At 42.1% G+C, this 230,686-nt stretch carries 215 protein-coding genes, 1 tRNA gene, 2 pseudogenes and 1 riboswitch (2 of these 219 only partly in view); of the genes and pseudogenes, 177 read left to right on the top strand and 41 right to left on the bottom strand.

From position 1 onward, the window contains the following. Window positions 1-344, top strand: the 3' portion of a protein-coding gene (locus ACFVS1_RS19945) for a MarR family winged helix-turn-helix transcriptional regulator (protein WP_352924147.1). The gene continues 76 nt to the left of window position 1, outside the view; only the last 344 of its 420 coding nucleotides appear in the window; its start codon lies off the left edge, out of view; its stop codon occupies window positions 342-344. Between the two features lie 18 nt (window positions 345-362). Beyond that, window positions 363-1,568: an MFS transporter gene (locus ACFVS1_RS19940; RefSeq protein WP_387549925.1), complete on the top strand. Its 1,206-nt coding sequence runs from the start codon at window positions 363-365 to the stop codon at window positions 1,566-1,568. Window positions 1,569-1,716: 148 nt separating this feature from the next. Here the strand turns inward: ACFVS1_RS19940 and bshB2 are convergent, their stop codons facing one another. The 3 genes from bshB2 to pdxK all read right to left on the bottom strand — a co-directional run bounded on the left by bshB2 (window position 1,717) and on the right by pdxK (window position 3,779). Next, window positions 1,717-2,382 (bottom strand): bacillithiol biosynthesis deacetylase BshB2, encoded by a 666-nt coding sequence (gene bshB2 / locus ACFVS1_RS19935; protein WP_352924143.1) that lies wholly within the window; start codon window positions 2,380-2,382, stop codon window positions 1,717-1,719. 97 nt (window positions 2,383-2,479) lie between these two features. Beyond that, the gene (locus tag ACFVS1_RS19930; RefSeq protein ID WP_096339115.1) at window positions 2,480-2,827 is read right to left on the bottom strand and encodes a YojF family protein; all 348 of its coding nucleotides are present in this window, start codon (window positions 2,825-2,827) and stop codon (window positions 2,480-2,482) included. 124 nt (window positions 2,828-2,951) lie between these two features. Next, window positions 2,952-3,779, bottom strand: a complete 828-nt coding sequence (pdxK, locus tag ACFVS1_RS19925; protein ID WP_387549922.1) for a pyridoxine/pyridoxal/pyridoxamine kinase — start codon at window positions 3,777-3,779, stop codon at window positions 2,952-2,954. Between the two features lie 367 nt (window positions 3,780-4,146). On the opposite strand from pdxK, the gene mobA reads away from it, so the two are divergent. Genes mobA through ACFVS1_RS19905 form a run of 4 tightly spaced genes read left to right on the top strand, consistent with a single transcriptional unit; the run spans window position 4,147 to window position 6,506 of the window. Continuing rightward, the gene (mobA, locus tag ACFVS1_RS19920) at window positions 4,147-4,782 is read left to right on the top strand and encodes a molybdenum cofactor guanylyltransferase (protein ID WP_352924139.1); all 636 of its coding nucleotides are present in this window, start codon (window positions 4,147-4,149) and stop codon (window positions 4,780-4,782) included. After that, entirely contained in the window at window positions 4,772-5,236 is a 465-nt protein-coding gene (locus ACFVS1_RS19915) for a molybdenum cofactor biosynthesis protein MoaE (protein WP_241589582.1), read from the top strand. The genes mobA and ACFVS1_RS19915 overlap by 11 nt, the downstream gene beginning before the upstream one ends. Continuing rightward, the gene (moaD, locus tag ACFVS1_RS19910) at window positions 5,229-5,462 is read left to right on the top strand and encodes a molybdopterin converting factor subunit 1 (RefSeq protein ID WP_352924135.1); all 234 of its coding nucleotides are present in this window, start codon (window positions 5,229-5,231) and stop codon (window positions 5,460-5,462) included. Before ACFVS1_RS19915 ends, moaD begins: the two co-directional genes overlap by 8 nt. Before the next feature lie 24 nt (window positions 5,463-5,486). Then, complete coding sequence (locus ACFVS1_RS19905) at window positions 5,487-6,506, top strand: MoeB/ThiF family adenylyltransferase (RefSeq protein ID WP_352924134.1); 1,020 nt, start codon at window positions 5,487-5,489, stop codon at window positions 6,504-6,506. Between the two features lie 75 nt (window positions 6,507-6,581). Here the strand turns inward: ACFVS1_RS19905 and ACFVS1_RS19900 are convergent, their stop codons facing one another. Further along, a complete protein-coding gene (locus ACFVS1_RS19900) occupies window positions 6,582-6,929 on the bottom strand; it encodes a YflT domain-containing protein (protein WP_352924132.1) in 348 nt (115 codons plus the stop codon). A 136-nt stretch (window positions 6,930-7,065) separates the two neighbouring features. Beyond that, window positions 7,066-8,499: a phospholipase D family protein gene (locus tag ACFVS1_RS19895; protein ID WP_352924130.1), complete on the bottom strand. Its 1,434-nt coding sequence runs from the start codon at window positions 8,497-8,499 to the stop codon at window positions 7,066-7,068. 151 nt (window positions 8,500-8,650) lie between these two features. Between ACFVS1_RS19895 and ACFVS1_RS19890 the strand changes: the two genes are divergently transcribed. From ACFVS1_RS19890 to ACFVS1_RS19880, 3 genes are all read left to right on the top strand, one after another. Further along, entirely contained in the window at window positions 8,651-9,331 is a 681-nt protein-coding gene (locus tag ACFVS1_RS19890) for a uracil-DNA glycosylase (protein WP_387549918.1), read from the top strand. 270 nt (window positions 9,332-9,601) lie between these two features. Next, window positions 9,602-9,859, top strand: a complete 258-nt coding sequence (locus ACFVS1_RS19885; RefSeq protein ID WP_352924127.1) for a YwdI family protein — start codon at window positions 9,602-9,604, stop codon at window positions 9,857-9,859. A gap of 23 nt (window positions 9,860-9,882) precedes the next feature. Then, window positions 9,883-10,251 (top strand): DUF423 domain-containing protein, encoded by a 369-nt coding sequence (locus ACFVS1_RS19880; protein ID WP_137017372.1) that lies wholly within the window; start codon window positions 9,883-9,885, stop codon window positions 10,249-10,251. Between the two features lie 379 nt (window positions 10,252-10,630). Here the strand turns inward: ACFVS1_RS19880 and gerQ are convergent, their stop codons facing one another. Beyond that, window positions 10,631-11,146: a spore coat protein GerQ gene (gerQ, locus tag ACFVS1_RS19875; protein ID WP_352924125.1), complete on the bottom strand. Its 516-nt coding sequence runs from the start codon at window positions 11,144-11,146 to the stop codon at window positions 10,631-10,633. Window positions 11,147-11,556: 410 nt separating this feature from the next. After that, a complete protein-coding gene (hemQ, locus tag ACFVS1_RS19870) occupies window positions 11,557-12,306 on the bottom strand; it encodes a hydrogen peroxide-dependent heme synthase (protein WP_352924123.1) in 750 nt (249 codons plus the stop codon). A 256-nt stretch (window positions 12,307-12,562) separates the two neighbouring features. Between hemQ and pta the strand changes: the two genes are divergently transcribed. Together pta and lipL are read left to right on the top strand one after the other, a co-directional pair. Then, the gene (gene pta, locus ACFVS1_RS19865; RefSeq protein ID WP_387549914.1) at window positions 12,563-13,549 is read left to right on the top strand and encodes a phosphate acetyltransferase; all 987 of its coding nucleotides are present in this window, start codon (window positions 12,563-12,565) and stop codon (window positions 13,547-13,549) included. Between the two features lie 34 nt (window positions 13,550-13,583). Continuing rightward, entirely contained in the window at window positions 13,584-14,432 is an 849-nt protein-coding gene (gene lipL / locus ACFVS1_RS19860; protein ID WP_352924120.1) for an octanoyl-[GcvH]:protein N-octanoyltransferase, read from the top strand. Window positions 14,433-14,668: 236 nt separating this feature from the next. On the opposite strand, the gene ACFVS1_RS19855 is transcribed toward lipL, so the two are convergent. Beyond that, the gene (locus ACFVS1_RS19855; RefSeq protein ID WP_352924118.1) at window positions 14,669-15,415 is read right to left on the bottom strand and encodes an RsfA family transcriptional regulator; all 747 of its coding nucleotides are present in this window, start codon (window positions 15,413-15,415) and stop codon (window positions 14,669-14,671) included. A 269-nt stretch (window positions 15,416-15,684) separates the two neighbouring features. Between ACFVS1_RS19855 and ACFVS1_RS19850 the strand changes: the two genes are divergently transcribed. The 3 genes from ACFVS1_RS19850 (at window position 15,685) to ACFVS1_RS19840 (ending at window position 17,992) form a co-directional block, all read left to right on the top strand. Beyond that, window positions 15,685-15,906: a YuzB family protein gene (locus ACFVS1_RS19850; protein ID WP_048683566.1), complete on the top strand. Its 222-nt coding sequence runs from the start codon at window positions 15,685-15,687 to the stop codon at window positions 15,904-15,906. A gap of 236 nt (window positions 15,907-16,142) precedes the next feature. Next, complete coding sequence (locus ACFVS1_RS19845; RefSeq protein ID WP_387549911.1) at window positions 16,143-17,450, top strand: HD domain-containing protein; 1,308 nt, start codon at window positions 16,143-16,145, stop codon at window positions 17,448-17,450. A 32-nt stretch (window positions 17,451-17,482) separates the two neighbouring features. Next, complete coding sequence (locus tag ACFVS1_RS19840) at window positions 17,483-17,992, top strand: YwgA family protein (RefSeq protein WP_098185024.1); 510 nt, start codon at window positions 17,483-17,485, stop codon at window positions 17,990-17,992. 29 nt (window positions 17,993-18,021) lie between these two features. On the opposite strand, the gene ACFVS1_RS19835 is transcribed toward ACFVS1_RS19840, so the two are convergent. After that, window positions 18,022-18,207, bottom strand: coding sequence for a 2-hydroxymuconate tautomerase (locus tag ACFVS1_RS19835; protein ID WP_034315897.1), 186 nt, complete (start codon window positions 18,205-18,207; stop codon window positions 18,022-18,024). Between the two features lie 145 nt (window positions 18,208-18,352). Between ACFVS1_RS19835 and ACFVS1_RS19830 the strand changes: the two genes are divergently transcribed. Both ACFVS1_RS19830 and ACFVS1_RS19825 read left to right on the top strand, forming a co-directional pair. Beyond that, window positions 18,353-19,009 (top strand): site-2 protease family protein, encoded by a 657-nt coding sequence (locus ACFVS1_RS19830; RefSeq protein WP_387550136.1) that lies wholly within the window; start codon window positions 18,353-18,355, stop codon window positions 19,007-19,009. Between the two features lie 41 nt (window positions 19,010-19,050). Further along, complete coding sequence (locus ACFVS1_RS19825; RefSeq protein WP_230176101.1) at window positions 19,051-19,560, top strand: YwhD family protein; 510 nt, start codon at window positions 19,051-19,053, stop codon at window positions 19,558-19,560. A 150-nt stretch (window positions 19,561-19,710) separates the two neighbouring features. Here the strand turns inward: ACFVS1_RS19825 and ACFVS1_RS19820 are convergent, their stop codons facing one another. Continuing rightward, window positions 19,711-21,780, bottom strand: coding sequence for a transglycosylase domain-containing protein (locus tag ACFVS1_RS19820; protein WP_387549908.1), 2,070 nt, complete (start codon window positions 21,778-21,780; stop codon window positions 19,711-19,713). A 207-nt stretch (window positions 21,781-21,987) separates the two neighbouring features. Between ACFVS1_RS19820 and speE the strand changes: the two genes are divergently transcribed. From speE to argS, 4 genes are all read left to right on the top strand, one after another. Beyond that, complete coding sequence (gene speE, locus ACFVS1_RS19815) at window positions 21,988-22,815, top strand: spermidine synthase (protein ID WP_101223866.1); 828 nt, start codon at window positions 21,988-21,990, stop codon at window positions 22,813-22,815. A 14-nt stretch (window positions 22,816-22,829) separates the two neighbouring features. Next, window positions 22,830-23,708: an agmatinase gene (gene speB, locus ACFVS1_RS19810; RefSeq protein ID WP_144527427.1), complete on the top strand. Its 879-nt coding sequence runs from the start codon at window positions 22,830-22,832 to the stop codon at window positions 23,706-23,708. A 276-nt stretch (window positions 23,709-23,984) separates the two neighbouring features. Further along, entirely contained in the window at window positions 23,985-24,425 is a 441-nt protein-coding gene (locus ACFVS1_RS19805; protein WP_352924111.1) for a YwiB family protein, read from the top strand. A gap of 3 nt (window positions 24,426-24,428) precedes the next feature. Further along, on the top strand, window positions 24,429-26,099 hold the full coding sequence (argS, locus tag ACFVS1_RS19800) for an arginine--tRNA ligase (RefSeq protein ID WP_352924109.1): 1,671 nt from the start codon (window positions 24,429-24,431) through the stop codon (window positions 26,097-26,099). A gap of 49 nt (window positions 26,100-26,148) precedes the next feature. Here argS and uvsE read toward each other — a convergent pair whose 3' ends face one another. Both uvsE and cls read right to left on the bottom strand, forming a co-directional pair. Continuing rightward, on the bottom strand, window positions 26,149-27,102 hold the full coding sequence (gene uvsE / locus ACFVS1_RS19795) for a UV DNA damage repair endonuclease UvsE (RefSeq protein ID WP_387549904.1): 954 nt from the start codon (window positions 27,100-27,102) through the stop codon (window positions 26,149-26,151). Between the two features lie 28 nt (window positions 27,103-27,130). After that, window positions 27,131-28,333 (bottom strand): cardiolipin synthase, encoded by a 1,203-nt coding sequence (gene cls / locus ACFVS1_RS19790; protein ID WP_387549902.1) that lies wholly within the window; start codon window positions 28,331-28,333, stop codon window positions 27,131-27,133. A gap of 292 nt (window positions 28,334-28,625) precedes the next feature. On the opposite strand from cls, the gene ACFVS1_RS19785 reads away from it, so the two are divergent. The 10 genes from ACFVS1_RS19785 to ACFVS1_RS19740 all read left to right on the top strand — a co-directional run bounded on the left by ACFVS1_RS19785 (window position 28,626) and on the right by ACFVS1_RS19740 (window position 42,530). Then, window positions 28,626-30,755 (top strand): (Fe-S)-binding protein, encoded by a 2,130-nt coding sequence (locus ACFVS1_RS19785; protein WP_352924378.1) that lies wholly within the window; start codon window positions 28,626-28,628, stop codon window positions 30,753-30,755. Between the two features lie 193 nt (window positions 30,756-30,948). Then, on the top strand, window positions 30,949-32,139 hold the full coding sequence (locus tag ACFVS1_RS19780; RefSeq protein WP_387550134.1) for an acetyl-CoA C-acetyltransferase: 1,191 nt from the start codon (window positions 30,949-30,951) through the stop codon (window positions 32,137-32,139). 36 nt (window positions 32,140-32,175) lie between these two features. Further along, the gene (locus tag ACFVS1_RS19775; RefSeq protein ID WP_387549900.1) at window positions 32,176-33,027 is read left to right on the top strand and encodes a 3-hydroxybutyryl-CoA dehydrogenase; all 852 of its coding nucleotides are present in this window, start codon (window positions 32,176-32,178) and stop codon (window positions 33,025-33,027) included. Between the two features lie 35 nt (window positions 33,028-33,062). Continuing rightward, window positions 33,063-34,202: an acyl-CoA dehydrogenase gene (locus tag ACFVS1_RS19770; RefSeq protein ID WP_352924099.1), complete on the top strand. Its 1,140-nt coding sequence runs from the start codon at window positions 33,063-33,065 to the stop codon at window positions 34,200-34,202. A 27-nt stretch (window positions 34,203-34,229) separates the two neighbouring features. Then, window positions 34,230-35,369 carry an acyl-CoA dehydrogenase gene (locus ACFVS1_RS19765; RefSeq protein ID WP_352924097.1) on the top strand — a complete coding sequence of 380 codons (1,140 nt, stop codon included), beginning with the start codon at window positions 34,230-34,232 and terminating at the stop codon, window positions 35,367-35,369. A 112-nt stretch (window positions 35,370-35,481) separates the two neighbouring features. Then, window positions 35,482-36,132, top strand: a complete 651-nt coding sequence (locus tag ACFVS1_RS19760; RefSeq protein WP_387549897.1) for a TetR/AcrR family transcriptional regulator — start codon at window positions 35,482-35,484, stop codon at window positions 36,130-36,132. An 11-nt stretch (window positions 36,133-36,143) separates the two neighbouring features. Then, window positions 36,144-39,410: a fused isobutyryl-CoA mutase/GTPase IcmF gene (gene icmF, locus ACFVS1_RS19755; protein WP_387549895.1), complete on the top strand. Its 3,267-nt coding sequence runs from the start codon at window positions 36,144-36,146 to the stop codon at window positions 39,408-39,410. 138 nt (window positions 39,411-39,548) lie between these two features. Next, window positions 39,549-39,710: a hypothetical protein gene (locus ACFVS1_RS19750; RefSeq protein WP_387549893.1), complete on the top strand. Its 162-nt coding sequence runs from the start codon at window positions 39,549-39,551 to the stop codon at window positions 39,708-39,710. A gap of 210 nt (window positions 39,711-39,920) precedes the next feature. Next, window positions 39,921-40,511: a DNA-directed RNA polymerase subunit delta gene (gene rpoE / locus ACFVS1_RS19745; RefSeq protein WP_241589611.1), complete on the top strand. Its 591-nt coding sequence runs from the start codon at window positions 39,921-39,923 to the stop codon at window positions 40,509-40,511. A gap of 411 nt (window positions 40,512-40,922) precedes the next feature. After that, entirely contained in the window at window positions 40,923-42,530 is a 1,608-nt protein-coding gene (locus ACFVS1_RS19740) for a CTP synthase (protein WP_101223854.1), read from the top strand. A gap of 47 nt (window positions 42,531-42,577) precedes the next feature. On the opposite strand, the gene ACFVS1_RS19735 is transcribed toward ACFVS1_RS19740, so the two are convergent. Next, entirely contained in the window at window positions 42,578-43,105 is a 528-nt protein-coding gene (locus tag ACFVS1_RS19735; RefSeq protein WP_352924091.1) for a DUF2529 domain-containing protein, read from the bottom strand. 300 nt (window positions 43,106-43,405) lie between these two features. On the opposite strand from ACFVS1_RS19735, the gene ACFVS1_RS19730 reads away from it, so the two are divergent. The 45 genes from ACFVS1_RS19730 (at window position 43,406) to spoIID (ending at window position 86,646) form a co-directional block, all read left to right on the top strand. Then, window positions 43,406-43,777: a response regulator gene (locus ACFVS1_RS19730; protein WP_034315860.1), complete on the top strand. Its 372-nt coding sequence runs from the start codon at window positions 43,406-43,408 to the stop codon at window positions 43,775-43,777. A 247-nt stretch (window positions 43,778-44,024) separates the two neighbouring features. After that, window positions 44,025-44,882, top strand: a complete 858-nt coding sequence (locus ACFVS1_RS19725; protein WP_352924089.1) for a class II fructose-bisphosphate aldolase — start codon at window positions 44,025-44,027, stop codon at window positions 44,880-44,882. 187 nt (window positions 44,883-45,069) lie between these two features. Next, on the top strand, window positions 45,070-45,720 hold the full coding sequence (gene fsa / locus ACFVS1_RS19720; RefSeq protein ID WP_098370202.1) for a fructose-6-phosphate aldolase: 651 nt from the start codon (window positions 45,070-45,072) through the stop codon (window positions 45,718-45,720). 208 nt (window positions 45,721-45,928) lie between these two features. Beyond that, the gene (locus tag ACFVS1_RS19715; RefSeq protein ID WP_352924087.1) at window positions 45,929-47,212 is read left to right on the top strand and encodes a UDP-N-acetylglucosamine 1-carboxyvinyltransferase; all 1,284 of its coding nucleotides are present in this window, start codon (window positions 45,929-45,931) and stop codon (window positions 47,210-47,212) included. A 99-nt stretch (window positions 47,213-47,311) separates the two neighbouring features. Next, a complete protein-coding gene (gene glpX / locus ACFVS1_RS19710; protein WP_387549888.1) occupies window positions 47,312-48,274 on the top strand; it encodes a class II fructose-bisphosphatase in 963 nt (320 codons plus the stop codon). Between the two features lie 318 nt (window positions 48,275-48,592). Beyond that, window positions 48,593-49,882: a transcription termination factor Rho gene (rho, locus tag ACFVS1_RS19705; protein WP_387549886.1), complete on the top strand. Its 1,290-nt coding sequence runs from the start codon at window positions 48,593-48,595 to the stop codon at window positions 49,880-49,882. Window positions 49,883-50,031: 149 nt separating this feature from the next. Then, window positions 50,032-50,232 carry a 50S ribosomal protein L31 gene (gene rpmE, locus ACFVS1_RS19700; RefSeq protein WP_034315847.1) on the top strand — a complete coding sequence of 67 codons (201 nt, stop codon included), beginning with the start codon at window positions 50,032-50,034 and terminating at the stop codon, window positions 50,230-50,232. A 138-nt stretch (window positions 50,233-50,370) separates the two neighbouring features. Continuing rightward, window positions 50,371-50,976: a thymidine kinase gene (locus ACFVS1_RS19695; protein ID WP_352924084.1), complete on the top strand. Its 606-nt coding sequence runs from the start codon at window positions 50,371-50,373 to the stop codon at window positions 50,974-50,976. A 188-nt stretch (window positions 50,977-51,164) separates the two neighbouring features. Further along, the gene (locus tag ACFVS1_RS19690) at window positions 51,165-51,620 is read left to right on the top strand and encodes a hypothetical protein (protein ID WP_387549883.1); all 456 of its coding nucleotides are present in this window, start codon (window positions 51,165-51,167) and stop codon (window positions 51,618-51,620) included. Between the two features lie 159 nt (window positions 51,621-51,779). Then, entirely contained in the window at window positions 51,780-52,850 is a 1,071-nt protein-coding gene (prfA, locus tag ACFVS1_RS19685) for a peptide chain release factor 1 (RefSeq protein WP_352924080.1), read from the top strand. Further along, complete coding sequence (gene prmC, locus ACFVS1_RS19680; protein ID WP_387549881.1) at window positions 52,843-53,712, top strand: peptide chain release factor N(5)-glutamine methyltransferase; 870 nt, start codon at window positions 52,843-52,845, stop codon at window positions 53,710-53,712. Before prfA ends, prmC begins: the two co-directional genes overlap by 8 nt. Window positions 53,713-53,863: 151 nt before the next feature. Next, entirely contained in the window at window positions 53,864-54,799 is a 936-nt protein-coding gene (gene spoIIR / locus ACFVS1_RS19675) for a stage II sporulation protein R (protein ID WP_387549879.1), read from the top strand. A 286-nt stretch (window positions 54,800-55,085) separates the two neighbouring features. Next, window positions 55,086-56,138 carry an L-threonylcarbamoyladenylate synthase gene (locus ACFVS1_RS19670; RefSeq protein ID WP_387549877.1) on the top strand — a complete coding sequence of 351 codons (1,053 nt, stop codon included), beginning with the start codon at window positions 55,086-55,088 and terminating at the stop codon, window positions 56,136-56,138. Between the two features lie 72 nt (window positions 56,139-56,210). Continuing rightward, window positions 56,211-56,777 (top strand): manganese efflux pump MntP, encoded by a 567-nt coding sequence (locus tag ACFVS1_RS19665; protein WP_352924072.1) that lies wholly within the window; start codon window positions 56,211-56,213, stop codon window positions 56,775-56,777. Between the two features lie 144 nt (window positions 56,778-56,921). Continuing rightward, complete coding sequence (locus ACFVS1_RS19660; RefSeq protein ID WP_352924070.1) at window positions 56,922-57,365, top strand: low molecular weight protein arginine phosphatase; 444 nt, start codon at window positions 56,922-56,924, stop codon at window positions 57,363-57,365. Between the two features lie 374 nt (window positions 57,366-57,739). Further along, on the top strand, window positions 57,740-58,186 hold the full coding sequence (gene rpiB, locus ACFVS1_RS19655; RefSeq protein WP_352924068.1) for a ribose 5-phosphate isomerase B: 447 nt from the start codon (window positions 57,740-57,742) through the stop codon (window positions 58,184-58,186). A gap of 72 nt (window positions 58,187-58,258) precedes the next feature. Further along, window positions 58,259-58,852 (top strand): TIGR01440 family protein, encoded by a 594-nt coding sequence (locus tag ACFVS1_RS19650; RefSeq protein ID WP_352924066.1) that lies wholly within the window; start codon window positions 58,259-58,261, stop codon window positions 58,850-58,852. A gap of 370 nt (window positions 58,853-59,222) precedes the next feature. Then, the gene (locus tag ACFVS1_RS19645; RefSeq protein ID WP_053536892.1) at window positions 59,223-60,464 is read left to right on the top strand and encodes a serine hydroxymethyltransferase; all 1,242 of its coding nucleotides are present in this window, start codon (window positions 59,223-59,225) and stop codon (window positions 60,462-60,464) included. Window positions 60,465-60,701: 237 nt separating this feature from the next. Then, window positions 60,702-61,331: a uracil phosphoribosyltransferase gene (upp, locus tag ACFVS1_RS19640; RefSeq protein ID WP_101223839.1), complete on the top strand. Its 630-nt coding sequence runs from the start codon at window positions 60,702-60,704 to the stop codon at window positions 61,329-61,331. Between the two features lie 23 nt (window positions 61,332-61,354). Continuing rightward, on the top strand, window positions 61,355-62,497 hold the full coding sequence (gene wecB, locus ACFVS1_RS19635) for a non-hydrolyzing UDP-N-acetylglucosamine 2-epimerase (protein ID WP_387549873.1): 1,143 nt from the start codon (window positions 61,355-61,357) through the stop codon (window positions 62,495-62,497). 82 nt (window positions 62,498-62,579) lie between these two features. Beyond that, complete coding sequence (locus ACFVS1_RS19630) at window positions 62,580-64,808, top strand: S8 family serine peptidase (RefSeq protein ID WP_387549871.1); 2,229 nt, start codon at window positions 62,580-62,582, stop codon at window positions 64,806-64,808. 286 nt (window positions 64,809-65,094) lie between these two features. Then, on the top strand, window positions 65,095-65,463 hold the full coding sequence (locus ACFVS1_RS19625; protein ID WP_387549869.1) for an ATP synthase subunit I: 369 nt from the start codon (window positions 65,095-65,097) through the stop codon (window positions 65,461-65,463). A 22-nt stretch (window positions 65,464-65,485) separates the two neighbouring features. Continuing rightward, window positions 65,486-66,202: a F0F1 ATP synthase subunit A gene (gene atpB, locus ACFVS1_RS19620; protein WP_034315819.1), complete on the top strand. Its 717-nt coding sequence runs from the start codon at window positions 65,486-65,488 to the stop codon at window positions 66,200-66,202. A gap of 73 nt (window positions 66,203-66,275) precedes the next feature. Further along, on the top strand, window positions 66,276-66,500 hold the full coding sequence (atpE, locus tag ACFVS1_RS19615; protein WP_034315818.1) for a F0F1 ATP synthase subunit C: 225 nt from the start codon (window positions 66,276-66,278) through the stop codon (window positions 66,498-66,500). 150 nt (window positions 66,501-66,650) lie between these two features. Further along, window positions 66,651-67,169 (top strand): F0F1 ATP synthase subunit B, encoded by a 519-nt coding sequence (atpF, locus tag ACFVS1_RS19610; protein WP_057278186.1) that lies wholly within the window; start codon window positions 66,651-66,653, stop codon window positions 67,167-67,169. Continuing rightward, complete coding sequence (locus ACFVS1_RS19605; RefSeq protein WP_352924057.1) at window positions 67,166-67,702, top strand: F0F1 ATP synthase subunit delta; 537 nt, start codon at window positions 67,166-67,168, stop codon at window positions 67,700-67,702. The genes atpF and ACFVS1_RS19605 overlap by 4 nt, the downstream gene beginning before the upstream one ends. 24 nt (window positions 67,703-67,726) lie before the next feature. Beyond that, complete coding sequence (gene atpA, locus ACFVS1_RS19600) at window positions 67,727-69,235, top strand: F0F1 ATP synthase subunit alpha (protein WP_352924056.1); 1,509 nt, start codon at window positions 67,727-67,729, stop codon at window positions 69,233-69,235. Between the two features lie 37 nt (window positions 69,236-69,272). Continuing rightward, the gene (locus ACFVS1_RS19595) at window positions 69,273-70,133 is read left to right on the top strand and encodes a F0F1 ATP synthase subunit gamma (protein ID WP_352924054.1); all 861 of its coding nucleotides are present in this window, start codon (window positions 69,273-69,275) and stop codon (window positions 70,131-70,133) included. Window positions 70,134-70,220: 87 nt separating this feature from the next. After that, on the top strand, window positions 70,221-71,618 hold the full coding sequence (gene atpD / locus ACFVS1_RS19590) for a F0F1 ATP synthase subunit beta (RefSeq protein WP_352924052.1): 1,398 nt from the start codon (window positions 70,221-70,223) through the stop codon (window positions 71,616-71,618). A 25-nt stretch (window positions 71,619-71,643) separates the two neighbouring features. After that, window positions 71,644-72,045 (top strand): F0F1 ATP synthase subunit epsilon, encoded by a 402-nt coding sequence (locus ACFVS1_RS19585; protein WP_034315803.1) that lies wholly within the window; start codon window positions 71,644-71,646, stop codon window positions 72,043-72,045. Window positions 72,046-72,404: 359 nt separating this feature from the next. Beyond that, window positions 72,405-72,779 (top strand): NADH-quinone oxidoreductase subunit A, encoded by a 375-nt coding sequence (locus ACFVS1_RS19580; RefSeq protein ID WP_076368347.1) that lies wholly within the window; start codon window positions 72,405-72,407, stop codon window positions 72,777-72,779. Between the two features lie 26 nt (window positions 72,780-72,805). Next, on the top strand, window positions 72,806-73,282 hold the full coding sequence (locus tag ACFVS1_RS19575) for a NuoB/complex I 20 kDa subunit family protein (protein ID WP_170946902.1): 477 nt from the start codon (window positions 72,806-72,808) through the stop codon (window positions 73,280-73,282). Next, entirely contained in the window at window positions 73,283-74,434 is a 1,152-nt protein-coding gene (locus ACFVS1_RS19570) for an NADH-quinone oxidoreductase subunit C (protein ID WP_387549864.1), read from the top strand. It begins immediately after the preceding gene. A 5-nt stretch (window positions 74,435-74,439) separates the two neighbouring features. Beyond that, complete coding sequence (locus tag ACFVS1_RS19565) at window positions 74,440-75,537, top strand: NADH-quinone oxidoreductase subunit D (RefSeq protein WP_387549862.1); 1,098 nt, start codon at window positions 74,440-74,442, stop codon at window positions 75,535-75,537. Continuing rightward, the gene (gene nuoH, locus ACFVS1_RS19560; RefSeq protein ID WP_352924047.1) at window positions 75,538-76,545 is read left to right on the top strand and encodes an NADH-quinone oxidoreductase subunit NuoH; all 1,008 of its coding nucleotides are present in this window, start codon (window positions 75,538-75,540) and stop codon (window positions 76,543-76,545) included. It abuts the gene before it with no gap. A gap of 33 nt (window positions 76,546-76,578) precedes the next feature. Continuing rightward, window positions 76,579-76,998: an NADH-quinone oxidoreductase subunit NuoI gene (gene nuoI / locus ACFVS1_RS19555; protein ID WP_048685828.1), complete on the top strand. Its 420-nt coding sequence runs from the start codon at window positions 76,579-76,581 to the stop codon at window positions 76,996-76,998. After that, the gene (locus tag ACFVS1_RS19550; RefSeq protein WP_241589637.1) at window positions 76,995-77,513 is read left to right on the top strand and encodes an NADH-quinone oxidoreductase subunit J; all 519 of its coding nucleotides are present in this window, start codon (window positions 76,995-76,997) and stop codon (window positions 77,511-77,513) included. Before nuoI ends, ACFVS1_RS19550 begins: the two co-directional genes overlap by 4 nt. Continuing rightward, window positions 77,510-77,824 carry an NADH-quinone oxidoreductase subunit NuoK gene (nuoK, locus tag ACFVS1_RS19545; RefSeq protein WP_063236468.1) on the top strand — a complete coding sequence of 105 codons (315 nt, stop codon included), beginning with the start codon at window positions 77,510-77,512 and terminating at the stop codon, window positions 77,822-77,824. Before ACFVS1_RS19550 ends, nuoK begins: the two co-directional genes overlap by 4 nt. 34 nt (window positions 77,825-77,858) lie before the next feature. Beyond that, window positions 77,859-79,730, top strand: coding sequence for an NADH-quinone oxidoreductase subunit L (gene nuoL / locus ACFVS1_RS19540; RefSeq protein ID WP_387549858.1), 1,872 nt, complete (start codon window positions 77,859-77,861; stop codon window positions 79,728-79,730). Continuing rightward, on the top strand, window positions 79,727-81,250 hold the full coding sequence (locus ACFVS1_RS19535) for a complex I subunit 4 family protein (RefSeq protein ID WP_387549856.1): 1,524 nt from the start codon (window positions 79,727-79,729) through the stop codon (window positions 81,248-81,250). The genes nuoL and ACFVS1_RS19535 overlap by 4 nt, the downstream gene beginning before the upstream one ends. A gap of 3 nt (window positions 81,251-81,253) precedes the next feature. Continuing rightward, the gene (nuoN, locus tag ACFVS1_RS19530) at window positions 81,254-82,780 is read left to right on the top strand and encodes an NADH-quinone oxidoreductase subunit NuoN (RefSeq protein ID WP_387549854.1); all 1,527 of its coding nucleotides are present in this window, start codon (window positions 81,254-81,256) and stop codon (window positions 82,778-82,780) included. 149 nt (window positions 82,781-82,929) lie between these two features. Further along, window positions 82,930-83,172: a DUF1146 family protein gene (locus ACFVS1_RS19525; RefSeq protein ID WP_101223821.1), complete on the top strand. Its 243-nt coding sequence runs from the start codon at window positions 82,930-82,932 to the stop codon at window positions 83,170-83,172. A 158-nt stretch (window positions 83,173-83,330) separates the two neighbouring features. Continuing rightward, window positions 83,331-84,080 carry a YwmB family TATA-box binding protein gene (locus ACFVS1_RS19520; protein WP_352924042.1) on the top strand — a complete coding sequence of 250 codons (750 nt, stop codon included), beginning with the start codon at window positions 83,331-83,333 and terminating at the stop codon, window positions 84,078-84,080. A gap of 32 nt (window positions 84,081-84,112) precedes the next feature. Continuing rightward, a complete protein-coding gene (gene murA / locus ACFVS1_RS19515; RefSeq protein ID WP_098371638.1) occupies window positions 84,113-85,414 on the top strand; it encodes a UDP-N-acetylglucosamine 1-carboxyvinyltransferase in 1,302 nt (433 codons plus the stop codon). Between the two features lie 194 nt (window positions 85,415-85,608). Next, window positions 85,609-86,646 (top strand): stage II sporulation protein D, encoded by a 1,038-nt coding sequence (gene spoIID, locus ACFVS1_RS19510; RefSeq protein ID WP_387549851.1) that lies wholly within the window; start codon window positions 85,609-85,611, stop codon window positions 86,644-86,646. Window positions 86,647-86,665: 19 nt separating this feature from the next. Here spoIID and ACFVS1_RS19505 read toward each other — a convergent pair whose 3' ends face one another. After that, entirely contained in the window at window positions 86,666-87,091 is a 426-nt protein-coding gene (locus ACFVS1_RS19505) for a VanZ family protein (protein WP_352924040.1), read from the bottom strand. Window positions 87,092-87,243: 152 nt separating this feature from the next. Here ACFVS1_RS19505 and spoIIQ point away from each other — a divergent pair, with 152 nt between their 5' ends. From spoIIQ to ACFVS1_RS19465, 8 genes are all read left to right on the top strand, one after another. Next, entirely contained in the window at window positions 87,244-88,182 is a 939-nt protein-coding gene (gene spoIIQ, locus ACFVS1_RS19500; RefSeq protein ID WP_387549849.1) for a stage II sporulation protein SpoIIQ, read from the top strand. Window positions 88,183-88,619: 437 nt separating this feature from the next. After that, window positions 88,620-88,892 carry a sporulation transcriptional regulator SpoIIID gene (gene spoIIID, locus ACFVS1_RS19495; protein WP_034315767.1) on the top strand — a complete coding sequence of 91 codons (273 nt, stop codon included), beginning with the start codon at window positions 88,620-88,622 and terminating at the stop codon, window positions 88,890-88,892. A gap of 308 nt (window positions 88,893-89,200) precedes the next feature. Then, window positions 89,201-90,202, top strand: coding sequence for a rod shape-determining protein (mreB, locus tag ACFVS1_RS19490; RefSeq protein ID WP_352924037.1), 1,002 nt, complete (start codon window positions 89,201-89,203; stop codon window positions 90,200-90,202). A gap of 279 nt (window positions 90,203-90,481) precedes the next feature. Continuing rightward, the gene (locus ACFVS1_RS19485) at window positions 90,482-91,321 is read left to right on the top strand and encodes a flagellar hook-basal body protein (RefSeq protein WP_387549847.1); all 840 of its coding nucleotides are present in this window, start codon (window positions 90,482-90,484) and stop codon (window positions 91,319-91,321) included. A 54-nt stretch (window positions 91,322-91,375) separates the two neighbouring features. Further along, a complete protein-coding gene (locus ACFVS1_RS19480) occupies window positions 91,376-92,218 on the top strand; it encodes a flagellar hook-basal body protein (RefSeq protein ID WP_387549845.1) in 843 nt (280 codons plus the stop codon). Window positions 92,219-92,384: 166 nt separating this feature from the next. Then, window positions 92,385-92,639, top strand: coding sequence for a DNA-directed RNA polymerase subunit beta (locus tag ACFVS1_RS19475; protein ID WP_241589648.1), 255 nt, complete (start codon window positions 92,385-92,387; stop codon window positions 92,637-92,639). A gap of 128 nt (window positions 92,640-92,767) precedes the next feature. Further along, window positions 92,768-93,196: a 3-hydroxyacyl-ACP dehydratase FabZ gene (fabZ, locus tag ACFVS1_RS19470; protein WP_034315755.1), complete on the top strand. Its 429-nt coding sequence runs from the start codon at window positions 92,768-92,770 to the stop codon at window positions 93,194-93,196. A gap of 300 nt (window positions 93,197-93,496) precedes the next feature. Beyond that, window positions 93,497-93,820, top strand: a complete 324-nt coding sequence (locus ACFVS1_RS19465) for a hypothetical protein (protein WP_387549842.1) — start codon at window positions 93,497-93,499, stop codon at window positions 93,818-93,820. Between the two features lie 115 nt (window positions 93,821-93,935). On the opposite strand, the gene ACFVS1_RS19460 is transcribed toward ACFVS1_RS19465, so the two are convergent. Then, entirely contained in the window at window positions 93,936-94,370 is a 435-nt protein-coding gene (locus ACFVS1_RS19460) for a YwpF family protein (protein ID WP_352924031.1), read from the bottom strand. A gap of 355 nt (window positions 94,371-94,725) precedes the next feature. Here ACFVS1_RS19460 and ssb point away from each other — a divergent pair, with 355 nt between their 5' ends. From ssb to ACFVS1_RS19415, 9 genes are all read left to right on the top strand, one after another. Beyond that, window positions 94,726-95,088, top strand: coding sequence for a single-stranded DNA-binding protein (gene ssb, locus ACFVS1_RS19455; protein ID WP_214744175.1), 363 nt, complete (start codon window positions 94,726-94,728; stop codon window positions 95,086-95,088). Window positions 95,089-95,585: 497 nt separating this feature from the next. Further along, window positions 95,586-96,590, top strand: coding sequence for an ABC transporter ATP-binding protein (locus tag ACFVS1_RS19450; protein WP_157831068.1), 1,005 nt, complete (start codon window positions 95,586-95,588; stop codon window positions 96,588-96,590). After that, on the top strand, window positions 96,571-97,539 hold the full coding sequence (locus ACFVS1_RS19445) for an ABC transporter ATP-binding protein (protein ID WP_241589651.1): 969 nt from the start codon (window positions 96,571-96,573) through the stop codon (window positions 97,537-97,539). The genes ACFVS1_RS19450 and ACFVS1_RS19445 overlap by 20 nt, the downstream gene beginning before the upstream one ends. 42 nt (window positions 97,540-97,581) lie before the next feature. After that, a complete protein-coding gene (locus tag ACFVS1_RS19440) occupies window positions 97,582-99,198 on the top strand; it encodes an ABC transporter substrate-binding protein (RefSeq protein WP_387549839.1) in 1,617 nt (538 codons plus the stop codon). 115 nt (window positions 99,199-99,313) lie between these two features. Continuing rightward, on the top strand, window positions 99,314-100,318 hold the full coding sequence (locus ACFVS1_RS19435; protein ID WP_241589653.1) for an ABC transporter permease: 1,005 nt from the start codon (window positions 99,314-99,316) through the stop codon (window positions 100,316-100,318). Window positions 100,319-100,330: 12 nt separating this feature from the next. After that, window positions 100,331-101,233: an ABC transporter permease gene (locus ACFVS1_RS19430; RefSeq protein WP_241589654.1), complete on the top strand. Its 903-nt coding sequence runs from the start codon at window positions 100,331-100,333 to the stop codon at window positions 101,231-101,233. 207 nt (window positions 101,234-101,440) lie between these two features. After that, window positions 101,441-105,178, top strand: coding sequence for a S8 family serine peptidase (locus ACFVS1_RS19425; RefSeq protein WP_387549836.1), 3,738 nt, complete (start codon window positions 101,441-101,443; stop codon window positions 105,176-105,178). A 320-nt stretch (window positions 105,179-105,498) separates the two neighbouring features. Beyond that, the gene (locus tag ACFVS1_RS19420) at window positions 105,499-105,660 is read left to right on the top strand and encodes a hypothetical protein (RefSeq protein WP_283916318.1); all 162 of its coding nucleotides are present in this window, start codon (window positions 105,499-105,501) and stop codon (window positions 105,658-105,660) included. 255 nt (window positions 105,661-105,915) lie between these two features. Beyond that, window positions 105,916-106,332 (top strand): hypothetical protein, encoded by a 417-nt coding sequence (locus ACFVS1_RS19415; protein WP_352924025.1) that lies wholly within the window; start codon window positions 105,916-105,918, stop codon window positions 106,330-106,332. A gap of 133 nt (window positions 106,333-106,465) precedes the next feature. Here the strand turns inward: ACFVS1_RS19415 and ACFVS1_RS19410 are convergent, their stop codons facing one another. Next, on the bottom strand, window positions 106,466-107,911 hold the full coding sequence (locus ACFVS1_RS19410; protein WP_387549833.1) for an aminotransferase-like domain-containing protein: 1,446 nt from the start codon (window positions 107,909-107,911) through the stop codon (window positions 106,466-106,468). Between the two features lie 124 nt (window positions 107,912-108,035). On the opposite strand from ACFVS1_RS19410, the gene ACFVS1_RS19405 reads away from it, so the two are divergent. Continuing rightward, entirely contained in the window at window positions 108,036-108,644 is a 609-nt protein-coding gene (locus ACFVS1_RS19405) for a LysE/ArgO family amino acid transporter (protein WP_241589658.1), read from the top strand. A 158-nt stretch (window positions 108,645-108,802) separates the two neighbouring features. Here the strand turns inward: ACFVS1_RS19405 and ACFVS1_RS19400 are convergent, their stop codons facing one another. From ACFVS1_RS19400 to ACFVS1_RS19390, 3 genes are all read right to left on the bottom strand, one after another. Beyond that, window positions 108,803-111,775 (bottom strand): DEAD/DEAH box helicase, encoded by a 2,973-nt coding sequence (locus ACFVS1_RS19400; protein WP_387549831.1) that lies wholly within the window; start codon window positions 111,773-111,775, stop codon window positions 108,803-108,805. Then, entirely contained in the window at window positions 111,768-113,393 is a 1,626-nt protein-coding gene (locus ACFVS1_RS19395; RefSeq protein WP_387549829.1) for a hypothetical protein, read from the bottom strand. Before ACFVS1_RS19395 ends, ACFVS1_RS19400 begins: the two co-directional genes overlap by 8 nt. Window positions 113,394-114,044: 651 nt before the next feature. Continuing rightward, window positions 114,045-114,938 carry a helix-turn-helix domain-containing protein gene (locus ACFVS1_RS19390; protein ID WP_241589661.1) on the bottom strand — a complete coding sequence of 298 codons (894 nt, stop codon included), beginning with the start codon at window positions 114,936-114,938 and terminating at the stop codon, window positions 114,045-114,047. Between the two features lie 546 nt (window positions 114,939-115,484). Here ACFVS1_RS19390 and ACFVS1_RS19385 point away from each other — a divergent pair. Next, window positions 115,485-115,802: a hypothetical protein gene (locus ACFVS1_RS19385; RefSeq protein WP_101223795.1), complete on the top strand. Its 318-nt coding sequence runs from the start codon at window positions 115,485-115,487 to the stop codon at window positions 115,800-115,802. 28 nt (window positions 115,803-115,830) lie between these two features. Here the strand turns inward: ACFVS1_RS19385 and ACFVS1_RS19380 are convergent, their stop codons facing one another. After that, entirely contained in the window at window positions 115,831-116,385 is a 555-nt protein-coding gene (locus ACFVS1_RS19380) for a hypothetical protein (protein WP_387549826.1), read from the bottom strand. 50 nt (window positions 116,386-116,435) lie between these two features. Here ACFVS1_RS19380 and ACFVS1_RS19375 point away from each other — a divergent pair, with 50 nt between their 5' ends. The 3 genes from ACFVS1_RS19375 (at window position 116,436) to ACFVS1_RS19365 (ending at window position 122,582) form a co-directional block, all read left to right on the top strand. After that, window positions 116,436-117,872: a hypothetical protein gene (locus ACFVS1_RS19375; protein WP_387549824.1), complete on the top strand. Its 1,437-nt coding sequence runs from the start codon at window positions 116,436-116,438 to the stop codon at window positions 117,870-117,872. Window positions 117,873-118,244: 372 nt separating this feature from the next. Further along, entirely contained in the window at window positions 118,245-120,251 is a 2,007-nt protein-coding gene (locus ACFVS1_RS19370; RefSeq protein ID WP_352924013.1) for a penicillin-binding transpeptidase domain-containing protein, read from the top strand. A 261-nt stretch (window positions 120,252-120,512) separates the two neighbouring features. Further along, on the top strand, window positions 120,513-122,582 hold the full coding sequence (locus tag ACFVS1_RS19365) for a SpoIID/LytB domain-containing protein (RefSeq protein WP_387549821.1): 2,070 nt from the start codon (window positions 120,513-120,515) through the stop codon (window positions 122,580-122,582). 121 nt (window positions 122,583-122,703) lie between these two features. On the opposite strand, the gene ACFVS1_RS19360 is transcribed toward ACFVS1_RS19365, so the two are convergent. Together ACFVS1_RS19360 and ACFVS1_RS19355 are read right to left on the bottom strand one after the other, a co-directional pair. After that, entirely contained in the window at window positions 122,704-123,030 is a 327-nt protein-coding gene (locus tag ACFVS1_RS19360) for a hypothetical protein (protein WP_387549819.1), read from the bottom strand. A 128-nt stretch (window positions 123,031-123,158) separates the two neighbouring features. Further along, on the bottom strand, window positions 123,159-124,574 hold the full coding sequence (locus ACFVS1_RS19355; protein WP_387549817.1) for an alkaline phosphatase: 1,416 nt from the start codon (window positions 124,572-124,574) through the stop codon (window positions 123,159-123,161). A gap of 257 nt (window positions 124,575-124,831) precedes the next feature. Here ACFVS1_RS19355 and secA (ACFVS1_RS19350) point away from each other — a divergent pair, with 257 nt between their 5' ends. The 4 genes from secA (ACFVS1_RS19350) to ACFVS1_RS19335 all read left to right on the top strand — a co-directional run bounded on the left by secA (ACFVS1_RS19350) (window position 124,832) and on the right by ACFVS1_RS19335 (window position 129,675). Further along, window positions 124,832-127,210 carry a preprotein translocase subunit SecA gene (gene secA, locus ACFVS1_RS19350; protein WP_387549815.1) on the top strand — a complete coding sequence of 793 codons (2,379 nt, stop codon included), beginning with the start codon at window positions 124,832-124,834 and terminating at the stop codon, window positions 127,208-127,210. Continuing rightward, complete coding sequence (locus ACFVS1_RS19345; RefSeq protein ID WP_387549814.1) at window positions 127,207-127,656, top strand: SLAP domain-containing protein; 450 nt, start codon at window positions 127,207-127,209, stop codon at window positions 127,654-127,656. The genes secA (ACFVS1_RS19350) and ACFVS1_RS19345 overlap by 4 nt, the downstream gene beginning before the upstream one ends. Beyond that, window positions 127,641-127,814, top strand: coding sequence for a hypothetical protein (locus ACFVS1_RS19340; protein ID WP_352924003.1), 174 nt, complete (start codon window positions 127,641-127,643; stop codon window positions 127,812-127,814). The genes ACFVS1_RS19345 and ACFVS1_RS19340 overlap by 16 nt, the downstream gene beginning before the upstream one ends. Before the next feature lie 76 nt (window positions 127,815-127,890). Beyond that, window positions 127,891-129,675: an LTA synthase family protein gene (locus tag ACFVS1_RS19335; RefSeq protein WP_387549812.1), complete on the top strand. Its 1,785-nt coding sequence runs from the start codon at window positions 127,891-127,893 to the stop codon at window positions 129,673-129,675. 21 nt (window positions 129,676-129,696) lie between these two features. Here ACFVS1_RS19335 and ACFVS1_RS19330 read toward each other — a convergent pair whose 3' ends face one another. From ACFVS1_RS19330 to tagD, 4 genes are all read right to left on the bottom strand, one after another. Beyond that, window positions 129,697-130,623, bottom strand: coding sequence for an LCP family glycopolymer transferase (locus tag ACFVS1_RS19330; protein ID WP_387549810.1), 927 nt, complete (start codon window positions 130,621-130,623; stop codon window positions 129,697-129,699). Window positions 130,624-130,910: 287 nt separating this feature from the next. Then, window positions 130,911-131,951: a C40 family peptidase gene (locus ACFVS1_RS19325; RefSeq protein ID WP_352923997.1), complete on the bottom strand. Its 1,041-nt coding sequence runs from the start codon at window positions 131,949-131,951 to the stop codon at window positions 130,911-130,913. A 278-nt stretch (window positions 131,952-132,229) separates the two neighbouring features. Next, complete coding sequence (locus tag ACFVS1_RS19320; RefSeq protein ID WP_387549808.1) at window positions 132,230-133,393, bottom strand: CDP-glycerol glycerophosphotransferase family protein; 1,164 nt, start codon at window positions 133,391-133,393, stop codon at window positions 132,230-132,232. Then, window positions 133,386-133,784: a glycerol-3-phosphate cytidylyltransferase gene (gene tagD, locus ACFVS1_RS19315; protein ID WP_352923994.1), complete on the bottom strand. Its 399-nt coding sequence runs from the start codon at window positions 133,782-133,784 to the stop codon at window positions 133,386-133,388. Before tagD ends, ACFVS1_RS19320 begins: the two co-directional genes overlap by 8 nt. A 904-nt stretch (window positions 133,785-134,688) precedes the next feature. Here tagD and ACFVS1_RS19310 point away from each other — a divergent pair. From ACFVS1_RS19310 to tagH, 5 genes and pseudogenes are all read left to right on the top strand, one after another. Further along, window positions 134,689-138,018 carry a CDP-glycerol glycerophosphotransferase family protein gene (locus tag ACFVS1_RS19310; RefSeq protein ID WP_387549806.1) on the top strand — a complete coding sequence of 1,110 codons (3,330 nt, stop codon included), beginning with the start codon at window positions 134,689-134,691 and terminating at the stop codon, window positions 138,016-138,018. Between the two features lie 102 nt (window positions 138,019-138,120). Further along, complete coding sequence (locus tag ACFVS1_RS19305) at window positions 138,121-139,659, top strand: glycosyltransferase family 2 protein (protein ID WP_352923991.1); 1,539 nt, start codon at window positions 138,121-138,123, stop codon at window positions 139,657-139,659. Between the two features lie 159 nt (window positions 139,660-139,818). Further along, window positions 139,819-141,009, top strand: a pseudogene (locus ACFVS1_RS19300) (CDP-glycerol glycerophosphotransferase family protein); the annotation flags it as partial. Between the two features lie 3 nt (window positions 141,010-141,012). After that, entirely contained in the window at window positions 141,013-141,810 is a 798-nt protein-coding gene (locus ACFVS1_RS19295) for an ABC transporter permease (protein ID WP_352923990.1), read from the top strand. Window positions 141,811-141,827: 17 nt separating this feature from the next. Beyond that, complete coding sequence (gene tagH, locus ACFVS1_RS19290) at window positions 141,828-142,625, top strand: teichoic acids export ABC transporter ATP-binding subunit TagH (RefSeq protein WP_387549804.1); 798 nt, start codon at window positions 141,828-141,830, stop codon at window positions 142,623-142,625. A gap of 37 nt (window positions 142,626-142,662) precedes the next feature. On the opposite strand, the gene ACFVS1_RS19285 is transcribed toward tagH, so the two are convergent. The 3 genes from ACFVS1_RS19285 to ACFVS1_RS19275 are packed head-to-tail and all read right to left on the bottom strand — an operon-like array spanning window position 142,663 to window position 146,809. Then, window positions 142,663-143,829 carry a glycosyltransferase family 4 protein gene (locus tag ACFVS1_RS19285; RefSeq protein ID WP_387549802.1) on the bottom strand — a complete coding sequence of 389 codons (1,167 nt, stop codon included), beginning with the start codon at window positions 143,827-143,829 and terminating at the stop codon, window positions 142,663-142,665. A gap of 21 nt (window positions 143,830-143,850) precedes the next feature. Beyond that, a complete protein-coding gene (murJ, locus tag ACFVS1_RS19280) occupies window positions 143,851-145,377 on the bottom strand; it encodes a murein biosynthesis integral membrane protein MurJ (protein WP_352923985.1) in 1,527 nt (508 codons plus the stop codon). 4 nt (window positions 145,378-145,381) lie between these two features. Beyond that, the gene (locus tag ACFVS1_RS19275; protein WP_387549799.1) at window positions 145,382-146,809 is read right to left on the bottom strand and encodes an O-antigen ligase family protein; all 1,428 of its coding nucleotides are present in this window, start codon (window positions 146,807-146,809) and stop codon (window positions 145,382-145,384) included. A gap of 111 nt (window positions 146,810-146,920) precedes the next feature. On the opposite strand from ACFVS1_RS19275, the gene ACFVS1_RS19270 reads away from it, so the two are divergent. From ACFVS1_RS19270 to ACFVS1_RS19260, 3 genes are all read left to right on the top strand, one after another. Beyond that, on the top strand, window positions 146,921-147,664 hold the full coding sequence (locus ACFVS1_RS19270; RefSeq protein ID WP_352923982.1) for a WecB/TagA/CpsF family glycosyltransferase: 744 nt from the start codon (window positions 146,921-146,923) through the stop codon (window positions 147,662-147,664). A gap of 18 nt (window positions 147,665-147,682) precedes the next feature. After that, the gene (locus tag ACFVS1_RS19265; RefSeq protein ID WP_387549797.1) at window positions 147,683-148,786 is read left to right on the top strand and encodes a glycosyltransferase family 4 protein; all 1,104 of its coding nucleotides are present in this window, start codon (window positions 147,683-147,685) and stop codon (window positions 148,784-148,786) included. Between the two features lie 76 nt (window positions 148,787-148,862). Next, window positions 148,863-149,912 carry a glycosyltransferase family 4 protein gene (locus ACFVS1_RS19260; protein ID WP_352923978.1) on the top strand — a complete coding sequence of 350 codons (1,050 nt, stop codon included), beginning with the start codon at window positions 148,863-148,865 and terminating at the stop codon, window positions 149,910-149,912. Between the two features lie 220 nt (window positions 149,913-150,132). Here the strand turns inward: ACFVS1_RS19260 and ACFVS1_RS19255 are convergent, their stop codons facing one another. Both ACFVS1_RS19255 and ACFVS1_RS19250 read right to left on the bottom strand, forming a co-directional pair. After that, a complete protein-coding gene (locus ACFVS1_RS19255; RefSeq protein ID WP_387549794.1) occupies window positions 150,133-151,152 on the bottom strand; it encodes an LCP family protein in 1,020 nt (339 codons plus the stop codon). Window positions 151,153-151,330: 178 nt separating this feature from the next. Further along, on the bottom strand, window positions 151,331-151,966 hold the full coding sequence (locus ACFVS1_RS19250) for a YigZ family protein (RefSeq protein ID WP_241594678.1): 636 nt from the start codon (window positions 151,964-151,966) through the stop codon (window positions 151,331-151,333). Window positions 151,967-152,583: 617 nt separating this feature from the next. Between ACFVS1_RS19250 and ACFVS1_RS19245 the strand changes: the two genes are divergently transcribed. The 22 genes and pseudogenes from ACFVS1_RS19245 (at window position 152,584) to ACFVS1_RS19140 (ending at window position 169,614) form a co-directional block, all read left to right on the top strand. Further along, window positions 152,584-153,726 carry a sensor histidine kinase gene (locus tag ACFVS1_RS19245; RefSeq protein WP_241615858.1) on the top strand — a complete coding sequence of 381 codons (1,143 nt, stop codon included), beginning with the start codon at window positions 152,584-152,586 and terminating at the stop codon, window positions 153,724-153,726. Between the two features lie 52 nt (window positions 153,727-153,778). After that, window positions 153,779-154,462 carry a response regulator transcription factor gene (locus ACFVS1_RS19240; protein WP_241593035.1) on the top strand — a complete coding sequence of 228 codons (684 nt, stop codon included), beginning with the start codon at window positions 153,779-153,781 and terminating at the stop codon, window positions 154,460-154,462. Window positions 154,463-154,654: 192 nt separating this feature from the next. After that, entirely contained in the window at window positions 154,655-155,497 is an 843-nt protein-coding gene (locus tag ACFVS1_RS19235; protein ID WP_387549791.1) for a DegV family protein, read from the top strand. A 141-nt stretch (window positions 155,498-155,638) separates the two neighbouring features. Next, window positions 155,639-157,027 carry an ATP-dependent helicase ComFA gene (locus tag ACFVS1_RS19230; protein ID WP_387550131.1) on the top strand — a complete coding sequence of 463 codons (1,389 nt, stop codon included), beginning with the start codon at window positions 155,639-155,641 and terminating at the stop codon, window positions 157,025-157,027. Next, window positions 157,024-157,716, top strand: coding sequence for a ComFC family protein (locus ACFVS1_RS19225; protein ID WP_387549789.1), 693 nt, complete (start codon window positions 157,024-157,026; stop codon window positions 157,714-157,716). Before ACFVS1_RS19230 ends, ACFVS1_RS19225 begins: the two co-directional genes overlap by 4 nt. Before the next feature lie 99 nt (window positions 157,717-157,815). Next, the gene (locus ACFVS1_RS19220) at window positions 157,816-158,235 is read left to right on the top strand and encodes a TIGR03826 family flagellar region protein (RefSeq protein ID WP_387549787.1); all 420 of its coding nucleotides are present in this window, start codon (window positions 157,816-157,818) and stop codon (window positions 158,233-158,235) included. Window positions 158,236-158,453: 218 nt separating this feature from the next. After that, window positions 158,454-158,717: a flagellar biosynthesis anti-sigma factor FlgM gene (flgM, locus tag ACFVS1_RS19215; protein WP_241593039.1), complete on the top strand. Its 264-nt coding sequence runs from the start codon at window positions 158,454-158,456 to the stop codon at window positions 158,715-158,717. Between the two features lie 77 nt (window positions 158,718-158,794). After that, a complete protein-coding gene (locus ACFVS1_RS19210) occupies window positions 158,795-159,283 on the top strand; it encodes a flagellar protein FlgN (protein WP_387549784.1) in 489 nt (162 codons plus the stop codon). 30 nt (window positions 159,284-159,313) lie between these two features. Further along, window positions 159,314-160,873, top strand: a complete 1,560-nt coding sequence (gene flgK, locus ACFVS1_RS19205) for a flagellar hook-associated protein FlgK (protein WP_387549782.1) — start codon at window positions 159,314-159,316, stop codon at window positions 160,871-160,873. A gap of 15 nt (window positions 160,874-160,888) precedes the next feature. Further along, entirely contained in the window at window positions 160,889-161,767 is an 879-nt protein-coding gene (flgL, locus tag ACFVS1_RS19200) for a flagellar hook-associated protein FlgL (protein ID WP_387549780.1), read from the top strand. 44 nt (window positions 161,768-161,811) lie between these two features. Then, a complete protein-coding gene (locus tag ACFVS1_RS19195; protein WP_387549778.1) occupies window positions 161,812-162,390 on the top strand; it encodes a DUF6470 family protein in 579 nt (192 codons plus the stop codon). A gap of 8 nt (window positions 162,391-162,398) precedes the next feature. Beyond that, complete coding sequence (gene fliW / locus ACFVS1_RS19190) at window positions 162,399-162,842, top strand: flagellar assembly protein FliW (protein WP_387549776.1); 444 nt, start codon at window positions 162,399-162,401, stop codon at window positions 162,840-162,842. Then, window positions 162,842-163,075: a carbon storage regulator CsrA gene (gene csrA / locus ACFVS1_RS19185; RefSeq protein WP_387550129.1), complete on the top strand. Its 234-nt coding sequence runs from the start codon at window positions 162,842-162,844 to the stop codon at window positions 163,073-163,075. Before fliW ends, csrA begins: the two co-directional genes overlap by 1 nt. 138 nt (window positions 163,076-163,213) lie before the next feature. Further along, window positions 163,214-163,957 carry a flagellin N-terminal helical domain-containing protein gene (locus ACFVS1_RS19180; RefSeq protein ID WP_387549774.1) on the top strand — a complete coding sequence of 248 codons (744 nt, stop codon included), beginning with the start codon at window positions 163,214-163,216 and terminating at the stop codon, window positions 163,955-163,957. A gap of 346 nt (window positions 163,958-164,303) precedes the next feature. After that, window positions 164,304-164,417: pseudogene (locus tag ACFVS1_RS19175) on the top strand (flagellin); the annotation flags it as partial. Window positions 164,418-165,240: 823 nt separating this feature from the next. Then, window positions 165,241-165,603 carry a flagellar protein FlaG gene (gene flaG / locus ACFVS1_RS19170; protein ID WP_387549772.1) on the top strand — a complete coding sequence of 121 codons (363 nt, stop codon included), beginning with the start codon at window positions 165,241-165,243 and terminating at the stop codon, window positions 165,601-165,603. 14 nt (window positions 165,604-165,617) lie between these two features. Next, window positions 165,618-167,129: a flagellar hook-associated protein 2 gene (locus ACFVS1_RS19165; RefSeq protein ID WP_387549770.1), complete on the top strand. Its 1,512-nt coding sequence runs from the start codon at window positions 165,618-165,620 to the stop codon at window positions 167,127-167,129. 23 nt (window positions 167,130-167,152) lie between these two features. Next, entirely contained in the window at window positions 167,153-167,554 is a 402-nt protein-coding gene (gene fliS / locus ACFVS1_RS19160; RefSeq protein WP_352923952.1) for a flagellar export chaperone FliS, read from the top strand. Then, entirely contained in the window at window positions 167,554-167,898 is a 345-nt protein-coding gene (gene fliT / locus ACFVS1_RS19155) for a flagellar protein FliT (RefSeq protein ID WP_387549767.1), read from the top strand. The genes fliS and fliT overlap by 1 nt, the downstream gene beginning before the upstream one ends. Before the next feature lie 252 nt (window positions 167,899-168,150). Then, window positions 168,151-168,708: a ribosome hibernation-promoting factor, HPF/YfiA family gene (hpf, locus tag ACFVS1_RS19150; protein WP_352923949.1), complete on the top strand. Its 558-nt coding sequence runs from the start codon at window positions 168,151-168,153 to the stop codon at window positions 168,706-168,708. Window positions 168,709-169,004: 296 nt separating this feature from the next. Beyond that, entirely contained in the window at window positions 169,005-169,205 is a 201-nt protein-coding gene (locus tag ACFVS1_RS19145; protein ID WP_241593064.1) for a hypothetical protein, read from the top strand. A 151-nt stretch (window positions 169,206-169,356) separates the two neighbouring features. Beyond that, window positions 169,357-169,442, top strand: a riboswitch (cyclic di-GMP riboswitch). Between the two features lie 31 nt (window positions 169,443-169,473). Then, complete coding sequence (locus tag ACFVS1_RS19140; RefSeq protein ID WP_352923947.1) at window positions 169,474-169,614, top strand: anti-repressor SinI family protein; 141 nt, start codon at window positions 169,474-169,476, stop codon at window positions 169,612-169,614. Window positions 169,615-169,763: 149 nt separating this feature from the next. Here ACFVS1_RS19140 and ACFVS1_RS19135 read toward each other — a convergent pair whose 3' ends face one another. Next, window positions 169,764-170,087, bottom strand: coding sequence for a helix-turn-helix domain-containing protein (locus ACFVS1_RS19135; RefSeq protein ID WP_063233922.1), 324 nt, complete (start codon window positions 170,085-170,087; stop codon window positions 169,764-169,766). 421 nt (window positions 170,088-170,508) lie between these two features. Here ACFVS1_RS19135 and secA (ACFVS1_RS19130) point away from each other — a divergent pair, with 421 nt between their 5' ends. The 9 genes from secA (ACFVS1_RS19130) to ACFVS1_RS19090 all read left to right on the top strand — a co-directional run bounded on the left by secA (ACFVS1_RS19130) (window position 170,509) and on the right by ACFVS1_RS19090 (window position 182,014). After that, window positions 170,509-173,022, top strand: coding sequence for a preprotein translocase subunit SecA (gene secA, locus ACFVS1_RS19130; RefSeq protein WP_352923945.1), 2,514 nt, complete (start codon window positions 170,509-170,511; stop codon window positions 173,020-173,022). Window positions 173,023-173,174: 152 nt separating this feature from the next. Continuing rightward, window positions 173,175-174,273 (top strand): peptide chain release factor 2 gene (prfB, locus tag ACFVS1_RS19125; RefSeq protein ID WP_223255851.1). Its coding sequence is split into 2 segments (ribosomal slippage): window positions 173,175-173,237 and window positions 173,239-174,273, totalling 1,098 coding nucleotides; the frame shifts between segments, so codons are not numbered across the junction. 158 nt (window positions 174,274-174,431) lie between these two features. Continuing rightward, the gene (locus ACFVS1_RS19120) at window positions 174,432-175,295 is read left to right on the top strand and encodes a YitT family protein (RefSeq protein ID WP_387549763.1); all 864 of its coding nucleotides are present in this window, start codon (window positions 174,432-174,434) and stop codon (window positions 175,293-175,295) included. 49 nt (window positions 175,296-175,344) lie between these two features. Beyond that, the gene (gene cccB, locus ACFVS1_RS19115) at window positions 175,345-175,686 is read left to right on the top strand and encodes a cytochrome c551 (protein ID WP_387549761.1); all 342 of its coding nucleotides are present in this window, start codon (window positions 175,345-175,347) and stop codon (window positions 175,684-175,686) included. Between the two features lie 291 nt (window positions 175,687-175,977). Continuing rightward, window positions 175,978-176,664 carry a cell division ATP-binding protein FtsE gene (gene ftsE / locus ACFVS1_RS19110; protein ID WP_352923940.1) on the top strand — a complete coding sequence of 229 codons (687 nt, stop codon included), beginning with the start codon at window positions 175,978-175,980 and terminating at the stop codon, window positions 176,662-176,664. Next, on the top strand, window positions 176,654-177,547 hold the full coding sequence (ftsX, locus tag ACFVS1_RS19105; RefSeq protein ID WP_387549758.1) for a permease-like cell division protein FtsX: 894 nt from the start codon (window positions 176,654-176,656) through the stop codon (window positions 177,545-177,547). The genes ftsE and ftsX overlap by 11 nt, the downstream gene beginning before the upstream one ends. A 94-nt stretch (window positions 177,548-177,641) precedes the next feature. Next, the gene (locus tag ACFVS1_RS19100; RefSeq protein ID WP_387549756.1) at window positions 177,642-179,042 is read left to right on the top strand and encodes a murein hydrolase activator EnvC family protein; all 1,401 of its coding nucleotides are present in this window, start codon (window positions 177,642-177,644) and stop codon (window positions 179,040-179,042) included. A 141-nt stretch (window positions 179,043-179,183) separates the two neighbouring features. After that, window positions 179,184-180,608: a S41 family peptidase gene (locus tag ACFVS1_RS19095; protein WP_387549754.1), complete on the top strand. Its 1,425-nt coding sequence runs from the start codon at window positions 179,184-179,186 to the stop codon at window positions 180,606-180,608. 212 nt (window positions 180,609-180,820) lie between these two features. Then, entirely contained in the window at window positions 180,821-182,014 is a 1,194-nt protein-coding gene (locus ACFVS1_RS19090; RefSeq protein WP_387549752.1) for a PDZ domain-containing protein, read from the top strand. A 75-nt stretch (window positions 182,015-182,089) separates the two neighbouring features. Here ACFVS1_RS19090 and ACFVS1_RS19085 read toward each other — a convergent pair whose 3' ends face one another. Further along, window positions 182,090-183,079, bottom strand: a complete 990-nt coding sequence (locus ACFVS1_RS19085; RefSeq protein ID WP_387549750.1) for an ABC transporter substrate-binding protein — start codon at window positions 183,077-183,079, stop codon at window positions 182,090-182,092. A gap of 179 nt (window positions 183,080-183,258) precedes the next feature. Here ACFVS1_RS19085 and ACFVS1_RS19080 point away from each other — a divergent pair, with 179 nt between their 5' ends. Next, window positions 183,259-184,263, top strand: a complete 1,005-nt coding sequence (locus tag ACFVS1_RS19080; RefSeq protein WP_387549748.1) for a FecCD family ABC transporter permease — start codon at window positions 183,259-183,261, stop codon at window positions 184,261-184,263. After that, window positions 184,260-185,315 carry a FecCD family ABC transporter permease gene (locus ACFVS1_RS19075; protein ID WP_387549746.1) on the top strand — a complete coding sequence of 352 codons (1,056 nt, stop codon included), beginning with the start codon at window positions 184,260-184,262 and terminating at the stop codon, window positions 185,313-185,315. Before ACFVS1_RS19080 ends, ACFVS1_RS19075 begins: the two co-directional genes overlap by 4 nt. A 55-nt stretch (window positions 185,316-185,370) precedes the next feature. On the opposite strand, the gene ACFVS1_RS19070 is transcribed toward ACFVS1_RS19075, so the two are convergent. Next, a complete protein-coding gene (locus ACFVS1_RS19070) occupies window positions 185,371-185,904 on the bottom strand; it encodes a YceI family protein (RefSeq protein WP_387549744.1) in 534 nt (177 codons plus the stop codon). A gap of 194 nt (window positions 185,905-186,098) precedes the next feature. Further along, window positions 186,099-188,321 (bottom strand): MMPL family transporter, encoded by a 2,223-nt coding sequence (locus ACFVS1_RS19065; RefSeq protein ID WP_387549742.1) that lies wholly within the window; start codon window positions 188,319-188,321, stop codon window positions 186,099-186,101. 278 nt (window positions 188,322-188,599) lie between these two features. Here ACFVS1_RS19065 and ACFVS1_RS19060 point away from each other — a divergent pair, with 278 nt between their 5' ends. Beyond that, a complete protein-coding gene (locus tag ACFVS1_RS19060) occupies window positions 188,600-190,183 on the top strand; it encodes a catalase (protein ID WP_387550127.1) in 1,584 nt (527 codons plus the stop codon). A gap of 209 nt (window positions 190,184-190,392) precedes the next feature. Further along, window positions 190,393-190,593, top strand: a complete 201-nt coding sequence (locus tag ACFVS1_RS19055) for a hypothetical protein (protein WP_352923925.1) — start codon at window positions 190,393-190,395, stop codon at window positions 190,591-190,593. A 434-nt stretch (window positions 190,594-191,027) separates the two neighbouring features. Here the strand turns inward: ACFVS1_RS19055 and ACFVS1_RS19050 are convergent, their stop codons facing one another. Then, the gene (locus ACFVS1_RS19050; protein ID WP_387549740.1) at window positions 191,028-191,273 is read right to left on the bottom strand and encodes a hypothetical protein; all 246 of its coding nucleotides are present in this window, start codon (window positions 191,271-191,273) and stop codon (window positions 191,028-191,030) included. Between the two features lie 597 nt (window positions 191,274-191,870). Here ACFVS1_RS19050 and ACFVS1_RS19045 point away from each other — a divergent pair. The 9 genes from ACFVS1_RS19045 (at window position 191,871) to ACFVS1_RS19005 (ending at window position 203,323) form a co-directional block, all read left to right on the top strand. Next, complete coding sequence (locus ACFVS1_RS19045; RefSeq protein ID WP_034309928.1) at window positions 191,871-192,101, top strand: CsbA family protein; 231 nt, start codon at window positions 191,871-191,873, stop codon at window positions 192,099-192,101. Between the two features lie 218 nt (window positions 192,102-192,319). After that, the gene (gene uvrB / locus ACFVS1_RS19040) at window positions 192,320-194,305 is read left to right on the top strand and encodes an excinuclease ABC subunit UvrB (protein WP_387549738.1); all 1,986 of its coding nucleotides are present in this window, start codon (window positions 192,320-192,322) and stop codon (window positions 194,303-194,305) included. A gap of 6 nt (window positions 194,306-194,311) precedes the next feature. Next, the gene (gene uvrA, locus ACFVS1_RS19035; RefSeq protein ID WP_352923921.1) at window positions 194,312-197,191 is read left to right on the top strand and encodes an excinuclease ABC subunit UvrA; all 2,880 of its coding nucleotides are present in this window, start codon (window positions 194,312-194,314) and stop codon (window positions 197,189-197,191) included. A 571-nt stretch (window positions 197,192-197,762) separates the two neighbouring features. After that, on the top strand, window positions 197,763-198,863 hold the full coding sequence (locus ACFVS1_RS19030) for a DUF4097 family beta strand repeat-containing protein (protein WP_352923919.1): 1,101 nt from the start codon (window positions 197,763-197,765) through the stop codon (window positions 198,861-198,863). Between the two features lie 540 nt (window positions 198,864-199,403). After that, complete coding sequence (gene hprK, locus ACFVS1_RS19025; protein ID WP_137016681.1) at window positions 199,404-200,339, top strand: HPr(Ser) kinase/phosphatase; 936 nt, start codon at window positions 199,404-199,406, stop codon at window positions 200,337-200,339. A 26-nt stretch (window positions 200,340-200,365) separates the two neighbouring features. Next, window positions 200,366-201,178: a prolipoprotein diacylglyceryl transferase gene (lgt, locus tag ACFVS1_RS19020; protein WP_352923918.1), complete on the top strand. Its 813-nt coding sequence runs from the start codon at window positions 200,366-200,368 to the stop codon at window positions 201,176-201,178. A gap of 27 nt (window positions 201,179-201,205) precedes the next feature. Beyond that, a complete protein-coding gene (locus ACFVS1_RS19015; RefSeq protein WP_352923917.1) occupies window positions 201,206-202,150 on the top strand; it encodes a nucleoside recognition domain-containing protein in 945 nt (314 codons plus the stop codon). Next, window positions 202,140-202,808: a pyrophosphatase PpaX gene (ppaX, locus tag ACFVS1_RS19010; RefSeq protein WP_387549734.1), complete on the top strand. Its 669-nt coding sequence runs from the start codon at window positions 202,140-202,142 to the stop codon at window positions 202,806-202,808. The genes ACFVS1_RS19015 and ppaX overlap by 11 nt, the downstream gene beginning before the upstream one ends. Further along, entirely contained in the window at window positions 202,805-203,323 is a 519-nt protein-coding gene (locus ACFVS1_RS19005) for an acyltransferase (protein ID WP_101223732.1), read from the top strand. Before ppaX ends, ACFVS1_RS19005 begins: the two co-directional genes overlap by 4 nt. A 36-nt stretch (window positions 203,324-203,359) precedes the next feature. On the opposite strand, the gene ACFVS1_RS19000 is transcribed toward ACFVS1_RS19005, so the two are convergent. The 3 genes from ACFVS1_RS19000 to ACFVS1_RS18990 all read right to left on the bottom strand — a co-directional run bounded on the left by ACFVS1_RS19000 (window position 203,360) and on the right by ACFVS1_RS18990 (window position 205,281). Further along, window positions 203,360-203,503 carry a hypothetical protein gene (locus ACFVS1_RS19000; protein ID WP_352923914.1) on the bottom strand — a complete coding sequence of 48 codons (144 nt, stop codon included), beginning with the start codon at window positions 203,501-203,503 and terminating at the stop codon, window positions 203,360-203,362. Between the two features lie 70 nt (window positions 203,504-203,573). Further along, complete coding sequence (locus ACFVS1_RS18995; RefSeq protein ID WP_387549731.1) at window positions 203,574-204,215, bottom strand: class D sortase; 642 nt, start codon at window positions 204,213-204,215, stop codon at window positions 203,574-203,576. 1 nt (window position 204,216) lies between these two features. Then, a complete protein-coding gene (locus ACFVS1_RS18990; RefSeq protein ID WP_387549729.1) occupies window positions 204,217-205,281 on the bottom strand; it encodes a processed acidic surface protein in 1,065 nt (354 codons plus the stop codon). 487 nt (window positions 205,282-205,768) lie between these two features. On the opposite strand from ACFVS1_RS18990, the gene ACFVS1_RS18985 reads away from it, so the two are divergent. The 15 genes from ACFVS1_RS18985 to ACFVS1_RS18915 all read left to right on the top strand — a co-directional run bounded on the left by ACFVS1_RS18985 (window position 205,769) and on the right by ACFVS1_RS18915 (window position 219,504). Beyond that, entirely contained in the window at window positions 205,769-206,953 is a 1,185-nt protein-coding gene (locus ACFVS1_RS18985) for an ATP phosphoribosyltransferase regulatory subunit (protein ID WP_387549727.1), read from the top strand. Continuing rightward, window positions 206,946-207,575, top strand: a complete 630-nt coding sequence (hisG, locus tag ACFVS1_RS18980) for an ATP phosphoribosyltransferase (protein WP_387549725.1) — start codon at window positions 206,946-206,948, stop codon at window positions 207,573-207,575. Before ACFVS1_RS18985 ends, hisG begins: the two co-directional genes overlap by 8 nt. Window positions 207,576-207,601: 26 nt before the next feature. Further along, window positions 207,602-208,882, top strand: coding sequence for a histidinol dehydrogenase (gene hisD / locus ACFVS1_RS18975; protein WP_387549723.1), 1,281 nt, complete (start codon window positions 207,602-207,604; stop codon window positions 208,880-208,882). 100 nt (window positions 208,883-208,982) lie between these two features. Further along, window positions 208,983-209,570, top strand: coding sequence for an imidazoleglycerol-phosphate dehydratase HisB (hisB, locus tag ACFVS1_RS18970; protein ID WP_063233950.1), 588 nt, complete (start codon window positions 208,983-208,985; stop codon window positions 209,568-209,570). Next, window positions 209,567-210,199, top strand: coding sequence for an imidazole glycerol phosphate synthase subunit HisH (hisH, locus tag ACFVS1_RS18965; RefSeq protein ID WP_352924370.1), 633 nt, complete (start codon window positions 209,567-209,569; stop codon window positions 210,197-210,199). The genes hisB and hisH overlap by 4 nt, the downstream gene beginning before the upstream one ends. Before the next feature lie 2 nt (window positions 210,200-210,201). Next, window positions 210,202-210,936, top strand: coding sequence for a 1-(5-phosphoribosyl)-5-[(5-phosphoribosylamino)methylideneamino]imidazole-4-carboxamide isomerase (gene hisA, locus ACFVS1_RS18960; protein WP_352923904.1), 735 nt, complete (start codon window positions 210,202-210,204; stop codon window positions 210,934-210,936). Next, window positions 210,937-211,695, top strand: a complete 759-nt coding sequence (gene hisF / locus ACFVS1_RS18955) for an imidazole glycerol phosphate synthase subunit HisF (RefSeq protein WP_352923903.1) — start codon at window positions 210,937-210,939, stop codon at window positions 211,693-211,695. After that, complete coding sequence (hisIE, locus tag ACFVS1_RS18950; RefSeq protein WP_241593139.1) at window positions 211,692-212,348, top strand: bifunctional phosphoribosyl-AMP cyclohydrolase/phosphoribosyl-ATP diphosphatase HisIE; 657 nt, start codon at window positions 211,692-211,694, stop codon at window positions 212,346-212,348. Before hisF ends, hisIE begins: the two co-directional genes overlap by 4 nt. 367 nt (window positions 212,349-212,715) lie before the next feature. Continuing rightward, complete coding sequence (locus ACFVS1_RS18945) at window positions 212,716-214,218, top strand: tetratricopeptide repeat protein (RefSeq protein WP_387549720.1); 1,503 nt, start codon at window positions 212,716-212,718, stop codon at window positions 214,216-214,218. A gap of 103 nt (window positions 214,219-214,321) precedes the next feature. After that, window positions 214,322-215,269: a thioredoxin-disulfide reductase gene (gene trxB / locus ACFVS1_RS18940; RefSeq protein WP_352923900.1), complete on the top strand. Its 948-nt coding sequence runs from the start codon at window positions 214,322-214,324 to the stop codon at window positions 215,267-215,269. Window positions 215,270-215,825: 556 nt separating this feature from the next. Further along, complete coding sequence (locus ACFVS1_RS18935) at window positions 215,826-216,284, top strand: NUDIX hydrolase (protein WP_063233957.1); 459 nt, start codon at window positions 215,826-215,828, stop codon at window positions 216,282-216,284. Window positions 216,285-216,329: 45 nt separating this feature from the next. After that, window positions 216,330-217,229, top strand: coding sequence for an RNase adapter RapZ (gene rapZ, locus ACFVS1_RS18930; RefSeq protein ID WP_352923898.1), 900 nt, complete (start codon window positions 216,330-216,332; stop codon window positions 217,227-217,229). Then, complete coding sequence (locus ACFVS1_RS18925) at window positions 217,219-218,205, top strand: gluconeogenesis factor YvcK family protein (protein ID WP_241593143.1); 987 nt, start codon at window positions 217,219-217,221, stop codon at window positions 218,203-218,205. Before rapZ ends, ACFVS1_RS18925 begins: the two co-directional genes overlap by 11 nt. A gap of 67 nt (window positions 218,206-218,272) precedes the next feature. After that, window positions 218,273-219,226 (top strand): DNA-binding protein WhiA, encoded by a 954-nt coding sequence (gene whiA / locus ACFVS1_RS18920; RefSeq protein ID WP_101223718.1) that lies wholly within the window; start codon window positions 218,273-218,275, stop codon window positions 219,224-219,226. Window positions 219,227-219,246: 20 nt separating this feature from the next. Beyond that, a complete protein-coding gene (locus ACFVS1_RS18915; protein ID WP_048688029.1) occupies window positions 219,247-219,504 on the top strand; it encodes an HPr family phosphocarrier protein in 258 nt (85 codons plus the stop codon). A 96-nt stretch (window positions 219,505-219,600) separates the two neighbouring features. On the opposite strand, the gene clpP is transcribed toward ACFVS1_RS18915, so the two are convergent. Beyond that, entirely contained in the window at window positions 219,601-220,209 is a 609-nt protein-coding gene (gene clpP, locus ACFVS1_RS18910; RefSeq protein ID WP_063233960.1) for an ATP-dependent Clp endopeptidase proteolytic subunit ClpP, read from the bottom strand. 289 nt (window positions 220,210-220,498) lie between these two features. Here clpP and ACFVS1_RS18905 point away from each other — a divergent pair. From ACFVS1_RS18905 to eno, 9 genes are all read left to right on the top strand, one after another. Beyond that, a tRNA-Arg gene (locus ACFVS1_RS18905) sits at window positions 220,499-220,570 on the top strand. A gap of 316 nt (window positions 220,571-220,886) precedes the next feature. Continuing rightward, complete coding sequence (gene rpoN, locus ACFVS1_RS18900; protein ID WP_387549715.1) at window positions 220,887-222,224, top strand: RNA polymerase factor sigma-54; 1,338 nt, start codon at window positions 220,887-220,889, stop codon at window positions 222,222-222,224. Between the two features lie 5 nt (window positions 222,225-222,229). Beyond that, a complete protein-coding gene (locus tag ACFVS1_RS18895) occupies window positions 222,230-222,481 on the top strand; it encodes a glutaredoxin family protein (RefSeq protein ID WP_137023278.1) in 252 nt (83 codons plus the stop codon). 139 nt (window positions 222,482-222,620) lie between these two features. After that, complete coding sequence (locus ACFVS1_RS18890) at window positions 222,621-223,655, top strand: sugar-binding transcriptional regulator (RefSeq protein ID WP_352923894.1); 1,035 nt, start codon at window positions 222,621-222,623, stop codon at window positions 223,653-223,655. 32 nt (window positions 223,656-223,687) lie between these two features. Next, complete coding sequence (gap, locus tag ACFVS1_RS18885; RefSeq protein ID WP_352923892.1) at window positions 223,688-224,695, top strand: type I glyceraldehyde-3-phosphate dehydrogenase; 1,008 nt, start codon at window positions 223,688-223,690, stop codon at window positions 224,693-224,695. Window positions 224,696-224,942: 247 nt separating this feature from the next. Then, window positions 224,943-226,127, top strand: a complete 1,185-nt coding sequence (locus ACFVS1_RS18880) for a phosphoglycerate kinase (RefSeq protein ID WP_387549712.1) — start codon at window positions 224,943-224,945, stop codon at window positions 226,125-226,127. Between the two features lie 45 nt (window positions 226,128-226,172). Further along, window positions 226,173-226,934 (top strand): triose-phosphate isomerase, encoded by a 762-nt coding sequence (gene tpiA / locus ACFVS1_RS18875; RefSeq protein WP_387549710.1) that lies wholly within the window; start codon window positions 226,173-226,175, stop codon window positions 226,932-226,934. Then, on the top strand, window positions 226,927-228,462 hold the full coding sequence (gene gpmI, locus ACFVS1_RS18870) for a 2,3-bisphosphoglycerate-independent phosphoglycerate mutase (protein WP_352923889.1): 1,536 nt from the start codon (window positions 226,927-226,929) through the stop codon (window positions 228,460-228,462). Before tpiA ends, gpmI begins: the two co-directional genes overlap by 8 nt. Before the next feature lie 30 nt (window positions 228,463-228,492). Next, window positions 228,493-229,788 carry a phosphopyruvate hydratase gene (gene eno / locus ACFVS1_RS18865; RefSeq protein ID WP_352923888.1) on the top strand — a complete coding sequence of 432 codons (1,296 nt, stop codon included), beginning with the start codon at window positions 228,493-228,495 and terminating at the stop codon, window positions 229,786-229,788. Window positions 229,789-230,130: 342 nt separating this feature from the next. Here the strand turns inward: eno and ACFVS1_RS18860 are convergent, their stop codons facing one another. Further along, window positions 230,131-230,686: the 3' portion of a M15 family metallopeptidase gene (locus ACFVS1_RS18860; RefSeq protein WP_352923886.1), read on the bottom strand. It continues 269 nt past the right edge of the window; 556 of the gene's 825 nt are visible here — the last part of the coding sequence; the start codon falls outside the window, past its right edge — the gene reads right to left on this strand; the stop codon is at window positions 230,131-230,133.

Here is a 230,686-nt window from a genome sequence, read left to right as displayed (position 1 = left end):
TGGCCAAGGTTGATCTTTATCATTCCCAATGGTCGATTGTATATTATCTGAGTCAGTTTGGCTGTTCTACGCTTGTTGAAATAAGCACTTATTTAGATGTGGAGAAACCGACGGTAACCAGGACGGTAAACCGCTTGGAAGAACTTGAGTTGATTGAACAAGTCCCAGGAAAAGATAAACGGGAACGGAGAATACAATTAACGGAGTCAGGTTTAAGGACTTATCAAGAGGCCAAAAAGGTAGTTGAAGAATTTGAACTTCAATTAATGAGCGGTTTGGCTGATGAGGATCGGGAGGCAACGTTACGCACGTTGATTTTCCTGAAGGAAAAATTAAAACAATAGTAAGGAAGAAGGATTGAAATGAATCACAAACCGAAATTGTGGACGAAAGACTTTCTGATTGTCTCGTCTGCAAACTTTTTTCTATTTTTAACTTTTTATGTCTTGATGGTGACATTGACCATTTACACGATGGATAATTTTCATGCGTCGCAAGCACAAGCAGGACTTGCTTCGAGTATTTTTGTTTTGGGGGCTGTGCTTGTCAGACCGATTGCAGGGAAAAAAATTGACAAGATCGGCCGCAGAAAGATGTTGCTTGGCTCGTTGGTGCTATTCCTGATTGCATCCATTGGCTATTTCCTGGTGAATGGTTTATCCCTTTTATTGATTGATCGGCTTATTCACGGTTTTGCTTTCGGCCTTGCCACTACGGCAACTGGAACGATTGCTGCAGATATCATTCCGAATGAAAGACGCGGGGAAGGCACAGGTTACTTTGCCATGAGTACAAACTTGGCAATGGCTTTCGGTCCGTTTATTGGATTGCTGATAACACAGCATTTCAGTTATTCCATCATTTTCTATGCAGCCTCCTTATTTGCCGCGTTTTCTTTAGTTGCATCGTTATTCATGAATGTGCCTGAAGGGGAAAAGGTCGGAGCTTCACCACAAAAAGGATTTAAAATCAGTGATTACTTTGAAAAAAGGGCACTGCCCATTTCCATTTTTATCGGATTTGCCGGATTTACCTATTCGAGCATCTTGTCCTATTTAACGTCTTTTGCAAAGGAAATGGATTTAATGGATGCGGCGAGCTTTTTCTTTGTCGTATTTGCTGTATTCCTTTTGGCGTCCCGTCCGTTTACAGGCCGGATGTTTGATGTGAAGGGGGAAAATGCAGTCATTTACCCATCGCTCTTGCTATTTGCTGTCGGTATGGTCATCCTGAGTCAATCCCATCATGGGATCACGCTTCTGATTGCCGGCGCCTTTATCGGAGTGGGGTATGGTACGTTCCAATCAAGCAGTCAAGCGATTTCCATCAAGGAAGCCCCCTCAAATCGGATGGGTTTAGCCACATCCACGTTTTTTACCATGTATGACTTCGGTATTGGTGTGGGCCCATTCCTATTGGGATTCCTTATTCCATATACAGGGTTCAAAGGGTTATTCATTGGAATGTCGATCTTTGCGTTCATACTTATTGGCATTTATTACTTGGCGCATGGAAAAAAAGCCTCGGCAAGAGTGAAAATGCAGCATGAGGAACGCTTGTCTGCCTGATTTTTTGAATATGATTGTATAAAATGAAGAATTTTGGGGATGCTTATATTATGATTGATTTTCCAAAGTATCCCCCTTTTCTCCGCCTGTATCCCACAGGCGTTTTTTTTTATGCCATAAACAAAGAAAACCGCCATATTGGCGGTTTTTAAAATTTATAGGTCCATAATCGTTCTTTGCGAATCCAGTCTAGAAAATCTGCATCCTGATTTTCGAATTTTTCTTTCCAATCGATCACCATTGCCTGAGTTTGCGAGCGGTGGGCAGTGAATGCGGCTACCTTTTTTTCTTCGACGGCAGAGATATCATGGATGATGTCAGGTTGTCCTAATTCGTCAATGCAGTTATTCGAGAAGGCGACACAATGAAGTTTAGGCCTCTCTTTCGCTTCCATTCTTTCAACGGCCCGCACCACAGCCCGTGCTGTCGCTTCATGGTCTGGATGGACACTGTATCCTGGGTAAAACGTAATGATCAATGAAGGATTTAATTCATTGATGGCATCGGTAAATAATGAAGTCAGCTTTTCATCATCTTCAAATTCAATGGTCTTATCACGCAATCCAAGCATGCGTAAATCTTGGATGCCAATCGCATTTGCTGCATCGATTAATTCCTTTTTACGAATTTTAGGGAGCGATTCTCTTGTTGCAAATGGAGGGTTTCCTAAATTACGGCCCATTTCTCCTAATGTTAAGCATAAATAGGTGACAGGAGTGCCCGCTTCTCTATGAAGGGCAAGCGTTCCGGAAACCGAGAAGGCTTCATCATCGGGATGTGGGAATATAACTAATACATGGCGTTCTTTTTCCAAAGTATATTTCTCCTTCCGTTCTACTTACAGTGAGTATGGTTATCGGTAAATGGGAGTTTTCATCGGAATCATATGATATATATCATGCAAGTTGTCATCATTCAAATGGAGTGGGACTGAGCTGCATGGAGACAGCAAGCTTTCCGGAAAAATCAAGGCCTGCCAATAGCAATCTTCCTTGTTCATCCATTTCGAAGTGGTTAACGCCTTCTGCATATACCCAGCCAATATTGAGCTTCAAGCCGATGCGGTAGGGTCCATCCCCAACTATCTTCCCATGTTCATACTGTATAAGAGCATTACGAATATAAGCACCTGCCGAAAAGAAAGCTTCATCTACATGAGTGGCATAGGCACCATTTGTCGTTTCAAGGTGAAGATATACATCTTGTCCTGCGAAAGAATCAATGGCATTTTGCACCTCTGTACGGTCTATAGGTTTCATTCTATAATTTCCTCCTTAACTGGGCGGCTAGATAAGCTTTTCCTTCTTTCTATTTTACTAAATAAAAACAAAAAAAGCGAAAAAGGCCGCTCGATGAATTTGAGCGGCCTTTAAACTTGATGTTTTATTTTTGTGTTTTTTCAGCGATTCCATATTTATGGTATGCACCATGATTGACAGGTCCAACATAGTCATTCATCTTCCAAGAATGGCGAACGGCCTCGGTGATGAAGTCTTTAGCAATGAGAATAGCCTCACGCGGGCTTTTCCCTTCAGCCAATTGAGCCGTAATGGCTGCTGAAGATGAACAGCCGGCACCATGTGTATTGGTCGTTTCGATTTTTTCTGATTCAAGGATTTCAAATTCATTTCCATCATATAAAAGGTCAATGGCTTTATCATGATCCAGCTTATTACCGCCTTTGATCAAGACAAATTTTGCACCAAGTGCATGAATCTTTTTGGCTGCAGCCCTCATATCGTCAATCGTCTTGATAGGCGCAGTGCCCGCTAACTGAGCGGCCTCGAACAGGTTTGGCGTGACTACAGTTGCACGTGGAACAAGCAGTTCGCGCAGAGCTACAGCCGTTTCAGGGTGCAATACTTCATCTTCACCTTTACAAACCATGACTGGATCGATTACGACCTTGTCCAGCTTCAACTCGTCTATTTTACGGGCAACAAGTTCAATGATTTCCACTGATCCAAGCATTCCCGTTTTCATGGCATCAATGCCGATTGATAGAATCGTTTCGATTTGGGCTTCCAAAACCTCGACCGGTGTAGGGAATACATTATGGGACCAGCCATTCTTTGGATCCATCGTCACGATTGTCGTTAATGCGGACATACCGTAAACGCCGAATTCTTGGAATGTCTTTAAATCCGCTTGAAGACCGGCACCGCCGCTCGAATCCGATCCGGCAACTGTCATAGCTCTTTTCATAGTCATTATGTGACCTCCTCAGGAGAATTAGATATCGATATTATCAGCATACCAGTTAATATCCTATTTTTAGAATATACCAAAATTTCTTTTATGTAAAACTTAGTACTCACCTTAATATGAGTACCTTAAGAAAGGTAATGGAATGGCCACGCATGTGTCATTTTTCGGACCTGGAAATAAGAATATACAATGGGTGGGTGGGCTGCTTTTTAGCTTTTGATCCTACTTTCCATTTTTTGATATACAAAGCAAAGTTTGTGAAAGTGTCATTATTTTCAAAGTTGATTTAAAATATTTAAATATAGTGGATACTTAGTATAGCTTTACCGTTCGATGCTGGATTAAACCCAAAAAAGGGAGGGTGATTTCTATGGAATGGACAATGTTGCTTTTAGCTGGAGGGAAATCAAGTCGTATGGGCGTGAATAAGGCCCTGTTGACCATAGGTGGCGATGTGAACATTTCAAGAGTGGCATCCGAATTGAAAAAAGTGTCAGAAAACATTATGGTCATTACGAATACTTTTGAAGAATATCGTTTTCTGCAGCTGCCGCTCATTCCGGATTTACATAAAGATCAAGGACCTCTTGGCGGATTGCATGCAGGGTTGACCTCATCGAAAACGGAGCTTCAGTTCCTGGCCGCCTGTGATATGCCGTTTGTGAATGCTGATGCCATAAAGGATATCATTTCCTATTATGAACCTCAATTCGATGCTGTCATTCCAGAAATAAATGGCAGGCTCCAGCCGCTTTTTGCTGTTTACCATAAAAGGTGTCTTCCTGTACTGACGGACTGTTTATTAAAACATGAATTGAAAATGAGTCTATTTTTGGAAAAGATTTCGGTAAAAATCATGAAAGAAAGCGACTTTACGTTATATCGCGAAAACCCTGAACATTTTCAATACCTTTTTTTCAATATGAATACGATGGAAGATTTTCAAGAGGCAGGTTATATTGATCAAACTGAATTATATATAAAGGATGGTAGACATGAATTATAATATTTCAAAAGAGCCGATTGTCATCCAGGAAGTGATTGATAAAGTAGTCAGTCGAAATGCAGGTGCCGTCACGACCTTTATCGGTACGGTGAGGGAAATGACGAAAGGAAAAAAGACTCTCTTCTTAATATACGAAGCGTATGAACCGATGGCCATCAAGAAATTGGAGCAAATCGGATCTGAGATCAAGGAGCGTTGGCCTGATGCAGAAACGGCGATCACCCATCGTGTAGGTAAACTTGAAATCACGGATATCGCAGTCGTTATTGCCGTTAGTACGCCACACCGAAATGATGCATATGAGGCAAATAGGTATGCGATTGAAAGAATTAAAGAAATCGTCCCGATTTGGAAAAAAGAACACTGGGAAGATGGGGAGACATGGGTAGGAAACCAGTTGGAAACCGTTTCATATCCATCGGGGAAACCGGAAGAGGGGGATATTGATGATTAATGTACTTTTATTTGCCCAATTGAAAGATGAGCTAGGCAAAGAGACTCTTTCTTTAGAAGGAAATGGAATGAGTGTGGCGGAGCTAAAAGGAAAAATGAAGGTGGATTTTCAATTGGAAGGTCTAGAAACCGTGATGACGGCGGTCAATGAAGAATTTGCCGATGATGACACGATTCTATCTGATGGAGATACCGTAGCTTTCATTCCGCCAGTAAGTGGAGGCTAAAGCATTCGGAAGGGAGGGTTCACGGTGAAAGAGCGTTTTTCAAGGCAGACTTTATTCGCCCCCATTGGTGAAGGGGGCCAATTGAAAATTATGAAGAAGCATGTACTGCTTCTTGGTGCAGGGGCTTTGGGATCTGCTAATGCCGAGGCCCTTACTCGGGCAGGAGTAGGGAAGCTTACCATTGTCGACAGGGATTATGTCGAGACAAGTAATTTACAGCGCCAACAATTGTATACGGAACGGGATGTCGAGGAGAAACTGCCAAAAGCAGAAGCGGCAAAGCGTCATTTATTTGATATCAATCATGAAGTTGAAGTGAATGCCATCATCATGGATGCAACTGCCCAGAACCTCGAGCAGCTGCTTGGAGATGTTGATTTGATATTGGATGCAACCGATAATTTTGAGACACGGATGATCATTAATGATTTATCACAAAAGCTTCATATACCGTGGATTTATGGGGCATGTGTAGGAAGTGTGGGCATGACTTTGACAATCATTCCCGGACAGACCCCATGTTTGCACTGTTTGCTTAAAGCGATCCCCATTCAAGGTATGACCTGTGACACAGGAGGAATCATATCACCGGCTGTAACGATGGTAGTGGCCCACCAAACTGCCGAAGCTTTGAAAATCCTTGTTGAAGATTGGGAATCGGTACGGCCTGCACTTGTTTCTTTTGATATGTGGAGAAATCAATACCAAACCGTTAAATTGACAAAAGCGAAAAAGAAAGATTGTCTCTCATGCGGAGAGCAGAGGACATACCCCTTTTTAACAATGGAAAATGCAACGAAAACGGCTGTTCTTTGCGGGAGGGATACTGTACAGGTAAGACCGCCAAAACCTTTGAAACTGCAACTTGAGAAACTAGCCAAGGATCTGGATGGCAGCGGCTATTTGGTGAAATTCAATCCATTTCTTCTCTCTTGTGAAAAAGCTGGGGAGCGTATCGTCATTTTCAAGGATGGACGGGCGTTGATTCACGGTACGAAGGACATGGTCCATGCAAAGGCCACGTACCAAAGAATTTTGGGATAAGATTATAAAAAACGAGGCCACAGGTTAGGGGCCTCGCTTTCTTATGAATCCATATAGGGTAATGGTTAGCGGGTATTAGTGTGTAACCCCGTCTTTATTATCTTGTTTGGAAGCAACGATGACTACCTTTCCTTCATCAAGCACTTCCTCGTAACGTTCTGCCTCCATATCACTAAGGCCAAGGTTGCTCATTCGGTTACGAAGTTCATCTCCGCGTGATTTAAAGAGATTTCCGACGGTATCAAGGAAACCTTGTTCCTTCATGCCTACACCTTCTGTATGGGTATTCTCGGTAAGGTGTTTTGAACGGGTTTTATCATGGGCAAACAAATATACATCATCTTTCGTATAACCTGATGTAACTAATTCATCGATTTTTTCCTTTGCTTGTAAACCGTTTTCTACTACATGTACTTGATACATATAAACTCCTCCTTGAATTTTAGTTAGATTCTCTTGAATATAGGTAAATGGAATCTTGCTTATTACACTTGCTGTTTGGCTATAGTAGTATATAACCTCATATGGGCACTGATAAACATTTATATGGAAGAAAATTTTAGTAAGTGGTGAAGCGGAATACCTTCTGAATGCGGTAGGTCAAGTATTTAAAGACAGGCAGTTTTTTCTGGTATTCACTGTAATCCACCGTGTATGTTCCATTTTGATTTGTCCAGAGTCTTTGAAAATAGCTATCGACGTCCTTGGAAACGTCCGCTTCATTTGGAGCATGGATTTCAACATTCGCTTCAAGATTATAGTCATCTAGATTGCGGGAGGTATAATTAGCCGATCCTCCAAGGATAACCGTTTCATTAGCCTTTTGGATCATCATCAACTTTGTATGGAACTGTTCTTTTTCTGTTTTGTACCAGCGGATCGAGATGTTTTCATCTCCCAGTTTTTCAAATTCGGCGGCAACCGGAAGATTGGGAAGCCCGATTTTCTCACTTCCGAAAGCGTTTTGATTCGGATCCAATATCATCTGAATCTTCACACCCCGTTCAGCTGCATCCGTTAATGCCTCGACAACCTCGCGATCGGCAATGTAGAACATGGCAAGATGTATCTTGTCACCCTTTTTTGCATCCTTAATTGCCTTAAGGACATGTTTATTGATTTTTCCTTCCGTTAGCAGTTGTACCGATATCGGTCCTTTATCTGCCGATGTCCCTTTGAACTCAGGAAATGACTTTGGTCCTCCCGAGAATTTCGAAGCGGCTTCTTCGGCTTTAAGAAAATCGCCGATGATATTCCCATTCATCTGGAAAGCGATATTGGAATGGAATCCACTTGCGTCATGAGGATTGGCAGATGAGATGATGGCCGTTTTTTCAGTAGCGACCACTTTTCTGTGATTGGCTTTTATATTCATCAGTCTAAGATAAGAACGCAAGGTGACCTTTGGCGCGCTTTTGGCCATTGGATTCACAATCCAGCCTTTTCCGCTTTCACCGAACCATTGGAAAAAGGTCCGATACACACCTGAATAGAGAGGATTCGGATCCCGAAGGCGGTCTAAGTTGGTAACAATGACATCAATTCCATTTTTCTTCATCGTTTCCAATGCCTCTAATTGGTAGGCATTATAGGAAGTATTCACTTCATCTGTAATGAATATAACCTGGAGATCAGGTTTCCTTTTCTTCTGTTTCACCAGATTATCCTTCAGGGTCTCGGTTAACTTCGGGAAGTTTATCTTTTCATCATAAAAAGCATTAAACAAAAACATATCGATTACGATATAAGAATCAGCCTCTTCTATCGCTTGATTTATAGTTTGGAAAATTCGCTGCTCATGTTGCGGATTCCCTTGTTCATCGTGGTAGGAGAGGTCATAGATGAAATCGATATCCTCGACATGATGAACTTTTCCTTCATAAGAAATATTATCGGGGAGAGGCTTGTAGCTGTTATAGACGATTACGATTGCAATGACGATCAAAATGCTGACAAGCAGATAAAATCGTTTTCTTTTGTACCATTTTTTCATAGGGACTCCTCCAACATCGTTAAATTGCTTGCTAACTTTCTATTTTCCCACTTTTGGGGTAAATAGAAACATAAATCGTAATCTATGGAAAAGGCAAGGCGATTAAGTTTGATATAATATAGTTTCAAAAAGTGGAAAGGGGCTGTGGCAGATGGAAAAGCAGTTATTGACAAATGATTGGTGGCCTCTATTGAAAGAGGAATTCAAAAAAGAATATTACCAGGGGCTAAGGCGATTTATAAAGCAAGAGTACAGCCAGCAAGTCATTCATCCTGATCAGGACGATATTTTTAATGCGCTTCACTATACTCCTTATGAAGGGGTAAAGGTTGTCATCCTTGGACAGGACCCTTACCATGGACCTGGTCAAGCGCATGGCCTTAGTTTTTCAGTTAAGCCGGAAGTTCGCATCCCACCCTCTTTAAGAAATATTTTTAAAGAGTTACACACCGATTTAGGCTATGAGGTTCCGAATAATGGTTACCTAGTCGAATGGGCAAAACAGGGAGTGCTTCTATTGAATACCGTCATGACTGTTCGTGAGGGAGAGGCCCACTCACACCGCGGAAAAGGATGGGAAATCTTTACGAATCAGGTGATTCGCCTATTGAATGACCGTCCGAAACCGGTTGTATTCATCCTGTGGGGAAAGCCTGCTCAAACCAAAATCCCTTTGATTGATGAAACCCGCCATAAAATCATTAAGTCCGTCCATCCAAGTCCGCTGTCGGCTTCTCGTGGTTTCTTTGGCACCAAACCTTTTTCCAAAACAAATCAATTGCTGATGGAAATGGGGGAATCCCCAATTGATTGGAAAATCTCGAACCGATGAAATGGGCAAGAAAACGAAACGGATGAATTGTATGGCGTGCCGCCATTTCTATATCACTTGGGATCCGAGTTTTCCAAAGGGCTGCCGTGCTTTTCAATTTAAAACATCAAACCAGCCTTCTCTTGATGTCTTTCATTCTTCAGGACAGCCATGCTTGAAATTTCAGGCCAAGCCAATTAAGAGGTAGGAAATATCCAAGGTGTTTTCTTCTCTGATTTTTGCTATGCTAGTTATGATAGTTCTGACCTGTATATAGACGAGGTGGTAAAGTTGGATATTTCATCAAGACAAATGTTGGATAAAATCGAAGAGCTTGTTTTAAAAGCGAAACAAGCAAATTCAGAGGATAAGGTGCAGGGGTATGTAATCGCCATCAAGTCCCTTTGTGAAGTAATGGTGGATGAAAAAACAGCGAACATCAGCATACCGAAGCCAATCACATTGACCCAGCCCGTTATGTCGGCTACACCGAATGTAGAACCGGTTAAAATGGATGAGGCTAATGGGGAGTCCTTGTTCGATTTTTAAATGAGGGAAGGGGAGAGAAATAATTGAAACTGTTCATCATTTTAGGTGCATTGAATGGGTTTATTGCTGTGGCACTAGGTGCATTCGGTGCACACGGACTGGAAGGGAAAATTCCCGATAAATATTTAGAAACCTGGCAAACCGCTGTTCAATATCAAATGTTCCATGCGGTAGGTTTATTGGTACTCGGTTTATTGGCTGGGAAAATTTCAAGTCCGCTGATCAACTGGTCCGGCTGGCTTATGTTAATAGGAATCATCCTGTTTTCCGGAAGTTTATTCGTTCTAAGCGTTACGCAAATCAAAGTCCTTGGGGCCATCACACCGCTTGGCGGAGTTTCCTTCTTGGTTGCTTGGGTCTTAATGATCGTTGCTGCATATAAATACTTGTAATGGAATTAGCTGATTTTCTTAGATTAGCTGAGACTGTTGACAAATTCGAAGTTCGAGTATCGAGTTTGCCTACAGTTTTTTTATGGCTTGTACAATTTGGTCGTTGATTTCCGCTCCAGGCACTCGCTTTCCGCGGGCAGTCATGGAGCCTCCTCGGCTTGCGCCTGTGAGGTATATCCCCTAGACACGCTTTTCTAAGCAGGAGTCTCGACACCCGCTTCAATCAACTTTGTTATAACATCGAGTTGAAGGTGTTGGGTTTGGGAACATCATTTGATGAAAGAAAGTTTTCCGAGCCACTTTTTGGGAAAAAGTCATTCCAATATAAGAAGAGCCTCAGAATCAAATAGATTCTGAGGCTCTTCTATATAGGATTTTTTCACCTTGGCGAATAGCTGGCAAGCCCAGCTCCTCCGTATGGATATTCATATTCGATTTCTTCATCAAACGTTATATAATCTAAGTATACCATCGGGATTAAGTATCGTTTTCCCGTTTGAGGGTCGCTTATGATTAAATGATCGCGTCCTGCAGCCTCAATGATTCCTTTGAAGATCTTGGCATTCCATTCCTTGTTGTTTTCAAACGTTGTATAAACAGTGGCTAGTTTCCCTTTATTCAAACGCAATATGTTCTCGATGTATGATTGTTCGACCGGAAGCATGCCAGGTATCTGTGGTCCGGAAGGGGGTTGACCCATCGTCATCGGCATTTGTTGTGGCGTGCCTGCCATAGTGGGCTGTTGTGGCTGGTATGATGGCTGTTGGTATCCTTGCTGCGGGTAACCTTGTTGCTGGTTAAGATTTTGCTGCCTTAGTTCAGGCTCATTATTCTCATAGGGGTAATAGGGGCTTCCCCCGTACGGGTAGTTACCATAAGGATTATTTTGTGACATTGCATTCCCTCCTAAATTCAAGGTTTAGTTGATGCTGTGGAATTTGGACAATCCGAGAGTGTGGACTGGAAGAAACAGTGCGATTTATAGCGACCGGTAGTATTGTATATGTTTTCTGGACAAACTCCGGGTGGCTTGAAAAACCACAATGAATGTTAAGCGATACATAACGGCTGCCGTTCATGATAAAAGCCATACCCTCTTGTCGGCTAATGAAAAAAGTAACGTTCCTTCACCTCGCTGGAGTCAGGAATTGCCTTGATCAATTTTCCTGAAAGCTGAATGGGACTGTGAAAAATAAATTCATCACTATTGAAAATGTATGGGATGTGGAATGGATTTATTCCACAGGCGGGGAAAATAAAAAGGAGGGTGCAAAAAAAGCTTCCGGAAACCGGAAGCTCATCGTCTTATACGTATAGGAATGAAGGTACGTTTTCTTCCGGCAGGATATTGCCAACGAAGAAAGAACCAAATGCAGCGTAACGTGCACTCACTTCATCAAAACGCATTTCATAGATTAATTTTTTGAATTGAAGGACATCATCTGCGAATAGTGTTACGCCCCATTCATAATCATCAAAACCAACAGAACCTGAAATGATTTGTTTTACTTTACCGGCATAACTGCGGCCAATCAAGCCGTGGGAACGCATTAAGCCTTTGCGCTCTTCCATGGAAAGCATATACCAGTTATCATCGCCATCACGACGCTTGTCCATTGGATAGAAGCATACATGTTTCGCTTTTGGAAGTGTCGGATAAAGTCTGGAACGGACATGAGGGTTCTGGTATGGGTCCTCACCATCTCCACCAGCTAAGTAATTGCTTAATTCCACGACGGAAACGTATGAATAAGCGGGAATTGTATATTCGGCAAGCTTCGTTTTGTTGAATTCGTTTTCAATTGCATTCAATTCTTCCATTGTTGGGCGGGCAAACATAAGCATGAAGTCCGCTTTCTGACCAACGATGGAATAAAGGGCATGGCTGCCTTCATTGTCGCTTTGTGTCATATTCCATTTATCCAGTAAACCTTGGAATTCAGAGATGGCCAATTGGCGTTCGTCACTTGATAACGTTTTCCAAGAAGACCAGTCTATTAGACGGAAATCATGTAAACAATACCAGCCGTCCAGAGTTTGTGCTGCTTCACTCATTACGATCACTCCTAAGTCTTATTATAACTTTAATATAACATAGTTTCAGTATAAGGAAATTTATATCAACCCGCAAACACGATCACTGTTTTTCGGTGTTCAAACAAATTTCAAATTTGCGGATTGGCAGGGGACCAAGTGGGCTGGAATTTACCTGGCTGCTAGAGTATTCTTAAAAGAAGACGGCAATGGATTTTCATCGGATGTTAAATATAGAAAAAATAGGGGAAACGTATCTAAAAAGGAGGAAGAGCCAATGAGTGATTTATTTGAAATATTGGAATCGAAAATTATGGGGCATAATTTAAAGATCGTTTTTCCGGAAAGTTTGGATGAACGGATTTTGGGAGCGGCAGGCAGGCTGGCCAAAGCTAAACTGTTGACACCGGTATTGATCGGGGATATCGGGTCGATTCAAGAGAAGGCAAAGGATTTAAAGATCTCCCTTGATGCAATCGAAATATATGATCCGAAGAATTATATCATGATGGATGAAATGGTTGAAGCGTTCGTGAAGGTCCGTGATGGAAAAGCGACCGACATAGAAGCACGTGAAATCTTAATGGATGAGAACTATTTTGGAACCATGCTCGTCCAGATGAAACTGGCACATGGAATGGTGAGCGGCGCAACTCATTCGACTGCCGATACGGTTCGGCCCGCCCTAAGGGTCATTAAAACAAAGCCAGGCGTCCAAAAAACATCGGGAGTATTCATCATGGTCCGGGATGAAGAAAAATATGTGTTCGCCGATTGTGCGATCAATATAAACCCCAATTCCCAGGACCTCGCTGAAATTGCAATAGAAAGTGCGAAGACTGCACGAATGTTCGATATCGAACCGCGTGTGGCGATGCTGAGCTTTTCGACGAAGGGATCGGCAACATCCCCCGAGACCTTAAAAGTGGCTGATGCTGTCGATTTGGCAAAAGAAATGGACCCTGAAATCATTCTTGATGGGGAATTTCAGTTTGACGCGGCCTTCGTTCCTTCGGTAGCAAGAAAAAAAGCACCGGATTCCCTTATTCAGGGGGATGCGAATGTTTTTATTTTCCCAAGTCTCGAAGCAGGGAACATCAGCTATAAGATGGTACAGCGCTTGGGCGGCTTCGAAGCGGTCGGTCCGATCCTTCAGGGCCTGAATCGTCCGGTGAATGACCTTTCGAGGGGATGCAGTGAAGAGGATGTATATAAACTGGCTGTCATTACAGCGGCACAGGGGTTTGTGGCGCAGTATCAATAGGCAGCTGAAGGATTACATGTAGAGGGAGATTCGTATGGGTGAAACAGATTCATTATTAATGCAGCAAGAGTGGAGGATTATTGATCAATCTTCCGTAGGACCTCAGTTTCCTGCTCTTGAGTCCTTTGCGATGGATGATACATTTTGCGCTTCCGTAGGGTCAGGTAAATCAGCGGCCGTAGCCAGGGCGTGGGTACACCATCGAACCATCGTCATGGGTATACAGGATACGAAGTTGCCTTTTCTTAAAAAGGGTTTGGATCATTTAGAAGAACAAGGCTTTCAGGCCATCGTGAGGAATTCCGGAGGACTGGCAGTCGTGCTGGATGAGGGTGTCCTTAATTTGTCGCTCATTTTTCCTGAAAACGAGCGGAAAATTGAAATCAATCGTGGATATGATGCGATGTGGGAGCTTGTCCAATTGATGTTTTCCGATTTCCCAGTCACGATGGAAGCAAGGGAAATCGTCGGTTCCTATTGTCCTGGAAGTTATGATTTAAGTATAAATGGGCAGAAATTTGCAGGTATTTCCCAGCGCAGGATCCGCAATGGCGTAGCGGTGCAAATCTATTTGTGTGTCAATGGAAGCGGGGCTGAACGTGCCAGTCTCGTGAAGGGTTTTTATGATGCAGCTAAAGGAAATGCAGAAACCAAATTCGTTTATCCTGAAATCGTCCCTTCGGTAATGGCGTCCCTAACTGAATTGTTGGGCGTGCAATTGAGTGTTCAGGACGTGATGCTCAGATTCCTGCATGTATTGAAGGAACATAGCGAAAGGATATTCTCTGACACTCTTTCCGTTCAGGAATGGCCGATGTATGAGGCATACTTGGCAAGAGTGGTGGAACGCAATGATAAAGTATTTGATGCAATAAAGGATTGAAATGAAAGAAGCCGTTCCATTAAGCCAGGAACGGCTTCTTTCAATTAATACGACTTTAGCATTCACTGAAACTGTAAAAGGACTGGATGATAGGCAACGGCGTCCGGGGAGATATTATTCCTTCTTTCTTGAAACAATGAAAAAAAGAGCCTTATTGGCTCCCTTTTTCGGATAAACATGGTGAAACGGCCTTTATCATGTGGTTGACCTATGTAACTTATCCCCACATTATCTTATTACTCGGCCATTTTTTCCAAATTGCCATTCCGGTCCATCTTGAATTTAGTTGCCGGACGTTCCTCTTCCTCTAACAAAACCAGCTTTCTTGCTCGATTCATGATATTCATCAAAGTTTCATAATCTTCCTGCATCAAGCCGCTGTTTTGTTCTAGGTGGCTGATTTTATTCTCCAACTCTTCGTTCCGCTTTTTCAGCCCTTTAATTTCAAGCTGCAATCTTTCATTTTCGGTTTTTAATACTTCGGCTTGAAGCATACGGCCGTTCATAGATTCCAAATAGGCGATGACGGTATCAAGGCTCATGGCCATTTCCAAAGGTACTGGTGTGTGCTGTGTCTTAGGAGCGAGGGCTTCTGCCACAACGAATTCCTCTGCTGCTTCATAATTGGTAGTATCGACTTCGGATTTCAACTCTGGTTCCTCTTCTTGTACATGGGGAACCAATATATCGGAAATCGTTGGGGACGGCGGTGTATAAAGAAGCCGTTTTTTTCCTCCTTGATCTTTTCCGAGGATCCTTTGCCGTTGCTTACGCTGTTTCTTGGCAAGGGAAAGCGCTTTATCATAATTATGGCGGACCACTGCATTCCAGCGGAATCCGCATGCTGCCGAGGTGCGATTCAACTTATCTCCTACCTCTTCAAAAGCATTGAGCTGAGTGCTGCCTTCCCGCACATGGCGCAATACCGTTTCTGCCAAAAGCAAATCATCTTCTTCTGTCCAGGCGTCTTGACGAACCTTCATTTCCACATACTCCCTTTCTGGTAATTTTTAAAATAAATAACTATATAAAATATCGTGTGGCAGTGATTTATGGAGTGTTCTACTAGCATTTTGGACAAAATATGGTTTTTTTATACAAAAAGGTTAAAAGGATACTAGTTTTTTGATTTTTTACATCCTTTTCCTATCATCCAGCCCTCTTGAAATTCATAAGTAGAAACGGTAAAATACCCTTTAGTCGTATAAATGGATGAAAAATAGTTAGTCATGGAAAGGATGGTGACCGGAGGATGTCCAATGAATTCAGAGTGTGCGATGACTGCTTGGCGGTAAACATTAAAACATTGATTCCGCGTCTTGAAAAGCTTGATCCCGACGCGAAAATTGAAGTGGGCTGTCAATCCTATTGCGGTCCTGGCAGAAAGAAGTCTTTTGCCTTTGTCAATAACCGTCCAGTTGCTGCACCGACAGAAGACGAGTTACTAGATAAAATCAATAAAAAACTAAAGTAGGATCCATGATATATAGGTAGAGTGGATTGTTTGCTTATGATAAATGAAACAAGTAATCATCACCCAGATTCGACACACTGCGGTGATTTTTTATTTCTTTATTTTCAAGACAAAATCGGACTGAAACTTCCGTTTTCTTACAAAATGACCCCTCTTACTAGAAAGGTGGAAGTTAGGGTTTTTTGTCAAAACACGCTATAATGAGTGCATCGAGATTACGAAAAAGAGGGTAGTTCATGGAATATTCCGGCGAAAAATTACAAGAAGAAAAAGTATTCAAGGACCCGGTGCACCGATATATACATGTTCGCGACCGGGTTATATGGGATTTAATAGGGACGAAGGAATTTCAGCGTCTTCGAAGGATCAAACAGCTGGGAACGACTTATTTAACCTTTCATGGTGCGGAACATAGTCGGCTTAGCCATTCGCTTGGAGTATACGAGATTGTTCGGAGAATCGTGGATGATGTTTTCGAGGGCAGACCCGAATGGAAACCTGAGGAACGGTTACTATCCTTGTGCGCAGCACTTCTGCATGATTTGGGTCATGGTCCTTTCTCTCATTCTTTTGAAAAAGTGTTTGACCTGGATCATGAGCTATTCACGAGGCAGATAATCCTCGGCGATACGGAAGTGAATAAGATCCTCCTTAAGGTTGGACGTGATTTTCCTAAAAAAGTGGCAGAAGTCATAGCGAAAACCTATAAAGGCAAATTAGTAGTCAGCCTGATTTCGAGTCAGATCGATGCTGATAGAATGGACTATTTACAGCGTGATGCTTACTTCACTGGCGTGAGCTATGGACACTTCGATATGGAAAGGCTTTTGCGTGTAATGAGGCCAAGGGAAGAACACGCCGTCATAAAACAAAGCGGGATGCATGCGGTTGAGGATTATATCATGAGTCGCTACCAAATGTATTGGCAGGTTTATTTCCATCCAGTTACGAGAAGTGCGGAGGTCATACTTACCAAGATTCTACATAGAGCGAAACATTTATATGAATCCGGTTATGAGTTTGCCCAAGAACCACACCATTTTTATTCATTGTTCAGGGGAGAAGTGACTTTAACGGACTACTTGAAAATGGATGAATCGGTGATGCTCTATTATTTCGAAGCATGGGAAGACGAAAACGATGCGATTTTAAAAGATTTATGCATTCGCTTCGTTAACCGTAAACTATTTAAATATGTGGAATTCCATCCATCGAACAGTCAAATGAACAGGTTGATGGAGTTAAGGACGCTATTCAAGAAGGCAGGCATCGATCCGGATTATTATCTTGTCGTCGATTCTTCATCAGATCTGCCGTATGATTTTTACCGGCCAGGTGAGGAAGAGGAGAGGCTGCCGATTCACTTGCTGAAAAATAATGGCGAAATTCGTGAATTATCGCGTGAATCCGAAATTGTCGATGCAATTTCAGGGAAAAGAAGAACGGATCATAAGTTATATTATCCAGCGGATTTATTGCGTGATGAATCTACGAAGAAAAATATAAAAAAACAGATTCGAAAGCTTTTGGAGCTATCGGATTAAAGTGGTACATTTTTGGTGAGGAGTGACGAGCCTTGTTTAAGGATCATGCAAACATTATCAATGCAATTTCTACTGCCGGTGAAATCTCGGGTAGGAAAAAATTACAAAAGATCGTTTATATCGCGAAGAAGCTGTCCTTCCCATTTCATGAAAAGTTTCAGTTTCACTTTTATGGACCGTATTCGGAGGAGCTGACCTTACGTATCGAAGAGCTCTGCGAAATGGGCTACTTGAATGAAGTAAGGGAAAAAAAAGCAGGCTATTATCAATATTGTTATTCGATAACGGATGCAGGCCGGGATTTCCTATCCATACAGGAAGTGGAGATGCCGGCACTTGAGGCATGCTTACAGGATATGAACGAACAGAATGCCAGGTTTTTGGAGCTGGTTTCAACGGTATTATACTTTGACACGCTTGAAAAAGAGGAAGTCACGGAGAAAATTTTTACGCTGAAAAGCAAACAAAAATATACGCTTGAAGAAATTGATGAGGCGTATGAATATATTGAGCAGCTAAAAACAAAAGCTAAGCCGAATTGATGGCTTAGCTTTTCCCCAATATGTAAATCTTATAAATCGCTTTTACGGACACCGGCTACCGCTAAATGATTTTTTGACATTTCTTCAATGAAAATCGTCACGGCTTCAGCTGGTGCTCCAGTTGTTTCCGTTACGGCTGCAGTCACCTTTTCGACTAAAGCCTTTTTTTGTTCGTCTGTACGGCCTTCAAGCATTTTGACTGTTACATATGGCATCTCTTTTCCCCCCTTCCTCTCTTATCTTTTAGTGTTTCACAATGGAAAAAGAAATGCAAGACACGGAAGTCAGAGTTTTTTCACTTCTTGATCTTTTGATGTATACTAACGGTAATATATATTGGGGGAGAAGCTATTGGAGCAAATAGAACGGTTTTTGGCTTATAGATTGGAAGAACTTCCATATGTCATTGTGTCACTGTTGATCGCCTTTACGGTTCATGAATTTTCCCATGCTTATGTGGCCTATAAGTTCGGTGATCCGACAGCAAAGAATGAAGGAAGAGTCACATTGAATCCGATTTCCCATTTGGATCCGATCGGGACGTTGCTGATATTAATAGCAGGATTTGGTTGGGCGAGACCTGTACCGGTTAATCGTTTTCACTTCAAGAATCCAAAATTGGCAGGAGTGCTCGTCTCTTTTGCCGGCCCGTTCAGTAATTTGATTGTTGCAATTTTGGGATATTTAATTTTCTACGGATTGCTTGCCGCAGGCGTTGGGCCTGATTTACCTTTTTTCGTCGAGCCATTCTTAAGTATGCTCATAAATTTAAATGTCCTTTTATTTGTATTTAATCTGATACCGCTGCCGCCGCTCGATGGGTATAGGATCGTACAGGATCTTGTTTCAGCAGACTTGCGGGCAAAAATGACCCAGTATGAACAATACGGCTCCCTTATTTTTTTGATTCTGATCATCACACCTCTGAGTCAATATACAATTAGACCGATTTTGGATACTGGCATTAAATTTGTAGGAGGCACCTTGAATCAATTTATTTCACTTTTGTTTTTTTAACCAATAATAAGGAATGACAAACCATAAAGGGGGATATAAGCATGGATGAACAACCAAAGAAAAAGGTAGGCTTTAATATTATAAAAAACGACCCGACAGAAGGTCATGGCGGATATGGAGCAGGGGTTTTAACGCTCGATAATATTTCCCCGGTCATCATCGATGTGGATGCAGGTGAGGCAGAGGTCGATATCGGCGCGATGCATGCAAGAAGTGCAGTGGAAAAAGGGATCAAGTTTTTAAAGACTAAAGAGGAGGTCCCGAATGCCAAACCTTACTGGCTTGTTTGGGTGACCATTGAAGCCACTCAAAATGGTCCGCACTATGCAGGTGTGACAGCATGTGAAATGATGGTCGACAGGTCAATTAGACGCGGTTACAAATCGCTCCCGGAGCATGTTAACCGGATGGATAAATCGCTAAAACGAAAAATCATCGTCGAGGACATGGACGATAAATCAAAACGTGTGCTGGCAGACTTCCTGAAAAATCATGATGCAGGAATGTGGGAGCGTTCTTCAGATCTGCTGAAGGAGTCACTGACGGTTTGAAACTCGATTAATGGGTGAAATGTTAAGTTTAGTGAAAAATGCACTTGTAGGAAAGCGATAAAATCAGTAAACTTAAAGACAGCAGTTTAGTCACTGTGGAACTAGGACAGAAAAACCCCCGAAGCCGCTGCCGGCTTCGGGGGTTTTTCGTTATCCCCAAGGTTTTAAGACTTTTTTGTACCATGGGGCCTTTTTATGTTCTTCTTCTTTTGGGGCATGTTTCGGACTCTTACCCTTAAAGTGCTCGGCACAGTATTCGACAGGTTCGGTTCCTTTAACATAATAAGTCAATCTTGAGGCAGGACAGTCCTTTGTGGCCAATTTTCCGCTAACGGGGTTCACGTCTACCCCGATTACGTTTTCGGTTTCCTTAAATGATTTTGCCGGTTTCCCTTGCAGGCCCTTTTCCATATAGGAAGCCCAGATTTTCTTTGCATAGCCTTTTTCAGCAGGGATCTCGATCTTTTTGCCTTGATCATATCCAGTCCATACTCCTGCTACAAGCTCCGGTGTGTAACCGATCATCCAGCTATCAGTCGGGGTGGAGCCTGATTTACCCGCATATGGGCGGGACAGCTGGGAACTAATGGTGCTGCCGGTCACTTTCGTATAGCCATTTAAGGTTTCATCGAAAACCCCTGTAAGCATCTGGGTCATGACAAATGCCTTATCCTCATCCAAAATCTGTTCCGGTTTCTCATTTTCATCAAAAATCACTTCACCTTTTTGATTTTCAACCTTTTTGATGAACACGGGTTCAACCTTCTTGCCGCCGTTAGCCAGAATGCTATATGCGTTCACCATTTCAATCGCCCTTACACCTGATGTACCGAGTGCCAGGGAGGGAACCGCATCCATCTTTGCCGTGATGCCGAAACGACGCGCCGTATCGACCAATGTCTGTTCCCCAAGGAACAAGTGCGTTTTTACGGCGAAGATATTATCGGAAAGAGCAATGGCCTGAGCCATCGTGATTTCGCCTTCCGCATATTGATGGTTGTAATTATGCGGTGAGTAAGATGAGTGACCATCATCGAAAGAAAATGTAGTTGTCTCGCTTTTTAAAGTGGTGGACGGTGTGAAACCATTCTCCAATGCTGAATAGTATAGCAAGGGCTTAATGGTTGAACCAGGCTGGCGAACGGCCTGTGTGGCCCGATTGAATGGCGACTCGGAGTAATCTTTCCCTCCGACCAGCGCACGGACCTCCCCGGTATCCGGATCCATTGCCACTATCGAGGCTTGAATGCCTGAAGACTTGGGTATGGTATTGGAAAGAACTTCTTCGGCTGCATCCTGCTGGGTTTCGTCCAGTGTGGTATAGACCTTAAGCCCGCCAAGCTCGATTGTCCGGTCATCTAAATGAAGCTGAGTTTTTAAAGCCTGCTTGACGGCATCTTGGAAATAGGGAGCGGTCTTCTTGGTGACCGTTCCGTGTTCTCCCTTTAATGTAAGGGATGTTCGCAGCGCTTCCGCGATATCCTTTCCTGAAACGTAGTTTTTGCTTTTCATGGCTTGCAGGACGACTTTCTGCCTTGATTTCGCTTTTTCAAAGTTATCCAATGGAGAATAGTTTGACGGCCCTTTTGGTATTCCAGCCAGCATGCTCGCTTCAGGAAGGGTCAAATCCTTGGCATCCTTGCCAAAGTAATATTGACTCGCCGCTTGGGCTCCATAGGCGCCATGGCCATAGTAAATCGTATTTAAATAGCCTTCTAGAATTTCCTTTTTGGAGTAGTTCATTTCTAAACGTATCGTATAAAAGGCCTCATTAAATTTACGTGACCACGTTTTGTCATGCCCAAGAAACAGGTTCCTGGCATACTGCTGGGTAATGGTGCTTGCACCCTGGACTTTGGACATTGCCTTAATATCAGCAAGGATGGCTCCGCCGATCCGCTTTATATCAAATCCATTATGCGTGAAAAATTGACGGTCTTCAACGGCGACAGTCGCTTTGACGAGCTCCGGTGAAATCGACTCCATTTCGGCCCAGTAACGTTTCTGGCCATTATCGGTCTCACCAATCACATTTCCATTATCGCTATAATAGAGAGTGGACTGCGGCACCACCAAAGGAGGCGGACCTAATATTTTTGCATAAATCAGTAAAGAGAGAAGCAATACAAAGAGTATTGTGAGCCCGATTGTAGCAAGGATAATGAAGGCCCGTACATATTTAGTTGTCCTTTTAAATCGTTCGCTTGGAATCAATTCCATTGCTTTCACCTCTCTTATCAGGTAAGAATCTAGTATCTATTACTATTATGGAAAAAAAAGAGAATTTTAAACATAAGAACAGCATTTAAGAAATTTATCTTGCAATTCTGCTAGATTCGTCTATAATTTTTCTAGCTAATGACTATACCGATTTTGGGGAACCTATAAGGTGACTGACAATATGAAATGGAAAAGGAGCGTTAATAAATGAGCATTTGGTTTACTGAAAAACAAACAGAGAATTTTGGTATTACGATGAAAGTGAATCGTACTTTACATACGGAGCAAACTGAGTTTCAAAAGCTGGATATGATTGAAACGGAAGAGTGGGGCAATATGCTGTTGCTTGATGACATGGTAATGACTTCACAGCGTGATGAATTCGTGTACCATGAAATGGTAGCCCATGTTCCTTTATTTACCCATCCTAATCCAGAAAACGTTTTGGTTGTAGGAGGAGGGGACGGAGGAGTTATCCGTGAAATCCTAAAACACCCAAGCGTAAAAAAAGCTACATTGGTGGATATCGATGGGAAAGTTATCGAATACTCAAAGAAATTCCTGCCTGAAATTGCAGGCATGCTTGAAGATCCGCGTGTAGACGTACAAGTTGGGGATGGCTTCATGCACATCGCCAAAAGTGAAAATGAGTATGACGTGATCATGGTTGACTCGACTGAACCAGTCGGACCTGCCGTCAATTTATTCACTAAAGGTTTTTATGCCGGGATTTCCAAGGCTTTGAAAGAAGACGGGATTTTTGTGGCACAATCCGACAATCCTTGGTTTAAAGCGGACTTAATTCGTGATGTACAACGTGATGTAAAAGAAATATTCCCAATCACCAGCTTGTATTTAGCGAATATCCCGACGTACCCAAGCGGCCTTTGGGCGTTCACGATCGGATCGAAAAAATATAATCCATTAGAAGTGACTGAAGATCGTTTCCATGAATTAGAAACGAAATATTATACAAAAGAACTTCATAAAGCAGCTTTCGTTCTGCCTAAATTCGTTCAAGATTTAGTGAAATAAAGGAGGCATGGACCATGAAATTCGATGAAGCCTATTCAGGCAATGTATTCATTAAAAGCCATCCTGTTTTTGAGGAATCGGAAGCTGTGCTATACGGCATGCCAATGGACTGGACGGTAAGCTTCCGTCCGGGTTCCCGCTTCGGCCCTACCCGAATTCGTGAAGTTTCGATTGGTTTGGAAGAGTACAGCCCGTATTTAGATCGGGAATTAGAGGAAGTTAAATTCTTTGATGCCGGGGATATTCCATTACCATTCGGCAATCCGCAGCGCAGTATCGATATGATTGAAAAATATGTCGACAGCTTGTTGGATGCAGGTAAGTTCCCAATGGGTATGGGAGGGGAACATCTTGTAACATGGCCTGTCATCAAAGCCATGTTCAAAAAGTACCCCGATATGGCCATCATCCATATGGATGCCCATACAGATTTACGTGAGGATTATGAAGGAGAGCCGCTTTCCCATGCGTCCATCATCCGTAAATCCGCAGAACTTATCGGCCCGAAAAATGTATACTCTTTCGGCATTCGTTCCGGTTTGAAGGAAGAATTCCAATGGGCAAAAGAAAATGGCATGCACATCTCTAAATTTGAAGTTCTTGAACCTCTGAAAGAAGTACTGCCGCAGTTAGCTGGCCGTCCTGTATATGTGACGATCGACATCGATGTTCTTGATCCTGCGCATGCCCCGGGAACAGGCACTGTAGATTGTGGAGGCATTACCTCCAAAGAGCTTTTAGCTTCGATTCATGAGATAGCACGATCTGAAATTAATGTAGTCGGCTGCGATTTGGTAGAAGTGGCACCGATTTATGATCCATCCGAGCAAACTGCGAACACTGCGAGCAAGCTGATTCGCGAAATGATTTTAGGTTGGGTTCAAAAAGGTTAATGGATGTAAGACTTGACTGTTCCTGTTTTTTAGCGGGAATGGTCTTTTTTTTATCCATTCCGGGAAGGAATTTTACGTCTGATGGACTCTATTTGAATAAATCCGCCTCGATGAGTCATTATTGTGTTAAATTCAAATGAATGGCAACAACTTGAATTCGACAGTTTATCCTCTCTTTTTTTGATTTACACTTTATTTTCCGCTCCAAGTTGAAACTTGCTTGAAGAATATTTATACTTATAAAGTTAAGAACCACATGATGAAGGAAGTGTAGCTTTGACTCTTCATGATATAGATAAGCAAGCGATTAAAGTGACTTTACAGACAAAAATCAAGCACGGTTCAGAAACGGAAACGTATGAGCTGGTCACATTTGGTACAAAAATGTATAAAGGTGCAGATTTATATGTGCAATATAAAGAGGAAAATGAAGCCGGGCAAACACAAACGACCATCAAGCACAAACCGGATGAAACGATCCTGCTTAGAAATGGTGCCATTAAAATGAGGCAGCTTTTCCGCCTGAAGGAAGCGACAAATGGACATTACGAAAGTAAATATGGCAGGTTAGGATTACGGACGACCGCGAAGAAGATACATCATCAATGGGATGAGCAGACCAAACAAGGGAAACTTGTCCTTAAATATACGTTACATATGCAGGGAAGCGAACCCGGTCAATATGAGATGACGATTTCCTACAAGGAGGAAGTATAGCGCATGAATATAGTAAAAGAGGTACAGGAAAAACTGAAAGAAGAGATTAAAGCGGCAGTCATTAAAGCTGGTTTAGCAACGGAAGAGCAGATTCCAAATGTTGTATTGGAGCTGCCAAGAGATAAGACACATGGAGATTATTCCACGAACATGGCCATGCAATTAACGAAGATTGCAAAGAAAGCACCAAAGATGATAGCAGAGGCAATCATCGAAAACTTTGATAACTCAAAAGCATCCATCGAAAAAATCGAAATTGCAGGACCAGGTTTCATCAACTTCTACATGAATAATGCCTATTTGACAGAATTGATTCCTGTCATTTTGAAAGTGGATGAAGCATATGGGGAAAGTGACTTTGGAAAAGGAGAAAAAATCCAAGTGGAGTTCGTTTCCGCGAACCCGACCGGTGATCTCCATCTTGGTCATGCACGTGGTGCAGCAGTAGGTGATACTCTATGTAATATCCTCTCTAAAGCAGGTTACGATGTTTCACGTGAATACTATATCAATGATGCAGGAAACCAAATCAATAATTTGGCCATTTCCATAGAAGCTCGCTATTTCCAGGCACTTGGCCTCGAAAAGGATATGCCGGAGGGCGGTTATCATGGTGAAGATATCATTGGCATCGGTAAGACGCTTGCAAGTGAATATGGGGATAAATATGTAAATGCCGATGAGAAGGAACGTTTCGAATTTTTCCGTGAGTACGGCTTGAAATATGAAATGGAAAAACTGAAAACGGACTTAGGTAACTTCCGTGTCGGATTTGATGTATGGTACTCCGAAACATCCCTCTATCAAAACGGTAAAATTGATGAAGCACTTAAAGTGTTGAGGGAAAGGGGCCATGTTTACGAGGAAGATGGTGCTACATGGTTCCGCTCTACGGAATTAGGCGATGATAAAGACCGAGTGCTTATTAAGCAGGATGGATCTTACACATATCTGACACCGGATATTGCCTATCACCGTAATAAATTGGAACGCGGCTTTCAAACACTGATCAATATCTGGGGTGCAGATCACCACGGCTATATCCCGCGTATGAAAGCGGCGATCGAAGCATTAGGGTACAATCGCGAGCAGCTTGAAGTCGAAATCATACAGCTTGTTCACCTGTACAAGGATGGCGAGAAAATGAAAATGAGCAAGCGTACAGGTAAAGCAGTTACGATGCGTGACCTTATTGATGAAGTAGGTCTGGATGCAACTCGTTATTTCTTTGCGATGAGAAGTGCGGATACTCATATGGACTTCGATTTGGATCTTGCGGTCTCACAATCCAATGAAAACCCGGTTTATTATGCACAGTATGCCCACGCCCGTATTTCCAGCATTTTGCGCCAAGGTGTGGAACAAGGGATCAGCTATGAAGGAGTCACTGATTTCTCTGCCCTATCTACTGAAAAAGAAGTGGAGCTTTTGAAGAAATTAGGGGAATTCCCTCAGGCAATAGCGGAAGCGGCCGAAAAACGGATGCCTCACCGCATGACGAATTATATATATGACCTGGCTTCTACATTCCACAGTTTCTACAATGCAGATAAGGTTCTGGATGTTGAAGAGATGGAAAGAAGTAAGGCGCGTCTAGGACTGGTCAAATCCGTCCAAATTACTTTAAAGAATGCATTAGCCATCATCGGGGTTTCGGCACCGGAAAAAATGTAATGAAAAAAGCGGCTGTTTCTAACGAAACAGCCGCTTTTTTCAGGCTTAATTAACACTCGACGGCACCGCCGCTCACCCTTTTTACACCACGAAGCTTAGCTATATCCTCAATCAGCTGCAACATTGCCCGATCCTTCATCTTGGCCTCGATCATGAAATCCACGTCCTGTCCAAGATCCTTAAGCACTTTAAAAAGGGGCATGATGAACTCCAAATCGATATAATCTGCATGCGAGCGAAATTCACCTGCCGATTTTGGGGATGAAATATGAATCTTGGGTACCACCCCTGCCTGACCCCAAGTGGTGAACACCTCGGTGAGCAGCTCGTTAAGCGGCATATCTGAAAGGTTTGCGAGATGATGATGGTAATCGAATACAAGTGGGATGCATTCCCTCTTACATACGCTCAGGGTTTCAGATGCTGTATAGGTTTTATCATCATTTTCCAAAGTCATTCTTTCCTTGACATGCATAGGCAGCGATTTAAGATTATCATGAACCCTTACAAGGGCGGACTCTTTATCACCATAGGCTCCACCGACATGGATATTGATGAAAGAGGTGTCCGCTATGCCCATTGCATCAAGCATTTTATAATGGAACTCCATATCTTTTACGGCATTTTGTGTAATCTCAGGCTTAGGGCTTGTAAATAGCGTAAACTGATTCGGATGAAAGCTGAGCCTCATTTTGTGTGCGGTGGCCCAGTCGCCAAGCTGTTTCCACTCTCTTTTAAAAGGAGTAACGAAATCCCATTCTATTTCGGGATGTGTGGCTAAAGGTACGATGGAACTGGACATCCGGTATACTTCTATTTGGTGTGCCGTGTTATATTGAAGGACCCTTAAGGTATTTTCAATGTTCTGCCTTGTCACATCCAGGAGTTTTTCCATTCCTTTTTCGGGGCCAAGTGTGCTATATCGCTTGAAAGTAAGTGTCTTGGCCGGAGAAGCTTCCCATAAACAGGTGGCATTGGATACGAATCCAAATCTTATTTTCATTTTATTTTTCTCCTTGAGCAACAGGATATCAAAGAAAAGGAGAAAGGATGGAAGCCAGAGATTCTTTTGCTGAACGGACTACATTCTTGCTGGAAAGCGCGTCCCCGTTTAGCGGCTTGGATTCGGCTAGGTCCACTGCCAATTCCTTTTCTACATCTTCTATAAATGTCCGGTCAAATACGGTGCAGTTCATTTCACTATTTAAAAAACAACTGCGTTTATCAAAATTAGCCGTACCGATATCACACATTATATCATCAATCAGAATCACTTTAGAATGGTAGAACCCCCTTTGAAATTGCATGATTTCAGCCCCTTCTTTTATTAGTACCCGGAAATAGGGAAAAGAAGCTTCCTTGACAAGGGCATGGTCTGAAATTTCAGGCACGATGATCGTAAGGGAAACATTGCGTGCAAGTGCTTCCCTTAATTCTTGAAATAAAGTTTCACTGGGAATGAAATATGGAGTCCCGATAATGATTTTTTTAGTGGCTTGCCGAATTATATGTGTAAGTGACTGTTCAAGATCACTGCCATTCGTGACGACAAACTGATGTGCCTGCTTCCCGGGAGTCAATGTCGGGAAATAGGCTGGCGCTCCTCTGTAATCCTCGTTTGTATCATAGTACCAATCCGAGAGGAAGACTTCCTGAAGGTCCTTTACACCTTCCCCGGTCATTTTTAAATGGTAATCTCTCCACGGGTTCAGCTTCTCCCCTTGGTTTATATACTCCTTACCGATATTAAAGCCGCCAAGATAGCCGATTTTTCCATCTATCACCGTGATCTTACGGTGATTTCTTTTTTGTATGGTATAGAAAAGGAAGGGGAGTTTCGGTTTAAAGCTGAAAGAAAAATGAACGCCGCTTTTAGTTAGCTCCTGAATGATTTGGCGGGACATCTCTTTACTTCCTACCCAATCGGCCAATAGCCGCACTTCCACGCCCTCTTCCGCTTTTGACTGCAGTAACTTCAAAAAGTCCTTGCTGAATTTGTCATTTTTCACAATATAAAAAAGGATATGGATGGAATCCTGAGCTTGCCTTACTTCCTTCATGTAATCATCAAACAGGTTTTTACCTGATGTGAATACAGTCATGTCGCTTTTCCGAGGCGGATATTTTATGTTGGTTGCGTGCTTCAAATAACGCTTATGCCCTACCTTAAGATCAACCCAGCACCAAGAGATGATCAATAAAAATATAGAGGCAATCGTAGTGATTATCTTCAAAAAAATCCCCCCTAAATGATTATATTTAGTTTGGCTCTAATTCCCTGTCAATAACCATTAAAAAGCGGGGAAAGGATCCTCATTTTTTTAGAATAAAGAAGGGTAATAAACAGAATTGCCGAATTATATAATGAAGATGAGAAAAATTATCTAGTTTTTAGAAAGAAAAAAGTTGACTGAATGCTCATTCATTATATAATGGAGTTAATTAAATTTCAGAAAAATGCCAAATTTCCCATAATGATACCTGGCATTTTGCAATTTACTAAAGAGGGGGAAAGACTGCATGGAAATGAATGGCTTACTGTGGATCAACTTAGTTGCATTCCTACTTGTAACCGCTTACGCCGCCGGTTTATTTGTCTATTTGATAAAGACTCGTATAGCTTATATAAAACTTGGCAAAAAAGTGGAATTCGATAACCGTGTGAAAGATCGTCTTGTTAAAATAGGTGTTTATGTATTTGGACAGAAGAAGCTCTTTAAAGATAAAAAGAGCGGGATCATTCATGCCTTGTTATTTTATGGTTTCATCTTAGTGCAATTTGGCGCACTTGACTTTTTCGTTAAAGGCTTAAGGCCGGGGTGGCATTTACCATTTGGCCCTGTTTATCCGGCCTTTACTTTCTTCCAGGAAATTGTGACGCTTACTGTTCTTGTTGCAATCCTATGGGCCGCATACCGTCGTTATGTCGAAAAGCTGGTTCGCTTGAAAAGGGATTTCAAAGCAGGGCTGGTTGTCATCTTCATTACCGGTATCATGATTACCGTATTGATGGGGAATGGAATGGGAATGATCTGGCATGGACACGATGCAACTTGGTCAGAGCCAGTCGCATCAAGCATCGCTTTCCTATTCGGCTGGATGGGGACAACAGCGGCAACCGTCGTTTTTTATGTAGCTTGGTGGCTGCATTTACTGATCATATTATCTTTCCTTGTTTATATCCCGCAATCTAAGCACGCTCACTTGATTGCCGGTCCGATAAATGTATTCCTGAATCGCCTCGACAATCCCGGGAAATTGAAACCGGTAGATTTGGAAGAAGAGATTCTCGACAAAGAAGGAAACCAATATTATGGTGCCAAATATATCGAAGACTTGACGCAATATCAAATGGTGGACCTCTATGCCTGTGTGGAGTGCGGGCGCTGTACGAATATGTGCCCGGCTACTGGCACCGGTAAAATGCTGTCACCGATGGATATCATAATCAAGATGCGTGACCATTTAACAAATACAGGCGCTGCCGTTACAACGAAGCAGCCATGGGTGCCATCTTTTGTTTTTGGGAATACGAAAGGAAATAAAATTGCTTTGGCTGGTGCCACGCAGGGGGCGCACGAATCGGCTGCAGCAACAGAAGCTTACAGTCCGAGCCTGATTGGCGAAGTCATTACGGAAGAAGAACTTTGGGCTTGTACCACATGCCGGAACTGTGAAGATCAATGCCCGGTAATGAATGAACATGTTGACAAAATCATCGATATGCGCCGATATCTAGTGTTGACCGAAGGCAGACTGGATCCTGATGCGCAACGTGCCATGACGAATATTGAACGTCAAGGGAACCCGTGGGGACTGAACCGAAAAGAAAGAGAAGATTGGCGAAGCCTTCGGGAAGATGTCAGCGTCCCAACCGTGAAGGAATTAAAAAAGGCAGACGAAGAATTCGAGTATTTATTTTGGGTGGGTTCAATGGGGTCGTACGATAACCGGAGCCAGAAGATTGCCCTTTCTTTTGCTAAATTATTGAATGAAGCAGGCGTTACATTTGCCATTCTCGGAAATAAGGAGAAAAACTCAGGGGATACTCCGCGTCGATTGGGTAATGAGTTTGTTTTCCAGGAGCTTGCAATGAAAAATATAGAAGAATTCCAGAAGAATGAAATAAAGAAAATCGTTACGATCGATCCGCATGCATACAATATCTTTAAGAATGAGTATCCGGATTTTGGCCTGGAAGCGGAAGTGTATCACCATACAGAATTGTTAGCCAAACTTGTCAGTGAAGGCAGGTTGGTACCTCAGTATCCGGTGAATGAGACGATTACATTCCACGATTCCTGTTACTTGGGAAGGTACAATGAAGTTTACAGCCCGCCGCGTGAAATCTTGCAAGCCATTGCTGGTGTGAAACTTATTGAAATGGAGCGTAACCGTGAAAAGGGTATGTGCTGTGGAGCTGGAGGCGGTTTGATGTGGATGGAAGAGGAAACAGGAAACCGTATTAATGTGGCCCGTACCGAACAAGCTCTGGCCGTCAGTCCAACAGTGATCAGTTCCGGATGCCCTTATTGCCTGACCATGCTATCCGATGGGACGAAAGCAAAAGAAGTTGAGGAAGATGTTAAAACGTATGATGTAGCAGAACTACTAGAAAAAGCGGTCATTGGTGAAAATAAATCGATTGCATCTTAATTTAAATGGAATTGCCTGTTTCTTTTATATCGGATGAAATAAAGGGAGCAGGCAATTTATTCAATATTTACAAACTGAATATTTTCATTTTTGGGAAAAATGTGTAATATAATATTAAGCGCTTACAAAACTATTTTTTTAACTCCAAATTGAGCGAGCGTTCAATCAATGTTACTTATAGGGGGAAATAATGATGGCGAAAACAGTGATTATTAGCGGTGTGAGAACACCTTTTGGTAAATTTGGCGGTGGCCTTAGCAGTTTGACGGCATCACAACTTGGTGGAATAGCAATCAAAGAGGCACTTGTCCGGGCAGGGATTGAAGGAAGCCAAGTAGATGAGGTCATCATGGGGAATGTGCTTCAGGCGGGCCAAGGCCAAATACCTTCCCGCCAGGCAGCCCGTCATGCTGGATTACCATGGGAAGTGAAAACGGAAACCATTAATAAAGTATGTGCATCAGGACTTCGCAGTGTGACATTGGCTGATCAGATCATTCGCTTAGGTGAAGAAGAAATCATTGTTGCCGGCGGGATGGAATCGATGAGCAATGCTCCTTATATCCTTCCGAAAGCAAGGTGGGGCCTAAGGATGGGTGATGGAGAGCTTAAGGATACGATGATTTCGGATGGCCTTAGCTGCAGCTTTACGGGCGTGCATATGGGTACTTACGGAAACAGTACAGCCGAGGATCTTGAAATCACCCGTGAGGAACAAGATGGCTGGGCTTATGAGAGTCATCAAAAAGCGATAAAAGCAATCGATGGCGGTATCCTTGCAGAAGAAATCATTTCCGTACAGGTGCCGGTGCGGAAAGGCGAACCAATTACCGTTGAACATGATGAAGCCCCAAGAAAAGATACATCTGCCGGGAAGTTAGCTAAATTAGGTCCAGCTTTCAATAATGATGGGACCATTACGGCTGGTAATGCACCAGGTGTCAATGATGGGGCAGGTGCACTCGTATTGATGAGTGAGGAACGTGCGGAAAAGGAAGGGAAAACGCCTTTCGCCTATATTTTAGCTCATGCAGAAGTGGCAGTGGAAGCAAAGGACTTCCCTAAAACGCCAGGTTTGGTCATAAATGAACTCCTGAAGAAGACAGGTAAATCGATAGAGGAAATTGATTTGTTTGAAGTGAACGAAGCATTTGCTGCAGTTGCGCTGGCCAGTGGGAAAATTGCCAACATCGAGCCGGGAAAAGTGAATGTAAACGGAGGGGCTGTAGCATTAGGTCACCCGATCGGGGCGAGTGGTGCCCGCATCATCATTACGCTGATGCATGAACTGAAACGCCGCGGAGGGGGATTGGGCATCGCAGCGATCTGCAGTGGCGGCGGTCAGGGAGATGCCATTTTAATTGAAGTGCCTAAGCAAGGATAATAGTTTCGTAGATGGATACATGAGGAGGGATTTTTCATGGGCATTCAAAAAGTGATGGTCATTGGTGCTGGGCAGATGGGTTCTGGCATTGCCCAGGTCTGTGCAATGAGCGGTTATGAAGTTCTTTTACATGATTTAAAAGATGAATATGTAGAAAAGGGGTTAGGGACAATTACCAAGAACCTTTCCCGGCAGGTTGAAAAAGGAAAAATGGAATCCGGGGAGAAGGATATAATCCTTTCCCGGCTGACTTCATCGACGGATTTGAATAATGCGGCTGCGGTAGATTTGGTGATTGAAGCGGCAGTGGAAAATATGGACATAAAAACAAAAATATTCGCCGATTTGGATGAAATCACGCCAAAGCACGTCATTCTTGCATCTAATACTTCTTCGCTTCCGATTACCGAGATAGCAGCTGCCACGAAAAGGCCGGAAAAGGTAATTGGCATGCACTTTATGAACCCCGTTCCAGTCATGAAGCTCGTTGAGATCATTCGCGGACTTGCTACAGCGGATGACGTTTATAAAGAAGTTGAAGAGATGGCTGAATCGTTGAACAAGGTACCGGTGGAAGTCAATGATTTCCCGGGTTTTGTAGCGAATCGGATTTTGATGCCGATGATCAATGAGGCCATTTATACCCTTTATGAGGGCGTCGCCACTAAAGAGGCGATTGACGACGTGATGAAGCTGGGAATGAACCATCCGATGGGCCCGCTTACGCTAGCTGATTTCATTGGACTGGACACATGCCTGTATATAATGGAAACCCTTCACCAAGGGCTCGGGGACGATAAATACCGACCGTGTCCGCTGTTAAGGAAATATGTAAAAGCTGGTTGGTTAGGAAAAAAATCAGGACGGGGCTTTTATGAATATAACTAATCTTAGAAAGATGTGCAGCTAGGGAGGGATGAAGGATGGATTTCAAATTTACAGAAGAACAAGAAATGATGCAGAAAATGGTAAGCGCTTTTGCGGAGAATGAGATTACCCCTCATATCGAAGCAATGGAAACGGGCGTGTTTCCAAAAACGATTCTGCAAAAAATGGGAGAGCTTGGCTTGATGGGAATCCCGATATCAGAAGAATACGGTGGCGCGGGTATGGACTTCATGTCTTATATCATCGCCATCAATGAGATTTCCAAGGTTAGTCCAACTCTCGGTGTTATATTGTCCGTTCATACTTCTGTTGGAACAAATCCAATCGTCTATTTTGGAACGGAAGAGCAGAAGCGAAAGTATGTGCCTAAGTTAGCTGCTGGTAAATATTTAGGCGCCTTTTGCTTGACTGAGCAAAGCTCAGGTTCCGATGCTGCGAGTTTGAAATCGAAGGCAGTGGCAGTAAAGGAAGAAGACGGGAAATATCGAATAAATGGGTCCAAGGTTTTTATCACTAATGGCGGGGAAGCGGATATATTCATTGTTTTTGCTTCAACCGACCCTCAGAAGGGAAGCAAGGGAATCTCTGCTTTTATTGTAGAAAAAGGGACGCCAGGCTTAATCATCGGTAAAGATGAACGGAAAATGGGCCTTCATGGCTCGAGCACCGTACAGGTTACGTTCGAGGATATGAAAGTGCCTGCAGCCAATCTCCTTGGCAATGAAGGGGAAGGATTTAAGATCGCAATGGCGAACTTGGATGCTGGAAGGATAGGCATTGCTGCTCAAGCGCTGGGAATTGCAGAAGGCGCCATGGAACATGCTGTCCAATATGCAAAGGACAGAGTTCAATTCGGCAAACCTATTGCAGCACAGCAGGGGATTGGTTTCAAGCTTGCTGAAATGGCAACGAGTATAGAAGCTTCAAGGTTACTCGTCTATCGCGCGGCGTTTTTACGCTCTCAGGGATTGAAGTGCGGTAAAGAGGCTGCAATGGCTAAGCTATTCGCTTCGAGGACAGCTGTTGATGTGGCGATAGAAGCAGTCCAGGTGTTCGGAGGCTATGGATACACGACGGAGTATCCTGTCGAACGCTATTTCAGGGATGCAAAGGTAACTGAAATTTATGAGGGTACTAGCGAAATACAGAGAATGGTCATCAGTAAGAATCTATAATTTGCAAAATATTTAGGAGGCATAGACATGCAATTTAAGCTAACGGAAGAGCATGAAATGATCAGGAAAATGGTGCGCGATTTTGCTCAGAATGAAGTGGCTCCAACAGCAGCCGAGAGGGATGAAGAAGAACGATTTGACCGTGAAATCTTCGATAAAATGGCCGAACTTGGATTGACTGGGATTCCGTGGCCAGAGGAATACGGCGGAATTGGAAGTGATTATTTAGCGTATTGCATAGCGATTGAGGAACTTTCCCGCGTTTGCGCTTCCACTGGGGTGACTTTATCAGCCCATACTTCCCTTGCAGGATGGCCAATCTATAAATTTGGGTCTGAAGAACAAAAACAAAAATACCTTCGCCCGATGGCACAGGGTGAAAAAATTGGTGCATATGGGCTGACCGAGCCTAGCTCAGGCTCTGACGCAGGCGGTATGAGAACGACTGCAAAGCTTGTAGGTGATGAATATATTATCAACGGTTCAAAAATCTTCATTACGAACGGCGGGATTGCGGATACATATGTCGTCTTTGCATTGACGGATCCAGAATCCAAACAAAAAGGAACGAGTGCTTTTATCGTTGAAAAGGACTTCCCGGGTTTTAGTGTCGGCAAAAAAGAGAAGAAGCTTGGAATCCGTTCATCACCGACCACGGAAATCATTTTTGATGAATGCCGAGTACCAAAAGAAAATCTCCTTGGAAAAGAAGGAGAGGGCTTTAAAATAGCGATGATGACGCTTGATGGCGGCCGTAATGGGATTGCAGCCCAGGCAGTGGGCATAGCCCAAGGGGCATTGGATGCCGCAGTTGATTATGCAAAAGAGCGCGTCCAATTCGGGAAGCCAATTTCTGCACAGCAAGGAATCGGTTTTAAATTGGCGGATATGGCAACGGGTATTGAAGCTTCAAGGCTATTAACCTATCAGGCTGCCTGGTTGGAATCAGCGGGCCTTCCTTATGGAAAAGAGTCGGCCATGTCCAAACTTTTTGCTGGAGATACAGCCATGAAAGTTACGACAGAAGCCGTGCAGGTCTTTGGAGGTTATGGATATACGAAGGACTATCCTGTAGAACGGTATATGCGTGATGCGAAAATCACCCAGATCTATGAAGGTACACAGGAAATTCAAAAGCTGGTCATCTCACGGATGATTACTAAATAGGATTGAAATGGAGGTTTTCCGATGAGGCATTGCCTTTACCGGAATACCCTTTTCAATTTCTTAAGAATGTCTTTGGCAATTAAATGATGGGCTTATTAAAAGGAGTTTGAAAATGGAAAAAAGAGAGGTTCTTGCATCTGTAAAGGATGAACGGCTGGTTGAAAAAAGACGTACACAAATGATTAAAGGAGCGGTGACCCTTTTTAAGGAAAAGGGATTTCATCGTACGACTACCAGGGAAATTGCCAAAGCGGCCGGCTTTAGTATTGGCACATTATACGAGTATATCCGAACAAAGGAAGATATATTATATCTCGTTTGTGACTTTATCTACGATGAAGTCCAGGAAAAGCTTCAGAAAGAAATAGATCAGAGCGATGGGACACTTGAAAGCTTGAAGCTTACGATCGCCTATTTTTATAAAGTGATGGATGATATGCAGGACGAAGTGCTGGTCATGTATCAAGAAGTGAAAGCACTGACGAAAGATGCTTTACCTTATGTATTGAATAAAGAACTTCGGATGGTCGGCATGTTTGAAAAGGTGATCACGAAATGTGTTGAGAATGGGGAGCTATCGTTAACAGCAAAACAAATAAGCCTTGTTTCTCATAATATTTTCGTTCAGGGTCAGATGTGGAGTTTTAGAAGGTGGGCATTGCATAAAGAGTATACGCTTCCAGAATATGTTGAACTGCAGACGCAATTATTGATTCAAAATATAACGCTTCAGAAAAATACTGAGTTAAATTCGTTTCAATAAGGAGGAGCTCAATGGGTACAGTTGAGGTGTATAAAACGAAGAACCATATTAGATTCGTTACTGCTTCGAGTTTATTCGATGGACATGATGCATCCATCAATATTATGAGGAGAATCCTTCAGTCCAGCGGTGCAGAAGTCATTCATCTAGGTCATAATCGTTCGGTGGAAGAGATCGTGAATGCGGCCATCCAGGAAGATGTTCAAGGCATAGCGATGTCATCTTACCAAGGCGGACATGTGGAATATTTTAAATATATGTATGACCTGCTGAAGGAAAAGGGAGCCGGGCACATTCGTATTTTTGCCGGCGGCGGCGGGGTCATCATCCCAAGGGAAATTAAAGAACTCCATGATTATGGGATTGCCCGGATCTTTTCTCCTGATGAAGGGCGGGAATATGGGCTTCAAGGGATGATAAACGTATTGATGGAGGAGTGTGATTTCTCGACAGTCAAACCATCTTTACAGGAACGGTTTGATGAATTGATTAATGGGGGAACAAATGCCATTGCCCAATTCATTACCTTTGCCGAAAACAGACTCGATGCTTCACAGGAGTCAGCGGCAGCGGTGGAGAGTCTGTTTGAGCAGATCAAGACTTCCGAAAAGAAGGTTCCTGTTCTAGGGATTACAGGGACTGGCGGTGCTGGAAAAAGTTCATTGACTGATGAATTGATACGAAGGTTCATTAATGAAATTCCAGACGAGAGAGTCGCCATCCTATCTGTAGACCCGACCAAACAGAAAACGGGCGGTGCCCTGCTTGGTGACAGGATTAGGATGAACTCGATTTTTTCAGAGCGTGTTTATATGCGGAGCCTAGCCACGCGCCATTCAAAAAGTGAGTTGTCTTTGGCGATAAAAGATGCCATTTCAGTCGTGAAGGCCGCAGGCTTCGACTTGATCATCGTTGAAACGAGCGGAATCGGTCAGGGAGATGCAGAAATTGCCGAGATATGCGATGTATCCATGTATATAATGACGAGTGAATTCGGTGCACCTTCACAACTTGAAAAAATCGATATGATTGATTATGCAGACTTGATAGTCATTAACAAATACGAGCGCAAAGGCTCAGAGGATGCTAAAAACCAAGTTCAAAAGCAATATCAAAGAAGCCGGACACTTTTTGATCAAGATCCATCTGAAATGCCCGTATACGGTACCATCGCTTCCCAATTCAATGACCCAGGCACCAATGCATTGTTCGCTGCCCTGATCGAAAAGCTTAATGAAAAATCAGGGACGGGTTGGAGTACCGCCTTTTCGAAAGAAGCGGATGTTTACAAGCAAAATGTCATCATCCCTACTGACCGTCGGTATTATTTACGTGAAATCAGTGATACGGTCAGATCTTATCATAAGCGTGCGGCTGAACAAGTACGCATTGCCCGCAGGCTTTTCCAGCTGGAAGGAGCAATTGATGCAGTTAAGGAAAATGATAACAACGAAGATATGGTGGCTTCTTTAGAAAAAATGAAAAAGGAAACCGCTTCGAATTTATCACCTGAATCTAAAAAAATACTTTCTGGATGGATGGAATTAAAAGAAAAGTATGCAGGAGAGCAGTTTATAACGAAAGTCAGGGATAAAGATATCGTCACAAAGCTGAAAACTAAAAGTTTATCAGGTTTAATGATTCCGAGAGTCTCATTGCCTAAATATGTGGATTATGGAGAGATCTTAGGATGGGTTTTCCGAGAGAACGTTCCGGGCTTCTTTCCTTACACAGCGGGAGTCTTTCCATTCAAGCGTGAAGGAGAGGACCCGAAGCGGCAATTTGCCGGTGAAGGATCACCCGACCGAACCAACAGGCGTTTTCATTATTTGTCAAAGGATGATAATGCTAAACGGCTAAGTACGGCTTTCGATTCGGTAACTTTATATGGAGAGGATCCCGATCACCGTCCTGATATTTATGGAAAGGTAGGGGAAAGCGGAGTCAGCATCTGTACGTTGGATGATATGAAAAAGCTGTATGCAGGCTTTGACCTTTGCCACCCGTCAACCTCTGTATCGATGACCATCAATGGACCGGCACCGATCATTTTGGCCATGTATATGAATACGGCAGTCGATCAGCAGATTCAACGGAAAGAAAAAGAGTTAGGCCGTCCCCTTACGGATGCAGAGGCTCAAGAAGTGCAGGCTTATACCCTTCAAACGGTACGCGGAACTGTTCAAGCGGATATTCTGAAAGAGGATCAAGGTCAGAATACATGCATCTTCTCTACGGAATTTGCTTTAAGGTTAATGGGGGACATTCAAGCATATTTCATCGATCGAAAAGTCAGGAACTACTACTCGGTATCCATTTCCGGCTATCACATTGCAGAAGCGGGCGCCAATCCCATTTCACAACTTGCTTTTACGTTAGCGAATGGCTTTACTTACATCGAATATTATTTAAGTCGCGGAATGAATATTGATGACTTTGCCCCGAATTTGTCGTTCTTCTTCTCAAATGGGCTTGACCCGGAATATACGGTTATCGGGAGGGTGGCAAGAAGGATTTGGGCTACGGTCATGCGGGATAAATATGGTGCGAACGACCGCAGCCAAAAGCTGAAATACCATATACAGACTTCCGGGCGCTCCCTTCATGCGCAAGAAATAGATTTCAATGATATCAGAACGACACTTCAGGCTTTAATGGCACTGCAGGACAACTGTAATTCCCTGCATACTAATGCGTACGATGAAGCCATCACGACGCCTACTGAAGAATCCGTGCGCCGGGCAATGGCCATACAAATGATCATTACAAAGGAGCATGGGCTCTCAAAAAATGAAAACCCGATGCAAGGAGCCTTCATCGTAGAGGAATTGACGGATCTGGTTGAAGAGGCCGTACTGCAAGAGTTCGATCGCATCAATGATCGAGGCGGTGTGCTGGGTGCAATGGAGACGCAGTATCAGCGCGGGAAAATCCAGGATGAATCGATGCATTACGAGATGAAAAAGCATACGGGAGAATTGCCGATCATTGGTGTCAATACGTATTTGAATCCCAACCCTCCTTCCGAAGAAGCGGTGAACAGCATGGAAATTGCCCGTGCAACAAAGGAAGAAAAGGAAGGGCAAATCATAAATCTCCGGGCATTCCAGGAAAGAAATAAGGAGTTCACGGATGAGGCGCTAACTAAACTGAAATTGGCAGCCATGAATGGGGAAAATATCTTTGCTGAACTCATGAACTGCGTCAGAGTGGCCAGTCTTGGTCAGATAACGAGGGCGCTATATGATGTAGGCGGTCAATATCGAAGGAATATGTAGATTTTGAAGGGGGCTCCGAACGTTTAGGGGCCTCTTTTTTAAATAATTCCCCTCTTTTTTAACAAAATGAAGATTTTACCTTATAATTATTGGGAAAAGGGGCAAAAATGAAGAATCAGCCCTATTGGAGTTGAGAAAATGAACCTGAAAATGATTGGATTGATCATAGGGTACATTCTTGCCATCATTATTTTATTTGAGCTGTATGAGCATCAATTGGGTGCCATCTCTTTTTTTATCCTGACTATTGTCTTTTTTACGGCAGCCTATCGACGGAAGTCTAAAAAGGAAAGTGAATGATTTTTAGCTTTTGGTTTCCTGAATGATAGACAATAAGTTAAATCTGTGAAAGTATCAGATAGAACTAGCATAAACCCATTTAGATTGTTTATAATGGAGTATATGTCTAGCAGGAATTGTCGTTATTTTATCGAACTACTGTTTTAGATTATTTTTTTATGTGAAAAAACACGGAATTCAGTGTTTGAATAGAGAAGGGAAGTGCGGAATTTGAGTTTAAAACAATACTCAAAAGAGCAGTTATTGGAAATGTCCTTAATAGAGATGGCATATGATTTGTTAGTGGAAAGAAATGAACCGATTCCATTTAAAGACTTAATAAGTGAATTAGCTTCGCTGCACCATTTATCTAAAGCGGAAGTGGAAAAGAAAATTGCACAATTCTATACGGATTTAAATGTGGATGGCCGCTTCACTTCACTTGGGGACAACCGCTGGGGATTGAAAACATGGTACCCGGTTGACCAAATCGAAGAAGAAGTCGTACATGTTGTAAAACCTAAAAAGAAAAAGAAAGCCAAAAAGGCTGCTGCCGTTATCGACGATTTCGATGAACTTGAAGACGAAGATCTTGATTTTGAAGAAGATATCGATGATCTGGACGAGGATGAAGATGATGACGATGATGATATCCTAGGTTCTCCAGTCATCGACGAAGTGCTTTTGGATGACGACGTGGATGATGACGACGATCTGGAAGAAGAAATAATCGAAGATGATGCATTTGTCCTGGAAGATGATGAGGACGAAGACGAAGATGAAGATGACTTGGAAGACTTGGATGAAGAGGATGAGAAATAAATAATCGCCCTTGACTTTTTGAGGCGAAATTTGTAGAATCATTTTTGGGCTCCTTAAAAAAGGACACAATGATTAAATTATATCGCTCCCTTACTTTTATTGTAAGCGGAGCGTTTTTATTTTTAATGATGGAATGAATAAATGACATCATTTTTTTATTTTTAAAAATGATTTCTCGTAGAATTGTAAAAACTATAGAGAACATAGTTATGTTTACTGTCATTTAAGGAAATTTATTCTTGTTCATGTATCCTGCATGACTCTCACTAAAGACCTTTAAGTGATTAATGGTTTGTACTGGTTTACGGTTTTTAGCTTTTAACCGCTCATGTGGCGGAAGATTTGATTCAGTTCCGATTTAATGATGTGAAGAACAGAATTGGAAGAAAACATTCTATAGGAGGATATAAAATGACAAAATATATTTTTGTGACAGGTGGAGTAGTTTCTTCCTTGGGAAAAGGGATAACGGCCGCTTCTTTAGGTAGATTATTAAAAAATAGGGGTTTGAATGTTACGATCCAGAAGTTTGACCCTTATATCAACTTGGATCCAGGTACGATGAGTCCATACCAACACGGTGAAGTGTTTGTAACGGATGATGGTGCTGAAACGGATTTGGATTTGGGGCACTATGAGCGTTTCATTGATATCAACCTTGGCAAACACAGCAATGTGACTACAGGCAGAATTTATTCAACGGTCCTGAGAAAAGAACGCCGTGGCGATTATCTAGGTGGAACAGTTCAAGTCATTCCGCATATCACGAATGAAATTAAAGAACGGGTTTTCCGTTCAGGCAATGAAACGAATGCCGATATAGTCATCACTGAAATCGGCGGTACTGTAGGGGATATCGAGTCTCTTCCATTCCTTGAGGCGATTCGCCAAATCAAGAGTGATATCGGCATCAATAATGTTATGTATATCCACTGTACACTGGTTCCTTACATCAAAGCTGCTGGTGAAATGAAAACAAAACCGACACAGCATAGTGTAAAAGAATTACGCAGTCTAGGTATTCAGCCGAATATCATCGTTGCACGTACAGAAAGTCCAATTTCACAAGATATGAAGGATAAAATCGCTTTATTCTGCGACATCGATAAAAATTCCGTTATCGAATGTCTTGATGCGGATACTCTTTACTCCATCCCTCTTGCGCTTCAAGCACAAAATATGGACCAAATCGTTTGTGATCACTTGCAATTGGACTGCGGCGAAGCGGATATGGAAGATTGGAAGGAACTAGTCAAAAAGGTTACTTCTTTATCAAAGAAAACAAAAATCGCTTTAGTCGGAAAATATGTAGAATTGCAAGATGCTTATCTATCTGTAGTGGAAGCACTTAAGCATGCAGGATACGCATTTGATGCAGATGTTGAAATCGACTGGGTAAATTCCGAAGACGTAACAAAAGAAAATGTTGCTGAACTTCTGCAAGATGCAGATGGAATACTTGTCCCGGGCGGTTTTGGAGATCGTGGAATCGAAGGGAAAATTGCAGCGACCGAATTTGCCCGCACGACGAAAAAACCATTCTTCGGAATTTGCTTAGGCATGCAGCTGGCGTCCATTGAGTATGCTCGTAACGTCCTGGGATTGCCGGAAGCTCATTCAGCTGAAATTAATGAAGATACTCCAGATCCAATCATCGATCTTCTTCCTGAACAGAAGGATGTAGAAGATTTGGGCGGTACACTGCGTCTTGGTCTGTATCCATGTAAGCTTATCGAAGGAACCAAAGCATATGAAGCCTATAATGACGAGGTTGTTTATGAGCGTCACCGTCACCGTTATGAATTCAATAACCACTACCGTCAGGCAATGGAAGAGGCTGGATTCATATTCTCCGGTACTAGTCCGGATGGCCGTCTAGTTGAAATCGTTGAATTGAAGGATCATCCTTGGTTTGTGGCTTCTCAATTCCATCCCGAATTCACGTCACGTCCTAACCGTCCGCAGCCGCTTTTCCGTGACTTTGTCGGTATGTCTTTAAAGCGCAGCGAAAAACTTTAATAAACAAAAAAAACAGCCCATGTGGCTGTTTTTTTTTAGATGAATAATCATTCTTCTTCATACTCTTTTATGATTTCTTCAAGAGTGAATTTAATCCCATAATAAGCGAAAAGAGCGGCAATGAGAGTAGGATACCCATATCGATTTCCGGTTTCATCAGGAATTAATCCCCGTTGGATACGTAAATCAATATGAACGTCTGCCAACTCCAAAAGAGAATCTTCTTCAGAAGGGACGGATGTAGAAACAGCAACAAATGGGATATCTTTTTCCTTGAGTTGTTTTGCCAGCAACAATGCTTCTATATCATCCGAATGACGGCAGAATATGAGAAATCGATCTTCCCTGGAAATAGTTTCTCCGGATTCATATCTTTTTACCCTCGGAAAGGGTTCTGCCCCATCCAAAGCCTCGGCAGTGACACCCTGCATTTCACCAAAACCGTGAATGTACACAGCACCGTCCCCAACCGCAGCCTGAGCCAGCAAGCGTCCGGCATCCTCCATTTCAAAGGCTTCATTTTCAATCATTTTCTTAAATAAACCGCTTATCTGTGTCGAAAAAATTTTTAACATGGTCAGGGACTCCTTTTAAAAATAATATACCCATTATAAAGGACTTTCCTTTGCAATGACAGGTTTCAGGGATTTTGATCCGGAAGGGCGGAATTTACTAAATCGGTCGAAAAAACAAAAAAATTAAAATTCCTCTTAGCCATACAGCAGGAATTTTGTTACAATTATCGAATATGAACAATAAATGGGTTGGACCTAAAAGTCATATGGCGCAATCTATGTAACTACCCTTTTTCGGGTAATATGGCAGTAAAGGCCAATATATTAAAAGGATGAATCAGGAAGGAGAGTGGTGATAAAATGCCAGGGAAAATATTGATTGTTGATGATCAATTCGGGATACGTATTTTATTGAACGAGGTTTTACATAAAGAAGGGTATGAAACATTTCAAGCCGCTAATGGCATTCAAGCCTTGGAAGTGCTAAACAATCATTCTCCTGATCTTGTATTGCTGGATATGAAGATTCCGGGAATGGATGGCATTGAGATCTTGAAAAGGATGAAAGTCGTCGATCCGGACATCCGGGTAATCATCATGACGGCATATGGTGAACTTGATATGATTCAAGAAGCAAAGGATTTAGGTGCAATGACACACTTTGCAAAGCCGTTTGATATTGATGATATTAGAAAAGCCGTTCGTGAATACTTACCGATTCAATCAAGTTAACGGTCTTGAAAATTTAATATTACTGTTGGAGTCATTGCTGCGGCTGTCTTTTTTTAGATGGGCCGTGTTTTTTTGGAATAAAATTTGCGGCTCGGTATAGTGTATTTGTTGCTGTTTTTTTGATGTATTGATATGCTAAAAGAGGAGAGATATTCTGATTTATAAGCGTATGCTACTTTCGTTTTAGGGAATATCTAGAAAGAATTAACTTTAAAAATCTTAACACCCACTAGTAGGAGGAAATCAAATGCCTTTAGTTTCTATGAAAGATATGCTGAATAAAGCCCTTGATGAAAAATATGCAGTAGGTCAATTCAATATCAACAACCTTGAATGGACTCAAGCTATTCTAGCTGCTGCAGAACAAGAAAAATCTCCAGTCATCCTTGGTGTTTCCGAAGGTGCTGCCCGCCATATGGGTGGTTTTAAAACGACTGTGATGATGGTTCAAGGATTGTTGGAAGACATGAAAATCACTGTTCCTGTGGCCATTCACCTTGACCATGGTTCAAGTTTTGATAAATGTAAGGAAGCGATCGAAGCGGGATTCACTTCAGTAATGATCGATGCTTCACATCATCCAATCGAAGAAAATATCGAAACAACCAAGAAGGTTGTCGAATTCGCTCACGCACGCAATGTTTCCGTTGAAGCGGAAGTGGGCACGGTTGGCGGACAAGAAGATGATGTAATTGCTGATGGAGTCGTATATGCAGACCCTCAAGAATGTGAACAGTTGGTTAAAGAAACAAATGTCGACTGCTTTGCTCCAGCTTTGGGATCCGTTCACGGACCATACAAAGGTGAACCTAACCTTGGGTATAAAGAAATGGAAGAAGTGCGGGATTTAACGAATAAACCTCTTGTTCTTCATGGTGGTACAGGCATCCCTACGAAAGATATCCAAAAAGCGATATCGCTTGGAACATCAAAAATCAATGTGAATACGGAAAATCAAATTGTATTCACAAAAGCGGTTCGTGAAATTCTGAATAACGATTCTGAAGTGTACGATCCTCGTAAATACATCGTTCCTGGCCGTGAAGCGATCAAAGAAACAGTCATCGGCAAAATACGTGAATTCGGTTCAAACGGCAAAGCATAAATTCAAACGTAACATAAGGGTTCCATCCCTTTAAATGTAAGATGATAAAGGCAATATTCCCATTGGGGGGGCTCCCCCCTAATGGTTTCTTTTAGATGCGGGGCTGAATCCGGGCTCTATTTTTCGAACAATTAGAATTCAGGTGCATATAGGGAAATAAAAATCGATTACATACGGAGGATATTTTATGAAATTCTTTATAGATACAGCAAACATGGAAGAAATCAAACAAGCTCATGAACTTGGCGTTTTAGCAGGTGTTACGACTAACCCGTCCCTTGTTGCTAGGGAAAAGGGAGTTTCTTTCCATGACCGGCTAAAAGAAATCACAAGCCTCGTTAAGGAATCCGTTTCTGCTGAAGTCATTGCTCTTGATTTTGAAGGAATGATGGCCGAAGCCAAGGAACTAGTTGCGATTGCACCGAATATCACGATTAAAGTGCCAATGACTCCGGACGGCTTGAAGGCTGTTTCAGCACTTACAAAACAAGGTGTCAAAACAAATGTCACCCTTATTTTCAGTGCAAACCAAGCATTATTGGCAGCTAGGGCAGGAGCAACTTATGTATCGCCATTTTTAGGTCGCTTGGATGACATCGGCCAAAATGGTTTGGATTTAATTTCGGATATTGCTGACATTTTTGCGATTCATGATATCAATGCCGAGATCATTGCAGCTTCCATCCGCCATCCGATGCATATAACTGAAGCGGCTCTTAAAGGGGCACATATTGCAACGATTCCTTATAAAGTTTTACTGCAATTATTCCACCATCCATTAACGGATAAAGGAATTGAAGCCTTTTTGAACGATTGGAATTCACGTACTGAAGCATAATGCCTTGCCGCTAAGTCGCTATAGATTGCACCGTTTAAATAAAATTAACATAAATTAGAAATTTTTCTCTTTTTTTACATGAATTTTTTACTTTTGTGTAAACTAAAGAACTAGATAGTAAATGTTGTCGGATTATGCAATTTTCTTGTGGTAAAATATTACTTTTTGGAAGTAGCTTCTAAGTGCTTAGCGTGGAAGGGAGTTTATTATGGAAAAACTAAAAATTGCCGGTGGTTACCCTTTAAAGGGAAGCATTCGTGTCAGTGGAGCAAAAAATAGTGCAGTTGCCCTTATTCCTGCAACAATTTTAGCGGACTCTCCCGTAACGATTGAAGGCCTGCCTGATATCTCGGATGTACAGATGCTGAAAGCGTTAATGGAGGAGATTGGCGGTGAGGTATCCTTCGATGAAGGAGAAATGACAGTCAACCCCAGCAGGATGATTTCAATGCCCCTTCCCAATGGAAGGGTCAAGAAGTTACGTGCCTCTTATTATTTAATGGGGGCAATGCTTGGTAAATTCAAAAAGGCAGTGATCGGCTTGCCTGGCGGCTGCCATTTAGGACCTCGCCCGATAGATCAGCATATTAAGGGGTTTGAAGCACTGGGCGCACAAGTGACGAATGAACAAGGAGCCATTTACCTTAGGGCGGACGAGCTAAGGGGAGCACGCATATATTTGGATGTCGTTAGTGTAGGGGCGACGATCAATATCATGCTTGCCGCCGTTTTGGCCAAAGGCCGCACTGTGATAGAAAATGCTGCGAAAGAACCTGAAATCATCGATGTTGCCACATTGTTGACCAATATGGGAGCGAAAATAAAGGGTGCAGGAACGGATATCATTCGTATTGATGGTGTGGAAAGTTTGCATGGATGTAAGCATACAATCATACCGGATCGGATTGAAGCCGGCACTTTCATGATTTTAGCGGCTGCTGTCGGGGAAGGAATTCTGATTGATAATGTCATTCCCCAGCATTTGGAGTCATTGACTTCCAAATTAAGGGAAATGGGGATTAATATTGAAGCGGGTGATGACCAAATATTCGTCTCACCGGGAGAACAATATAAATCCGTTGATATCAAGACATTGGTTTACCCTGGATTCCCAACGGATCTTCAGCAACCATTCACTTCCCTCTTAACAAAAGCAACCGGTTCCAGCATGGTCACCGATACGATATATGGGGCACGATTTAAGCATATTGATGAACTGCGACGCATGAATGCGAAGATAAAGGTCGAGGGCAGATCGGGCATCGTCGATGGTCCTGTCCAACTTCATGGGGCAAAAGTGAAGGCAAGCGATTTACGTGCCGGAGCGGCTCTTGTAATTGCCGGTTTAATGGCTGAAGGGATTACAGAAGTGACCGGGCTTGAACATATAGATCGCGGTTATAGCCATCTTGTTGAAAAACTTTCCGGTTTGGGAGCGACGATTTGGCGTGAAGAAATGACGCAAGAAGAAGTGGAGCAGCTTAAAAGCTGATCCCTTTTCTTGTTACCTCATTGTGTTACTATATATGATATAATGTGTTATACTAATATGTAAATAAATCATGCTAGTGTACATGAGGGGGAACCGGAAATGGAAAGAAGTTTATCGATGGAGCTTGTCCGCGTAACAGAGGCGGCGGCCCTAAATTCAGCTCGTTGGATGGGAAGAGGAAAGAAAGACGAAGCAGATGATGCAGCAACAACTGCAATGCGGGATGTTTTCAATACTATTCCCATGCAAGGAACGGTTGTAATCGGTGAAGGGGAAATGGATGAAGCGCCAATGCTTTATATTGGCGAAAAACTTGGTACCGGTCTTGGGCCACTAGTGGATGTTGCGGTTGATCCATTAGAAGGAACGAACATCGTTGCATCAGGCGGCTGGAATGCTTTGGCTGTATTGGCGATAGCTGATAAGGGGAACTTGCTTCATGCCCCGGATATGTATATGGATAAAATAGCTGTCGGACCAGAGGCTGTTGGTCAGATTGATATCAATGCCTCCGTGTTGGACAACCTGAAAGCGGTAGCCAAGGCAAAAAATAAAGATATTCAAGACGTGGTTGCAACAGTATTGAACCGCGATCGTCATTCGAAGATCATTCATGAACTTCGTGAGGCAGGGGCACGTATCAAGTTGATCAACGATGGAGATGTAGCGGGAGCCATAAATACTGCCTTCGATCTTACCGGTGTTGACATCTTATTCGGATCTGGCGGAGCTCCAGAAGGAGTTATTGCAGCCGTTGCCTTGAAATGCCTTGGAGGGGAAATTCAAGGCAAGCTCGTTCCTCAAAGTGATGAAGAAGTGGAACGCTGTGGAAAAATGGGCCTTGATTTAGGAAGAGTCCTCAGAATGGAAGACCTTGTTCGCGGAGATGATGCAATTTTTGCAGCAACAGGTGTGACTGATGGAGAACTTTTACGCGGTGTACAATTTAAAGGGAATTACGGAGAAACACAATCCGTAGTCATGCGTGCTAAATCTGGTACCGTTCGTTTCATTGATGGTCGTCACAGTCTTAAGATTAAACCGAATGGTTTGATTGACTGATAGCGTTTTTTAGAAAAATCACTTTTAAAAAGCGAGCGGTTTCATCGCTCGCTTTCTCTTTTAAAAAATTTAAGTTGAATAATTAAAATAAAAAAAGTAAAATAAAGCTTGGTCTACTATTAATAATTAAAAATCTGCCCTTTCACTCCAAACTTCAAGAAGCCTTCAATTAATTTTCTTCTTTACATGTAAAAATGTATCATCCTTTCTAAGAAAACTCTGGTCGGGTACATGGATTGCGGTTTTTCTTCCATCTAACAAACCATTTCTTTTTCAGTATGGGTGAAAACGTTTAATTAATAAAAGTGTGGTGTCATAATGAATTTAACTATTTCTAATTTAGAAAACATGAAACTAAAGGATCTCTATGAGCACGCGCGTGAATATAAAGTTTCCTATTACAGCAAACTTTCAAAAAAGGAACTTATTTTCGCTATCCTGAAAGCACAAGCTGAGCAGGATGGTCTCCTATTCATGGAGGGCGTTTTAGAAATCATCCCTTCAGAGGGCTTCGGTTTCCTGCGTCCAATTAATTATTCTCCAAGCTCGGAGGATATTTATATTTCTGCTTCACAGATCCGCAGATTCGATTTGCGAAATGGAGATAAAGTGTCCGGTAAGGTAAGGCCTCCAAAAGAAAATGAGCGCTATTATGGATTGCTGCATGTTGAAGCAGTCAATGGTGATAATCCGGAATCTGCAAAAGAGCGTGTCCACTTTCCAGGTTTAACACCGCTGTATCCAAATAGGCAAATTAAACTGGAAACGACACCGAAGAACTTATCAACCAGGATTATGGATGTCCTGGCACCGGTCGGTTTTGGACAGCGTGGGCTGATCGTCGCACCGCCAAAAGCCGGTAAAACGATGCTCATCAAGGAAATTGCCAATGCGATAACCACAAACCATCCTGAATCGGAATTGATTGTGCTGTTGATTGATGAACGTCCGGAAGAAGTGACTGACATTGAACGTTCCGTTGCTGGGGACGTGGTAAGTTCAACGTTCGATGAAGTGCCGGAAAACCATATCAAGGTAGCTGAGCTAGTGTTAGAACGAGCCATGCGCCTTGTGGAGCATAAACGTGATGTAATCATTTTAATGGACAGCATCACTCGACTTGCCCGTGCTTACAACCTTGTCATTCCGCCGAGCGGACGTACATTATCAGGGGGGATTGACCCTGCTGCATTCCACCGTCCAAAACGCTTTTTCGGAGCGGCGAGGAATATCGAGGAAGGCGGCAGCCTGACGATCCTTGCTACAGCATTGGTAGATACGGGTTCAAGAATGGACGATGTCATTTATGAAGAATTTAAAGGTACGGGTAATATGGAGCTGCATTTAGATCGTGCCCTTGCCGAAAGACGCATCTTCCCGGCAATTGATATTCGCCGCTCAGGCACTCGTAAAGAAGAATTGTTAATTCCGAAAGATCGCCTGGATAAACTATGGGCCATCAGGAAAACGATGTCGGATTCGCCTGATTTCTCGGAGAAATTCCTTCGCCGTCTAAAACTGACAAAGGGTAATGAAGAATTTTTCAGTAAGCTGGATGAAGAGATGTCAGAAATGAAAAAGGGGCCGGCGAGCGTAAAACGTTCTTAAGCCCTGTAAGAAACAAACAGTTGCACAACTAGTATTAAGTTGTTATAATGAGTTCATGTGTTTTTACAATAAATGTGAGGGTGTTTTTCCCTCAACTTGAAGTATATAACTCTGTTTCGAATGATTCAGGGCATAAGGAGCTGAAAAGAATGAAAACTGGAATTCATCCAAATTATAAGCTTTCAAAAGTAATTTGCTCTTGCGGAAACACTTTTGAAACTGGTTCAGTTAAAGAAGAGATCAAAGTTGAGACTTGTTCAGAATGCCATCCATTCTACACTGGTCGTCAAAAATTCGCTGAAGCTGGCGGACGTGTTGATCGTTTCAACAAAAAATACGGTATTAAATAAGCCGGACTTTTTAAAAAACAGGCAAGTATTTTTCTTGCCTGTTTTTTCTTTTCCATAAACAAGTAAGAATTTATATAAAGCCGGGTCGACTTCAATTATGGCCAAGGGATCGACAGGTGGAAGGGAGTAGCTGTTTCCATGTATCTAATGAAACAAACAGGCTGGATCGAGCTTATTTGCGGAAGCATGTTTTCGGGTAAATCCGAGGAATTGATTAAACGAGTCAGCCGTGCTCAATTTGCTAAAGAGCAAATAGCTGTATTTAAACCAGCTATTGATAATCGCTATGCGGAAGAGGCTGTCGTATCACACAATGGCTCTTCTGTGATGGCAAAACCGATTGCCCATTCAACGGATATCTTTAAGTATTTGGACAAGCCCCTGGATATCATTGCAATAGATGAAGTGCAATTTTTTGATCATGAAATTATCGGGGTTGCCCAGCATCTTGCGGACAGCGGTTATCGAGTGATTATGGCTGGACTCGATCAAGATTTCCGAGGTGAACCATTCGGTCCTATGCCTGTTCTATTATCGCTGGCAGAATCGGTGACTAAGCTGCAGGCTGTGTGTGAAGTGTGCGGATCACCTGCGAGCAGGACACAGCGCTTGATAGATGGGGAGCCGGCCTCCTATGATGAGCCGATCATCCTTGTGGGTGCATCGGAATCATACGAGCCCCGCTGCCGCCATCATCACGAAGTTCCGGGTAAGCAGCCTGTTGGGATTAAAGAACGTATTTGAATGATGGTGCCCTATGATCCAATGTGGTCGTAGGGTGCTTTTTTTTGTTGGGAATAATAATAAAAGGTGGGCTTATTCAAGTGGTATGACAAATACATGGAAGCGAAATAAAAGATAAATATTGCCCCATTTTGGGTAGGCTAACGAGGAAATGTTCTTCTTAACCAGTCAAAATGGAGGGAAAAAATATGAAATCAAAACTGCTTATCATGACAGCCTTTTTACTTGCTGCACTAACGGCATGCGGTCAAAATGACAATGCGATAAATAATGATTCGGAATATGGGGATCAATCCCGGGATGGCAAGGATTTTGTTGGCAATGGTTTAAAACGTGTATCCAATAATGATTGGGACAATGAAGCGGAACGGCCATCAGATCAAATCCTCAATACACCGCATCATACATCCAATAATTCACCATCCATGGGGCAGCAAATTGATGATATCCGCGGGGCCATTGAATCGGAAACCAATTATGAGGCGGGCTCCGTTTGGTTTAATGGAAATACCATACATGTTACGGTCCATGATAAAGGCAAAATCAAGACGGAAAAAGAGAGACATAAGGAAATGCAGCGAATACAAAGCATTATAAACAGGGCTGTGCCTCAATATAATATAGATGTAAAATTAAAGAAATAACGACATTTTTGAATCTCTTTGACGTTGATTATTCACCTATACTATAATTAACCTAGAAGTGAACTGAGCTGGGGCACTGAGCTACTTATTTATAGTTAGAAAAGATGGATTACTTCCAATTCGTTTCAGATGTTTTGGAAAATTTATGAGGTGAATAATTTGTTTGATCGATTGCAAGCAGTAGAAGATAGATATGAAAGATTGAATGAACTATTAAGTGACCCGGAGATCATTAATGACTCCAAGAAGCTAAGGGAATATTCTAAGGAGCAATCCAGTATACAAGAGACTGCTTCGACTTATAAAGAATATAAGGCGGTTCGTGAGCAACTCCAGGAAGCGAAGGCGATGCTTGAGGAGAAGCTTGATGCGGAAATGCGTGAAATGGTAAAAGAAGAGATCAATGAACTTGATGAGACCATACAAGGCCTTGAGGATAAGCTGAAAATATTGCTTATTCCGAAAGACCCCAACGATGATAAAAACGTAATCATGGAGATCCGCGGAGCGGCTGGCGGAGATGAGGCGGCCTTATTTGCAGGTAGTCTATACCGGATGTATAGCCGTTTTGCCGAGGTGCAGGGCTGGCGGACTGAAGTCATTGAAGCAAATCCTACTGGGCTTGGCGGCTATAAGGAAATCATATTCATGATTAATGGCAATGGAGCTTATTCAAAGTTGAAATTCGAAAATGGAGCACATCGCGTTCAGCGAGTACCTGAAACGGAATCAGGCGGGCGGATTCATACATCCACAGCCACAGTTGCCGTTTTACCTGAAGCTGAGGAAGTGGAAGTTGAAATCCATGATAAGGATATTCGTGTCGATACCTTTGCATCAAGCGGTCCTGGTGGGCAAAGTGTCAATACGACAATGTCAGCGGTGCGCTTGACTCATATTCCGACGAATACGGTTGTATCCTGTCAAGATGAAAAATCACAAATCAAGAACAAAGAAAAAGCAATGAAGGTTTTGCGTGCCAGGGTGTTCGATAAAATCAATCGCGAAATACAGGCGGAATATGATCAAAACAGGAAGCTTGCCGTTGGAACGGGCGATCGATCTGAAAGGATCCGCACTTATAACTTCCCGCAAAACCGTGTTACCGACCACCGCATCGGTTTAACGATTCAAAAACTGGATCAAATCATGGAAGGTAAACTGGATGAAGTGTTTGATGCATTAATCATGGAAGACCAATCTTCAAGGCTGGAAAATGCAGATGAGTAATTCTGCCGTGAAAGTTTTTGAAGCCCTTAAATGGGCTTCTTCTTTTTTAAAGGAAAATGATCGTGATGCCAATGCTGGGGAAATCCTGTTACAGCACTTTTTAAAACAAACTCGCTCCCAAATGCTGGCCAACCTTCATGATGAACTTAGTGAAGCGGATTTTGGGCAATTTAAGGCCGCGATCGAGCTGCATGCTGAGGGAACGCCCATCCAATATATAATCGGCAGTGAAGAATTTTATGGACGGACCTTCTTTGTTAATGAAGAAGTGCTCATACCGAGACCTGAAACAGAAGAATTGATTTATTATACATTACGTAAACTCCCGGCCGTTTTTATGGAGGGGCAGAAGCTTCATTTAGCTGATATTGGGACCGGCAGCGGCGCAATCGCCATAACGATGAAACTTGAAAAATCAAACCTGTTGGTGACGGCAACGGACATAGCGGAACCATCGCTTGAGGTGGCGAGGAAAAATGCGGTATCACTTGGTGCCGAAGTGCAGTTCATGCAAGGTGATTTGCTTTTGCCTTTCATGAACATGAACCAGAAGGTGGACATCCTTTTATCGAATCCGCCATATATACCAGATGATGATCAAAAATCCATGTCAGTAGTCGTCACAGGACATGAACCTCATCGTGCATTATTTGCAGGAATCGATGGGCTGGATTTTTACCGCCGCTTTATGGAGCAGTTACCTTTGATCATGAAGGTGCCTGGGCTGATCGGTTTTGAAGTGGGCACTGGACAGGGTAAGGCGGTTGCTGATTTATTGGCGCGAACCTTTCCTGCCGCAGAAGTATCCATTGTAAATGACATAAATGAAAAAGATCGAATGGTCTTTGCTGCATTAAAGTGATCCGTCTCCCTTTTGTGAGACGGATTTTTTTATGGGCACCATCCTCATTATCCTTTGGAATCTATATTTCCAGCTATCAACTTTTTTTATTTTTACTAGTTTAAGATAGCTGGAAAATGGTGAGACTAATTCATGTGAGGGGGCGAAGGCGATGAAAACAAAACATTTAGCCATTATCTATCTATTAATCTTAACTATTGGAACGATCGTAAGTATATATATGCCTAAAGCGGAGATGGTCGGTGCAGAAGATACGAAGGTGATCCCGGATGAGGCGATCCGTCTGCGGATACTTGCTAATAGTGATGCAGAAAAGGATCAAGCGGTTAAACGGCTTATTAGGGATGAGGTAAATGAAGATATCACAAAGTGGGTCGAGGAGCTTACTTCTTTGGATGAAGCCAGGGATGTGATCACCTCGCATCTGCCGGATATCCAAGCGACGGCTGAGGCAGTTATAAAGGAACAGGGTTTGGAGCAGTCCGTTAAAGTCGATTTTGGACAAGCGGAATTTCCGACAAAACTATACGGGCAGTATTTATATCCGGCAGGGGATTATGAAGCAGTGATTATCACACTTGGTGATGGGGAAGGCGCTAATTGGTGGTGTGTTCTATTTCCGCCATTATGTTTCTTGGATTTTTCAAATGGGACGGCTGTAAGTCAAAGTCCGATTGTCGAGGAAGAGGATGAAGGATCCCTGGCTTCGGATGGGACAGCGTATGCTGCAACGAATGAAGAGGGTGAACCTGTTGCAGAGGGAGAAATTGAAGAAGAAGTGTTGGCTGAAAAGGAAAAAGGGCCCGAGGAAGAAGTTGAAGAAGAGGTAATGGAGGAGAGCGTAAAAGAGGAAGTAACAGAAGAAACGGTAAAAGAAGAGGTTGTAGAGCAAGAGGTAAAAGAAGAAGTGAAAGTAGTAAAAGATAAGGAACAAGTGGCAGAGGAAGTCAGTGATGGGAATGCTGAAGAAAACAAGGAGGAACTTGCGGCATCCAATGAACAAGGTCAACAATTATATGAAGGGGAAAAGGAGCCTGAGGTGGAAGTGAAGTCCTTGTTTGCAGAAATCTTCAATGATCTATTTTAAAAGGGGGCAGTGTCCCTTTTTTACTTTCAGATAATTATAAAAACATATCCACAGGGTTATTAACAAAAAATCAAAAAAATCTGTCATTAATCATTAATATCCACAAACTTATCCACGGATTCGATATGGTTATCCCCAATTTGTGGATAACACTTGAATTATGTGTATACTTCTTTTATACTTTCAAAGTATCTTTTAAGTGAAATTAGTACGTTAAATTGAAAATATCGTTCATATTAAAGCGATTATATAAAATAAGAAATGTTAAAAGGCGATGATGTTCAAGATGAAAACGAAAATTTGGTCAGTGGATAAAAATGTGGATAATTTACAAAGTTATCCCCAGATTACACAATCAGCTGAATTATTAAAGGCTAACCAAGTGGTTGCTTTTCCTACAGAGACGGTTTATGGACTAGGTGCGAATGCCAAAAATGACGAGGCGGTCAAAAAAGTGTTCGAAGCAAAGGGGCGTCCGAGTGATAATCCTTTAATCGTTCATATAGCCTCAGAAGAGCAGTTGTCAGGTATTGTAGAAGAGATTCCGGAACAGGCCCGGAAGCTAATGGCAGAGTTTTGGCCGGGTCCTTTGACTTTGATCATGAAACGAAAACCGGGCCAGTTATCAAATCTTGTGACAGCTGGATTGGACACGGTGGCTGTCAGGATGCCGGATCACCAGGTTGCCCTCGGCCTTATTCGTGCGAGTGATTTGCCCATTGCGGCTCCAAGTGCAAATACTTCCGGGAAACCAAGTCCCACTTCAGCTAAACATGTTGAAGATGACTTGATGGGCCGGATTGCAGGCATAGTCGATGGAGGGACTACGGGTGTCGGCGTAGAATCCACCGTACTTGATTGCACTGTTGAAGTCCCTGTTATATTAAGGCCCGGCGGAGTGACCCTGGAACAGTTGGAAGCTGTAATAGGGGAAGTCCGGCAAGATGTCGCTTTGAAGAATCAGGAAACGGCGCCAAAAGCCCCGGGCATGAAATATACCCACTATGCTCCGAAGGCCCCTCTATATTTAGTCAAGGGTAATCATTCATTCCTTCAGAAGCTTGTGGATGAAAGAAGAAGAGACGGGTTAAAGGTGGGCATCATAACGGCTTATGAGCATCAACAGGATTATAAGGCGGATTATGTGGTTGTCCCAGGTTCATTAGCTGATTTACATACTGTTGCGACAGGCTTATATGATGCTTTAAGACAGTTTGATGAGCTGGAGGTCGATGTCATTTTTAGTGAGATGTTTCCTGACCATGGAATAGGAGCTGCGATCATGAACCGGCTTGAGAAGGCTGCAGGTCATCAAATCATCAAGGAACATGTGCAATAAGGACTGATTTATTCTTCTATTTCTTTTCGGACATGCATAACATGTAGTAGGCACGTCCGAGGGAGGATTGGAATGAATACATTTGCTGGAGAAATCATCACCTTATTGCTAATGGCATTCGCGTTGGGAATGGATGCCTTTTCAGTCGGCCTTGGAATGGGAATGTTTAAGCTAAGGTTGAGGCAAATTCTTTTTATAGGGCTGACAGTTGGCTTTTTTCATATTTGGATGCCCTTGCTTGGAATGGGGGCAGGCCGTTTCATTTCTGAAAAATTCGGGACCTTCGCTACTTACGCCGGCGGTCTATTGTTGATCATTCTTGGTATACAGATGTTTATCCCTGGTAAAAAGGATGGAGCTGGTGTCAGGGAAAATAAGATGCTGGCTCCTGTCGGGAAAGGTCTATTCATTTTTGCCTTAGGGGTAAGCCTGGACAGCTTCTCGGTAGGATTAACCCTGGGGATTTACGGTGCAAAAACGATTTTAACCATACTTTGCTTTGGGTTTGCTGCCACCCTATTAACGTGGGCTGGACTTTTGCTGGGTAGAAAAATGCAGGGTTTGCTTGGCGTGTATAGTGAGATTCTTGGCGGAAGCATCCTATGTGCGTTTGGATTAAAATTATTGTTCTCTTTTTGAGCCGCTTGGCCTCATATCTATCCTTCCTCAACTGTTCCGGTTACCGGGGCGGTTTTATTTTTTCCTAAGACATGATGAGAGTGATTTTTTTGACTATAATAAACGGCCGATAGCTTATAATGAATAAAAAAGGAGGCGTCATACATGATCCGAGTATTATTTGTATGTACAGGCAACACATGCAGAAGCCCGATGGCAGAGGCGATATTGAAAAATAAGAATATTGCGGGCGTTGAAGTGAAGTCCGCTGGCGTGTATGCTTCATCAGGCCAGGATGCTTCGACGCATGCTAAAAATGTATTGATTGAAAATGGCATCGTTCATAATCATCATTCAACGCCTTTATCCGAGAAGGAAATGGAATGGGCGACTCACATTTTCACCATGACGGAAGGACATAAATCGGTCATTACCCGTGCATATCCCCAGATGACCGATAAGACTTTTACTTTAAAAGAATTCATTATTGACGATAAATTTGATAAAGACATAATAGATCCGTTTGGTGGTTCTGAAGGGATTTATCGGGAAACGTTCAGGGAGCTGCAGGAATTAATTGAAGAGTTGGTCTTAAGGTTTAAACAGTAAACAGGGTACATAATGTGGTCTCTGCAGTAAAAGATATTACTAAGCTTGTTGACTGTCAATTGGAAAGTGTATGATCAAGGCAGCATAAGAAGTGGCTGCTATTGCAGAAGAAACATCTGCTGGAGCGGAAGAAGTGACAGCTGACAAGCGAACAAGCCCTAGTCATGGAAAATGTCGGAAAATCGGCAATGGCAGCTAAAGTGCAAGCGAAAAAGTGAAGCAGGACCCTTACCCGCTTCACACTTGACATTTTACAGCAGGAAACCCAAGGCGGTTTCCTGCTTCTTTGAGGGGGATAAAAGATGGACATCCTTTATCTTTTCATAATTTTGTGACACAATAATATCAATAGAAAATGCTAGAGGAGGATTATGATGAAAGTTGCTATTGCTTCGGATCATGGTGGTATACATATCCGTGAAGAAATAAAGAATTTAATGAATGAGTTACAGATTCCATTTGAGGACTTTGGCTGTGAATGCACTACTTCGGTGGATTATCCTGATTATGCCTTGCCGGTTGCTGAAAAAGTGGCACGCGGTGAGTTCGATCGGGGCATTTTAATCTGTGGAACTGGAATCGGAATGAGCATTACTGCTAATAAGGTCAAAGGAATTCGGTGTGCTTTGGTTCATGATGTCTATAGTGCGAAGTTGACCCGCCAGCATAATGATACCAATATGTTAGCGATGGGAGAACGCGTCATTGGCCCGGGTCTGGCCAGGGAAATTGCACAAACATGGCTGACTTCGGAGTTTGAAGGCGGACGTCATCAAAACAGGATCGGTAAGATCACGGAGTATGAAGGTAAACACAGCTAATGCTTATGTTTTTTTTTAGAGAGACCCCTTTTCTTTTGAAAGCAAGTTTTCTTATTGAAAGGATGCGTTTTCATGACAAGTGATGCTACAGTTTCAAATGAGCTTGAGATATGGGAAAACCAGTTTCGGGAGCTTTTACATGAGTTTCAAGAACAGACGGCATTAAAAGAGAAACAGCTGCTGGTAATCGGCTGCAGTACAAGTGAAGTGATCGGGAAAAGAATCGGTACTGAAGGGACGCTCGATGTTGCGGGGATGATTTTTTCCGTAGTGAGGGATTTTCAAGAAAAAACGGGTGTTCAGGTTGCATATCAATGTTGTGAGCATCTAAACAGGGCATTGGTTTTGCAAAGGGAAACCGCGGTTCGACATGATTATGAAGAAGTTTCTGTTGTACCTGTAAGAACAGCTGGGGGATCGATGGCGACGTATGCCTATCAGCAATGGAAAGATGCTGTCGTTGTTGAACATATTAAAGCGGATGCGGGGATAGACATTGGGGACACCTTCATTGGCATGCACCTGAAGCATGTGGCGGTTCCAATTCGCTCTGCCATTAAAGAAATAGGGCATGCTCATGTGACCATGGCAAAAACCCGCCCGAAACTGATTGGCGGGGAACGGGCCGTTTATCAGGACATCTCTGAAAACAAGAGTTGTACTTAAGGTAAGTGAGACAGCATTTCTCGGATGGGGAATGCTGTTTTTTAATAGAATCTGAGCAAAATCGTATAGCTCAAGATAAGGTAAACAAGAAAAATTTTTATTTTGTAGTGCCAATAGAATAGAGATTTCGCTCATTAAATATAGGGTGAAAGGGCTATTCACCATGATTTTTGTGTCAAATACGAACGTTTTTAAATGTAAAAACATTTAATGTTCGATAAAAATAGACTATCACTTCTAAATTAGACATGTTAAAATGGAGTAGAATTTTCTAATAACTATTGGTAAGGCTTTTTCATGCTTTTTTGAAGGCATGTTGCACATAAATACTAAAAAGCGAATCACGCACAATTTGAGGAGGAATTACGGAATGAATCGTTTAGCAAAGCAAGATGAGCAAGTGTTTAACGCAATTCAACTGGAATTAGGGCGTCAAAGAAGTAAAATTGAGCTTATTGCTTCTGAAAACTTCGTGAGTGAAGCTGTCATGGAAGCGCAAGGATCGGTCTTGACTAATAAGTATGCAGAAGGATACCCTGGAAAACGTTACTATGGCGGATGTGAGTATGTAGATATCGTTGAAGATCTAGCACGTGAGCGTGCGAAAGAAATTTTCGGCGGGGAGTATGTGAACGTACAGCCTCACTCTGGAGCTCAAGCCAATATGGCTGTTTACTTTACTGTTCTTCAAACTGGAGACACAGTGCTTGGAATGAACCTTTCGCATGGAGGTCATTTAACTCATGGAAGTCCAGTTAACTTCAGTGGTGTTAACTACAATTTCGTTGAATATGGTGTAGACGAAAAAGATCACCGTATCGATTACAATGATGTATTGGAAAAAGCGCGTCAACACAAACCTAAATTGATCGTAGCGGGTGCAAGTGCATATCCACGGGAAATTGATTTCAAGCGATTCCGTGAAATTGCAGATGAAGTCGGTGCTTATTTAATGGTCGATATGGCGCATATCGCAGGTTTGGTTGCGGCTGGATTACACCAAAGTCCAATACCTTATGCTGACTTTGTAACGACAACTACTCATAAAACACTTCGCGGACCACGCGGCGGAATGATCATCTGTAAAGAAGAATTCGGTAAGAAGATCGATAAATCCATCTTCCCTGGAATTCAAGGCGGTCCATTGATGCATGTAATATCCGCTAAGGCTGTTGCATTCGGAGAAGCGCTTCAAGATGATTTTAAAGTGTATGCACAACAAATCATCGACAATGCTAAACGTTTGGGCGAAGGTTTGAAGAAAGAAGGGTTCACCCTTGTTTCTGATGGAACGGACAATCACTTGATTCTTCTTGATGTGCGCTCTACTGGATTAACGGGAAAAATCGCAGAGCATGTTTTGGATGAAATCGGTATTACCGTTAACAAAAATGCGATTCCTTATGACCCGGAAAAACCATTCGTTACAAGTGGTATTCGTATTGGGACTGCGGCAGTGACATCACGTGGCTTCGGATTGGAAGACATGGATGAAATAGCGGCAATCATCGGACTTGTCCTGAAAAATAATGAGGATGCAGCTAAACTTGAAGAAGCAAAACAGCGTGTTGAATCATTAGCGAATAAATTTGAATTATATCCTTCATTGTAATATTCTTTAGCCGCTCCCTTCTATAGGGAGCGGTTTTTTTGAACCTTATGGAAGTCAGAATGTGAGAAGAATCCGAATTGTGAAAATAGGTCTGACATCTAAACCTTTATTGAAGATTGAAACATTTTTCTGTAAAATAGGTTGAAGTGAATTTAAAAAGACACGAAAATTTTTCTATTCAAATAGGGAAATCATAAAAAAGCGCAAAACTAAGCGATGGAATTGGAGAGATGCTAAATGGGAAAAGTTTATGTTTTCGATCACCCGTTAATTCAACACAAATTAGCCTATATACGTGATATAAATACAGGAACAAAAGAATTCCGTGAACTAGTGGATGAAGTCGCTTCATTGATGGCATTTGAAATTACGAGGGATATGCCGCTGGAAGAGGTGGAAATCCAAACGCCTGTAAGCACGGCGAAAGTGAAAATGCTTTCTGGTAAAAAAGTCGGAATCGTCCCGATTTTACGTGCAGGTATAGGGATGGTGGATGGAATCATTAAGCTGATTCCTGCTGCAAAGGTCGGGCATGTTGGTCTTTACCGTGATCCTGAAACATTGAAACCTGTTGAATATTATGCAAAAATGCCAAGTGATTTGGCTGAAAGGGAATGCATTGTCGTTGACCCGATGTTAGCCACCGGCGGATCAGCCATCGAAGCGATCCATTCCATTAAAAAGCGCGGTGCAGTGAATATTAAATTCATGTGTTTGATTGCAGCTCCAGAGGGTGTGGACGCATTAAAAGAAGCCCATCCTGATGTTGATATTTATATTGCTGGCCTTGACGAAAAACTGAATGAACATGGTTATATCGTTCCAGGTCTTGGAGACGCAGGAGATCGTTTATTCGGCACAAAATAAAGAAAGAAGCTGAGGTGTCACGAATGAACAAACCGATAAAAGTCATGACCATTTTCGGGACGAGACCAGAAGCTGTCAAAATGGCTCCCTTAGTACTCGAATTTCAAAAACACCCAGAACATTTCAAGCCGATCGTTGCTGTTACGGCTCAGCATCGCCAAATGTTAGATCAAGTTCTCGAACTATTTTCCATTCATCCGGATTATGACTTGGACATAATGAAGGAAAGGCAAACGCTTGCTGACATTACAACAAGAGCATTAAATGGTCTTGATTCCGTAATGAAGGAAGCTAAGCCTGATATCGTTCTTGTACATGGAGATACAACCACAACGTTCGTCGCAAGTCTGGCTGCTTTTTATAACCAGATTGTCATTGGGCATGTAGAAGCAGGGCTGCGCACCTGGAATAAGTATTCCCCCTATCCGGAAGAGATGAATCGACAGCTTACCGGTACGATGGCGGATTTGCATTTTGCGCCGACTTCGAAAGCGGAGGAGAATCTGCTTAACGAAAACAAGAAGGATAATATTTTCGTAACGGGAAATACGGCAACCGATGCTTTAAAAACGACTGTAAGGTCCACGTATTCCCATCCGGTTTTAGATGGACTTGGAGAAGACAGGCTCATTTTGCTTACCGCCCATCGCAGGGAGAATCTGGGTGAACCCATGAGAAATATCTTCAGGGCCGTGAAAAGAATCAGTGCTGAGCATGATGATGTTCAAGTGGTATATCCTGTTCATTTAAATCCTCTTGTTCAGGAATTGGCGAATGAAATTCTCGGCGACGATCCCCGGGTTCATTTGATCGAGCCGCTGGATGTTTTGGATTTCCATAACTTCGCTTCAAGGGCCTATCTGATTTTGACTGATTCTGGAGGAATCCAGGAAGAGGCACCGTCACTTGGTGTGCCTGTCCTCGTTTTAAGGGATACGACTGAACGTCCTGAGGGAATAGCGGCTGGAACCTTAAGATTGGCGGGTACTGATGAACAAACCATTTATAATTTGGCGCATGAATTGCTCACGGATCAAGAGGTTCACGAAAAAATGTCCAAAGCTTCAAATCCATATGGGGACGGAAACGCTTCGGTCCGCATAGCAGAAGCCATCCGTTACTATTTTAAGCAAGTAAATATGCCACCAACTAAATTTGACTCATAAAAAAGGAAAAGCCATGCGCTTTTCCTTTTTTATTTGCATACTCCAAGTTTGTTGAGAAAAGATAACTGCTAAGGGGATGATTATGTTGGAAAAGAAAACGTTTCTAGTGTTTGTTTTCCTTTTTGTATTTATTTATCAAAATGAAAAGGGACTGGCATCCGTCAATCTGCCGCCTTTACCAAAACTATCGGAATCTAAGGACGTAACGGTTGTTGTCACGATGGATAAGGCGTTTCAAAGAAAAAAGATCGAAAAACTGCTTGAAAAATATCCATCCCTTCAATTACGGAATGTTTATTCGGTTGCCCTGAATGGATTTTCCCTTCATGGGAAAATGAATGAGATAGAACAACTTAAAAAGGAGGACGAAATTCAGGCTGTAACGGAAGTATCCGTTTATCAAGCTGTGTTGGATGAAAGTGTCCCATACATAGGAGGAGGCAGGGTCAGGGGTTTCTTTGATAAGGAGAATCACCGGATAACCGGGAAAGGGGTAAAAGTAGGAATAATCGATACTGGCATCGATTATACACATCCAGATTTGCAACGGGCTTATAAAGGCGGGAAGGATCTGGTTGATGGTGATGAAGACCCGATGGAAACCAAAAATCAAGGCGAACTGGATACATTACACGGTACTCATGTGGCAGGCATCATTGCAGCCAATGGAAAAATGAAAGGTGTAGCACCAGAGGCGGAGATATTTGCATATCGAGCTTTGGGACCAGGCGGAGCAGGAGATACGGATCAAGTATTGACGGCCATTGAGTCAGCCATGAAGGATAAGGTGGATGTATTGAACCTCTCCCTTGGCAATAACGTCAATGGCCCTGATTTACCTATCTCCCTTGCGTTGAATAAGGCTGTGGAAAGCGGCATCGTTGCCGTGACATCGAATGGGAATTCCGGTCCGGCTGTATGGACCGTCGGTTCACCCGGTACAGCGGAAAAAGCGATTTCCGTTGGGGCTTCGACTCCACCCTTAAGGGTTCCATATATGATTTACGGACTTGGATCAAAAAAGCATCAATCGCATTTAACCTTGTTTCAAGGCTCTAAAAAATGGAACCTGACGTTTTCCGAGGATGTCATATTTGGGGGATTGGGTAATGAAAAAGACCTGAAACATGTTCGGGATAAGATTGTTTTGATGGAACGTGGCACTCTTACCTTCCAGCAGAAAGTATCCAATGCAGAAAAGGCAGGTGCGAAGGGGGTAATTGTTTTTAATAATACGAGCGGGACCTTTACTGGAAGCTTGGAAAAAGGAATGAATATCCCAGCTGCTTCTATTAATAGAAGAGATGGATTGCAGCTTAAGCAAATCATGGAGCAAGGGCAGAGCAAAACCGTTCAATTTGTTTATAAGAACGAGCAGGACAGGCTCGCGGATTTTAGCTCAAGGGGACCGGTAACCGTATCATGGGGAATAAAGCCTGACGTATTGGCACCTGGAGTGGAAATTGAAAGCACCATTCCTAAAGGGTATATGTCCCTGGATGGAACAAGTATGTCCGCGCCGCATGTTGCAGGAGCATGCGCCTTAATCCTGCAAAAACACCCGGAGTGGACTCCTGATCAGGTAAAATCTGCATTGATGAGCACTTCCAAGCCATTGAGGAAAGCGGCAAATCAATTGTATCACACATATGAACAGGGGGCTGGGCGCATCCAGGTCGACGAAGCGTTAAAAGCGGACACGCTCTTGAATCCAAGCTCATTGTCCTTTGGGATGTATACAAAAAAAGAAGGAATTGAAGAGCATCATGAAACCATAGTCATAGAAAATACCGGAATGGAAATGAGGAAGTACTCATTCATGGTCCCATTAAAAGAGACGGGACTCACTTGGGAATTGCCGAAATCCCTTACTTTGAAACCGAAGGAAAAGAAAGAGATTAAAGTGGGGCTTCAGGTCAACCCAGCCGAGCTTAAAAGGGGAGTCTTTGATGGGTACCTCACTATAATGGAAGGAACCAAAAGAATATCACTTCCTTATTTATATGTAAAAGAAGAGCCTGATTATCCAAGGATAATGGGATTTGATTTTGGTCCTGGGGACCAGGAAGGCACATATCGATACGAAATGTATCTTCCGCGTGGGGCTGAAGAATTCGGTATTGCCCTTTATGACGAAGATAGCTTGAAATTCGCTGGATATTTGGATTGGTCGAGATCGGCACCTTCCGGTTTGATCAAAAAAAATGTATTGAAAAAGGACTTGCCGCCTAAAGGAGTATATAAAGCGATAATCTTTGCGAGAAGGGACGGAAGGGAAGATCGGATAGAAAAGACGTTACTTATTGAGTGAACAGAGGACAATAAGTAAAATAAAACGGATGTCAATAGAAGAAAAAAGATAATTTGTGAACAATTCGTTAATAATTACAAACCTGTGACAAATTTCACTAACCACTCATTGACAATGATTCTAGCCTATTGTATGCTAACAAAGGATGTAGAATGAGAGGGGTTTCATACGTTAATAACGTGTCAAATAGAAGTGAGTTTTTGACCTTCTATTTGGACTTGTTACGGGCAAATTCTCCTAAGCTAAACAAGATACTACAATATTTCTAGGGAGATTACATGACAAAATGCTAGAATTGGAAAAAATGTTCAATAGGCAGCTAAAATACATGTTGTATTTAATGGGTATTTATCTACTTGGGGTGGTTTTCACTTCACATGATTCAGTCTTCCAAGGATTATTGCTTGGAACTGCCTTCAGCCTATTTATATTCTGGTCAATGGTCAAAAAGAACAAGAAGTTCGCCCAAGAGGTTGCCGAAGGTAAGAAAACGCGCTCCCTTGGTAGTTTAACTAGAATGTCTGTAGCGGGTTTAGCTGCAATTATTGCATTGAGATATCCTGATGAGTTTCAGGTTGTCTGCGTGGTTGTGGGATTAATGACAGTTTACTTTGTCATTATGATAGATTATTTTATACAAAACATACGTAGGTAGTAAAGAAGAGAGGTGAATACTGTTGAATCATGAAGCTCCTATGTGGGAATTTATGAATACCGGAATACATTTCAACTTGGCTAATGTTCTTATGATGACCATCGCAAGTCTCATCGTCTTCATTATTGCTGTAGCAGCAACTCGAAAACTTGCGATGAAGCCAACAGGTATCCAAAACTTTATCGAATGGGTTATGGATTTTGTGAAAAATATCATCAACAGCAATATGGATTGGCGTACGGGTGGTCAGTTCCTAATGTTGGGAATGACGTTAATATTGTACGTATTTGTTTCAAACATGTTAGGATTGCCGTTCTCGATTGTAATAGGACATGAACTTTGGTGGAAATCACCTACATCTGATCCGGCAATAACTTTAACTTTGGCAGTTATGGTAATGGGTTTAACTCATTATTATGGTATCAAGATGAGAGGCATGAAAAATTATGCCAAAACTTATGTTCAGCCAATGGGTTTCTTGTTTCCGTTAAAGATTATTGAGGAGTTCGCTAATACGTTAACTCTAGGATTGCGGCTTTACGGGAATATTTATGCGGGTGAGTTACTATTAACTTTACTTGCTGGACTAGGAACAAGTGGTGTTGTGGGTGCAGCCACTGCTGCATTACCGATGTTAGCTTGGGAAGGATTTAGTATCTTTGTCGGCTCCATTCAAGCTTTTATCTTTACTATGTTAACGATGGTTTATCTTTCCCATAAAGTAAGTGACGACCATTAATTATAAATATTGTTCATTTAGAACATTATATTGATGAAAAAAATAAAACAACATTTCAAGGAGGAAATTTATCATGACAGGTTCTTTAGGTCTTATAGCTGCTGCTATCGCAGTTGGATTAGGTGCACTAGGTGCGGGTATTGGTAATGGTCTTATCGTTGGGCGTACAATTGAAGGAATGGCTCGTCAGCCAGAAGCTCGTGGTATGCTTCAAACTACAATGTTCGTTGGTATTGCATTAGTTGAGGCACTTCCAATCATCGCTGTAGTTATCGCGTTTATTGTAATGGGTAAATAAGATAACTTGAAAAAGTTCAATAATGGCGAAGATGATCCAAGGAGACCCTTCGCCATTGCTCTGTGTTAAAGTGAACATTTATGGCAGTGATACTGTCAATCGAAAATACAGAACTTCAATAGTGAATCTCATGAAGGGAGTGAACCGAGCGTGTTAACAAGCAATTTTGTTCTTGGTCAAGCAGTCCACTTTAATGGTGGGGATATCATATACCAGCTTGTAATCTTTATTATTTTGTTAGCGTTGCTTAAGAAGTTTGCATGGGGTCCGCTAATGGGCATCATGAAAGAACGTGAAGAGCATGTTGCGAATGAAATTGAAGCAGCTGAAGTTAGCAGAAAAGAAGCACTGAAATATTTAGAAGAACAGCGTGAAATCGTAAAACAATCTCGCACTGAAGCGGGACAACTTATAGAGAATGCTAAGCAACAAGGCGAAGCACAACGCGAAGATATTATTAATCAAGCGCGTGCAGAGGCTGAACGTGTTAAAGAATCAGCAAAACGTGAAATCGTTCAAGAGAGAGAAAAAGCAGTTGCCGCCTTACGCGAGCAAGTAGCTTCATTATCTGTCATGATCGCATCTAAGGTGATTGAGAAAGAACTTTCATCAGCTGATCAAGAAAAACTAATCAATGAATATATTCAAGAGGCAGGAGAAGGTAAATGAGCGATATAACTGTTGCTGGACGTTATGCTGTAGCTCTTTTCCAAATTGCGAAAGAGCAAAATCTCATTAGCCAACTTGAAGAAGAGCTTCGCATAGTGAATGAAGTTTTCACAAATGATAAAGATCTATTAAGCTTCTTGGCTCATCCTAAAATGACTAGAGATGCAAAAAATACGATGCTTGCAAATGCATTTGCAAGTCTTTCGTCTTCCGTTCGAAACACTGTAATGTTAATGGTGGAGCGTCATCGTACAAGTGAAGTGACTGCCATGGCACAAGAGTTCATTGAACTTGCGAATGAAGAAAATTCAGTTGCGGATGCGACTGTTTATACAGTAAATCCATTAACTGAAGCTGAAGCGGAGGCTGTGTCTTCAGCTTTTGCTGCAAAGATCGGCAAACGTAATTTGCGTATCACTAATGTTACGGATAGCAATATTCTTGGCGGTATCAAACTTCAAATCGGTAACCGTATTTATGACGGAACGATACGTGGAAAGCTTGATCGCCTTAGCAAACAACTATTAGGTTAATATTCACAGATAGGGGTGAAATTCATGAGCATCAAAGCTGAAGAAATCAGTGCGCTGATTAAAAAGCAGATTGAAAACTATCAGTCGGAAATTAAAGTAAGCGATGTAGGTACAGTAATCACTGTTGGTGATGGTATCGCTCGCGTTCATGGTTTAGACAATGCAATGGCTGGGGAGCTCTTAGAATTTTCTAATGGTTCAATGGGATTGGCACAAAACCTTGAGCAAAATAACGTAGGTGTTGTTATTCTTGGACCATTCAGAGACATTCAAGAAGGCAGTGAAGTACGCCGTACTGGCCGTATCATGGAAGTACCAGTTGGAGAAGAATTAATCGGACGTGTCGTGAATCCGCTAGGGCAGCCATTAGATGGTCTTGGTCCGATCGCTACAACAAAAACTCGTCCAATCGAAAGTCCTGCTACAGGTGTTATGGACCGTAAATCTGTTCATGAACCATTACAAACAGGAATTAAAGCAATCGATGCATTGGTTCCAATCGGTCGTGGACAACGTGAGTTAATCATCGGTGACCGTCAAACTGGTAAAACATCAGTTGCAATCGATACAATCCTTAACCAAGCTGACCAAGATATGATCTGTATCTATGTCGCTATCGGTCAAAAAGAATCAACGGTTCGTGGAACTGTTGAAACACTACGTAAAAATGGTGCATTGGATTACACAATCGTTGTATCTGCATCAGCTTCTCAACCAGCACCGCTTTTATACCTAGCTCCATATGCTGGTGTGACTATGGGTGAAGAGTTCATGTTCAATGGCAAGCACGTTCTTGTGGTATATGATGATCTTTCTAAACAAGCATCTGCATACCGTGAACTTTCCTTGCTACTTCGCCGTCCTCCAGGTCGTGAAGCATTCCCAGGGGATGTATTCTACTTGCACTCCCGTTTACTTGAGCGTGCAGCTAAATTGAATGACACTTTAGGTGCCGGTTCAATCACTGCGCTTCCATTTGTTGAAACACAAGCAGGCGACATCTCTGCTTACATTCCAACAAACGTTATTTCCATCACTGATGGACAAATCTTCTTGCAATCCGATTTGTTCTTCTCGGGTGTACGTCCTGCGATTAACGCTGGTCTATCCGTATCCCGTGTTGGTGGATCTGCACAAATTAAAGCCATGAAGAAAGTTGCTGGTACTTTACGTCTAGACTTGGCTTCTTATCGTGAATTGGAAGCATTCTCTCAATTCGGTTCTGATCTTGATGCTGCAACTCAAGCAAAACTTAACCGTGGTGCTCGTACAGTTGAGGTTCTAAAACAAGATCTAAACAAACCGATCAAAGTTGAAAAACAAGTCATGATTTTCTATGCATTGACTAAAGGTCATTTAGATGATATTCCAGTATCGGATATCCTTCGTTTTGAAGAAGAATACTATGTGTTCCTAGATCGTTCTCATCCGGAATTATTAGATCACATTCGCACAACGAAAGGTCTTCCCGAAGATGCTGCTATCGTTGCTGCAATTAACGAGTTCAAAAAGAACTTCGTTATTTCTGAATAATAAGGTCTAACTAATTTATAAAGGGTGGTGAGAATGAATGGCCTCTTTACGCGATATTAAGTCTCGGATTACTTCAACGAAAAAGACGAGTCAAATTACAAAAGCGATGCAGATGGTATCTGCTTCTAAAATGAACCGTGCTGAAGCTAATGCTAAAGCATATGTTCCATATATGGATAAAATTCAAGAAGTAGTATCAAGTATTGCGAACGGAAGTACGGGTGCATCTCACCCAATGCTTGTCTCGCGTCCAGTGAAGAAGACCGGTTACCTGGTAATCACATCGGACCGCGGATTGGCAGGAGCATACAATAGTAGTATCCTTCGCCACGTTCATAAAACCATTCTTGAACGCCATAAATCCAATGATGAGTTCGTCATTATCGCAATCGGAAGGGTTGGCCGTGATTTCTTTGTCAGCCGTAACATGCACGTAGAGCTTGAAGTAATTGGGGTTCCTGATCAGCCTTCTTTCGCTGACATTAGCTCCCTTGCTAAATCAACAGTGAATTTGTATCTAAATGAACTGTGTGATGAGCTTTACATGTACTATAACCATTATGTCAGCCCAATCCAGCAGGATGTAACGGAAACGCAAGTCCTTCCGTTAGCTGACTTTAATACTTCCAATGCAGCAATGACTTCTTATGAATTTGAACCGAATGCAGAAGAAATTCTTGAGGTATTACTGCCTCAGTACGCAGAAAGTTTAATTTATGGTGCTTTGTTAGATGGTAAAGCAAGTGAGCACTCTGCACGTATGACTGCAATGAAAAATGCAACCGATAATGCTAAAGAATTGATTGATTCTCTTTCATTGCAATATAACCGTGCACGTCAGGCCGCAATTACTCAAGAAATAACGGAAATTGTCGGCGGTGCAGCAGCTTTAGAATAAAATTATTAAAGGGACGGCCGGACCGGACGATGCTTGGCCGTTCCATAAACTAGATTGTCGTTATAAGCAACGTTAGGAGGGAAAACGATGAATATAGGACGCGTTACTCAAGTTATGGGTCCGGTTGTTGACGTGAAATTCGAAGACGGACAACTTCCTAAGATCTATAACGCGTTAAGAATCGAAAATACAGCGTCTGGTACAGGACTAACTCTTGAAGTAGCCCTTCAACTAGGTGATAATACAGTTCGTACTGTAGCAATGTCTTCCACTGATGGTTTAACCCGTGGTGCAGAGACTGTTGATACAGGAGCTCCAATTTCCGTTCCTGTAGGTGAAGTAACACTAGGCCGCGTTTTCAACGTATTAGGGGAAAACATTGACCTATTTGAACCACTTACAGCAGAGGTGCGCCGTGATCCAATTCACAGACAAGCACCAACTTTTGAGGACTTATCAACAACAGTTGAAATTCTTGAAACTGGTATTAAAGTAGTAGATTTACTTGCTCCTTACATCAAAGGTGGTAAAATCGGTCTCTTCGGTGGAGCCGGTGTTGGTAAAACTGTACTTATCCAAGAACTTATTAATAACATCGCACAAGAGCACGGCGGTATCTCTGTATTCGCTGGTGTAGGTGAGCGTACTCGTGAAGGAAATGACCTTTTCTACGAGATGACTGATTCTGGTGTTATTAAGAAAACAGCGATGGTATTCGGACAAATGAACGAGCCACCAGGTGCACGTATGCGTGTAGCTCTAAGTGGTTTGACAATGGCTGAATATTTCCGTGATGAACAAGGACAAGACGTTCTTTTCTTCATCGATAACATCTTCCGTTTCACACAAGCAGGTTCTGAGGTTTCTGCCCTTCTAGGCCGTATGCCTTCAGCGGTTGGTTACCAACCAACCCTTGCTACAGAAATGGGTCAATTACAAGAACGTATTACATCTACCAATAAAGGTTCTGTTACATCCATTCAAGCGATCTATGTACCTGCCGATGACTATACGGATCCGGCTCCAGCTACAACTTTCGCTCACTTGGATGCAACAACTAACCTTGAGCGTAAACTTTCTGAAATGGGTATTTACCCTGCAGTTGATCCATTGGCTTCTTCTTCTCGTGCACTTAGCCCAGAAGTCGTTGGAGCTGAGCACTATAAAGTGGCTCGTCAAGTTCAATCAACTTTACAGAAATATAAAGAACTTCAAGATATTATTGCGATCTTGGGTATGGACGAACTAAGCGAGGACGAAAAAGTAATCGTTGCCCGAGCTCGTAGAATTCAAAACTTCTTGTCACAAAACTTCCACGTGGCTGAACAATTCACTGGTCAAAAAGGATCTTACGTACCAGTTAAAGAAACAGTCCAAGGATTCAAAGATATCCTAGCTGGAAAATATGACGAACTTCCTGAAGATGCTTTCCGTCTAGTTGGCCGCATCGAAGAAGTTGTTGCTAAAGCAAAAGAAATGGCTTAATTAAAGGGACCTAGGAGGGAATGAAATGAAGACCATTAAAGTCAATGTTGTTACTCCCGATGGCCCAGTATATGATGCAGAAGTTGAAATGGTAAGCACTAAAGCTAAAAGCGGTGAGCTTGGAATTATGGCTGGACACGTTCCAACTGTAGCTCCTCTTACCATCGGTGCTGTCCGTCTTAAAAATGGAAGCAACACAGACTATGTAGCTGTAAATGGAGGCTTCTTGGAAGTTCGCCCTGATGTGGTAACCATTTTAGCTCAATCTGCTGAAAGAGCTGAAACTATCGATCTTGCACGTGCTCAAGCAGCAAAAGCCCGTGCTGAACAAAGATTGCAGAACAATGATGGATCAAATGATGCCAAAAGAGCTGATTTAGCGCTTAAACGTGCCATCAACCGAATCCAAATTGCAGAAATGCGATAACTTTAATTGATGAAAACACCTGATCGAGCCATTCGTGGTAAGATCAGGTGTTTTTTTTATCCAAAATGTTTTTGAGGATAGTAATAGGTAATATCGAAATTTGGAAAAAAGGTTGTAGTATGAAAAAAAAAGTCGAATTATGGATTAAAGTATTTTCCATTTTAATCCTTAACTCGTCGACATGCTTTTATCCTGGTGTTATAATGTATACGCTTACATCTATTGCTTCATAACCCCTCCTTTCACGTTGCTTCTAAAAGAATGTCACCCTGCATAATATTTAAGAGGTATCCAAAAAGAAGACAAGCAAATCTAAATTTCACAAATTTAACATGATTTATCCATAAAGGGAGATGAACATGGGACAGCTGCATATTTACCAAAATAATTATTTAATTGTATTTGTTTTCCTTTGTCTCGGCATTTTATTGCCTGTGATCGCTTTATTTCTTGGTAGACTGCTAAGGCCTTATAAACCGACAGATATGAAATATACGACTTATGAAAGTGGAATCGAGCCTTTTCAGGATTCAAGGGTTCAATTCAATGTCAGGTATTATCTATTTGGATTGATGTTCGTCATATTTGATGTAGAAACGGTTTTTCTTTACCCATGGGCGGTTGCCTATGATGAACTCGGACTGTTTGCATTGATTGAAATGCTGTTTTTTGTCCTGATCCTTATGCTAGGACTAATTTATGCTTGGAAAAAGAAGGTGTTAAAGTGGAATTGAAATTGGATGAACTTACCCCTGCAGAAATGGAAGAAATGCGACACAGTATTTTCTTATCCACACTTGAACAAATAAAAGGCTGGGCTAGAAGTAACTCACTCTGGCCAATGACTTTCGGGTTGGCATGTTGTGCAATTGAAATGATGGGTGTCGGCTCATCACATTATGATTTGGATAGATTTGGTTCGTTTTTTCGGACATCACCCAGACAATCGGATGTCATGATTGTTTCAGGAACGGTAACGAAAAAAATGGCTCCAATAATAAGTAGATTATATGAACAAATGCCAGAACCTAAATGGGTAATTGCAATGGGATCCTGTGCAACTGCTGGCGGTCCTTATGTTCACTCATACTCAGTGGTCAAAGGGGTAGATCAAATTGTACCTGTCGATGTATATATACCGGGTTGTCCCCCAAACCCGGCTGCACTTATATATGGAATCAATAAGTTAAAAGAAAAAATCCGTTACGAGGCGAAAACCGGAAAGCGGGTGATATAAATGAGTGAAAAGGAAGACTTAGCGAAGCAAAAGGCAGCGGCAGCGGCCAAGGCGAAGGCTGTAGCTTTGGCCCGAAAACAGGCGAAAGCTGAAAGTGCGGATACGGAAGATGGAACGGATATAGCGAAGCAAAAGGCGGCGGCAGCGGCCAAGGCAAAGGCAGCGGCATTGGCCCGGAAACAGGCGAAAGCAGAAGCGGCAGAAAAGCCGGAAGGCGAAATCGATGCAGCGAAGCAAAAGGCGGCGGCAGCGGCCAAGGCAAAGGCAGCGGCATTGGCCCGAAAACAGGCGAAAGCAGAAGCGGCAGAAAAGCCGGAAGGCGAAATCGATGCAGCGAAGCAAAAGGCGGCGGCAGCGGCCAAGGCAAAAGCAGCGGCATTGGCCCGAAAACAGGCGAAAGCAGAAGCGGCAGAAAAGCCGGAAGGCGAAATGGATGCAGCGAAGCAAAAGGCGGTTGCAGCGGCCAAGGCGAAGGCAGCAGCATTGGCCCGGAAACAGGAGAAAGCAGAAGCGGCAGAAAATCCGGAAGGCGAAATGGATGCAGCGAAGCAAAAGGCGGCGGCAGCGGCTAAGGCGAAGGCAGCAGCCGCTGCCAAAGCGAAAGCAGCTGCTGCTGCGAAGAACAGGACTGCTGTACAGGAAAGCGAGGAAATTGCCACCCCTAGCGAAATTTCCCCAAATCAGTCGAAACTTGATCAAATTGTTTCTGCTATTGAAAACCATGTTGGACAAGGGGCATTATTAGAGAACTATATTAATAGACTATCAAAAGATGTACCCACTTTAGTGGCCAATCCGGATACATATTTTTCAATAGCCAAATTTCTGCGGTACGATGAACAGCTTGATTTTTCGTATTTATCGGAACTTCATGGTACGGATTTTGAATCCCATATGGAAATCTATGTACATTTACATTCATTCAAAATGAACCAATCAGTTGCCTTGAAGGTGAAGCTTGATAGGGAATCTCCCGTTATTCCATCATTAGTCCCATTATGGTCAGGAGCCAATTGGCCAGAATGTGAGGCGTATGATTTATTAGGTATTAACTTTCATGAACACCCTGATCTAAAACGGATTTTACTGGGTGATGAGTGGAAAGGGTATCCCCTTAGAAAAGATTATGAGCCTTATGATGTGGAGGTGTAAGCCCAATGTTAAGGACGGAAGAAATGCTTCTCAATGTCGGGCCGCAGCATCCGAGTACACATGGTGTTTTTCGGCTTGTCATCAAAATTGACGGTGAAATTATAAAAGAGGCTACACCTGTTATTGGGTATCTGCATCGCGGTACGGAAAAATTAGCGGAAAATCTTCAATATACACAAATAATTCCATATACAGATCGGCTCGATTATCTAGCGGCAATGACAAATAATTATGTGCTTTGCCATGCTGTTGAGACAATGATGGGGGTGGAGATACCCGAGAGGGCAGAATATTTGCGGGTCATCGCAATGGAATTGGGCAGAGTTGCAAGCCACCTCGTCTGGTGGGGTACATACTTGCTGGATATAGGTGCGACCAGTCCTTTCCTTTACGCATTCCGAGAACGTGAAATGATCGTTAATTTATTGACTGAATTGTCAGGGGCACGCCTTACATTCAATTATATGCGTGTCGGAGGTGTGAAATGGGATGCTCCTGAAGACTGGATTGCGAAGGTGACCGAGTTTGTCCCTTATATGAGGGAGCAGCTTGCCGGTTACCATGAGCTTGTGACAGGGAATGAAATCTTTGTTAATCGGGTTAAAGGGGTGGGCATCTATACGAAGGAAGAAGCCTTGCAGTATTCGCTTAGCGGTGCCAACTTAAGGTGTACAGGTGTAAAGTGGGATTTACGGAAAAATGAACCGTATTCCATTTATGACAGGTTCACATTCGATGTTCCTACAAGGGAAGAGGGGGATGCCTTTTCACGCTATCACTGCAGAATGGAAGAAATCGAAGAGTCACTGAAAATCATCGAACAGGCGGTTGAGCAATTTCCAGAAGGGCCAGTCCTTGCTAAAGTTCCTAAAATAATAAAGGTTCCTAAGGGTGAAGCATTTGTCCGAATTGAATCACCAAGAGGGGAAATCGGCTGTTATATCGCGAGTGAAGGGAAAAAGGAGCCATACCGTTTGAAATTTCGCAGACCTTCTTTTTACAATCTGCAAATTCTTCCGAAATTATTGGAAGGGGAAAATATGGCGAATTTGATAACGATATTAGGTGCAATCGATATCGTTTTAGGGGAGGTGGATGGATAAATGATCAAGGATCTTCTCCACTCCGCTCCAAGCCTGCTGAATTTTGGAATTTTTTTTGGTTTGGCAGTCCTGCTTCTGTTCGTCGTATTAGGGTTTGTAACCTATGGTATCCTTTCAGAGCGAAAAATCATGGGATTCATGCAGATGCGTGTCGGTCCAAACCAAATTGGGGGGAAATGGGGTCTCTTGCAGACCGTTGCCGATGTTTTGAAACTTCTGATCAAGGAAGATACGATACCGAAAAAAGCCGATAAGCCGTTATACATTTTAGCTCCGGTGATTGCCTTTGCTCCTGCTTTCATGGTCCTTGCCACCTTGCCGTTCACCGATGCCTTCCAATTCGCTGATATAGGTGTCGGATTGCTTTATTATATAGCGATTTCCGGCATATCGACCATCGGCGTCGTCACAGCGGGTTGGGCATCCAATAATAAATATTCTTTGATTGGCGGAATGAGGGCTGCCGCCCAAATGATATCTTATGAGATCCCTTTGGTGATGTCGCTAGTGGGAATCGTCCTCATAACAGGCAGTTTAAACTTGAATGATATAGTTGCAGCCCAGGAAAAGGTTTGGTTCATTTTTCTACAGCCGATTGCGTTCATCGTGTTTTTTATTGCATCGGTTGCCGAGTTGAACAGGATTCCTTTTGACCTTCCGGAAGCGGAATCCGAACTTGTTGCAGGCTATCATGTTGAATATTCTGGATTTCGCTGGGCCTTCTTCATGTTATCCGAATATGTGTATATGTTTGCAATGGCAACGCTAACCACTGTATTATTTTTAGGAGGATGGAATTCTATTCCGTTTTTGGATTTTATTCCGGCAGCCATCTGGTTCGGGCTGAAGTTCAGTGCCGTATTCTATGTATTGGTCTGGATTCGTGTAACCTTTCCTCGTATAAGGGCCGATCAATTGATGGAATTCGGATGGAAGGTACTGCTTCCGGTTGCATTGGCTAATATATTCTTGACGGCACTTATAAAAGAATTGATTAACCTTTTTTAGAAACTTAAGCTGGTCGGAAAGCGAGGGATTTATATGCTTGGTTTAGCAAAAGGTTTAACCTATACATTAAAGAACTTGACGAGGAAAAAAGTGACCTATGACTACCCGAATGAGCCGCTTCCACTTCCTGACCGATTCCGCGGAATCCAGAAATTCTATCCTGAAAAGTGTATTGTATGCAATCAGTGCGTGACGATTTGCCCAACGGATTGTATTCAATTAACTGGTAAGAAACATCCGGACCCGTCGAAAAAAGGGAAAATCATCGATACGTATGACATCAATTTCGAGATTTGCATTTTATGTGATTTATGTACGGAGGTCTGCCCTACAGAAGCAATCGTGATGACGAATCAATTCGAGCTGGCCGAGTATAGCCGTGATCATCTATTTAAAAATCTGGAGTGGCTGGATGAAAATGATGAAAATATCCGGAAGGTGAATAAAGTATGAGTTTGTCGGGTGAATTAATTGCCTTTATTGGTTTGGCACTCGTCGCGATAGTAGGCGGGGTGCTGCTGATTACCTTAACAAAAGTGGTGCACATGGTCATTGCACTTGTTTTTACTTTCTTGGGCATTGCAGGCATTTATATGTTGCTTTCGGCCGAGTTTGTCGCCATTGTCCAAATCCTTATTTATTCAGGGGCAATTACGATCGTGATGCTATTCGGGATTATGCTGACAAAACACCAAGAAAATGATGCACCCGCTAAAGGGGGGTGGGGGAATTTCTCCTTGCTGGCAGCGATTGCTGGATTTGCCGTGGCGGTTTATCTGGGGATTTATAATCTGGATATACCTGTACAGCCAACGGCATTACATGAGGAAAATACGAAGCAAATAGGAATCGAACTTTTTTCAAAATATGTGATTCCATTTGAAGTAATGTCGGTACTCCTGCTTGTTGCTTTAGTCGGTGCCATCGTATTGGCTAAAAAAGATGATGAGGAGGGAGATCAATCATGACGGGAGTTCCCTTGTCGGCTTACCTTGTATTGGCACTCGTTTTATTTTGTATAGGGCTGTATGGGGCCTTGACGAAAAGAAATGCGGTCATTGTTTTGATTTCAATCGAGCTGATGCTGAACGCTGCGAATATCAATTTAGTTGCCTTCAGTAAATTCGGGGTAACGCCATCCATTACAGGTCAAGTTTTTTCCTTATTCACGATTACGATCGCTGCGGCCGAGGCAGCTGTAGGGCTTGCTATACTAATGTCCCTTTATCGCAATCGGAAGACGGTCAATGTCGATGAAATGGAAATTATGAAGCATTGAAGGCTTATATAAATGAAGAAGGGGATTTGATACGATGATGGAGCACGCATGGCTCATACCGATCTTTCCACTCGTCACGTTTCTGGTTCTGCTTCTATCAGGCGGGCGGTTGCGGGAACGTGGGGCTTTTATAGGAATAATATGTACATTGGCTTCGTTTGTTTTATCGTTACTCGTCCTGATGGAACGATTTAAAGAACCTACTTATAATATATCGATAGATTGGCTTTCATTCGGAGGGACGCAACTTACAGCGGGATTCGAAATCAATCAGCTTAATGCCTTGATGCTTGTGGTCGTTTCCCTTGTCAGTCTGCTTGTCCAGGTATATTCGAAGGGGTATATGAAGGGTGAAGTGCGATTCTCCATTTTTTATGCTTATCTGGGCTTCTTCACCTTTGCCATGCTTGGACTTGTCATGGCACCTAATTTATTACAGCTTTATATCTTCTGGGAATTGGTCGGGGTGGGTTCTTTTCTGCTCATTGGGTTTTACTTTTATAAATTGGAAGCTAAGGCTGCAGCGAAGAAGGCATTCATCATGACCAGGATTGGGGATGTCGGGCTCTTAATCGGCATCATTCTTCTATTCTGGGAAACAGGCAGCTTTGAATATGGAGAGATCTTTCAAGCCGTTCAATCGGGCATGATATCAAGTGAAAAACTGACTTTAATCGCTATTTTGATTTTTATCGGTGCGGTTGGGAAGTCTGGGCAATTTCCGCTTCACACATGGCTTCCGGATGCAATGGAAGGCCCGACTCCGGTTTCCGCATTGATACACGCAGCAACCATGGTTGCTGCAGGGGTTTACCTGGTGGCGGCCATGTTTCCGCTATTCATGGCAAGTTTTGCTGCGATGCAGGTCGTCGCGATAACAGGTGGAATTACAGCCATATTTGCCGCAAGCATTGCCATCGTGCAAAAGGATGTTAAACGTGTCTTGGCCTATTCGACAATCTCTCAGCTTGGTTTTATGATGCTTGCTTTGGGTACTTCGGGGTATGTGGCCGGGGTGTTTCATTTAATGACCCATGCCTTTTTTAAAGCATTGCTGTTTTTGGCAGCAGGCAGTGTTATTCACGCTATACATACACAGGATATGGAAAAGATGGGCGGCCTATGGGGTAAGTTGAATTGGACTGGGCCGCTGTTCTTGACAGGCACTTTGGCGATATCGGGGTTTCCGTTGCTCTCGGGTTTTTTCAGTAAAGATGAAATTCTAATGGCAGCCTGGGAGAATGGTAGTTATATATTGTTTGGTCTAGCGGTTGTTACCTCCTTTTTAACTGCGTTTTATATGTTCAGGCTGTTTTTCATGATCTTTGCAGGCGATTCGCGCAGTCAAGTAAAACAGGTCAAGGAATCACCTTCCATCATGCTAATCCCCATGTTCGCATTGGCTTTGCTTGCTGTAATCGGCGGGTATATCCAAACACCGTGGTTTGGAACTTTCCTCGGGGAGTGGCTTGTGGAGGGAAATGAAGCTGTTCTAGGCGCCAGCCATAGCGAGGGACCTGTTTGGATCATGTTGCTGGCCGTGCTTGTATCGCTGGCCGGGATATACCTTGCTTATATGATATACGCTAAAAAGAAGTTACCTCGGGACTGGCTTGTCAAAGAAAACTCCGAAGTCTATCGGATTTTGGAAAATAAGTATTATATTGATGAGATTTACCATTACACCGCAGGCTATGCAGTCAGAGGCTTTAGTATATTCCTATCTTATATAGAAAGATTCATTGTCGGCGGCCTGGTATCCACTGTAACAAGTTCGATAGAAGGATTGGGGAAAATAGGGTCTAAACTGCAAACAGGACATGTACAGCAATATGGCATGATAGCCTTTTTGGGACTTGCGGTACTGTTGGTGATTTTTGCAGTAACTGGGGGGTATCTAAGATGAATGTCTATTTGCTCTCGCTTTTAGTGTTTTCACCGCTGCTGGGCATAGTGATGGTTGCCCTCATGCCGAAAAAAGAGGAAAGGACGATTAAACAATTTGGCTTTTTCGGAACACTGCCTCCTCTTTTCCTATCATTCTTTCTATGCAGCCAATATTATTCGGGTGTGGCCCTATCCTTATTTGACATTAAGTTGAATTGGATCAGGTTTGGGAATTTGGAGAAGTATGATCCCAAGCTCTTCACGGTTGACTTCGAGTTGGGTCTGGATGGATTGAGCCTCATCTTCATATTACTGACAACAATCATTTCATCACTGGCCGCAATCGCATCCATTTATATAAAAAAGGAATGGAAAGGGTATTATTTGTTATTTTTAATCCTGGAGATTGGGATGCTCGGTGTCTTCACCGCAGAAAATTTGATTCTTTTTTTCATCTTTTTTGAGATGACTTTGATTCCTGCTTTCTTTTTAATTGGCAGATGGGGCTTTCTGGAGAGGGAGAAAGCTTCTTATAGTTTTCTGATTTATAATGGCATTGGTTCGGCTGTTTTATTAGTGGCCATTTTGATTTTGTTTGCCAGGACTGGTACGACCAACATTGCAGCATTGACACAGATGATGACAATGGGCGGTGTTTCACTATTTGCACCAATATCCGGTTCGATGAAATATGGTTTATGCCTCGCCTTTCTCATAGCATTTGCGATAAAACTGCCAGTCTTTCCCTTTCACAGCTGGATGGTGCGGGTCCATGCAGAAGCACCTCCATCCATAGTCATGATACATGCGGGTGTCCTATTGAAAATAGGGGCGTACGGAATCATCCGGTTTGGAATGGGGATATTTCCTGAACAATATAAAAGCTTGGCCTTTACCATTGTCCTATTTGGAGTCCTCAGTTTTTTATATGGTGCATTTCTAGCTTTGGTACAAACGGATTTCAAGCTCGTTTTAGCCTACTCATCGATCTCACATATGGGTATCGTCATGATGGGGCTGGGAGCCTTGAATGAAGCGGGCATTCAGGGAGCCATTTTTCAAGTCATCTCACACGGGCTAATTGCTGCTTTGTTGTTTTTCCTGGTGGGTGTTTTGTATGAGCGGACGGGAACCACCATGCTTCCTAAGCTAGGGGGATTGGCCAAGTCGATGCCAATTTTTTCAGGGTTTATGTTAGCCTGCGGGATGGCTTCACTCGGTTTGCCTGGCATGTCCGGCTTCATCAGTGAATTCATGGTATTTCTTGGCTTATTCAAAAGTCAGCCGTCGCTTGCGGCAATAGGCGTGATCGGGCTTGTATTAACCGCTGTTTATGTACTGAGGGCCGTCATGCTGATGACGTTCGGGAAGAATACTAGCTTGATAGAAAAAGAGAAGCGGGACCTTGGAAGCTGGGAGTTTGTCCCTGCGTTGGTCCTTCTTGGTTTGATCATATCTATTGGGATATACCCAAATTTGTTAGGTGGGCCTCTTCAAGGAACGATTGAAGCCATGATGCTAGCTCTAGGGGGGCGATGAAGGATGGATTGGAACACGATGCTTTCTTATGATTGGGGAGCGATGATGCCGGAATTCATCATCCTTGGAACGACCATGATTCTTTCGATATTGGATTTATTCTGGCCGAAGCACTTTAATCGGAGAAAACTGGCATGGCTCGCGTTAACCGGAATCATTTTGGCATGTTTGTCACTGATTAGCCTGCTATCCTTTGAGACAGTCAGTATCTTATCCGATACGTTTCGTTTGGATTCATTTGCAAAAGCTTTTAAGCTGCTACTGTTATTCGGAGCTGCCCTAATCATCCTTCTGGCTGAAGGATATGAGCCGCAAGAGGGGCTGCGGGAGCACCGGGGGGAATTTTATTATCTGTTCCTGACCGCTTTGCTTGGAGCGATGATCATGTCCTCAAGCGGTGATTTGATCACGCTGTTCGTTGGACTGGAACTTCTTTCACTTTCATCTTATATATTGGTCGGAATACGCAAGCATGATCGGAAGTCCAACGAAGCGTCCATGAAGTATGTGATAAACGGAGGCATTTCCACAGCCATCACTTTATTCGGGATGAGTTATTTATATGGAGTGACCGGTTCTGTCAATCTAGGAGAAATGAGCCGGACGATGGCTGCGATGACGGACGGCCAGCTGCAATACATCATGGGCCTCGCTTTCTTCATGGTGTTTGTCGGTGTAGCCTTCAAGATAGCTGCCGCTCCTTTTCATATGTGGGCGCCGGATGTGTATGAGGGGGCACCGACACCGGTCGCAGCCTTCTTGAGTGTCATTTCAAAAATCGCGGGTTTCGTCATCATCTTGCGTATTTTTCTCTCGTTGTTCCTAACAGCTTCCGGTGATACATTCGGAGCGCTCGACTTTTTGGAAAAAAATAATATCTATATAGCTTCGTTAGCGGGTCTGACGATCATCATTGGAAACGTGGTTGCGTTAAGACAGCAAAATATAAAAAGGTTGTTCGCTTATTCAAGCATCGCCCATGCGGGTTACCTGCTTGTAGCGGTGGCTACATTGGGCGGGGGATATTTTCTCCTGGATACTGTCTGGTTTTACTTAATGGCTTATGTATTAATGAATATCGGTGCATTCGCAGTCATTCAGCTGCTATCCAGCCAAAGTGGGTCAGAAGATATTAGCATTCTTGCAGGACTGGGGAGGAAATCACCTTATCTTGCCATGGCATTCACCGTATTTATCCTGTCGCTTGCTGGAATCCCCGGAACGACAGGTTTCATTGGCAAACTTAATATTTTTCTTGGAACATTCATAACGGAGCCTGGGCATTTTGTCCTTGCAGGAATCATGATTGCAGGTACCATTGTATCCTATGTGTATTATTTCGGATTATTGGTTCAGGTCTTTTTCCGACCCATTCATTCAGAGAAGGTCATAAAAATCCGCCCGGGTCTTTACATTGTGTTGATCATTTGCGTAATCGGCACCATACTTTTCGGGGTGGCGCCAAATATTGCCTTTGATTTTATTCATGATCAATTTGGCGAATTTACAGACTTTATTTCAAGTAAATGATATAATGCCTGTATCAGAGGCTTGTTCCATTGGATCAAGCCTCTATTTACAGTTTTAAAAAGATATTTTGCAATTCTTCCTTTTAAATTCCAAATATGCAGGGGTTTTGTGTTAGAATAGAATTCGGGTGTCTGTTAGGAGGTATGTACATGTTTTCAGCAATGGGACAGCAGGCTTTAACAGGAATAATTGCACACTTGTTTTTCATCGCAGTTACCTGGTGGGCTCTCCAGGCATTACATTTTGATAAAATATTAAGATCCAATTCTGTCATCAAGGCCAGGGTTTTATATATTTTGTTAACGGTTGCCATCGGTTCAGTTGTAAGTAATTTCTTCCTCGACTACCTGGGATTTGCAAATCAACTTCCGTATATGTTTAGTAATGACTGATATGCTGTAAGAATTTTCTTATAGCAAAATATGATTCTACTCTTGTATTCGCTTTTGCTTCCTGCATGTTTAAGGGGAAGTTGTCACCAATTGTCGGAAAACTAGAAGTATGATCTCTCTCCTTGTGGAAAGAATGTGTAAAAGGGGAGGGATTTAACATGTTTAATTTAAACAAAAAAATGTTAATATACATAGTATTTCTTGGTTTGATGGTGATTTTAATTGGGAATAGTACGATTGTGGCAGAAAGTAAACCAGATATAGTAAAATTGGTGGGACTGTTACAAAAAGATAAAGATTTAGACATAGAGGATTGGTCTGTACTCACTAGAGAAATAAATAAAGAGATTACAACTAAACAAGAGTTTGAAAGTGAAGTTACAGCTTTAAAACGAAAATACCCTCAATTTCAATGGCACCGGAAAGATGATGCTTCCGGCTGGAAGGCAGAGGCGTTAACTTACAATGTCGATTCAGGTCTGACCGAGTCTATCAAAATAATGACAACGGAAGAGAAATTTGATAAAGTTACCTATGTTATTTACGAAGTGAAAGGGAAAAAGTGGAAGAAAGCCAATGCGGCATTTTTTACTGCTACGTTCCGAAACAGGGTGAATGACCTATTTATAGGAACTCCTTCAATTTTTTCTTGTATTAAAGGGTCTATCAATGATAATATGGATTCGGTTTTAAACTCTAAAACTGAAGACCTGTTAGATATGTTCCAAGCGAGGGAAATTGAGAGTGTGCATGAAACAAACTTTACATCTATATCTGCACATTCAACATTGTTTAAACAACCTTTGACAAAAGAAAAATTAAATTTGCAGTTTGGGCTACGGACAGAAGGATTGGGTGACCGAACGAACTTTGTAGTTGGCACACCAATCATAACGTTTGAATATTAATATAGAGAAAATGGACGCGGAGGGGAATACTTTTGGAAAAAATCATCGTCCGCGGCGGAAAAAGGCTTAGCGGGACAGTTAAAGTAGAAGGTGCTAAAAACGCCGTTTTGCCAGTTATCGCTGCAACATTATTAGCAAGTGATGGGAAAAGTATCATTAAAGATGTTCCTACGCTCTCCGATGTATATACAATCAATGAAGTATTGCGCAACTTAAATGCAGATGTTGCCTTTCATGACAATCAAGTAACTGTAGATGCATCAAGAGAGTTATTAGAAGAAGCACCATTTGAATATGTACGTAAAATGAGAGCTTCCGTTTTAGTGATGGGCTCATTACTAGCAAGGAATGGCCGGGCCCGAGTTGCTCTTCCTGGTGGCTGTGCCATCGGATCACGTCCTATCGACCAGCATTTAAAGGGCTTTGAAGCGATGGGTGCAAAAGTGAAGGTCGGCAATGGTTTCATTGATGCCGAGGTTGAAGGCAGACTTAAGGGTGCAAGAGTGTACCTTGACTTCCCGAGTGTGGGTGCCACTGAAAACATCATGATGGCAGCAACACTTGCTGAAGGTATAACTATTCTTGAAAATGTGGCCAAAGAGCCTGAAATTGTAGATCTTGCGAATCTCCTTAATAAAATGGGTGCCAAAGTCAGAGGTGCCGGTACTGGTACGATGAGAATCGAAGGTGTCGATAAATTATATGGCACTGAACATACGATTATACCTGACCGTATCGAAGCTGGTACATTCATGACTGCGGCCGCTCTTACTGGCGGCAATGTTCTTGTTCAAGGAGCTGTACCTGAACACCTTACTTCCCTTATTGCCAAAATGGAGGAAATGGGTGTTGAAATTCTTGAAGAAGAAGATGGATTACGCGTTATCGGTCCAAAAACCTTGAAGGCCATTGATATCAAAACAATGCCGCATCCCGGTTTCCCGACTGATATGCAATCGCAAATGATGGCATTACTACTTCGTGCTGAAGGAACAAGCATGATTACGGAGACCGTTTTCGAAAACCGTTTTATGCATGTTGAAGAATTCCGTCGCATGAATGCCAATATTAAAATAGAAGGTCGTTCCGTTATCGTTAATGGACCAACTAACATTCAAGGTGCTGAAGTAGCTGCAACAGATTTACGTGCCGCAGCAGCACTCATCCTGACTGGATTGGTTGCAGATGGCATTACACGCGTTACAGAATTGAAGCATCTTGACAGAGGGTACGTGAATTTCCATGGTAAATTGGCATCTCTAGGTGCTGATGTGGAACGTATTAACGAAGATGTGCCTGCTGAAACAAAAAAAATCGCAGATTTAAACGCATAAGTTTGCTTATAAAACCATTCACGTTCAAGTCATTGAACCGTGAATGGTTTTTTTGTCTTGTTCATCGCCTACAGATAAATAGTTGTCGTTTTTCTATTCATAAAAGCTTGTCCTTCGACATACATTTGTTATGTAAAGAAACCTGCTGAGTGGGATTTATGGCAGAGAAAACAAGTGTAGGGAGGCTCAGGAATTTGAAAGCAATCAAACCGATGATCGTACTATTCATAGCAGTAGCATTCGTAATTATCATGATTCCAGCAGTGCTTGTGCTTCCATTTTCAAATGAAAAGACAAGTGGGCAATTGACCGAACAATTGGAAAAGAAAGCGAAGAATGAGGGTAAAGAGGTAGCTGCTAATGAAATGAGGTCCGTAGAAGTTGCCGTTTACCGCACATCTGCAAAAAAGATTGAAAAACTGCCGATTGAATCGTACTTAACTGGTGTGGTTGCAGCTGAAATGCCAGCAGATTTTGAAGAGGAAGCGCTGAAGGCACAGGCATTGACAGCGAGAACCTACATTGTCAATCAGCTCATAAGCGAAAGTCGGTTAGGCTTGCCTGATGGTGCCGATGTAAGTGATACAGTCATGCACCAAGTTTATAAAAATAATGATGAGCTGAAAAAACAGTGGGGCTCTGATTATAAATCGAAGATGCAAAAAATCAACAAGGCTATAAAGGAAACGGCGGGTCAAATCTTAACCTATGAAGGAAAACCGATTACTGCCACTTTTTTTTCGACCAGCAATGGTTATACGGAGAATTCAGAGGACTATTGGCAAGCTGAATTTCCCTATTTAAAAAGTGTATCCAGTCCGTGGGATAAAGAAGAATCACCAAAATTTTATAATAAAGTAGTAGTCGATACTGCAGATTTTGAAAAAAAACTTGGTGTAAGTCTTTCTTCGGGAACATCAATAGGGACTGTCATTGAAAGAACATCGGGTAATCGTGTAGGTGTAGTGGAAATCGGAGGAAAGAAAATGACAGGAAAACAGATTCGTGAGAAGCTCGGGCTGACATCATCCGATTTTGACTGGGAGCGTCAAGGCAATCAGATTGTCATCACGACAAAAGGATCCGGACACGGAGTCGGAATGAGCCAGTACGGTGCGAATGGCATGGCAAGGGAAGGAAAAACCTATGAAGACATCGTTAAATATTATTATAAAGGCGTCAAAGTTCAGTCTTCAAGTAAGTGGCTGAATACGATGACGGCAAAAAAATGAGAGATGGGGATCCCATCTCTCATTTTTTTTCGTTTAATTTTTCTATAATCGTCAAAAAGCCCCGTTTACGCTTGAAATAATGATATTGGACATGAAAATAGACGGCAGCTACTCCAATGATATCTTTAATGACATCTATTAAGGTAGAGGAGCGGTATGGGACGAAAGATTGGTGGTATTCATCAATAACTCCGTAAAGGCAAGCTACAAGGGCAGCCAACAGGCTTAAACCTGGTTTCATTTTTTGGTTTGCGGCAAGGGCCGAAACGAATAGTATATACAAAAGGGCAAATTCGACCAGATGAAGTGCCTCTTTGATAAATCGGTCAATTGAGGATGATGGAAGATCAAGAATCATATCATCGGGGTTGCTCGACATTATCCAAATGGCAATCATATATAGGAAAGGCAATAACGTTAACACAAATTTAAAAGCTTTTTTCATGATTTAAACATCCTTCAACAGTAAGATATCAAACATTTTACCATTCCGCGAATAAAATCGGTTTCATTTCCGCAAAATAAATCTAAAAAAATTTTTTCCTGAATGTATATAATCTTAGCAAAATGTTCAGAATGATTGCTGAGGTGATTAATATGAGAGAGGAAGAAAAGAAATCAACTTCCACAATCCGACGTATACTAAAGCAACGTTGGGCGTTATCAGCAATCTATATCGCAAGTGCAGCCATAATCTTAGCCGCGGCCTTCTTATTACAAAATAGTTTTAATGATTCAGCTAAAGATGGCAAAGAGGAATCAGCTGAAACAGGAAAAAACTATGGTGAGCCTTCTGTAGAGGTAAATAGTAATCTTGAGACAATCAAGATGCCTGTAGCCAATGCAGACAAATCGGTTATCAAGAAACAGTTTTATGATGTGAATGCGGATGAAAAGGCACAAGAAGAAGCATTGGTTTTCTACAACAATAGATATGAGCAAAATAAAGGGATAGACATTGCAATGGAAGATGGAAAGTCTTTCGATGTAAAAGCTTCCTTAAGTGGAAATGTAACGAAAGTTCAAGACGATGCGTTACTTGGAAATTTAGTTGAAGTTGAGCATGAAGATGGTGTCGTTACTCGTTATCAATCTGTTAAAGACATTAAGGTTGCAGTCGGTGACAAAGTGAAACAAGGACAAGCAATTGCTACAGCTGGAAAAAGCCAAATCAATGAAGAGGCTGGCGTACATGTCCACTTCGAAATCAGAAAAGATAACATTGCGTTAAACCCACTTGATTTTGTTGATAAACAAGCTTCTGCGATCCAATCGGCAACTGAAGCTGAAGGCAGCGAACTTGAAAATTCAGCTGATAAAGAAGAAACACCTGCAGTCGAAGGATCTGAAGCTGATAAGGAAGAAACACCTGCAGTCGAAGAGTCTGAAACTGGCACAGAAGAAGCCCCTGCCGTTGACGAATCTAAAGAGGGCACTGATTTAGAGAATGGCACTGATGAGGAAGGCTCTGCCCCTGGTGAAGGTACAACTGAAGAAAGCGATTCCTTAAAAGATTCGTTAAATCAATCTAATTAAAATTAAGATTTTTAATAAAATCAAAACAAAAACCTAGGGCGTTACGAATGACAACAACTGAAAATTTGGTAAAAGGGAAGCCGTTCACTTTGAACGGCTTCCCTTTTTTTCTTTCGAGGAAATATTGGACAATATGCTGAAACCTTTGGATTTTTGACAAATTTCTCGGGAAATAATTTGCTCTTAAGAAAAAGAAAGAGATGAAAATCAGAAATAAATCCAAACCTCCTGTCCCATTAGGCATATATTCTTAACCAAGCTAATAAGATGTTATAAACCATGCAAAGAGAGTGTTTGAGGTGAGGAATCGTTTATTACAAATTATCTAATAGGTGAATAATTCTATCTTTCATTGTTTATAGGGCAGCGGTATTCGATTCGAAAAATACGAATCTCATTTCACACTTCTCACATCCAATCTGGGGAGGTCGAGTGGTGTGCACGATTACATCAAAGAAAGAACTATCAAGATAGGAAAGTATATCGTGGAAACTAGAAAAACAGTCCGCGTCATTGCAAAAGAGTTCGGGGTCTCTAAAAGCACGGTGCATAAAGACTTAACTGAGAGGCTGCCAGAAATTAATCCTGATTTGGCTAACGAAGTGAAGGATATATTGGATTATCATAAATCCATTCGTCACCTTAGAGGTGGAGAAGCGACAAAATTAAAATATAAACGTTCTGAAAGAGAAGAAGAAATCGTTAAATGATACTTGAATCATTCCGGCAATTGGAAGTGAATCGGGCAATCGGGGAATGAATGAGGGGACATGAAAGTGAGTGTCAGCTCTTATCTCAACCTTGACTGCGGTTCCATGCCGGGGTTTTTTTATGGGGAAATGAGGAAACGTAGTACATAAGGCATCGGTTTTTTTTACATATTGGGAAATTAGGAAATAATAGTCTATATTAGTGTTTATTTATAATTCATACTTACTTGTGTCAATGCAATATGGTAAAATAAACAATTAGGACAGAAGTAGGTTATATGTGAGGATATTCAAGGAGGATTTAAGAAATGTTTGCTAGAGATATTGGGATAGACCTTGGAACAGCCAATGTTCTTATACATGTCAAAGGTAAAGGAATTGTGTTAAATGAGCCTTCGGTAGTTGCGATTGATAAGAATACGAACCGTGTTCTTGCCGTCGGGGAGGAAGCTCGTAAAATGGTAGGCCGTACTCCAGGAAACATCATCGCAATCCGACCTTTAAAAGACGGTGTCATTGCGGATTTTGATGTAACAGAATCGATGCTTAAGCATTTTATCAATACATTGAATGTGAAAGGCTTCCTTTCAAAGCCTAGAATTTTAATCTGCTGCCCGACCAACATAACAAGTGTCGAACAAAAGGCGATTAAAGAAGCTGCCGAAAAGAGCGGCGGAAAGAAAGTTTTCCTTGAGGAAGAACCAAAAGTGGCTGCAATCGGTGCCGGTATGGATATTTTTCAACCAAGCGGCAATATGGTCGTGGACATTGGCGGGGGTACAACGGATATTGCCGTTCTTTCAATGGGGGATATCGTTACATCTTCTTCTATCAAAATGGCCGGTGACAAATTCGATAATGAAATTTTAAATTATATCAAACGGAAGTATAAGCTCCTCATTGGTGAACGGACAGCGGAAAACATTAAAATCCAGGTTGCAACCGTCTTCCCTGGATCTCGTAATGAAGTCATCGATATCCGTGGGCGCGATATGGTATCTGGATTGCCTAGAACCATTTCGGTCAATTCAGAAGAAATTGAGGAGGCTCTCCGCGAGCAGGTTTCCATCATTGTACAAGCTGCAAAGAGCGTACTTGAGCGGACGCCGCCAGAACTTTCTGCTGACATCATCGACCGCGGCGTCATCTTAACAGGCGGTGGAGCATTGCTTCACGGGATTGATTTACTTCTTGCCGAAGAGCTTAAGGTCCCAGTACTCGTTGCCGAGCGGCCAATGGATTGTGTAGCAATCGGAACCGGTATCATGCTTGATAATATGGATAAATTGCCACGGCACAAATTCAACTAAAAAGCGGGTGGAAATCCGCATCATAAGATAGGGGTCTAAGGTTCAGACAAACGTGAGGCATAGTGAAAGTGCGTGCAGTTCTAGTACTGATGAGCAATAGGCCCTCTTCTTTTAGTCGAAAATTTAACACCATTCCTTTAAATCTGACCTAGCCTACGATATAGACAAATTCTTCTGCCTAATGCTTTTCCTTTTCCTTAAGATACTGATGTTCATGTCCGATAAGATAGATATGAGAAATTGAACGGGATAAGTTATGTAGATTGAGGAGTGAAGAAGATGTTAAGAGGTTTTTATACGGCTGCTTCCGGGATGCTTACACAGCAAAGGCGCACAGAATTGCTCACAAACAATATGTCCAATGCGAATACAACAGGGTATAAAGCGGATCAAATGAGCGTAAGGTCTTTTCCGGAAATGCTCTTAAGCAATATAGGTGGTAAAACGGTTCCTACGGAGAACAAATTGAGCATGACTAACTTATCTCAGGTTGGAGGGCTCAGTACGGGTGTTTACGTACAGGAGGCGAATCCTTTATTTACCCAGGGTACATTGGAGGAAACTCAGCTTAATACGGATATTTCCTTAGTTGATGAAAATATGCCGATCAATGAAGAAACGGGTCGGCAAGGATCGGTGTTTTTTACTGTCCAGGATGGTGATGGTGCTATCCGTTATACGCGTAACGGCAGTTTCACCCTGGATGGGCAAGGTTATCTGACCACGCCTTCGGGTCATTATGTATTGAACGAAAATAATGAAAAGATCAAGCTTGATAGCGATCAGTTCACAGTAGCGGAAAACGGTGTTATTTTAGATGGAAATGTTCAAACCGCACTTATGGGCATCGGTTATTCGGATGATCCGTCATTACAGCTCATGAAGGATGGGGAAGGCCTATATAAGGCTGTGAATGATGGGGGTTTACCTAGCGCATATGCGGCTGCGGATGTCGGTTTTTCTACTAAACAAGGCTTTCTTGAAGGCTCCAATGTTGACCAATCGAGAACGATGACAGAAATGATGTCGGCATACCGCTCTTTTGAGACGAATCAGAAGGTTCTTCAAGCCTATGATAAAAGTTTGGATAAAGCAGTCAATGAGGTTGGCAGGCTTTAATTGAATTGTAGGAAAAGATGATTTTGGAAATTTGAACATGTAAGGGGAAAAACCATGAATCGGACGATGATGACGGCGGCGAATACGCTGAACCAACTTCAAAGTAAAATCGATCATATAAGTAATAATATCGCAAATGTGGATACGACTGCCTACAAAAAGTCCCAAACGAGCTTCAATGACTTATTGACGCAGAGTTTCAATAATCAACCGAGTGAGACCAAGGAAAAAGGAAGGTTGACCACACCTGGCATCCGGCAGGGAACAGGTGCCATGATAAGCCAATCTCAATTGGTGCTTTCACAGGGAGCTTTAAAGACGACGGATCGCAACCTTGATGTTGCATTCACCCGGGAGGACCAATTCTTCACCGTAAGCGTTCAGGACGATAATGGGGTCAATACAAGGCTTACAAGGGATGGGGCTTTTTATTTAACGCCTAATGCTAGTGGCCAAATGATGCTTGTTACCTCTGCAGGACATAAAATCCTTGATGAAAATGGTGAACCGATCCTCATTGAGGGAAATATTAAAGACATTAAGATTTCGGAAAATGGCTTTTTGATAGTGGATACGGAAGAATATGGCGAAAAGAGTTTTGGACTCGGGATCGTCTCGGTTAGAAAACCCCAATTTCTTGACCGCTTAGGCGGAAATTTACTTGGCCTGCCCAAAAACTTCAATGTCTTGGGTATTACTGAAGACGATATCATGACCCTACTCACAGGAGATTACCGCAACCAGGCAGCAGTCCAACAAGGCACTCTGGAGTCCTCAAATGTCGATCTTTCCAAAGAAATGACGGATCTAATCAATGTTCAGCGGTCTTACCAATTTCAATCCCGAGCAGTAACGATGGCCGATCAAATGAGCGGATTAGTCAATGGAATTCGTTAAGGAATCTGGTAAAAAATGTCTCCCTGCGGAATTAGAGCAAATCGGTTATAATGAATTCATAACAAAGGGAATCATTCGTGCCGAACATTTTGCATAGCTGCTGAATTTCTGGTTTAAAGGGAAAATCAGTCGGCGAGTTATCTTAAAAGGAGCTTTCACATTCTATATGGAACAAAATCGTGTAATGAGACAACAAATTGAAGAAGAGATAAAGGAAGTTGAGGCGAAACCGAACCGGAGAATCAGGGTCCGTCTTTTACCGATTTGGCTTCGTTTACTCATTGTTATCGGATTGATTTTCATTGCTGTATTATCCGGGGCACTATTAGGATACAGTGTGATTGGTGGGGGACATGCAATGGATGTTTTCCAAAAATCCACATGGACCCATATTATTGATATCGTGAACAAGGGCGCGTAGTTCCATGTTTTTTTGTAGTAGTTGCTGTCGTTAGCGGATTTATATTACATGGCAACTACGCCTCTGTCATCATGACAGGGGCGAGTTTACGTTATGTTTGAAATATTTTAGTCATAGGAGGAACAAGTATGCTTGACATCACACAAATAAAGGAAATTATTCCGCATCGTTACCCATTCTTATTAGTCGACCGGATCATTGAAATAGATGAAGGGAAAAGGGCGGTAGGATTGAAGAATGTCTCAGCAAATGAAGAATTCTTTAATGGCCATTTCCCCGATTATCCAGTTATGCCTGGAGTTTTAATTGTAGAGGCATTAGCGCAAGTTGGCGCTGTAGCCGTTTTGAAACAGGAAGAATACAAAGGACGGCTTGCATTTTTCGCTGGGATTGATAATTGCCGCTTTAAGAAGCAAGTAAAACCTGGTGATCAGCTGCGTCTGGAAGTGGAAATAGTGCGTATGAGAGGGTCAATGGGTAAAGGGAAAGCAGTGGCAACGGTAGATGGAGAAACAGCATGTGAAGCCGATATCATGTTTGCTTTTGGTGACAAATAAGAAATTCATTCATTTTCAGTGAAAAGGAAATAGACTTAAATTAACTATATTATTCAAAAAAATGGTTTAAGGAAACGTGAAGCGGTGTATATAAATAGCACACTGCATGCTTTTTAAAGCAAGCGCGGTTTTAAGAACTATCTATTCTCCCTTTGATTGCCGGACATTTTTATGTCCGGCATTTTTTAATGATTAAATTCAAATTAGAGGATTTTCTTTTTAAATTTAAAATTGGACGCAAGTTATTTTCACATTCGGGCAAAATAGCTAATGATAAAGAAAGAAGGGAGGTTGCCAAAAATGATGAAGAAAATTTTTGCACTAATCGGGGGATCTTTATTATCTATTATGTTCCTTGCTGGATGTGGAACAGATAATGATCACAACAACAATAACAATCCCGCACCAGAAAAAGATAACAACATCATGGAAGATGATAACAATGGTACAGATGATAACAACAACGATAACGATGATGGCGTGCTTGATAACGACAATGATAACGACAATGATAACGATGATGGAGTGCTTGACAACGACAAGAATAATGTCGATGATAACGTCGATAATGATGCGGATGACTTGATTAAAGATGCCGAGAAAAAAGGCGACGACAATAAGTAATTAGCAGAATGACAAAGACTGGCTTAGGTAAGAAGAGGATTTGTATCCTTATTCGTCTAAGTCAGTCTTTTTTATGTGCATTTGATTAGGGATGGGAATTAAGGGAAGGGGTTTTTTATTTATTGGTTGCTAATTTAGGCTTTGAGCGGATTTTTTGCTTGAACTCTTTTATTAATTCCTCGCCGACGAGACCCTTTTGAACCAAATCTTCAAGAAGGAGTTCTGCATATTTGCTCCGTGTTTTTTGAATGTGACCAACGAATAGAAGGCTGTAATGGCTGCCAACTTTTCTTATTGTGCGTAGTACAGTGTGAAACAAAGCCGGTTCATTATCCTTGTTGGTAATGACGGCCTGGATATACACCTCTCCGTTTATATCTGGGAGTGAAGGTTCAAGCTCTTTTAAATGATTTTCTTCTACAAAGGCTTCCAGTAACCATGATCTAGCGTCGTTTTCTTTATTTATAATCAATCCATCTGTTAATGCAATATCAATCAAGTTAAAATTTTCAGTTACAATTTGCAACGAGATCAATTTAAATGATTTCATCTAATTCCTCCGTTTCTTGCAAGAAAGAGCGGTAATTACCTCTCTTAACGTAAATTTTGAAATGGTACTTATCGATTAATCCTTTTAAAGGTAATTATATCATACTAAAAAAAAGTCCCTTAATGAAATAAAAACCCAACATTTGTCTAAATTATGAAGGATAGAATAAAAATTTGCAAAATATTAAATTTTGTTAACTTTTGTTTTTTTACCTGATTTTAATTAATAAAAAATGATTTTGCATCAGTTAAACGGTTTTTTATAAAAAAAAATGGTGTAATAAGACCATTTCCTCCATTTTTTAATAAATGGAAGAAGGAGTATGATTAAAGCATAAAGAGGAAGGAGTGAAAAAATGATTAACCAGGTTACCCTCGTCGGCAGGCTTACGAAGGATCCCGAATTAAGATACACACCCGATGGCAAGGCTGTTTCCAATATCACTTTAGCGGTCAACCGGAACTTTCGTAATACTGTCGGTAACTATGAGGCCGACTTTGTACAGTGTATCATATGGAAAAAGTCTGCTGAAAATACTGCTCAATATTGTAAAAAAGGTGCCATAATCGGCATAACTGGCAGAATACAAACCAGGAGATACGAAAATCAGGAGGGTAAATATGTATATGTAACTGAGGTGGTCGCTGAGAGGGTTCAATTCATTGGGTCTAAACAAAATGATGTTAAGCCCAAGGATTTTGAACATATTGGTTTATAGTTTTTGGCATGGCGGCCCGAATCCGGACAGAAGCAAGATTGTTTTCAATAAAATGAGTAGTGGAAAAACCATTAGTGATTTATTCCGACAATAATAGGATCGATCAATTTTAAGCTTATAACATAGGAAACAAAAAAAGTATTTATATGACCATAATGAAAAATAAATAGGCAGAATTTCAGCACTATTTAGTAAAACTTTACAGTAGTATATAGAATTCATTTTCCTCCATTCGTTCCCCAAAGCTAATATAGCTTCTTCCTCGGCTGGAAACCCCGATTTACCCTCAAAAAATCGATTTATCTGTTTCCCCTCTTGTAATGACTGCAATTTTGCAGTCTTTTTTTTTGTGCCAAAAAGTGGGGAAATAGAAAAAAATAAAATATAATTCTGTTAAATTAGAATTTTTAGAAAATATATTGTAATATCTTAATTTTGATGCAATAATAAACCCAATAATATAATTGGAAAAAAAGTTATATATAGGAAGTGATTTGATGGACGAGCCAATTATTAAGGTGAATGGACTGCAAACCAGTTTTCGTACAGACGATGGGGTGATTCCTGTCGTGAATTCAATCGATTTTCATGTCAATCCTGGTGAGGTTTTAGGGATTGTGGGAGAATCGGGATGCGGAAAAAGCGTAACATCTTTGTCCATCATGGGTCTGGTTTCTTCACCGGCTGGTAAGGTGGAGGGAGAAATCCTTTTCAAAGGGGAGAACATCGCAAATGCCTCGGAAGCGAAAATGAGAAAAATTCGCGGGAATGATATAGCGATGATATTTCAGGAACCGATGACAAGCTTGAATCCCGTGTTCACTATTGGCGAGCAGTTGGTGGAGACGCTTAGGATACATAAAAAATGGAACAAAAAACAGGCCCGCCAAAGAGCGGTGGAAATGTTGAAGCTGGTTGGGCTTGGCCGTGCCGAGGAATTACTCGATGAATATCCGCATCAGCTTTCAGGCGGAATGAGACAAAGGGTCATGATAGCCATGGCCATGATTTGTGAGCCGAAACTCCTTATAGCCGATGAACCTACAACGGCTTTGGATGTGACGATTCAGGCACAAATCCTAGAATTAATGAAGAATTTAAATAAAGAAACAGACACGGCAATCATGATGATTACCCATGATCTTGGTGTAGTTGCGCAAATGTGTGAACGTGTCATTGTCATGTATGCCGGCAAGGTAATAGAGGAAGGAAATGTGCAAACGATTTTCCAAAATCCTAAGCATCCTTATACGGTCGGTTTACTTCAATCGATTCCGGATATGCGAATAAAGAAAGAGCGCCTTTACTCAATACCTGGTAATGTGCCAAAACCTGGGACAAGCAACCTCGGGTGCCAGTTTGCCCCTCGGTGCTCCCATGCCATGGAGCAATGTATAAATGAGACCCCGTCTCTATTGAAATTCGATGAGGGTCAGCATGTACGCTGCTGGCTGTATGAAGATGGGAAAGGAGCTGCCTTGCATGAGTCAAACATTGGTTAAGGTAGAAAACCTAAAGAAGCATTTTCCGATTAAAGGAGGAGTTCTGGGAAAGACCATTGGAGAGGTCAAGGCAGTTGATGGTTTGTCTTTTTCCATTTATAAAGGGGAAACTTTAGGACTTGTCGGTGAAAGCGGTTGCGGAAAGTCGACGACTGGAAGATTATTGCTTCGATTGCTTGAGCCGAGTGAGGGTAATGTTTATTTTGAAGGAAAGGACCTGACGGCTTTATCTGCCGGTGAAATGAGAAAGATGCGCCGTGAAATGCAGATGGTCTTCCAGGACCCATTCGCTTCCCTCAATCCAAGGCATACTATTGAAAAAATATTGGAAGAACCGCTCATCGTTCATGGGGTTAAAGATAAAAAGGCACGAAAAGCCCGTGTACAGGAACTTCTTAAGGTTGTGGGCTTAAGCAGTTACCATGCTAAAAGGTACCCGCATCAATTCAGTGGGGGGCAGCGGCAGCGTATTGGCATCGCGAGGGCACTTGCAGTCAACCCCAAACTGATCATTGCAGATGAGCCGGTTTCTGCACTGGATGTGTCGATTCAAGCCCAGGTCTTGAATCTGTTGCAGGATTTGCAGGAAGATTTTGATTTGACCTACTTGTTCATTGCCCATGATCTTGGGGTGGTAAGACATATCTCCGACCGTGTCGGCGTCATGTACCTGGGACATATAGTTGAATTGACGGAAAGTGAAGGACTTTATGAAGATCCGCTTCACCCATATACGCAGGCTTTATTATCAGCCGTGCCGATCCCGGATGTGGAATACAAGGGGGATAGGGTAATCCTGCAGGGAGATGTTCCAAGCCCATCAAACCCGCCCGGCGGCTGTCCATTCCATACGAGATGTCCGAAGGCGATGGCAGAATGCAAAACGGAAAAGCCAATCCTGAATGAACATAAACCTGGTCACTACGTTGCTTGTCATTTATACAATTGACACGACGTATACATAAATTCGCAAATAATAAGGGGGAAGAATATGAAGAAAACTTTGGCATTATTGCTGACTGGTATCCTGGCTCTTTCGCTAGCGCTTGCGGGATGCTCCTCATCTACATCAAAAGAGAAAGATGATGATAAAGGGGGATCGAGTGAAGCAAAGGGCGGCGTATTGATATACGGTAAAGGGGGAGACGCTGTCGGTCTTGACCCAGCTATCGTAACCGATGGGGAATCATTCATCGTCACTCAACAGATCTTTGAAACGCTTGTGAAATATGGGGAAGATGATACGGAAATCAAACCGGGTCTTGCAGAGACATGGGAAGTGTCCGATGACGCAAAAACATATACATTCAAATTGAAAACCGGAATCAAGTTCCATGATGGTACGGATTTCAATGCAGAGGCGGTCGTAAAAAACTTTCAACGTTGGGCACAAAGTAAGGATGAGGGGAAATTTGCATACTATGCCTCCATGTTCGGAGGATTTGAAGGGGATGAAGGCCATGTTATCAAAGAAGTAAAAGCGATTGATGCCAGCACGGTGGAATTCACTTTGAACCGACCGCAGGCCCCGTTCCTGAAAAATCTTGCCATGCCTACATTTGCAATAGCCAGTCCTGATGGAATTGAAAAAGAGGGTGACGATTTCACTAAAAATCCATCTGGTACAGGTCCTTTCAAATTCAAATCATGGAAACCTGGCGATACGATTGAAGTGGTGAAAAACGATGACTATTGGCAAGATGGATTGCCGAAACTTGATGGAATCACATTTAAGGTCATTAAAGATAACTCTGCGCGTTTAAATGCTGTAATCAAGGGTGAAATCGACCTGATGGACGGGTTGAATCCAAGTGATATCAGTAAGGTTACAGGAGATGAAAACCTGCAAATATTCGAACGTGCATCCATGAACGTCGGGTACTTTGCTTTCAATGTTGAGAAAGCGCCATTCGACAAGAAAGAAGTGCGTCAAGCCATTTCGCATTTGATCAACAAAAAGGAAATCATTGATAATTTTTATGAAGGCACAGCAGAGCCTGCCAAGAACCCTTTGCCTCCATCCGTTTCTGGCTACAATGACAAAGTCGAAGACTATGATTACGATGTAGAAAAAGCGAAAGAGCTGTTGAAAAAAGCTGGACTTGAAGACGGATTTAAGATGGACCTATGGGCAATGCCGGTACCGCGCCCATATATGCCTGATGGTCAAAAAGTGGCTGAAGCCATTCAAGCAAGTCTAAAACAAGTCGGCATCGAAGCGAATATCGTTTCATACGAATGGGCTGCATATTTAGAGAAAGTGCAGGCTGGTGAAGCCCAATCCTTCATGATGGGCTGGACAGGCGATAATGGAGATGCGGATAACTTCCTCTATACATTATTGGATAAAGATAATATCGGCTCCAACAACTATGCCCGATACGCAAACGACGAAGTCCATAAACTGCTGATCGAAGCTCAGTCCACGGCAGATGAAGCCAAACGTAATGAATTGTATGGAAAAGCCCAGGAAATCATCCATGATGAAGCTCCATGGGTTCCGCTTGTACACTCTTTACCGCAGTTAGCCGGATCTAAGACGGTCAAAGGGTTTGTTCCACATCCGACTGGTTCACAATCCCTTGTTAATGTATCTCTAGAAAATTAACCGTACGAACCGGGTAGTATGGAGTCTTGCATGCTTCCCGGTTTTGTTATGGAATGCACTTCAAAATGATCGAGGGCACTTCGAAGGACCCTTATTTAAAAGGCGGGTGATTGTTTTGTTTTCCTATACCGTACGACGTTTAGGATCTCTCATTCCAGTGTTACTAGGAATGGCGTTTATTGTATTCATGATGATTCGGGCGATTCCTGGAAATCCAGCACAGGTGATTTTAGGGCAGCAAGCAACGGAAGAGGCAGTCGCTGCAATGACAAAGGAACTTGGTCTGGATAAACCTTGGTTCATTCAATTTTGGGATTACTTATCGGGCCTGTTAAAGGGTGATCTGGGTGTATCGTTAAAAACGAATAGTCCAGTTTCGGAAGAAATTGGGCCATACTTAATGGCAACAATAGAGCTGGCCTTGATCGCCATGATCATCGCCGTGGTCATAGGTGTGAATGCAGGGATAATATCAGCTTGGTTCCAAAACTCATGGTTTGATTATGTTGCAATGGTGATTGCATTGATTGGTTTGTCCATGCCTATTTTCTGGCTGGGATTAATGGAGCAATACATCATTTCAATTCAATGGGATTTACTTCCGACGACTGGGCGGGACAATATCAGGGATCCCGTTGAGGCCATAACCGGCCTGTATTTGATAGATACACTCATGGCTGGCAGGGTTGATCAGTTTTTCGAGGTGATCAAACATCTTATTTTGCCGGGGATAGCGCTTGCGACGATTCCGATGGCGATTATTGCAAGGATGACACGTTCGTCCATGCTGGAAGTTATGAGATCGGATTTCATTCGTACGGCTCGCGCTAAAGGAATGAAAATGTTTTGGGTTGTTTACAAGCATTCCTTTAAGAATGCCTTGATTCCAGTTGTGACGGTTATCGGTCTGCAGACAGGATTACTTTTAGGCGGCGCCATATTAACGGAAAATATTTTTGGATGGCCAGGTATCGGTACATATATTTATGATGCAATCCTATCTCGGGATTATCCGGTGATACAGTCCGGAATTCTCGTCATCGCCTTTTTGTTTGTCATGATTAATCTAGTTGTGGACTTGTTGTACGCAGCGATTGATCCTAGGATTAAGTATAAATAGGGAGGGAAACTCATGCCTGAAATAGCAACGAATACTTCGCCAATCCTTCCTCCAAAAGAGGCAGAGGAAAAAGTCATCTCTCCCTGGAAGGAAGGCTGGAAAAGCTTTAGGAAAAATAAGGTAGCCATTGTGGGTCTGGGGATTGTTTCATTTTTCATCTTGATCGCCATCTTCGCGCCCCTTATAGCACCTTATTCATTTGAAGGGCAAAAGCTAAGTGATAAACATTTGGCCCCGTCTGCGGAGCATTGGTTCGGAACCGATGAATTTGGCAGGGATATTTTGAGCAGGGTCATTTATGGCTCGCGCATATCAATAGGGGTCGGCTTCTTATCTGTTGCCGGATCTGTCGTGGTTGGGTCTTTTTTGGGGATCATTGCCGGTTATTACGGCAGGTGGATAGATACGATCATATCGAGGATCTTTGACATTATTCTGGCCTTTCCAAGTATCTTGCTTGCCATTGCTGTCGTTGCCGTTTTGGGGCCCTCCCTTCGCAACGCACTTATTGCCATAGCCATCGTCAATGTTCCGATATTCGGACGGCTTTTACGTTCACGGGTCTTAACGGTGAAAGAAGAGGAATATGTAACGGCTGCAAAGGCAATTGGAATGGGGGATGGCCGCATTCTCCTTCACCACGTCCTTCCGAATAGCCTTGCACCGATTATCGTTCAAGGTACCTTGGCGATTGCAACTGCCATCATTGAGTGTGCAGCACTCGGCTTTCTCGGTCTCGGTGCACAGCCGCCAGCACCAGAGTGGGGGAAAATGCTCGCCGATTCCAGGGCGTTCATCATTCAAGCACCATGGACGGTTCTTTTCCCTGGGCTTGCGATCATGCTTACGGTACTCGGCTTTAACCTAATGGGGGATGGGCTGCGCGATGCCTTGGATCCAAGAATGAAAAACTAGAAGTAAAAGGGTGATGTTAGTTTAACATCACCATCTTTTTGTCGTTTATCTTGTAAATCTATAAAAATATGAAAAATAATAAAAAAATCCTAGTTCCAAATAGGAAAATAGTGACTATTACCCCTTAAAATCACCCCAAAAGTTGTGATACTTTTATACTCAGTAAGAATATTCCAAAAATTACTTATTTTAGAGGAGGAAAGTTCATTGATTAAACGCAGCTTGTCCATTCTAGCAATCTTTCTATTAGTATTTACTGCAAGCGTTTCCGCAGCCAAGCTCCCAGATCCCCCGACAGGCTCGGGCGGTGCAGGTAAGAAGAATCAGGAAAGTATTATAAAGCTGAAGAAAAATGATTCGGGGAAGAAATACAAAAGCAATGAGAAGGTCAGGGTCATCGTAGAGATGAAGGATGCCCCGGCAATAGAAACAGCTTCGAAAGAAGGGAAACTTTTTAAACAGTTATCAAAAATTAAGAAACAACAATTAAAATCCGAAAAGCTAGCTAATCAGAAGAAATTGAAAAAAAAGGTAAAAGAGAAAAAAATAGCTTTCAAGGAACTTGAAAGTTTTACGACAGTCGTCAATGGGTTCAGTGGTGAACTTCAGTATGGTGAAATCAAAAAGGTGGAAGCCATGCCTGAAGTTGCTGAAGTACATATTGCGAATGAATATGAACGTCCTGTAGAAAAACCCGAGATGCTTTATAGTAAAGAACTTGTCCAAGCCCAGGAAGCTTGGCGGGAATATGGATATAAAGGGGAAGGGATGGTTGTCGGGATTATCGATACTGGAATCGACCCATCTCATCGTGATATGGTCCTGAATAATGAGAATAAGGCAGAACTGACTGAAAGTGAAATAAGCGGGATGAAGGAATCTAGCCATCTATTAGGCAATTATTATACGGCGAAGGTACCTTATGGATACAATTACATGGATGAAAACGAAGAAATCCTCGACCTTGGTGAAGGGGCTTCCATGCATGGAATGCATGTAGCAGGTACGGCTGGTGCCAATGGAGATGAAGAGAACGGCGGCATTAAAGGGGTTGCTCCTGAAGCCCAGCTGCTTGCTTTAAAGGTCTTCGGGAATGATCCTGACATGCAGTCAACATGGGGCGATATATACATTAAGGCGATTGACGATGCCATCATCCTTGGGGCGGATGTGCTGAATATGAGCCTTGGCTCCACTGCAGGTTTTGTATCGGCAGAAGATCCGGAGCAGCAGGCGGTATCCAGGGCTGTTGATAATGGGATCCTCATGTCGATTTCAGCAGGAAACTCGGCCCACTTTGGAAATGGATTTGCAAACCCATCGGCCTCGAACCCGGATATTGGCGTTTCAGGTTCACCTGGGCTTGCTTATGATTCTGTTCAAGTGGCATCGGTAGAGAATAACTATATGGATTTGGATGCAGCGACGTATGATATAAACGGACAAGCAGGTAAAGCTCCGTTCATGTCGGCTTCAAGCGTACATCCCAATGCTTTGAAGGTTAAAACATATGACTTGGTGGCTGCAGGGCTTGGGAAGCCGGAGGAGCTTTCCAAAGTGGATGTTAAAGGGAAGTTCGCCCTCATCGAGCGCGGTACGCTTTCTTTTATTGAAAAGGCGCAAAATGCCCAGGCAGCAGGAGCGGCAGGAGTCATCATTTACAATAATGCTGACGGATATATTTCCATGGCCACAGATTCAAGCATCACCATTCCTCAGCTTTTCATGTTGAAATCGGATGGTGCAAAGCTGAAAGCAGCCTTAACGGATGGTGAAAAGGTGAAGGTTACCTTTAATGGTGATAAAACAAAAGCTGTAAATCCAGAAGCAGGGAAAATGAGCTCATTCAGTTCATGGGGAGTCGCACCGAACCTGGATTTCAAACCGGAAATCACGGCTCCGGGCGGACAAATTTATTCAACGCTGAACAACGATGAATATGGTATGATGAGCGGAACTTCGATGGCGGCACCACATGTTTCCGGCGGTTCGGCACTGGTTCTTGAACGAGTGGATAAAGAATTTAAATTAAACGGATCTGCCCGGGCTAATTTAGCGAAGAACCTGATGATGAATACCTCAAAACCATTGACGGATCAGGGTGTCGTCAATAAGGCCTTTGACTGGGAAAACCCTTACTCGCCTCGCAGGCAGGGAGGCGGGGTCATGCAGCTGAATTCCGCATTGTCCACACCTGCTGTCGTGACCGAGGCATTCACGAAAGAAGCGAAGGTTGCAATGAAGGAGATCGGCAATAAGTTCTCCTTTACTTTAAAGGTTGAAAACTTCAGCAACAAAGCGGTCAAGTATGATGTAAAAGGAAATATCCAAACAGACTATGCAATCCAGGGACAACTCGGTTATGCCGCTAACGAGCTGGAAGCACAGGAAATTAAGAATGCTTCGATTAAAATCAATAATAAAAGCACAAATAAGATTACCGTTCCTGCAAAAAAATCGGTTACATTGGAAGTGAAAGTTGACATATCCGATGCAAAGGTACTCGGTGATGACCTGCAGACTCTTGTAGACATTGACGAGGTCTTTCCAAACGGATATTTCGTTGAAGGGTTCATTTCGTTGAAGGATCCAGCCGATACGAATCCGGAACTGAATGTACCGTATGTAGGATTTAAAGGGGAGTGGGACAAAGCCCCGATCCTGGATGGAACTAAATATGACAAAGAGTCCTTCTATGGTATGGCAGGAGGAGTTTCTACAGCAGGTGAAGATTTCACTTACCTTGGCTATGACCCTGCGGGGAAAACATTCAATGGCAAAAATATTGCGATTTCCCCAAATGGTGATGGTGCACAGGATGACTTCGTGCCTGTCCTATCATTCTTAAGGAATGCGAAAAAGGTAGAATACAATATATTGAATGGTGAAAACAAATCAATCCGGAAACTTCGCACAGAGAATAATGTACGTAAGGACTATTATGATCGCGGACAAGGGACCGCATACACCCTGGATCCAGCCCGTAAATGGGACGGTAAAATCAATCATGCACTCGCCAAGGATGGGGTCTATTATTTTGAAATCAAAGCGATGATAGATTACGAGGGTGCGAAATGGCAGACGTTTAAAATGCCTATCAAAGTCGATACGGTAAAGCCGACAGTCAAGATTTCGAAAAAAGGCAATGTATTGACCATCCAAGGCAAGGATAATTTGAATGGTTCAGGGCTTGCTTATTACGATGTACAAGTCGATGGAGCATCCATCATGGAAGAACCGCTCCCGGCGAATGCGAAACAATTCACCCTGCCTGATGTAAAAGGGGAAAAGGTTCAGGTTGTGGCTATTGACTATGCAGGTAATGAAAAAACGGCTGAAACCGAATTAGCAAGCGATTCGGCTCCAATCGATAACCATGCACCAGCTGTTAAGATCAAGAGCCCTGAAGCCTTGAGCGTGAACAATAAAACTAAAATTAAAATAACTGGAGAAATTGAAGAAGCGTCGGAAATAACGGAATTTAAAATCGACAATAAAACGGTACCTGTAACGTATAACAAGACGAATAATAAATATCAATTCTCATATGAAAAGAAATTTGCGGATGGTGTCCAAAGCTTCACGGTTAAAGCAACCGATAAATGGGATAACACGGTTTCCTTTAAACGGACGATCATGGTCGATACAACAAAGCCAGGGTTAAAAGTTAAAGGTGTGCCGGAAACTGTGGGAGCCAAAGGAAAGAACCCAAAAGTGGACGTGACGGTAGAGGATAATTTCGATGAAATCCGCCTTTATCTGAACGGAAGCGAAGTATTCTATCATGAATTCAAGGAACCATACAAAATGCGTGCCTACAAGAAGAAGATAGAGGATTTGGAGCTGAAGCTTAAAACAGGCAACAACAAGATTGAATTTAAGGTGACCGATCTTGCAGGAAATGAATCGAAGAAATCCTTTAACATCAATAAAGCTAAAAAATAATGAAAAACAGCCCTCTTATCCAAGAGGGCTGCAGTTTGTACAAATAATTGATTTTACCTACTGTTTTTTTGAGGGTTTGTACAATTCGATCGTTGATTTCCACTCCAGGCACTCGCTTTCCGCGGGCGGCCCGGGAGCCTCCTCCGGCGCTCTTTGCCCCTGCGGGGTCTCCCTTGGACAAGCTTTTCCAGCAGGAGTCTCGTACCTTCCGTTCCAATCGACTGAAGATTATAGGGAAACTCACTTTTCTTCATACAAAATGGAGTTCGGAATGGACGACCCCGAACAATGATAAATAAAAGAAGAATTGGTTATCCTTCATGAATTTATACCTTTTAATATGGAATGAAACCCTCATTAAATTGAAGGAATTTGCGACACTCCTGCCGAATTACTGGCTAGCCGAGACACCACAGGCGCTTGCGCCGAGGAGGCTTGGCAGACAGTCGGCGGAAAGGGAACGGATTTCTGAAATCAACTGAACTTTTTAAATGAAAAATTGCAGGCAAACTCGCTTTCTTCGTATTTGTCTACAGTTTGAGCCCTCTTTTCCAAGAGGGCTGTTTTTGTATAATAAGATCTCCCAAGCATGGATTTGATGCTATGAAGCCGTTTGCTGCGTTTTCACCGTGCAAATATGGAAATCTATTAGTGAGGAAGTTTTTTCATTATTCGGCAGGTATATCGAACAGGATAAAAGAATTAGGTATAAAGAACCTGTAAAAAGGAGGGTATGTATGAATTTTAAGAAGAAATCCAGCAATACAGTAGGTAGTCTTGGAATTACAGTGAAATTCGAAAGGAAAGGAAGCGAAAGGTCATATCTTACAAAACCGAGTTTCTTTGATGCGCTTCAGCACGTCCATTCTCCCTTTGAAAAGGATCCCCGTTCAGATTCACCTTATCAGGATTTTCCTCTATGTCAGGAGGTAACCCTTTCTTTTTTTGAAGAAGGTGCAAAAACATCTATTAATTATGACCCCCACCAAGAAAAAATCATCATTGAGGAAAGTTCAGAGACATATCAGCCGAATAAGGGTGAAGCGCTTACTGCAATCCTCGACCATATCATGATCAATCATGGCTATTACCATTCTTTTTTCATTATCCAGCAAAAAGGGCGGAACGTAAAAGTGAAAGCTGCTACACCATGAAATCCCTAACATTATTCGGCAGGACGTTGTAAGGTATGAGATTTCCGAATAATTCATACGAAAAGTTACTTTACTCAATAAGGATGGAGCTGCCACGGCAGCTCCATTAATGCGTCTCCAATCCTTCAAGGTGTCAAACCAACCGCCGAATGATCTTTGAAAGGGTTTGGATGCCATAAGCTAATTGTTCCTTCGAGGCGTATGAATATGAAAGCCGTATATGTGTATGGTTATTTGGTTCGTATATATATCCCGGATTAAGAAGTATGTTCTCCTTTATCGCTTGCTTGAAAAGGGTTGGATTCACGATGGGTTTACATAAGTTTAACCATATGTAAAATCCGCCTTGAGGTATTTGCCATTCTGCCAGTCCCTTAAAATATTGATTAAGAAGAGTTAATGTAAAATCTCTGCGTCCTATCAACTCATGCCTTAGCCACTCTAAATGCTTTGAATATTGCCCATTTGCTAACCATTCTGCCACAAGGTGCTGGGAAAGTGCACTTGAACCGTAATCCATTTGCATTTTAATGTCCGCTAAACGTTCAATCACAGTTACTGGGCCAGCAATCCATCCGATACGCAATCCAGGGCTTAATGTTTTGGACATGCTGCCAATATGCAATACAAGGCCGTCCTCATCAAGGGATTTTAATGGAGGCGGTGGTTCATTATCAAACCACAAATCACTATATACGTCATCTTCAATAATCGGGATCTGTTCCTTTTTGCATAGTGATAGGAGGTTAAGTCTTTCTTCTTTTGACCATGTAGTATTCGTTGGGTTGTTAAATGTAGGTACAGTATAAAACAGTGACGCTTTCTTCCTTCCGTTGATGTGCTTTATTTGTGTCGGGATACTTTCCCGGCCCTGTATGGTTAAACCTACTAAGTGCATGCCCGCAGATTGAAAAGGGTGAACGGAATTTAAATAGGAAGGGGATTCATGTAAAATCATCGCTCCCTTTTGAAGTAAACCAACTGATATCAACTGGAGTGCCTGAAGCCCGCCAGAAACGACCATGAGGGAGCTGGGACTCGCGTTGATCCCTTTTGTTTCTAAATAAGCACTTATACATTGACGAAGTCTCTTATCACCCTTGGGTTCGGAATAGCCTAAAGAGTGGGCATCAAAAGAAGTGGACCGCAACGTCTTTTCAATTTGTTTTGCAGGCAATAGAGTTGGAGATAGTTCGCCCGTGCCTAATCTGATGATGGCAGTGTCCGTTTCATACTGGTTAATGTCCTGAATCGTTTTTAAATTAGGTTCATGAAGACCATTCCGGACATAGTTTTTCCAGTCGGGCTGTTTGCCGGAGACGAGCACATTCCATGTATTATTGGAAACGAATGTGCCGGACCCAACCTTGGTTTCCAATAATCCGTCTGCAGTCAACTCATCTATGGCTGTGATGATGGTACTTCGGTTTACGCCGAATGAATCGGCCAATGAGCGTTGTGATGGAAGCTTGGTACTAACTGGCCATTCACCTCGTGTAATTTGTTGTTTGATCCAATCTACTATTTGCAGGTGAAGGGATTGGCTGGAAGTCCGGTTTGGTCTCCATTCGATAAACATACGAAAACTACTCCTTTCTTGTTCTATATTCTTTAAAAATTGGTTGGTTTGAATACCAACCAATTGGATGGTCAATTCCTTTGTTTTTTTCATTATACTGAATTTGAAGGAAGGGAGTATTCGTATGGGGCCATTTTTTCATGGATTATTATTGGCATTAGGGTTGATACTTCCGTTGGGAGTGCAAAATGTATTCATTTTTAATCAAGGAGCAATCCAGCCTACAATAAAAAAAGCATTGCCAGCAACGATAACAGCTGCAATTTGTGATACAGTGCTCATTTTGTTAGCTATTTTAGGTGTATCGTTGGTTGTCATGCAATATGATTGGTTGCGCCTTACATTAATCATAATCGGAGTTATATTTTTATTGTATATGGGATTTCAGATTTGGTTTGCCAAATCAAACTCACAGTCAGGTGCCCAATCCATGCAGATGTCGACCAAAAAACAAATTGTATTTGCGCTATCCGTATCATTACTGAATCCGCATGCAATCTTGGATACGATAGGTGTAATCGGTTCGAGCTCACTTGTTTATTCAGGAAAAGATAAAATGATTTTCACCGCAACATGCATCTTTGTGTCATGGTGCTGGTTCCATGGATTATGTCTTGCGGGACGATTGCTGAAAAAGGTTGATACATCCGGGAAATTCCTTAGAATATTAAATAAAATTTCTGCAATCATCATTTGGATCACAGCTCTTTATATGGTTAAATCGATTTTTTGATAAAAGACATGTATTGAACACCTGGCTATACCAGGTGTTCAATACAGTTACAGGACGCTTATGTATAAAAAGGGGAATGCATATCGAATGGCATTCCCCTTTTTTACCTTATAAGTTAACAACCTGCCCTCATTCATCTTCAGATCGTGAGAGTGGGTTTATTGAAGAGCAACCAGGTCCTTGATTTCCTCTGTGGAAAGTTCGGTGATCCAGTTGTCACTGCTGATGATCTCGTCGTTCAGGGCTTGCTTTTTATCAAGCATCTGGTCGATTTTTTCCTCCAGGGTCCCTGTGCAGATTAGTTTATGAACGTGAACGAAACGCTGCTGCCCAATTCGGTAAGCACGGTCGGTGGCTTGATTTTCAACAGCTGGGTTCCACCAGCGGTCATAGTGAATCACGTGGTTGGCTTCTGTAAGATTAAGCCCAGTGCCGCCTGCTTTCAACGAGAGTATGAAAATAGGGAAATCCCCATCTTGGAATCGGGTGATCATTTCATCACGCTGCTTCTTGTTCGCACTCCCATTCAGGAATGGCACTTCAAAGCCATATCGTTTTTCCAGCAACTCTTTAATCATATTGCCCATTCCGATATATTGTGTGAAAATGAGACAGCTTTCATCCTGTTCGCGGACAGCATCGATAAGCTCGGTCAGCTTCTCGAGTTTGCCAGATCGGTTAGGTGCCTTCATGATGTTTTCCTTTTCCATTTCTTTTAAGTAAAGAGCTGGATGATTGCAAAGCTGCTTTAGCTTATTCAGCATCTGGAGGATGATGCCTTTTCTTTCAAAGGCAGATAGTTGTTCGATATCAGTGAATGTATCTTTAATCAGTTGCTCATACAACGATGCTTGCTCGGTGGTAAGCGGTACGAATTCCTTTTGTTCTTGCTTATCCGGAAGATTAAGAGCGACTTCTTTATCACGCTTTGTACGGCGAAGCAAAAATGGCTGTATCAAACGCTGTAATTCCTTGATTTTATCCTTCTGATCATCACGTTCGATGGTCGCTACATATTTTTCCTGAAACTGACCTAGCGTTCCGAGATAACCTTTGTTGATGAAGTCGAAAATCGCCCATAACTCACTTAAACGGTTTTCCATCGGCGTACCCGATAGGGCGATATGATGTCTGCCATTTAGCTTGCGGACCGCTTTGGATTGCTTCGTTTGGGCATTCTTGATGTTTTGTGCCTCATCAAGGATAACACTGCTCCAATGGATGGAGGTCAGTTCATCCATATCTTGGTGGGTCAGTCCATATGATGTTAAGACAATATCATGATCAGCTGCCAGTTTAGTAAATGCCGCACCTTTTGCACGATTCGATCCGTAGTGTAGGTGAACTTTAAGTGATGGAGCGAATTTTTCCAATTCTTTTTGCCAGTTGCCAAGTACCGAGGTCGGGCAGACGATGAGCGCGGATTGTACAGAGACGGATTCGGGGACAGTGGTAATGACCTCACCCTCATCACTGCTCTCTGCGCTGCTATCCTCTTCGACGATGATCGGTTCACTCTTTTGTTCATCCCTAGGGGCTGTGGGCAGCTCTTTACCGGCCCTTTCTTTGCCTTTAACATGAAGGAGGTAGGCAATCATCTGGACGGTTTTACCAAGTCCCATATCGTCGGCTAGACAAGCACCAAAGCCATGCTCCCTTAAAAACAGGAGCCAGCTCATGCCCAGTTTTTGATAGGGGCGTAAATCACCTTGAAGTGCATTAGGGACGGGCAGGATGGATATGTTTTTGGTTTCCCGGAGCCTTCCCACCATTTTACGGAGCTCCTGGTTCAATTCAAATTGAATCCGGAGCATTTCATCGTTTTCAGAGTCGCCATCGCCATCTTCATTTACGCCATTCAACAGTTCCTGCTGCAGCAAGTCAGTCAGTTGGATGCCTTTTTCATTGGCTGTTTCCATCAGCTCCTGAATTTGCTTAATGAAAGCAGGATCAAGCTTGACCCATTGGCCGCGGATGAAGACAAGCCGCCTTTTTTCATTGACGAGCTCCTCGAACTCCGCCTCAGTGAGCTCCTTGCCATTTAATGAGAACCGCCAATCAAAGTCCATTAAAGCTTTTAACCCGACATAAGATGGGCCGCGGTTCGATTGGCTCTTCACTTTCGCCTTGACCTTCAATGAGGACTCCTTCAAGGCAAGCCACCACGATGGAAGGAGAATTTCGACGCCAAGAAACAGGAGCTTTTCGCTTGCATCGGTCAAGAACTCCCATGCATCCGTTTCTGAAATCTCCCTTTTAAGACGGCCATTCTCCCCAAGCCATGGCACGACGAGTTGCCAGCGTTTCGTAGCACGCACCACATCACTTGCATACTTATTCCAGCCGCGCGGCAGTTTTTTTCCTGTATATGTTTCAATGATATTCTCATCCCTTTTAGAACGAAGGGTAACATCGAGTATCCAAGGCCCGTTGCCATCAGGAGGCTCAGTTAAACGGAGACCTATAGTGAATGGTTTGGGGTCGGGCAGGGTGCCAAGCCATTCCTGCCAGCTGTTTTTGTCAAAAAAGGCTTGCAATTCTTCGGGAGAAAGCCGTGTATCCTTTAATGCCCCGACGGCTTCACTCCATTTATGCTGCATGGGTGAATAGTTTTTTAAATACATATTAGCTGCACCGTTATACCATTTTTCGATAAAAGTACGGTTGGTTTCCAGTTCAGGTGAAGGAAGGTCCAAAGATATTTCTTCTTCCCAAAAGGAAGGGACGAATTCCTCTTCCACTTCTTCCGGCAGCTTCCAGCCGATGGAGTCCAATTGAAGATTGGTGAAATCCGGTACGGGGATTCCAGCTTCAATGGATTCATGAAGAACGGGCGCTGCAGACAGGCAAAGGGAGGATATCTCGGACCATTCCCATTCTATGAAGGAGTTGAAGCTTTCCCTCGCAAAAAAATTGAGAAGTCCCCAAGCGTCAAGAATGAATACTTGATTTCCATCCACTATATCCGTAGTCATTTTCGTGCCATAAAAGCTTGCGTCATCCCAATTGAATAACAGCCTGCGTATATAATTCGTAGTGAGGAAGGTATTCTCTTCATTGACGACACCAAGGGCGTAAGTTCCGTTTTCGAGAGCCGCTATTTTGATTTTTAATTTCCCTGGATTAAACATCGATAAGCTTACCCCTTTTTAGTTCTTCTTGGAAAGCGCGAAGCCGTTTAGTCGAATCTGCTACATAAAGTATATAACGTTCGAATACGTCTTCCTTTTTGCTCTTTTTATAGATGGTGCGCATCCTTTTCAAATAACGGACAGCTTGCTTATAAGCGGGCCGATTTTTCAAAGAAACTTTTTCCTGGACCGCATGATAATAAAGGGGCAGGATCAGTTCTGGTTCTTTTGAGACCACTTCTTTGATGGATTCACTGCTGATTAAGTCAATGCTGATTTCAGAGTAAATATGCATCTCCACCCACTTTTTATATTGTCCTTGTTCAAAAAGGAAGTTTGCATAGTTCCAATAGCTGTGCGGAAGGGTGGCCCTGTAAAATTTCTCAAGCAAATCAGTCCGTTTTAATTTATAACAGCAACTGTTAATTAAAGTCGTAAAGGTCCGGACGAAATCCACCCGTTTATAATAATCGGATAAACCGGCAAGGAACTCCTGGACATTATTATTGATGAATTCAATGAAAGGGATAGCCCGTGCCCGGTTGTCGGATTCAGCCAGGAGATTCAGCCAATAAAAAATGTATGGACAGGCTTCTTTCTTCAATTCATGAAGAAGCCCAATCGCTTGTTTATCATGGTTCTCCAAAAGTGATAGGTGAATCGCTGCGAGGGAATAGGACGTCCTCTCTGTGGTGCCCATATACTTCTCGGGAAGTTCTTTATTGATTCGTTCCAGTTCCTCTTTACGCCATGAGGAGTTGGAGAATAAGTAGCTCCATATCTCACGGTAGAGGTCGATCTTTTCGTATTCCAGGCCTTCTCCTCCATCCAGCAGTTTAGCTACATCTTCCTTGATGCTGAAAACGAAGGGATCAAAGGCGAAGGGCCTCGCTTGCCTGCTAAGCGGCTGTACCGTTTCATGAAGCTCCTCTGCAAGGTCGACGGCAAGTGCATAAAAGACCCGGATCGTTTGCGTCTCACTTTTATGCAGCTGAATCATTCTCAGTGTCTGCTGCATTGTGCAAAATTGGGTGACGAAATGATAAAGCAATTTCCATTCCCTTTCCATTGGAGCTTTTGAACTAAGGCGTTTAAAGTAAGTTTGTATGTGATTTTCAATCATATAAGCAGCCTCACCTATATGAGGCTCGACATGTTCAGCAAATGCATCATTCACGAATTGCTTCCATGACGGATAGCTTTTATCTAAGATGATGGATTTCCCTGCCGCCTGTTTAAGTAATTCACTTGCCGGTTTCACTTGCTGCAGTGCTTGGGCCGTTGAGGTGTTTTTTGGTGCTTTCCAATCGCTCAGCCATTCGGAAACACTGGCGTGTTCAGAATATGCAGAAAAGAAAACGGCCATTTGATGCCGGCAAATGAACCTTGAATCACATGTACAGCTTCCATCCTGAGGGAAGAGCAGATTCAGCCTGGCCTTAAAGCGTGTAACATCCTGTACCTCAGCCGCAATCGTATCCGCCGCTTCTTCTTTAATATCAACGAGCCCCTGACGGTATAACTGGAGCCCTTGATTCACCACATCCGAATCTTCTGGATCCCCGGCCACCAAAAATTCCGCCAGCCGCTCCCCCACTAACAACAACTCCCGCTCCATACTCTCCTCCTTCAGGGACAAGCCCTGTATACCAAAATTATATTTTTGTATGATCATGAACCATCAGTTCTTTAACTTATCGTAATCCCGCCTCGGTTTACCGAGGAATTACATTCTTGGGCCATGCAAAGTTCCAACCCGAAATCAAATGCTGGATTATGGCTGTTCTCTTTACTTTCTAATTCATGTAACCGAAAAAAACATCTCTGCTTCTAGCCGTATATTCATAAAAACCTTGTAAAAGTCAATATCGTCAAAAATTCCCTTGAATATAAGCGGTTTGGATATAAACAGGAATAACTGACAATCACTTTAACCTGCCTCAAATCCTTCATCCTCACCGCGCTTCACGATACCAAGTGATGGGGGATGAATCTTTTTTAAAATTACTTTTTTGAAGCATCTCTTTATTATACTTCATTTTGGCTTGGAATTTAAAATGTAGATTAGAGGTTTTGGAAATGATGAGTGTGTGAAATTATAATACTCTTGGTGAATGGCTCTGTTTGTAGACAAAAGGGGTTCTATATATAAATTAATACAAAGTAGATTGGAACCATGTGCGAGAATCCTTCGGGGAAAGCGAGTGTCTGGATCGAGTTTGTCTATAATTTGGAGCCATTCCCGGGGAAATGGCTCCAAATTATAGATTTAGTTTATTTTCATTTCATTCTTCCAACTGTCCAGCTTTTTGTTGATGAATGTAACAAAGGTATGGTTTTTTTGTAATTTGAATAGAAACGCAGATTTTTCCAAGTACTCTTTTGCCTCTTCAAAGTTACCTACGAGTTCAAAATTGTAGCCTAAATGGTAATGTAAATCCGCTAAAGCATATAATTGATCATATTCGAGGCACCACTTTATGGCATCTTGGCAGCAGGCAATGGACTCTTCATATCGGCCAAGACGTGTTAGCACTCTGCCAAAATTATAGGATAGGCGTGTTTTTAGCGTTTTATCCGTCAAGAAGGGCAGGGCTTTCAAGTGATCTAAAGCTTTCCTTAACAAGGCAAATGCATTTTCGTATTGTTCTTCAGCAACATACATTACACCAAGGCTGCTTAAGATTTCAAGCTCCCGTTCCGAATAAATTTTATCGGTCGTATGAGTAATGGAGATGGCCTTATTGATGAATTCTATGGCTTTATCTAAATCTTTATTTTTTTCATATTCGTATATTCCCTTGTGCCAAAGGATCAATTGATGATTCTTTTTATTTTGAAGAAAGAGGGGACTGTTTTCCTCAGCCTTTACAATTTGCTGCATTTCCTCATAATTTCGGGTTCTTCTGGCTATTTTTAATTGATAAATCACTTCTTCCACATAATCCAGCCTAGGGGTCATTCCAATATCAAAAAAATAGTTTACATCAACGCCTAAACGTTGGGAAATTAAGTAGAGAGTGGATGCATATGGATAGACATCGCCCTTTTCAATCTTACTGATCTGTGCTTGTGTACAAATACCGGTTGCCAACTCTTCCTGGGAAAGCCCGATTTGTTTACGTAGCTCTTTGATCTTTTGTCCAACTGCAAAAAAATCCATTTTGATTCTCCTTAAAATATGCCTAGAGTTATATTTTGTTATGAAAAATCGGTGAAAGCGGTATGTACAGGTCCTGAACGGTTTAAATAGATTCTTTAGTCGAAATATATGATTTTAAGAATTGTGGTTAAATATAACTATAGAATTATTTTCTATTTTAACCAATATTTTTTTAAAAGAAAAGGAGGAATGACCTATGAAAAAAAGTACTAAAGCATTAGTCGTATCTTTTCTTATCATCGCTGCTTTTGTTATTGTCCCAAGCGAATTACCAGGCCTTTACGCAGAACTTCCAGGTTTATATAAATAAGTAATTGAAGCTTCCTATCAATCATTCAAGCATCTTCAATTGAAGATGTTTTTTTTATTATTATTAAATGATTATTCTTTTGCGCATATTCCTGTAGTTATAATTATCTATGAATGGGGAGTGTAAGGTCCATTTGGTAGGTGTTGAAGAAGCGTGAGCGTAGTTTGTAACGCCTATTTCGTTTTAATGGTTTTGTTATAGTGTATATAACAAAACGGAGAGAGGTGTAAAGGTTAATGATTGATATTAATATGAAAGTTCAACCCTCTTTTTACGATGATGAATGTGCCATTGTGTTTTCTTTTTATTTTGATAAGGCAACCAGGAAAATTGGTGAAGCTGTGGTGTACACATGCAAAAAATCAGATGATAAAGAATCCAGCCAAGATCATATAGATACAGATGTACAAGAAAAAATTGCTTATCTTAAAGAGTTTTCTATTGTAGATGAATATCAGGCGACCTCGATGAAGAAGATTCAACATTTTTTGAATGTAATCGGTATCAAGAAATGTGTGAAGCACAACCTTCAAGGAAATGAAATCGCATTTTAAATGATAAAAACTCATGACATCCCACATGTCATGAGTTTTTGCCATTTAAAGGACTGTTTTGAGCATCCATTTTCTTTTTGATGAAATCGCTCATTTGTTTCCGCTTACTTGGTTTAGCGTTATTTGTTCTTTCAAAAAATTTAAAGTGTTGTTTATTGATATCAGATTTCATGATGTCTCTCCTTTGCTTTTTTTTATATACCCATTTTTTTCTTAGTTCAAACGTGATTTTAATGATAAAGGGATGAACAAAAGATCTTGCGATTATTCCTGTAGTTATATTTTCTTCTGTGAATCCCTGCATATAAGAATTTATTAGCTGATAATAAGAGGTAAAGCCCAAATATGAAGGAATTTCGTGTTTTATCATACTTAAAATAAATGTTAAAATGGTCCGAATATCGGATTTTTCATTAGAAACATCAGTTTCTAGTACCCTAAAGTGAAGAGGGTTGAAGAACTCTTTTCGATGGCCCCCATGCACATGCTTGGGGGATCTTTTTTTATTTGGATAATTTGTCCACTTTTTTTCTATAATATGTATCGTTTTGTTTGTATATACATGGGTAAATATAAGAAACAAGATGAATTAAACCTGTTTTCATCGTCAGTTTAATCGGAGGAATATATTTGATGGATGTGAAAGTAAAGAATGATCCCACTAAGCGAACTTTCCAGCAGTACATTTTTCCATTTACGCTTGAAGGAAATAAGATTGAAAAGTTTGTGGAAAAGTTATTTGAGGACAATTTCGTATTTTTGAACTTGAAAGATATGGAACAACAAGATCAATTTTACGGTGGCCATAAAGTTTCGCACCGTAAACTGGAAAAGTATTTCATGCCTTACATCGAGCCGATTTTATTTCCGAGTAATGCCAAACAGAAAGAAGGCTTGCGGCGTTTCACGAAAAAACTGGATATTGATTGTACCTTCGAATCACCCTATCTAAATACCCCATTTATTATTAACTCTATCGATATCTTCATATGCCCATTTCATATTGGCATGATGAATCTTCGTGTTACTTTACCTGAAGGGCTTTCACATGATGATGTGCTCTATTTTAGCGATACATTCCGAATTCTTGAACCGATCGCTGATGATGAGGAAAAAACGAAAGTCGGCTGTCGGGAAAATCAGTATGAACAAGTGAAGGATTTCATCTTCAATGAACTATTGCCGCCAATTGAGGAATATATCGATGAAGAACAGGCGGACCCGACCTATTTTGGCAGTTTGCCCTTCTTCATCGATGAAAAAATGTACGTGATCAGTTATACGGCATTCCCGGAGGATCGTGATATATCTAAAAATGACTTATTCCGGATCAGTGAACTGAACGGGTATGACAATGATGGTGAGCCGTATATAGGTGCATTAAATCCTGATTATATAGAAAAGTATTATCAAGATAGAGTATATGACAGGTGGGGAAAGGAAACCTATTATGTAACTAGCATGTATCATTTCGCGTGTGTCACGAAAGCGACAGGTAAACTTGAACGGGAACTGGCTAGTGAAATGTATGGCCAGCATTTTTATACAGTGTTGATTTTCTTCTATTATAAAATCGTACTGCTCAAACTGGCTCATGAACATTCCCGGATAGATGTGGAAAAAGATCAATCGGATACGGAACAGCTGATTTTCATGATCACTGAGTTTTCTGCAAAATACTTATTCACTGAAGTCAATAGTACGGCAATCGGTAAAGAGCTCTTCAAAAAAACGGATGAAACCTTCAGGATTACCCCTCTCTACAAAGAAGTGAAGGAAACACTTTCCTACCTTTATCAAAATCAGGATAAACTGTCTGGGAAAAGCAGTAATTATCTTTTGCAAATACTAACGATTTATACGGTTATTTCCGGGATATTCGGAATGAATTTATATATTGAAGATTGGAAAGGGAAATTACCCTGGAAAGCTTATATGAATTACACCTTATACGAATGGGTAGCTGTCATTGTGACGACAAGCGGCCTTATCATTTCAGGCATTCTGGGCTTTTTCTTCTTGAAAAAATGGCTCCAAGAGAAAAAAAGCCGAAAAAAAAGAATGCTTTAGAATCCTGAACATTATGTACTGGACTTAGACTTTAGGCAAACTCGATGAATATTGGGTTTGCCTGCGTTTTATAAGAGTCTGTACTCCTGGCACTCGCTTTCCGCCTGCGGCTCTCCTTGGATGAAACCCTCTTTAGATTGTTAGCAGACAGTCGGCGGAAAGGAAGCTGATCAACTGGATCCTTTTTGCAAACTTGCCCTTCTTCTAATTTTTCCAAAACAAAAGTCCTGTACACTATGTACAGGACTTTTGTTTTAGAAAAAACATGGTTAATTAGAAAAATGAAGAAATTTGGCATGCAAAATCCCCCATTCCCCTAATATTTTGCTAAACTATAGGTATATCATTCTAACTATTCATTAGGAGGAAATCATGAAGAAACTAGCTTTAGTTTCCAGCTTATTGTTGTTGAGCGTATTGTTTCTGGCCGGATGCTCGGATGAGCCAAGTCCGGAAGATCGCTTTGCGGCATACACGAAGCTTTGGAATAAACAGGATTTTGCGAAAATGTACGAGTATCTGTCGCCTGAGACAAAGAAGAAAATCAGTGCGGATGAATTTGCGAACCGTTATGAAAAAATCTATACGGGCATAGAAGCCGACCAATTAAATGTAGACTATAAACAGCCAAAAGAAGAGAAAGACCATAAAGATGGAGAAAAGGTAAGCCTTTCATATACCGTAGATATGTCCACTATGGCGGGTGCTGTCAGCTCTGATCATAAAGCGACACTTGTCAAGGAAGGGGAAGGCGAGGAAGAAAATTGGTACATCAAGTGGGATGAAAGCTACATTTTCCCTCAATTGAAAGCTGGCGAGAAGGTATCGGTTGAATCGTATCCAGCCATTCGCGGGGAAATTGTCGATCGAAATGAACGCGGCCTTGCCATGAATGGTACGGTTGCAGAAGTGGGAATCGTGCCAGAGAAAATGGCCAACGAAACCGAAACGGTTAAAAAGGTCGCTGGAATCCTCAATATGTCCACCGACGAAGTGAATCAGAAATTAAAACAATCATGGGTAAAGCCAGGCTATTTCGTGCCCATCAAGAAAATGTCAAATGTTAATACTGCAGCCTTGGAAAAGCTATTGAGCATTCCTGGGGTATCTGTCAATAATACGGAAGAGCGCATATATCCATATAAAGAGGCTACTGCCCATCTAATTGGATATGTCGGTGAGGCATCGGCCGAGGATTTGGAGAAATTGAAAGGAAAAGGATATACCGCAAGTGATGTTATTGGCAAGCGCGGTCTTGAGGAAGTGTTGGAAGAGCGACTGAAAGGCAAACCCGGCGGTAAAATCTTTATTAAAACTGAAGATGGCGAAGAAAAAGTGATTGCTGAAAAGCCTGCTGAAGAGGGAGAAACAATTACATTGACCATCGACGCCGAGCTTCAAAAGGATATCTTCAAACAATATAAGAACGAAGCCGGATCGGCATCGGCCATTGATCCGAAGACAGGCGAAACGCTTGCACTTGTTTCAAGTCCGTCATTTGATCCTAATAAATATATTTTCGGAATAACGAAAGCGGAACAAAAAGCGCTTGAAGAAGACCCGAAAAAACCACTTCTGAACCGCTTCAGTTCGACCTTTGCACCTGGTTCGACCATTAAGGCCATCACTGCGGCAATCGCTTTGAAAAATGGTGTGGATCCGAAAGAGTCGATTAATATTCAAGGGAAAACATGGGCCAAGCCGACATGGAAAGATCATTCCATTACAAGGGTTTCGGACCCTGGTGTTCCAATCGATATGGAAAAGGCATTAATTTATTCAGATAATATTTACTTTGCCCAAAAAGCTCTGGGGCTTGGTAAGGAAAAATTTACAAGAGGACTCAAGGCATTCGGATTTGATGAGTCTTTGAATTACGATTATCCGATCAAAGCATCGAGCATCGGTAAGATCGACAGTGAGGGACGTTTGGCGGATGCCGGATATGGTCAAGCGCAGGTTCAAATGAGCACGCTCCATCTCGCCATGACCTATTCAGCCTTCTTGAATGAAGGAAACATCCTGGCACCTTCGTTAATAACAGGAGATAAAATAGAAAAGAAAATATGGAAAGAAAATGCGATATCAGCAGACCAAGCAAATCAGGTCACCAAGATGCTGACACAAGTAGTGGAACATCCTAAGGGAAGCGGACATGGAATAGATGATCTTGGCATCAATATCGCTGCCAAAACGGGAACTGCTGAAATCAAGGCATCCAAAAATGCGGACGGAACAGAAAATGGCTGGTTCGTTGCCATGGACACAGAAGAACCGGAACTTCTCATGGCATGGATGATGGAAGATGTAAAAGGCAGGGGCGGCAGCCATGTCGTTGTCGATCAAATGAAACCAGTGTTGAAGAAGTATTTGAAGTAAAGAAAAAAGTCACCCATCAGCAAGCATTTACCATTGAAAAGCAGGACATGGTTTCTTCCATGTCCTGCTTTTATATTGGGTGTGGATTCCATTCTGTTACGACAATAAAGCTGGATTTGAAGGATAATGAGTCGTACATACAGAATGTAAAAAGAGAGTTCAGTAACCTCATATAAACAGTTTTCTCATGCCAATAGATTGAACAGGATTCATTCAAAAGTCTTTGAAAGATAAATAGAAAAGGAATGAGGATGAAGGGGAATGAGAAGTTTAAAGTATTTGTTTATCGCTTTCTTTATCACTTTTTTTGCATTTCCTTCTCATGAAACAACGGCAGCCGAGGAGAATACAGCGATGGAAGTGAAACTGAAGAATTATTTGGGGAATAGAATCAGTGTCAAAATAACGGCAACCGGGGACTACCGTAATTCAGGGGGAGAGATATTCATCAAGGCTGATGAAAGTCTGACTTTGAAGGCGGAGTCGGCTAAACTTGCCGTTTACAAAGGTTCTAAGAAAACGGGGGCTTATGCTTCCTTTAAGGTAATGCCGGTTAAACCTGATTCTTCATTGTCCATAAACGGCCGTCCGTATCAAGGTTCATTTACATTTACAGTGGAGGACGGTCACATCCGGCCAATCAATACTGTATACATTGAAGATTATCTAAAGGGAGTTGTCCCGTGGGAGATGCCCGCACTATGGCATGCCGAAGCCTTAAAAGCACAGGCGATTGCCGCCCGGACGTATGCACTTCGCCATCAATCGACAATCATTGATGATACGGTTTCTTACCAAGTATATGGCGGGGCTGCCGGTCACCATCGAACGGATTCAGCCATTGAACAGACAAAGGGCATGGTAATCAAACATGATGGCGAAATAATCGAAGCGTTCTTTTCATCAAGCAATGGAGGAATGACCGAATCGAATTCGAATGTATGGTCAAGAGGCAACCCTCTTGCGTATTTAGCTATAAAAAAAGATTTCTATGATTCGAATATCAATTGGGCGATAACGCTGGACAAGCAGCAAATCGACCTGTCAAAAATGGATTTATCTAAACCTGAAGAATGGTGGACAAGTGTAGAGGAAAAAGATAAAACGGTTGTGCCGAAGCTGAAGGCTTGGCTGAAGAATAATGGATATGCGAAGAAAGATATTAAAATAACGGAGATTCCCTTGTTAAATTTTACAGATGAAAAAACGGGAGGCCGTGTTACGAAAGGCTCCATCCAAATGAATTTCTATGTAAGGGATCTTGTTGATGACAGGGGAAAGCTTTTGCAGCAAACGGTTAAGCTTACCAATGTAGCGGCTTCCAAAATCAGGGGCATGGTGGGGCAAGAGGTGATGAAAAGCTATTTGGTTGACCATTCATCTTCCGGTCCCTCCAAAATTGCAATCGAAGGATCAGGATATGGGCATGGGGTCGGACTAAGTCAGTTTGGAGCGAAAAACAGAGCGGAAGCAGGACACTCATATCAAGATATTTTGGGTTTTTATTATCCTGACACAACTATAGAAAAGGAATATGGACCAGGCGCTGGATCTAAAACGGATATTGTTGTAAAGGCGGAACCGAATTCAGTAAACATGAAAGCGAAGACGGATCATTTAAATGATGAGGTTGGAATCACATACTCCCTAAAAGAAGATGCTGTGGTGACTCTCACGATTAATGATAGTAAAGGGAATGCCTTAGCTACCCCAGTCCGTGATCAAACATTGAAAAAGGGTACCCATTCAGCAATCTGGAACACAAAAGCGGTAAGTAACGGGACATATGAAGCAGAATTATCAGCAATTGGCCGAGGCGGGAATGAAGGTTTGGAAACAGTGCCGATAAAAATCAGTAGAGATACATCGGCACCGAAAATCACCGATGTCAACACATCGGGTGATTATAGTACCGAGAAAGCGTACATAACGTACACTATTAATGAAAATGCTGATGTAACAGTGGAAATCAAGAACAGTAAAGGTAAGGTTGTGGGCATCCTTTCTGAAAGGCAGTTCAATAAAGGCAGTCAATCGGCAACCTGGGATTTCAAAAATATGTCCAACGGGATATTTACGGTAAAAATCTCCGCTAAGGATGAGAGTGACAATCGGGAAACCATTTCAACGAAAATCTCGATTAAGAAGACGACGGGAATAGTGACAGTAAACGAATTATCTATTAAAGAAAGCAGAAATGCATCTTCTGAAACGATCGGTAATCTATACAAAGACCAAGCCGTTACGATACTGGCTCAACAAGATGAATGGTATAAAGTGAAAAAGGGAAGCAAATTTGGATATGTATTAAAAAAACACATAAAAAAATGAAGAAGTAGGACGTCACGTATGACGTCTTTTTTTGATCTAATAAAGAGTAAATGCACCACACTTAAAAGAAAACAGCACGAAATAACAAGTAAATCGCAAACTCACGAGTAAAAGCCCTAAATTAACGAGTAAAAGGCGCAAACTCACGAGTAAAGGTCCTAAACTCACGAGTAAAAGCCCTAAACTCACGAGTAAAAGGCGAAAACTCACGAGTAAAGGCCTCAAACTCACGAGTAAAAGCACTAAACTCACGAGTAAAGGCTTCAAATTCACGAGTAAAGTACGAATTCACGAGTAAAAGCCCTAAATTCACGAGTAAAAGGCGCAAACTCACGAGTAAAGGCGCAAACTCACGAGTAAAAGCCAGAAATTCACGAGTAAAAGCGCTAAATTCACGAGTAAAAGTCCCAACCTCACGAGTAAATCGCAAATCAACGCGCAGATGCACCAAACCTCACGAGTAAAGGCTTCAAAACTTCAAAGAAATGCCCCAAAACTTGAGTAAACGTAGCTTAAAAGAAAGGAATACCGAAAAACGGTTAATGAGAAAGAAACGTAAAAGAGGGAGTAATGATTTTATTCCTCTTTTGTTTTATGCTGCCCGGGTGTGAACGGAACACGGGCGGCATTTGTGATGATTTTCGAAATATCCGTATTTTCAATGACTCCATCAAAGGCTTCACTGCCTGGGCCTGAAGCGAAAACGGGAATCATATTGGCAGTGTGCCCTCCTGTGGAACTGGCCGCCCGAATGCTTCGATCAGCTACACCCGCCTTATAATGCTTGGCGATGGTGCTTCCGATTTCCCAATCAATTTGGTGCTGTGGATAGACAAGCGTTTTATTTTTTCTTACGTTATCGATGAATTGAGCGACTTCCTGTTCAGTAAGGGATATATTTGCATAATTCTTGAATGTGGCAACGACACTTTCTGGATCGATTTCATTATTTTTATCGAATGTGAGTTGTTTTGACATATATTCAGATGAAACTCTGATTTTTTTCAAAGCAGGGATATCCATTGTTTCAGAAGCGGAAGTCCCCATTGTTTCGTGGTCTGCAAGGACAATAATCAAGGTATCATTCCGGTTTTTTGCCCAATTGACAACCTCTTTCACGGTTTGGTCAAATTCTATCGTTTCTTTCCATATTCCAGTGATATCGGCTGCATGCTCCATATGGTCAATACGCGCACCTTCGGCCATCAAGAAAAATCCCTTGTCACCCCGTGATAAAATATCCAACGCTTTGGAAGTCATTTCGGGTAGAGATGGCTCTTGGGAATGTAATACTTCTTTATCCAGTTTAAAATTCATATAGGTCGGGTGAAATAATCCTAAAAGTTTTTCCGGTTTATTTATGGAACTAAGTTCTTCTTTAGTCGTCGTAATCCCATAGCCAGCTTGTTTAAACTTACCGATTAAATCCTCGCCATTCTGCTTATCAGCCTCGAAATAGCTGGCACCTCCGCCGAGGATGACGTCGATCCGGTTATCAAAGAGCTGCCTCGCGATATTTGCGCCGCCTGTCCAGCGGTTAGGAACACTTGCACCAAATGCAGCGGGTGTGGCATCGACTACCATATTGGTTGAGATGATCCCTACTTTTTTTCCATTGTTCTGAAAGGCATCCAATACACTATCGACCTCGGAACCAGTGGCGTCGACTCCAATCGATTCATTGTTCGTTTTTATACCAGTGGCAATCGCGGATCCTCCTGCTGCCGAGTCAGTGACGTAATTATTGGCGGAATACGTGCGCATCAGGGCAACATGCTCCAATTTTTCCAAATGCAGTACACCTGTCTTTCCATATTCCAATTGCCGGGCAATTTCTATCGCCCCTAACCCCATGCCGTCGCCAATCAGCAATATGACATTCTTGGGGGTGTTTTTTGTTGCTGCTTGAATAGGGGAGTTCATCCAAATAAAACAAATTATAAGAACGAATAATCCAAAGCGATGCGGTTTATGTCTGGATGTCTTATTCATCTGTAATCCTCCATTGGGTGAAAGTCTTCCTATTATTTGTTTAAATCGATAAAAAAACCCCTCCCTGATATTCAGGGTGGAGCTAATCTTTTTAGCACTGTTAGCGGCACCCAGTCGGGTTTTGCGTGATTTACCTTTCAAAAAAAGAAAGAATTTCTATATAATTACAAATATAAAGGTGATAATTTATAAAAAGTAGATACTTAACTGGTATAATTTCACTAAAGTTCAATTGAAATAATAGGAGAGAAAACCCTATGCTATCCAGTATGAAAAAGTTCTTCAAAGAAGGTTCTAAAGACTTGAAGAGAATTTATAAGTTGGTAGAAGAAGTGAATCGGCTAGAGGGTGAATATGAACGTTATTCAGATTTGGAATTAAGCGGAATGAAGGATAGATTTAAAAGCGTATTGGATGCTGGTGTTAATATATTGGACATACAAGCTGAAGCTTTTGCGGTCGTGAGGGAGGCTTCCAAGCGAGTATTGAATCTTAGGCACCATGATGTTCAGATTGCAGGAGGTTTTGTCCTGAGTGAAGGGGGCATTGCACAAATGAATACGGGCGAGGGGAAGACGCTTGTCTCCACTTTGCCTAGTTATTTACATGCACTGTACGGTAATGGTGTGCATATTATTACAGCTAATGAATATTTGGCCAGACGTGATAAAGAGTTGATGGGACAAATTCTAGAATATCTAGGATTGTCGGTTGGTTTGAACATTTCCCAAATGGGGCCTTCTGCAAAACGTGATGCGTATGCGGCAGATATCACGTATGGGACGGCAACAGAGTTCGGTTTTGATTATTTGCGTGATAATATGGTCTACCGAAGAGAAGACAAGGTTCAAAGAGGACACCGATTTGCCATTGTCGATGAGATTGACAGCATCTTGATTGATGAAGCGAGGACACCATTAATCATTGCGGGAAGGGCAAGCGACGGAACCGAGCTCCACCAGATCACGGCACAAATCATGAAGTCATTTGTAGAAAATGAGGATTACGAGATTTACATCGATTCAAAGTCCGTCTTTTTCACGGATCAGGGCGCTTCCAAGATTGAAGCGGCCTTTGGTATCGACAATCTGTATGGAATGGAGCATCAAGAGCTATTACATAATGTTACACAGGCGCTAAAAGCCCACGCAATCATGAAATTGGATGTCGATTACATTGTCATCGATAGCAAGATTGCAATCATCGATAAATTCACAGGCAGGGTGATGGAGGGGCGAAGTTTCAGTGAGGGGCTACATCAAGCGATTGAGGCAAAAGAGGGCTTGGAGATTTCCGAAGAGAATGAAACACAGGCCATGATTACCGTCCAAAATTATTTTCGGTTATATCATTCAATGTCTGGGATGACAGGCAGTGCCATGCCATCAAAGTCTGAATTCTGGGAAATATATCAGCTCCCCGTCATTGAAATTCCAACGAATGAGCCCATCATTCGGGTTGATGAGGTTGATTTGATTTATAAAGAGGAAACAAGCAAAATCAACAAAATCGTCAAGGATGTAAAACGGATTCATGATGGAGGCAGACCCATATTGATCGGAACGACCTCCATTGAGCAATCTGAAAAAATTTCGGTTCAACTAGAGAAGGGGAAAATTAAACATCAAATCCTAAATGCGAAGACGGAAGAGGATGAAGCGGAAATCATCGCGAATGCCGGGCAAAAAAATCAAGTGATGCTGGCTACGAACATGGCTGGGAGAGGAACGGATATAATACTTGGTGATGATGTCAAGGAATTGGGCGGCCTTCATATTATCGGTACGGAGCTGCACGAGAGCCGTCGGATCGATATGCAGCTAAGAGGACGTTCCGGCCGGCAGGGTGATCCTGGTTCAACACAATTCATCATTTCTTTGGAAGATGATTTGTTTGATTACTATGATGAAGAAGAAATCGGACGTTATATCAAGAAAATCAAAACGGATGAAAATGGATTGGTGCTGAGCCCTGCACCCGATAAATTCGTTAAAATGGTTCAGGAAACGGTAGAGCATATGCATCAATCAAGCCGTTACCATTTATTGAAGTTAGAGCATGCATTAAATGAGCAGCGTAAAATCATCTATGCAATGAGAAATCGGATTCTTGATATGGAGCCTGGACGGATGTCGGCCATTTTACTTGAATATATTGAAAAATACATTACTCGGCTCACAGTGAAATATTCCCCTGAACATATGATGGAACCTAATTCCTCTGCCTTTATTGAAGAGCTTTCCCCTGTTTTCCAGTCGTTGGGCTGGCTGGTAAGTGATTTGCAGGATTTAGAAGGCCAAATCGAAGGAAAAGCGTTGGAAGCTTTAGGTGAATTGAAATCGAGACTGGTGAACTTTCAGAACGATGCAGAATGGGGAAACCAGTTACGCGCTTTCATGCTCCAGCATATCGATACAAATTGGATGAACCACCTGGATCAAATGAACAGTGTGAAGGAAGGCGTTGGTTTAAGCGGATATGGTCAGCAGGACCCATATACGTTGTATGAAAAAGCAGCTCTCAGTCAATTCAACCTTCTATTAAGTAAAATTGAGTCGGAGATAAGCATCGGCTTTATGGAATATATGAAAAGCATTCAGGAAGATGAAGCGGCTTTGGAGGGTGAGGAACGATGAGTTTATTTGAAAAAAGGGATAATACACAAAGGTTATCAGATCAGGATGTCACCGTTCATACTGCCCTGATGTTTCACAAGGGATGGAAAGTTTCCAAGCAAGAGGAATATGTATATAAATTCCGCCATCAAAGGCTTCCTGCATTAAAACCGAACCAAATTTCATTATCCGGCATCAAGCTGACTAGGGTGGAAGATGGTGTAATGATAGAGGCTTTTTTACGAAGTTCAATAGAGAAAGCTGTCAGTTTTAATATCGTGGATTTACTGATAGTTGATGGAAAGGGAAAATTCCTCGCAAAAAAGGCATTCGACCTTTCGGAGCTTGGTGAGCTTCCAGCACTTTCAAGCATGCCATGGCGTTTCTTATTCGAGGAAGGGGATATGTTGGCTGACTCGATTCCTGATGAAGGTTGGAAGATTGCTTTTGAATGGAAGAGAAAGTAGGAAAACACCCTGTGAGTCTAGCTGCAACCGGCAGCTATTTTATAAAGCAAAGCCCTCATCCTTTTAGTGATGAAGGCTTTTTGTTTATAAAGGAAGTCATTAGTGCCAAATATTTATGCCGTTTTCTGTGTGCAATTTCTCATAAATGGCAACGCTAAGTAATATTTATAAGTAATCTTCCGTAATCAGGCTTAACTAAGGCTTGGAAATAATGAAGAGGAAAGTGGCAGGAGCATGGAGAATAACCGTAATCAACGATTGAAGGAGAGGCTATTTGAGTTAGTGTCATTCTCAATCGTGGCCATACTTTTCATTTATACGAATGATAGGATGGGGAACGATCTTTCTATTGGGATCATTACGATAATCATCGGTGTTGCCGGTATTATTGTTTATCTGAAAGAATGGATATCGAATCGAATCGTGAAAGGCATCATTTTTTCAGTTTTCCTTCTTTCGATCATGGTCTTTTTCCTTGGCGACATCTGGTTTTACCGTTATTATTCGACACCTATAACATCCTATATGTGGATGCAAAAAAGCAACCTGAATGGGCTTGGTGAAAGTATATTCAGTATGATGGAAATGATGGATGCAATCTTTCTTCTGGTAGGCATTCCAATTGCTGAGTCATTTGTGAAGAAAAAATACCCCCTCAAGCATATGGCGCTTGTACCGGTCGTAATATTCCTGATGATAGCAGGATTGAAGCCGGTCAAGAACATCTTTATCGACAAAGTGGATATAACCAGGCGTTATGAGGCGAATACCTTCTTGCGAAACTGGGGACCAATCGGTCATCACGCATTGGATACGTATGCCTATTTTACTGACTCAGGAAGGCATGGAATGTCTTTGCAGGAAATGAAGGCCGTTTCTGATTACTTCTATAAAAAGAAAAGAAAGGAAAATGAGCATTCAGGCTCCTTGGAAGGGAAGAATCTCATTATCATCCAAGTGGAATCTTTACAGGCGTTCCCGCTCTTTCAAAGCAGTGCCGGGCAGGAGGTCACTCCATTCATGAATGAACTGGCGAAAGGGGGATTGTACTTCCCCCACGTTTATCCACAGACGGTATTTGGGAATTCATCTGACGGAGAGCTTATCGTGAATACTGGATTATTTCCTTTAAAGCAGGGTGCGACCTTTTTTCGATTCCCATATAATGATTTTCCGGGTCTTGCTAAAGAATTTAAAAAGTCGGGTTATCAAAGTTTTGCTTTCCACGGAGATGAAGAAGACTTTTGGAATAGGCAGCATGCATATCCCTCGCTAGGGTTTGATGACTATCTTTCCATAGAGGATATGTCGCAAGATGAGATGATCTCGATGGGATTGGGAGATCGCAGTTTCTTCAATCAAAGCTATGATTTCTTAAAAGATAAACAAAATCCTTATTACGCTTTTTTCGTTACATTGACCAGCCATGTACCTTTTTCGCTACCAAAGGAACAGATAACATTGATGCCTGAAGTCGGAAAAGAGAACAGTTACCTGACTAAATATTTTGAAGCCATTCATTATACAGATTCAGCCATCAAGGATTTCGTAAAGAGGTTAAAGGATGACGGGAAATTGAAAGACAGCGTGATTGTCATTTACGGAGATCATGATGGGCTATTTTTAAAAGATAAACACGAGGTAGAAGCGTATTACGGTAGTAAAATCAGCAATGAAGAGTGGATTGAAAAATATATGCCCATTCCCGTGATCATTTATCAGGAGGATATGGAGGGGAGAACGATTGATAAGGTAGCGGGCCAAATTGATATTTTACCAACTCTATATGATCTGTTCAATATTAAGAGTTCTTCATACTTTGGAGAGAGCATGCTGAATGGTGAAGATGGTGATGCTTTGATATTAAAAGGGGATTATGGTTCTCAAATGAAAATAAATAGGGAAGGCAAGGTCGAAGAATTTTCACCAGAAGACCAAAAGGAGATTGATCTGAGTGATCAAGTGATACGCTCAGATTATTTTAAACAAATGAAGGAAGAGAAAAAAGAGGATGACTGATAAAAGCCATCCTCTTTTTTCTTATAATCCCAAATGCGTTTTCACACGATTTTGGGCTTCAAGCTTTGTATCTTCCGGAACGATGTTGTACCAAACGCCATCTACCCGTTGATTGTCACCTTCAAGTGTGTATTGTTCAATATTTTTGAGGGATGATTTATAGTTATTTTGGATGCTCAACATTTCATTGAAACTTAAATTGGTTTCCACGTTTTTACCTAGAGCTTCGAATATATCGTCATAATTGGTAAGTGTCGATAGGCTTGACCCTTTTTTCATGACAGCTTGGATAACCTGGCGTTGCCGCATTTGCCGTCCATAATCCCCGCGGGGATCTTCCTTACGGATTCGGGAATAAATCAAGGCCTCTTTACCATTTAAGTCTATTGTGCCTTTATTGAAAGTATAGCCTTTATAGGCAAGGTCCATATCATTATCGACTGTGACGCCACCAACAGCATTCACAATGTCCTGAAAGCCTTCCATATTCATTTTGACGTAATAATCAATCGGAATATCCAAATAGGCTTCTACTGTATTTATCGACATGGAAACTCCGCCATATGCATAGGCATGATTCATTTTATCATTTATCCCTTTACCGATGATCTCTGTACGCGTATCCCTCGGTAAACTCAATAACTCAATCGATTCTTTTTTAGGATTAACCGTCATGACAATCATCGTATCTGATCGGCCTGAGTCATTTTTTCTTTCATCCACACCAAGAATCAGCAATGAAAACGGATCTTTGCTTTTGAACTTGATGTCCTCTACCCGTTTATCCGTTTTATGGGCTGTACCTTGCATAGTGCTAATCGCACCAGCTAATGATTGATAAACTGAAGCGCCGTAAACACCTGCGCCAATGAAAAGGATAAGAAGGGTGAAGCCGATTATTTTAAACGTTTTGCGTTTCTTTTTCTTTTTTTTATGTTCGGATCTCATTTAATATTCCTCCCTTAACCATCCCACAAAATGGAAGGTGTGAAAAAGTACCTAGTCGGTATTTTTAACTATACCTTTTTTTTGTCAAAAATAGAATAGTTTCTTTTTGTACTTAGAGTGCATATTTACCTTTTTTCATCCAAAAAAACGAAGGATTCCAGAAAAACCGAATTCCTTCGTTCGTTCATCATTAGAATATTTCGTTAATAGTATAACATTTGAAGAGAAGCTATGATTCTTTTACATGAAATTGCCAGACTTTTTAGAGAAAGTCTGGCAAGTAAATTTCATAGACTTCTATAACCGATGATTTTACTCTTGAAATAAGAGTTTGAAGTAGTGGTGATTGTTACTCCCTTGCTTGATGAGGCATGAATGAATTCCCCGCCGCCCAGGTAGATTCCCATATGGCTTACAACTGATTTATTGGAACCCGTTGCAAAGAAGATGAGATCGCCGCTTTTCGGTGAAGTAACCCTTTTACCCATATCATAATATGTGGAAGATGAAAGCCTCGGTACGTCATACCCAGCCTTCTTGAATGTATAGTAAATGAATCCACTGCAATCGAAACCTGATGGGGAGGAACCTGCCCACGAATATGGTGTACCAATTAATTTTTTTGCTTCGGAAACGAGCTTGGCCACTTTGTTCCCGGAACTTGGGGTTTCCACTTTTCCTTCATCGTTTTTATCCGCTGGGGCAGTGCTTGCCGATTTACTTAGTTTTAGCTTTTGACCCACTCTGATTAAATCGGACGTTAAAGAGTTGATCGATTTAAGCTGAGCTACAGTCATGTTGGTTTTTCTTGAAATCTTGGAAAGAGTGTCACCTTTTACCACAATGTATGTAGACGAATTGACTGGGGTCTGTGTAACATTGGATGGTTTAGAGCTGCTGGGTAAATCAATGGTAGTGGTAGTGGTTGATTTAGATACGATAAGTTTGTTACCTGCATAAATTCTATCGGATTTTAAGTTATTCAGTTTCATCAATTCAGCAAGTGTAAGGTTATGCTTGTTTGCTATCCTGGTTAGGGTGTCACCTGAAACAATGGTATATGTGGTTTTCTTTGTTTTTTTCACGGAAACTGAAGAAGCATTTGATGTTGTTTTGGAGTCGGGTGTAATTAATTTTTGATTGATTCTCAAAAAGTCTGATTTTAAGTTATTAAGCTGTTTTAAGTCTTTTACAGTCGTATTATGCTTCTGGGCGATTTTACTTAAGTTATCACCGCTTTTGACTGTATATGTACCGGCAAGGGCAGGAGAAGCAAAAGTCGAAGATAAAATGGCTAATGTCGAAAATGCGACAACACTTTTTTTCACAATTTTCCACCTCTAAATATGTCTTTTTCCCTATTCTAACAAAATAATCAGGTTTAAACATATTACATTTTTGTTACAAGGGGAAAATAGTAGTATTTTACTGGTTTATATTGGAGGGATTTGAGTGATGTAATCTACAATATTTTCTATATTGTGAGTCTTTTTTCACATTAAGGAGTATCGCGTTTTATTTGTCATTATTTGCAAAAAACCTTTTTTAGGATGTTCATTACCGTCGGGAAAAACGAACACCCACTTCGTTTTACGAAGTGGGTGTTTTATTTAAAAAGGAAATCGACTAAATTCCTGCTTGAATTTCCTGTGGAGTATTCATTCCATTTTTGATTAAAGGATGCGATCTTCAGTAATGAATGATCGTCGGCATGGATCTCCTTTAAGAGCTCTTCTGTGGTAGATACCACGGGTCCGGGCATGGAAGAGGAGTAATCCTCCCAGAAACCCCGTTCCTGCACATACTTTTCTAAGTCATATGCAAAGAATATCATGGGTCTATCCAAGAAAGAGAATTCAAATGGTATCGATGAGTAATCGGTTATTAAAAGATCCGTACTGATAAGCAGTTGATTAACGTGAAATTCACTATTGACAGGGTAAATGAATCCCGGGAATTTATCTTGTAAATCATGCTTTGGGTTTACTGCTGGATGCAGTTTTAGCAATAACGCATAATTTTCGCCCTGAAGTTCCTTGTAGAGCAATTCCAAATCAAGTGCTATCTCTCCGCCGTTTAAGCCGTCATTACGGAATGTAGGGGCATACAGGATGATTTTCTTATGCTCAAGTTCTGGATACTTGTCCAGCAAAGCATTACGGGCATTTCTTTTTGATTCATCATTGAAAAAGAAGTCGGTCCGAGGTATCCCGGTCCTTAGGATATGGGATGCCGGCAGTTGAAAACTTTCTCGAAAAATCTCGGCCATTCTCTCTGAACCTGCCGTAACATAATCGAATTTGTTATAAACTTCTAAAAATCTTTTCCTTGCACCGGCTGAACGGTTTTGAATGGAAGGGTCTTTTGCCCCGAATTGCTTAACAGCACCGGCTGCATGCCACACTTGGACACATGTCACTTGCTTTTTGAATGCAATGGCTGAAAGAAAGCCAAAATAATTATCGACGATAATCCATTTTGATGTAGCCAGATGATAAACCGATCGGAACATGGCCAAGATATTTTTTGATTCAAACGGAAGGACGATGGTTTCCCCATCGTCCTTAACTTGTATGAAACTGCTCGATTTCATTAAAAATACTTTTTGAACGGATATGTCCTGCTTGTCCATTTCATTTGCGATATATTGGCAATTGTCCCCGAATGATGTGACAAAGGTCGTTTTGTCATATAAAGGGAAAAGTTTAAAGATGGAGAATAAAACTTTGAAACAAAAAAGATAAATCCCTATCGCGAATTCTTTAGCCATTAGTAACTTGTAAAAGGTCATCTTTAATTTGGGAAGTCGAAATGCCGATTGTTCTTGGAAGGTAGACCACTTCACAAACTTCGGATAATTCATCGAATTTGCCTTTCCAGTCATCACCCATTACAAAGATATCTACACCTTCACGAACGATGTCTTCCCTTTTTTGTTCCCAATTGTCTTCCGGTATAACTTCATCCACATAGCGGATTGATTCAAGGATCATTTTTCTGTTTTCAAAGCTATGATAAGCTTTTTTATCTTTTAAAGCATTGAATTCATCCGTGGAAATGGCAACGATCAGATAATCCCCTAAATCTTTAGCGCGTTTTAATAGATTGATATGACCCCAATGAAGCAAATCAAAGGTTCCGTAAGTGATTACTTTCTTCATTTTTATTCCTCCTTTAAAACTCTTAAACAGTTATTTAATTAAATTAATATATATTTGGTCTATTAGAATATGAAGTGGAACAATAAAAAAGGAAACTAGCATTTCAATTCTGCTTGTTGTTTTCCTATATTTTTTAGGCAATGGCATTCTCTAACTAATTATAACTTAATAGCTTTACAAATAAACCACAATTTTTTTACAAATAAACCACAATTTTTACATTGATGATTATTGTAAATATTATTTTTTAAGCTAAAATTAAATGTTGACTAATTTGTAGGGCATAATAAGGTGTCCATATGGATGTTTGGTTTATACTGAATGGTATTTAAAAATAATTTTTTTTACATTACTTGAAGTAAGCTGATGAACGATAGATAAGAAAAATTTCATTATTCTTGCTGCAATCAGAATAAGCCATTCACAATTTTACCACGTTTAGGAGAGAACAACTAGAGGAGCTTCATTTATCCCTGTTTTCTAATAATGAAGGTAAAGCGGCAGAATTGTATGGAAGGACAGATGATGGGCATGAATAGGCCATAAATCTTTCGCCTAACATTTTTTTAAGGATCCAATAATGAAGTGCAAGTATTTTTTTGAAAGCGTTAACTTTGAACTCAAGAAGACTTCTAGGCAATTAAGAGAATTGTTTTTGCTATTCCCTTTCCATTCTGGCAACATGGAAGAACGGCAGGGAATGTTTTTTAGTTTTAGTATGTTCATATTCGACAACGGACTAATCAATATTGTCTTTTTTGTTCATTAGAGGAATTGCAGGGTATATATGGACAGTACACCTGTCTGTTTAATGATATTGAGGAAAAACCCAAAAAAGTTTATGATTTTAAAGTACATTGAATGATTCGTTTCTATTTAAATAATTTGTAATAGGTGGTCTAAAATGATTAAAAAGCTTCTTGGAAAAGGGAAAGCAAAAAAAACTCCTAAAATTAAGCTGAAACAAGTTCTGACCATTGCGCAAGAGAAAGATACACTGTTGATAAAAGGGGAATTTTCAATAGAACATTATTGCGCAAAAGAACTATGGCTATTTTCTAGGGAGTACGAAGATCAAAAAATAAAAATAGCTGAATCGGTGAGTTCATCTAAATTTGAGTTTAAAGTAGATTTGAAAGATTTAATGCGGAAATTAGAAGGTGATGAACCGACTGTTTATGACTGTTATTTAAAGGTTTCCGTTCCAGTTGAAAAGCTGAGCGAAAAAACGATACTTAGTGTCGAGCATAAAGCTGAATATGTAGAAGTGAACGATCGGGTTAATATCGAATATCCAATTCGTCTAGGGCGTTTTCAGGAAACGCACATGAACAATTTGAGTACTTATAACTATGAAGATAAACAAAGTATATTATCTATAACAAATAAAGGGAATTTATCTCTTTACTTCAATAAAACGCCTAAAATTTCGATTAAGTCTCAAATAGAAAAAATCAAAAATAAATCGAATACCATGCAAATTAATGGTCAAATTTTCACCAAGCATTCAAGGATCATACAAGGCGAGGGTCTTGTTAAAGGAAGGCAAAGTGACAAAGAATATCAGGCAAATATCTCTTTTATTCACAATAAGGAAATGAATATCAAGAAATATGGACTGAATCGTTATATATATGATTTGAGGTTGGATTTAGAACAATTAGTCAGTACTGATTTGGAAGATGATGTATATGACATTTACATGAAATTGCATTTGCATGATCAAGAAGAGCCGAAAATGGTTCGCGTCGGAAGACCAACCACCAGAACTAAATTATTTACTAAAGAGACCGATGTCAGCTCGAATAATGGAGTTGCTATCGTCAATCCATACTATACCTTTAAAGCATCCAATTTATCATTGGAAGTGTTTAACTTCTCTACGGAAAGTTATCGATATTTAAAAAGGATGATGGGGTGGAGGCGGTTTTTGGCTTTATTTAAAAAGAAAAAGGATGTCTGGCTAATTGGAGAAAGAACGTATAAAGCCCAGGATACCGGGTATCACTTTTTTAAGTATATGAGGGAAAACCACCCAGAAAAAGAAGTATATTATGTAATTGAAGAAAATTCCGTGGAAGCCAAGAACGTCGAGCCCCTTGGAAATATACTTTATTTCAAGTCAAAGGATCATATTAAAAAGACGATGGAATCGACCCGAATCATTTCATCACATCATCCGGATTATTTATATCCGTTAAGAACATCTGAATTTAAAAATCGTGTTAAGGGAGTTAAGGTATTTCTTCAACATGGTGTTATGGGAACGAAGAATATGGTGGCAAACTACGGGAAAAATGCAGTCTCAGGCTTTAGTACGGATGTTTTTCTAGTAAGTTCAGACTTCGAAAAGGACATGATTGTAACAGATTTTGGATACAACGAAAAAGAAGTATTCACGACGGGACTTTCGAGGTTCGACTCGCTGTTCAAGGATGATGTTTTAACAAAGCGGCAATTATTAATCATTCCAACATGGAGAGATTGGATTACATCCGATGAAATATTTTTGGAAAGCGAGTATTTTGAAAGGTATCAGAAATTGGTGAATCACCCGGTTTTACATGAGTTATCTAAAAACAATGGGTTTGAAATCATTTTTTGCCTTCACCCTAATATGCAGAAATTCACCTCTTATTTTAAAGATGCCCCAGTCAGGGTGATCAGTCAGGGTGAAGTGGATGTCCAAAGATTAATAAAGGAAAGCGCGATTATGATCACGGACTATTCAAGTGTAGCTTTTGATTTTAGTTTTCTGCATAAACCGGTCATTTACTATCAATTTGATAGAGATCGTTTCATAGGGAAAAGACCGTCACATTTGGATTTGGATAATGATCTTCCGGGTGAAATCGTTGATGAATTGGATGAATTGTTAGGTGTATTAGCCGAATATGCCAACACTGATTTTGTCATGAAGAAAAAGTATATGGATAAGGCGAACCGTTTTATTAAATATCGCGATGTCCATTCTAATTCAAGGATATTCGAAGTGATTCAAAATGCAGAAAAGGATCAAAATTCACTAATTAAGTTATATAACCATCCGATAGCGAAACTCATTATGAATCGGTTCAGGAAAAGTGATAAGTATTTCCCTGTCATGAAAGAGGTTTATAAAATCATGTCCAAGGTTATCCCGGTTGACCGGAACCTTATTCTTTTTGAGAGTGGGATAGGAAAGCAATTCGCCGATAGCCCCAAGTATATTTATGAAGAACTCGTCAAAAGGGATAATAAATATAAAAAAGTTTGGGTGTATAATGGTAGTTTACCAATAAAAGGTAAGAATACAAAGCTGGTTAAACGCTTAAGTCCGGAATACTATTATTATTTAGCCAAAGCAGGTTATTGGATAAATAATCAAAACTTCCCTACCTATTTAAGCAAAAGGAAGGAAACGACATATATCCAGACTTGGCATGGTACCCCTTTGAAAAAAATGCTATTTGATATAGATAATATTCAAGGTAGAGACGATGGGTACTTGGATCGAGTGCATGGTGCAACGAGAACATGGGATTATTTAATATCACCAAGTCCATACGCATCCAAGGCCTTCAGAAGCGCTTTTAAGTATGAAGGGGAAATTTTAGAAACGGGATATCCAAGAAATGATTTGTTTTACAAGGAAGATGCTTCACTAATTTCCAAGTCGGTGATGGAAAAACTGAAAATACCTAAAGGGAAAAAAGTCATCTTATATGCTCCCACATTCCGGGATAATCAAACTTCGAAAAACAATAAATTCATTTTCGAACTGAAATTTGATTTGGAAAGAATGAAGAAAGAATTAGGGGATGAATATATCCTGTTGTTAAGGATGCATGTTGTTATAAGCAATAATCTCAGCATCCCGAGTGAATTTGAGGATTTCGTGATAAATGTATCCAATTATTCAGATATTCAAGAACTTTACCTGATTTCTGATATATTGATAACGGATTATTCTTCAGTAATGTTCGATTTTGCTAATACTGCTCGGCCGATTTTGTACTACACTTATGATTTGGAAGATTACCGAGATAACATCCGTGGTTTCTATATGGATTTTGAAAAGGAAGCACCTGGTCCATTTTTAAAAACAACTGAGGAGATTATCGAAACTATTACCAATATCGATAAAATAAACATGCAATATAAAGAAAGATATGGTTTATTTAGAGAGAAGTATTGTGGAATAGAGGATGGTAAAGCTACCCAGAGAATCGTGGATAAATTTTTTAATGATTGATTCCTAAAATAAAGGGTATTGTTGCTTAAGTAACTGGTGAATTTGGCTGCCCAAGTCGAAACGTCTATGTTACCTCTGCACATAAAAGGAGAGAGGAATCGTATGAATTTCTTGGTACGTCAAAAAGCAAGGGAACTTTTAAAAAGCGGTAATATTCAATTTAAAAACAGCCCTGTAAGCTTAAGAAATAAATTTTTAGGAAAAGGAAAAAAAGTCACGGTAGTCACTGCTGCATATAATGCTGAAAAATTCATCAGGAAAACGATTGAATCAGTAATCGATCAAACCATGGGCATAGATCAGATTGAATATATCATCATTGATGATTGTTCGACAGATGGCACAAATAAAATCATTCAAGAGTATACAGCCAAATATAAGAATATCTGTTCAGTTACCTTAAAACAAAATAATGGGTCACCCGGGACTCCGAGAAACATTGGAATAGAATTGGGGACATCCAAATATATAACTTTTTTGGATGCGGATGACTGGCTGGCACAGGATGGACTGGAAAGCCTCTATAACATTCTGGAGGAAACCGGTGATGATTATGTAGTGGGCAAAACGGTAAAAGTCGAATCTGGATCAGAGAGCGTTATCGGTGAGTTTGCTTCCATTAAAGAAAGAAGAAGCATCACGCCAATGGATGTTCCGCACTTTTTTTATCATATGGGTCCAACGGCCAGGATGATGAATCTGTCTATGGTTAAAGAAAATGAAATTGGTTTCCCGAATATGAAATTCGGTGAAGATAAATGGTTTTTTACTGATGTTTTCTTTAAAGTTAGAGCAGTATCAACTACTAAAAAACCTATTTATTATGTCAATAGAACGTCGGAAAACCCCTCTTCTTTAACACGTGTCACGAATGTGTTGGACAAAAGAAAAGCGGATATTGAAATAATAAAGTATATCCAATCCAAGGATATTGCCATTGAATTGAAAAAGGTGGCTCTTAACCGGATTTATGAGTACGATATTGTAAAAACGTTCGACAGTCAAATCTTTGTGAAATCCAAGAATAAAGAGGATTTTATAGAAATATTAAGGGAAGCTGTCGAAACTGCGAAAAACTTGTCATACGACTTCAAGAATGAATTTAAAGTACCTATTTATAAATTGGCACTTGAATTATTCATGGAGGATCGTATTGATGATTTCGTAAAGTTGTTTGAATGGTTAAAGCGAGATTCCAATAAAAAATATTATATAAAAGATGGTTTACCATATTATGAACTTCCATTTCTGAAAGATGAAAATCGCTTTGTCAGGATACCGATGCTTGCCCGTGCACTGGATTCTTATATTTTGGATAATGTCTACCACCAAAGTTTTGAGATTTATGGTGATGATATAAACAACATAGATTCTGTATTGATACGTGATCGAACAAGAATTGACAACGAAATCAATTGCGGGGTTCAAATAGAAGGTAATAGAGGCCATTTCACTGTTTCATTAGACGAAATTGATAAAATGGAAAAGTCCTTATTTACGGTGTTCATTCGCTACAATGATTATCAATTGGTGAATATTAAAAGGATCCTGAAAAATAAGATGACGTATAATAAGAAAAATGTGGAGTTTTATACAACAGTGGCAAATAATTTGGGACTGGCAATTAAGTCTTTGGAGTAGCTGTTAGAAGTACACCAAAAATAAGCTCTCCCTTCTATATGGGCGAGCTTATTTTTAATTTCGATTTTTTAGCAGTGTTCACTTATCATTAATCAATAAAAAGGGAGATCGGATATGTCAAATGAAAAAATACAAACCTCCTCAAAGAGACCTTCCTTTCTATCGCTTGTTAAAAATAAGGGTAAAGCAATTATTTTAAGAGGATATAAAATGGCTTTTGCGTTGGCAGGCATGGTATTGCCGGTAGACCGGAAGCTTGTTATTTTTGAGAGCTTTTTGGGTAAGCAGTATAGCTGCAATCCCCGGGCGATTTATGAATACTTGCAGAGTAACCATCCTGAATATAAAATGTATTGGAGCGTAGATAAAAAGTATACAGCTCATTTCGAAGAGGCGGGCATTCCATATCTCAACCGTTTTTCATTTAGTTGGCTGCTCAAAATGACAAGAGCCCGTTATTGGGTTACGAACAGCAGGCTCCCGCTTTGGATTCCGAAGCCGAAGCATACAGTCTATTTGCAAACATGGCATGGGACTCCATTAAAAAAACTTGCGGCGGATATGAATGAAGTTCATATGCCGGGAACAACGACGGATAAATATAAAGAAAACTTTCATGCCGAATCAAGTAAATGGGATTATTTAATATCACCTAACGCTTATTCAAGTGAAATATTTGCCCGTGCCTTCAATGTCGATACTGCTAAAATTCTGGAAACCGGTTATCCTCGCAATGATATACTTTACAATGGGAATAATCGTGATACAATCGACTCATTGAAACAGAAGTTGGGTATACCAATAGAGAAAAGAATCGTTTTATATGCCCCAACTTGGAGGGACGATGAGTTTTATAGCAAAGGAAAATATAAGTTTGAAATAAAACTCGATCTGAATCGAATGAAACAGGAGTTGGGGGAGGAGTATGTCATTTTGCTCCGTCTTCATTACTTGGTTTCCGAGAACTTGGATTTATCGGCATATCAAGGATTTGCCTATGATTTATCCAGTTACGAAGATATTAGTCATTTGTATCTTATATCGGATTTATTAATAACTGATTATTCCTCCGTATTCTTTGATTACGCAAATTTACAGCGTCCGATGCTTTTCTATGTATATGATATTGAAAATTACAGGGACAAGCTTCGCGGGTTTTACTTTGATTTCGAAAAGAGTGCACCTGGTTTGTTAGTCAAAACATCTGATGCGGTCATTGATAGTATCAAGACGATGAAATACGAAAATACAAATGATATCAATCATTTTCACGCGCGGTTTTGTTCACTCGAAGATGGCCAGGCTTCACGCCGTGTCGTAGAAAAAGTGTTTTTAGGAAGGTCTGTGTAATTTATGAGTTCAGCTTTGACCGTTTTAAAAGAACAAATCAATAGTTTTTATTTGGTAAGGCGTTTATCTGTTTATGAAGTGAAAAGTGCCAACAGCAATAACTACCTGGGAATCTTATGGGAAATTATCAATCCGATGATACAGATTGCAATTTATTGGTTTGTTTTCGGCTTTATAATCTTAAATCGCGGTGAAAATTTCCTTCCGTGGCTAATGGCAGGGATCGTTGTCTGGTTTTTTGTGAACCCTTCAATAACCCAAACGTCCAAATCTGTCTTTTCCCGACTGAATATGGTATCCAAGATGAGCTTTCCGATGAGTGTCATCCCTTCGTATGTCATCTTTGCCAAGTTGTATCAGCATTTAATGCTGCTGGGAGTCATCATCATCCTATTAGGATTTACTGGATACCTTCCAACAGTTTATATCATACAACTGCCGTATTATATTGTTGCGACGGTCTTGCTGTTATTTTCAATTGGGTTAATCACTTCAACATTATCAACCATCATTCGTGACGTTCATAATATTATCGTGTCCTTAATGAAAGTCTTGTTTTATTTAACACCAATCCTTTGGGTATTGGATGCTAAGGAGCACCCTATCATACTAAACTTCATGAAGCTGAATCCACTATATTATATTGTGGAAGGGTATCGGGCTTCATTGTTGGGGGAATCATGGTATCTAATAGCGCATTGGGAATATACGCTTTATTTCTGGGCAGTCGTTATCATCTTGTTTTTGATAGGTTCCTCGCTGCATGTCAGGTTTAGAGATCGCTTTGTTGACTTTAAGTAAACTGGAAGTGAGAAAAGTTGGAAAAATCGGTAATTGTCAAAGATATAACGAAAAAATATAAATTATATAATAAAAACTCGGAAAAATTATTGGATCTCCTTTTGCCCAAAAGCTATGGGGAAGAGTATTTTGCTCTGAGGAATGTAAGTTTTGAAGCAGAAAAGGGCGATGTAATAGGGTTTGTCGGGGTCAACGGGTCAGGGAAATCCACATTGTCCAATATTATTGCAGGCATTATCCCGCCTACGGACGGAAATGTCCAAACTAACGGGAAAACGGCTTTGATTGCCGTTGCTTCGGGTCTGAATAATCAGTTGACGGGCAGAGAAAACATCGAACTGAAAATGCTGATGCTCGGATTCGACAAACATCAGATCAAAGAACTTGAACCTGAGATCATCGAGTTTTCAGAGCTTGGCAAGTTCATTGACCAACAGGTGAAATCCTATTCAAGCGGCATGAAGTCCAGGCTTGGTTTTTCCATTTCCGTGCATATTGATCCAGATATCCTGATTATTGATGAAGCCTTATCAGTCGGGGATAAAAACTTTGCTGAAAAGTGTTTGGAGAAAATGAACGAATTTAAGGAAAAAGGCAAAACGATGTTCTTTGTCAGCCATTCAATCGGTCAGATGAAGAAATTTTGCCAAAAGGCTTTATGGCTTGAATATGGAGAGTTAAAGGCATACGGTGCCATGAACGAAGTAATGCCGCAATATGAAGCATTTTTAAAAGAATATAACGCCATGTCTAAACAAGAACAGAAAAAATACCGTGAAGAACAAATGAAAAGGCGCAGTTCCGCACTGGTATGAAAGTGAAAAGCAGACCCGGGATCCGGGTCTGCTTTTTTTAGTTCAGCACCTCATCATAAGCTTTCTCAAACCGCTCGGCAGCTGAAAGGTGGGAGTATTCGCTTTCCATTTTATATCTTGCTTTCGCAGCTAACTTTGTTGCATAAGCAGTGTCTTTAAGCAGAATGGAGATGGCTTGTGCAAGTGCTTCTTTATTTTTTTCCTCCACTAACAAACCGTCTTCACCATCAATGAGAATCTCCTTTAAACCTCCGATTGCGCTTGCAATGACGGGTGAGCGGCAACTCATCGCTTCTAATGCAGAAATGGAAGTCGCTTCTTCCACCCCGTGGGAATGAACGCTTGGGATGAGTACGATGTCCGATGCTTCATAGAGATTATGCATTTTCTCGAATGGCACTGAACCCAGGAAAAGTACGGAATCAGATAATTTGAGCCTGGCTGCCGTTTCCTCAAGCCGGCTTCGCTGTTCACCCGTACCTGCATAAACCAATACAGTTTCAGGATGGTTTTCCAGCACCTCCGGCAGAGAAAGAAGCGGGTAGATGACACCGTTCTTTTCCGTCATTCTTCTCGGAACGAAAAGCATCTTTTTATGTAGGGGTATTTGAAAGTCCAGGCGAGTTTGCTCCCGCTTTGCTCTTTCCGGTTTGAAAGCAGACACGTCAATGAAGTTCTTGATCGTATCTGCTTCTATATGTGCCAAATGATTGATATAGTCTTTGATCCTTTGATCGACCGTCACCACTTTTGCAGCTGACTGATAAGCTTTTCTTTCCAGCTCCCGAATGATCAAATCTTCTTCACTATCCGGGAGAAGGGCGCCCCTGCTGACTGCCTCGAATGAATAATATCCATGGACGGTTTGCACCGTCGGTATCCCGGATTCGATGGAGGCGAGCGTTGCGAAAATGTCTTGAGCATTTATGACATCATAGTTCTTTTTCAAGGCTTTAATAGATGAAGCCAATAATTTTTGGCGTTGCCGGTCATTGAAAAGCTGGCCGCTCCCCTGTTTCACTTTATTTAATAAAAATCCTGGAGCCTGGGCGAGCATCTTCCTCTTGAAAGGTGGTAATTGAGAGAAAGATAATATGTCCACATTATGGCCCCGCGACATTAAACCCTTTTTTAACGTAGTGATATGGCTCGATAGCCCTCCTTCATGAGGGTAGTTGAAAATCGTCGTGATTAAAATGTTCATAATGGCACTCCTTTTAATGTATTACTTTGATGATCTGATCCTTTTCAGCGCTTGCAGGCTGCTTACTTTAAAAAGAATGGATAATGCGAGATATAATCCGAATACCAGCAGCGAGATGATCACTAATTCCATGATGATGGGCAATTTTAGGGTAAGCGGATGGATCCAGAGAGCGAGTCCGTAAATGATGATTCCGATGATGGCAAGCTTGCTGCTTTCCTGAAAAACATCCCTGAAAGCTGCCTTGTCCGTTCTTTCTGTCTTTAGCCATAGGTAGCCGAAAAGGTAGAGAGATTGCAGGAGCATGGAAATGCCCGATGCTAAAGCGATTCCGCCGACGCCGAGATAACGTGATAGAACCCAGCTGAGCAGGACGTTAAGTAATACGGCGATCAGGCATGAATACATGGCCACTTTTGTTTTCTTCAAGGCGTAGAAGGCATTCATCAAATAATCCCGCAGTGCAAAGAACGGGAGGCAAGCTGAATAAAAGAGGAATGCCCTATAAGTCACCTCGGTCGCTGAAGCATCGAAAGCCCCGCGTTGGAAAGCAAGAGTGATTAAGCTGTTTCCGCTGATTAACATGACGACCATGAACGGAATCGCTAAAAATACCAGCGATTTCAACCCCTTTAAGGTCAAGTTAAGGAAAGATTGATAGCCTATAAGCGCGCGCTCGACGATTGAAGGGTACAATACGGTAATCAGCGGCGTGAGGACAATGCTTAATGGCAGCCACAGCAGGCGATTTGCATAGTTCAGGGCCGATACGCTTCCGGTTTCGAGCGAAGTCGCAATAATCCGATCGACGACACTATTCAACTGGATCGCCAAAGCGGCGATGATGATTGGATAAAAGGTGTACAGTGTTTGTGCGATCTGCCTTTTATGAGGCAGGAAAGCGACGATGGGCCGGATTCCGTATTTCTTCAATGATGGGTATTGAATAAGGAACTGGCTTGCTGCACCGAATACAAACCCCCAAGCCAATCCTTCAATCCCAAAGGGAGCAGCGAACAATACAGTGGCTGCAATGATGACCGTGTTTTGTGCAGTTGAAGTGAGTGCCGGCAGAATAAAACGCTTATTCGCATTAAGGACCCCTGTAGCCATGTATGAAAGCGTGAAAAATAGTAAACTTGGCAGCATGATTCGGGTCAGTGACTCCGTCAGGGCAAGCTCGGAATCAGAGAAACCCGGGGCTGTCAACATGACGAGCGGCTTTATGAAAATCATGCAGGCAATGGTCAGGACTGCGGCTACCAGCATGAAGAAAGAGCCTAAAACGCTGATGAATTCATCAGCTTTCAACGGATTGTCCGCTTTCTTTTCCAAGTAAATAGGAATAACGCCGGCCTGAAGACCGCTGCCGAGAGCCGTAAAAAGAATGGTTGGTATGAGGCTTGCCACGAAAAAAACATCTGCCATGGATGATGCCCCGAAATAGGCGGCTATGATCGATTCCCGCCCGAATCCGAGGACTTTTCCAATGGCTGCAATAATGGTGACGAGCCCGACCGATTTAATGACATTTGAAAGAGTAGGCATATTTTCAATCCTTTAAAATGATGTCCTTCTGTAAACAGAATCCCAAACAACTATAAAATATCAGCGTAAACGTTTTATCTTCGAGAATATTGTAGAATAGTCCTGCTAATAATGCGGCCAACATCAGGCAGATGGTGAACGCCGCTAAAGTGCCTCCCGATTTCAGGATTTTCCGGCAGGTGAAAAAGATGAATGCAAGAACCGCAAGGAAGCCCAGCACACCAGTTTGTACCAGAATCTGGATATATTGATTATCGGTATACATCCTTTCACCAATTTGGTATTCCTGATAAATGGGTGAGGAAAAGGATAATGTGGCAGAATCTCCGAAGGTTGCTAACCCTGTACCGATTATCGGGTGATCTTTGAAAATTTCAATTCCCTTGATCAGGACATATAAACGGCCCCACTCTGTACTCTGGTGCAGAGTCTTGTTAGAAAACATATCTGAAAAACGATTGGAGAGGGCATGTTCTTGTTCAGTAGAGGGAGTGCTGCCAATTATCACATTTTCCATTGGAATCGATGCGGATACCTCCACTTTACTTGATGCAAATAAAACTGGGTAATAAATAAGAAGCAGTCCGAGACAAAATGCTCCTACAGCATATTTGAGAAATGGTTTATTTCTGGTCCATATGATAAAGACAAGCGCCGCGAATCCGAATGCAATCATCGTGCCCCGTGAATAGGTAAGCAGTAATGTTCCGGAAAGCAGGATGGCAGCGAGAAAAACGAGCCATTTATGTTTTTTCAGCGACTGAAATAGAAAGAAACTAAGGAATAACTGGATGCTTAAGAATAAGGCGAATACATTGGGATTGGCAGGCGCTCCATAAATCCTCATCCGGTTTGTTGCAGAAAGATTCCACATTTCCCATGAGTGTGGAAGCAGGAGTGTGCGTAAAAAGATTTTCTCCACTATGCCATGCAGGCAAAGTAACATTGTAAATATTAGGATAACCTTCAAAAAGCGAAAGATATCCTTTCTTTCTAGATTTAATTCACCGATAATGTAAAGAAGCAAGAATGTAATAAGCAGTGCACGAAGTTCGAATAGGATGGGGAGGACTCCCACTCCGGTCATGAGCGCAGCTGCGGCGCCGATTAAACAAAATAACCAAAATGGCGCAGTAAAATGATATTTCGAAAAATGCCATTCGTTCTTTTTGAATCTTTCAATAAGCAAAGAAATGAATAGGGTGAGGATGATCAGGTCACCTGTATAGGTTAAGCCGCTATTCAGTTCCATCAATAAGGGACGGGCAGGGAAATAAATGAATAGAATTAATAACAGGTTTTTTTTATTTATACCGATAAAAGCGAGCATCAACGCCGTTGTCATATAACCGGCGATAGGGTGGGGCACTGCCGATGGGACGAGCAGGCACAGTAATAGAATGGGTAACGATTGTTTTTCTATAAACTTCAATTGATTAACCACCTTTGAATCAAAAATCACGTTCTATGATGTGTATGAAAAAATTTCTTGAATAATACCCCACCCTTTAGATGTATAGTACATATGAAAGGCTGAAGTGAAATGACAGAAAAGTTTGTTGAGATACTATCCATACCATTCATTGATAGCAATATGGAAGAATTCATGAATGGAATGATCTATCCAAGATTGATGAATCAGGAAAAAACGTTTGTCGTTACGGCAAATCCGGAAATAGTTGAGTATGCAAATGAACATCAGGGTTATAAAGACATCATTTTATCGGCTGATTATATCACTCCTGATGGCGTTGGTATTATTATGGCCTCTAAATGGCTAAATCAACCTTTACAAGAGCGGATTACAGGATTCGACTTGATGAATGAATTATTTCGGGTCGCTGATGAAAAAGCGCTGAAGGTATATCTGCTTGGAGCGGAGGAAAGCGTAATTGAAGCTGCTGCCTTGAAAGTAAAGGAATTATACCCGGCTCTCGAGTTGGTCGGATACAACCATGGTTACATTGATATCAAGGATGATACCCTGCCTAAGTCGATAGCGGAACTTGAACCTGACATCATTTTGACTGCATTGGGGTTCCCTAGGCAGGAAAAGTGGGTTTCCAGGCACTATGCATTATTCAATAAGGGGTTATTCATGGGAGTTGGGGGAAGCTTTGATGTCCTTGCGGGTAAAGTGAACCGTGCCCCGGTTTTCTGGCAAAAGATGCGTCTTGAATGGTTGTACCGACTTATCCAGCAACCTTCACGGTGGAAACGGATGCTTGCGCTGCCAAGATTCGTATTAAAGGTTAGGCGGTTGAGGAAATCGGTGCAGCGTTCCTGAACATAAGGAGTGGACTGGATGAGGATCTTGCATTTAAACGCCGGTAATGAAACCGGCGGCGGTATGTTTCATATTATGTCCTTACTGAACCAATTGAATAAAGAGGAGTGTTTGCTTGGTTTATTTGAAGATGGTGAACTTTACCGGCGGGCCATGTCCTCCGGGATACAAACCGAACTTTTCAAGCAACATTCCAAATATGACCTTTCAATTTTGAAACCTTTACGGGACTTTATCCGTCTAAATAATATAGACATCATCCATACACATGGTCCGCGGGCAAATATATATGGTGCCTTTATAAAGCGCCTCATTAAATGCCCTTGGCTTCTTACTGTTCACAGTTCACCCCATCATGATTTTTTGGGGCAGGGTGTAAAAGGGAAAATTTTCACAGGACTTCATGTAAGGTCATTTCAATATGCCGATCATATACTGGCAGTTTCCGACCGCTTTAAGCAGGACTTGATTGACCAAGGAATCCATTCGTCCAAAATAACAAAGATCCTAAACGGAATTGACTTTGAAAAGGAATTGCCTTTCCCGTTTCAAAGGGAAGATTTCGGGTTTGGGCAAGAGGATTTCATCATCATCATGCCAGCAAGGCTTGAACGTGTGAAAGGACATGAATTTGCTTTTGCGGCATTAAGTGATGTGATATCGGAATTCCCCCATGTAAAGCTGCTGCTTGCAGGGGACGGGAGCAGGAGATCGGCTTTGGAAGAGATGGTCATGGAAAAGGGATTATCCGATCACGTGCACTTTTTAGGGTATCGTGAAGATTTAGATCGAATCTACCCATTGGGGGACATCACACTATTGACTTCCTTAAGTGAAAGCTTTCCACTGGTTTTACTTGAAGGGGCAAGATCGGGCCTTCCGGCAATCACAAGTGATGTCGGCGGTGTAAAGGAATTGATTCCCGATCGAAGCAAGGGCTGGGTTACGGATATCGGCAATGTCGAACAGCTGAAATGGGCCATCTGCAATGCGTTAAAATTAAAAAAATCCGGGGACCTGACAAAGATAGGGTCGGATTTACAAAAATTTGCAAAAAACAACTTTTCTATAGAGATTTTAGCCAAAAACGTATATAATGTTTATTTGAGGATGAAAAATTAAAATAAGCATTTATATATAGGTTTTCTTATAGATCGTTACGGGTATTAGATTTTTAGTTGAATTGAGGTGGTTCTTGATGTTAATAGGGGCCTTGTTGGTAGCCTTTTTATTATCCATTTTTTTGACTCCTTTTGTCGGAAAGCTGGCCTTTAAATTAGGAGCTACCGATAAACCGAATGAGCGAAAAGTGCATAGTAAAATTATGCCGCGCATGGGCGGTTTAGCTATATTTTTGAGTTTTTTCATTACCTTCTTGCTTTTCATGAATGATTTTGGGGAGCAACTGCCCCTCCTGGTGGGAGCCCTTGTCATCATTCTGATCGGGATGGCTGATGATATTTTTGAATTAAGAGCTGCACCCAAATTCCTGGGCCAGGTTTTGGCTGCCCTCATCATCGTATTATGGGGCGGTCTTGAAGTGGAATTCATCAATTTGCCGTTCATTACCGATACACTTGAATTTGGTGTTTTAAGTATACCGATCACCATTTTGTGGATTGTCAGCATCATTAATGCAATCAACCTGATAGATGGACTGGATGGCCTTGCAGGCGGTGTCTCAACGATCGCATTAGTGACAATTGCAACAATGGCCCTTATTAAAGGGGACCTATTTGTTGCTATGATCGCATTGATCGTGATTGGAAGCACTCTTGGCTTTTTGAAATATAACTTCCATCCGGCAAAGATTTTCATGGGAGATACAGGTGCATTATTCTTAGGTTACATCATTGCCGTTCTATCCCTGCTAGGTTTTAAAAACGTTACGATGATTTCATTGATCGTACCGATCATCATTTTGGGTGTGCCCATTTCGGATACATTCTTCGCGATTATCCGCAGGGTCGTCAATAAACAGCCGATTTCGGCTGCTGATAAATCCCATTTACATCACTGTTTGATAAACTTGGGATTCACTCATAAGCAGACTGTCTTGCTCATATACGCTTTAGCTGCTTGCTTTGGCTTAGCGGCCATAATCTTTTCATTTGCAACGATGTGGGGAGCTTTGATCCTTGTGACGGGACTCCTGCTGATCATTGAGATTTTCGTGGAGAAAATTGGTTTGGTCAATTCAAACTATCAGCCTTTGCTCAAGATGCTCAATTTTAAAAACAAGCCATGATCGTTATGGAAATAGATTACTAGATTAGCTAATTTTGCTAGTGTATAAATGAAAAGCCACCAATCGTTTAAAGTAACGGTTGGTGGCTTTTTTTGTTGTATTGAGTGTGGATCATTAAGGCTGTCTGCGAAGCATGCCATTTCATATAAGTTAGCTATATGGAGGCGAACGCTTCAAAAAAGGAAACCCCCACTCAGGAGTGAGTGGAGGTTTCCTTTTATTATTGTGTTTGTGATTGAGCGGCTTCGGTTTGATTGCCTTCATTCGGTCCCAGGTTTAAGTGGGATTGAAGCAACAGCTTAGTGTTCGCTAATGATGTATCGTTCAGCTGATAATAATAGCTTCCGTTAATGGTAGAATCCTGACCTTCAAGTTTGATGGTTTCAAGATTCAGTCCTTTATCGGTAGTTACATATTTTATGAAACCTCTCATTTGTGAGAATTTAAGGTTCGTTGTCATATTGTCACCGACAGCTTCCATTACGTCTGTATATTTCGTCAGTGATCCAGCAGAGGTTGCTTTGGCAATGATGGCTTTTAGGACTTCCTGCTGACGCTCACCACGTTGGATATCACTGTCCTTTTTACGTGTCCGTGCAAACGCTAATGCTCCTTCACCATCAACGGTCTGTAATCCTTCTTCGAGATGGACGGCATTCTTTTTGTCATGTGAATCGATTTCATTTATTTCATAAGGGACGTCGACTTCGATACCATCCAATGAATCTACGACATCGATGAAAGCATTAAAGTTCATGCGAACATAATAATCGACAGGGATATCCAATAACTCCTCTACGGTGTCCATCGTCGCTTTTGGTCCGCCGGCTGCGTGGGCCGCGTTGATTTTCGTGGTTACGCCTTTGGCTGGCACGTACACATAAGAATCACGGGGAATGCTTAATAGTTTGATAGATTTTTGATCTTTATTGAATGTGGCCAGAATTAAAGCATCCGAGCGGGAATTTCCTTTTAAGTCACGGTCCTTACTATCATCGATTCCTATGAAAAGGATCGAGAAATTATCTTCGAGCGGGTCGATCGCTTCACTTCGCTTTGCTGATGCTTCAACAGGGTCATAAGAATCACTGAATACATTCTGGGCTTTCATATACAGGGTTGCAGCATAAGTAGATGCTCCCAGACCAAGTACCAGCAGGGGAACAAGCAATAACCAAAGCCTCTTTCGCCTTTTTTTCTTTGTTTTTTTAATTTTATAAACACGCCTAGTAGTAGACATCTTTTTCTTCTCCTTTTAAATAACGAACATCAGACATATATCGCTATTTTTCGAATCCTGCAGTTTATATTTCGTCATTTATTACACCTAATTTTACAATGATTTAATAATTTCGTAAAATAAATATTTCTTTTCAATTATATTACAGCATAAAAAAGGAAAAATATGCAGGAGTATATCAGGCGAATTCCTCTTCCAAATAAAGCATTTCTTCCTCAGTGATATGGCCCTGGCCATTTGTCAGCTCTGTAATCCAAGCGGTATATGTCTCTTTTTGTGTTTCCTCAACATATACAAGGATATTGACCTGATCAAGGTACTGAATTTCTTTTATTTGGTAAATGGAAGATCTCAATTCGTTTTCCAATTTTCCAAGCCAGGTATAGTCGACGGTTGTCGAAATGACCCGCATTAGTTTTCTAATGACCACACCAGTGGTATTTATTCCTTCTGAAGTCGCTTTGCTGTATGCGCGAATGAGACCGCCAGCACCAAGTTTGATGCCGCCAAAATACCGTGTGACCACAACTGCGGTGTCTTTCAGTTCCTTTTTCTTAAGCACTTCCAGGATAGGGACACCTGCCGTTCCACTTGGTTCCCCATCGTCGAGGGCTTTTTGGATTTGATTTTGTTCCCCGATCATATACGCTGAACAATTATGTGTAGCATCTTTGTGCTTTTTCTTGATTTCCTGGATAAAGGCCTGTGCGGCATCCTCGGTTTCGACCCGGGCGATGTGGGAAATAAAACGGGATTTTTCAATGACGATTTCATGTTCGCCGCGACCTGCCACCGTTAAATATTTAGTCAGCATTGCTATTCCACCTTCGTACTTCCTATTAGTTGATTTATTATAAGGCTTTGTGGAAAAAGTGGCAATGACGATTCATTTACAAGTCGCATGTGTAAAGAAACTTTAATATAAGAAAAAGCTGTACGTGTTATAATTAATTTCATTGCCTGTTATTGTTATTAGCTGGTCATATATGCTTAAAAGAATAACATTGTAGGAAAAAACACGAGTTCTGTGCCATTATCCGGGCTTTACCTTAACGTGTCCTCTCTTTTCAAGGAATTTGCCATTTAATAAATGCATCAGTTTCATAAGATAATCAATGGAGCGGAATATCCCATTTGATTGAAAAGGATATTATGTATTAGGATAATAGAAATGGCTTTCTGCCTTTAAATGGCAAACTTAATGGCCGGAATATGAGATGCATAGTAAATATGTACATTTTATGGAAACCATAAAAGGAAATTAACGTATTTTTAATCTATTTTTGGTACAATATGTTCATGAAGGTTACTTCATATAAAAGTTTCCTGAAATTTAACCATTCATGAAAAAGGGAAAGAACTTTTTTCCATATACATAGTCTTTAAGATAATAAATTGTTTAAGTCTTTTGATTTAAGTGGAGGGATCTTAATGTCCATAAAAAAGGTTGATGCTAAAGCATTGGACAAGATCTTAGAAACAATGGTGAGCACCGTTAGCGAAAGTAAGGATGAAGTCTTTGATATCGGCGAACAATGCCGAAAGGATTTCGAGTCATTATCAAAAGAGCTTGATGATGTGAAAATCAGGGTTGCCATTGTGATAACCGACAGCGATGCACTGGATTCAAAAGCCAGGTTTGCTCGAAAAAGGCTTTCAGAAGTCAGTATGCACTTCAACCATTTTTCTGAAGAGCAGGTGCGCGATGCTTATGAAAGGGCACATAAGCTGCAAGTCGATTTACAAATTAACCGGCAATTGGAGAAAGAGCTCCGTAATCGCCGGGATGAGCTTGAGTTAAGGTTAAGGGGTTTACAGCAGACGATCGATAAAGCGGTGCATCTCGTCTCGCAAATATCGGTAGTACAGAACTATTTGACACAGGATCTTAAATTTGTCGGGGAAGCACTTCAAGAAGCGAAACGCAAACAGGACTTCGGCCTGAAAATAATCGAAGCCCAGGAGCAGGAACGCAAAAAGCTCTCACGTGAAATTCATGATGGGCCGGCGCAAATGCTGGCAAACGTCATGATGCGCTCAGATCTGATAGAACGAGTGCAACGGGAGAGAGGTCCTGATGAAGCGTTAGTGGAAATCCGCAGTTTAAAGGTCATGGTAAGGAATGCTCTATATGAAGTGCGCAGAATCATCTATGACCTTCGTCCTATGGCGCTTGATGATTTAGGACTAGTTCCTACTCTCAGAAAGTACCTGCAAACGACCGAAGATTATAATAATGGCGTGAATCTGAATTTCGTCAACCTTGGGCAGGTCAAAAGGCTCCCTTCGGATATGGAGGTCGCTTTATTCAGGCTGGTTCAAGAGGCAGTACAAAATTCATTGAAGCATGCGGAACCAAAACAGATTCAAGTTAAACTGTCCATTTCCAAGGAGATGGTGACCGTCGTCGTCAAGGATGATGGAAAGGGGTTTGACTCTTCGATTCAAAAAGAAGGTTCATTTGGCTTGGTAGGAATGAGAGAAAGAGTCGAGCTGCTGGAAGGTGAAATGACGATAGATTCACAACCGGGGGCAGGCACTTTAGTATTTATACAAATTCCCTACCATATATAAACTAAACTTTAGAGAATAGACTTTTTAATTAGAAACTAGGAGGAAGAAGCCGTTGAAGACTAGTATCATCATTATCGATGACCATCAGCTTTTCCGTGAAGGCGTAAAGCGCATATTAGATTTTGAATCATCCTTTGATGTTGTTGCCGAGGGTGATGACGGAAGCGAAGCTATGGATCTCGTTGAAACACATAAACCTGATGTTGTCATCATGGATATCAACATGCCGAACATGAATGGGGTCGAAGCGACAAAAATGCTCGTGAACCGATACCCTGAAACAAAAGTCATCATCCTTTCCATTCATGATGATGAAAACTACGTACAGCACGCATTGAAAACAGGAGCGTCAGGATATCTGTTGAAGGAAATGGACGCTGATGCGTTGATCGATGCTGTGCGCGTAGTCGCTGAAGGGGGCTCATACCTTCATCCGAAGGTGACCCATAACTTAGTTAAAGAATATCGTCGCTTGGCAGCTGAAGAAGGTGCTGATCGTGATTCCGTACATACAATAGAAATCAGGAGGCCGCTTCACCTATTGACTCGACGCGAATGTGAAGTGCTTCAACTTTTAGCGGACGGGAAAAGCAACCGTGCCATCGGCGAAACCCTATATATCAGTGAAAAAACAGTCAAGAACCATGTAAGTAACATTCTTCAGAAGATGAATGTGAATGACCGTACACAAGCGGTCGTCCTGGCTATTAAAAACGGCTGGGTAGAAGTGAAGTAATCAAAGCGATCGATAAGTCCGGCTCTTCAGATTCCGCAATGCGTGCTGAAGGGCTGGATTTTTTTATTGGAAGGATGACTGGATGGTTTCATATTTTTGGTAATTCAGAAAGTAATTTAATGCAAATAAAGGCATTTTCAGATAGAATGGTGAATATGATACGAAGTAAATTTTTATAAGGATGGTACTTTTATGAAAACTGCAGTCGTAACAGATAGCACTGCATATATACCTAAGGAAATGCGTGATCGTTTACATATACATATGATGCCGTTGAATGTCATTTTTTCCAATGAGGCTTACCGGGAGGAAGTGGATATTACTGCGGATGAGTTTTATGAGGAAGTAAAGAGACAGGAGAAATTGCCGACCACTTCACAGCCTCCGATCGGGAAGTTTGTCGAGAAGTTCGAGGAGCTGCAAAAAGAGTATGATGACGTTATTTCCATTCATCTATCGAGCGGCATCAGCGGAACGTATCAAGGAGCGGTATCGGCGGGTGAAATGGTCGAGGGAATTAAGGTTCATGCTTTTGATTCGGAAATCAGCTGTATGGTACAGGGATTTTACGTGATCGAGGCGGCAAAGATGGCACTTGATGGTAAAGGTGCAGAAGAAATCATAGCCAGGCTCGAAGAAATGAAGCCTTCGGTCAAGGCATACTTCATGGCAGATGACCTATCCCATCTGCAGCGCGGGGGGCGCTTAAGCAGTGCCCAAGCATTGATTGGCAGTTTGCTTCAAGTGAAGCCGGTTCTCCATTTTGTAGATAAAGTCATCGTCCCATTCGAAAAAATCCGTACAAGAAAAAAGGCGATGAAGCGGATTGCCGATATGCTTGGAGAAGACGCGGCGAGCGGAGAGAAATATAAAGCTGTCATTATTCATGCAAAACGGGAAAGTGAAGCAAAAGACTGGAAAGCAGAACTTGAAGCCCGGTTCCCGAATGTCGAGTTCGACATCAGCTACTTCGGTCCAGTAATCGGAACGCATCTGGGCGAAGGCTCGATGGGGATGGGCTGGTATAAAATTTAAGTTGTGACGCCTTTCGAAAGGGAAAGGCGTTTTTTCATGGAGCAAAAAGGAATCCGGGAGTAAAAAGGAATCCGGGAGTAAAAAGCGAATGATAAGGATGAGCGTAATTTATCAAGAAAAGGAGGTTGCAGTTTGGAACAAATGAACATCTCCCCCCCTTATTCCCCGGAACTTCAGAACCATCTCACCGGAAAACATCTTTTGGCCATCGAAATCCCCTTCTCTCAAGAACTCCTCACAGAACATCTCAAGAATGGGTATGTCTCGGAAACTTGCGGCGTGCAAACCTGGAACGGCAGTTTTCTCTGTATGCGCTGCGGTAACAAAGAACAAACTTTGTTTTATACATTCCCTTGCAAGATTTGCGATCAAGTTTGCACGTACTGCCGCTCATGCATCATGATGGGACGGGTCAGTGAATGTGCAAAGCTATATAGGTGGACCGGACCCGGCATTCAGTTTAAGATTCCTGACATTGTGATGAGATGGGAAGGCGCTTTATCGGAAGGTCAACAAAATGCCTCCGACCGTGTCGTTGAAGCTGTAAACGAAAAAGGTGAACTCCTGGTATGGGCTGTATGCGGGGCAGGAAAGACGGAGGTCCTATTCCCAGCGATCGAGGCAGCCTTGCATGCCGGGAAACGGATTTGTTTGGCAACACCGCGAACCGATGTCGTTCTCGAACTATCCCCAAGGTTAAAAAAAGCCTTTCCTGCCATTGAAGTCACGACTCTCTATGCCGGCAGTGCCGATCGACATGGATTTTCACCACTAACCGTTTCCACGACACATCAGCTTTTTCGTTTTATTGAAGCTTTCGATGTCATCATCGTTGATGAAGTCGATGCGTTTCCCTACTCAATTGATGATTCGCTGCAATATGCGGTCAATAAATCAAAAAAGGTTTCTGCGTCAACCATCTACTTGACCGCCACACCTTCGAAACGGATGCAGCGGCAATACCGCAGCGGTAAATTGAAAGCCGTCATAATCCCGGCCCGTTATCATCGTCAGCCAATCCCTGTCCCTGAAATGAAGTGGAGCGGCAATTGGCAAAAACTCTTTCTTCAAAAAAAGATTCCTTCCAAAATTAACGGCTGGGTAAGTGAACGCCTTAAGCGGAACATCCCCTTCCTCTTATTTTTTCCAAGCATTGAAGTGATGGAGCAGGTCATTCCGCTGTTTCAAATGCTGTCCCCAGAATTAACGATTGTCCACTCCCGGCACCCTGATCGAAAGGAAAAAGTAATGGCACTAAGACATGGATTGGTTCCGGGATTACTGACCACGACCATCCTCGAACGAGGCGTAACTATTGAGAGGCTGGAGGTAGCCGTGATCGGTGCTGAACATGAAGTGTTTTCTGATAGTGCCCTCGTTCAGATTGCCGGCAGGGTAGGGAGAAGCTTTGCTAATCCTGCCGGGACGATTACCTTTTTTCATTACGGTAAAAGTAAAGCGATGGTCGAGGCGGTTCACCATATTCAAATGATGAATAAAGATGCCATGAAAAGGGGGCTGCTCTTATGAATAGATGTCTTGTTTGTGATGAAAGAATGAAGCAGGCGTTGACATGGAGGGGCTTGCTTAAGCAGGTAGAGTCAAGAGCAATCTGCGCAGGGTGTGAGGGGAAGCTTAATAGGATTACCGGAGAAACATGCACAATGTGTTCAAGGGAGCTTGGTGGGGTTCATATTACCGGTGCCCTCTGTCCGGATTGTTCAAGATGGGAAAGGAATAAGGAATGGCGCGGCTATTTGTCGAAGAACATATCGCTATTTCATTATAATGAATACTTAAAAGATATTATTGCTAAATATAAGTACCGTGGGGATTATGCATTAGCTGAGGTTTTCGTCCCTTTTTTGAAAGAAGGGTTAAAGGACATGGAGTTTGACCTCGTAACGGTCATCCCGCTTAGTCGTGAACGGCTTAGGGAACGGGGATTCAACCAGGCACAGGCCTTGGCAGACCTTCTTGGACTTCAGTCGGTTGAGATCTTGACAAGAATCAATACGGAAAAACAATCAAAAAAATCACGTCAAGAGAGAATGTCATTACCGCAGGTTTTTCAGGTCATGCAATCAGATTTGCTGGAGCATAAATCAATTTTGATCATCGATGACATTTACACGACAGGCACAACTCTCAGGCATGCAGCCAAAGCCTTAATGATGGCTGGGGCCAAAGAAGTATCATCCATCACCCTGGCTAGGTGAAACAGCTTATTTTAATGAACATCCCTAAAGTATCGCCGGTATTATTCGATATATACAGTACTGAAGAATAATCGCTGTGATGGTGAAGGAGGGGCCTCGATGGAAGTATTCAACTGTCCAAGCTGTAATTCGTTATTCGTTATGACGAAATTCCGTGATGTATGCGATGCCTGTTATAAAGAAGAAGAAGCCCAATATGATAAAGTGTATGCATATATTCGCAAGAAAATAAATAGAACGGCGTCCATGATGCAGGTGGTTAAGGACACCGGCGTTGAAGAAACGTTAATTATTAAGTTTGTGAGAACAGGAAAGCTGAGAATTTCGCAGTTTCCCAATCTAGGAATTCCATGTGAAAAGTGCGGCGCTAACATAAATAGCGGAAGGCTATGCGGTAAATGCAGCGATTCACTGCTTACCGATTTGCAGGCGTTTGAAAATGAGGAAAAGCGCCTGACTGAAATTCAAGGAAATGATAAAAAAAATACGTACTACATGAAGGATGATCAAAAAGGATAAATCATGGAAACATGATGCGTTATTTGTTAAAATATTCGATATTGAGAACAAGATTCGACAATGGATGTCGAAGGAAGATTGACCGAAACAATTAAAGAAATCCATTCCTTGTCGATAATAACGATAGGGAGAATAACACAGTCCAGAACCATTTCATGTGTTAAGGAATCGAAACATTATGGGATTTATAAAATCGACCGAAGGAGAGGATCTGGAATATGAAAATCAATAACGTCGGTATGACAGGTGTTAACCCTTATAATCTTCAAGCCAATAAAACGGGGAATATCAAAGAAACCAAGGTCAAATCCTCGGATAAAGTTGAAATTTCTTCAGCGGCAAAAGAAATGCAGCAATCATCACCGATTCTTGCTGCAAGACAAGCGAAAGTGGACGAATTGAAAATCCAAGTTGAAAAAGGAAATTATAAATTGAATGCACAAGCAACGGCTAAGGGTCTCATCGATTTTTACCGGAAATGAATTTTCAATGAAAAAGCTTGAATGAAGTGGACGGAGTTATTTTCCGTCCTTCATTTATGAGTGGGGGAGGCAGCAAAATGTCTGCACGGAACATTATCGAATCGCTTGAAAAATTGATAAAGCTTCATAAAAGCTTCAATCAATTGGCGATAAGAAAAACGGCCATTTTAAAAGCAAATGATACCGAGGCGATTAGTGCCCTGCTGATTTCGGAACAAAAGCATATTAAAGCGATCAGTCAAACGGATAAGGAAAGAGGCAGGGCGGTCGAGGAATTTCTTGCAGCCAATGGAACGGCGGGACTGCCTTCCTCCATCCATACCGTAACGGAACTGACGGGACCAGAAGAAATGGAAATCCTTGAAAGGCTAAAAGCGGAATTGATGGATGAGGTGGCAAAGCTGAAGGAGCGGAACGATTTAAATCAGCAATTGATCTATCAGTCCCTTCAATTCATCAATCTCTCTTTGAATATGCTGAGGCCGCAGAACCAGAATCTGAATTATGGGGATTCGGTAAAGAAAACGGCCAATATCGGCATGGGAATGTTTGATTCCAAAGCATAATAAGCAGAAAAAAGATGGAGGTGCGAGCAAATGATTTCAACCTTTATGGGACTTGAGACTGCCAAACGCGGATTATCCACCTCTCAAGGGGCCTTGTATACAACAGGGAATAATGTAGCTAATGCCAATACATTAGGATATTCAAGACAGCGGGTCAACCTGGTCCAGACGTCGGGCTTTCCTACTGTCGGTTTGAACAGCCCGCGCGTTGCCGGCCAAATCGGGACAGGGGTGGCAGCTGAAACGGTTCAGCGGATCCGGGACAGTTTCCTGGACGCACAATACAGGACACAAAGTAATAAAATCGGTTATTACGGGGCCATGAGCGAATCCTTGACGAAAATGGAAGGCGTCATGAACGAGCCGACCGACAGCGGATTAGCCGCCACGATGGAGAAGTTCTGGAATTCGCTGCAGGGGCTGACGGCGAATACGGAAAACTCCGGGGCACGTGAGGTCGTTGCCTCGACGGGCGTCATGGTCGCGGATACCCTGAACTACTATTACAACTCGCTTACGAACGTTCAAACGGATATCGGCAATCAGATAAACGTCAAAGCGAACGAAATCAATACGCTCATCAGCAGTATTGATCAGCTTAACCAACAGATCAGCAAAGTGGAGCCTCATGGTTATATTCCTAATGACCTTTACGATAAACGTGATGTACTCGTGGACAATCTCTCACAGCTTGTCAGCATTAAGGTGAATAATGTCATTCCGACGGATTACGGCAGAGCCAGCGATGTGGCCACAGGGCTATACAACATCGAATTGATGCAAGAAGACGGTTCGTCTTTTGTGCCGCCCATCAATCTAGTCAGTGTTAACCAAACCGGGATGGTGGGAACTTCGAAAGTTGAAGTCAGCCATGATAAAACGACAGGTATGGTGGACGGATTGAAGTTTGGTTCGAAAACATTGACGGATTACAATTTCTCCGGAGAACTGTCCGGTCTGATCAACAGCTTCGGCTATAAGAAGGCTGATGGCACGATCGGCGGCGCTTATCCTGATATGCTGAAAAAAATTGATAATATGACTACGGCTTTTGTGAATGAGTTCAATGCCATCCATAAACAAGGTTATGCCCTAGGTGATGACAGCACTTCCGCACTGAACTTCTTTGAACTTGAACCTGGTAAAAGTGCCGCCCAAAGCATCACGGTGAATGGTGAAATCATTAAGGACCCCACAAAAATTGCCGCAGGCGGTAAAAGCGGAGGGGCATCCGGTGATAATGAAAACGCCAAACTCCTGGCTGACCTTAAAAAGAAGGCGTTCAGTGAGTACTCGACTAAAGGCCAAAACTCCGATGAATTGACGGGAAGCTTCGACACTTATTATTCCGGTATCATCGGAAAGCTTGGTGTGGATTCCCAAAGCGCCCAAAAGAACCTTTCCAACTCTGTCGTGCTTGCTGCCTCGGTCAATCAAAATAGGGAGTCAGTCAGTTCCGTATCCCTTGATGAAGAAATGACGGACATGATCAAATTCCAGCAGGCATACAACGCATCCGCAAGAATGATGACGATGATGGATGAAATGCTCGATAAAATCATAAACGGAATGGGTACAGTAGGCCGATGATAGGAGGAGACGAATATGCGGGTAACGCAATCGATGCTAACCAATAATATGCTGAGCAATTTAAGCAGCAGTTACGAAAAGATGTCCAGGCTGCAAGAACAGGTTTCTTCTCAAAAGAAGTTCTCCAAGCCATCCGATAACCCTGTTGCGGCCATGATGGGGATGGGGTACAGGACAAACCTCAATCAAATAGGGCAGTATCAAAGTAACATTGCCGAGGCGACCAATTGGATCGACAGCACGGATGATGCCATTACTGAAAGTGTTTCCGCCATGCAGCGGATTCGTGAATTAACCGTTCAAGGCAGCAATGGCACGTATGAAGGGGAACAGCTTAAAACAATTACTGAAGAAATTAAACAATTAAAAGAACATCTCATAACTCTTGGAGACACACAGATTGGCGGGAAGTATATTTTCAACGGCCAGGATACGAATGTGAGACCGTCGTCCGTTAAAGATGGGAATGGAAATACCGTGTATGGCACGGGGGACATAAACCTTGAAGTGTTTTCCGGGATTTCCCTTAAGATCAATACGGACGGTTCCAAGATTTTTGGTGATGCACTAGCTGCCGGCGGAAGCATCGACAAGACAATCGAGGCACTCGAAAACGGCGGAGACGTGAGCGGCACACTGGAAGGACTTGACGCAACGATAAACACGTTCTTAAGCATGCAGGCCCAGGTAGGCGCTAGGCAGAATCGGATTGAGCTGATGACGGACCGTCTCAAGCAGCAGGAGGTTTTTGCCACTGAAATCCTTTCGAAAAATGAGGATGTCGATATCGAAAAGGCGATCATGGATTTGACGACCCAGGAAAGTGTCCATAGTGCTGCTTTAAGCATCGGCGCAAAAATCATGCAGCCGAGTTTATTGGATTTTCTTCGCTAAGCTATTCTTAAATGGATAGCTTTTTTCTATAAGGAGTGTTGATGATGCAGATTCCGCAAATTAGATTGCAAACTACCCCAATGAAGATTGGAATGAATATAGAACAGCCTGTACAGCAAATCGAACAAAAGGCTGCGGTCCAATCCATTCAACAGCCGCAAGCGATCCTCGAGATTCAAACGACCCCAGGCAAGCTGACGATCGATCAGTCAAAAGCAAGAGAAGACATGGATTTGAAAAGCCTCTCAGTAAGAGTCGATGAATTTGCGCAGCAGGGATATCAGGATTGGCTGGCGGGTATGGCAAGACGTGCCCAGCAGGGAATGGAGCTAAGGCATATTGAAAAAGGCGGTAATCCACTCGCTGAACAGGCCAGGCAAAACAGCAAAGGACCTGAGAAGAGCTTCAATCTCGGCTGGATTCCCTCTCCATTCAGCGTGAAGCTTGACTACCTGCAGGCGGAAGTGAAGATTGAAGCAACCACCCAAAAACCAATCATTGATGCTCAAATCAATAGGGTGAACCATACATACACACCAGGCAGTGTTGATGTCGAAATTCTACAAAAAAATGCGCTGGATATAGATTTCATCAATTTATATCCGGATGAGATAGGGAAGTGAAAACATAGATGATTCTACAAACAAAATTTCATGGCGAACTGGAATTGGAAGAGAAAGAGATTTATGTATTTGGAAGCGGAATACCAGGATTTTTAGAAGAAAAACAGTTTTGCTTGCTAGCTTTGGATGACACGCCATTTTTCGTCCTGCAATCGACAAAAACAAAAGAGCTTGCCTTCATTGTTACCGATCCTTTTGAAGTGTTTCATGATTACGAAGTGAAGCTTACAGATGAGGTATTATCTTCTTTACAAATAGAAACGGAACAGGAAGTCATTACTTTCGTCATCTTAACGATCCAGGAGCCTTTCAATGAAACGACGGCGAATCTCCAGGCACCCATCATCATAAACGGCCCTAAAAAAATCGGAAAGCAATTCATCATGAATGCCAGTGAATACCGTACAAAGCACAAACTGTTTGAACCTCCAGCAGAACAGGGGGGGAAATGATGCTCGTTTTGACCAGAAAACCGAATGAAGCAATCATGATTGGCGATGATATCGAAATTACGATCCTGTCTGTCGAGGGAGAGCAGATCAAACTGGGGATCAATGCCCCGAAAAACGTCGATATCCATAGGAAGGAGATCTACCTGTCCATCCAGCAGGAAAATAAAAAAGCCTCCAAAACAGAAACCAATTTTCTGGAAGGCATAAATGAGTATTTCAAGAAAAAATCGTAAAATCAGCTAAATATGTTTCCAAGCAGGTCGATATTAAGTATACAACGATGGGCAGTGAAATAGGCGGCCGACTTATTCACTGCCCATCGTAAACAACCACATGGACGTGGGAACTTAAAACTCAAGGAGGAAACAAAAATGATCATCAATCACAATATCACAGCTTTAAACACACATCGTCAACTAGGTGCAGCAACAAACGCACAATCCAAATCAATGGAGAAACTAGCATCAGGTATGCGCATCAACAAAGCTGGAGACGATGCTGCTGGATTATCAATATCCGAAAAAATGCGTGGCCAAATCCGCGGATTAGATCAAGCAGCTCGTAATGCTCAAGATGGTATTTCATTAATTCAAACTGCTGAAGGTGCATTGAATGAAACTCACTCTATTCTTCAGCGTATGCGTGAGTTAACTGTACAAGCAGGTAACGAAGGTACAAACCAAACAGAAGACTTTACAGCTATTAGCGCGGAAGTTACACAATTACAGAGCGAGTTAGATGGAATTGCTAGCCGTACTGAATTCAACGGTAAAAAGTTATTAGATGGTTCATTTAATAAAGATCTTCAAATTGGTGCGAATAAAACTCAACAACACAATATCACAATCAATTCTGGTACTGCTAGTAAAGGATTTAATGCAGCTGATTTAGGTGTTGATAGTACTGTATTAAAATGGGATGGTCTTAAAGCTAGTACAGACGCTAACCTTACTGCAATTGATGCAGCTATCGGAAAAGTATCAACTGCTCGTTCTGATTTAGGTGCAAATCAAAATCGTCTAGATCATACTATTAACAATCTTAATAATTCTTCTGAGAACCTAACTGCTGCGGAATCTCGTATCCGTGACGTAGATTATGCTTTAGCTGCTTAATAACAGTGACAAGCACAGTCGTCCTAGCTGGTAACGGCTTGAGATTATTATCGGGTGAATTGCTGGAAAACCCTTAGAGCTTTTCTTACCACAACGTAGTTGGAAACGACAAGCGTGAAGGTTTGAAAAAAGAAAAGATTGGGCAATCAGCAGCCAAGCTCCTGTCTCGAAAGAGTGGAGAAGGTTCAACGACTAGGATAGACCATCTAAGGCTCAAGCTATGGTGATGAAATCCATAGGTGAAACAATGTACATCAGCATTGTGAATCCGAAGTGCCCGACCCCTACTAGAATACTAGAGGGTGAAGATATAGTCTGGTCATTTATGAAAGTAAATGTTCGCACGATGGCGAAAGAAATGATGAACCAAACGAAGAATTCTATTCTTTCTCAAGCAGCACAAGCAATGTTGGCTCAAGCGAACCAGCAACCGCAGGGCGTTCTTCAGTTACTTCGTTAATTGAAGAGTTAGCTTAACAATAAAGGGTCTGACACTTTGTGTCAGGCTCTTTTTTTGTACTGATTGAAGGGTGTAAGGAACACTGCGATGTAGAAAAAAAGAGTTTACTGCCCCTTAAAAAGTAGGGGGCCATTCGTTATGTCACCAAGGAATCTTATGGCTACAATCTAATGATATTACCTTCATTGGGTATGATGTTACCACAGAATACGTAGATGAAGATGTGATTACTGTGTATGGTTAAATTACTGGTGAATACAGCTATCAATCACAAGCCGGATGAGATATATCGATCCCTAGTATGTTCATTCATTTGAATAAAAAGAGAAGTCCTAACTAAATGTTAAAACAAAGTTGATTGGAACGGAAGGTACGAGACTCCTGCGGGAATGCGAGTACAAGGGAGACCCCGCAGGCGCAAAGCGCCGAGGAGGCTCCCCGGACCGCCCGCGGAAAGCGAGTGCCTGGAGAGGAAATCAACGGTCACAGTATAAACCTTCAAAACGTATGGGCAATAGGGATTCCATCTTATATTTCATGGAGATCTAATTAGAACGGTAGGTGCGAGACGCCTGCGGGAATGCGAGTCAAGGGAGACCCCGTGGAAAGCGAGTGCCTGGAGTGGAAATCAACGGTCAAAATTTAAAAGCCTAAAACAACTGAGACTCCAGATATTTTTCTGGAGTTTTTTAGTAGGATCTCTTTTATAGCAAAGGATCTTTAATGAATGTCTGCTGGTGCAACCAAAATCCAAGAGTGACTAAATATAAAATCTTAATTACCGATATAAATAGTAAAGAGGTCATATGGGGGGGCTATTTAGATGCTGGAGAGTTTGTCCACGAATATTCTTTCCTCACAACTTAGAACAGCAATCTCGGAAGGAATCAGTACATATTATCAACGGGAAATGAATACGCTTGCCTATTCGGAGCAAAGTGTGGAATCTACTGATGTGCCTTCAAAAGAAAAGGTGCAGGAAGCGGTTGATAGTTTGAACACCTTCCTTAATCCAACTCATACGGCCGTTCGTTTTGAATATCATGAGAAGCTGGATGAGTATTATGTCAAGGTTGTGGATGACGTAACGGATGAGACGATTCGGGAGATCCCACCTAAGAAGTTATTGGATTTCTACGCGGCAATGACGGAGTTTGTCGGCATAATGGTGGATGAAAAAATATAAGCGGGTGATCAATTGTGGTACGAATCAGTGGTTTAGCAAGCGGGATGGACATTGATGAAATAGTTAAAAGCATGATGCAGGCAGAACGGGTGCCTTTGGATAAATTAACACAGAAAAAGCAGAATTCCGAGTGGCAGCGGGATGATTACCGCGCGATCAATACATCATTATCAGAATTGGATACGCTCATTCGTGATGGGATTGGGAAGAAGTCTTCCTTTATTAAAAAGAAGGTGTCGGTATCGAATCCAGATGCTGTATCCGTGAGAAATGTGAATTCGACCAGTGATTTTTCCGGGAATGTACAAGTCAATGGGCTTGCCAAAGCAGCAACGATGACAAGTACAGAAAAATCAGCTGTCACCGACCCTAAAAAGAAATTATCGGAATTGGGAATCACGACACCTCAAGATATTACGATACTGGCCATCAATAAAGATGGCAGTTTTGATACGGAAGTAAAAGATGGGGCAACAGTGGAAAAACCGTATACGCTTACCCTTAATGCGGATGATACGTTAGAGAGTGTCATCAATAAAATTAATGCTAACTCGGGAGTGACTTTGTTTTTCGATGAAACGTCCCAGCAGTTTTCCATCACTGCTAAACATACCGGTGATGTTAAGGATCGAGCTGAAATTGAATTAGGGGGCACCGGGGATTTTTTCAATATGTTAAAAATGAGCAGTAACAATGAAGGGACTGGCGGCACAAAAGGGGAAAATGCATCGATTACTTATAATGGACTGGAAATTTCCCGGCCTTCGAATACGTTTCAGATTAATGGAGCGGAAATAACGGTGAAGCAAAAAACGGCGGATACCGTCACTTTCTCTTCAACAGCTGATGTGGATTCCATCTTGGACACAGTCACTCAGTTTGTGAATAAGTACAATGAAATCATTAAAAAGATTCAGGATAAAACAGGCGAAGCGAAATATCGCTCATTCACCCCGCTTACAACCGAGCAAAAGAAGGCTATGACAGAGGATGAAGTGAAGCTGTGGGAAGAAAAGGCGAAGAGCGGAACGTTAAAAAGCGATTCGACGTTAAAAAGTCTCCTGACCACGATGAGATCTTCCCTATACACTTCGGTGGATGGGATCACAGGAAAGAACAGTCTCAGCAGTTTGGGCATTACCACAACGAAGAATTACCTCGAGGGCGGTAAATTAACGATTGATGAGGATAAGCTCCGGGCTGCCATTTCTGAAGATCCAAATGCGATTTATAATATGTTCATGGCGGATGGAACGGAAATAGGCGAAAAAGGACTGGCGCGCCGTTTGCGCGCCGATATACAATCTTCCATGAAAACGATAACGGAAAAGGCCGGGAAGGCCGGATTTGTTAATAACTCGTTTACCATCGGGAAGCTGGTGAACGGATTGGATACCCGGATCTCATCATTTGAAGCAAAGTTAACGAAATTGGAATCGCGCTACTACAGCCAATTCACGGCGATGGAAAAAGCGATTCAAAAGGCGAACAGCCAAAGTTCATCGTTAGCTTCTTATTTTAGTTAAGGAAGTCGGAAAGGAAGTTAAGTATGGCGATAAATAATCCCTATCAATCGTATCAGCAAAATTCAGTCAATACCGCCTCCCCGGGAGAGCTTACATTAATGCTTTATAATGGCTGCCTAAAGTTCATCATGCTTGGGAAGAGAGCCATCGAAGCAGGAAATATCGAAGCGAGGAATACGAACATCATCAAGGCGCAGAATATTATCCGCGAATTGATGGTGACGCTGGATATGGATGCGGATGTATCCAAAGATATGATGAGTCTGTATGATTTCATGAATCGGCGTCTGATCGAAGCGAATATGAAAAATGATGTTGCTGCCTTGGAAGAAGTGGAGGGCCTTGTTACGGAGTTCCGGAATACTTGGAAGGAAGTAATTCAAATCAATCGCAAAAAACAATTTGCCCAAAGCGGTCAAGTGTAATGGTGATTAGGACGTTTCATGAGTTGACTGCTGAATTACTTGCCGTTCTGGAAGATCACACGATCATAGAGCGTGATGATAAAATAGAAAGGATCACAAAGCTGATCGATCAGCGGGATGGACTTCTTTCTCAAATCACCCCCCCTTTTACTGCTGAAGAGCAGCAGCTGGGACGTGCAGCACTGTTGCTCAACCAAAAGGTCGATCACTTGCTGAAGCTTCAAAAGCAAGAGATTCAGCGGGATATCCAGGAAATAAATAAGAAGAAAAAATCATCCAATAAATACACGAACCCGTATGAAAGTCTATCAGTGGATGGCATGTTTTACGATAAAAGAAATTGATTACCCAACCGTTTGGATTCCAAACGGTTTTTATGTTAATTATTTTTAAATTTTCTGTAAATAAAATAGGCTTAATTTTTTCTTTCTAGCATAGCATTTGATATAATGAAGCTAGGGCAGACATCAACCCTTTCCAAACCTTCCGACAATTGTTTCAATATTTCGACATATTTCATGATGTGTTTCTAAAAGGAACCGGAGGGGTATTGTAGAATCTAACTGTATAGTCTTAATTTAAGGAGGACTCACTTTATGAATTACAACGTACGCGGTGAAAACATTGAGGTAACTCCAGCAATTCGAGAATACGTCGAAAAGAAAATTGGCAAGTTAGAACGATATTTTAACAATACACCAGATGCAAATGTGTTAGTGAATTTAAAAGTGAACAATAATACATCAAAGGTCGAAGTGACGATTCCCATGCAGAATTTGGTTCTTCGTGCTGAAGAGGAAAATGCGGATATGTATGCTGCCATTGACTTGATCAATGATAAGCTTGAACGCCAAATTCGTAAACATAAAACGAAGGTCAATCGTAAGTTCCGGAATAATCTATCGGCTGCACCAGATGCATTCGCCTTCAATACGGAAGTTGACGAAGTGGTGGATGAATTCGAAGACGATAATGATATTGAAGTGGTCCGTAATAAGCGCTTTGATTTAAAGCCGATGGACAGTGAAGAAGCGATTTTACAAATGAATATGCTTGGTCACAGTTTCTTCGTTTACACGAATGCGGATACTAATACAACGAACGTAGTGTACCGCCGAAAAGATGGACGCTATGGATTGATTGAACCTAGTTAATTATTATTTTATGATCACAAGCACAGCCCAGCCTTTGGGTTGTGCTTTTTAATGCCTGTTGATAGAATTCGTTTGAAAAGGAAAAAATGATTGCTTCTTTTGTTCTCTAAAGAATCCATATCAATGAAGAATCCTTTTTAAAGAACGGCAATTGTTCTTTATTAAGATAAATAGTCAATTTTACCTATTCAATAACCCCTTTCTTTTGCACTATACTCAAATTGTAGGTTCTTTAAAAAGAACATCTGGTTATTTATAAAAAACAATTTGATCAGGGTGCAGAGGGGTTGGATTACTTGTATCGAAAGAATTGCCATACTTGCCATAGGGCTTCTTTTAGCAGTGCGGAATATGGAAAGTGGCTTTGCCCGACTTGCGGTGAGGATTTAACTGCGCAAAAAGCCTTGGATGCACTTACAATGGAGAGAATTAATACACAGCAACGGAATATTAAGAAGAGCAATATTTACTATTATATAAAAAAGGAAAGGAACTAAAAAATTATCAACAATTAGAATTTTCTTAATATTGTAATATTTTGTCGGATAAAAGTTTTTGCATTTTGGTAGATTACCGACATAAAATAGCAATATATGGAGTGGGCATCCGTTATAATATGATTATAAGCAATGTATTTGGTAATAAATACCACGACAAAGGCAAACTTATTGAAAGATGAGGGCGCAAAGGCACAGGTCTAAGGTCCTCGAGACTATGATGGCTGGTCAGCCTGAAATACAAAGAGTATTTTAGGAGGTAGAAGAGGTGGCTAATGTGGAAATGGACCAAGAATGGGTGAAATTGATTTCAGAAGCAAGGAGCTTGGGTTTCAAAAAAGAGGAAATCAGTGCTTTTTTTAAACGGGAAGGCCTTGAGGTAACATTAGAGGAGAACAATGGAAAATAGCTTTCGATCAAGATTGAGAACATCCCTATAAACAGTAATTCGATTCATTAGCTGTTTATAGGGCTTATTCCTCCTTGAGATTCAAACAAGTCTAGCTTATTCAAACTGTATTCTTCAGGTTTATGTAGGTAAACTAGTGCACTACCACTCTACTCTTCTTTATCTTTTCTCCACTTATTAAACTCGATGAATTCCCTGAATTGTTGTTTTGAAACACCCGAATTCATGGCCTCCTCAACGATTTTCATCCAGTCGGTGTCCAAGGTTTCCTTATTTGGTGCATCATAAAGCAGGGCATCAACAGGAATGTTAAGTACGGCGGAGATTTTTTCAAGAAATTGAATAGAAGGATTCGTTTGTAAGTTCCGCTCGAGCGAACTTAAATAAGACTTTGCGACACCCGCTTTATCGGCAAGTTCAGTCATCGACATTTTCTTTTCTTCTCGCAGTTTTTTTACACGTTCACCAATCATCAATACCACCTCGAAACATGTTCTATTTATCTTCCGCTAATAAGTTTCAGTAGCCCGCCTTTCATTCAATAAACATGACGCCTAAAAGGCTGGATTACCTTGACATGCTATCGCTAAAGAGGACACACAGCATCTAGTGATGGAAGGTTATGGATAATTCTCATTTACATATGGAATAGTGGGGAGTTTGCAACATATTTTTTATACTTCCTTCTATTTTAACAGTTTTACTCCTCATTTATCCATTGTTTTTCGCAAGAAATGAATTGAGGTCTATACCAGGGAAGTGACATGAAGTTGTACCTCTATGACAGAAGTGGTAAAATTAAGCGTGCATTAGTAATAATAGAAGTGTGTTTCTTCTTACTTATATGAATTTTGTCATTGAACGATCATTACCATAATAGAGGAGCGTTATTGAATGCTTAATATATTAAATAAAGTTTTTGATCCGAATAAGCGAGAAATCAAACGTTTGGAAAAAATCGCCGATCAGGTCGAAGCGCTGGCTGATGAAACGGCGGCGTTATCGGATGAACAGTTGCGTGCCAAAACGGGTGAGTTTAAAGAGCGTTATCAAAATGGGGAAACCGTTGATGATTTGCTTGTCGAGGCTTTTGCGGTAGCGCGTGAAGGGGCAAAGCGTGCTCTGGGCTTATATCCTTACCGTGTTCAAATCATGGGTGGGGCATCCCTTCATGATGGAAATATCTCCGAGATGAAAACAGGGGAAGGTAAAACCTTAACATCCACGATGCCGGTTTATTTAAACGCGCTTACCGGTAAAGGTGTACATGTCGTTACTGTCAATGAATACTTGGCACACCGTGATGCCACCGAGATGGGTGTATTGTATGACTTCCTCGGTTTGACCGTCGGGTTGAATTTGAACAGTCATTCTAAAGAAGAAAAGCAGGCGGCGTACAATGCGGACATTACGTACAGTACGAATAATGAGTTAGGTTTTGATTATCTTCGTGACAATATGGTGTTATATAAAGAGCAAATGGTACAGCGTCCGCTCCACTTCGCTGTCATCGATGAGGTCGATTCGATTTTGATTGATGAGGCGAGAACGCCATTGATCATTTCCGGTTCGGCACAAAAATCGGCTCAGCTTTATATCCAGGCCAATGCGTTTGTTAGAACCTTAAAGAAAGATACGGACTACACATATGATGAGAAGACAAAAGGTGTTCAGCTGACGGAAGATGGGATGAATCGAGCTGAAAAAGCATTTAATATCGATAATTTATTCGATATTAGTCACGTTACTTTGAATCATCATATCAATCAGGCGTTAAAGGCTCATGTTTCCATGCATTTGGATGTGGATTATGTGGTCCAGGAAGGCGAGATAGTCATCGTTGACCAATTCACTGGCCGTTTGATGAAAGGCCGCCGATACAGCGAAGGTCTCCACCAGGCGATCGAAGCGAAAGAAGGACTTGAAATTCAAAATGAGAGCATGACTCTTGCGACGATCACATTCCAGAACTATTTCAGGATGTATGAAAAACTTTCAGGTATGACTGGTACAGCCAAAACGGAAGAAGAGGAATTCCGCAATATTTATAATATGAATGTCATTGCGATCCCGACAAATAGGAATATCATCAGGGATGACAGGGCAGATCTTATATACGCGACAACTGATGGGAAATTCAAGGCTGTTGTGGAAGACATCGCCGAACGTTATACAAAGGGTCAGCCTGTGCTTGTCGGTACGGTTGCCATCGAAACATCTGAGGTCATATCTGCCTATTTATCCAAAAAAGGAATCCCTCACGATGTTTTGAATGCCAAGAACCATGAGCGTGAAGCGGAAATCATTGCGAATGCAGGTAATCAAGGCTCAGTTACGATCGCTACGAACATGGCAGGGCGCGGTACGGACATCAAGCTTGGTGAAGGTGTCAAGGAGCTTGGGGGGCTTGCTGTAATCGGTACGGAACGTCATGAAAGCAGGCGTATAGATAACCAGCTGCGTGGCCGGTCCGGCCGTCAGGGAGATCCAGGGGTCACTCAATTCTATTTATCAATGGAAGATGAATTGATGCGCCGCTTCGGTTCGGATAACATGAAAAATATGATGGCACGCCTAGGTATGGATGATTCCCAGCCAATTCAAAGTAAAATGGTGACAAGGGCCGTTGAATCCGCACAGAAACGTGTCGAAGGCAATAACTTCGATTCACGTAAGCAATTACTGCAGTATGATGATGTTCTCCGTCAACAACGGGAAATTATCTATAAACAGCGTTTCGATGTCATGGAAAGTGAAAACTTACGTGAAATCGTCGAAACGATGATCACGGCATCCATCCAGCGAAATGTTGTCGCGTTTGCACCAATGGGCGATGAGGAAGGCTGGAATTTACAAGGCCTTGTCGATTACCTGAATGGTAACCTATTCAATGAAGGTTCAATCACTGTGGCTGATTTGGAAGGGAAAAACGAATCGGAATTGGTTGAGTTCATTTTAGCCAAAGTGAAAGAAGGCTATGACCAAAAAGAAGAAGAGCTGTCTGAAGAACAAATGCGTGAATTCGAAAAAGTAATCGTGCTTCGTGCAGTCGATAGTAAGTGGATGGACCATATTGATGCGATGGAGCAATTGCGCCAAGGGATCCACCTTCGTGCTTATGGTCAGATCGATCCGCTTCGTGAATATCAATCAGAAGGTTTCGCAATGTTTGAAGCGATGATTGCTTCAATGGAAGATGAAGTCGCGAAATACATCATGAAGGCTGAAATCCGCAACAATTTGGAACGCAAGGAAGTCATAAAAGGACAAGCGGTCAATCCGAAGGAAGAAGACGGGGGAAAAGTTAAAAAAGCCCCTGCCCGTAAAAAGGAAGACGTTGGCAGAAACGCGTTATGCCCATGCGGCAGCGGTAAAAAATATAAGAATTGCCATGGCAATTTAGGCTAAAGTTAGGTGTATAATGAAGATGAGACGGTTAAGTCCAAGGCTAGCCGCCTCTTTTCATGTTTAGTTTGCATATAGTTTGAAGAGGTTTATTTGTAATGAAGGGAATCCCTCTTCAGGGATTTTTTTTAACATACTTAATGAGGTGAAGAGAAATGGAATTAGCAGAAATTAGAAATGAACTTGAACGGACAGCGCAACGATTAACGGACTTTAGGGGGTCTCTTTGACTTAGATGAAAAAGAGGCACGAATCGCACAGCTGGAAAATGAGATGACACATCCCGATTTTTGGAATGATCAGCAAAAAGCACAAACTGTCATCAATGAAACGAATGCTTTAAAGGAACAAGTCAATCAATTGTCCGACCTGAATGAATCTTATGAAAATCTGGATTTGACATATGAATTAGTGAAAGAGGAGAATGATCAAGAACTTTTAGCGGAGCTGGAAGAAGAGATCACGGTTCTTGCACAAAAGATGAATGACTTTGAACTTCAACTTTTACTAAGTGAAGAATATGACTCGAAAAATGCCATTCTTGAACTGCATCCTGGAGCAGGCGGAACGGAGTCCCAGGATTGGGGTTCCATGCTGCTGCGCATGTATACAAGATGGGGTGAAAAAAGAGGCTTTAAAGTGGAAACCCTTGATTACCTTCCAGGTGATGAAGCTGGGATTAAGAGTGTCACTTTAATTTTCAAAGGCCATAATGCCTATGGTTATTTGAAAGCGGAAAAAGGGGTACACCGTCTTGTCCGTATTTCTCCTTTCGATTCCTCAGGAAGACGCCATACTTCATTTGTTTCATGTGAAGTCATGCCGGAATTTGATGAGACGATCAATATAGAAGTACGCACGGAAGATTTGAAAATCGATACGTACCGGGCAAGTGGTGCAGGTGGTCAGCATATCAATACAACGGACTCGGCGGTCCGGATCACCCATTTACCAACGAACACCGTGGTAACGTGCCAAAACGAGAGATCTCAAATCAAAAACAAGGCCCAGGCCATGAATATGCTGAAAGCCAAATTGTATCAACGTGAAATTGAGCAGCAACAAGCGGAATTGGATGAAATCCGTGGTGAGCAAAAGGAAATTGGTTGGGGAAGCCAAATTCGTTCTTATGTTTTCCACCCGTATTCCATGGTTAAAGATCACCGTACTAGTGCGGAGACCGGAAACTTGGGAGCTGTCATGGATGGCGATATCGATATGTTTATTGATGCGTACCTGCGTTCAAAATTATAAGATCAGCCAGTCGGACCGGTTTCTACGGTCCGGCTTTTTTTTTTATTTTTTCCTTTTTAACGAATTTTCTGGCTGACATTTACAGGAATGAAAAGGGATGCTCTACCTCGTTCGGCCAATACTAGGTAATAATGATGGTTCGAGGAGACTTATGTAAAATGAAGAAAAGATACCGGGAGCAGAAGCACCCTTTCATTCAAAAGTTAACGGAGTATGGATTGGTGATTGTCGGTTCATCCATAATTGCCATTGGTTTTAATGTATTCTTACTTCCTAACCAGGTCGCATCCGGCGGGGTCAGCGGGATTAGTACGATTCTCGATTCAACACTCGGTTGGGAGCCAGCCTACGTACTTTGGGGTTTTAATATCCCTTTGTTCATTGCGGGGCTTATTATCCTTGGAAGACATTTCGGAGCCAAAAGCCTGATTGGAACCTTGTTTCTGCCTTTTGTGGTATTCCTGACAAAGGATTGGGATGCATGGACGAATGATGCATTACTTGGTTCGATTTGCGGGGGGATGATTGTCGGACTTGGGCTGGGTATCGTCTTTCGCGGGAAGGGTTCCACAGGGGGGACCGATTTGGCGGCACAGATTTTCCATAAGTATACCCATCTGTCATTGGGGACCTGTGTGGCAGTTATTGATGGAATTATCGTTTTAAGTGCTGCCATCGTTTTTGATATTGAAAAAGGGCTTTATGCATTGATTGGATTGTATGTGACAAGCAAGACGATCGACCTCGTCCAGATTGGATTGAACCGTTCGAAGATGTCATTAATTATCACGAATAAAGAAATGGAAGTAAGGGATGCTATCATACATGAGCTGGACCGGGGTGTAACAGGCATATCCGGGTATGGCGGCTATACGGATGTTGCTCGTCCAATTTTGATGTGCGTAATAGACCAGTCGGAATTCACCAAATTGAAACAATTGGTTAAACTCGTTGACCCTAAAGCGTTTGTAATTGTAATGGATGCATCGGAGGTACTTGGGGAGGGTTTTAAACTGGATTGAAATTGGTATAATGTTCTTGTGCTGGTATAAATCAGAGGGGGTAAATTCAATGAAAATGAAGTGGTTAGCCTTAGTTTTGGGTACTTCTTTGGCTTTGGCTGCATGCGGTGGGAACGATGATGCTGCAGATAAAGAGCCTGCAAATGAAAATAATGAAACGACTACGGCAGGTGCCGGTGATGCCGCAAAAATTTATGAAAACAAATGTTCAAGTTGTCATGCAGTGAATCTTGAAGGCGGCGTGGGACCGAATTTAACGAAGGTCGGTTCTAAGCTATCAAAAGAAGACATCGAAAAAGTCATTGCGAATGGTCAAGGCGGAATGCCAAAAGGTATAATCCAGGGCAAGGAAGCGAGCATGGTCGCTGAATGGCTTGCTGAACATAAATAATGATTAATGAAACGCCCTGCTAAGCTGGGCGTTTCATTTAGCCTCCTTTAAACCACGAAACAACTCACATTTTACCCCTTTTCAAGCAATCAAATCCTGGAATTATTACATAGATGTTGATATATGTCTAACTGAAATGAAACTGTAATATTTTTTATGCTTAATTTGACAAAATATGATGTTATAATGTTTCTGTGCTCAAGTAAGAGAGAATCCTGTCAGATTTCAGTGAAAATTGTCGAATAGCTGTTGATACATAATGATAATCCAAGCAAATTAGGTGGTTTTAGAATGATAGAAATGATAGATGTGAAAAAGACATATCCTAATGGCGTAATTGCCATTAATGGAATCAATGTGAAAATAAAGCCAGGCGAGTTCGTTTATGTAGTGGGGCCGAGCGGTGCCGGAAAATCGACCTTCATCAAAATGATGTATAGGGAAGAAAAGCCTACAAGCGGTAATATCTTGGTCAATGGCCAAAGCCTGCCAAGTATCCGTAATTCGAAAGTTCCTCTATTCCGCCGAAATATCGGTATGGTATTCCAAGATTTTAAACTCCTTCAAACATTCACTGCATATGAAAATGTTGCTTTTGCCATGGAAGTTATTGAAAAGGATCCAGAAGAAATCAAAAAGAGAGTCATGGAAGTCCTTGATTTGGTTGGCATTAAACATAAAGCAAGAATGCTGCCTTCCGAGTTATCTGGTGGAGAACAGCAAAGGGTTGCAATAGCCCGTTCGATCGTCAATGACCCTAAGGTAGTCATAGCCGACGAGCCTACAGGTAATCTTGATCCCGAAACATCATGGGAAATCATGAACATATTTGAAGAAATTAATAAACGCGGAACTACACTTGTCATGGCCACTCATAATAGGGACATCGTCAACAATATTAAACGACGTGTCATTGCCATTGAAAGTGGAAAAATAGTACGCGATGAACATCGAGGTGATTACGGATATGAAATTTAGAACATTGCTCCGTCACTTCCGTGAAAGTTTTAAAAATATTGGCCGTAATGGATGGATGACATTTGCTTCAGTCAGTGCAGTAACGGTCACTTTGACATTGGTTGGCGTCTTTTTAGTGCTCATGATGAATTTAAATCATATCGCGGGAAATGTGGAGAAAGATGTCGAAGTTCGCGCACATATTGATAATGCGGCGAATGATGACGATATAAAAACTATCGGCAAGCAAATTACGGAGATGAACGGCATTGAATCAGTGATTTTCTCTCCAAAAGATGAAGAGCTTACGAATTTAATAGATGATTTAGGAGATAATGGCGAGGCTTTTAAACCATTTGAACAGGATAACCCATTAAGGGACGTTTATGTCATCAAAACGAAATCTCCGCAAGATGTCATCAAGGTGGCAAAAGAAATCGAAGGCTTGGACTACATCCAAAGTGTTAAATATGGACAAGGCTACGTCGAGAAACTATTCAGCTTTGTTGATATTGCTAGAAACATAGGGATCGTTCTTATTGTAGGATTACTATTTACTGCAATGTTCCTGATTTCGAATACGATTAAAATTACCATTGTAGCCAGAAGAAAAGAAATTGAGATCATGAGATTGGTAGGAGCAACGAATACGTTTATCCGTTGGCCATTCTTCTTGGAGGGACTGTGGTTGGGAGTCCTCGGTTCCATCATTCCGATAGGTCTGGTTGCAGTACTCTACTACAATCTTTATAAATATGCAGCACCGCAGATTACGTTCAAGTTCGTCGATTTCCTCCCTGCAAATCCGTTTATTTATCAAGTTTCGGCCATCCTCATCGTCATTGGAGCCGTTATCGGAATATGGGGCAGCTTGATGTCCGTCAGGAAGTTCTTGAAAGTATAAAAGTCTATCTTTGCTCGAAAGCCAAAAGAAAACAGATATAAATAGAGAGACGTTACAAGGCACGGATGTAACGGGTTGAAAGGGGAAATGAAACGTGAAAAAAAATATCATTGCCATGAATGCCTCCATCATGATCGGGTTGGGAAGCATTCTGGCGGCACCTTCGGTTTATGCTGCTGAGTCGCTTTCGGACTTAGAAAAACAGAAAGAATCCATCCAGGAAAAACGTTCGGGTGTTGAATCGAATATTTCCGACACGGAAAAGAAAATCGATAACTTGCAGGATAAGCAAATGACAGCAGAAGACCAAATCGTTGCGATTGAAGCTAAAATTGCAGAGTCCACAAAAAAAATCGATGCTAAAAATGCTGAAATTACACAAACGAAAAAAGAAATCGAAGCATTGAAAGAAGAGATTAAAGTATTAAAAGAGCGGATTGCCAAACGTAATGAAGTATTGAAGGAAAGGGCACTTTCTTTCCAGGAGACTGGCGGGGACGTGAACTATCTAGAAGTATTATTCGGATCATCCAGTTTTGGGGATTTAGTTGACCGTGTCGGAGCAGTAGCGACAATCGCTGAAGCTGACCGCGATATTTTAAAGGAGCATGAGCTGGATAAAAAGGATCTGGAAGAAAAGCAAAATGCCGTTGAAACGAAGCTTGCCAGTTTAGAAGTGGCAAAAGCTGAACTATTGGAAATTCAAAAGCAACAAAAACAGCAGAAGCAAGAAAAGGATGCTTTAGTTAAGAAATTAAAGCAACAAACTGAAAAGCATGAGCATGAGAAGATGGGTCTAGAGGAAGAAAAAGCGAATCTTGCTGCTCAAGAAAAAGCCATCAAATCTGCCATCAGCTTAGAGCATCAACGTCTAGCCGAGTTGGAAGCAGCTCGTAAAAAAGCGGCAGCCGAAGCGAAAAAACGTGCAGAGCAAGAAGCTGCACAAGCGGCTGCACAAGCAGCATCACAAAAAGCATCCGAATCAAAAAAACAATCCACTTCTTCAGGATATAGTGCAAAAAGCAACAGTTCATCATCATCTTCACAAGCTTCGTCTAATGTAAGTCAGGCGCCAGCACCAGCACCAGCGGTATCATCGGGTACTTTCACTAGACCAAGTGCAGGATATGTATCTTCAACAATGGGTGAACGATGGAATAAACAGCATGCCGGCATTGACATCGCTGCTAGCGGAACGGTTCCAGTTGTAGCTGCAGCGGACGGAGTCGTAAGCCGTTCTTACTTCTCGAGTACATACGGTAACGTCGTCTTCGTTACCCATTCAATCGGCGGTCAGCAATGGACTACTGTTTATGCACACTTAAGTTCTAGACAAGTAGGCGAAGGTGCTGTAGTTGCCAAAGGTCAACAGGTTGGAATCATGGGTAATACAGGACATTCCTTCGGTCAGCATTTACACTTTGAGCTACATAAAGGCGCATGGAATTATAGCAAGTCAAATGCTGTTAATCCATTAAACTATATACCTAATTAATACCCAATATATGAACGGAAAAACAGATCAGGATCAATTCCTGGTCTGTTTTTTTGTGCAGTGTCACCATATTCAATAAGCATATTTCTTCCAAGCGCCTCATATAGTGAAATACATATCAGGTCAGAAATGGGGATAAATATGGTCAAAAAATGGGTACTTCCTCTAGTAATCATCATGTCACTAGCCATTGGGGCAATGGGGGGCATATATTGGACAAGCCTTCCGGCCAAGAATGAAGCAAAAGATGAAAGCCAAGCAATACCGAAGGATAAGGAATGGGCAAAAGTGGAACAAGCTTATGGTTTGATCGTAAGTCAGTATGTAGAACAGGTGGACGGTTCCAAATTGGTGGAGGGCGCCATCCAAGGCATGCTGTCAGCGCTGAAAGATCCTTATTCCGTATATATGGACAGGGAGACCGCCAAGCAATTCAATGAAACCCTGGACTCCTCTTTTGAAGGGATCGGGACTGAAATCGGAATGGAAGATGGTAAGGTCATCATTGTTTCTCCTTACAAAGACTCGCCTGCAGAAAAAGCTGGATTAAAGCCGAAAGATCAAATCCTTAAGGTGAATGGCGAAAGTGTAGAAGGTTTGGATCTGTATGAAACGCGCCTGAAAATCCGCGGCAAAAAAGGATCTCCCGTCAAAATGGAAATAAAGCGGGCTGGGGTGGACAATCCACTTGAATTTAATATGATGCGTGCCGAAATTCCATTGGATACCGTATTTTCATCAATTAAGGAAGTTGCTGGAGAACAAATCGGTTATATCGAGTTGACCACGTTCTCGGAAAATACTGCTTCTGATTTCAAAAAGCAGATGAAGGAGCTGGAAAAGAAGGAAATCAAGGGCTTGGTCATAGATGTACGCGGCAACCCAGGTGGCCTTCTTTCTAGTGTGGAAACGATTCTTGGCGAGTTTATCACAAAAGACAAGCCCTATTTGCAAATTGCAGAAAGAACGGGTGAAAAACAATCGTTTTTTACAAGCCTTAAGAAAGCGAAAAGTTATCCTATTGCCGTCTTGACGGATAAAGGCAGCGCCTCAGCCTCGGAAATCCTGGCCGGAGCGATGCAAGAGGCGGGGGGCTATCCATTGGTTGGCGAGAAGACCTTCGGGAAAGGCACAGTACAGCAAGCTGTACCAATGGGGGATGGCAGTAAGATTAAACTTACGTTATATAAGTGGCTGACGCCTTCAGGAAACTGGATCCATAAAAAGGGGATCGAACCGACAATCAAAGTGAAACAACCGGAGTATTTTGATGCCCATCAGCTGGCCATCGAGAAGGTGTTGCAGCGGGATATGAATGATGAACAAATCCAGTATGCCCAAAGCATTCTGAAAGGACTTGGATTTGAACCGGGCCGTGAGGATGGATATTATGATTGGAATACAGAAATCGCTGTAAAAGCATTCCAAAAACAATTTGGCTTGGAAGTGACTGGTAAGCTGGACGCTAAAACAGCAGCACATATGGAATCTGCCATTCTGGAAAAGATCCAGGATGAAGATAATGATATTCAGTTACGCACCGCTTTGAATTATTTAGTGAAATAACTTGATGGCACCGTTCCCTTGGAGCGGTGCCTCTTTTGCATTTGTTCGTGTCCGCCTGCGAACATGGAGGCAGTTTAGGGGAAACTTAAGATAAAGCTACTTTTTCTGCATCTTAATAGGCATGGAGGCTACATTTTTGATAGAATAGGAGGTAACTGACCAGAACGAAATTTGACAAAATTTTGATTACTTTTGAGGATGGTGGAAAGAAATTGACAACGGATTGGCTGATAGCATGCTTAATGGGAATAGGAAAACTCTTCCTTCATCCTTTGCTTTATGTTTCGATTGCCTATTGTTTATTCATCGGCTATCTTCGCGTTAAACGGGAACGCCATGATTTTAATACGAAGATCTACAGTTTTTCCATGGAGCTGCGTTCCATGTTGCCTCAAGGAGTGATATGGGGATTGATCCTTTCTTTCCTTACGCTGGCTACTGGACTCGCCATTCCTATGGCGGCGCTGTTCATCATGGCAGCGGTAACGGTTTTGTCCATGCTATCCATGAAAAAGAGGTTTGTTTCCCCCGTTTATACAGTGGGACTCACTTTCTTTATCCTTTTCTTTTTATATGATAGAGATATCAAGCTTACGCTATTTCAGGATGCCTTTAATCAGCTGAATCAATCCGTATATCCGACACTTGTTATTTTGATAGGGTTACTACTGATTGCTGAAGGGTTTTTGATTGTTGGGAACGGAAGTGAAAAGGTCTCTCCTCAGTTGGAGGTATCCAAGAGGGGGCAACCGATAGGTGTGTATGTTTCACAGCGAATTTGGCTAATTCCCATGTTCGTTATGGTTCCTGGTGGACAACTTCCACTGCCTTTCGAATGGTATCCGGTTTTTTCAATCGGGGACATGTCCTTATCGCCGATCGTACTGCCCATTTTAATCGGCTTTAAGCAAAAAGTTCATGGTACGGTTCCGGAACTGGCCATTAGGGCGCTAGGCAAAAAGGTAGGGGCATTGGGAATGGTGATTACGGTATTGGCGGTAGCTGGTTACTGGTACCCCCCATTGGCAATCACGACGGCTGTATTAGCAATCCTCGGTCGTGAATTTCTGCATTATTCCCAAAAGGCAATGGATCAAAAGCTTCCTTTTTATTTTTCGAAAAGTAAGCTGGGTGTCCAGATTTTAGGAGTTATCCCTCAATCTCCGGCAGATAAAATGGGGTTGCAAAAAGGCGAGGTCATTTCGAAAATAAATGGTGTCGTCGTCAGGGAAGAAGAAGAGTTATACAGGGCGCTCCAAATAAACCGGGCACATTGCAAACTTGAGGTCATCGATAATAATGAACAGATTCGTTTTGTGCAAAGAGCTCTATTTGACGGGGAGCATTACGAATTGGGCCTCTTATTCGTTGACGATCAATTGAAAGAAAGCGGACAAGTGGGTTAATGACATATGAATATAAAATAAAACGGCCTTTCTCGAGTTATATCGAGAAAGGCCGTTTTCAATAGAAACGTGTTATTACTTTTCAAGCATGATCTTTTCTATATCGTCCAGCATTTTATTAGCTGCAATTACTCCGCCGGCTGTATTCCATGTTGCGTCACTAACCTCATGGGCATTTCCGTTTTTCACTGCATCTAGGTTTTTCCATAGTGGATCATTCGTCCATTCTTTTGCTGTGCTTAGGGCTTGTTTGTCCCCTTCAGGAGCGTAAGTGAAGTAGAAGAGAATATCTCCATCCATTTTAGGGATGACTTCTTTCCCAACCTCAATGGCAAGGTTACCTAATTTATTATCTGCAGTGAACAGTTCCTTCTGTTGTTCTGCACGTTTAAATCCTAATTGATCGAAAATCACTCCAGAGAATGAATCTGTGTAATAAATACGAGTAGTTCCAGCCATGAAACGAACAATGGAAACTTCTTGTTTTACTTTATCACCCAATTTAGCTTTAAGATCTGCTGTGTTTTGATCGAATTCTGCAATTACATCGTTCCCTTTTTCTTCAAGGTTCAAGGCTTTTGCATATAGTTTGAAGTTTTCTTTCCAATCTCCTCGTAGCGTTTCCGAAAAAACAGTGGGAGCGATTGCATTTAATTTATCATAAACAGCTTCTTGGCGTATCTTGCTTCCGATAATCAAGTCAGGCTTCAGTGATGCGATTTTCTCTAAATTAACCTCATGTTCAACACCAACAACTTCGACCCCATCCATATCATCTTTAATATGGTCGTACCAAGGGTCACCAAGCCATGATTGAACGGCACCAACAGGTTTAATTCCTAAAGCAAGCAATGCTTCAGTGCCTTCATTTGTTAGAACGACCACTCTTTTAGGTGTTTCTTTCAACTCGGCAGTACCCATGGCATGCTCAATTGTGTAGCTTTTTTCTTCTTTCTTGTCTTCAGCCTTATTTTCATCGGCTTTCTCATCCGAATTCCCGCAAGCTGCTAGAAGGAAGACTGCAAATATTGTAAAAATCGTTAATAATGACTTAAATCTAAACATCTATGTATCCCTCCCAATTTTCCGCAAATGATAATCATTCGCACTTAACAGCATCATCATAAAATGAATATACTTATCTGTCAATATATAATTGAAAATGATTCTCAAATTCATTGACACAATCCTGTTTAGACCAGTAAAATATTACTATACAAACGTGATTGGAAAGGTAACTGGATATGTTATTAAAAAATTCATGGCAGAAATGGATGGGGCTGTTCATTACCATTCTTTTGCTGCTATTTTTACTGTGCTCAAGCATTGTATACGGTTATACAGATACAACATGGAAATTGGCCATCGATGCTTTTACCGATTTCAATGGGACGAATGAACACATTGTCATTCAATCAGTCAGACTTCCGCGGGCCCTGATCGCTTTGGCAATCGGTGCAAGTTTGGCCATTTCGGGGGTGTTAATGCAAACGCTAACTAAAAACCCCCTAGCATCTCCAGATATATTCGGGGTCAACGCCGGGGCGGGATTGGCGGTTGTCACTGGGGTCACCGTTTTTGGGATAAGCAATCTTCAGGTATTTACATGGCTGTCATTCATAGGGGCGGCCATAGCAGCGATAAGCATATACATGATTGGAAGCATGGGACGAGGCGGCTTGACACCTATGAAGCTGACATTGGCTGGTGCAGCCATGACGGCCATGGTAGCTTCACTTACACAAGGTCTTCTTGTTTCAAATGAGGCTCTTTTAGAGCAAGTCCTATTCTGGCTTGCCGGATCCGTTTCCGGTAGAAGTCTGGACAATTTAGTTGCCGTCCTGCCTTATCTTGTCGTAGGCTGGGGCCTTGCCTTGATCATGTCCGGTAAAATGAATGTGTTGTCCATGGGTGAGGATGTTGCAAAAGGTCTTGGATTGAATATAGTTTTCCTTAAGCTGGTTCTGGGGCTGGCAATCATCCTGCTCGCTGGCGGATCAGTGGCGGTTGCGGGTCCGATTGGCTTTATAGGAATCGTCGTTCCGCATCTTACCCGTTCTATAGTGGGCATCGATCATCGCTGGCTGATTCCCTTCTCTGGACTTTTCGGGGCGGTGCTTTTGATTGCAGCCGATATCATATCGAGGTATATCCTGATGCCTCGAGAAGTTCCGGTCGGAGTCATGACAGCCATAATAGGGACCCCATTCTTTATTTATATAGCTAGAAAGGGGTTCAGCGGTAGATGAAGTCATATAAGAGCTTTCGTTTGTTTAATGAAAAAATATCATTCTTGATGGATAAAAAGGCTATGTTTGTGATTTTCATATTATTTTTAGTCACTTCACTAGTGTTTGTGATCAGTACTGGAGTGGGTGAAATGAATATAAATCCGCTAAGTGTCTCCCAGGTCCTTTTTGGAGGGGGAACGGAGAGCGATCGGCTTATCATCCAATCTTTCCGCCTGCCTAGAATCATTGTTGCCCTGTTGGTGGGGATGGGCCTTGCTGTAGCTGGCGGAATCCTTCAAGGAATGATTCGGAATCCACTTGCTTCGCCTGATATCTTGGGGATAACGGGAGGAGCGACAGTGGCGGTCGTTGGCTTCTTGGCCATTTTTAGCGATAAGAATCATTCATTAACGGTGAGCATCAATTGGCTGCCGTTAGCTGCGTTCATAGGGGCGACAGTCGTGGCATTACTTGTATATTCCTTAGCCTGGAAAAATGGAGTTCCCCCGATAAGGCTTGTGTTGATCGGGATTGGGGTCATGGCTTTAATGAAAGCACTCACTACGATGATGATGATTCTTGGCCCAGTCTATCAAGCGAGCCAGGCCAATCTTTGGATCACGGGGTCAGTGTCTAACTCCACCTGGAATAATATCGCTGTATTGGCACCATGGACCATTCTATTCCTGTTAATCGCCTTCCTGTATTCCAGAAATATTAATTTACAGGAGCTAGGCGATGACCTCGCAACGGGTCTTGGAGGACATGTCCAAAAACAACGGTTTACATTATTGATGATCAGTACGGCCTTGATTGGCGGTTCCACAGCTTTTGCTGGAGGAATAGGCTTTATTGGATTAATGGCCCCACACATGGCCAGAAGGCTTGTTGGGTCTAGTTTTGGAGTGTTACTGCCCACTTCGGCTTTGCTTGGCGGCATCTTGGTTATGGTGGCGGATTTGATTGGACGGACCCTATTCTCACCTTTGGAAATACCGGCTGGTGTCTTCACAGCGAGCATCGGGGCACCGTACTTCATTTATTTACTTTATAAAACGAGGAATTCGTAAATCGCGGAATTACAGAAAGAAGCAGCCATCCCTAGGATGGCTGCTTCTTTATTAATTAAGCTTCTTTAGCAACTTCGATTTCGATGGTAAGCGTGATTTGATCGCCGATCAGTACGCCGCCTGTTTCTAATGCCGCGTTATAGGTTAGACCATAATCACTGCGTTTGATTTTCCCTTTTCCGCTAAAGCCTGCTTTTTCATTTCCCCATGGATCTTTCCCTTGGCCTTCAAAGGTGATGCTGAAAGTTTCTTCCTGTGTGACTCCATTAAGGGTCACATTTCCAGTTACATCGTATTCATCTTCATCCATTTTCACAATTTTTGTTGATTTGAATGTTAATGTAGGGTTTTTTTCTACATCAAAGAAGTCAGCGGAACGTAAGTGATTATCCCGGTCTGCATTGCGTGTGTCAATACTGGCCACATCAACGGTAAAATCGATCTCTGCAGTTGTTAGATCCGATGGGTTTGCTAGAATGTTTGCTTCGAACTTATTAAAACTTCCTTTTACTTTGGCGATCATCATATGTTTTACGGAAAATTCAATAGCACTGTGAGTAGGGTCGACTGTCCATTTTGTATTTGTCATGTTAATTCCTCCTAATTATCATCTTGAATTTATATATCTTTAATTTGAGATATCTTAACTTAATGTAATTATAAGAGGTGAAAGCAATAGTGTCAACTGAAAGTTTTCCTTAATTTTGAAAACATGAAAAACCCTGTGCATTTATCGGGCACAGGGTTTTTCATTATGAAGAAAAGTAAAGCTGACTACCTTTATTAGTTGGCCTGTTCTTTCTCTTCTTGATTGGTCACTTTACCCGGCCAAAAAGCGCGGCGGCCAAGCAGGGAGGTGATTGCAGGAACAAGGAACGGGCGCACAATGAATGTGTCCATTAACACACCAAGTGCAGTAATGAGCCCGAATTGGACCAATACTTGAATCGGAAGTGTGGCTAGAACGGAAAAAGTGGCTGCCAAGATTATTCCGGCGGAAGTGATGACGCCGCTAGTTTCGGCAACGCCCTTTCTGATGGCCTGCTTGATTGGCATCGTTTCTTTCTTACGCCAAATGCTTGAAACCATGAAAATGTTATAATCTTCTCCAAGTGCAACCAGGAATACGAAAGAATAAAGTGGAATTGTCCCCTCAATCGCATCGACACCCATGAAATAGTGCAGGATTATCCAACCTAAGCCCATAGCTGCAAAGAATGAGAGAATGACTGTACCCATTAGATACACCATGGCTGTCACAGATCGCAAGTAGGCTAAAAGGAGCAAGGAAATCAGGACGATGATGATCGGGATGATCATGAATTCATCGGATTTTACGATATCCCTTTTATCGAATTGCGTCGCAGTTTGCCCGCCAACCCAAATCTTTTCATCAACCGATGATATATTGGCGGCCTTCAATTCTTTCTCCGCCATTGTACGGATTTCCGGAATTGAATCTATGGCCTCGATATCATATGGATTGATGTTGAATGTGACCTCATAGGATTGCAGATCTTTATTCGATTTACTTGTGACTGGATCGGCGACAGTTTCAACAATATCCATCCCTTTTAATGCTGGTGCTAAATCAATATCTTCACCATTCGTATCGACAACCACTGTCGCCGGTGCCAGTTCGCCCGGTGAGTACGAGTCGGAAATGACAGAATAGCCTTCACGGGAGTTCATATCTTCAGGGAAGGAAGAGAGAATATCATATGAATATTTTATTTGTGAAGAATATCCTGCTAAAACACTGAAGATGATCAGGCATGTAAGAATGACGGTCCATGGCTTGGTTGTGACGATATGGCCAATCCAGTTACCAATGCGGCCTTCTTTATGCCTTTTGACGGCTTTTCCCTTTTTCTTGGCCCGTGCTTCTTCCATTTCTGGGGTACGAGGAACGATTGGGAAGAAGGAAGCCCTTCCGAATACAGAAAGCAAAGCCGGTACCAGTGTTAAAGCTGCCAGCATCATGATTAAAATCGACAAGCTGAATGGTACAGCGAAACGGTGGTAGGCTCCGTATTTGGCTACAAGCAATGTTAGCAGGGAGATGACGATCGTTAGGCCGCTCATCGCAATGGCGCCTGATGAATCTTTAAATGCAGCGATCATGGCTTTGCGTTTGCTTTCATGATTCCTTAATTCACTTCTGTAGTGAGAAATTAAAAATAAACAATAATCCGTTCCTGCACCGAATAATAATACGGTCATGATTGAAATGGCCTGTGAATCGACTGTAATCCAACCATGATCTGCCATGAAGCCAAGGATCGGGCTCGTTACAATATAGGCAAAGCCAACTCCGATAAGTGGAATGATGGCTAAAAGCGGGGAGCGGTAGATAAGTAATAACACGACAAGTACAAGTATTACGGTCGCTAATAGCAATTTAAAGTCAGCACCCGAAAATAATCCCGTTGCATCGACGGATATCCCTACAGGGCCTGTCACTCGAAGGGATAATTCATCTGAATCCGTCGGGACCTTGAATGGGTCCGTTCCAATGCGTTCCGTTACTGCTTCATTAATGGTTTCAAGATTTTTTTCAAGAATTTCCGTCTCGGTCTTTTCTTTAAAGAAAAGCGGCTGTACGAAAGTCGTTCCATCTTCTGAAACCGATTCTTGAAGAGCAGGCAACGGAATTTCATGAAGCGGCGGTAAAAAAGATTGCTGTGTCAATGGGGTATCTGTCAGTTCCTTGGAAAGGTACTGGATTTCGGCCAAGTCGGCCTCTGTCAGTCCACCTTCCCGATGCCAAGTAAGCAGGGCAGGTATACCAGAGGAATTTGGAAACTCTTCTTTAATAAGTTCATCAGCCACGACAGAAGGTGAGTCTTCAGGCAAGTCTGAAGCGTTATTTGCTGTTCGGTCATTAACGGCAGGCAATGAGAAGGTTAATGCGATTGCTGCAATTATCCATGCGGCAATGACAACCCAACGACCGGTTTTTCCGGTCATCATCCTGCCAAGTCTTCCTATTTTTGATTCGTCCAATGAAGGCACCCCGCTTTTTGAATTTTTTCCTCATTTCATTATAATGGTGTGCTGTTTACCTATGCAAAAATGGGTATGCTTGCTCCATTATCCTACTAAATGCTTCAAAGCTTTCTTATCATTATATGTTTCAGGCCAGTTGTTATTGGCAAGGCCATCAATAAATAGGGGGAAAAGTACTTTTTAACTAATTTCAATTAAATTCGAAGATTGAGGAGTGAAATATAGGGGAGAGGGGAAAGTATAGTAATATTGTGGATTTAATTAACAGAGGAGGGATTTTTTTGTCAGATGAATCTAAAAATACAAATGATGAATCGAAAGAAACATTAACGAACAGGCAAGGGCACCCAGTAACGAATAACCAGAGTATTAGAACTGTAGGGAACAGAGGACCTAGTACACTTGAGAACTATGATTTCCTGGAAAAAATCAGCCACTTCGATAGGGAGCGTATTCCTGAACGGGTCGTGCATGCCCGTGGTGCAGGCGCACATGGTTATTTCGTTCCAACCGGTAAAGCGGGGGACGAGCCTATTTCAAAATATACGAGAGCGAAGGTTTTTCAGGAAGAAGGTAAAAAAACCCCAGTATTCGTGAGGTTCTCATCTGTTATTCATGGAGGGACGTCCCCGGAAACGTTACGTGATCCCAGGGGATTTGCCGTTAAATTTTATACGGAAGATGGCAACTGGGATCTTGTAGGCAATAACTTGAAAATTTTCTTCATCCGTGATGCCATGAAATTCCCGGATTTGATTCATGCCTTCAAACCGGATCCGGTCACGAATATTCAGGACGGCAGGAGGATTTTTGATTTTTGCTCGAGTTCGCCTGAAACATTCCATATGATTACCTTTGTGTTTTCCCCATGGGGCATACCAGCTAACTACCGCATGATGCAGGGGTCAGGGGTCAATACTTATAAATGGGTGAATGAGGAAGGGGAAGCAGTACTTGTCAAGTATCATTGGGAACCGAAACAAGGGATCAAGAACCTGACACAGCAAGAGGCCAATGAAATTCAAGCTACGAATTTCAATCATGCCACACAGGATCTATATGAAGCGATCGAACGCGGGGACTATCCTGAATGGGATCTTAATGTACAGATCATGAGTGATGATGATCATCCTGAGTTGGATTTTGATCCACTGGATGATACGAAGATCTGGCCGAAAGATGAGTTCCCGTGGCTGCATGTCGGTACGATGGTATTGAATAAAAACCCTGAAGACTACTTCACTGAAGTCGAACAGGTTGCATTCGGTACGGGTGTCCTAGTGGATGGACTGGACTTTTCTGATGACAAGATGTTACAGGGACGTACATTCTCTTATTCCGATACACAGCGTCACCGTGTTGGAGCGAATTATCTGCAATTGCCGATCAATGCTCCGAAGAAACGAACAGCCACGAATCAGACTGGCGGACAGATGCAATATGAAGTTGGCAGAGGCAGCCAAAGCCCCCACATCAACTACGAACCATCAACTGTCGGCGGCTTGAAAGAAGCCAAGCAGACGGGCAAGGAGTATACACCTATGGTGGAAGGGAAACTTGTTCGTGAGACAATCGATCGTCAAAATAATACGAAACAGGCCGGGGAAACATTCCGTGAATTCGAGGATTGGGAAAAGGACGATTTAATTTCCAATTTAGTGGCGGCATTGGCACCTGCCGACAAGCGCATTCAGGAAAAAATGATTGCACTTGCCGAAGAGGCCGATGAAGAGTATGGCCGCAGATTGAAAGAGGGACTGGCCTCGGCTTCTGAACATACGGAATCTTCAAAACCACTTGGCGGGACGGACAACCCTGAGGATGCCGTTAGTAAAGGACATGAAGCGGATCCGTATTGATTGATCTAAAAAGAAGCAAACTGAACTATACTCCGGATAACGGACACACATAAAAAGTGTCCCTTATCCGGGTTTTTTATGTTTCATTAGGTGAAAGAACTTGTAAAGAATCCAAATATTATAAGTGCTTCCGAGCGGTCGATTTCCTATAATCTAAATTAAAAACAAAAGCAGTTAAGGAATATAAAAAGGGGAAATCCCCCTCTCAAATGTTCATAGAACATGGATGGTTTAATCTCGAATTTGAAAGGTTTGGTGAGGAAGCCTGTAAGATAATGCGCCGATGGAGATTTTTTGGTCACTTTAAAGGCTTAGCAGAATATCCAACATGTACGAATGTAACCGATGTGAAGGAAGAAGTTGAACGAGTTATAAAAGAATACCATGAGTGGCGTTATCAATGGGAATAAAGGAAATGGACCCGGTACAATACAGGGACCACCTATTAGCCGCTTAGGTGCTTTTCTAAACTTTATGAAAATGGGGCAAAGTTCACTCAATGTTTGTTGGCTCTTTTAAAATCATTAATGCTGACTATTTTTTCTGAAAAGTTTTCGAAACAAAAAGATTAATCCAAATATAACTAAGACAGTAATAATACTTCCCGGAATTCCAAAACTATTTAACATAATGATTCTCCTTTTTGGTTATTATTTGGGGTTTACTGTAAATGTACCGCCTGAATGCTTAACAGTAACAGTACACCATGTTGAAGCATAAGCTACAACCGCAGTGTATTTTTTAGTTGAAGACAATGTTGTATTTTTACCAAAAGTAGAAAGTGAGCCAGAATATACTTTACCAATGCCTCCACTACCCACTAATCCATAAGCATCATGATACACTACTGTTTTTCAGAAGATACTTTACTAGCTCCTGCTGTTGTACTTGTCTTTAAATTTGATGCACCAAAGCTTTGGTTAATAATATTTTGAATATCGTCTTTAAGAGTACCACTTACTTTCACTGTAACACCATTAGATGTCTTAGAGCCAGAGATAGTTTTTGAAGCATATGAAGTTATTAGTGAGGGTTTTTTAGCGTACATTTCAACGAAAGTTTGATCTTTCAATGAAAATGGTTCTTCCATATTGTACTCTTCATGAATTCTTTCGAAATTGTCAATAATCTCATATTTAGTTAAATTTTCCAATTATTCTTTGTAAACTTGTTTTTCATCTTTCACAGTTGTTTGATCAGAAGATGCAGCGTTAACCACAGAATTAAATGTAAAACCCAAAATCAAGACAAGTGGCGTAGCTAAAACCAAAAATTTCTTTAACAAAATAATCCAATCGATAGTTTATTTATAACAACACAATTAAAGTACCATGAATTCTAAAGGGGATTGTTCCTATTTTGATCTCGGAAATACCAATTTTGGAATGTGAAATAATATAGATAAGTAAATGCTAGATGATTTTAAAGAGAAGGTATGTCGAATAGGCGGAGCGCAATAGGGGGGAAGTAGTCGTAAAAGTATGGAAAACACCCTCTATTTAATAGCTTTTTCGATAACAGTATAAAAAGGGGGGTGTGCTTCCTTTTTTATGGGTATAATTGTAGAGTGTCATGAAATGTTCTTTTTTAAGACGTGAGAAATCAAGCGGGAAATTGATTGGCAAAAAACTTGATAATCATTTAAACTGAAACTACTCTATTTTTCTCTTATAAAGGAGATGAAAAAATGATTAAAATTCTTTCTGCCCTTTTCCTTCCTTGCCTACTTGTCATGCTATTTTCAAGAGTCACCTATAACAATGTCGTGGGCCTTGTTTTAACTGTTGCCTTGATTACAGCTTCCGCATATAAAGGTTATACGCATACAAACTTATTGATCATCGTCGATGCCTTATCCCTTACAGTGGGATTTTGGTTATCAAAAAGAATGATGAAACGTACATCCAAGAGCGCCTGACACCAAAGGTGCTTTTTTTGTACCCAAACTTGTCATTCCCCTCAACACATCATGAATTCCAAAAAACAAAAATAGAATGGATGTTCGCTTATTGCTGGTTTGTTTTAAGGCTATTGTGGTAGAATGTGTATATATGCTTTATCAAACCGGAATAAATAGAAGGGATATAGGCATGTCCCGTTATCATATAAAAATATTTCAATAGGAGGCTATGCTTGGTGAAGGATAAGTTTGAGTTAGTCTCAAAATACTCTCCTCAAGGAGATCAGCCGGCAGCAATTGACATGCTGGTCGAAGGGATTAAGGAAGGCAAGGAAATGCAGACGTTATTGGGGGCAACGGGGACAGGGAAAACGTTCACCGTTTCCAATGTGATTCAAAGAATCAATAAACCGACTCTTGTCATTGCCCACAATAAAACGTTGGCAGGGCAGCTTTACAGTGAGTTCAAAGAGTTCTTCCCTAATAATGCCGTTGAGTACTTCGTTAGTTATTATGATTACTACCAGCCAGAGGCTTATGTTCCATCCACGGATACATTCATCGAAAAAGATGCAAGCATCAATGATGAAATCGATAAACTGCGTCACTCGGCAACCTCGTCTTTGTTCGAAAGGAAAGATGTCATCATCATTGCCAGTGTTTCGTGCATATATGGACTCGGTTCTCCTGAAGAGTACCGGGAGATGGTCGTTTCCCTCCGAACAGGCATGGAGATAGACCGGAATGCCTTGCTGCACAGACTCGTGGATATTCAATATGAACGCAATGATATTGCTTTCCAACGGGGGACCTTCCGCGTACGCGGCGACGTGGTCGAAATTTTCCCGGCCTCACGTGATGAACATTGCGTACGGGTCGAGTTTTTCGGGGCTGAGATTGACCGAATTCGTGAAGTCGATGCCCTGACTGGCGAAATTACCGGTGAACGAGATCATATCGCCATTTTCCCGGCTTCCCACTTCGTAACCCGCGAAGAGAAAATGCGGATAGCCATTCAAAATATCGAAACGGAACTGGAAGAGCGATTGAAGGAATTAAGGGAAGATGAAAAGCTCCTTGAAGCACAGCGTTTGGAGCAGCGGACCCGTTATGATCTGGAAATGATGCGGGAAATGGGCTTTTGTTCAGGGATCGAGAACTATTCCCGCCATTTGACCCTTCGTCCCTCAGGTGCGACACCATACACTTTAATGGATTACTTTCCAGAGGACTTCCTATTGGTCGTGGATGAATCACACGTAACCCTTTCGCAAATCCGCGGGATGTTCAATGGAGATCAGGCGCGGAAGCAAGTGCTCGTCGATCATGGCTTCCGTCTGCCGTCTGCGAAAGATAACCGCCCGCTAAGATTTGAAGAATTTGAAAAAAAGGTCCATCAATCCATATTCGTTTCTGCAACTCCGGGACCATATGAACTCGAACATACGCCAGAAATGGTTCAGCAGATCATCCGTCCTACCGGATTGCTGGATCCGACCGTGGAAGTGCGGCCGATTGAAGGGCAAATAGATGACTTGATCGGTGAAATACAGGAGCGCGTCAAAAAGAACGAGCGTGTGCTCATTACGACCCTGACGAAAAAGATGTCCGAAGATTTAACGGATTATTTAAAGGAAATCGGCATCAAGGTCCAATATCTTCATTCGGAAGTGAAGACCTTGGATAGGATAGAAATCATCCGGGAACTTCGAATGGGCAAATATGATGTACTCGTTGGAATCAACCTTTTAAGGGAAGGCCTCGATATTCCGGAAGTGTCGTTAGTGACCATTCTGGATGCCGATAAAGAAGGGTTCCTTCGCTCGGAACGTTCGCTTATTCAAACGATGGGCCGTGCAGCCCGTAATGCCAACGGCCATGTCATCATGTATGCAGACCGCATCACGAATTCGATGGAACTTGCCATCAATGAAACGAGACGGCGCCGTGAGATCCAGGAAAATTATAATGAAGAGCATGGAATAACGCCACAGACCATTCAAAAGGATATCCGCGACTCCATAAGGGCGACTCATGTAGCCGAAGAAGTCGAACAGTATAAGGAAGACCTTGCACCAAGTCTCGCGAAGCTTCCTAAAAAAGAGCGTTTAAAAGTGATGGCAAGCATGGAAAAAGAAATGAAGGAAGCGGCAAAGGCACTGGACTTCGAGCGAGCTGCCGAGCTGCGTGATTTACTACTAGAGTTAAAAGCGGAAGGGTGACGAAACATGGCAATGGATAAAATTGTGATAAAAGGCGCCAGGGCCAACAATTTAAAGAATATTGATATCACGATACCTAGAGACAAACTTGTTGTGCTGACCGGGTTATCCGGATCTGGAAAGTCTTCCTTGGCTTTTGATACGATTTATGCAGAAGGGCAAAGACGTTATGTAGAATCACTGTCCGCTTATGCTCGTCAATTCTTAGGCCAAGTGGATAAACCGGATGTCGATGCGATCGAAGGTTTGTCACCAGCCATTTCCATAGATCAGAAAACGACCAGTCGAAATCCTCGTTCAACCGTGGGGACTGTTACGGAGATCTATGATTATTTAAGGCTGTTATTTGCACGGGTCGGCAGGCCGACCTGTCCGATCCATAATATTGAAATCACCTCACAAACGATTGAGCAAATGGTGGACCGCATTCTTGATTATCCTGAGCGAACCAAGCTTCAGGTATTGGCACCGCTTGTCTCAGGCAGAAAAGGTACACATGCGAAGGTTTTGGAGGAAGTTAAGAAACAAGGATATGTCCGCATTCGTGTGAACGGGGAAATGCATGACCTCAGCGATGAGATCACTCTCGAAAAAAATAAAAAACATTCGATTGAAGTCATCATAGACCGGATCGTCATTAAAGAGGGTATCATGGCCAGGCTTGCAGATTCGTTGGAAAGTGCTTTGCAGCTTGGCGAAGGCAAGGTCATCATTGACGTCATGGGTGAGGAAGAGCTGTTGTTCAGTGAACATCATGCTTGTCCATACTGCGGATTTTCGATTGAAGAGTTAGAGCCTAGAATGTTTTCCTTCAATAGCCCGTTTGGGGCCTGCCCGGATTGTGATGGCTTGGGGGCAAGGCTTGAGGTGGACCGTGATCTGGTCATCCCGAATAACGAATTAAGCCTCCGTCAACATGCAATTGCGCCATGGGAGCCGACGAGTTCTCAATATTATCCTCAGCTCCTTGAAGCGGTGGCCAACCATTATGGGATAGATATGGATGTGCCCGTTAAGGATTTACCGGAAGAGAAGCTGGATAAGATCTTGCTTGGTTCAGGTAAAGATAAGATATATTTCCGTTATAAAAATGATTTTGGAAGAGTGCAAGAAGGATATATTCCTTTTGAAGGAGTTTTAAGAAACATCGAAAGGCGCTTCAAGGAGACGAGTTCTGACTTTATTCGTGAGCAAATGCAGAAGTACATGTCAGAACATCACTGTCCAACCTGTAAGGGTCATCGATTGAAAAAAGAGAGTCTTTCCGTGCTCATTCAAGGGGTCCATATAAGCGAAACGACAGCTTTATCAGTAGAGGATGCGCTAGTATTTTTCGATGAGCTTGATTTGACTGAAAAAGAAGCTGCAATTGCAAGATTGATTTTACGTGAAATTCGTGAGCGGCTCGGTTTCCTGGCTAATGTAGGTTTGGAATATTTGACGTTGAGCAGGGCAGCGGGAACATTATCAGGCGGTGAAGCGCAGCGTATAAGATTGGCGACGCAGATCGGTTCCCGATTGACGGGAGTCCTATATATTTTGGATGAACCTTCAATAGGGCTGCATCAGAGGGATAACGATCGCTTGATCGAAACATTGAAGAATATGCGCGAAATCGGCAACACCCTCATCGTTGTCGAGCACGATGAAGATACGATGATTGCTGCGGATTATTTGATTGATGTTGGACCTGGAGCAGGAGCACATGGAGGGGAAATAGTGGCCGCTGGAACGCCGGAAGAGGTCATGAATAATCCTAAATCCTTAACGGGGCAATATTTAGCAGGGAAGAAATTCATTCCATTGCCATTGGAACGCCGGAAAAATGATGGCCGTGTCATTGAGATAAAAGGTGCCAAGGAAAATAATTTGAAAAACGTTAATGTGAAATTCCCGCTCGGGGTCTTTACAGCCGTTACGGGAGTCTCGGGATCAGGGAAAAGTACATTGGTGAATGAGATCCTGCATAAGTCATTGGCTCAAAAGCTGAACCGGGCAAAAGCCAAACCTGGCGATTTCCGTGAAATCAAGGGAATTGAGCATTTAGATAAAGTCATTGATATTGACCAATCACCGATTGGCAGAACCCCGCGATCGAATCCAGCTACCTATACGGGTGTATTCGATGATGTTCGTGACGTGTTTGCCTCGACTAATGAAGCGAAGATCCGCGGTTATAAAAAAGGAAGGTTCAGTTTCAACGTGAAGGGCGGCCGCTGTGAGGCCTGCCGTGGTGATGGAATTATCAAGATCGAAATGCATTTTCTCCCAGATGTCTATGTTCCATGTGAAATCTGTCATGGTAAACGGTATAACAGGGAAACTCTTGAAGTGAAATATAAAGGGAAAAACATATCCGACATTCTCGATATGACAGTTGAGGAAGGCGTTAGTTTCTTTGAAAATATTCCAAAAATCAAACGGAAACTACAAACGATTTATGACGTTGGTTTGGGTTATATCAAGCTTGGACAGCCTGCCACCACTTTATCAGGCGGTGAAGCGCAAAGGGTGAAACTTGCTTCTGAATTGCATCGCCGATCCACTGGGCGCTCCTTCTATATCTTGGATGAACCAACTACCGGTCTACATGTCCACGATATAGCAAGGCTGCTCCAAGTTCTGCAGCGGCTGGTTGACAATGGGGATACCGTTTTGGTGATCGAGCATAATCTGGATGTCATCAAGACAGCGGACCATATTATTGACCTGGGACCGGAAGGCGGAGATAAGGGCGGTACGATCGTCACTTACGGAACACCTGAAAAAATATGTGAAGTTTCCGAATCGTACACGGGAAAATACTTAAAACCTGTACTTACCCGTGATCAAATCCGCATGGAAAATTGGATTGAAGAAAAAGAAACGGAGCATGAACATGCTTAAAAGAAGGCGTTCGGCTTGTTTCAGTTTGTTCACTAAAGGGGGTTCGGAAAACATATCTTTCATCAAATGGATGTCCCGAACAAACTGACCCAAAGCAACACCTTCCATTCCTTATGTATGGGTTTCTACTTTAATTTTTTATAACGAAGTTGATTGTAGAGGAAGGTGCGAGACTCCTGCGGGAAAGGCGCGTCTAGTGGAAGACCCCACAGGCGTAAGCCGAGGAGGCTCCACACGACCGCCCGCGGAAAGCGAGTGCCTGGACCGGAAATCAACGTCCAAGTTGTAAAAGTCATAAAAAAACTGCAGGCAAACTCGTTTTCTTCGAATTTTTCTATAGTCTGGAACAAGCCATCAGGCTTGTTTTTTTGTAGAAAAATGACGGTGTGCATTTAATTAATCATTTGATTAAAGAATAGGGAAACAAGATATTTCCGGGGAAATCATACATCTGCCTTTTCGGAAATTGTCATTTTCCTTTGTCGAATGATGAAAAAACGGTATTTATGAAACTTTTTAGATATCTAGGCGTATGTATGAATAAAATGATAGAAGAAAGCGAGGAATGTTCATGCAGGAGGAAAGAAAGAAGATTTTAGAAATGATTCAGGATGGAAAGTTATCAGCGGAAGAAGCCATGGGCCTTTTGGAAGAATTAGAAAAAGCCAGTCAGGAAAGTGAAGCTAAGGAGCAAAAATTGCAAAACGAATTATCGACGGTAGTCGTGGATAAGAAAAGCGAAGAAAGCACTCAGGATACGTTTAAAAAGAATATCCAGTCATCGAAAGAAAAGATTATTGATTTCGTTGAAAGTGCTTTTAAGAAAATCAAAGAAACGGATCTTGATTTCAATTTCGGGAAATCTGTGGAGGTCAGTCATATTTTCCAGCATGATCATGATTTCCTGGATGAGGTTGATGTAGATATAGCAAATGGGAAAATAAAAATCGCCGCATGGGACCATAACGATGTCCGGGTTGAATGCCAAGCTAAGGTATACCGTGTGGAAGAAATAGAAGAAGCCAGGAAAAACTTTTTGGAAGAAGTCGATTTCACGATTGAAAATGGAAAATTGAAGTTCAAGGTACGTGAAAAATCCATAAAGGTTGATACGATCATGTACATCCCAAGGAAGGAATATGAGGACATCCATGTAAGGATGTTCAATGGCGCAATCACGACTGAATCACTGAAATCAGAGAAGCTTAAAGCGAAAACGGCGAATGGTGCCATTCATATCATGCAGGGTACGGGTGATTTCTGTGAGCTTGAAACAGGTAATGGGATGATCACCATTTCAGATACCAACTTTAATGACTTGGAAGCCGAGACCCTGAATGGAGCCATTAATGCCGATGGATACTTCAAAAAATTGGATGTCCAAACATTCAATGGGGAAATCATCTGTACGAATTCAGGGATGGATTGCGATTCGATCCATGCTAAGTCAATTACAGGAAAAGTCCAGCTGACCCTGCCGCCAGGTAAGGCGATCGAAGGAGAATTGAAATCAAATTTAGGAAGCTTTAATGTAACTTTGGAAGGGATGACAATCATCGAAGAGAAAAGTGATGTGGTTCAGAAGGTCCTTAAGTTTAAGACGGTTAAAGAAGAGGTTCCTGTGCTTCATGTTTTTGCAGAAACCAAGACTGCAGCGATAACGGTTTCCTGAAGAAAGGGAAAGCTCGTTGATACCACTGGGAGCTCAAACTGCAGGCAAACTCGATGGAAGACGAGTTTGCCTGCAGTTTTTTTATGGATTGTATGATTTGGATGTTGATATCCGCTCAAGAAACTCGCTTTTCGCGGGCGGTCGTGGTGCCTCCTCGGCTTGCGCCTGCTGGGTCTCCACTGGACGCGCTTTTCCTGAAGGAGTCTCGTACCTTCCTCTCCAATCAGCCTTGTTATTAAATTTAGATAGTAACCAAACCTAAGTAGTTGGTTCGGGAACATCATTAGATGAAAGATACGTTTTCTAATCCTTTTTGTCTGCAAAGTGAGCCTGCCAATATAAATGGGCGGGTTTTCTTTTATTATGATGTAAGGATCCATATATGTTCCTCTCAGCTCTTTCCAGTTCACGTGGCCAAATCGGGTGGAGTGAATAAAAAAACAATAAATCGATAATGCTTTGTTTGGTTATTAACAGAAAAATGCTAAAATAGAAAAAGTATCTCAAAAAATAGCATCGCTCCTAAAGGAGGAAAGATATATGGCAAAAGTCCGTACAAAGGATATAGTAGAAGCGTTCGGTCTAGAACTTATCAGTGGGGAAGAAGGAATTAACAGACCAATCGTCACGAGTGATTTATCTCGTCCCGGACTTGAAATAGCCGGTTTTTTTGATTATTATCCCGCAGATCGAGTACAGCTTTTAGGTATGACGGAGATGTCCTTTTTTAATCGGCTGAATGAACCGGATCGAGTACAGAGGATGGAAGAGTTATGCAGGGACTTTACTCCAGGCATCATCATTACGCGTGGTCAGGAAGTGCCGATAGAGTTGATCGAAGCTTCTGAGCGGGAATCCGTTCCTGTGATGAGATCTAATATGAAGACAACAAGGTTATACAGCCGTCTGACCAATTTCCTAGAAAGCAGGTTGGCACCAACTACTGCTGTTCATGGTGTATTGGTGGATATCTATGGATTAGGTGTGTTGATCACCGGGAAAAGCGGCGTCGGTAAAAGTGAGACAGCCCTGGAATTAGTGAAACGGGGTCATCGTCTGGTAGCCGATGACTGCGTCGAAATCAGGCAGGAAGACCAAGATACGCTGGTCGGGAATGCCCCGGATTTAATTGAACATCTTCTAGAAATAAGAGGATTGGGAATCATTAATGTAATGACACTTTTTGGAGCTGGAGCAGTACGCAGCAATAAAAAGATCTCCATCGTCATCAATCTGGAACTATGGGAAAAAAACAAGCAGTATGACCGGGTCGGCCTTGATGAAGAAAAAATGAAAATCATCGATACGGAAGTGACGAAAATTACCGTACCTGTCCGTCCAGGACGAAATTTAGCTGTCATCATTGAAGTGGCAGCCATGAATTACCGCCTGAAGCGAATGGGAGTAAATGCAGCGGAACAGTTTTCCGATCGCTTGAACCATGCCATTGCAGATCCGGAACATGATGAATTTTAAAAGGTTATAAGAAAAGAGGGGACAAAATGGAACAAGGAATACAGCCGCTGAATCCAATCGCGATAGATCTAGGTCCCATCCAGGTACATTGGTATGGACTAATCATCGGTTTCGGTGTGTTATTGGGTCTTATTATCGCTTTGAGGGAATCTGAGCGAAGAGGTCTTGATAAGGAAATTTTTACAGACATGATTTTGTTTGCTGTCCCAATCGCGATCATTAGTGCCCGTATTTATTATGTGATCTTCCAATGGGAGTACTATTCACAAAACCCAGGAGATATCATAAAAATATGGAATGGCGGAATTGCCATACATGGTGCGTTGATCGGGTCGGTACTGACTGCTATCGTGTTTGCCAAGGTCAAGAAAGTGTCATTTTGGAAGCTGGCGGATATTGCTGCTCCGAGCTTATTGTTGGGGCAGGCGATTGGCCGTTGGGGTAATTTCATGAATCAGGAAGCGCATGGGGGAGAAATAACAAGGTCATTCCTGGAAAATATGCATTTGCCTGAATTCATCATTAATCAAATGTACATAAACGGTACGTATTATCATCCAACCTTTTTATATGAATCGATTTGGAATATCGTCGGTGTCATTATTCTCTTAAGTTTAAGGAAAGTGAACTTGCGCAGGGGGGAACTATTTTTAACCTATGTAATATGGTATTCCATCGGTCGTTATTACATTGAAGGTTTGCGGACGGATAGTTTGATGCTGACGGAATCACTGCGCATCGCACAAGTGATCTCGATTGTGTTGGTAGCAGTAGCCATTGCTTTAGTGGTCTATAGAAGGGTCCGGGGGCAGGCAGACAAAAGATATTTAGATGCATAGGGAATATGTGTAAAGGGAGAGGGCATAGTGATAGTAGATTCGGTTAAAAAGGGACTTCTTTCAGGCTTGAATACAACCTGGTCTTTGGGAAAAGTGATATTTCCAGTTACTCTGATCGTTACTGTGCTTCAATATACACCTGTTTTGCCATTCATCATTAACTTGATAGCGCCTTTGATGAATCTCATCGGTCTTCCAGGAGATGCGGCAATTCCGCTCGTGTTAGGTAATTTCCTGAATTTGTACGCAGCGATCGCTGGCATATTAACACTTGATTTGACTGTGAAAGAAGTCTTTATTATTGCTGTGATGCTATCCTTCTCACATAATTTATTGATCGAGTCAGGTGTGGCGATGAAAACCGGTGTCAAGCTGTGGATCATCCTGACAGTACGGATCGGGCTTGCGCTTTTGTCAGCAGTCGTCATCAATCTTGTTTGGCAGGGCGGATCTGAAATGGCCCAAGGAGTGGCTATCGGTGAGGCTGCAGAGATTAACGGAGCAGGTGCAATCCTCTTACATGGTGTCCTCCAGGCCCTTTCTGGAATCGGTCAGCTGGCGGTCATCGTTATTCCGCTCATGGTGGCGGTTCAAATCATGAAAGATTTAAAATGGCTGGAAGCCTTCTCGAAAGCCCTTGCACCCTTCATGAAGGTCCTGGGGATGAAGCCGAATGCTTCCATGCCTTTCGTTACAGGCCTGACTCTAGGCTTGGCATATGGGGCAGGGGTGATGATTCAAGCGGCTAAAGAGGATAATGTTTCGAAGAAGGATATGACGATTGCATTCATCTTTTTAGTCGCCTGCCATGCTGTTGTAGAAGATACGCTGATTTTTATTCCGCTGGGGATTCCGGTCTTGCCGTTATTACTTATTCGGATACTCACTGCCATTGTTTTGACGATGGCCGTTGCGTATATATGGAATCGGGCTGACAGGGTACAGAGAAAGGAAGCTGTATATGAACAGTAACATAACTACATTATTATTTGATCTTGATGGGACGTTAATCAATACAAATGAATTGATCATCGCCTCTTTTACAGAAACGTTAAACCACTTTTGTCCTGGAAAGTTCAAACGGGAAGATATCATTCCATTTATCGGACCGACTTTGGTCGATACTTTCTCTTCCATTGATCCAAAACGAGTGGATGAAATGATCGCATACTATCGGGAGCATAATTGGAGGAACCATGATTTGCTTGTCACACAATTTGACGGAGTGTTCGAAACCGTTCAAACATTGAAGCAGAGCGGCTATAAAGTGGCAGTCGTTACGACAAAGAAGCGTGATGTCGTCGAAAAGGGCCTGGCTTTAAGCAAACTGGATCAATTCTTTGATGTGGTGGTCACATTGGATGAGGTGGAAAAAGCAAAGCCGGATCCAGAACCTTTGGTAAAAGCTTTAAATCAACTTGGTTCGGTTCCTGAAGAAGCGATCATGATTGGCGACAGTTATCATGATATTCTGGGCGGGAAGAACACAGGTACAAAAACGGCAGGGGTCTCATGGTCCATTAAAGGCCGTGAATTTTTGGAAAGCTATCACCCTGATTATATGCTTGAGCAGATGGCGGATTTATTGAATATCGTTGAGGTTGAAAAGCTCACGGAGGCTAGAAAATGAGACGCACGTCCCGCTATCCAGTTGAAGGGGCTAATTCACTATGGCATGTATATAAGACTGTTCCATTCTGGAAAGTCGTCAAGAACTTTGTGGTGATACAGCTAGCGCGTTATACGCCTTTTTTGGGCATGAAGAATTGGCTGTACAGGACTTTTTTACATATGAAAGTCGGGAAGCATACTTCGTTTGCCTTGATGGTCATGCCCGATGTGATGTTTCCGGAAAAAATATCAGTTGGAAGAAATACGGTCATTGGCTATAATACGACGATCCTTGCTCATGAATATTTGATTCAGGAATATCGTTTAGGAGATGTAGTCATTGGGGATGAAGTATTGATTGGAGCCAATTCTACCATTCTTCCAGGACTTTCAATCGGAAATGGGGCGATTGTCTCTGCAGGTACGCTTGTCCATAAGGATGTTCCAGAGGGAGCTTTCGTCGGGGGAAATCCAATGAAAATCATATATACCAAAGAAGAAATGCTCGAGAGGGAGCAGCAAACTTCCTTATGAAAAAAAGGACTTGCCCATATATGCGGCAGGTCCTTTTTAATGGCATTCTGGGTATAACGGAGTCAGTTCATTCTTTAGATGATCCATGACTTCATTGATTGATATATATTCCTGGTTCACCGTGGCTTCATACGTTTCTTTTAAAATTCGAAAAAACCTTTCCTGTGCCTGTTTATCCATATTGAGCTTGTCCTCCTATCATCTATTAAAGTTTTATGAAGAGGGGGCTGAACAACTTCAACCCCATATCTCATTTATCTATTTCCGATTTCAATAAATCGGCAACCAATACGTACCGTTCCGGTGCACTATCAATATATGAAAAAGGATAGCAGGTTGTTACTGTAAGTGTGGCTTTAGGCTTGGGAACGATCACGGTACGGTCATCTGCATCGACGATACGAACCTTCCTCACTTTATATGTAAACAAACCGGCTTCTGTCTTGGCAATCAGCAAATCGCCCACGCCGACTTCACCTAGATCTCTGAAAATTGTATCTCGGTGACCGGATAACACAGAATTATCCTTTTCACCGGGAAGGACGGACCCCGCATAATGGCCGACGCCCTTTTCGAGTTCATCTTCGTCCGTTCCGTGGTAAATCGGGAGTGTTGCCTCGATTTTTGGAATATAAAGCTCACCCATCAAATCACCAGTCCCCGGTCGTTCTTCATATAGTTCGAGCCCATGGGGAATATTTGCCTTCTCCTTCGGTTCGGGGAGCTTTGCCGTCGCTTCCGTTGTTTCAGACTTATTCCATTTATATAGGGCATAGCCTTTTATCAGTGTATAGGCGTTTGTCGTTGTAAAATAAAAACCTAAGGTCAAAAAGCAAACAGCAGTGATGAGTAACCATTTTTTCTTATGTCTGGATTGCCTATTTTTGCTCATCTTAATTAGCGAGTCTCGCTTTTCTTATTAATCCGAAAGCGATGCCCATCATCAACAAACCGATTAAAGCACCGAATAAGTAATGACCGGCTGTTTTAGGAAGCACTCCGCCTTTTTCCGTTTTATGTGCAGGTTTTGTAGATTTTGCAGGTTTCTTCTTTTCTTTTTTAACCTCAACCACTTTAGAAATGACCTCGGTGGACCGTTTAATGTCATTGCCGGTTTCTTTCACTAAATCGGAACCGATCATTTCACCTGTCAATTTAAAATCGAGCAAAAAGTTGCCGTTTAAATCATAAATGGAAACTAGTAAACTAGCATTCGTCAATTCCTTAAGCTGGAATAAAGCCTCAAGGGATAGGTTTGTCGTGACACCATCCTGAATTAAAGCGAATTTGAATTGAATTTGCAGCAAGCTTTGAAGATCATTATATATAGAAAGCAATTCAGCCACTTGTTTTGCAGACAATTCATCAATTGTTTCAAAATAATCAAGTTGATCCATCCTATCGGAGATCGCCATTAAACGAGCTTCAAAAGAAGGGTCTTCGACGATAGGCAAAAGATGGTTCATGAATCTGTCGAGTTCTTCGTCTGTAAGGCCGATCTCAGTAAAGAGGCCATCCATTAAATCGATGATCTCTTCATCATATTCCATCTCTTCCTCATCATAATCCAGTTCTAAATCGATGATATCCTCAATGTCGTAAATGAACTGGAAGGTGTCGATGATGGACTCTCCCTCTTCCAGTTCGCCGTATTCTATTAATAATTCTGTAAGTTCCGCTTCTGTCATATCATATTGTTTAAGTAGATTCTGTAAGGTCTCAGGAGTGACGGCCGGTCCTAATGTATCACGCAACTCTTCTATTGATTCCAGTTCATTCAATGTTAAGTCGTAATAGGATAAATAATCTTCCAAATCTTCTTGTGTCATTCTAACTTCAGAAAGGTATGCATTAAGCTCATCCTGGTTGATCTTTGTTGACGCAAAAGCCTTTGTTCCGCTTAAACCCAGTGAAAAAAGAACGATAAGTGCCACAAAAAACGAAAAATATTGTCTCATTACCATTTCCCCCTAAAATTATCTAATATTGCCAAACTCCTAAATATTATAAATCAGCTAAACCAAAAGGTATACATTAATAACAATGAATGGTTAAAGATAGGAATAATCATCTGGGCAAAAAGGTATGCCCCCTTGCGTTTGGACTTATATCGATCAAGAAGAATATGAAAGTCAGCTATGGTTTGAAGTAATGGAATTAGGCATATTATCCTTGACGTAAGGTGGGGGCAGGGGTAAACTATTAATAACTTCAACCTGTTACCATATTAGCGAACTAAAGTGATTTAATAGATTATTGTGAGTATTTATATGATTATGTCATTTTATTTGATACTATTTTTATATGTTATCCGAAATTTGGATTTAAACGTAAAACCTTGGAAAGATAAAGGGATAAACAAAATAAGGAATGGATGCATCGGTTTTTGCCTACAGGCGGACCGATTGGATATATATAGTAATCAATTCAAAAGGATGTGCAGTCGTGACAAAGCCATTTATGTTTGAAAAACCGTTAGGCATGAGAGATACATTGCCGGTGCTGTATGAAACGAAAGTGTTGGCCAGAAATAAAATGAGTGATGAAATCAAGAAGTGGGGCTATCAATTTATTGAAACGCCTGCTTTGGAATATTATGAAACGATTGGCGAGGCTTCGGCAATATTGGATCAACAGTTGTTTAAACTTCTTGATTCCCAGGGGCATACGCTCGTACTCCGTCCCGAGATGACAGCTCCCATTGCAAGGGTCGCAGCTTCCAAACTGTTAAAACAGCAAATTCCGCTTCGTCTGGCCTATTCCGCGAATGTATACCGGGCACAGCAGCGTGAAGGAGGCAGGCCGGCTGAATTCGAACAGATTGGTATCGAGTGCATCGGAAATAAGTCCATTAGTGCCGATGTTGAAATGATTGCCCTGCTTGCGGATGCTCTTAAGGCTGCCGGGCTTCAGGAATTTAAAATTTCTATTGGGCATATTGGATTTCTGCAGGAATTTTTCTTGAGCATTCTAGGTACGGAGGAAAGAGCCTCTATATTAAGAAAGTTTTTGTATGAAAAGAATTATGTTGGTTATCGCGAGCATGTTAAATCACTGCCGCTTTCATCCATTGATAAACAACGGCTTATTGAATTTACCTCACTAAGGGGCAGTGAAGGGAACCTGAAAAAGGCGCTGGGGTTGGTTGAAAATAATAAAGGGCAGGATTCTTTGGCTGAACTGAAGGAATTGTCTGCGCAGCTGAAAGAATTTGGCGTCGAACAATATGTGAGCTTTGACTTAACATTGGTCAGTCATATGAGCTATTACACGGGAACTTTATTTGAAGTGTATGCCGGACAAGTCGGTTCGCCAATCGGCAATGGGGGTCGGTATGATAATCTGCTTGAGAAGTTCGGCTGGAATGCTTCGGCCACAGGTTTTGCAATCCGGGTGGATCGTCTTGCAGAAGCTCTTGGGGAGCCGATCCAGCCTGTCGCGCCAGAATGTATTTTATACAGTCCCGAACGAAGATTGGAAGCCATTGAATTTGCAAGAATCAAACGCTCCGAAGGGAAATCGGTAACGATTCAAGATATTACGGTCGTCCAAAATGTCGATGCCTTTACTCGGACATTTTCTGAAGTTCATTTATTCGTAGGGAATGGGGGGTATGGAAAAGATGAATAATAGCTTTTTAACGATTGCCATGCCGAAAGGAAGAATCTTTGAAGAAGCGGCAGAGCTATTAAGAAGGGCCGGTTTTCGTCTCCCTCCCGAGTTTGATGATTCCCGGAAATTGATCCTTGAAGTGGAAGAGGAGAATCTGCGGTTCATTTTAGCTAAACCGATGGATGTCGTAACCTACGTGGAACACGGCGTCGCTGACATTGGAATTGCAGGAAAGGATGTCATGTTAGAGGAAGAACGTGATGTCTATGAGTTACTAGATTTGAAAATCAGTGCCTGTTATTTAGCTGTAGCTGGACTGCCTGGTACGAAAATAAGTGACATCGCCCCCAAAATAGCCAGTAAATATCCGAATGTTGCCTCCGGTTATTTTCGCGAGCAGGGGGAGCAGGTCGAGATTATAAAGTTGAATGGGTCTATTGAGTTAGCGCCGTTAATTGGTTTGGCTGAACGAATCGTCGATATCGTTTCTACGGGGAGGACATTGAAGGAAAACGGTCTTGTGGAATATGCAAAAATCGCTGATGTGACTTCGAGGCTGGTGGCAAACCCTGTCAGCTATCGAATTAAAGAAGCAAGGATTACCGAAATCGTGGAACGGCTAGCAGAAATTATTGAATAGTAAAGAATAGCTAATGAGGTGAAGGTATGAAAATAGAACGGTTTGCTGAAGGGATTTCACTGAAACGCTCGGTTGATGCAGGTACTGCCGATCAAAGAAAAGCGGTTCAGGATATTATCTATGATGTCAGGAAAAGCGGAAACGCCGCTTTACATACCTATACCGAACGTTTCGATGGTGTCAGTGCAGGGGAATTGCTTGTATCGGAACAGGAAATGGAAGAAGCAACAGCATCCTTAACTGAGGAGCAGCTTGATATTTTACAAGAAGCCGCGAATAATATTCGCATGTTTCACGAGAAACAAATTCGAAATTCATGGTTTACGACTGATGATACGGGAACGATGCTAGGACAAAAATTAACACCTCTTGATGCTGTAGGTGTTTATGTACCTGGGGGCACAGCAGCTTATCCTTCGTCAGTACTGATGAATGCGTTGCCTGCAAAGGCCGCGGGGGTGGAACGGATCGTTATGGTGTCTCCGCCAGGGAAGGATGGAAAATTATCGCCAGCGGTTTTGGCAGCTGCCAAAATTGCCGGAGTTAAGGAAATCTATAAAGTTGGCGGGGCACAGGCAATAGCTGCTCTAGCTTATGGGACGGAAACGATTAAGAAAGTGGATAAAATAGTGGGTCCGGGCAATATATATGTGGCGTTAGCGAAGCGGGAAGTATTCGGAGATGTAGCCATTGATATGATAGCAGGTCCAAGTGAAATAGCGATTCTTGCGGACGAATCCGCCATCGCAGCTGAAGTTGCGGCAGACTTGCTATCACAGGCGGAGCATGATGCCCGTGCTTGCAGTGTTTTGGTCACGACGTCAACATCTCTTGCAGAAGAAGTGGCCGCAGAAGTGACCAAGCAGGTGGCGCTACTTCCACGCCATGATATTGCTGCAGCATCCATAAGGGATTTTGGAAGGATCGTTGTATGCGGGAATATGGTTGAAGCTGTCGAAGCGATTAATGAACTTGCACCTGAACATTTGGAAATTGTGGCCAATGATGCACTTGAAATCATGGCAAAAATCCGGCATGCCGGGGCGATCTTCATTGGCCGTTTTAGTTCGGAGCCCGTCGGGGATTACTTTGCAGGCCCCAATCATGTGCTGCCTACCAATGGAACCGCCCGCTTTTCCAGCCCGCTGAATGTGGATGATTTCCAAAAGAAATCAAGCATCATCATGTATAGTGAAACGGCCTTCCGCAAAAATGCAGAAAAAATCGCAGCATTTGCCCGAATGGAAGGACTTGAAGCTCACGCCCGTGCCATTGAATCACGTGGTGTGAATGAATCCGGGAAATAGTCCTGTAATATTAAAATACGCGAAATCATTGATATAAAGACATTTGACATGCTTTTACATCTTGGGAAAAGGGGTCTTACCCCGTTGAGGAGGAGTTGTAATGGAACGTTTTGCTAGTGTGGAGCGAAAGACGAATGAAACGGAAATAAGTTTGAAGTTTGGTGTGGATGGGGAAGGTAATTCCTCCATTAAGACGGGCGTTCCGTTTATGACGCATATGCTTGATTTGTTCACGAAACACGGGAAGTTTGATTTGACCGTAGATGCAAACGGAGATACAGACGTCGATGATCATCATACAACTGAAGATATTGGCATTTGCTTAGGTCAGACGTTATTGGAGGCCCTTGGAGACAAACGCGGGATAAAGCGTTACGGAAATGCTTTCGTACCCATGGATGAGGCACTCGCCCAGGTTGTCATCGATTTAAGCAATCGTCCGCATCTAGAGTTCCGGGCTGAGTTTCCTTCGCAAAAGGTAGGTACTTTCGATACTGAACTCGTACACGAGTTTCTTTGGAAATTCGCTCTTGAGGCCAGGATGAACCTGCATGTAGTCGTTCATTACGGTCACAACACACATCATATGATCGAAGCGATATTCAAAGCGCTGGGACGTGCATTGGATGAAGCGACGACCATCGATCCACGTGTCAAAGGCATCCCTTCGACGAAAGGAATGTTATAAAAATGATTGGAATCGTCGACTATGGCATGGGGAATTTATTTTCAGTAAGTAAAGGGCTTGAGCGCCTTGGTGCCGATTCATTCATTTCCGATGACCCAAACGAACTTTCAAAGTCGAAAGGAATCATACTTCCCGGCGTTGGCTCTTTCAGGGATGCCATGCGTCTCTTGGAAAAACAAAAGCTGGATGAATTCCTGAGGGAATATGTGGCCGATGGAGGTTATCTATTAGGAATCTGCCTTGGTATGCAGCTTCTCTTTGATGAAAGTGAGGAAAATGGACCGGCTAAAGGATTATCCCTCATCCCGGGAAAAGTCGTTCGTTTTAAGGGAGTGGATGCGAATGACCAGGTTTATAAAGTTCCGCACATGGGCTGGAATCGCCTTGAATTTAAACACGCATCACCAGTGAATGAGGGGCTGGAAGAGGAGCATGTTTATTTCGTCCATTCCTACTACGTCGATACCGATGAATCATTCGTCAATGCTTCGGCAAGGTATGATGTGGAAGTGCCTGCAATCGTCGGTAAAGGGAATGTGTTCGGCATGCAGTTCCATCCGGAAAAAAGCGGGAAGATGGGCATGTCACTGTTAAAAAATTATCTGTCATTAGTAGAAGGGAAGGAATAAGCATGAGCAACTTTACTATTTACCCGGCGATTGATATGCGTGGAGGCAAATGCGTCCGCTTAATCCAGGGAGATTACAATCAGGAAACCGTTTATGGCGATTCCCCCTTTGATATGGCAAAAAGCTTTGCGGACCAAGGAGCCGATTGGATACATATGGTCGACCTTGACGGAGCTAAAGAGGGAGTACGCATCAATGATTCATACGTAATCAAAGCGGCAAGTGAGTTAGGGGCCCGCATTCAAATCGGCGGCGGCATCCGTACCGAACAGGATATAGCCCATTACCTGGATAATGGTGTGGAACGTGTCATTCTAGGCAGTACGGCCGTTTCAGACCCTGATTTCACTAAAGATATGATTAGGAAATATGGAAGCCATATCGCAATCGGGATCGATGCGAAGGATGGCAGGGTTGCCACTCATGGTTGGCTTCAAACGTCTGGGACCCTTGCGATAGATCTTGGTAAATTACTGGCCGATGCTGGTGCAGAGACATTTATTGTTACCGATATCGCGACGGATGGGATGCTTTCAGGTCCGAATGTGAAAGGTATATTGGCCATGGCGGAGGCAACGGGTAAAAACGTGATTGCTTCGGGCGGCATTAGTTCACTCGAAGACCTTACCACCCTCAAAGAGTATGAATCCCAAGGCATTGCAGGGGCAATCATTGGCAAGGCGCTTTATACCAATCGCTTTACTGTAGAAGAAGCACTGGAAAAGGTGCGTGGTTAAATGCTCACTAAACGAATTATTCCATGTCTCGATGTAAAGGATGGGCGAGTAGTCAAAGGGATACAATTTGTTTCCCTTAGGGATGCAGGAGACCCGGTCGAACTCGCAGCCTTTTACGACCAAGAAGGTGCCGATGAGCTTGTCTTCCTGGATATTTCCGCATCACATGAAGGCAGGGAAACGATTGTCGACGTCGTTCAAGCGGTAGCGGGCAGCTTGGCAATCCCGTTCACGGTGGGCGGCGGCATTAATTCTTTGGCGGATATGAAGAAGATCCTCCGAGCAGGTGCCGATAAGGTTTCCTTAAATACAGCAGCCATTCTGCGCCCTGATTTAATTAATGAAGGTGCTGATTATTTTGGTTCCCAATGTATCGTAGTCGCCATAGACGCCCGATATGAAGAAGAGCTTGGGTCATGGCGCGTATATACCCACGGCGGCCGGAAACCGACTGAATGGGAAGTGATCGAGTGGGCGAAGGAAGCCGTAACCCGCGGTGCAGGTGAAATACTATTGACAAGCATGGATTGTGACGGCGAGAAACAAGGGTTTAATATCGCTTTGACAAAAGCGGTATCCGAAGCCGTTTCGGTGCCGGTCATCGCCTCAGGCGGGGCTGGCAACGCTGAGCATTTCCAGGAAGCCTTCCAAGAAGGTAAAGCCGACGCAGCATTAGCCGCATCGATTTTTCATTATAAAGAAACATCCGTCAAAGAAGTCAAAACGTTTCTCAAACAACAAGGAGTGGTTGTACGATGAATCTTGAAACTATTAAATACGACGAAAAAGGCCTGATACCGGCAATTATTCAAGATGCAGGAACCGGCGAAGTGCTGACACTTGCTTACATGAATCAAGAATCACTGCAATTGTCGATTGAAAAAGGTGAAACGGTATTCTTCAGCCGTTCGCGCAATGAGTTATGGCATAAAGGAGCAACCAGTGGTAATACCCAGAAAATCATCGAAATGAAGTATGACTGCGATCAAGATGCATTGGTCGTTCGGGTCGTTCCTGCAGGTCCTGCGTGCCATACAGGGGCAACAAGCTGTTTTAGCGAAACGATTTACCAAAACAGTGAAGCCGGACAAGACGTGAAGGCGAATGTGACTTTCTTGACGGAATTGGAAAAATTGATTGAAAAAAGAAAATCGGAAATGCCTGAAGGTTCATATACTACCTACCTATTCGATAAGGGCGTTGATAAGATCCTGAAAAAAGTCGGTGAAGAAGCGGCAGAAGTGATCATTGCTGCTAAGAACCGCGATGCAGAGGAACTTTCGATGGAAAGTGCCGATCTCCTCTATCACTTATTCGTTCTTCTTCAGGAGCAGGAGTTGCCTTTCCAAGCAGTGCTTGATGTATTGAAGGCTAGACATGCCGATAAGGACGAACCGAAAGAAACCGAATGAATGTTGATCGCCCTCCGGCAATAGGAGGTCTCAAACTGAAGACAAACTCGATGAAAATCAAGTTTGTCTTCAGTTTTTTTATTAGGACATTGATTACCGATCCAGGCCCTCGCTTTCCGCGGGCGGTCCGCCCTCTGCTTGCGCCTGCGGGGGTCTCCTTAGACGCGCTTTCCCGCCGGAGTCTCATTTTGGCCGTCATTGCGACTATGAAAGCTAATCTTGACGCCCCATTTAAATAGGAATATACTTCAATTTTTTCTTAAAGAAAGCATGATGATTTCTATTTTCCATTTTCTTGAATTGTTCGGCAAATTTACTCCAATATGTTATAATACTATGGTTAATCAACTTGAAGATGGAGGATTACATGAGTAAAGACTCTAAATTTGGCCAACAGGCAAAAATTCTAACTTTTCACCCAACAGGTGAGTATTATTTCACCAAGGGTTTAAAAGCTTATCATAGACGAGAACTACCTAAATCAAAAAAGTACCTGGAACGTGCGCTGGAACTTGAACCCGCTGAACCGATGATAGCCTGTCAATTGGCAATCACTTGCTCGGAAATCGGAGAATATAATTATTCAAACAACCTTTTGGAAAACATCTTGGATGTGATGGATCCCTATATGTCGGAATGCCATTACTTCCTGGCGAATAATTATGCCCACTTAGGCATGTTCAAGGAGGCTTATCGTCACGCCAGTGCTTATCTTGATAAAGAAGAAGACGGGGAGTTCAGCGATGACGCAGAGGACCTGCTTGAACTGATAACTTTTGAGTCGGATGAGTCAGAAGAAAATCCATTTAAGCATGACGGGCTCATTACCAAACAGGAACAAGCCCGTGAGTACCTTGAATCAGGCAATTTTCCAAAGGCAATCGAAGTACTGAAAGAAACGATTGCCGAGTACGAGGATTACTGGTCCGCTTATAATAACCTGGCACTTGCCTATTTCTATCTCGGTCAAGTAAATGAAGCCTTTGCAACACTTGATGAGGTACTGGAAAAAAGTCCAGGAAACCTGCATGCGCTTTGTAACCTTGTTGTTTTTCATCATTATCAACAAGATGAAGAAAAGGTTGAAGAGCTCATACACATGCTGGAGAAAATTAGGCCGATGCTATCCGAACATCGTTTCAAGCTTGGAGCGACCTTCGCTTTGATCGGAAACTATGCTTCTGCATATAAATGGCTGAAAGGACTCCAAAAGCAAGGGTTCGAGGGAGATGGAACCTTTTACTATTGGTTAACCATTTCCGCTTACCACCTAGGCCATGAACAGGCTGCCCAAAAGGCATGGAAAAAGGTCGTGGAAATGAATCCGGAAAAGGAAGGCATGGAGCCTTGGGGAGATATGAATGCAACTTCAGATGGTTTTGAACATCATTTTCCTTCTATTATAAAAAGGCTGGAAAGTGAATTCACCGAAGAAAGGTTGTTTGCCATTTTCCTTCTGAAACATTCTGTTCATAAACAGAAGCTATTGAAAAACCAGGTCCTCAACCTTAATCAGAATTTCACTGATTTGGAACGTGATTATGCGGAACTAGTTCAAGCTCCTGCTAAAGATCGTCAATTAACACCGATTGATTTTGCCGATCGCACAGCTGAGTTATTATATCAGCATTTCCAACCGATACAATTAAATGAAGCCGGGCTGTATTTAATGTGGTTTTCCGTCTTCATCGAAGCGGTGAAATCCGAGCAGAAGCTAAATAATCCAGCAGGATGGGCTTCAGCGGTGGAGTACGTGTGGAATCTGCTTAAAAATGAGAAGGTGAGCAAACAGGCAATCGCAGACAAACATTTCATATCGGTGTCCACCTTATCAAAGTACGTAAAATTGGTTCAAACCTTGCTTGGTTGAGCAGATATTTGGACGAAAAATTATTTGTTATATAGGATAATAGGTAGGGAACACTAACCGTAGTGAAGGTTCCATTTGTAATGGAATATGGAGGAGTGAAAACATGTCTGAAAAAATTTATGACGTTGTTATTATTGGAGCTGGTCCTGCAGGGATGACGGCGGCTGTCTATACATCACGTGCGAACCTTTCAACATTGATGTTAGAACGCGGAGTACCGGGCGGGCAAATGGCCAATACAGAGGAAGTTGAAAATTATCCTGGATTCGACACGATACTCGGGCCTGAACTTTCAACGAAAATGTTTGACCATGCAAAGAAATTCGGTGCGGAGTATGCTTATGGGGATGTTAAAGAAATCATCGACGGTGAAGAGTATAAAACGATCAAAGCCGGTTCCAAGGAATTCAAGGCACGTTCAATCATCATTTCATCTGGTGCCGAATACAAGAAAATCGGCGTTCCCGGCGAAAAAGAATTGGGCGGCCGCGGTGTATCCTATTGTGCAGTTTGTGATGGTGCATTCTTCAAGCAAAAAGAACTATTCGTTATCGGAGGCGGTGACTCTGCTGTTGAAGAGGGTGTGTACTTAACCCGCTTTGCTTCAAAAGTGACGATCGTTCACAGACGTGACGAACTTCGTGCTCAAAAGATTCTACAAGATCGTGCATTTGCCAATGAGAAAATTAACTTCATCTGGAATCATACTTTGAAGGAAATCAATGAAGAAGGCGGCAAAGTCGGCGGTGTCACACTAGTTTCCACTGAAAATGGAGAAGAGACAGTGATGGACGCAGACGGTGTATTCATTTATATCGGAATGCTCCCGCTAACTAAACCATTTGAGAGCTTGGGCATCTTGAATTCCACAGGTTATATTGAAACGAATGATCGAATGGAAACACGTGTCCCTGGTATTTTTGCTGCTGGTGACGTTCGTGAAAAAACATTGCGCCAAATCGTTACAGCTACAGGCGATGGAAGCATTGCCGCTCAATCGGTTCAGCACTTTGTTGAGGAACTTCAAGAAAAATTGCAGCCTAAGGCTTGATTTCACTAGAATATACAATCGTAATTCCGTTTTAACGATGTTGTAACACGCGTGAAATAATGATTGGGTATAGTATGGATAGAAGTTGACCCCCTTTAATTATAAACGTTTAAGGACACAGATTAAGATTCTGTGTCCTTTTTTTTGTTTCCTGCTTTAAGACTATATCTTTTGTTCCAATTTTTAGTATGTTTCCAAATGATTTATAATGTGAAGTAAGCCCGTCCTTTGCATTTAGGCAGCGAAAGTGGAGAAGAATAGGAGTTAAGCAGGATAAAGGCTTATCTCCGTAATTCCTTGCGAATGAATATTCCCCCAATGCAGGAAGTGTACTTTATTGTTAGCTCATTTCAAAAATAGTATAATGATAAGATATACTAAACATATATATCATTCATAATGGTAAGAAGATGAAAAATACAACTTGTTTGAACTATAAGCATTTGTAAATCGCCAAATGGATATCTAGCGGCGGTTTAAGGATATAAACTGAATCTCTTCAACACGGGGGAGTGGAGGTTTCTATAGTCGAGCAGAGCCAATTGAGGTGAAGAACGTGCAACGTGTCACAAACTGTGTATTGATCAAAGATAATCAAATCCTCTTATTGAAGAAGCCTAGACGCGGATGGTGGGTAGCTCCAGGCGGAAAGATGGAGCCTGGGGAATCTGTACGCGATGCTTGTATTAGGGAATACCGTGAAGAAACGGGCGTTTATTTAAAAAATCCTTCCATCAAAGGTATTTTTACCTTCATTATGAAGGACGGAGATAAGGTATTGTCGGAATGGATGATGTTCACTTTCTTTGCAACGGATTCCGATGGTGTAAATGTGGATGTTTGTGAAGAAGGGGAACTTAGCTGGCATCCGGTCGAAGATGTTAAAAAGCTGATGATGGCTGAAGGTGATTTTCACATCCTGGACTATATGGTTCATGGAAGTGGGATCATTTATGGAACCTTTACCTATACACCTGAGTTTAAGCTGCTTTCTTACCGATTGGATCCAGGTTAATTTTCACATATAAAAAAGATTGCTATACATGGGGGCGGAGAAACTATGAGTACAGGGCAGAAGAGTGAAACGCAATTGGTCATCATTACCGGAATGTCCGGAGCGGGTAAGACAGTGGCGGTTCAAAGTTTTGAAGACCTCGGCTTTTTTTGCGTCGATAATTTGCCGCCCACGCTATTGCCAAAGTTTTTGGAGTTAATGAAGGACTCAGGGAATAAGATGAATAAAGTGGCTCTTGTCATGGATTTGAGGGGGAGGGAGTTTTTTGATTCCTTATTTCTTGCACTGGATAATTTAACGGATTCAGCTGCTATATCACCAAGAATCCTTTTTCTTGAAGCTGATGACGATTCCTTGGTCCGCAGATATAAGGAAACGAGAAGGACCCATCCGCTTGCTCCATTAGGCCGGCCATTGGAAGGCATTAAAATGGAACGTGAACTATTGGACGAATTGAAGGGAAGGGCACAGCTGATTTTTAATACTTCCCAATTGAAACCGCGCGAATTGAGGGAGAAAATCGCTTCGGAGTTTTCTGCCGATAAAAGTGTCGGTTTTACAGTCAATGTCATGTCATTCGGGTTCAAGCATGGTCTGCCCATAGATGCCGACCTTGTGTTTGATGTACGTTTCCTGCCAAATCCATATTATATTGACCATATGAGGCCAAGGACTGGCTTGGAACAGGAAGTGTCGAGTTACGTTTTAAAATGGAGTGAGACGCAAAAATTCTTGGAAAAAGTGACCGATCTGCTTGCGTTCATGCTTCCATATTATAAACGTGAAGGAAAAGCACAGCTTGTTGTTGCGATTGGGTGTACAGGCGGTCAGCACCGTTCTGTAGCATTGACGGAGTATATTTCAAACCACTTCAAGAAGGATTACAGGGTTCAAGTATCACATCGCGATATCGAAAAAAGTAAGGGGAAAGCAGATGTTAGATAAAAAGAAACAACCTAAGGTTGTGATCATTGGAGGGGGAACCGGCCTTCCCGTTTTGTTGAGAGGGTTAAAGAAGCATCCGGTTGATATAACGGCAATCGTAACGGTAGCTGATGATGGTGGAAGTTCAGGCCGCCTTCGCGAGGATATGGACATTCCCGCTCCAGGTGATATTCGTAACGTGCTGGCTGCGTTATCGGATGTTGAGCCCCTTGTTGAACAAATGTTTCAACATCGCTTTCAGAGTAAAAATGAGTTGTCCGGGCATTCGCTGGGGAATTTGATATTGGCGGCAATGACCTCGCTGACAGGGGATTTCGTCCATGCGATCCAAGAAATGAGTAAATTCCTTAATGTCCGCGGTAAAGTGCTTCCGGCGGCCAACCAAAGTGTGGTTCTCCATGCGGAGATGGAGGACGGAACGATTGTTACAGGAGAATCCAAGATTCCCTTCTCAGGAAAGAAAATAAAAAGAGTATTTCTGTCTCCTCATCATATAAAGCCGCTCAGTGAAACTCTCCAGGAAATCAAGCAGGCAGATCTTATTGTCATAGGTCCAGGGAGCCTATATACTAGCATTCTGCCTAACTTACTTGTTCCTGGTTTAGGAGAAGAGGTTGCCCGCTCGAAGGCGAAGAAGGTGTACATTTGCAATTTGATGACACAAGCCGGAGAGACGCTGGATTATAGCGCGAGCGATCATATAAAAGCGATATATGACCATATGGGAAATGCATATATTGACAGGATACTTGTTAATAATGAGGAAATACCAACCGAGATTCAGCAACGCTATCAAGCTGAATATGCTAAACCGGTCATGTATGATGTGGAAAGCTTAAAAATGATGGGGCTTGAAATCATACAAGAACGCATTTTTAGCTATGAAGGGAATGTAATACGCCATGACACGAAAAAAGTGGCGGATTTGCTCTATAATATGCTTGTAAATGAAACAAAAAGCCACATTGCACCGTAGATATAAGCGGGGACGGTTTTTTGATTGATAAAAATAGATTACCTGCGTTCGATAGGGGGTGAAATGGATGTCTTTTGCTTCAGAAACGAAAAAAGAGCTTACTACATTAGAGGGAAAGGATTGCTGCGGTAAAGCGGAATTGTGTGCGCTTATCCGGATGAACGGATCCCTTTCATTTTCTAATCGGAAGCTTGTTGTGGATATTCAAACGGAGAATGCTGCGATTGCCAGAAGGATTTATACGCTGCTGAAAAAAAGTTATGAGGTCCAGGTCGAGCTGTTGGTCCGTAAAAAGATGAAGCTTAAAAAGAATAATGTATATATTGTCAGGATGTCATCCGGAGGGCAGCGGGTTTTAACCGATTTGGAGATTTTAGGCGATGGCTTTGAAATTCTCCATGCTATATCCGATACTATTGTTGGGAAGAAATGCTGTAAGCGTTCTTACTTAAGAGGTGCATTTCTTGCGGGGGGTTCGGTGAATAATCCGGAAACGTCTTCCTATCACCTTGAAATTTTCTCACTTTATAAAGAGCACAATGATGCCCTTTGTGAGCTAATGAATAAGTTTGGCTTGAAGGCCAAGACTCTTGAACGCAAGAAAGGGTACATCATTTATTTGAAAGAAGCCGAAAAGATTGCCGAGTTTTTAAGTATAGTTGGCGCCCATTCAGCTTTATTAAGGTTCGAAGATGTACGGATTGTCCGTGATATGCGTAATTCAGTGAATCGGCTTGTGAATTGTGAAACAGCCAATTTGAACAAAACGATCGGGGCCTCATTACGCCAAGTTGAAAACATCCATTATATCGAGGATACGGTGGGATTAGGCATTTTACCGGATAAGCTTCGGGAAATTGCGGAGCTTAGGATAGCGTTTCAGGATATCACCTTAAAGGAACTAGGGGAAATGGTTTCTGGGGGAACCATCAGTAAATCCGGGATTAATCACCGATTACGAAAGATTGATGAAATAGCTGACAGGCTCCGTGGGGGAGAAGCTATTGCTGCGAAAAAATAAAGCTAACAGGGGAGATCAAGATGGTGGAAAAACAAGTTGAGGTAAAATTGAAGACGGGTTTGCAAGCGCGGCCGGCGGCCCTTTTTGTACAAGAAGCTAACCGCTTTCATTCAGATGTTTTTCTTGAAAAAGAAGGAAAGAAAGTGAATGCAAAAAGTATAATGGGATTAATGAGCCTTGCCATCAGTTCTGGCGTGTCCGTGAAGTTAATCGTCGAAGGACGCGATGAAAAAGAAGCGTTAGAGGCATTGGAAGAGTTCGTTCAGCAAGAGGGTTAAAAGAAAGGATGCCTAAAAGTGCATCCTTTTCATTTATAATGTAAAAAAGGCTCCGGAAGTCGCTTAAGGCGATCTCCGGAGCCTTTTGTTGCATAATTATTTAGAGTCTTTTTTGTCATCAAGGATGCTGCGCGTGATGACTTTGTCGATCAAGCCATATTCAAGGGCTCTTTCGGAAGTCATGAAGTTATCACGTTCCGTATCTCTTTGAAGGACTTCAATAGGTTGTCCAGTACGTTCTGCCAAGATTTGGTTCAGTTTATCTTTCAAGTGAAGGATACGGCGGGCAGCAATTTCAATCTCCGTAGCTTGACCTTGAGCTCCTCCAAGAGGTTGGTGAATCATGACCTCACTGTTTGGCAACGCATAACGTTTGCCTTTTTCACCAGCGGCCAATAGGAAAGCACCCATGGAAGCGGCCATACCGATGCATACTGTCGATACATTAGGCTTGATATATTGCATAGTATCGTAAATGGCCATACCGGAAGTGATGCTTCCACCAGGGCTGTTGATGTATAGAGTGATATCTTTTTCAGGATTTTCCGCTTCTAAAAATAGTAATTGAGCAACAATGGAGTTGGAAACATTATCGTCAATTGCACTTCCTAGCATAATGATCCGGTCTTTTAATAAACGGGAGTAAATATCGTAGGCACGCTCCCCACGACTTGTTTGTTCGATAACTGTAGGAATTAAATTCATGTTCATTTCCTCCTTCGATTAAGAGAATCATTTAAATTCTTTATGTATGTATGATACACTTTTTGGTCAATTTAGGTCAAACAAAACAAACCCTATAATGGATAATTTGTTCGACAATTTTCTGGCTAAGGCTCCTTCCCGATAGATTACTTTATATATTATGCCGCACAGGGATGAATTTCCACATTACCCATAATACCCAAATGATGAAGTTTTAAACCTGATAACCCTTGCAAAGGAGTAGAATCTATCATATAATGAAATCTGTTGAAAAATTATTTTCTATTACGCCCTCGTAGTGCAACGGATAGAACGCAAGCCTCCGAAGCTTGAAATGCAGGTTCGATTCCTGCCGAGGGCATTACCAATCTTCTGCTTAATAAAGTGGGGGATTTTTTATTGTTCATTTTTAAGAGGGTCCCTAAGATTTTTGGCGAATTCACTCGATTTCCGTAATATTCCATCTAATCCTGTAATGTAAGCCCCGTCTTGAAAATATTCGCACACACTATTGAAAAATGGTGATTTTTCAATAAAAGTGGTTGTTTAATTTGCGTTTCTAACATATAGTATTTAAAACAAATAAACTATTCAGAAAAAAACGTAAGCGTTTTCATGGGTTTTTGTGTAGAATTTTCTCCTAATAATGTAAAATGGAGTGGGGGAGGGATGAATCGATGAGTATGAATATGAAAGCAGGACTTTTTCAACAGCAAACATTAAAGATGGCAATGACGCAGGAGCTTATGCAAGCTATTACACTGCTGCAATACTCCTCGCAGGAGCTATCGGCTTTTTTAGAAAATAAAATGGTGGAAAATCCATTACTGTCCATAGATCAGCCAACATCGGCTTTATTTCAGCCAACTTTTGACCGGAAAAAGGGGAAACGGACTCTTAAGAATACGTATGATGCAAACTATTGGATTGAACAGATCAGTGAAGATACTATATCGCTTGAACAGCATATCATGTCCCAGGTGAATCACCAGCAGCTTACCGGTGAGCAGCAGAAGGCGTTGCTGTTATTAATTCATAACCTTGATGAAAACGGTTACTTAAGGACTGAGCTGGATGATATATGTATCACGGGAATATCTCCGATCGTTTTGGAAGAAAGCCTCTCAATTTTACAGGAACTCGAACCGCATGGAATTGGAGCGAGAAATCTTCAAGAGTGCCTTTTGCTTCAGGTGCAAGCAGAAGGGGTGAATCTGCTGGCGGAATCGATCATGGAAAACCATTTCCTCGATTTTGCTGAAAAGCGCTGGAAAGACCTAAGTAAGAAAATCGGTGTTACAATGAAGGAGATTCAAGAAGTATTTGATTATGTCCAGACATTGAACCCGCGACCGGCTTCACTCTTTTTTCAGGAAAAACCTTCTTATATAGTGCCGGATGTGGTCGTGGAAGTTCGGGATGGCATGCTGCTTGTCGGGAATTATGATGGTAACACGCCTAATCTTAATGTGGATAAAGGGTATTTAAACCGTATGAAGAGCCATAAGGATCAGGGGGTTCAACGGTTTATCCAGGATAAGTGGCAGGAATACCAATGGATTTCCAGAGGGATCCAACAGAGGAAAGAAACGATATTGAAGGTCATTCAGTGCATCGTCGATAAACAGCCGGCGTGCTTTCATCATGGCCTGAACTATTTGAAACCGATGACGATGAAGGAAATCGCCGATGAACTTGGAATACATGAGTCCACAGTAAGCCGGGCGGTAAAAGGGAAATACGTGCAAACACCATTTGGCACGATAGAGATGCGGATATTTTTCACTACTTCTTTACAGTCAGTCGGCCTTGATGAGGATATGTCGGGCATGCAGGCAAAAAAGAGCCTGCAGGCAGCCATCAATGGGGAAAATAAACAAAAGCCGCTTTCGGATCAGGATCTGGCAGAACGGTTGAAAGAAGAGCATGGAATTATCCTGGCACGCCGAACCGTTGCCAAATACCGCGAACAATTAGGTATCCCTTCTTCATCTAAACGAAAAAGATATGATTGAAAAGGATGAGTGGTTTGGAATCAAATGCGTTTGTTTTATATAGTAGGGATAAATGCCCGTTATGCGATAAAGCCAAGCAGGTGCTTGAAGAAGTGAAAGAGGAATCAGGCATAGGCTATAAAGAAATCGATATCCATACCGATGATGATTTGCTTGAGAAATTCGGGCTGATGATTCCTGTCGTAGAATGGAAAGATGATATCGTTCAATTCGGGAATGTTGATAAATCAGCTCTAAATCGCCTTTTGGAAAAATAATTTTTCAAATCATTTGAAGAAACATTCCGTTCCTGCTAGAATAAAATATGTAGCAGGAATATTTTTTTGTTTTAAGTGGGACAGAAAATGACTACGCGGGACATTAGGTGTCCAACTTAACTTTTTAGGAGTTTTAAATATGCGTACATTACTCGAGGTACAAAGAAAATTATTACCGGATTTCCTTATGGTTATGCAAAAAAGATATGATATCCTGCGTTATATCAAAATGATGCAGCCGGTTGGAAGGCGCAGTCTGTCCGTGAGCCTTAATTTGACAGAGCGGACGCTTAGAGGCGAGGTTGATTTTCTGAAAAGTCAGAACCTGGTTAACATATTCACCTCTGGCATGACGCTGACCGATGAAGGGATTGAAATCCTGGATAAGTTAGAAGGAATAATGCGTGAAGTAATGGGTATAGACATAATGGAACGGCAATTGCAGGATTTATTGCAAGTGGATGAGGTCATTATTGTCTCAGGAAATTGTGATGAGACCCCATGGGTGAAAAAAGAATTGGGTAAAGCTTGTGCAATCCGTATGAAACGGGAATGGAACTCAAAGAATATCATTGCAGTTACTGGCGGATCGACAATGGCCGAAGTGGCTGATTCGCTGTCACCTGATGAAGCGTCGAAGAAATTGACATTTGTCCCGGCCCGCGGGGGGATTGGTGAAGCAGTGCAGAATCAGGCCAATACGATTGTTGAAAAAATGGCCCAGAAGGCACAGGCCTCATACAGAGTGTTATATGTACCCGATCAATTAAGCGGTGAGGTTTATGCTTCATTTCAGAAGGAACCTGCAATTAAAGAAGTGATTTCCCAAATCAAATCTGCGGATATGATCATTCATGGAATTGGTGATGCCATGGCAATGGCAGAAAGAAGAAATTCTTCGCCAGAAATGTTAAAGAAGCTGTTAGATGGAAATGCTGTAGGAGAGGCATTCGGTTATTATTACGATGAAAACGGCAAAGTTGTTCATAAAGTTTTGACAGTCGGCATCCAGTTAGATGATCTTAGCCCTGAAAAGCGAGTGATAACTGTGGCAGGTGGTAAAACTAAAGCAAAGGCTATCCGTTCCTACATGAAAGGCGCACCTTCATCAACCGTTTTAATCACGGATGAAGCGGCGGCACAAGAGTTAATTCAGGGGAATTACACCCCTTAATATATTTGCGAACTTAAAAGGAGGAATTTTTCATGGCAGTAAAAGTTGGTATTAATGGTTTTGGACGTATTGGACGTAATGTATTTCGTGCAGCATTGAGTAATCCTGAGGTAGAGATTGTTGCTATTAACGACTTAACGGATGCTAATATGTTAGCGCACCTTCTTCAATACGATACAATTCATGGATCTCTTAATGAAAAAGTAACAGTTGATGGAGATTACCTTGTTGTTGATGGTCATAAAGTCAAAGTCTTGGCTGAACGCGACCCTGCACAATTAGCATGGGGTGAGCTAGGAGTAGAAGTAGTAGTAGAATCTACAGGACGTTTCACGAAACGTGCAGATGCAGCTAAGCATTTAGAAGCTGGAGCGAAAAAAGTAATCATCTCTGCTCCTGCATCTGATGAAGATATCACAATCGTCATGGGTGTTAACGAAGACAAATATGATGCAGCTAACCACCATGTAATCTCCAATGCTTCATGTACAACGAACTGTTTAGCTCCATTTGCTAAAGTGCTACATGAACAATTCGGAATCAAACGCGGAATGATGACTACTGTTCACTCTTATACAAATGATCAGCAAATCCTTGATTTGCCACATAAAGATTACCGCCGTGCACGTGCAGCTGCCGAGAATATCATTCCTACAACAACTGGGGCAGCAAAAGCTGTAGCACTTGTTCTTCCTGAACTTAAAGGGAAATTGAATGGTATGGCAATGCGCGTACCTACTCCAAACGTATCTGTTGTGGACCTTGTTGCAGAACTTGAAAAAGACACAACAGTTGAGGAAGTTAATGCAGCATTCAAAAAGGCTTCTGAAGGCGAATTAAAAGGAATTCTTGAGTACAGCGAACTTCCGCTAGTATCAACTGACTATAACGGTAACCCATCATCATCTACAATTGATGCCCTTTCCACAATGGTAATGGAAGGAAACATGGTTAAAGTATTATCTTGGTATGATAATGAAACAGGATACTCTAGCCGTGTGGTTGATTTAATCGACTATTTGGCTAAAAAAGGATTGTAATTAGAATAATAAAAAAACCTCACCAAGGTGAGGTTTTTTTTATCACACCTCTAAAAAAACTTGGCAGAAGATGATATTATTAGTAAGTCATTAATCAGTCAAGCGTTTACATTTCTTGTTTTTGGATAATTTCCTGGAAACCGACTATAATGAAAAAGAGAAAAGGGGAGTTGGGAAATTTACCCTCTCCCTTTTTGACTAAAGAAATCAAAAATATGATAACAATATCTAAGGAGGTTCTTGGATTATGAATAAAAAGTCGATTAGAGATATTGAATTAAAGGGGAAACGCGTATTTTGCCGTGTTGATTTCAATGTGCCGATGCAAGACGGAAAGATTTCGGATGATACGAGAATCAAAGCTGCACTGCCGACGATTTCCTATCTGATAGAACAAGGCGCTAAAGTCATCTTAGCCAGCCACCTTGGCCGTCCTAAAGGACAAGTCGTAGAAGAATTGCGTCTAGCACCTGTTGCGGAAAGACTAAGCGAACTTAGTGGCAAGGATGTGCAAAAGGCAGAAGAAGCTTACGGCGAGACCGTTCAATCAATCATTGATAACATGCAAGATGGCGAGATCCTGTTGTTGGAAAATGTTCGTTTCTATCCAGGAGAAGAGAAGAACGATCAAGAATTGGCGAAGTCATTTGCTGCACTGGCTGATGTTTATGTTAACGATGCATTCGGAGCTGCGCATCGTGCACATGCTTCAACTGAAGGAATAGCGCACCATCTCCCAGCCGTCGCCGGATTGCTGATGGAAAAAGAGCTTTCAGTACTTGGAAAAGCCCTATCCAACCCAGAACGTCCTTTTACAGCTATAATTGGCGGAGCAAAAGTAAAGGATAAGATAGGCGTTATCGAAAACCTTTTAGAAAAAGTCGATCACTTGATCATTGGTGGCGGATTGGGTTATACATTCATTAAAGCGCAAGGTCATGAAATCGGTAATTCTTTATTGGAAGAAGACAAAATTGAATTGGCCAAATCTTTCATTGAAAGTGCAAAAGAAAAAGGCGTAAAGCTTCATTTGCCTATCGATGCAGTCGTAACGGCTGAGTTTTCACCTGATGCAGAGACAGCGAATGTCGATATCGATGCTATTCCAAATGATAAAATGGCTCTTGATATCGGTCCAAAAACAAGTGAGTTATTTGCGGATGTAATCAAAAGTTCCAAACTTGTCATATGGAATGGACCAATGGGTGTATTCGAGTTCGATAAATTTGCGAATGGAACGAAAACCGTTGCTAGAGCCTTGGCGGAAGCAAAAGATACGTACAGCATTGTAGGCGGAGGGGATTCAGCCGCAGCTGCAGAAAAGTTTGGCTTGGCGGAAAAGATGTCCCATATTTCAACTGGCGGCGGTGCATCTCTTGAGTTCATGGAAGGCAAAGAGTTGCCTGGCGTTGTGGCCTTGAACGATAAATAAGACTGACCGTTACATATTTCAACTTTAGAAGGGATGAGAAACCAAATGCGTAAACCGATTATTGCAGGAAACTGGAAAATGAATAAAACTTTATCTGAAGCTACTGCCTTTTTAGAAGAAGTGAGCAATTTGATTCCGAAGCAAGATGTAATCGATACGGTTGTATGTGCTCCAGCTTTATTTTTAGATCAACTGGTTCAAGCAGCAAAAGGAACCGATGTGAAAATCGGGGCGCAGAACATGCACTTTGAAGAAAGCGGTGCTTTTACAGGAGAAATCAGCCCAATCGCATTGGCTGATCTTGGTGTATCCTACGTCATACTTGGTCATTCCGAACGCCGGGAAATGTTCAACGAAACGGATGAAGCTGTTAATAAAAAAGCTCATGCCGCTTTTGCCCACGGATTGACCCCGATCGTTTGCTGTGGTGAAACACTTGAGCAAAGGGAAGCTGGCGAAACGAATGATTTCGTAGGCAGCCAGATTGAAAAAGGCCTTGCAGGATTATCTTACGATCAATTGAAACAAGCCGTTATTGCTTATGAGCCGATTTGGGCGATTGGAACAGGAAAATCGTCATCTGCTCAAGATGCAAATGAAGTTTGTGCGCATATCCGCTCGGTTGTTGCAGACAAATTTTCAAATGAAGCAGCTGCAGCCATCCGCATTCAATATGGTGGCAGTGTAAAACCTGAGAATATTAAAGAGTACATGGCACAACCTGATATAGACGGTGCGTTGGTTGGCGGTGCAAGCCTGAAACCCGATTCATTTTTACAATTGCTGGAGGCTGGTCACTATGAGTAAGTCGCCTGTGGCACTTATCATCTTAGACGGTTTTGGCTGCCGTAACGAGGAAAAGGGGAATGCTGTTTTTCATGCGAAAAAACCGAACTTTGACCGTTTTTGGGAACAGTATCCGCATTCCCATTTAACTGCAAGCGGGGAAGCGGTAGGCTTGCCTGCCGGTCAAATGGGGAACTCGGAAGTGGGCCATTTGAATATCGGGGCAGGACGGATCGTTTATCAAAGTCTGACCCGTGTGAACCTGGCCATCCGTGAAGGCGAGTTTGCCCAAAACCCAACATTGGTCGATGCCATGAGCCATGCCAAGGAAAAAGGCACGGACCTTCATCTTTTCGGTCTTCTTTCAGATGGCGGCGTGCACAGTCATATTGATCATATGTATGCCCTGCTGAAATTGGCCGCTAAAGAAGGAGTTAAAAATGTATATGTACATGCATTTTTAGATGGCCGTGATGTCGGACCGAAAACGGCGCAAGGTTATATTAAGGAAGCGGAAGCGAAAATGAAGGAAATCGGTGTGGGTCAGTTTGCGACCATATCCGGAAGATATTATTCGATGGACCGTGATAAGCGCTGGGAGCGTGTGGAGAAATCCTACCGTTCGATGGTGTATGGTGATGGCCCTGCTTACTCTTCTGCGATGGAATGTGTCGAGGATTCCTACGAACATGGTATTTTTGACGAGTTCGTAATACCTTCAGTCATAACGGCGGAAGACGGTAAACCGGTTGCAACGATTAAAGATGATGATGCCGTAATCTTTTATAACTTCCGTCCAGACCGGGCGATCCAGATTTCCAATACGTTCACGAATGAGGATTTTCGCTCATTTGACCGCGGTCCTGGACATCCGAAGCATCTCCATTTTGTATGCTTGACACATTTTTCGGAAACAGTTGACGGATATGTTGCTTTTAAGCCGACAAATCTTGATAATACATTAGGGGAAGTACTTTCCCAAAACCAGCTAACCCAGCTTCGTATCGCTGAAACTGAAAAATATCCGCATGTAACATTTTTCATGAGCGGCGGACGTGAAGAAAAGTTTCCTGGTGAAGAGAGGATTTTAATTAATTCTCCGAAAGTCGCTACATATGATTTACAACCTGAAATGAGTGCTTATGAAGTGACGGATGCATTGGTGGAACAAATTGAGGCAGATCGCTTTGATGCCATTCTCTTGAATTTTGCCAATCCGGACATGGTTGGTCATTCAGGGATGCTTGAGCCTACCATTAAAGCGATTGAAACAGTGGATGAATGCCTAGGCAGGATAGTCGATTTAATCGTCTCAAAAGGCGGTACAGCAATCATTACCGCTGACCATGGGAATGCGGATGAAGTCGTAACGCTTGAAGGCAACCCCATGACAGCCCATACTACGAATCCCGTGCCTGTCATTATCACTAAAAATCAGGTAACATTAAGAACAGGTGGTATCCTAGGTGATTTAGCTCCAACGATGCTTGATTTGCTTGGAGTCGAAAAACCTGTTGAAATGACAGGGAAATCCCTATTATCTAAATAAAATTGTGAATAGGAAAAGGAGAGATTTATAATGCCGTACATCGAACATGTATATGCACGCGAAGTGCTAGATTCCCGTGGTAATCCAACAATAGAAGTAGAAATCCAAACAGAGTCCGGATACTTCGGACGTGCAATCGTACCATCAGGTGCTTCAACAGGAGAACACGAAGCGGTTGAGCTTCGTGACGGAGATAAATCTCGCTACCTGGGTAAAGGGGTACAAAAAGCAGTCGATAATGTAAATGATATCATTGCTGAAGCTGTCATCGGTTTGGATGTAACGAACCAAGCAGGCCTTGACCTTACTATGATTGAATTGGATGGCACTGAAAACAAAGGAAACTTGGGAGCTAATGCAATCCTTGGCGTATCGATGGCTGCTGCCCATGCTGCTGCGGAATTTTCAGGTTTACCATTGTATCGCTACCTTGGAGGGTTCAATGCGAAACAACTTCCGACTCCAATGATGAACATCATTAACGGCGGATCACATGCCGATAACAATGTTGACTTCCAGGAATTCATGATCCTTCCTGTAGGCGCTCCTAGCTTCAAAGAAGCAGTACGTATGGGTGCAGAAGTATTCCATGCCTTGAAATCTGTCCTTTCTGCCAAAGGCTTAAATACAGCAGTCGGCGATGAAGGCGGCTTTGCGCCAAACCTTGGTTCAAACCGTGAAGCACTTCAAGTCATCATCGAGGCAATTGAAAAAGCTGGCTACAAAGCAGGCGAAGATATCTACCTTGGCATGGACGTAGCTTCATCTGAATTCTATAACAAAGAAACAGGCAAATACGATCTTGCAGGCGAAGGCCGCAATGGCGTTACATCCGAAGAAATGGTTGCGTTCTATGAAGAGTTAGTGAATGAATTCCCAATTCTTTCAATTGAAGATGGCTTGGATGAAAATGACTGGGAAGGCCACAAACTTTTAACGGAACGCATTGGTTCTAAAGTTCAATTAGTTGGTGACGATCTTTTCGTAACGAACACGAAAAAATTGGCTGAAGGCATCGAAAAAGGCATCGGTAACTCCATCCTGATTAAAGTGAACCAAATTGGTACACTGACTGAAACGTTTGAAGCAATCGAAATGGCTAAGCGCGCAGGCTACACTGCAGTCGTTTCCCACCGTTCCGGTGAAACGGAAGATGCAACGATCGCTGACATCGCCGTTGCAACAAACGCAGGACAAATCAAAACTGGTTCCATGTCCCGTACAGACCGTATCGCTAAATACAACCAACTGCTTCGCATCGAAGACCAGCTTGGTGACTTGGCTGTTTATGCAGGCTTGAAGTCTTTCTATAACTTGAAGAAGTAATCACTGCGAAGTCAGCTTCTGACGAAAAGCGGATTGAGTGAGCACCTCCCATTCCACATTTTGAATGGGAGGTTTTTTATGTATACTTGAGGGTTGGAAAGTAAGGACGTTTGAGGCTTGTATTTAATATAGGTCAGTCCCTATTTATTAGTGAGTACATCAGGATATATAATGTGTTGTGGAGAAAATGGAACATATCTAACTATCATTAACATAATAATTACAACGTTTATTAGCTTTTAGCAGCGGTAACGCTGCTAAAGTAGCTTGGTTCAAGCCATTTAATCAAACGATTGATTAATACCATTTCAGACAAAAAAGGTGCCCATCTGGGCACCTTTTTTATTTATTCGAAACAGCTTCCACTGGTACGGCATTATAGTATTCTTCTAATGTAATCTTTGCTTCAAAGATTTCAGTTGCGGTATCGACACCAACATAGCGGATGTGCCATGGTTCGTATTTATAACCTGTGATGTTTTCCTTGCCTTCAGGGTAGCGGATGATAAATCCGTATTCATGTGCATGTTCAGCAAGCCAGGCCGCTTCATTCGTATCACCGAAGCAGTCTTGGGCAGCACATGCCCCATCATGGGTCGTGACATCAATCGCCAGTCCCGTTTCATGCTCGCTTGTCCCAGGCATTGCACTGTAGGTTTTCGCTTTTTCTTCCCCGTCCTTAGCCACATAGTTATTAAAGACCGTGATTTGTGTTTGGTGTGAGCGGTAAGCGGAAACGCCGGCAAAGTGCATATTGTCTTTTTCGGCAGCTTGGAACATTGCTTCAAGAGCCTTTCCCGCTTCTTCCCGCATCATTCTTTTATCGATTTTATCTTCAAAGATGAAGTCCACTTTTGGATAGATAAGGTCATCAGGTTTGTAATCCTCAGGCAGGCTG

The organism is Peribacillus sp. NPDC058075 (assembly GCF_042885195.1).
GTDB lineage: Bacteria > Bacillota > Bacilli > Bacillales > DSM-1321 > Peribacillus.
Note: the sequence above shows the minus strand (reverse complement) of the source record. Positions and strands in the feature narration are given on the sequence as shown.

Excerpts from the sequence above, each read along its gene's own strand:
- cccB (WP_387549761.1), top strand. The coding sequence starts at position 175,345 with ATGAAAATGAAGTGGTTAGCCTTAGTTTTGGGTACTTCTTTGGCTTTG.
- ACFVS1_RS18925 (WP_241593143.1), top strand. The coding sequence starts at position 217,219 with ATGTTAGATAAAAAGAAACAACCTAAGGTTGTGATCATTGGAGGGGGA.
- prmC (WP_387549881.1), top strand. The coding sequence starts at position 52,843 with ATGAGTAATTCTGCCGTGAAAGTTTTTGAAGCCCTTAAATGGGCTTCT.
- ACFVS1_RS19050 (WP_387549740.1), bottom strand. The coding sequence starts at position 191,273 with ATGGAAGAACCATTTTCATTGAAAGATCAAACTTTCGTTGAAATGTAC.
- ACFVS1_RS19260 (WP_352923978.1), top strand. The coding sequence starts at position 148,863 with ATGTTAATAGGGGCCTTGTTGGTAGCCTTTTTATTATCCATTTTTTTG.
- ACFVS1_RS19135 (WP_063233922.1), bottom strand. The coding sequence starts at position 170,087 with ATGATTGGTGAACGTGTAAAAAAACTGCGAGAAGAAAAGAAAATGTCG.
- nuoK (WP_063236468.1), top strand. The coding sequence starts at position 77,510 with ATGACGGGAGTTCCCTTGTCGGCTTACCTTGTATTGGCACTCGTTTTA.
- ACFVS1_RS19295 (WP_352923990.1), top strand. The coding sequence starts at position 141,013 with ATGAGTTCAGCTTTGACCGTTTTAAAAGAACAAATCAATAGTTTTTAT.
- ACFVS1_RS19895 (WP_352924130.1), bottom strand. The coding sequence starts at position 8,499 with ATGAAAAAATGGTACAAAAGAAAACGATTTTATCTGCTTGTCAGCATT.
- pta (WP_387549914.1), top strand. The coding sequence starts at position 12,563 with ATGAGTGATTTATTTGAAATATTGGAATCGAAAATTATGGGGCATAAT.
- rpoN (WP_387549715.1), top strand. The coding sequence starts at position 220,887 with ATGAGTATGAATATGAAAGCAGGACTTTTTCAACAGCAAACATTAAAG.
- ACFVS1_RS19660 (WP_352924070.1), top strand. The coding sequence starts at position 56,922 with ATGATCCGAGTATTATTTGTATGTACAGGCAACACATGCAGAAGCCCG.
- mreB (WP_352924037.1), top strand. The coding sequence starts at position 89,201 with ATGTTTGCTAGAGATATTGGGATAGACCTTGGAACAGCCAATGTTCTT.
- hprK (WP_137016681.1), top strand. The coding sequence starts at position 199,404 with ATGGCAAAAGTCCGTACAAAGGATATAGTAGAAGCGTTCGGTCTAGAA.
- mobA (WP_352924139.1), top strand. The coding sequence starts at position 4,147 with ATGGAATGGACAATGTTGCTTTTAGCTGGAGGGAAATCAAGTCGTATG.
- ACFVS1_RS19520 (WP_352924042.1), top strand. The coding sequence starts at position 83,331 with ATGTTTAATTTAAACAAAAAAATGTTAATATACATAGTATTTCTTGGT.
- ACFVS1_RS19845 (WP_387549911.1), top strand. The coding sequence starts at position 16,143 with ATGGAATATTCCGGCGAAAAATTACAAGAAGAAAAAGTATTCAAGGAC.
- ACFVS1_RS19585 (WP_034315803.1), top strand. The coding sequence starts at position 71,644 with ATGAAGACCATTAAAGTCAATGTTGTTACTCCCGATGGCCCAGTATAT.
- gpmI (WP_352923889.1), top strand. The coding sequence starts at position 226,927 with ATGAGTAAGTCGCCTGTGGCACTTATCATCTTAGACGGTTTTGGCTGC.
- csrA (WP_387550129.1), top strand. The coding sequence starts at position 162,842 with ATGCTCGTTTTGACCAGAAAACCGAATGAAGCAATCATGATTGGCGAT.
- ACFVS1_RS19525 (WP_101223821.1), top strand. The coding sequence starts at position 82,930 with ATGTTTTCAGCAATGGGACAGCAGGCTTTAACAGGAATAATTGCACAC.
- ACFVS1_RS18915 (WP_048688029.1), top strand. The coding sequence starts at position 219,247 with ATGGTGGAAAAACAAGTTGAGGTAAAATTGAAGACGGGTTTGCAAGCG.
- nuoH (WP_352924047.1), top strand. The coding sequence starts at position 75,538 with ATGATCAAGGATCTTCTCCACTCCGCTCCAAGCCTGCTGAATTTTGGA.
- ACFVS1_RS19305 (WP_352923991.1), top strand. The coding sequence starts at position 138,121 with ATGAATTTCTTGGTACGTCAAAAAGCAAGGGAACTTTTAAAAAGCGGT.
- ACFVS1_RS19045 (WP_034309928.1), top strand. The coding sequence starts at position 191,871 with ATGATTAAAATTCTTTCTGCCCTTTTCCTTCCTTGCCTACTTGTCATG.
- ACFVS1_RS19645 (WP_053536892.1), top strand. The coding sequence starts at position 59,223 with ATGAATCGTTTAGCAAAGCAAGATGAGCAAGTGTTTAACGCAATTCAA.
- hisB (WP_063233950.1), top strand. The coding sequence starts at position 208,983 with ATGGAACGTTTTGCTAGTGTGGAGCGAAAGACGAATGAAACGGAAATA.
- fliW (WP_387549776.1), top strand. The coding sequence starts at position 162,399 with ATGATTCTACAAACAAAATTTCATGGCGAACTGGAATTGGAAGAGAAA.
- ACFVS1_RS19120 (WP_387549763.1), top strand. The coding sequence starts at position 174,432 with ATGAAGAAAAGATACCGGGAGCAGAAGCACCCTTTCATTCAAAAGTTA.
- hemQ (WP_352924123.1), bottom strand. The coding sequence starts at position 12,306 with ATGAGTGAAGCAGCACAAACTCTGGACGGCTGGTATTGTTTACATGAT.
- ACFVS1_RS19690 (WP_387549883.1), top strand. The coding sequence starts at position 51,165 with ATGAAATCAAAACTGCTTATCATGACAGCCTTTTTACTTGCTGCACTA.
- ACFVS1_RS19235 (WP_387549791.1), top strand. The coding sequence starts at position 154,655 with ATGAAAACTGCAGTCGTAACAGATAGCACTGCATATATACCTAAGGAA.
- fsa (WP_098370202.1), top strand. The coding sequence starts at position 45,070 with ATGAAATTCTTTATAGATACAGCAAACATGGAAGAAATCAAACAAGCT.
- atpD (WP_352924052.1), top strand. The coding sequence starts at position 70,221 with ATGAATATAGGACGCGTTACTCAAGTTATGGGTCCGGTTGTTGACGTG.
- ACFVS1_RS19180 (WP_387549774.1), top strand. The coding sequence starts at position 163,214 with ATGATCATCAATCACAATATCACAGCTTTAAACACACATCGTCAACTA.
- ACFVS1_RS19095 (WP_387549754.1), top strand. The coding sequence starts at position 179,184 with ATGGTCAAAAAATGGGTACTTCCTCTAGTAATCATCATGTCACTAGCC.
- ACFVS1_RS19605 (WP_352924057.1), top strand. The coding sequence starts at position 67,166 with ATGAGCGATATAACTGTTGCTGGACGTTATGCTGTAGCTCTTTTCCAA.
- ACFVS1_RS19785 (WP_352924378.1), top strand. The coding sequence starts at position 28,626 with ATGAATGGCTTACTGTGGATCAACTTAGTTGCATTCCTACTTGTAACC.
- rho (WP_387549886.1), top strand. The coding sequence starts at position 48,593 with ATGAATTTAACTATTTCTAATTTAGAAAACATGAAACTAAAGGATCTC.
- fliS (WP_352923952.1), top strand. The coding sequence starts at position 167,153 with ATGGCGATAAATAATCCCTATCAATCGTATCAGCAAAATTCAGTCAAT.
- ACFVS1_RS19730 (WP_034315860.1), top strand. The coding sequence starts at position 43,406 with ATGCCAGGGAAAATATTGATTGTTGATGATCAATTCGGGATACGTATT.
- ACFVS1_RS19055 (WP_352923925.1), top strand. The coding sequence starts at position 190,393 with ATGTTCATAGAACATGGATGGTTTAATCTCGAATTTGAAAGGTTTGGT.
- tagD (WP_352923994.1), bottom strand. The coding sequence starts at position 133,784 with ATGAAGAAAGTAATCACTTACGGAACCTTTGATTTGCTTCATTGGGGT.
- ACFVS1_RS19210 (WP_387549784.1), top strand. The coding sequence starts at position 158,795 with ATGTCTGCACGGAACATTATCGAATCGCTTGAAAAATTGATAAAGCTT.
- ACFVS1_RS19250 (WP_241594678.1), bottom strand. The coding sequence starts at position 151,966 with ATGCTGACTAAATATTTAACGGTGGCAGGTCGCGGCGAACATGAAATC.
- ACFVS1_RS19450 (WP_157831068.1), top strand. The coding sequence starts at position 95,586 with ATGGACGAGCCAATTATTAAGGTGAATGGACTGCAAACCAGTTTTCGT.
- ACFVS1_RS19355 (WP_387549817.1), bottom strand. The coding sequence starts at position 124,574 with ATGAATAAGACATCCAGACATAAACCGCATCGCTTTGGATTATTCGTT.
- ACFVS1_RS19740 (WP_101223854.1), top strand. The coding sequence starts at position 40,923 with ATGACAAAATATATTTTTGTGACAGGTGGAGTAGTTTCTTCCTTGGGA.
- hpf (WP_352923949.1), top strand. The coding sequence starts at position 168,151 with ATGAATTACAACGTACGCGGTGAAAACATTGAGGTAACTCCAGCAATT.
- ACFVS1_RS19650 (WP_352924066.1), top strand. The coding sequence starts at position 58,259 with ATGACAAGTGATGCTACAGTTTCAAATGAGCTTGAGATATGGGAAAAC.
- nuoN (WP_387549854.1), top strand. The coding sequence starts at position 81,254 with ATGGATTGGAACACGATGCTTTCTTATGATTGGGGAGCGATGATGCCG.
- ACFVS1_RS19625 (WP_387549869.1), top strand. The coding sequence starts at position 65,095 with ATGCTAGAATTGGAAAAAATGTTCAATAGGCAGCTAAAATACATGTTG.
- ACFVS1_RS19760 (WP_387549897.1), top strand. The coding sequence starts at position 35,482 with ATGGAAAAAAGAGAGGTTCTTGCATCTGTAAAGGATGAACGGCTGGTT.
- ACFVS1_RS19085 (WP_387549750.1), bottom strand. The coding sequence starts at position 183,079 with ATGTTTAGATTTAAGTCATTATTAACGATTTTTACAATATTTGCAGTC.
- ACFVS1_RS19365 (WP_387549821.1), top strand. The coding sequence starts at position 120,513 with ATGAGAAGTTTAAAGTATTTGTTTATCGCTTTCTTTATCACTTTTTTT.
- ACFVS1_RS19320 (WP_387549808.1), bottom strand. The coding sequence starts at position 133,393 with ATGGCTAAAGAATTCGCGATAGGGATTTATCTTTTTTGTTTCAAAGTT.
- ssb (WP_214744175.1), top strand. The coding sequence starts at position 94,726 with ATGATTAACCAGGTTACCCTCGTCGGCAGGCTTACGAAGGATCCCGAA.
- speE (WP_101223866.1), top strand. The coding sequence starts at position 21,988 with ATGAGCATTTGGTTTACTGAAAAACAAACAGAGAATTTTGGTATTACG.
- ACFVS1_RS19005 (WP_101223732.1), top strand. The coding sequence starts at position 202,805 with ATGAGACGCACGTCCCGCTATCCAGTTGAAGGGGCTAATTCACTATGG.
- flgK (WP_387549782.1), top strand. The coding sequence starts at position 159,314 with ATGATTTCAACCTTTATGGGACTTGAGACTGCCAAACGCGGATTATCC.
- ACFVS1_RS19195 (WP_387549778.1), top strand. The coding sequence starts at position 161,812 with ATGCAGATTCCGCAAATTAGATTGCAAACTACCCCAATGAAGATTGGA.
- ACFVS1_RS19220 (WP_387549787.1), top strand. The coding sequence starts at position 157,816 with ATGGAAGTATTCAACTGTCCAAGCTGTAATTCGTTATTCGTTATGACG.
- pdxK (WP_387549922.1), bottom strand. The coding sequence starts at position 3,779 with ATGACTATGAAAAGAGCTATGACAGTTGCCGGATCGGATTCGAGCGGC.
- ACFVS1_RS19580 (WP_076368347.1), top strand. The coding sequence starts at position 72,405 with ATGGGACAGCTGCATATTTACCAAAATAATTATTTAATTGTATTTGTT.
- ACFVS1_RS19430 (WP_241589654.1), top strand. The coding sequence starts at position 100,331 with ATGCCTGAAATAGCAACGAATACTTCGCCAATCCTTCCTCCAAAAGAG.
- ACFVS1_RS19595 (WP_352924054.1), top strand. The coding sequence starts at position 69,273 with ATGGCCTCTTTACGCGATATTAAGTCTCGGATTACTTCAACGAAAAAG.
- hisF (WP_352923903.1), top strand. The coding sequence starts at position 210,937 with ATGCTCACTAAACGAATTATTCCATGTCTCGATGTAAAGGATGGGCGA.
- tpiA (WP_387549710.1), top strand. The coding sequence starts at position 226,173 with ATGCGTAAACCGATTATTGCAGGAAACTGGAAAATGAATAAAACTTTA.
- flgL (WP_387549780.1), top strand. The coding sequence starts at position 160,889 with ATGCGGGTAACGCAATCGATGCTAACCAATAATATGCTGAGCAATTTA.
- fliT (WP_387549767.1), top strand. The coding sequence starts at position 167,554 with ATGGTGATTAGGACGTTTCATGAGTTGACTGCTGAATTACTTGCCGTT.
- hisG (WP_387549725.1), top strand. The coding sequence starts at position 206,946 with ATGAATAATAGCTTTTTAACGATTGCCATGCCGAAAGGAAGAATCTTT.
- ACFVS1_RS19630 (WP_387549871.1), top strand. The coding sequence starts at position 62,580 with ATGTTGGAAAAGAAAACGTTTCTAGTGTTTGTTTTCCTTTTTGTATTT.
- ppaX (WP_387549734.1), top strand. The coding sequence starts at position 202,140 with ATGAACAGTAACATAACTACATTATTATTTGATCTTGATGGGACGTTA.
- icmF (WP_387549895.1), top strand. The coding sequence starts at position 36,144 with ATGGGTACAGTTGAGGTGTATAAAACGAAGAACCATATTAGATTCGTT.
- ACFVS1_RS19330 (WP_387549810.1), bottom strand. The coding sequence starts at position 130,623 with ATGAGATCCGAACATAAAAAAAAGAAAAAGAAACGCAAAACGTTTAAA.
- trxB (WP_352923900.1), top strand. The coding sequence starts at position 214,322 with ATGTCTGAAAAAATTTATGACGTTGTTATTATTGGAGCTGGTCCTGCA.
- ACFVS1_RS19420 (WP_283916318.1), top strand. The coding sequence starts at position 105,499 with ATGAATTTATACCTTTTAATATGGAATGAAACCCTCATTAAATTGAAG.
- flgM (WP_241593039.1), top strand. The coding sequence starts at position 158,454 with ATGAAAATCAATAACGTCGGTATGACAGGTGTTAACCCTTATAATCTT.
- ACFVS1_RS19385 (WP_101223795.1), top strand. The coding sequence starts at position 115,485 with ATGATTGATATTAATATGAAAGTTCAACCCTCTTTTTACGATGATGAA.
- rpiB (WP_352924068.1), top strand. The coding sequence starts at position 57,740 with ATGAAAGTTGCTATTGCTTCGGATCATGGTGGTATACATATCCGTGAA.
- ACFVS1_RS19440 (WP_387549839.1), top strand. The coding sequence starts at position 97,582 with ATGAAGAAAACTTTGGCATTATTGCTGACTGGTATCCTGGCTCTTTCG.
- ACFVS1_RS19245 (WP_241615858.1), top strand. The coding sequence starts at position 152,584 with ATGTCCATAAAAAAGGTTGATGCTAAAGCATTGGACAAGATCTTAGAA.
- ACFVS1_RS19370 (WP_352924013.1), top strand. The coding sequence starts at position 118,245 with ATGAAGAAACTAGCTTTAGTTTCCAGCTTATTGTTGTTGAGCGTATTG.
- ACFVS1_RS19070 (WP_387549744.1), bottom strand. The coding sequence starts at position 185,904 with ATGACAAATACAAAATGGACAGTCGACCCTACTCACAGTGCTATTGAA.
- ACFVS1_RS18895 (WP_137023278.1), top strand. The coding sequence starts at position 222,230 with ATGAGTGGTTTGGAATCAAATGCGTTTGTTTTATATAGTAGGGATAAA.
- ACFVS1_RS19390 (WP_241589661.1), bottom strand. The coding sequence starts at position 114,938 with ATGGATTTTTTTGCAGTTGGACAAAAGATCAAAGAGCTACGTAAACAA.
- ACFVS1_RS19285 (WP_387549802.1), bottom strand. The coding sequence starts at position 143,829 with ATGAACATTTTAATCACGACGATTTTCAACTACCCTCATGAAGGAGGG.
- secA (WP_352923945.1), top strand. The coding sequence starts at position 170,509 with ATGCTTAATATATTAAATAAAGTTTTTGATCCGAATAAGCGAGAAATC.
- gerQ (WP_352924125.1), bottom strand. The coding sequence starts at position 11,146 with ATGTCACAAAATAATCCTTATGGTAACTACCCGTACGGGGGAAGCCCC.
- rpmE (WP_034315847.1), top strand. The coding sequence starts at position 50,032 with ATGAAAACTGGAATTCATCCAAATTATAAGCTTTCAAAAGTAATTTGC.
- atpA (WP_352924056.1), top strand. The coding sequence starts at position 67,727 with ATGAGCATCAAAGCTGAAGAAATCAGTGCGCTGATTAAAAAGCAGATT.
- murJ (WP_352923985.1), bottom strand. The coding sequence starts at position 145,377 with ATGCCTACTCTTTCAAATGTCATTAAATCGGTCGGGCTCGTCACCATT.
- ACFVS1_RS19000 (WP_352923914.1), bottom strand. The coding sequence starts at position 203,503 with ATGGATAAACAGGCACAGGAAAGGTTTTTTCGAATTTTAAAAGAAACG.
- uvsE (WP_387549904.1), bottom strand. The coding sequence starts at position 27,102 with ATGAAAATAAGATTTGGATTCGTATCCAATGCCACCTGTTTATGGGAA.
- glpX (WP_387549888.1), top strand. The coding sequence starts at position 47,312 with ATGGAAAGAAGTTTATCGATGGAGCTTGTCCGCGTAACAGAGGCGGCG.
- fabZ (WP_034315755.1), top strand. The coding sequence starts at position 92,768 with ATGCTTGACATCACACAAATAAAGGAAATTATTCCGCATCGTTACCCA.
- ACFVS1_RS19395 (WP_387549829.1), bottom strand. The coding sequence starts at position 113,393 with ATGGAGCGGGAGTTGTTGTTAGTGGGGGAGCGGCTGGCGGAATTTTTG.
- ACFVS1_RS19405 (WP_241589658.1), top strand. The coding sequence starts at position 108,036 with ATGGGGCCATTTTTTCATGGATTATTATTGGCATTAGGGTTGATACTT.
- ACFVS1_RS19770 (WP_352924099.1), top strand. The coding sequence starts at position 33,063 with ATGGATTTCAAATTTACAGAAGAACAAGAAATGATGCAGAAAATGGTA.
- ACFVS1_RS19890 (WP_387549918.1), top strand. The coding sequence starts at position 8,651 with ATGGAAAAGCAGTTATTGACAAATGATTGGTGGCCTCTATTGAAAGAG.
- ACFVS1_RS19225 (WP_387549789.1), top strand. The coding sequence starts at position 157,024 with ATGAATAGATGTCTTGTTTGTGATGAAAGAATGAAGCAGGCGTTGACA.
- ACFVS1_RS19400 (WP_387549831.1), bottom strand. The coding sequence starts at position 111,775 with ATGTTTAATCCAGGGAAATTAAAAATCAAAATAGCGGCTCTCGAAAAC.
- ACFVS1_RS19765 (WP_352924097.1), top strand. The coding sequence starts at position 34,230 with ATGCAATTTAAGCTAACGGAAGAGCATGAAATGATCAGGAAAATGGTG.
- clpP (WP_063233960.1), bottom strand. The coding sequence starts at position 220,209 with ATGAATTTAATTCCTACAGTTATCGAACAAACAAGTCGTGGGGAGCGT.
- secA (WP_387549815.1), top strand. The coding sequence starts at position 124,832 with ATGCTATCCAGTATGAAAAAGTTCTTCAAAGAAGGTTCTAAAGACTTG.
- ACFVS1_RS19255 (WP_387549794.1), bottom strand. The coding sequence starts at position 151,152 with ATGTCTACTACTAGGCGTGTTTATAAAATTAAAAAAACAAAGAAAAAA.
- ACFVS1_RS19565 (WP_387549862.1), top strand. The coding sequence starts at position 74,440 with ATGTTAAGGACGGAAGAAATGCTTCTCAATGTCGGGCCGCAGCATCCG.
- ACFVS1_RS19505 (WP_352924040.1), bottom strand. The coding sequence starts at position 87,091 with ATGAAAAAAGCTTTTAAATTTGTGTTAACGTTATTGCCTTTCCTATAT.
- ACFVS1_RS19940 (WP_387549925.1), top strand. The coding sequence starts at position 363 with ATGAATCACAAACCGAAATTGTGGACGAAAGACTTTCTGATTGTCTCG.
- ACFVS1_RS18945 (WP_387549720.1), top strand. The coding sequence starts at position 212,716 with ATGAGTAAAGACTCTAAATTTGGCCAACAGGCAAAAATTCTAACTTTT.
- speB (WP_144527427.1), top strand. The coding sequence starts at position 22,830 with ATGAAATTCGATGAAGCCTATTCAGGCAATGTATTCATTAAAAGCCAT.
- ACFVS1_RS19080 (WP_387549748.1), top strand. The coding sequence starts at position 183,259 with ATGTTATTAAAAAATTCATGGCAGAAATGGATGGGGCTGTTCATTACC.
- ACFVS1_RS19550 (WP_241589637.1), top strand. The coding sequence starts at position 76,995 with ATGAGTTTGTCGGGTGAATTAATTGCCTTTATTGGTTTGGCACTCGTC.
- ACFVS1_RS18890 (WP_352923894.1), top strand. The coding sequence starts at position 222,621 with ATGCGTACATTACTCGAGGTACAAAGAAAATTATTACCGGATTTCCTT.
- hisA (WP_352923904.1), top strand. The coding sequence starts at position 210,202 with ATGAGCAACTTTACTATTTACCCGGCGATTGATATGCGTGGAGGCAAA.
- ACFVS1_RS19850 (WP_048683566.1), top strand. The coding sequence starts at position 15,685 with ATGTCCAATGAATTCAGAGTGTGCGATGACTGCTTGGCGGTAAACATT.
- ACFVS1_RS19265 (WP_387549797.1), top strand. The coding sequence starts at position 147,683 with ATGAGGATCTTGCATTTAAACGCCGGTAATGAAACCGGCGGCGGTATG.
- ACFVS1_RS19030 (WP_352923919.1), top strand. The coding sequence starts at position 197,763 with ATGCAGGAGGAAAGAAAGAAGATTTTAGAAATGATTCAGGATGGAAAG.
- nuoI (WP_048685828.1), top strand. The coding sequence starts at position 76,579 with ATGCTTGGTTTAGCAAAAGGTTTAACCTATACATTAAAGAACTTGACG.
- ACFVS1_RS19855 (WP_352924118.1), bottom strand. The coding sequence starts at position 15,415 with ATGAAGGTTCGTCAAGACGCCTGGACAGAAGAAGATGATTTGCTTTTG.
- ACFVS1_RS19345 (WP_387549814.1), top strand. The coding sequence starts at position 127,207 with ATGAGTTTATTTGAAAAAAGGGATAATACACAAAGGTTATCAGATCAG.
- ACFVS1_RS19535 (WP_387549856.1), top strand. The coding sequence starts at position 79,727 with ATGAATGTCTATTTGCTCTCGCTTTTAGTGTTTTCACCGCTGCTGGGC.
- ACFVS1_RS19415 (WP_352924025.1), top strand. The coding sequence starts at position 105,916 with ATGAATTTTAAGAAGAAATCCAGCAATACAGTAGGTAGTCTTGGAATT.
- spoIIR (WP_387549879.1), top strand. The coding sequence starts at position 53,864 with ATGAAAACAAAACATTTAGCCATTATCTATCTATTAATCTTAACTATT.
- ACFVS1_RS19725 (WP_352924089.1), top strand. The coding sequence starts at position 44,025 with ATGCCTTTAGTTTCTATGAAAGATATGCTGAATAAAGCCCTTGATGAA.
- ACFVS1_RS18995 (WP_387549731.1), bottom strand. The coding sequence starts at position 204,215 with ATGAGCAAAAATAGGCAATCCAGACATAAGAAAAAATGGTTACTCATC.
- ACFVS1_RS19570 (WP_387549864.1), top strand. The coding sequence starts at position 73,283 with ATGAGTGAAAAGGAAGACTTAGCGAAGCAAAAGGCAGCGGCAGCGGCC.
- ACFVS1_RS18990 (WP_387549729.1), bottom strand. The coding sequence starts at position 205,281 with ATGAGACAATATTTTTCGTTTTTTGTGGCACTTATCGTTCTTTTTTCA.
- ACFVS1_RS19670 (WP_387549877.1), top strand. The coding sequence starts at position 55,086 with ATGAAAACGAAAATTTGGTCAGTGGATAAAAATGTGGATAATTTACAA.
- flaG (WP_387549772.1), top strand. The coding sequence starts at position 165,241 with ATGCTGGAGAGTTTGTCCACGAATATTCTTTCCTCACAACTTAGAACA.
- gap (WP_352923892.1), top strand. The coding sequence starts at position 223,688 with ATGGCAGTAAAAGTTGGTATTAATGGTTTTGGACGTATTGGACGTAAT.
- ACFVS1_RS19915 (WP_241589582.1), top strand. The coding sequence starts at position 4,772 with ATGAATTATAATATTTCAAAAGAGCCGATTGTCATCCAGGAAGTGATT.
- lipL (WP_352924120.1), top strand. The coding sequence starts at position 13,584 with ATGGGTGAAACAGATTCATTATTAATGCAGCAAGAGTGGAGGATTATT.
- ACFVS1_RS19775 (WP_387549900.1), top strand. The coding sequence starts at position 32,176 with ATGGGCATTCAAAAAGTGATGGTCATTGGTGCTGGGCAGATGGGTTCT.
- ftsE (WP_352923940.1), top strand. The coding sequence starts at position 175,978 with ATGATAGAAATGATAGATGTGAAAAAGACATATCCTAATGGCGTAATT.
- ACFVS1_RS19270 (WP_352923982.1), top strand. The coding sequence starts at position 146,921 with ATGACAGAAAAGTTTGTTGAGATACTATCCATACCATTCATTGATAGC.
- ACFVS1_RS19750 (WP_387549893.1), top strand. The coding sequence starts at position 39,549 with ATGAACCTGAAAATGATTGGATTGATCATAGGGTACATTCTTGCCATC.
- ACFVS1_RS19340 (WP_352924003.1), top strand. The coding sequence starts at position 127,641 with ATGGAAGAGAAAGTAGGAAAACACCCTGTGAGTCTAGCTGCAACCGGC.
- ACFVS1_RS19825 (WP_230176101.1), top strand. The coding sequence starts at position 19,051 with ATGGATGAACAACCAAAGAAAAAGGTAGGCTTTAATATTATAAAAAAC.
- ACFVS1_RS19835 (WP_034315897.1), bottom strand. The coding sequence starts at position 18,207 with ATGCCATATGTAACAGTCAAAATGCTTGAAGGCCGTACAGACGAACAA.
- lgt (WP_352923918.1), top strand. The coding sequence starts at position 200,366 with ATGGAACAAGGAATACAGCCGCTGAATCCAATCGCGATAGATCTAGGT.
- whiA (WP_101223718.1), top strand. The coding sequence starts at position 218,273 with ATGTCTTTTGCTTCAGAAACGAAAAAAGAGCTTACTACATTAGAGGGA.
- uvrA (WP_352923921.1), top strand. The coding sequence starts at position 194,312 with ATGGCAATGGATAAAATTGTGATAAAAGGCGCCAGGGCCAACAATTTA.
- ACFVS1_RS19480 (WP_387549845.1), top strand. The coding sequence starts at position 91,376 with ATGAATCGGACGATGATGACGGCGGCGAATACGCTGAACCAACTTCAA.
- ACFVS1_RS19475 (WP_241589648.1), top strand. The coding sequence starts at position 92,385 with ATGGAACAAAATCGTGTAATGAGACAACAAATTGAAGAAGAGATAAAG.
- hisD (WP_387549723.1), top strand. The coding sequence starts at position 207,602 with ATGAAAATAGAACGGTTTGCTGAAGGGATTTCACTGAAACGCTCGGTT.
- ACFVS1_RS19310 (WP_387549806.1), top strand. The coding sequence starts at position 134,689 with ATGATTAAAAAGCTTCTTGGAAAAGGGAAAGCAAAAAAAACTCCTAAA.
- atpE (WP_034315818.1), top strand. The coding sequence starts at position 66,276 with ATGACAGGTTCTTTAGGTCTTATAGCTGCTGCTATCGCAGTTGGATTA.
- ACFVS1_RS19460 (WP_352924031.1), bottom strand. The coding sequence starts at position 94,370 with ATGAAATCATTTAAATTGATCTCGTTGCAAATTGTAACTGAAAATTTT.
- ACFVS1_RS19485 (WP_387549847.1), top strand. The coding sequence starts at position 90,482 with ATGTTAAGAGGTTTTTATACGGCTGCTTCCGGGATGCTTACACAGCAA.
- ACFVS1_RS19575 (WP_170946902.1), top strand. The coding sequence starts at position 72,806 with ATGGAAGAAATGCGACACAGTATTTTCTTATCCACACTTGAACAAATA.
- ACFVS1_RS19410 (WP_387549833.1), bottom strand. The coding sequence starts at position 107,911 with ATGTTTATCGAATGGAGACCAAACCGGACTTCCAGCCAATCCCTTCAC.
- ACFVS1_RS19335 (WP_387549812.1), top strand. The coding sequence starts at position 127,891 with ATGGAGAATAACCGTAATCAACGATTGAAGGAGAGGCTATTTGAGTTA.
- wecB (WP_387549873.1), top strand. The coding sequence starts at position 61,355 with ATGAACAAACCGATAAAAGTCATGACCATTTTCGGGACGAGACCAGAA.
- ACFVS1_RS19900 (WP_352924132.1), bottom strand. The coding sequence starts at position 6,929 with ATGTATCAAGTACATGTAGTAGAAAACGGTTTACAAGCAAAGGAAAAA.
- eno (WP_352923888.1), top strand. The coding sequence starts at position 228,493 with ATGCCGTACATCGAACATGTATATGCACGCGAAGTGCTAGATTCCCGT.
- ACFVS1_RS19735 (WP_352924091.1), bottom strand. The coding sequence starts at position 43,105 with ATGTTAAAAATTTTTTCGACACAGATAAGCGGTTTATTTAAGAAAATG.
- hisIE (WP_241593139.1), top strand. The coding sequence starts at position 211,692 with ATGAATCTTGAAACTATTAAATACGACGAAAAAGGCCTGATACCGGCA.
- upp (WP_101223839.1), top strand. The coding sequence starts at position 60,702 with ATGGGAAAAGTTTATGTTTTCGATCACCCGTTAATTCAACACAAATTA.
- moaD (WP_352924135.1), top strand. The coding sequence starts at position 5,229 with ATGATTAATGTACTTTTATTTGCCCAATTGAAAGATGAGCTAGGCAAA.
- argS (WP_352924109.1), top strand. The coding sequence starts at position 24,429 with ATGAATATAGTAAAAGAGGTACAGGAAAAACTGAAAGAAGAGATTAAA.
- ACFVS1_RS19375 (WP_387549824.1), top strand. The coding sequence starts at position 116,436 with ATGGATGTGAAAGTAAAGAATGATCCCACTAAGCGAACTTTCCAGCAG.
- ACFVS1_RS19820 (WP_387549908.1), bottom strand. The coding sequence starts at position 21,780 with ATGGAATTGATTCCAAGCGAACGATTTAAAAGGACAACTAAATATGTA.
- ACFVS1_RS19715 (WP_352924087.1), top strand. The coding sequence starts at position 45,929 with ATGGAAAAACTAAAAATTGCCGGTGGTTACCCTTTAAAGGGAAGCATT.
- ACFVS1_RS19930 (WP_096339115.1), bottom strand. The coding sequence starts at position 2,827 with ATGAAACCTATAGACCGTACAGAGGTGCAAAATGCCATTGATTCTTTC.
- spoIIQ (WP_387549849.1), top strand. The coding sequence starts at position 87,244 with ATGAGAGAGGAAGAAAAGAAATCAACTTCCACAATCCGACGTATACTA.
- ACFVS1_RS19780 (WP_387550134.1), top strand. The coding sequence starts at position 30,949 with ATGGCGAAAACAGTGATTATTAGCGGTGTGAGAACACCTTTTGGTAAA.
- ACFVS1_RS19695 (WP_352924084.1), top strand. The coding sequence starts at position 50,371 with ATGTATCTAATGAAACAAACAGGCTGGATCGAGCTTATTTGCGGAAGC.
- ACFVS1_RS19445 (WP_241589651.1), top strand. The coding sequence starts at position 96,571 with ATGAGTCAAACATTGGTTAAGGTAGAAAACCTAAAGAAGCATTTTCCG.
- ACFVS1_RS19465 (WP_387549842.1), top strand. The coding sequence starts at position 93,497 with ATGATGAAGAAAATTTTTGCACTAATCGGGGGATCTTTATTATCTATT.
- ACFVS1_RS19230 (WP_387550131.1), top strand. The coding sequence starts at position 155,639 with ATGAACATCTCCCCCCCTTATTCCCCGGAACTTCAGAACCATCTCACC.
- ACFVS1_RS19665 (WP_352924072.1), top strand. The coding sequence starts at position 56,211 with ATGAATACATTTGCTGGAGAAATCATCACCTTATTGCTAATGGCATTC.
- ACFVS1_RS18880 (WP_387549712.1), top strand. The coding sequence starts at position 224,943 with ATGAATAAAAAGTCGATTAGAGATATTGAATTAAAGGGGAAACGCGTA.
- nuoL (WP_387549858.1), top strand. The coding sequence starts at position 77,859 with ATGATGGAGCACGCATGGCTCATACCGATCTTTCCACTCGTCACGTTT.
- ACFVS1_RS19075 (WP_387549746.1), top strand. The coding sequence starts at position 184,260 with ATGAAGTCATATAAGAGCTTTCGTTTGTTTAATGAAAAAATATCATTC.
- ftsX (WP_387549758.1), top strand. The coding sequence starts at position 176,654 with ATGAAATTTAGAACATTGCTCCGTCACTTCCGTGAAAGTTTTAAAAAT.
- rapZ (WP_352923898.1), top strand. The coding sequence starts at position 216,330 with ATGAGTACAGGGCAGAAGAGTGAAACGCAATTGGTCATCATTACCGGA.